212 protein-coding genes and 1 tRNA gene (1 of these 213 running past the window's edge) are annotated in these 230,686 nt (G+C 40.3%); 98 read left to right on the top strand and 115 right to left on the bottom strand.

Annotated elements, in window-relative coordinates; translation table 11 throughout:
* From QHT84_RS07520 to panB, 5 genes are all read right to left on the bottom strand, one after another.
* Positions 1-2,701 carry the 5' portion of a PAS domain S-box protein gene (locus tag QHT84_RS07520; RefSeq protein WP_283238943.1) on the bottom strand. It extends 1,259 nt beyond the left edge of the window, so only the first 2,701 of its 3,960 coding nucleotides appear in the window; its start codon is at positions 2,699-2,701; its stop codon lies beyond the left edge, outside the window.
* A gap of 88 nt (positions 2,702-2,789) precedes the next feature.
* Positions 2,790-4,121, bottom strand: coding sequence for an aldehyde dehydrogenase (locus QHT84_RS07515; protein WP_283238942.1), 1,332 nt, complete (start codon positions 4,119-4,121; stop codon positions 2,790-2,792).
* 59 nt (positions 4,122-4,180) lie between these two features.
* On the bottom strand, positions 4,181-5,515 hold the full coding sequence (locus QHT84_RS07510) for a hypothetical protein (protein ID WP_283238941.1): 1,335 nt from the start codon (positions 5,513-5,515) through the stop codon (positions 4,181-4,183).
* An 82-nt stretch (positions 5,516-5,597) separates the two neighbouring features.
* Positions 5,598-6,287 (bottom strand): RluA family pseudouridine synthase, encoded by a 690-nt coding sequence (locus QHT84_RS07505; RefSeq protein ID WP_283238940.1) that lies wholly within the window; start codon positions 6,285-6,287, stop codon positions 5,598-5,600.
* A gap of 37 nt (positions 6,288-6,324) precedes the next feature.
* Entirely contained in the window at positions 6,325-7,143 is an 819-nt protein-coding gene (panB, locus tag QHT84_RS07500) for a 3-methyl-2-oxobutanoate hydroxymethyltransferase (RefSeq protein ID WP_283238939.1), read from the bottom strand.
* 126 nt (positions 7,144-7,269) lie between these two features.
* On the opposite strand from panB, the gene QHT84_RS07495 reads away from it, so the two are divergent.
* The 4 genes from QHT84_RS07495 to QHT84_RS07480 all read left to right on the top strand — a co-directional run bounded on the left by QHT84_RS07495 (position 7,270) and on the right by QHT84_RS07480 (position 10,212).
* A complete protein-coding gene (locus QHT84_RS07495) occupies positions 7,270-7,776 on the top strand; it encodes a hypothetical protein (protein ID WP_283238938.1) in 507 nt (168 codons plus the stop codon).
* A gap of 276 nt (positions 7,777-8,052) precedes the next feature.
* Complete coding sequence (locus tag QHT84_RS07490; protein WP_283238937.1) at positions 8,053-9,216, top strand: sigma-54-dependent transcriptional regulator; 1,164 nt, start codon at positions 8,053-8,055, stop codon at positions 9,214-9,216.
* Between the two features lie 75 nt (positions 9,217-9,291).
* Positions 9,292-9,909, top strand: a complete 618-nt coding sequence (locus tag QHT84_RS07485; protein WP_283238936.1) for a DEAD/DEAH box helicase — start codon at positions 9,292-9,294, stop codon at positions 9,907-9,909.
* 15 nt (positions 9,910-9,924) lie between these two features.
* The gene (locus QHT84_RS07480; protein ID WP_283238935.1) at positions 9,925-10,212 is read left to right on the top strand and encodes a hypothetical protein; all 288 of its coding nucleotides are present in this window, start codon (positions 9,925-9,927) and stop codon (positions 10,210-10,212) included.
* A gap of 24 nt (positions 10,213-10,236) precedes the next feature.
* On the opposite strand, the gene QHT84_RS07475 is transcribed toward QHT84_RS07480, so the two are convergent.
* Together QHT84_RS07475 and QHT84_RS07470 are read right to left on the bottom strand one after the other, a co-directional pair.
* Positions 10,237-11,460 (bottom strand): MFS transporter, encoded by a 1,224-nt coding sequence (locus QHT84_RS07475; RefSeq protein WP_283238934.1) that lies wholly within the window; start codon positions 11,458-11,460, stop codon positions 10,237-10,239.
* A 52-nt stretch (positions 11,461-11,512) separates the two neighbouring features.
* On the bottom strand, positions 11,513-12,763 hold the full coding sequence (locus tag QHT84_RS07470) for an outer membrane beta-barrel protein (protein ID WP_283238933.1): 1,251 nt from the start codon (positions 12,761-12,763) through the stop codon (positions 11,513-11,515).
* Positions 12,764-12,885: 122 nt separating this feature from the next.
* Here QHT84_RS07470 and QHT84_RS07465 point away from each other — a divergent pair, with 122 nt between their 5' ends.
* Positions 12,886-14,520, top strand: a complete 1,635-nt coding sequence (locus tag QHT84_RS07465) for an ABC-F family ATP-binding cassette domain-containing protein (protein ID WP_283238932.1) — start codon at positions 12,886-12,888, stop codon at positions 14,518-14,520.
* 86 nt (positions 14,521-14,606) lie between these two features.
* On the opposite strand, the gene QHT84_RS07460 is transcribed toward QHT84_RS07465, so the two are convergent.
* The 5 genes from QHT84_RS07460 to QHT84_RS07440 form a co-directional block, all read right to left on the bottom strand.
* Positions 14,607-15,317: an SIMPL domain-containing protein gene (locus tag QHT84_RS07460; protein WP_283238931.1), complete on the bottom strand. Its 711-nt coding sequence runs from the start codon at positions 15,315-15,317 to the stop codon at positions 14,607-14,609.
* Positions 15,318-15,441: 124 nt separating this feature from the next.
* Positions 15,442-17,649 carry a YfbK domain-containing protein gene (locus QHT84_RS07455; protein WP_283238930.1) on the bottom strand — a complete coding sequence of 736 codons (2,208 nt, stop codon included), beginning with the start codon at positions 17,647-17,649 and terminating at the stop codon, positions 15,442-15,444.
* A 28-nt stretch (positions 17,650-17,677) separates the two neighbouring features.
* Positions 17,678-18,580 carry a hypothetical protein gene (locus QHT84_RS07450; protein ID WP_283238929.1) on the bottom strand — a complete coding sequence of 301 codons (903 nt, stop codon included), beginning with the start codon at positions 18,578-18,580 and terminating at the stop codon, positions 17,678-17,680.
* 2 nt (positions 18,581-18,582) lie between these two features.
* Positions 18,583-19,083 carry an RNA polymerase sigma factor gene (locus QHT84_RS07445; protein ID WP_283238928.1) on the bottom strand — a complete coding sequence of 167 codons (501 nt, stop codon included), beginning with the start codon at positions 19,081-19,083 and terminating at the stop codon, positions 18,583-18,585.
* 119 nt (positions 19,084-19,202) lie between these two features.
* On the bottom strand, positions 19,203-20,033 hold the full coding sequence (locus QHT84_RS07440; protein ID WP_283238927.1) for a DUF6929 family protein: 831 nt from the start codon (positions 20,031-20,033) through the stop codon (positions 19,203-19,205).
* A gap of 167 nt (positions 20,034-20,200) precedes the next feature.
* Between QHT84_RS07440 and QHT84_RS07435 the strand changes: the two genes are divergently transcribed.
* The 3 genes from QHT84_RS07435 to QHT84_RS07425 are packed head-to-tail and all read left to right on the top strand — an operon-like array spanning position 20,201 to position 22,735.
* Positions 20,201-21,076, top strand: a complete 876-nt coding sequence (locus QHT84_RS07435; RefSeq protein ID WP_283238926.1) for a PPK2 family polyphosphate kinase — start codon at positions 20,201-20,203, stop codon at positions 21,074-21,076.
* 34 nt (positions 21,077-21,110) lie between these two features.
* Positions 21,111-22,487, top strand: coding sequence for an MATE family efflux transporter (locus QHT84_RS07430; RefSeq protein ID WP_283238925.1), 1,377 nt, complete (start codon positions 21,111-21,113; stop codon positions 22,485-22,487).
* A gap of 20 nt (positions 22,488-22,507) precedes the next feature.
* A complete protein-coding gene (locus QHT84_RS07425; RefSeq protein WP_283238924.1) occupies positions 22,508-22,735 on the top strand; it encodes a hypothetical protein in 228 nt (75 codons plus the stop codon).
* Positions 22,736-22,782: 47 nt separating this feature from the next.
* On the opposite strand, the gene meaB is transcribed toward QHT84_RS07425, so the two are convergent.
* Positions 22,783-23,868 (bottom strand): methylmalonyl Co-A mutase-associated GTPase MeaB, encoded by a 1,086-nt coding sequence (gene meaB / locus QHT84_RS07420; protein ID WP_283238923.1) that lies wholly within the window; start codon positions 23,866-23,868, stop codon positions 22,783-22,785.
* Positions 23,869-24,010: 142 nt separating this feature from the next.
* On the opposite strand from meaB, the gene QHT84_RS07415 reads away from it, so the two are divergent.
* The 3 genes from QHT84_RS07415 (at position 24,011) to QHT84_RS07405 (ending at position 27,708) form a co-directional block, all read left to right on the top strand.
* A complete protein-coding gene (locus tag QHT84_RS07415; protein WP_283238922.1) occupies positions 24,011-24,922 on the top strand; it encodes an AEC family transporter in 912 nt (303 codons plus the stop codon).
* On the top strand, positions 24,923-26,131 hold the full coding sequence (locus tag QHT84_RS07410) for an MFS transporter (RefSeq protein WP_283238921.1): 1,209 nt from the start codon (positions 24,923-24,925) through the stop codon (positions 26,129-26,131).
* A 173-nt stretch (positions 26,132-26,304) separates the two neighbouring features.
* Positions 26,305-27,708, top strand: coding sequence for an FAD-binding oxidoreductase (locus tag QHT84_RS07405; RefSeq protein WP_283238920.1), 1,404 nt, complete (start codon positions 26,305-26,307; stop codon positions 27,706-27,708).
* Here QHT84_RS07405 and QHT84_RS07400 read toward each other — a convergent pair.
* From QHT84_RS07400 to QHT84_RS07370, 7 genes are all read right to left on the bottom strand, one after another.
* The gene (locus QHT84_RS07400; protein ID WP_283238919.1) at positions 27,703-28,284 is read right to left on the bottom strand and encodes a hypothetical protein; all 582 of its coding nucleotides are present in this window, start codon (positions 28,282-28,284) and stop codon (positions 27,703-27,705) included. The genes QHT84_RS07405 and QHT84_RS07400 overlap by 6 nt on opposite strands.
* A 92-nt stretch (positions 28,285-28,376) precedes the next feature.
* Complete coding sequence (secA, locus tag QHT84_RS07395) at positions 28,377-31,721, bottom strand: preprotein translocase subunit SecA (protein ID WP_283238918.1); 3,345 nt, start codon at positions 31,719-31,721, stop codon at positions 28,377-28,379.
* Positions 31,722-31,828: 107 nt separating this feature from the next.
* Complete coding sequence (locus QHT84_RS07390) at positions 31,829-32,050, bottom strand: DUF2795 domain-containing protein (RefSeq protein WP_002986941.1); 222 nt, start codon at positions 32,048-32,050, stop codon at positions 31,829-31,831.
* A gap of 175 nt (positions 32,051-32,225) precedes the next feature.
* The gene (locus tag QHT84_RS07385; RefSeq protein WP_283238917.1) at positions 32,226-32,795 is read right to left on the bottom strand and encodes a cob(I)yrinic acid a,c-diamide adenosyltransferase; all 570 of its coding nucleotides are present in this window, start codon (positions 32,793-32,795) and stop codon (positions 32,226-32,228) included.
* A 210-nt stretch (positions 32,796-33,005) separates the two neighbouring features.
* Positions 33,006-33,704 carry an ABC transporter ATP-binding protein gene (locus QHT84_RS07380; RefSeq protein WP_283238916.1) on the bottom strand — a complete coding sequence of 233 codons (699 nt, stop codon included), beginning with the start codon at positions 33,702-33,704 and terminating at the stop codon, positions 33,006-33,008.
* Between the two features lie 68 nt (positions 33,705-33,772).
* Positions 33,773-34,552: an O-methyltransferase gene (locus QHT84_RS07375; RefSeq protein WP_283238915.1), complete on the bottom strand. Its 780-nt coding sequence runs from the start codon at positions 34,550-34,552 to the stop codon at positions 33,773-33,775.
* A gap of 64 nt (positions 34,553-34,616) precedes the next feature.
* Positions 34,617-36,473 (bottom strand): ABC-F family ATP-binding cassette domain-containing protein, encoded by a 1,857-nt coding sequence (locus QHT84_RS07370; RefSeq protein WP_283238914.1) that lies wholly within the window; start codon positions 36,471-36,473, stop codon positions 34,617-34,619.
* Between the two features lie 131 nt (positions 36,474-36,604).
* Between QHT84_RS07370 and QHT84_RS07365 the strand changes: the two genes are divergently transcribed.
* Together QHT84_RS07365 and QHT84_RS07360 are read left to right on the top strand one after the other, a co-directional pair.
* The gene (locus QHT84_RS07365) at positions 36,605-37,765 is read left to right on the top strand and encodes a glycosyltransferase family 2 protein (protein WP_283238913.1); all 1,161 of its coding nucleotides are present in this window, start codon (positions 36,605-36,607) and stop codon (positions 37,763-37,765) included.
* A 74-nt stretch (positions 37,766-37,839) separates the two neighbouring features.
* Positions 37,840-39,147 carry a dihydrolipoamide acetyltransferase family protein gene (locus tag QHT84_RS07360; RefSeq protein WP_283238912.1) on the top strand — a complete coding sequence of 436 codons (1,308 nt, stop codon included), beginning with the start codon at positions 37,840-37,842 and terminating at the stop codon, positions 39,145-39,147.
* Positions 39,148-39,169: 22 nt separating this feature from the next.
* Here the strand turns inward: QHT84_RS07360 and QHT84_RS07355 are convergent, their stop codons facing one another.
* The gene (locus QHT84_RS07355; protein ID WP_283238911.1) at positions 39,170-39,694 is read right to left on the bottom strand and encodes a hypothetical protein; all 525 of its coding nucleotides are present in this window, start codon (positions 39,692-39,694) and stop codon (positions 39,170-39,172) included.
* A gap of 267 nt (positions 39,695-39,961) precedes the next feature.
* Between QHT84_RS07355 and QHT84_RS07350 the strand changes: the two genes are divergently transcribed.
* From QHT84_RS07350 to QHT84_RS07305, 10 genes are all read left to right on the top strand, one after another.
* A complete protein-coding gene (locus tag QHT84_RS07350; RefSeq protein ID WP_283238910.1) occupies positions 39,962-40,297 on the top strand; it encodes a helix-turn-helix domain-containing protein in 336 nt (111 codons plus the stop codon).
* A gap of 139 nt (positions 40,298-40,436) precedes the next feature.
* The gene (locus QHT84_RS07345; protein ID WP_283238909.1) at positions 40,437-41,207 is read left to right on the top strand and encodes a 3'-5' exonuclease; all 771 of its coding nucleotides are present in this window, start codon (positions 40,437-40,439) and stop codon (positions 41,205-41,207) included.
* A 69-nt stretch (positions 41,208-41,276) separates the two neighbouring features.
* Positions 41,277-41,888 (top strand): fumarylacetoacetate hydrolase family protein, encoded by a 612-nt coding sequence (locus QHT84_RS07340; RefSeq protein WP_283238908.1) that lies wholly within the window; start codon positions 41,277-41,279, stop codon positions 41,886-41,888.
* On the top strand, positions 41,888-42,232 hold the full coding sequence (locus tag QHT84_RS07335) for an Hpt domain-containing protein (protein WP_283238907.1): 345 nt from the start codon (positions 41,888-41,890) through the stop codon (positions 42,230-42,232). The genes QHT84_RS07340 and QHT84_RS07335 overlap by 1 nt, the downstream gene beginning before the upstream one ends.
* Positions 42,233-42,410: 178 nt before the next feature.
* A complete protein-coding gene (locus QHT84_RS07330; RefSeq protein WP_283238906.1) occupies positions 42,411-43,664 on the top strand; it encodes a CinA family nicotinamide mononucleotide deamidase-related protein in 1,254 nt (417 codons plus the stop codon).
* Positions 43,665-43,736: 72 nt separating this feature from the next.
* Complete coding sequence (gene rpmB / locus QHT84_RS07325) at positions 43,737-43,973, top strand: 50S ribosomal protein L28 (RefSeq protein WP_169524749.1); 237 nt, start codon at positions 43,737-43,739, stop codon at positions 43,971-43,973.
* A 27-nt stretch (positions 43,974-44,000) separates the two neighbouring features.
* A complete protein-coding gene (gene rpmG / locus QHT84_RS07320; protein ID WP_112112007.1) occupies positions 44,001-44,183 on the top strand; it encodes a 50S ribosomal protein L33 in 183 nt (60 codons plus the stop codon).
* A 48-nt stretch (positions 44,184-44,231) separates the two neighbouring features.
* Complete coding sequence (locus QHT84_RS07315) at positions 44,232-44,384, top strand: DUF4295 domain-containing protein (protein WP_283238905.1); 153 nt, start codon at positions 44,232-44,234, stop codon at positions 44,382-44,384.
* A gap of 221 nt (positions 44,385-44,605) precedes the next feature.
* Positions 44,606-45,559, top strand: coding sequence for a signal recognition particle-docking protein FtsY (ftsY, locus tag QHT84_RS07310; protein ID WP_283238904.1), 954 nt, complete (start codon positions 44,606-44,608; stop codon positions 45,557-45,559).
* A gap of 5 nt (positions 45,560-45,564) precedes the next feature.
* Complete coding sequence (locus tag QHT84_RS07305) at positions 45,565-45,747, top strand: hypothetical protein (RefSeq protein ID WP_283238903.1); 183 nt, start codon at positions 45,565-45,567, stop codon at positions 45,745-45,747.
* Between the two features lie 4 nt (positions 45,748-45,751).
* Here QHT84_RS07305 and QHT84_RS07300 read toward each other — a convergent pair whose 3' ends face one another.
* Positions 45,752-46,828 (bottom strand): serine hydrolase domain-containing protein, encoded by a 1,077-nt coding sequence (locus QHT84_RS07300; protein WP_283238902.1) that lies wholly within the window; start codon positions 46,826-46,828, stop codon positions 45,752-45,754.
* A gap of 124 nt (positions 46,829-46,952) precedes the next feature.
* Here QHT84_RS07300 and QHT84_RS07295 point away from each other — a divergent pair, with 124 nt between their 5' ends.
* Entirely contained in the window at positions 46,953-47,369 is a 417-nt protein-coding gene (locus tag QHT84_RS07295; RefSeq protein WP_283238901.1) for a hypothetical protein, read from the top strand.
* Positions 47,369-47,665 carry a DUF721 domain-containing protein gene (locus tag QHT84_RS07290; protein WP_283238900.1) on the top strand — a complete coding sequence of 99 codons (297 nt, stop codon included), beginning with the start codon at positions 47,369-47,371 and terminating at the stop codon, positions 47,663-47,665. Before QHT84_RS07295 ends, QHT84_RS07290 begins: the two co-directional genes overlap by 1 nt.
* On the opposite strand, the gene QHT84_RS07285 is transcribed toward QHT84_RS07290, so the two are convergent.
* Positions 47,662-48,105, bottom strand: a complete 444-nt coding sequence (locus QHT84_RS07285) for a DUF4268 domain-containing protein (RefSeq protein ID WP_283238899.1) — start codon at positions 48,103-48,105, stop codon at positions 47,662-47,664. The two genes, QHT84_RS07290 and QHT84_RS07285, sit on opposite strands and share 4 nt — an antisense overlap.
* Positions 48,106-48,171: 66 nt before the next feature.
* On the opposite strand from QHT84_RS07285, the gene QHT84_RS07280 reads away from it, so the two are divergent.
* The 3 genes from QHT84_RS07280 (at position 48,172) to QHT84_RS07270 (ending at position 50,691) form a co-directional block, all read left to right on the top strand.
* Entirely contained in the window at positions 48,172-48,810 is a 639-nt protein-coding gene (locus tag QHT84_RS07280) for an NUDIX hydrolase (RefSeq protein WP_283238898.1), read from the top strand.
* 40 nt (positions 48,811-48,850) lie between these two features.
* Positions 48,851-49,672 (top strand): lysophospholipid acyltransferase family protein, encoded by an 822-nt coding sequence (locus QHT84_RS07275; protein ID WP_283238897.1) that lies wholly within the window; start codon positions 48,851-48,853, stop codon positions 49,670-49,672.
* A gap of 539 nt (positions 49,673-50,211) precedes the next feature.
* A complete protein-coding gene (locus tag QHT84_RS07270) occupies positions 50,212-50,691 on the top strand; it encodes a hypothetical protein (protein WP_283238896.1) in 480 nt (159 codons plus the stop codon).
* A gap of 27 nt (positions 50,692-50,718) precedes the next feature.
* Here the strand turns inward: QHT84_RS07270 and QHT84_RS07265 are convergent, their stop codons facing one another.
* Positions 50,719-51,357, bottom strand: coding sequence for a hypothetical protein (locus tag QHT84_RS07265; RefSeq protein ID WP_283238895.1), 639 nt, complete (start codon positions 51,355-51,357; stop codon positions 50,719-50,721).
* Positions 51,358-51,362: 5 nt separating this feature from the next.
* A complete protein-coding gene (locus QHT84_RS07260; RefSeq protein ID WP_283238894.1) occupies positions 51,363-51,857 on the bottom strand; it encodes an RNA polymerase sigma factor in 495 nt (164 codons plus the stop codon).
* A 115-nt stretch (positions 51,858-51,972) separates the two neighbouring features.
* On the opposite strand from QHT84_RS07260, the gene QHT84_RS07255 reads away from it, so the two are divergent.
* Positions 51,973-52,812, top strand: a complete 840-nt coding sequence (locus tag QHT84_RS07255) for a CvfB family protein (RefSeq protein ID WP_283238893.1) — start codon at positions 51,973-51,975, stop codon at positions 52,810-52,812.
* 4 nt (positions 52,813-52,816) lie between these two features.
* Here the strand turns inward: QHT84_RS07255 and QHT84_RS07250 are convergent, their stop codons facing one another.
* The 12 genes from QHT84_RS07250 to recF all read right to left on the bottom strand — a co-directional run bounded on the left by QHT84_RS07250 (position 52,817) and on the right by recF (position 64,565).
* Positions 52,817-54,040: a serine hydrolase domain-containing protein gene (locus QHT84_RS07250; RefSeq protein ID WP_283238892.1), complete on the bottom strand. Its 1,224-nt coding sequence runs from the start codon at positions 54,038-54,040 to the stop codon at positions 52,817-52,819.
* A gap of 117 nt (positions 54,041-54,157) precedes the next feature.
* On the bottom strand, positions 54,158-54,991 hold the full coding sequence (locus tag QHT84_RS07245) for an energy transducer TonB (protein ID WP_283238891.1): 834 nt from the start codon (positions 54,989-54,991) through the stop codon (positions 54,158-54,160).
* Positions 54,992-55,161: 170 nt separating this feature from the next.
* Positions 55,162-55,713, bottom strand: a complete 552-nt coding sequence (locus QHT84_RS07240) for an RNA polymerase sigma factor (protein WP_283238890.1) — start codon at positions 55,711-55,713, stop codon at positions 55,162-55,164.
* A complete protein-coding gene (locus QHT84_RS07235; protein ID WP_283238889.1) occupies positions 55,704-56,810 on the bottom strand; it encodes a glycosyltransferase in 1,107 nt (368 codons plus the stop codon). Before QHT84_RS07235 ends, QHT84_RS07240 begins: the two co-directional genes overlap by 10 nt.
* A gap of 77 nt (positions 56,811-56,887) precedes the next feature.
* Positions 56,888-57,499, bottom strand: a complete 612-nt coding sequence (locus QHT84_RS07230) for an FMN-binding negative transcriptional regulator (protein ID WP_283238888.1) — start codon at positions 57,497-57,499, stop codon at positions 56,888-56,890.
* Positions 57,500-57,501: 2 nt separating this feature from the next.
* Positions 57,502-58,005: a GNAT family N-acetyltransferase gene (locus QHT84_RS07225; RefSeq protein WP_283238887.1), complete on the bottom strand. Its 504-nt coding sequence runs from the start codon at positions 58,003-58,005 to the stop codon at positions 57,502-57,504.
* A gap of 86 nt (positions 58,006-58,091) precedes the next feature.
* Positions 58,092-59,105 carry a UDP-N-acetylmuramate dehydrogenase gene (murB, locus tag QHT84_RS07220; RefSeq protein WP_283238886.1) on the bottom strand — a complete coding sequence of 338 codons (1,014 nt, stop codon included), beginning with the start codon at positions 59,103-59,105 and terminating at the stop codon, positions 58,092-58,094.
* Between the two features lie 45 nt (positions 59,106-59,150).
* Positions 59,151-60,998: an asparagine synthase (glutamine-hydrolyzing) gene (asnB, locus tag QHT84_RS07215; RefSeq protein ID WP_283238885.1), complete on the bottom strand. Its 1,848-nt coding sequence runs from the start codon at positions 60,996-60,998 to the stop codon at positions 59,151-59,153.
* A gap of 4 nt (positions 60,999-61,002) precedes the next feature.
* On the bottom strand, positions 61,003-62,070 hold the full coding sequence (locus QHT84_RS07210) for a glycosyltransferase (RefSeq protein WP_283238884.1): 1,068 nt from the start codon (positions 62,068-62,070) through the stop codon (positions 61,003-61,005).
* 3 nt (positions 62,071-62,073) lie between these two features.
* Entirely contained in the window at positions 62,074-62,748 is a 675-nt protein-coding gene (locus QHT84_RS07205; RefSeq protein ID WP_283238883.1) for a DUF2461 domain-containing protein, read from the bottom strand.
* A gap of 1 nt (position 62,749) precedes the next feature.
* Positions 62,750-63,445, bottom strand: a complete 696-nt coding sequence (locus tag QHT84_RS07200; RefSeq protein ID WP_283238882.1) for a rhodanese-like domain-containing protein — start codon at positions 63,443-63,445, stop codon at positions 62,750-62,752.
* Positions 63,446-63,485: 40 nt separating this feature from the next.
* A complete protein-coding gene (recF, locus tag QHT84_RS07195) occupies positions 63,486-64,565 on the bottom strand; it encodes a DNA replication/repair protein RecF (protein WP_283238881.1) in 1,080 nt (359 codons plus the stop codon).
* 270 nt (positions 64,566-64,835) lie between these two features.
* Here recF and QHT84_RS07190 point away from each other — a divergent pair, with 270 nt between their 5' ends.
* The 6 genes from QHT84_RS07190 (at position 64,836) to QHT84_RS07165 (ending at position 70,875) form a co-directional block, all read left to right on the top strand.
* Positions 64,836-65,621, top strand: a complete 786-nt coding sequence (locus QHT84_RS07190; RefSeq protein ID WP_283238880.1) for a tetratricopeptide repeat protein — start codon at positions 64,836-64,838, stop codon at positions 65,619-65,621.
* A gap of 74 nt (positions 65,622-65,695) precedes the next feature.
* On the top strand, positions 65,696-66,187 hold the full coding sequence (gene ribH / locus QHT84_RS07185) for a 6,7-dimethyl-8-ribityllumazine synthase (RefSeq protein WP_283238879.1): 492 nt from the start codon (positions 65,696-65,698) through the stop codon (positions 66,185-66,187).
* 161 nt (positions 66,188-66,348) lie between these two features.
* Positions 66,349-68,196 carry a DNA mismatch repair endonuclease MutL gene (gene mutL / locus QHT84_RS07180; protein WP_283238878.1) on the top strand — a complete coding sequence of 616 codons (1,848 nt, stop codon included), beginning with the start codon at positions 66,349-66,351 and terminating at the stop codon, positions 68,194-68,196.
* Positions 68,193-68,954, top strand: a complete 762-nt coding sequence (locus tag QHT84_RS07175) for a rhomboid family intramembrane serine protease (protein WP_283238877.1) — start codon at positions 68,193-68,195, stop codon at positions 68,952-68,954. Before mutL ends, QHT84_RS07175 begins: the two co-directional genes overlap by 4 nt.
* A 1-nt stretch (position 68,955) precedes the next feature.
* Positions 68,956-69,819, top strand: coding sequence for a rhomboid family intramembrane serine protease (locus tag QHT84_RS07170; RefSeq protein ID WP_283238876.1), 864 nt, complete (start codon positions 68,956-68,958; stop codon positions 69,817-69,819).
* Between the two features lie 6 nt (positions 69,820-69,825).
* Complete coding sequence (locus QHT84_RS07165; RefSeq protein WP_283238875.1) at positions 69,826-70,875, top strand: endonuclease/exonuclease/phosphatase family protein; 1,050 nt, start codon at positions 69,826-69,828, stop codon at positions 70,873-70,875.
* On the opposite strand, the gene QHT84_RS07160 is transcribed toward QHT84_RS07165, so the two are convergent.
* From QHT84_RS07160 to udk, 17 genes are all read right to left on the bottom strand, one after another.
* Complete coding sequence (locus QHT84_RS07160) at positions 70,876-71,490, bottom strand: WbqC family protein (protein ID WP_283238874.1); 615 nt, start codon at positions 71,488-71,490, stop codon at positions 70,876-70,878.
* Between the two features lie 86 nt (positions 71,491-71,576).
* On the bottom strand, positions 71,577-73,328 hold the full coding sequence (lepB, locus tag QHT84_RS07155) for a signal peptidase I (protein ID WP_283238873.1): 1,752 nt from the start codon (positions 73,326-73,328) through the stop codon (positions 71,577-71,579).
* A gap of 68 nt (positions 73,329-73,396) precedes the next feature.
* A complete protein-coding gene (gene dapB, locus QHT84_RS07150) occupies positions 73,397-74,119 on the bottom strand; it encodes a 4-hydroxy-tetrahydrodipicolinate reductase (protein ID WP_283238872.1) in 723 nt (240 codons plus the stop codon).
* Positions 74,119-74,607: a DUF5683 domain-containing protein gene (locus QHT84_RS07145; protein WP_283238871.1), complete on the bottom strand. Its 489-nt coding sequence runs from the start codon at positions 74,605-74,607 to the stop codon at positions 74,119-74,121. Before QHT84_RS07145 ends, dapB begins: the two co-directional genes overlap by 1 nt.
* Positions 74,608-74,675: 68 nt before the next feature.
* On the bottom strand, positions 74,676-75,575 hold the full coding sequence (locus tag QHT84_RS07140) for a ParB/RepB/Spo0J family partition protein (protein ID WP_283238870.1): 900 nt from the start codon (positions 75,573-75,575) through the stop codon (positions 74,676-74,678).
* An 8-nt stretch (positions 75,576-75,583) separates the two neighbouring features.
* Complete coding sequence (locus QHT84_RS07135) at positions 75,584-76,348, bottom strand: ParA family protein (protein ID WP_283238869.1); 765 nt, start codon at positions 76,346-76,348, stop codon at positions 75,584-75,586.
* 156 nt (positions 76,349-76,504) lie between these two features.
* Positions 76,505-77,389, bottom strand: a complete 885-nt coding sequence (locus QHT84_RS07130; RefSeq protein WP_283238868.1) for an SDR family oxidoreductase — start codon at positions 77,387-77,389, stop codon at positions 76,505-76,507.
* 108 nt (positions 77,390-77,497) lie between these two features.
* Positions 77,498-78,430, bottom strand: a complete 933-nt coding sequence (locus QHT84_RS07125; RefSeq protein WP_283238867.1) for a T9SS type A sorting domain-containing protein — start codon at positions 78,428-78,430, stop codon at positions 77,498-77,500.
* A 144-nt stretch (positions 78,431-78,574) separates the two neighbouring features.
* Positions 78,575-80,368, bottom strand: coding sequence for a T9SS type A sorting domain-containing protein (locus QHT84_RS07120; protein ID WP_283238866.1), 1,794 nt, complete (start codon positions 80,366-80,368; stop codon positions 78,575-78,577).
* Positions 80,369-80,478: 110 nt separating this feature from the next.
* Positions 80,479-82,086 (bottom strand): hypothetical protein, encoded by a 1,608-nt coding sequence (locus QHT84_RS07115; RefSeq protein WP_283238865.1) that lies wholly within the window; start codon positions 82,084-82,086, stop codon positions 80,479-80,481.
* A 73-nt stretch (positions 82,087-82,159) separates the two neighbouring features.
* Complete coding sequence (locus QHT84_RS07110) at positions 82,160-83,287, bottom strand: methionine aminotransferase (protein ID WP_283238864.1); 1,128 nt, start codon at positions 83,285-83,287, stop codon at positions 82,160-82,162.
* Between the two features lie 77 nt (positions 83,288-83,364).
* Positions 83,365-83,868, bottom strand: a complete 504-nt coding sequence (locus QHT84_RS07105) for a YybH family protein (RefSeq protein WP_283238863.1) — start codon at positions 83,866-83,868, stop codon at positions 83,365-83,367.
* A 258-nt stretch (positions 83,869-84,126) separates the two neighbouring features.
* Positions 84,127-87,447 carry a T9SS type B sorting domain-containing protein gene (locus tag QHT84_RS07100; protein ID WP_283238862.1) on the bottom strand — a complete coding sequence of 1,107 codons (3,321 nt, stop codon included), beginning with the start codon at positions 87,445-87,447 and terminating at the stop codon, positions 84,127-84,129.
* Positions 87,448-87,666: 219 nt separating this feature from the next.
* Entirely contained in the window at positions 87,667-89,868 is a 2,202-nt protein-coding gene (scpA, locus tag QHT84_RS07095; RefSeq protein WP_283238861.1) for a methylmalonyl-CoA mutase, read from the bottom strand.
* A 2-nt stretch (positions 89,869-89,870) separates the two neighbouring features.
* Entirely contained in the window at positions 89,871-91,232 is a 1,362-nt protein-coding gene (locus QHT84_RS07090) for a methylmalonyl-CoA mutase subunit beta (protein ID WP_283238860.1), read from the bottom strand.
* A 9-nt stretch (positions 91,233-91,241) separates the two neighbouring features.
* Entirely contained in the window at positions 91,242-91,595 is a 354-nt protein-coding gene (locus QHT84_RS07085; protein WP_283238859.1) for an FtsB family cell division protein, read from the bottom strand.
* Between the two features lie 2 nt (positions 91,596-91,597).
* A complete protein-coding gene (udk, locus tag QHT84_RS07080) occupies positions 91,598-92,206 on the bottom strand; it encodes a uridine kinase (RefSeq protein WP_283238858.1) in 609 nt (202 codons plus the stop codon).
* Between the two features lie 142 nt (positions 92,207-92,348).
* Between udk and QHT84_RS07075 the strand changes: the two genes are divergently transcribed.
* Positions 92,349-92,423, top strand: a tRNA-Pro gene (locus QHT84_RS07075).
* A 395-nt stretch (positions 92,424-92,818) separates the two neighbouring features.
* Positions 92,819-93,766, top strand: a complete 948-nt coding sequence (gene trxB, locus QHT84_RS07070) for a thioredoxin-disulfide reductase (RefSeq protein ID WP_283238857.1) — start codon at positions 92,819-92,821, stop codon at positions 93,764-93,766.
* 370 nt (positions 93,767-94,136) lie between these two features.
* Here the strand turns inward: trxB and QHT84_RS07065 are convergent, their stop codons facing one another.
* From QHT84_RS07065 to QHT84_RS07040, 6 genes are all read right to left on the bottom strand, one after another.
* Positions 94,137-94,976 (bottom strand): GIN domain-containing protein, encoded by an 840-nt coding sequence (locus QHT84_RS07065; protein ID WP_283238856.1) that lies wholly within the window; start codon positions 94,974-94,976, stop codon positions 94,137-94,139.
* A gap of 106 nt (positions 94,977-95,082) precedes the next feature.
* Positions 95,083-95,823 carry a head GIN domain-containing protein gene (locus QHT84_RS07060; protein ID WP_283238855.1) on the bottom strand — a complete coding sequence of 247 codons (741 nt, stop codon included), beginning with the start codon at positions 95,821-95,823 and terminating at the stop codon, positions 95,083-95,085.
* A gap of 2 nt (positions 95,824-95,825) precedes the next feature.
* Positions 95,826-97,568 (bottom strand): PspC domain-containing protein, encoded by a 1,743-nt coding sequence (locus QHT84_RS07055; protein ID WP_283238854.1) that lies wholly within the window; start codon positions 97,566-97,568, stop codon positions 95,826-95,828.
* Positions 97,569-97,573: 5 nt separating this feature from the next.
* Positions 97,574-97,903: a PadR family transcriptional regulator gene (locus tag QHT84_RS07050; RefSeq protein WP_283238853.1), complete on the bottom strand. Its 330-nt coding sequence runs from the start codon at positions 97,901-97,903 to the stop codon at positions 97,574-97,576.
* A gap of 95 nt (positions 97,904-97,998) precedes the next feature.
* Positions 97,999-98,376, bottom strand: a complete 378-nt coding sequence (locus QHT84_RS07045) for a hypothetical protein (RefSeq protein WP_283238852.1) — start codon at positions 98,374-98,376, stop codon at positions 97,999-98,001.
* Between the two features lie 175 nt (positions 98,377-98,551).
* Positions 98,552-99,007 carry a DUF4870 domain-containing protein gene (locus QHT84_RS07040; RefSeq protein WP_283238851.1) on the bottom strand — a complete coding sequence of 152 codons (456 nt, stop codon included), beginning with the start codon at positions 99,005-99,007 and terminating at the stop codon, positions 98,552-98,554.
* 198 nt (positions 99,008-99,205) lie between these two features.
* Between QHT84_RS07040 and QHT84_RS07035 the strand changes: the two genes are divergently transcribed.
* From QHT84_RS07035 to QHT84_RS06985, 11 genes are all read left to right on the top strand, one after another.
* Positions 99,206-99,658, top strand: coding sequence for a DUF4442 domain-containing protein (locus tag QHT84_RS07035; protein WP_283238850.1), 453 nt, complete (start codon positions 99,206-99,208; stop codon positions 99,656-99,658).
* Positions 99,659-99,736: 78 nt separating this feature from the next.
* Positions 99,737-100,642 carry a TIGR01777 family oxidoreductase gene (locus QHT84_RS07030; RefSeq protein WP_283238849.1) on the top strand — a complete coding sequence of 302 codons (906 nt, stop codon included), beginning with the start codon at positions 99,737-99,739 and terminating at the stop codon, positions 100,640-100,642.
* A 295-nt stretch (positions 100,643-100,937) separates the two neighbouring features.
* Positions 100,938-101,471, top strand: coding sequence for a nucleotide exchange factor GrpE (locus QHT84_RS07025; protein ID WP_283238848.1), 534 nt, complete (start codon positions 100,938-100,940; stop codon positions 101,469-101,471).
* 9 nt (positions 101,472-101,480) lie between these two features.
* Positions 101,481-102,599 (top strand): molecular chaperone DnaJ, encoded by a 1,119-nt coding sequence (dnaJ, locus tag QHT84_RS07020; RefSeq protein WP_283238847.1) that lies wholly within the window; start codon positions 101,481-101,483, stop codon positions 102,597-102,599.
* Positions 102,600-102,794: 195 nt separating this feature from the next.
* The gene (locus QHT84_RS07015) at positions 102,795-103,718 is read left to right on the top strand and encodes an ABC transporter ATP-binding protein (protein WP_283238846.1); all 924 of its coding nucleotides are present in this window, start codon (positions 102,795-102,797) and stop codon (positions 103,716-103,718) included.
* On the top strand, positions 103,718-105,022 hold the full coding sequence (locus tag QHT84_RS07010; protein ID WP_283238845.1) for an ABC transporter permease: 1,305 nt from the start codon (positions 103,718-103,720) through the stop codon (positions 105,020-105,022). The genes QHT84_RS07015 and QHT84_RS07010 overlap by 1 nt, the downstream gene beginning before the upstream one ends.
* Before the next feature lie 2 nt (positions 105,023-105,024).
* Positions 105,025-105,456, top strand: a complete 432-nt coding sequence (locus QHT84_RS07005; RefSeq protein WP_283238844.1) for a nuclear transport factor 2 family protein — start codon at positions 105,025-105,027, stop codon at positions 105,454-105,456.
* Positions 105,457-105,541: 85 nt separating this feature from the next.
* Positions 105,542-106,651 (top strand): sensor histidine kinase, encoded by a 1,110-nt coding sequence (locus tag QHT84_RS07000; protein ID WP_283238843.1) that lies wholly within the window; start codon positions 105,542-105,544, stop codon positions 106,649-106,651.
* Entirely contained in the window at positions 106,644-107,330 is a 687-nt protein-coding gene (locus tag QHT84_RS06995) for a response regulator transcription factor (protein WP_283238842.1), read from the top strand. Before QHT84_RS07000 ends, QHT84_RS06995 begins: the two co-directional genes overlap by 8 nt.
* Positions 107,331-107,433: 103 nt before the next feature.
* Entirely contained in the window at positions 107,434-109,380 is a 1,947-nt protein-coding gene (locus tag QHT84_RS06990) for a KUP/HAK/KT family potassium transporter (protein WP_283238841.1), read from the top strand.
* A 1-nt stretch (position 109,381) separates the two neighbouring features.
* A complete protein-coding gene (locus QHT84_RS06985) occupies positions 109,382-110,446 on the top strand; it encodes a porin (protein ID WP_283238840.1) in 1,065 nt (354 codons plus the stop codon).
* Here QHT84_RS06985 and QHT84_RS06980 read toward each other — a convergent pair.
* Both QHT84_RS06980 and QHT84_RS06975 read right to left on the bottom strand, forming a co-directional pair.
* Positions 110,443-111,870 carry an L-serine ammonia-lyase gene (locus tag QHT84_RS06980; protein WP_283238839.1) on the bottom strand — a complete coding sequence of 476 codons (1,428 nt, stop codon included), beginning with the start codon at positions 111,868-111,870 and terminating at the stop codon, positions 110,443-110,445. The genes QHT84_RS06985 and QHT84_RS06980 overlap by 4 nt on opposite strands.
* Before the next feature lie 60 nt (positions 111,871-111,930).
* A complete protein-coding gene (locus tag QHT84_RS06975; RefSeq protein ID WP_283238838.1) occupies positions 111,931-112,245 on the bottom strand; it encodes a potassium transporter KefB in 315 nt (104 codons plus the stop codon).
* Between the two features lie 112 nt (positions 112,246-112,357).
* On the opposite strand from QHT84_RS06975, the gene QHT84_RS06970 reads away from it, so the two are divergent.
* The 3 genes from QHT84_RS06970 to QHT84_RS06960 all read left to right on the top strand — a co-directional run bounded on the left by QHT84_RS06970 (position 112,358) and on the right by QHT84_RS06960 (position 115,847).
* Positions 112,358-113,116 carry an oxygenase MpaB family protein gene (locus QHT84_RS06970; protein ID WP_283238837.1) on the top strand — a complete coding sequence of 253 codons (759 nt, stop codon included), beginning with the start codon at positions 112,358-112,360 and terminating at the stop codon, positions 113,114-113,116.
* 111 nt (positions 113,117-113,227) lie between these two features.
* Positions 113,228-114,277 carry an NAD(P)-dependent alcohol dehydrogenase gene (locus QHT84_RS06965; RefSeq protein WP_407649237.1) on the top strand — a complete coding sequence of 350 codons (1,050 nt, stop codon included), beginning with the start codon at positions 113,228-113,230 and terminating at the stop codon, positions 114,275-114,277.
* Positions 114,278-114,389: 112 nt separating this feature from the next.
* Positions 114,390-115,847 carry an SLC13 family permease gene (locus QHT84_RS06960; protein ID WP_283238835.1) on the top strand — a complete coding sequence of 486 codons (1,458 nt, stop codon included), beginning with the start codon at positions 114,390-114,392 and terminating at the stop codon, positions 115,845-115,847.
* A gap of 9 nt (positions 115,848-115,856) precedes the next feature.
* Here the strand turns inward: QHT84_RS06960 and QHT84_RS06955 are convergent, their stop codons facing one another.
* The 5 genes from QHT84_RS06955 to QHT84_RS06935 all read right to left on the bottom strand — a co-directional run bounded on the left by QHT84_RS06955 (position 115,857) and on the right by QHT84_RS06935 (position 119,116).
* Positions 115,857-116,024, bottom strand: a complete 168-nt coding sequence (locus QHT84_RS06955; protein WP_283238834.1) for a hypothetical protein — start codon at positions 116,022-116,024, stop codon at positions 115,857-115,859.
* A gap of 91 nt (positions 116,025-116,115) precedes the next feature.
* The gene (locus QHT84_RS06950; RefSeq protein WP_283238833.1) at positions 116,116-116,889 is read right to left on the bottom strand and encodes a sulfite exporter TauE/SafE family protein; all 774 of its coding nucleotides are present in this window, start codon (positions 116,887-116,889) and stop codon (positions 116,116-116,118) included.
* Positions 116,890-116,892: 3 nt separating this feature from the next.
* On the bottom strand, positions 116,893-117,525 hold the full coding sequence (gene trhA, locus QHT84_RS06945) for a PAQR family membrane homeostasis protein TrhA (RefSeq protein ID WP_283238832.1): 633 nt from the start codon (positions 117,523-117,525) through the stop codon (positions 116,893-116,895).
* Between the two features lie 69 nt (positions 117,526-117,594).
* The gene (locus tag QHT84_RS06940) at positions 117,595-118,569 is read right to left on the bottom strand and encodes a YitT family protein (RefSeq protein WP_283238831.1); all 975 of its coding nucleotides are present in this window, start codon (positions 118,567-118,569) and stop codon (positions 117,595-117,597) included.
* Positions 118,570-118,660: 91 nt separating this feature from the next.
* Positions 118,661-119,116 carry a hypothetical protein gene (locus QHT84_RS06935; RefSeq protein WP_283238830.1) on the bottom strand — a complete coding sequence of 152 codons (456 nt, stop codon included), beginning with the start codon at positions 119,114-119,116 and terminating at the stop codon, positions 118,661-118,663.
* Between the two features lie 205 nt (positions 119,117-119,321).
* Between QHT84_RS06935 and yaaA the strand changes: the two genes are divergently transcribed.
* Positions 119,322-120,080 (top strand): peroxide stress protein YaaA, encoded by a 759-nt coding sequence (gene yaaA / locus QHT84_RS06930; protein WP_283238829.1) that lies wholly within the window; start codon positions 119,322-119,324, stop codon positions 120,078-120,080.
* Positions 120,081-120,082: 2 nt separating this feature from the next.
* Here yaaA and QHT84_RS06925 read toward each other — a convergent pair whose 3' ends face one another.
* The 10 genes from QHT84_RS06925 to QHT84_RS06880 all read right to left on the bottom strand — a co-directional run bounded on the left by QHT84_RS06925 (position 120,083) and on the right by QHT84_RS06880 (position 128,364).
* Positions 120,083-120,430, bottom strand: coding sequence for a hypothetical protein (locus QHT84_RS06925; RefSeq protein WP_283238828.1), 348 nt, complete (start codon positions 120,428-120,430; stop codon positions 120,083-120,085).
* A 198-nt stretch (positions 120,431-120,628) separates the two neighbouring features.
* Positions 120,629-121,390, bottom strand: a complete 762-nt coding sequence (gene trpA, locus QHT84_RS06920; protein ID WP_283238827.1) for a tryptophan synthase subunit alpha — start codon at positions 121,388-121,390, stop codon at positions 120,629-120,631.
* Positions 121,391-121,393: 3 nt separating this feature from the next.
* A complete protein-coding gene (trpB, locus tag QHT84_RS06915) occupies positions 121,394-122,581 on the bottom strand; it encodes a tryptophan synthase subunit beta (protein WP_283238826.1) in 1,188 nt (395 codons plus the stop codon).
* Entirely contained in the window at positions 122,578-123,183 is a 606-nt protein-coding gene (locus tag QHT84_RS06910; RefSeq protein ID WP_283238825.1) for a phosphoribosylanthranilate isomerase, read from the bottom strand. Before QHT84_RS06910 ends, trpB begins: the two co-directional genes overlap by 4 nt.
* 17 nt (positions 123,184-123,200) lie before the next feature.
* The gene (gene trpC / locus QHT84_RS06905; protein ID WP_283238824.1) at positions 123,201-123,989 is read right to left on the bottom strand and encodes an indole-3-glycerol phosphate synthase TrpC; all 789 of its coding nucleotides are present in this window, start codon (positions 123,987-123,989) and stop codon (positions 123,201-123,203) included.
* Positions 123,986-124,984, bottom strand: coding sequence for an anthranilate phosphoribosyltransferase (gene trpD / locus QHT84_RS06900; RefSeq protein ID WP_283238823.1), 999 nt, complete (start codon positions 124,982-124,984; stop codon positions 123,986-123,988). Before trpD ends, trpC begins: the two co-directional genes overlap by 4 nt.
* A 75-nt stretch (positions 124,985-125,059) precedes the next feature.
* A complete protein-coding gene (locus tag QHT84_RS06895) occupies positions 125,060-125,626 on the bottom strand; it encodes an anthranilate synthase component II (RefSeq protein WP_283238822.1) in 567 nt (188 codons plus the stop codon).
* A 9-nt stretch (positions 125,627-125,635) separates the two neighbouring features.
* Positions 125,636-127,030: an anthranilate synthase component I family protein gene (locus QHT84_RS06890; protein ID WP_283238821.1), complete on the bottom strand. Its 1,395-nt coding sequence runs from the start codon at positions 127,028-127,030 to the stop codon at positions 125,636-125,638.
* A 259-nt stretch (positions 127,031-127,289) separates the two neighbouring features.
* Positions 127,290-127,856 (bottom strand): YceI family protein, encoded by a 567-nt coding sequence (locus QHT84_RS06885; RefSeq protein ID WP_283238820.1) that lies wholly within the window; start codon positions 127,854-127,856, stop codon positions 127,290-127,292.
* 49 nt (positions 127,857-127,905) lie between these two features.
* Entirely contained in the window at positions 127,906-128,364 is a 459-nt protein-coding gene (locus QHT84_RS06880) for a MarR family winged helix-turn-helix transcriptional regulator (RefSeq protein ID WP_283238819.1), read from the bottom strand.
* 164 nt (positions 128,365-128,528) lie between these two features.
* Here QHT84_RS06880 and QHT84_RS06875 point away from each other — a divergent pair, with 164 nt between their 5' ends.
* From QHT84_RS06875 to QHT84_RS06860, 4 genes are all read left to right on the top strand, one after another.
* Positions 128,529-128,849: a rhodanese-like domain-containing protein gene (locus QHT84_RS06875; protein ID WP_283238818.1), complete on the top strand. Its 321-nt coding sequence runs from the start codon at positions 128,529-128,531 to the stop codon at positions 128,847-128,849.
* 4 nt (positions 128,850-128,853) lie between these two features.
* Complete coding sequence (locus tag QHT84_RS06870) at positions 128,854-130,158, top strand: NAD(P)/FAD-dependent oxidoreductase (protein ID WP_283238817.1); 1,305 nt, start codon at positions 128,854-128,856, stop codon at positions 130,156-130,158.
* 62 nt (positions 130,159-130,220) lie between these two features.
* Positions 130,221-131,402, top strand: a complete 1,182-nt coding sequence (locus tag QHT84_RS06865; protein ID WP_283238816.1) for a hypothetical protein — start codon at positions 130,221-130,223, stop codon at positions 131,400-131,402.
* A gap of 28 nt (positions 131,403-131,430) precedes the next feature.
* Positions 131,431-132,081 carry a M15 family metallopeptidase gene (locus QHT84_RS06860; protein ID WP_283238815.1) on the top strand — a complete coding sequence of 217 codons (651 nt, stop codon included), beginning with the start codon at positions 131,431-131,433 and terminating at the stop codon, positions 132,079-132,081.
* On the opposite strand, the gene QHT84_RS06855 is transcribed toward QHT84_RS06860, so the two are convergent.
* From QHT84_RS06855 to tsaD, 7 genes are all read right to left on the bottom strand, one after another.
* Positions 132,078-132,647, bottom strand: a complete 570-nt coding sequence (locus QHT84_RS06855) for a hypothetical protein (protein ID WP_283238814.1) — start codon at positions 132,645-132,647, stop codon at positions 132,078-132,080. The two genes, QHT84_RS06860 and QHT84_RS06855, sit on opposite strands and share 4 nt — an antisense overlap.
* Before the next feature lie 8 nt (positions 132,648-132,655).
* Positions 132,656-133,831: a THUMP-like domain-containing protein gene (locus QHT84_RS06850; protein WP_283238813.1), complete on the bottom strand. Its 1,176-nt coding sequence runs from the start codon at positions 133,829-133,831 to the stop codon at positions 132,656-132,658.
* Between the two features lies 1 nt (position 133,832).
* Positions 133,833-134,909: an AI-2E family transporter gene (locus QHT84_RS06845; protein WP_283238812.1), complete on the bottom strand. Its 1,077-nt coding sequence runs from the start codon at positions 134,907-134,909 to the stop codon at positions 133,833-133,835.
* A gap of 82 nt (positions 134,910-134,991) precedes the next feature.
* Positions 134,992-135,945, bottom strand: a complete 954-nt coding sequence (locus QHT84_RS06840) for a zinc metalloprotease (protein ID WP_283238811.1) — start codon at positions 135,943-135,945, stop codon at positions 134,992-134,994.
* 158 nt (positions 135,946-136,103) lie between these two features.
* Positions 136,104-136,742, bottom strand: a complete 639-nt coding sequence (locus QHT84_RS06835) for a DUF4159 domain-containing protein (protein ID WP_283238810.1) — start codon at positions 136,740-136,742, stop codon at positions 136,104-136,106.
* Between the two features lie 10 nt (positions 136,743-136,752).
* The gene (locus QHT84_RS06830; protein ID WP_283238809.1) at positions 136,753-137,460 is read right to left on the bottom strand and encodes a 16S rRNA (uracil(1498)-N(3))-methyltransferase; all 708 of its coding nucleotides are present in this window, start codon (positions 137,458-137,460) and stop codon (positions 136,753-136,755) included.
* A 3-nt stretch (positions 137,461-137,463) separates the two neighbouring features.
* Positions 137,464-138,486, bottom strand: a complete 1,023-nt coding sequence (gene tsaD / locus QHT84_RS06825) for a tRNA (adenosine(37)-N6)-threonylcarbamoyltransferase complex transferase subunit TsaD (RefSeq protein ID WP_283238808.1) — start codon at positions 138,484-138,486, stop codon at positions 137,464-137,466.
* Between the two features lie 174 nt (positions 138,487-138,660).
* On the opposite strand from tsaD, the gene QHT84_RS06820 reads away from it, so the two are divergent.
* From QHT84_RS06820 to QHT84_RS06800, 5 genes are all read left to right on the top strand, one after another.
* Entirely contained in the window at positions 138,661-143,124 is a 4,464-nt protein-coding gene (locus QHT84_RS06820) for a translocation/assembly module TamB domain-containing protein (RefSeq protein WP_283238807.1), read from the top strand.
* A gap of 142 nt (positions 143,125-143,266) precedes the next feature.
* Complete coding sequence (gene pfkA / locus QHT84_RS06815) at positions 143,267-144,253, top strand: 6-phosphofructokinase (protein WP_283238806.1); 987 nt, start codon at positions 143,267-143,269, stop codon at positions 144,251-144,253.
* Positions 144,254-144,298: 45 nt separating this feature from the next.
* Positions 144,299-145,306, top strand: coding sequence for a type I glyceraldehyde-3-phosphate dehydrogenase (gene gap / locus QHT84_RS06810; RefSeq protein WP_283238805.1), 1,008 nt, complete (start codon positions 144,299-144,301; stop codon positions 145,304-145,306).
* A gap of 70 nt (positions 145,307-145,376) precedes the next feature.
* Complete coding sequence (locus QHT84_RS06805) at positions 145,377-146,228, top strand: BadF/BadG/BcrA/BcrD ATPase family protein (protein ID WP_283238804.1); 852 nt, start codon at positions 145,377-145,379, stop codon at positions 146,226-146,228.
* A 54-nt stretch (positions 146,229-146,282) separates the two neighbouring features.
* Positions 146,283-146,657: a methylglyoxal synthase gene (locus tag QHT84_RS06800; protein WP_283238803.1), complete on the top strand. Its 375-nt coding sequence runs from the start codon at positions 146,283-146,285 to the stop codon at positions 146,655-146,657.
* Positions 146,658-146,731: 74 nt separating this feature from the next.
* Here the strand turns inward: QHT84_RS06800 and QHT84_RS06795 are convergent, their stop codons facing one another.
* Both QHT84_RS06795 and QHT84_RS06790 read right to left on the bottom strand, forming a co-directional pair.
* Complete coding sequence (locus QHT84_RS06795; RefSeq protein ID WP_283238802.1) at positions 146,732-147,112, bottom strand: RidA family protein; 381 nt, start codon at positions 147,110-147,112, stop codon at positions 146,732-146,734.
* An 84-nt stretch (positions 147,113-147,196) separates the two neighbouring features.
* Complete coding sequence (locus tag QHT84_RS06790; protein ID WP_407649236.1) at positions 147,197-149,866, bottom strand: putative LPS assembly protein LptD; 2,670 nt, start codon at positions 149,864-149,866, stop codon at positions 147,197-147,199.
* A gap of 134 nt (positions 149,867-150,000) precedes the next feature.
* On the opposite strand from QHT84_RS06790, the gene QHT84_RS06785 reads away from it, so the two are divergent.
* From QHT84_RS06785 to QHT84_RS06725, 13 genes are all read left to right on the top strand, one after another.
* Positions 150,001-151,116 (top strand): N-acetylmuramoyl-L-alanine amidase family protein, encoded by a 1,116-nt coding sequence (locus QHT84_RS06785; protein ID WP_283238801.1) that lies wholly within the window; start codon positions 150,001-150,003, stop codon positions 151,114-151,116.
* A 25-nt stretch (positions 151,117-151,141) separates the two neighbouring features.
* Positions 151,142-152,299, top strand: coding sequence for an N-acetylmuramoyl-L-alanine amidase (locus tag QHT84_RS06780; RefSeq protein WP_283238800.1), 1,158 nt, complete (start codon positions 151,142-151,144; stop codon positions 152,297-152,299).
* Positions 152,300-152,382: 83 nt separating this feature from the next.
* Positions 152,383-153,339, top strand: coding sequence for an MlaD family protein (locus QHT84_RS06775; protein WP_283238799.1), 957 nt, complete (start codon positions 152,383-152,385; stop codon positions 153,337-153,339).
* A gap of 10 nt (positions 153,340-153,349) precedes the next feature.
* The gene (locus QHT84_RS06770; RefSeq protein WP_283238798.1) at positions 153,350-154,657 is read left to right on the top strand and encodes a (Fe-S)-binding protein; all 1,308 of its coding nucleotides are present in this window, start codon (positions 153,350-153,352) and stop codon (positions 154,655-154,657) included.
* Between the two features lie 124 nt (positions 154,658-154,781).
* Positions 154,782-155,228, top strand: coding sequence for an LNS2 domain-containing protein (locus QHT84_RS06765; RefSeq protein WP_283238797.1), 447 nt, complete (start codon positions 154,782-154,784; stop codon positions 155,226-155,228).
* A 54-nt stretch (positions 155,229-155,282) separates the two neighbouring features.
* Entirely contained in the window at positions 155,283-156,074 is a 792-nt protein-coding gene (locus QHT84_RS06760) for a (Fe-S)-binding protein (protein WP_283238796.1), read from the top strand.
* Positions 156,075-156,132: 58 nt separating this feature from the next.
* Positions 156,133-156,615, top strand: coding sequence for an ABC transporter ATPase (locus tag QHT84_RS06755; protein WP_283238795.1), 483 nt, complete (start codon positions 156,133-156,135; stop codon positions 156,613-156,615).
* Between the two features lie 12 nt (positions 156,616-156,627).
* Entirely contained in the window at positions 156,628-159,630 is a 3,003-nt protein-coding gene (locus tag QHT84_RS06750) for a glycoside hydrolase family 3 N-terminal domain-containing protein (protein WP_283238794.1), read from the top strand.
* A 333-nt stretch (positions 159,631-159,963) separates the two neighbouring features.
* Positions 159,964-161,406, top strand: coding sequence for a hypothetical protein (locus QHT84_RS06745; RefSeq protein WP_283238793.1), 1,443 nt, complete (start codon positions 159,964-159,966; stop codon positions 161,404-161,406).
* A gap of 13 nt (positions 161,407-161,419) precedes the next feature.
* Entirely contained in the window at positions 161,420-161,827 is a 408-nt protein-coding gene (locus tag QHT84_RS06740; protein ID WP_283238792.1) for a hypothetical protein, read from the top strand.
* A 31-nt stretch (positions 161,828-161,858) separates the two neighbouring features.
* A complete protein-coding gene (locus tag QHT84_RS06735) occupies positions 161,859-162,269 on the top strand; it encodes a hypothetical protein (protein ID WP_283238791.1) in 411 nt (136 codons plus the stop codon).
* Between the two features lie 138 nt (positions 162,270-162,407).
* Entirely contained in the window at positions 162,408-163,541 is a 1,134-nt protein-coding gene (gene bshA, locus QHT84_RS06730) for an N-acetyl-alpha-D-glucosaminyl L-malate synthase BshA (protein WP_283238790.1), read from the top strand.
* Positions 163,538-163,966 (top strand): hypothetical protein, encoded by a 429-nt coding sequence (locus tag QHT84_RS06725; RefSeq protein WP_283238789.1) that lies wholly within the window; start codon positions 163,538-163,540, stop codon positions 163,964-163,966. Before bshA ends, QHT84_RS06725 begins: the two co-directional genes overlap by 4 nt.
* A 47-nt stretch (positions 163,967-164,013) precedes the next feature.
* Here QHT84_RS06725 and QHT84_RS06720 read toward each other — a convergent pair whose 3' ends face one another.
* Positions 164,014-164,502 (bottom strand): hypothetical protein, encoded by a 489-nt coding sequence (locus QHT84_RS06720; protein WP_283238788.1) that lies wholly within the window; start codon positions 164,500-164,502, stop codon positions 164,014-164,016.
* Between the two features lie 211 nt (positions 164,503-164,713).
* Here QHT84_RS06720 and aroC point away from each other — a divergent pair, with 211 nt between their 5' ends.
* The 3 genes from aroC to QHT84_RS06705 all read left to right on the top strand — a co-directional run bounded on the left by aroC (position 164,714) and on the right by QHT84_RS06705 (position 168,146).
* On the top strand, positions 164,714-165,775 hold the full coding sequence (gene aroC, locus QHT84_RS06715; protein WP_283238787.1) for a chorismate synthase: 1,062 nt from the start codon (positions 164,714-164,716) through the stop codon (positions 165,773-165,775).
* A 3-nt stretch (positions 165,776-165,778) separates the two neighbouring features.
* A complete protein-coding gene (locus tag QHT84_RS06710) occupies positions 165,779-167,035 on the top strand; it encodes a dicarboxylate/amino acid:cation symporter (protein WP_283238786.1) in 1,257 nt (418 codons plus the stop codon).
* A 64-nt stretch (positions 167,036-167,099) separates the two neighbouring features.
* Positions 167,100-168,146, top strand: coding sequence for a T9SS type A sorting domain-containing protein (locus QHT84_RS06705; protein WP_283238785.1), 1,047 nt, complete (start codon positions 167,100-167,102; stop codon positions 168,144-168,146).
* A 40-nt stretch (positions 168,147-168,186) separates the two neighbouring features.
* Here the strand turns inward: QHT84_RS06705 and QHT84_RS06700 are convergent, their stop codons facing one another.
* From QHT84_RS06700 to QHT84_RS06690, 3 genes are all read right to left on the bottom strand, one after another.
* Positions 168,187-168,324 carry a hypothetical protein gene (locus tag QHT84_RS06700; RefSeq protein ID WP_283238784.1) on the bottom strand — a complete coding sequence of 46 codons (138 nt, stop codon included), beginning with the start codon at positions 168,322-168,324 and terminating at the stop codon, positions 168,187-168,189.
* A gap of 64 nt (positions 168,325-168,388) precedes the next feature.
* Complete coding sequence (locus QHT84_RS06695; protein WP_283239012.1) at positions 168,389-168,805, bottom strand: thiol-disulfide oxidoreductase DCC family protein; 417 nt, start codon at positions 168,803-168,805, stop codon at positions 168,389-168,391.
* Between the two features lie 7 nt (positions 168,806-168,812).
* On the bottom strand, positions 168,813-170,981 hold the full coding sequence (locus QHT84_RS06690; protein ID WP_283238783.1) for an endonuclease MutS2: 2,169 nt from the start codon (positions 170,979-170,981) through the stop codon (positions 168,813-168,815).
* Between the two features lie 84 nt (positions 170,982-171,065).
* On the opposite strand from QHT84_RS06690, the gene QHT84_RS06685 reads away from it, so the two are divergent.
* On the top strand, positions 171,066-171,731 hold the full coding sequence (locus QHT84_RS06685; protein ID WP_283238782.1) for a uracil-DNA glycosylase: 666 nt from the start codon (positions 171,066-171,068) through the stop codon (positions 171,729-171,731).
* Here QHT84_RS06685 and QHT84_RS06680 read toward each other — a convergent pair whose 3' ends face one another.
* From QHT84_RS06680 to QHT84_RS06645, 8 genes are all read right to left on the bottom strand, one after another.
* Positions 171,732-172,328, bottom strand: coding sequence for a hypothetical protein (locus QHT84_RS06680; protein WP_283238781.1), 597 nt, complete (start codon positions 172,326-172,328; stop codon positions 171,732-171,734). It lies immediately after the preceding gene.
* A 10-nt stretch (positions 172,329-172,338) separates the two neighbouring features.
* On the bottom strand, positions 172,339-172,926 hold the full coding sequence (locus tag QHT84_RS06675; RefSeq protein WP_283238780.1) for a DUF3575 domain-containing protein: 588 nt from the start codon (positions 172,924-172,926) through the stop codon (positions 172,339-172,341).
* A gap of 63 nt (positions 172,927-172,989) precedes the next feature.
* Positions 172,990-173,922: a transglutaminase gene (locus QHT84_RS06670; RefSeq protein WP_283239011.1), complete on the bottom strand. Its 933-nt coding sequence runs from the start codon at positions 173,920-173,922 to the stop codon at positions 172,990-172,992.
* Between the two features lie 16 nt (positions 173,923-173,938).
* Positions 173,939-174,790 (bottom strand): substrate-binding domain-containing protein, encoded by an 852-nt coding sequence (locus QHT84_RS06665; protein ID WP_283238779.1) that lies wholly within the window; start codon positions 174,788-174,790, stop codon positions 173,939-173,941.
* A 51-nt stretch (positions 174,791-174,841) separates the two neighbouring features.
* Positions 174,842-175,378, bottom strand: coding sequence for a GNAT family N-acetyltransferase (locus QHT84_RS06660; protein ID WP_283238778.1), 537 nt, complete (start codon positions 175,376-175,378; stop codon positions 174,842-174,844).
* Between the two features lie 129 nt (positions 175,379-175,507).
* Positions 175,508-176,374 carry a nucleoside phosphorylase gene (locus QHT84_RS06655; protein WP_283238777.1) on the bottom strand — a complete coding sequence of 289 codons (867 nt, stop codon included), beginning with the start codon at positions 176,372-176,374 and terminating at the stop codon, positions 175,508-175,510.
* Positions 176,375-176,497: 123 nt separating this feature from the next.
* On the bottom strand, positions 176,498-176,830 hold the full coding sequence (locus tag QHT84_RS06650; RefSeq protein WP_283238776.1) for a translation initiation factor: 333 nt from the start codon (positions 176,828-176,830) through the stop codon (positions 176,498-176,500).
* A 126-nt stretch (positions 176,831-176,956) separates the two neighbouring features.
* The gene (locus QHT84_RS06645) at positions 176,957-177,907 is read right to left on the bottom strand and encodes an isopenicillin N synthase family dioxygenase (protein ID WP_283238775.1); all 951 of its coding nucleotides are present in this window, start codon (positions 177,905-177,907) and stop codon (positions 176,957-176,959) included.
* A gap of 207 nt (positions 177,908-178,114) precedes the next feature.
* On the opposite strand from QHT84_RS06645, the gene QHT84_RS06640 reads away from it, so the two are divergent.
* From QHT84_RS06640 to katG, 3 genes are all read left to right on the top strand, one after another.
* Positions 178,115-178,849: a T9SS type A sorting domain-containing protein gene (locus tag QHT84_RS06640; RefSeq protein WP_283238774.1), complete on the top strand. Its 735-nt coding sequence runs from the start codon at positions 178,115-178,117 to the stop codon at positions 178,847-178,849.
* Positions 178,850-178,991: 142 nt separating this feature from the next.
* Complete coding sequence (locus QHT84_RS06635; protein ID WP_283238773.1) at positions 178,992-180,968, top strand: alpha-ketoacid dehydrogenase subunit alpha/beta; 1,977 nt, start codon at positions 178,992-178,994, stop codon at positions 180,966-180,968.
* A gap of 191 nt (positions 180,969-181,159) precedes the next feature.
* A complete protein-coding gene (gene katG / locus QHT84_RS06630; protein WP_283238772.1) occupies positions 181,160-183,355 on the top strand; it encodes a catalase/peroxidase HPI in 2,196 nt (731 codons plus the stop codon).
* Between the two features lie 218 nt (positions 183,356-183,573).
* Here katG and QHT84_RS06625 read toward each other — a convergent pair whose 3' ends face one another.
* Positions 183,574-184,254, bottom strand: a complete 681-nt coding sequence (locus QHT84_RS06625; RefSeq protein WP_283238771.1) for a hypothetical protein — start codon at positions 184,252-184,254, stop codon at positions 183,574-183,576.
* A 249-nt stretch (positions 184,255-184,503) separates the two neighbouring features.
* Positions 184,504-186,714: an AAA family ATPase gene (locus QHT84_RS06620; protein WP_283238770.1), complete on the bottom strand. Its 2,211-nt coding sequence runs from the start codon at positions 186,712-186,714 to the stop codon at positions 184,504-184,506.
* A 355-nt stretch (positions 186,715-187,069) separates the two neighbouring features.
* Between QHT84_RS06620 and QHT84_RS06615 the strand changes: the two genes are divergently transcribed.
* On the top strand, positions 187,070-187,612 hold the full coding sequence (locus tag QHT84_RS06615) for a helix-turn-helix transcriptional regulator (RefSeq protein ID WP_283238769.1): 543 nt from the start codon (positions 187,070-187,072) through the stop codon (positions 187,610-187,612).
* A 113-nt stretch (positions 187,613-187,725) separates the two neighbouring features.
* Here the strand turns inward: QHT84_RS06615 and QHT84_RS06610 are convergent, their stop codons facing one another.
* Both QHT84_RS06610 and QHT84_RS06605 read right to left on the bottom strand, forming a co-directional pair.
* Entirely contained in the window at positions 187,726-191,013 is a 3,288-nt protein-coding gene (locus QHT84_RS06610) for an amidohydrolase family protein (RefSeq protein WP_283238768.1), read from the bottom strand.
* Positions 191,014-191,123: 110 nt separating this feature from the next.
* On the bottom strand, positions 191,124-192,803 hold the full coding sequence (locus tag QHT84_RS06605) for an amino acid permease (protein ID WP_283238767.1): 1,680 nt from the start codon (positions 192,801-192,803) through the stop codon (positions 191,124-191,126).
* Between the two features lie 219 nt (positions 192,804-193,022).
* Between QHT84_RS06605 and QHT84_RS06600 the strand changes: the two genes are divergently transcribed.
* From QHT84_RS06600 to QHT84_RS06590, 3 genes are all read left to right on the top strand, one after another.
* On the top strand, positions 193,023-193,658 hold the full coding sequence (locus QHT84_RS06600; protein ID WP_283238766.1) for a peroxiredoxin: 636 nt from the start codon (positions 193,023-193,025) through the stop codon (positions 193,656-193,658).
* Positions 193,659-193,736: 78 nt separating this feature from the next.
* Complete coding sequence (locus tag QHT84_RS06595; protein WP_283238765.1) at positions 193,737-194,045, top strand: thioredoxin family protein; 309 nt, start codon at positions 193,737-193,739, stop codon at positions 194,043-194,045.
* Between the two features lie 149 nt (positions 194,046-194,194).
* Positions 194,195-194,452 (top strand): DUF6952 family protein, encoded by a 258-nt coding sequence (locus QHT84_RS06590; RefSeq protein ID WP_283238764.1) that lies wholly within the window; start codon positions 194,195-194,197, stop codon positions 194,450-194,452.
* A gap of 32 nt (positions 194,453-194,484) precedes the next feature.
* On the opposite strand, the gene QHT84_RS06585 is transcribed toward QHT84_RS06590, so the two are convergent.
* Positions 194,485-194,859: a DoxX family protein gene (locus tag QHT84_RS06585; protein ID WP_283238763.1), complete on the bottom strand. Its 375-nt coding sequence runs from the start codon at positions 194,857-194,859 to the stop codon at positions 194,485-194,487.
* A 98-nt stretch (positions 194,860-194,957) separates the two neighbouring features.
* A complete protein-coding gene (locus QHT84_RS06580; RefSeq protein WP_283238762.1) occupies positions 194,958-195,845 on the bottom strand; it encodes a DUF4349 domain-containing protein in 888 nt (295 codons plus the stop codon).
* A gap of 217 nt (positions 195,846-196,062) precedes the next feature.
* Here QHT84_RS06580 and QHT84_RS06575 point away from each other — a divergent pair, with 217 nt between their 5' ends.
* The 4 genes from QHT84_RS06575 to QHT84_RS06560 all read left to right on the top strand — a co-directional run bounded on the left by QHT84_RS06575 (position 196,063) and on the right by QHT84_RS06560 (position 203,091).
* Complete coding sequence (locus QHT84_RS06575) at positions 196,063-197,373, top strand: anthranilate synthase component I family protein (protein WP_283238761.1); 1,311 nt, start codon at positions 196,063-196,065, stop codon at positions 197,371-197,373.
* A 528-nt stretch (positions 197,374-197,901) separates the two neighbouring features.
* The gene (gene tilS / locus QHT84_RS06570) at positions 197,902-199,212 is read left to right on the top strand and encodes a tRNA lysidine(34) synthetase TilS (protein ID WP_283238760.1); all 1,311 of its coding nucleotides are present in this window, start codon (positions 197,902-197,904) and stop codon (positions 199,210-199,212) included.
* The gene (locus tag QHT84_RS06565) at positions 199,212-201,215 is read left to right on the top strand and encodes a protein-disulfide reductase DsbD family protein (RefSeq protein WP_283238759.1); all 2,004 of its coding nucleotides are present in this window, start codon (positions 199,212-199,214) and stop codon (positions 201,213-201,215) included. The genes tilS and QHT84_RS06565 overlap by 1 nt, the downstream gene beginning before the upstream one ends.
* Before the next feature lie 106 nt (positions 201,216-201,321).
* Entirely contained in the window at positions 201,322-203,091 is a 1,770-nt protein-coding gene (locus QHT84_RS06560; RefSeq protein WP_283238758.1) for a hypothetical protein, read from the top strand.
* Positions 203,092-203,142: 51 nt separating this feature from the next.
* On the opposite strand, the gene QHT84_RS06555 is transcribed toward QHT84_RS06560, so the two are convergent.
* Positions 203,143-203,664 carry a DUF7935 family protein gene (locus QHT84_RS06555; RefSeq protein ID WP_283238757.1) on the bottom strand — a complete coding sequence of 174 codons (522 nt, stop codon included), beginning with the start codon at positions 203,662-203,664 and terminating at the stop codon, positions 203,143-203,145.
* 107 nt (positions 203,665-203,771) lie between these two features.
* Between QHT84_RS06555 and QHT84_RS06550 the strand changes: the two genes are divergently transcribed.
* Together QHT84_RS06550 and QHT84_RS06545 are read left to right on the top strand one after the other, a co-directional pair.
* Positions 203,772-206,102, top strand: coding sequence for an ATP-dependent helicase (locus tag QHT84_RS06550; protein WP_456071408.1), 2,331 nt, complete (start codon positions 203,772-203,774; stop codon positions 206,100-206,102).
* A 77-nt stretch (positions 206,103-206,179) separates the two neighbouring features.
* Positions 206,180-206,800 (top strand): L-threonylcarbamoyladenylate synthase, encoded by a 621-nt coding sequence (locus QHT84_RS06545; protein ID WP_283238755.1) that lies wholly within the window; start codon positions 206,180-206,182, stop codon positions 206,798-206,800.
* Between the two features lie 55 nt (positions 206,801-206,855).
* Here QHT84_RS06545 and QHT84_RS06540 read toward each other — a convergent pair whose 3' ends face one another.
* The 3 genes from QHT84_RS06540 to QHT84_RS06530 all read right to left on the bottom strand — a co-directional run bounded on the left by QHT84_RS06540 (position 206,856) and on the right by QHT84_RS06530 (position 209,216).
* Positions 206,856-207,692, bottom strand: a complete 837-nt coding sequence (locus QHT84_RS06540) for an OmpA/MotB family protein (RefSeq protein WP_283238754.1) — start codon at positions 207,690-207,692, stop codon at positions 206,856-206,858.
* Positions 207,693-207,773: 81 nt separating this feature from the next.
* A complete protein-coding gene (locus QHT84_RS06535; protein ID WP_283238753.1) occupies positions 207,774-208,763 on the bottom strand; it encodes a glycosyltransferase family 2 protein in 990 nt (329 codons plus the stop codon).
* A gap of 3 nt (positions 208,764-208,766) precedes the next feature.
* Positions 208,767-209,216: a type I restriction enzyme HsdR N-terminal domain-containing protein gene (locus tag QHT84_RS06530; RefSeq protein WP_283238752.1), complete on the bottom strand. Its 450-nt coding sequence runs from the start codon at positions 209,214-209,216 to the stop codon at positions 208,767-208,769.
* 52 nt (positions 209,217-209,268) lie between these two features.
* Between QHT84_RS06530 and holA the strand changes: the two genes are divergently transcribed.
* From holA to QHT84_RS06505, 5 genes are all read left to right on the top strand, one after another.
* Positions 209,269-210,273 carry a DNA polymerase III subunit delta gene (gene holA / locus QHT84_RS06525; protein WP_283238751.1) on the top strand — a complete coding sequence of 335 codons (1,005 nt, stop codon included), beginning with the start codon at positions 209,269-209,271 and terminating at the stop codon, positions 210,271-210,273.
* A 60-nt stretch (positions 210,274-210,333) separates the two neighbouring features.
* Positions 210,334-211,344 (top strand): alpha/beta hydrolase, encoded by a 1,011-nt coding sequence (locus QHT84_RS06520; protein WP_283238750.1) that lies wholly within the window; start codon positions 210,334-210,336, stop codon positions 211,342-211,344.
* A 112-nt stretch (positions 211,345-211,456) separates the two neighbouring features.
* The gene (locus QHT84_RS06515) at positions 211,457-211,639 is read left to right on the top strand and encodes a CAL67264 family membrane protein (protein ID WP_283238749.1); all 183 of its coding nucleotides are present in this window, start codon (positions 211,457-211,459) and stop codon (positions 211,637-211,639) included.
* A gap of 27 nt (positions 211,640-211,666) precedes the next feature.
* Positions 211,667-213,361, top strand: a complete 1,695-nt coding sequence (gene ettA, locus QHT84_RS06510; RefSeq protein ID WP_283238748.1) for an energy-dependent translational throttle protein EttA — start codon at positions 211,667-211,669, stop codon at positions 213,359-213,361.
* Positions 213,362-213,441: 80 nt separating this feature from the next.
* A complete protein-coding gene (locus tag QHT84_RS06505; RefSeq protein ID WP_283238747.1) occupies positions 213,442-215,646 on the top strand; it encodes a response regulator in 2,205 nt (734 codons plus the stop codon).
* Here QHT84_RS06505 and QHT84_RS06500 read toward each other — a convergent pair.
* On the bottom strand, positions 215,643-216,896 hold the full coding sequence (locus QHT84_RS06500) for a DEAD/DEAH box helicase (protein ID WP_283238746.1): 1,254 nt from the start codon (positions 216,894-216,896) through the stop codon (positions 215,643-215,645). The genes QHT84_RS06505 and QHT84_RS06500 overlap by 4 nt on opposite strands.
* Positions 216,897-217,018: 122 nt before the next feature.
* Complete coding sequence (locus QHT84_RS06495) at positions 217,019-218,056, bottom strand: formimidoylglutamase (protein ID WP_283238745.1); 1,038 nt, start codon at positions 218,054-218,056, stop codon at positions 217,019-217,021.
* 108 nt (positions 218,057-218,164) lie between these two features.
* Here QHT84_RS06495 and QHT84_RS06490 point away from each other — a divergent pair, with 108 nt between their 5' ends.
* Positions 218,165-219,049, top strand: coding sequence for a GAS domain-containing protein (locus tag QHT84_RS06490; RefSeq protein WP_283238744.1), 885 nt, complete (start codon positions 218,165-218,167; stop codon positions 219,047-219,049).
* Between the two features lie 48 nt (positions 219,050-219,097).
* On the opposite strand, the gene hutI is transcribed toward QHT84_RS06490, so the two are convergent.
* Positions 219,098-220,336: an imidazolonepropionase gene (gene hutI / locus QHT84_RS06485; protein ID WP_283238743.1), complete on the bottom strand. Its 1,239-nt coding sequence runs from the start codon at positions 220,334-220,336 to the stop codon at positions 219,098-219,100.
* Positions 220,337-220,404: 68 nt separating this feature from the next.
* Here hutI and corA point away from each other — a divergent pair, with 68 nt between their 5' ends.
* A complete protein-coding gene (corA, locus tag QHT84_RS06480) occupies positions 220,405-221,475 on the top strand; it encodes a magnesium/cobalt transporter CorA (RefSeq protein ID WP_283238742.1) in 1,071 nt (356 codons plus the stop codon).
* Here corA and nhaA read toward each other — a convergent pair.
* The 4 genes from nhaA to QHT84_RS06460 form a co-directional block, all read right to left on the bottom strand.
* The gene (gene nhaA / locus QHT84_RS06475; protein WP_283238741.1) at positions 221,472-222,611 is read right to left on the bottom strand and encodes a Na+/H+ antiporter NhaA; all 1,140 of its coding nucleotides are present in this window, start codon (positions 222,609-222,611) and stop codon (positions 221,472-221,474) included. The two genes, corA and nhaA, sit on opposite strands and share 4 nt — an antisense overlap.
* Before the next feature lie 62 nt (positions 222,612-222,673).
* Complete coding sequence (locus QHT84_RS06470) at positions 222,674-224,617, bottom strand: OmpA family protein (protein WP_283238740.1); 1,944 nt, start codon at positions 224,615-224,617, stop codon at positions 222,674-222,676.
* Between the two features lie 13 nt (positions 224,618-224,630).
* The gene (locus QHT84_RS06465) at positions 224,631-225,542 is read right to left on the bottom strand and encodes a PorP/SprF family type IX secretion system membrane protein (protein WP_283238739.1); all 912 of its coding nucleotides are present in this window, start codon (positions 225,540-225,542) and stop codon (positions 224,631-224,633) included.
* Between the two features lie 50 nt (positions 225,543-225,592).
* Positions 225,593-230,686: HYR-like domain-containing protein (locus QHT84_RS06460; RefSeq protein WP_283238738.1), on the bottom strand; the 5,094-nt coding region annotated here is incomplete at its 5' end.

The raw sequence follows: 230,686 nt of genomic DNA, 5'->3' as shown, positions 1-230,686 counted from the left end.
TAGGTTCTCCAAACTCTTCCACCCAAATGTACTGTCCGTTTTTATTGATAATTCGGTAGATGAGATGAATTTTTTGTTTCAATTTAAATAGTTCGCCGGCTCTTTTTTTAACGGTTTCAATGTCGTCGGGATGCACCAAATCGATATAGAAAATTTTGCCTTGTAAAAAATCTTCTTTGGGATATCCGGTTAATTTTTCAATTTCATCGTTGAGGTAAATTTTTGACCACTTTTCATCGTATTTAGACAAGTGAACCGTTCCCGGAATATTATTGGCCAAGAGTCGGAATCGTTCTTCACTCTCTTTAATAATGGCTTCGTTGATATTTCGCTCAAAGGCCGAGGCAATGTTATTAGACAACGATTGCAGGATGGTAATCTCATCAATAGTCCACTCTCTTTCTTGAGTAGTATCATCAAAAACTAAGAATCCGTTCATGTTGTTTTTGACTACTATCGGCAAAAATAAGATTGATTTAGAATCTAAATTTTTCAGGAACGCTCTGGTGGGTTCATCCTTAATTTTTCTGACGATAGCAGAGTAAAAATAATTTTTGGTCATGTTTTTCAACACAAAATCCAATAATTCCGGACTCAATCCCTGTAGTGCCGGGTTGGGTTCGGCAAATCCGTTTTCTGAAGATAGCCATCGTTGTTTTTGATAATATAATTGGGTTTTTTCATCCAAAACAAAAAATGAAATCCGATCTACTTTCAACACATTTCCAATCTCATTTAAAATGCCTCTCAGGATGTCATCGGAATTTTTTTGAAGTAAAAATTTGTCAAAATTTTTGCTGATTACGGTCAGGATTTCACTCTTGTAGGAAAGCTTTTTGTCGGATTCCAATAACAATTGCGATTCGATGGCAATGGCTATTAAATCGGCTATGGAACGTGAAAAATTAATATCTTCATTATCCCATTCCACCGCATTTTCTGTTTTTTCGAAACACAGTATCCCAATGATTTTTCCATTGATAAAAATAGGCGTATCGAGTAACGATTTAATATTGTTTTTAGGAAAATACTCGTAACAAAGTTCTTCGGTTATACTGTTGTTGTACACATTAGAAGCCACGATTTGCATACCGGTTTCCAGATGGCCGAAATATACAGGATAGCTCTCACGAGCCATAAAAAAGTTTTTCTCAAAGCGATCGCTTTGCAAGTAATAAATATTCTCACACTTTACACCTTCGGGTAAATAGGACCAATAGCCCACGCGGTCTATTCCGCAATTGGTGGCGGCTACTTTGAGTATGTTTTTTAGAATTCCGTTAAATGTATCTTTGTTGGAATAACTTTGGGAGGTTAATATTTTTAAAGTTTCATTGTGAATCCTGACTTTTTTACTACGGTTGTAATGTTCTATTTCGAGATTTTTAACCAAAGTAATATCTCTGGCAATAGCTGAAAACCCGGTGATTTCACCAGATTCGTTTGTTTTTAAAGTTACCTTTTGGGACACCCAAACCGAATCTCGGTCTTTTTTCAATAGCGGGAAGACTAAATCGGTGTACTCATGCGTTTCTAGTGGTATTTCTTTATAGAAATCGACCACATACTCTAAATAGTCGTTTCTAATAAAATCGGTGAATTTCTTTCCCAAGATATCTTCTTTATCGTATCCTAGCGTTTTAACGGCAAACTGATTCACATACGTAACAATGGCATTATTATCAATTTCATAGATAAAATCGGCGGCCGATTCGATCAAACTTTGGTATCGGTCTTTTATTTTAACTTGTTCTGTTACATCTTGTCCAATTCCGATAATGACATCATCTGAATATTTTTTATCTTTCCATTGAATGAATTTATACTCTCCGTTTTTGCATTTTAGTTTGCGAACATAAGAACGTTCATCGATAAAACTGTTATGGTAGTCTTCTCCTATAAATTCGGGATCTTCGGTTAGTTTCCAATAATTCATTCCCAAAATTTCCTCGGCTCGATAGCCTAAAATGGCTTCAATGGATTGGCTGCAAAAAGAAACTTCACCTTTCTTGTTGGTTGTCATGATAATCGAATTTCCATTGTTTACGATGATATCCGAAAAAAGAAACCTGTTTTTCGTTTCTAACAGCGCTAAATGTCTTGAAATATGAATAGCTACCGTTGAAATTGTGGTACAAAAAAGCAAAATAATCATTTTAGATTCTAACCATTGGGCATGGTAACTGTAAATCAAAAACAAAAAAATCAGGATTAAAAAACCCCAATAATGCACAATGTTTTTTATCACAAAGTAGGAAAGGAAAAAGGCAATGATGAAAGCAACGTATGAGATTAACTCAAAAGGCTCAAAAAATAAATTGTAACTGATAAAACAGAAATACGAAAAATAAAAAATGGTGAAAATGGTGGAAATGTTTTTTTGGAAATAAGGGTATTTACCCGATAAAAAATAAAATAATATCAAAAAAGCGCCCACCGAAAAGTTAATGTCTAAGTGATGGGTTGTTCGGAGTTTAAATACATCAACAATAGTCTCTACCAGCGGAATGGTAATACCGAAAAAGAGAAAGTAAACTCTGAATTGCTCTTCTTTAGGTTCAAATTCCAGCGATTTGTTGTTGAAATTAATTCTTTTTTGTAGTGTTTTGTTCACAGTTACATACAGTAAGCCTAAAATGGTTAACAATAAAGCGATGATAACATAACTATTGATATGCGTAAATGAAAACAACGAATTCAATGAGAGTAGATTTTATCAATTAAACAATTGGATTTAGAGGTTAAAATTTACGTCCTCAAGATACACAAAAAATTGACATTCACACTATTTATGAAAGCCAATTCAGTATTTTTTTTAAGAATTTTTCTTTCCCTTGATAAGGAGCATAACGAATGGGAATATCGAGCCAATTGGCTTTTCGAACCACTGCCTTTTGATGCGAAAAAGTGTCAAATCCCAGCCGGCCATGGTAAGCACCCATACCGCTTTGGCCTACGCCTCCGAAAGGCAACCTTTTGTTGGCAAAATGGATCATGGTGTCGTTCCAGCAACCGCCGCCAAATTCGTAGGAAGCCATTGTCTTTTTTGCAAATTTTTCGTTGTTTGAAAAAACATAAAAGGCGAGTGGCTTGGCATACCGTGAAATTACCTTTCGGATATCTTCCTCGTTTTGATAACTTAGAACGGGTAAAATAGGTCCAAAAATTTCTTCCTGCATCAGAAGGCTGTCGAGCTTGGGCTCGTCAATCAATGTAGGAGCGATAAAAAAATCGGTTTCCGAGTTTTTGCCGCCAAAGAGAATCGTTTGATCTTGTAGTAACGAAACCTGTCTTTTCCAGTTTTTAGCATTAATGATCCGGGCAAAATCCGGAGAAACTTCCTGATTTTCGCCGTAAGCTTTTACGATTTCTTTCTTAATCAAATGAATCAAATCGGATTTGATATTTTGGTGTACCAAAAGATAGTCCGGTGCAATACAGGTTTGCCCGGCATTAAAAAACTTGCCCCAAACAATTCTTTTGGCAGCTAAAGTCAAGTCGGCACTTTGGTCAATAATACACGGATTTTTTCCACCCAGTTCCAGGGTTACCGGAGTCAAATGTGTAGCGGCTGCCTTAGCGACAATTTTACCAACAGCGACACTTCCGGTAAAAAAGAGGTAGTCCCAGGGTTGCGCTAACAGTTCGGTAGCTTTTTCAGCGCCGCCTTCCACACAAGTAACATGTTCCCGGTCAAAAGTTTCGGCTATAATTTGGGCAATCATTTTGGAGGTATGCGGCGTAAGTTCCGAAGGTTTAACCACCACTTGATTCCCTGCCGCTACGGCGGCTATCAACGGACAAAGCGCCAATTGAAAAGGATAGTTCCACGGCGCTATGATTAACACTTTACCGTAAGGTTCTTTGTAAATGGTGTCGGAAGAAGGAAAGTTTAAAAGCGATGGTAAAACCTTTTTGGGTTTTGCCCATCGCTCTATGTTTTTTAGGGTATGTTGTAATTCGGATAGTACAAAACCGGTTTCAGATAAAATACTCTCAAAAGCCGGTTTTTTAAAATCATCATACAAAGCCCGGATGATTTTTTTTTCGTTTGATTCAACAACAGTCAACAGTTTCCGTAACGATTGTTTCCGATAATCAATATCTGTTTTAAAATTCATAAACCTTACGATTGATAAGGCTAATATACTTCTTTTTTAACAGAATTGACTATAATACATTACAGAAACGCCCAACGGAAACCGGTGTAAATGTCACCTTGTTTGCTGTCGCTCAATAAAGCACTAATCATAGAACTGGTGCCTAAGTAAAATCCGCCTAATCGGAAGCCCAAGCCAATATTGGTGCCGGAGATTTCGTGAAAAGTTACCGGTACATAACCTTCAAAGAAACCTAAGTTTACGCGTGGAGTGATACTAAAAATATTGGGTGCTGTAATTTGCTCGTTGTCGGCGTCATCGTTTAGTTTTTGTTGTAGGTAAGCCGTAACAAAAAATTTAGGGATAATTCGAAAATCAGCGTAAGTCGATACAACGGTTGGTAATTTTACTTTAAAATCTTTTTCTTGAGGCATTTCAGTTAAATAACCATTATCCCTCAGAATTGTTTCTACCTCTTTCAAATTATTAACGTCATCAAACAAACTTAAATCTAAAGGGTCATTTTGAGGGATGTTTAAAATATAATTGGTTGAAGCATTGTTATCGTCTTTAAACGTCATGCTTCCTATATTTCGTATGGCCAATCCGGCATTGACTTTGTATTCTTTGCCGCTTTTCCAACGGTAATTGATTCCGATATCGCCCGAGAAACCGTTTAAGCCGCCAAAAATAGATTTACTGTAATCGTCAAAGTTGGTAAAACTATCCGCTAAACTTCCGGAGTAGGCAATATTTAAGGTAGCAGGCTGGTTAGTGCTTAAGAAGGCACCAAACGCATTTTGGGTAATCGTACCGTCTAACCGGCTTAAACCAAAGTTAGAGTAGGAACCCGGGAATAATAATTTTAAAGTAACTCCCGCACTCCATTGGTGTTTATCGTTTTCAAAAAATGTACGAGCTGCCGAAAGTCCCAATTCCCCATACGCTGTACCGCTTAATCGTTGGTTGTTGGGGTTGTCCAACAACGTAGTATTTAAAATTAAATTATCGTTGGTAATGGCGTTCCCGATGGTTGGGTCAATATCTACCATGTCAAACTTAGCATAGGCTTTAGTGGTAATGGCAAAGCCCCATTTTTGCCAACGCAACCCCAAAGACGGTCCCATTATTTCGGCATCAATACGGGCGTTTACCGGTTCGGTTCCCTGGAAAATGAGTTGGTCGAAATCGGTATCCGAATTAAAATCACTAAAGCCGATTTTGTTATTAGAGACATTAAAACTGAGACCGTAAATAGTCACTTCAAACTTTTTACTGAGGTTCACCAATTCGGCCGGATTCAAATTACCGTTGAGTACCCCAACGCGATTGGAAGTACTGATGCCCGAAAAATGTTCTTGCGCAGTGGCCGAAAGTCCGGAGACAGCCATAAAAATTAAGATGATTTTTTTCATGGTAGGATAGATTTAAGGATATAACAGCCGAGTTTATACAAACCCTAACTTTACAATATAACGTAAAAATAATGATTTTAGTTTAGATAGCCTGCCAAATAGCATCATCGGGTACCGGAGCCACCAGGCTCAACGTTTCTTTGGAAACCGGATGTGTGAAAACCAATTTTCGGGCGTGCAAATGAATGCCGCCATCGGGATTACTGCGGTCAAAACCGTATTTCAAATCCCCTTTGATAGGGCAACCGATAGCCGCTAATTGCGCCCTGATTTGGTGGTGTCTACCGGTATGTAAGTTGATTTCTAAGGCAAAATAATGGTTGAGTGCTGCGATGACTTTATAATCCAAACTCGCCTTTTTGCTCTCGGGAACTTCTTTCAAATGCGCTTTAGAAGTATTGTTTTGCGGATTCCGTTTTAGGAAATGTACCAACGTATCGTGGTCTTGAGGCGGTTTGTTTTTCACCACAGCCCAATAGGTTTTTTGCGTCTCTCTGTTGCTGAAGAGTTCATTCAAACGCGTCAAAGCTTTACTGGTACGGGCAAAAACCACTATGCCTGTTGTAGGTCGGTCCAACCGATGCACCACGCCCAAAAACACCTCACCCGGCTTGTTGTATTTCTCCTTAATATATTCTTTAACGACTTCCGACAAGGGTTTGTCTCCGGTTTTATCGCCTTGAACAATATCACCCACGCGTTTATTTACCACAATAATATGGTTGTCTTCGTGTAAAACCTGTAAGTTGTCTTTAGTAGAGACTTCCTTCATTTTCAAATTTTCAAATCGTCAAATTTTCAAATCTGATTTAATATTGCTCACTCGCATTCGGAAAATCCTGCGACTTCACATCGTCCACATACTGTCCGATTGCTTTGGTCATGTCCTCATACAAGTTCATGTAGCGACGTAAGAATCGCGGACTAAACTCATGGGTCATACCAATCATATCGTGCAATACCAATACTTGTCCGTCAACGCCGCCGCCGGCCCCAATACCAATCACCGGAATCGAGATACTTTTGGCTACTTTCTCTGCTAAGGACGCCGGAATTTTTTCCAGCACCAAAGCAAAACAACCTATTCGTTCCAATAATTTAGCATCTTCCATTAGTTTTTCCGCTTCGGCTTCTTCTTTGGCTCTAACAGTGTAGGTTCCGAATTTGTATATCGATTGCGGTGTTAAACCCAAATGGCCCATGACCGGAATACCGGCATTCAGGATGCGTTTGATACTTTCTTTAATTTCGCTTCCGCCTTCCAATTTCACGGCATGACCCCCGCTTTCTTTCATGATTCTGATGGCCGAACGCAAGGCTTCTTTAGGATCACTCTGATAACTTCCAAAAGGCAAATCGACTACCACTAAAGCACGTTCAATCCCACGAACCACTGAGGAAGCATGATAAATCATCTGATCCAAAGTAATAGGTAAGGTTGTTTCATGTCCCGCCATCACATTACTGGCCGAATCGCCTACTAAAATGACATCCACTCCGGCCGAATCTACAATCTTCGCCATCGTGTAATCATAAGCCGTCAGCATCGATATTTTTTCGCCGTTAGCTTTCATATCAAATAGGGACTTAGTCGTAATTCTTTTGTAATCTTTTTTTGCGGTCGACATGCTACTGTTATTTTTAAGTAAAGGTAATAAAAAGGAATGGTAAAATTTTTCGGAATACGTTTCCGGTGCGCTGCAAAGTTGTAACTTATTTTTGAAGTGACGGACTAATTGCACAAAAAAAGTAGTATGGAAACACAACGCAATTGGAAAAGAGTACACCCGAATACCTATTTCTTTTGGGTGGGTGACAAAAAAATAGGGGAATTAGAATTGCACTACGCACAGTCGAAAAACAAGGCTATGGCCAATATCGAAGGCCAATTGTACGTTATTGAACGCAAGGGATTCTGGAAAAACCGATTGGAAATTACCAACAGCAAAGGCGAAACAGTCCTCAAAGGATACCCGCTCAAGTGGTTCTCCGATACTATGGAACTCAACTACCAAAACACCAAACTGAACCTTAAAGTAAGGAATAATCCCTTAGCGGAATACGCCATTACCGATGCAACCGGAGACCGCATCGCGTATGGAGTAAAAGCGCAAAACGGCGCTGTCTATACGCAAATTTCTACCTCAGAAAACCAGGCTGATTACCTTCTCGATTTCCTGCTGTGGTATCTCTTTCATCCCGTAGCTCAGGACAATTCCGGCGACAGCCAAGTATTCTATACCTTGTTGATGGCACAGTAAAACGCACGAAATGCAAAATAGCCGTTGTGTAAGCTAATTTTGTCTTATTTTTGTCGAAACTGATTGGGAGCGAAGGGTTCGGGCCAAAAGTTAACCGTATTCCTGCTTTCCGTTGCAATCTTTTTTTGTTTTGTCATCCTGAGCCTGTCGAAGGACAAAACAAAAAAAGGATTTCCACTCCAATCAGGGCTAGAAGGTAATCCATTTATAAACATTCGAGATAGTTGGTGCAAACTAACCCGAAACTCGAAACCCGAAACTCGAAATAAAAAAAATATGCCCAAAATACTTATCATCGAAGACGAACCGCAAATTCGAAGAGTATTGATCAAAATACTTACCGAAGAAAGCGATACTTATACCGTTGAAGAAGCCGAAGACGGAAAAATCGGTTTTGAAAAAATCAAAAATGAAGACTACGATTTGGTGTTGTGCGACATCAAAATGCCCAAAATGAGCGGCGAAGAATTGCTCGAAGCGGTCAAAAAAATCAAACCCGAAATTCCGATGGTCATGATTTCCGGCCACGGCGATTTGGAGACCGCTGTCAATACCATGCGTTTAGGCGCTTTCGATTACATCTCCAAACCACCCGATTTGAATCGCTTATTGAACACGGTTCGCAATGCGCTCGATAAAAAGCAATTGGTGGTAGAGAATAAAATCCTCAAGAAAAAAGTTTCCAAAAACTATGAAATCATAGGCGAAAGCGAACCTATCAATCAAATCAAACAAATGATTGAAAAAGTGGCGCAAACCGATGCGCGAGTGCTCATCACCGGACCCAACGGAACCGGAAAAGAGTTGGTGGCACACCAACTGCACGAAAAAAGCGAACGCGCTGCAGCACCGATGATTGAAGTGAACTGCGCCGCCATTCCTTCCGAATTAATCGAAAGCGAATTGTTCGGTCACGTAAAAGGTGCTTTTACGTCAGCGGTAAAAGACCGCGCCGGAAAATTTGAAGCGGCCGATGGCGGAACCATTTTCTTGGATGAAATCGGCGATATGAGTTTATCGGCCCAAGCCAAAGTGCTGCGTGCGTTGCAGGAAAGTTTGATTCAAAGAGTCGGCGCCGACAAAGACATCAAAATCAACGTCCGTGTCATTGCGGCCACCAATAAAGACCTGAAAAAAGAAATCGCCGAAGGACGTTTTCGAGAAGATTTATACCACCGTTTGGCGGTTATTTTAATCAAAGTGCCGGCTTTGAACGACCGTCGCGATGATATTCCGTTATTGATAGAACACTTTGCCGTAAAAATAGCCGAAGAGCAAGGTAATGCACCCAAAGCATTTTCTAAAGAGGCCATTCAATTATTACAAGAATACGATTGGACCGGTAACATCCGCGAGTTGCGTAACGTAGTGGAACGACTTATCATTCTCGGCGGTAATGAGATTTCGGAAACTGATGTGAAATTATTTGCGTCTAAATAGCGGTTAGCTGTCAGCGATTAGCGAGTTTCTTTTTCGCTAAAAGCTAAAAGCTACAGGCTAAAAGCTAAAAAAAAAATGAACCTAAAAAAAATTAACCCCCAACTCCAAAAGGCACTTACCGATTTCGGGTTAACCGAAGCCAATGAGATGCAACAGGAAACATTTTCCACCATCAAAAGCGGAGCCGATGCGGTGATTCAATCGCCCGAGGGCACCGGAAAAACCACCACGATTGTCCTGAATGTCATACAGCGATTGGAAAAAGCGGTAGGAGAGAGTACTCGCGCTTTGATTTTGGTCGAGGATAAAGAAAAAGTATTGGAAATGGTTGAAATGTTCATGATTTTCGGTCAGAACACCAACTTACGTGTTATCGGGTCTCATGATAAAGGCGATATCGACTACGATAAGAACCAAATTTCGGTAGGGATGGATGTACTCATCGGGACGCCTACACGTGTCAATGCATTGTTTTCGTCGGCGGGATTCAATATGAATACGGTTAAAATGTTTGTAATCGATGATGCCGATGAACTCTTTCGTCAGCGTCATGACGCCATAGTGCAACGCTTATCGATGAGTGTCGAAAAAACACAGCGCCTTTTCTTTTGCCGTCAAATTACCGAAAGAGTCGAAGTGTTGGCCGATAAAATCATGATTGAACCCTTGTTTTTTGAAATGGAAGACGAGTAATCCGAATCAAACTTTATGAAGAAAATACTCCAAATGTGGCCGCTTTTTCTTTTCATTTTTATCATCGACAGGCTGATGTTTTTACCCGGTCGTATGAATGGTGAATGGGAATACGTGAGCGGCACTTATCTTGGTGATACGATAGCTTTTGAGGATAACATCTCTATCCTCAATAATATCAATATTGAGATTCAAAAAAACAGACAGTTTGATACGTTTTACTTAGTTGGGTGTTATTTCGGACAACTGTACTTGCTGAACAAGAATACGTTGGAATTTACCCGTTATGTTAGGTATCAGTGATGATAATCTGGGTTATAAACCAAATCAGTTAAAGATTTTTAATCGGCTCACCAACAGCGAAATCAAAAGTCCAAACAGCCCAATAAGCGCAAACGAGTACTTCAAATTGGTGAGTTCGGCAATATAACCAATCAATGGCGGTCCGATTAAAAAACCCAGGAAACTGATACTGGTTACTATAGTCAACGCAATACCGGTTGGCACATTTTTCGTATTTCCGGCCACATTAAAAATAATCGGCACCACATTCGAAACGCCAAATCCTACCAACATAAAAGCGATGGTGCACGGAATCATGAAGGGCAATAAAACCGCCATATACAAACCCAAAGAAATAACTATGCCGCTTACAATCAATACTTTCTTGGAACCATATCGTGCGACTAAAAGATCACTCAAAAATCGACCTGAAGCCATACTAATCATAAAGGTAGTGTAGCCAAGCACCACCAGAGCTCCCGGAGCTTGAATGACCTCTTTGAAATACACACCACTCCAATCAAACATAATCCCTTCGCTGGCCATACCGCAAAAACAAACAACACCGAGCCACAACAAGGTTTTATCGGGATTTTTCCAAAACGAATAGGTTGATTTTTCTGCTGTTGGCTTCGATTTTACCTTAATCATAAACTTATAATTGGTCAGCAGAATAACAATGACAAAGCCAAAAGCAACAGAGAAATGTTGAAACGGACTCAATTCAAAGGCCAACATGAGTAAACCGGTTAAAGCCCCGCAAAATCCGGCCAAACTCCACGAACCATGAAAGGAGCCAATAATGGGTTTGTCGAATAACTGTTGAGTGTAAACGCCTTGCGTATTTACCGCGATATTACAGAAATTGCCAAAGAAACCAAACAGGAGTAACCCTACGGCCAGCTGCCAACTTGCTGTCGCCAATCCCAAAAATGTCAAGCAAAGCGCATACAGAAATAACCCTAAGATGGAAATAGTACGGCTGCCGTAGCGCGTTACAATGTTACCTGAAAAAGGCATGGCTAACAACTGCCCAATCGGTAACGCAAAGAGCATGGTTCCCAACGCAGCTTCACTCAATTGTAAAGCCGATTTGATATCGGGAATACGACTCGCCCAAGTGGAAAAACAAAATCCCATTCCGAAGAAAAACAGAGAGGTTGCTAACCGAACCCGATTCAAATAGGATTTCTTGGCCTTTCGGAATCCTTTTTTAATCTTGGCTTTCGGCAACATCTTGCTCAGGAAACTGTAATTAAATAAAGGCATAGCAATAGAAACGGTATACGGTTAATTTAGGGTATCCCCAAAAAAATAAATACTATAAAATCTTGTAGCCAAGATTTAACCCTACACTTCGGTAACTTGAATCCCAATATACATAACTTCCCATCAATGTTCTGCTCGTATTTAAACGCAATTCAAGACTAAATCTGTCTTTAAAATTACATCCGAAACCCACTAAGAAATTGCCGCTTGATTTTATATCATAGTTTTCTTTACCGGTAGGGATACTTTCAAAAGATAATTCCGTACTTCTTGATATGTTGAAGGAATATCCGGCATTGAGAAATAGTTTGGTGTTTTTATTTAAAAAGAAATAATGACGAAATCCTATTGGAAATTCAAGATTTGCATAATCTACAATGGCGTTATGCTCAATGTCTGCATTAGCGCCGCCTATTAAACCATTATTTTTGGTAAATGTCTTTTCGGATTTATACAGTTGATAATTAGGATTGACAAATACACTCCATTTATTTTTTTTAAAAGGCAAAATGTATTCTCCTTCCACACCAAATCCAAGAGCTATTTTTGAGCCAAAATCAGTGCTGACATTATAAACGGGATTGGGATCCTCAAAAGAAAGAGAAACGGTATTGGCTGCTAATGTTAATCTTAAATTCCAAATTCCACGTTTCTCATTAGAATTTTTAACAACAAGTTGATTTCCGTTGCAACTATTGTATTTCAAAAAATGCTTTTTGAGGTCGTCTCGTGTGTAGTCAATCTTTTCAAAATCTGAATCATTCATATCTCCACACTTAACGTTATTAAACAATTGTTGTCTAAAATAATTGTTATAACGAACATTATTAACTTCACTGTCATTGATAATGTATTTTATAAATACCAACTGTTCAACAGCAGTGCTTGGAGTGCTGTAAAAATATTTAATCAAATTTTGTTGAGTGTAAGAGTAAAGATTGGCAGTACCCTCTACAATTTGTTTTAAAAAAATGGTCTCTTCAAACCAAATCGGATTCTTGTTTCTACCCAAATGGTTCGGATTGTTTTGACTTTTCTCAATCTTAACATCACAACGGATATACTTATTACCGTTAAGTATGGCAAACTCCTTAATGTTCTGAATATTAGCCTTTTTGATAAGCTCGTCATTGGAGTTGTTTTTATATTCAATTTCAACAGGATTATCTTTCCAATCGCTGTTTCGTATCATACAATCAACCCTTTCATTTGAGTTCGTAACAAAATAACCTGCTTCGAATTTAATTTGTGAATAGATGGTTGTACCAAAAAATAATAATGTGAGTTGTAAAAAGAATTTCATAAAAAATGTATATGCCTCAAAAATAGTAAAATTCTTAAAAAAAAAGATAAGTAATCGATTTTTTATTTTTTCAATCGACGATGCTTATTTTACCCTATCTTTGCCGCTTCAAAAAATCCAAGATGATTACCATTAATGATATAGCCGTTGAATTTGGCGGCACTACACTTTTTAGCGACGTGACTTTCGCCATCAATGAAACCGATAAAATTGCCTTGATGGGAAAAAACGGCGCCGGAAAATCGACTTTACTCAAAATAGTCGCCGGACAAAACAAACCTACCCGAGGTTCTATTTCGGCGCCTAAAGAAGCGGTTATCGCCTACTTGCCACAGCATTTGTTGATGGATGATAATTGTACGGTGATGGATGAAGCTTCAAAAGCCTTTGCGGAAGTCTTCAAAATGAAAGCGGAAATCGATGAAATCAACGAACAGTTAACCATTCGCACCGATTACGAAAGCGACGAGTACATGAAATTGATTGAGCGTGTTTCGGAGTTAAGCGAGAAATACTATTCGATTGAAGAAGTCAATTATGAAGCCGAAGTGGAAAAAGTACTGAAAGGATTAGGCTTTGAAAGAGACGACTTTCAACGTCCAACTTCCGAGTTTTCCGGGGGTTGGCGCATGCGTATCGAGTTGGCTAAGATTCTGTTAAAACAACCCGATTTGATTTTGTTGGATGAGCCGACGAATCACTTGGATATGGACAGTATTCAGTGGTTGGAGGATTTCCTCATCAATCAGGCGAAAGCGGTGATGGTGATTTCCCACGACCGCGCCTTTGTCGATAACATTACCAATCGTACGATTGAAGTCACCATGGGTCGCATTTACGATTACAAAGCTAAGTATTCGCATTATTTGGAATTGCGCAAAGACCGACGTATTCACCAACAAAAAGCCTACGAAGAGCAGCAAAAATTCATCGCCGAGAACCAAGCGTTTATCGAGCGTTTTCGCGGGACTTTTTCGAAAACCGAACAAGTACAATCGCGCGTACGCATGTTGGAAAAATTAGTGTTGGTTGAGGTCGATGAAGTGGATAATTCGGCTTTAAAGTTAAAATTTCCACCATCGGTACGCTCCGGGCAATACCCCGTAATCGTGCGCGATTTGGAGAAATCCTACGGCGACAAACTCATTTTTAAAGACGCCAATTTAGTCATTGAGCGCGGACAAAAAGTAGCCTTTGTCGGGAAAAACGGCGAAGGGAAATCGACCATGATTAAGGCGATTATGAAAGAAATCGAAATCAACGGCGGTTCGGTAGAGATTGGACACAATTGTCAAATTGGGTATTTCGCCCAAAATCAGGCTGCGTTGTTAGACGAAAATGCGACTATTTTTGAAACCATCGATGCGATTGCTGTGGGTGAAATTCGCACCCAAATCAAAAACATCTTGGGTGCTTTTATGTTTCATGGCGATGATATTCAAAAGAAAGTGAAAGTACTTTCGGGTGGCGAGAAAACGCGTTTGGCGATGATTAAATTGTTGTTGGAACCGGTGAACTTGTTGATTCTGGATGAGCCTTCCAACCACTTAGATATGAAGACCAAAGACATTATTAAAGAAGCGTTGAAAGAATTTGACGGAACCTTAATTTTGGTGTCGCACGACCGAGATTTCTTAGACGGTTTGGCCGAAAAAGTATTCGAATTCGGCAACAAACGCGTGAAAGAGCATTTTGAAGACATTAAAGGGTTCTTGGCACACAAGAAAATGGAGAGTTTGAAAGAGATTGAGAAGTAGTATTAAGATTTCAGTATTAAGACAAAAAAAACCGCTGAGTTCTGAGAACTTGGCGGTTTTTCGCATGAACAAATAACCACAATTTGTTAGTCTAAGGCAAAGCGAACACCAATTTGACTTGAAATAGATATTTTTTCAAATTCGATATTCGTATTGTAATCTTGAGCTTGCATATCATATTTTTTTATTGTGGAAGCTCCACGTATCATAATTCCGGCAGCTGAACCCGAAAGTTGACTTACAATATTATTTACATTTCCAATATATAAAGCCTTTCCAATATTTTGTCCTAAAGGTTTTGTAAAACTCAAAGCATTCGCTTTAGCATTTTCCATCGCTTTGGTATTCATGAGCAATTGGAGTTTGGCTTCTTCCGAATGTTCCAATTTGTCGATGCGTACGTTGGAAATGCCCACTTCTTCCAAGCCGATAAACACTTTGGCAGTCGATTTAGCGTCATACACTAAAATGGAATACGATTTGGCTTTTTGGATGTCGGTTTGCTTCAGAAAAAACTTTTTGTAGCTGCTCATCATGTCTTGCATCGTTACATTTTGCTCGGTGTTGATGCCTAATGATTTGAGTTTGGTCAGCATGTCACTTTCTAATTCCTCTACCGATTTTTTGCCTTTCGTATCTTTTTCCGAAATCAAAACATCGATGTAAATGCGATTGGGTGTTACCAAAGTGTCGGCTTTGCCATTCACTTCCAAATACGGTTTGTCAATAAAGTTTTTTTCCTGACTGTAGGTCAAAAAAACACTTAAGACAGAAATTAGGACAATGATTTTTTTCATGGTTTTCAATTGAGGGTTATAGAGTAAACGTAATTTTATTGAAATTAGTATGTGTTGGAATCAAAACCCTGCCGGTGTGCATCCGACAGGGTTTCTTCACTCCCAAAAAACACCAATCTACTTTTTATTGTACAGCTTCTACTAATCGGATGAATTCGGCTTTGTAACCGTCTCCGTCATAGGCCAAACCTTCTTGGGCCAGTTTTTTGATGGTAGAAGTCGACTTGTCTTCAATCAGTTTGGAATCTCTTAATTTCAAACCGAACCAAGCTACGGCAGCACTGAATTTGAATCCGGAAGAAGCCTCGTTTAAGGCAGAAGCTTTGTTGGCAATGACTTCCACCATTTCGATACTTTTGGCACCATCGGGTTTTTTGTAACGGAATTTGATGGTGGCCAATTCATCGTTGAATTGGGTTTTACTCGGTTCTGTTTTGGCGTATTTTAATTCATCAATTTCAGTGAAAAAGTCACTTTTAGTGTTAGCCGGAATAATCTCGTACAAAGCGGTTACGGTATGACCGCTGCCCAATTCACCGGCATCAATAGCATCGTTTTTAAAATCTTCGGGACGCAATTTTCGGTTTTCGTAGCCAATCAATCGGTAGGCTCTGACATGCGCCGGATTGAATTCGATTTGGATTTTGACATCTTTGGCAATGGCAAACATCGAGCCTTTGAATTCTTTCCCCAAAAAGCGATTGGCTTCCTGGATGTTATCGATATAGGCATAATTTCCGTTGCCTTTATTGGCCAACGTTTCTAATTTACTGTCTTTGTAATTGCCCATTCCATAACCCAAGCAGGTCAAGAATACACCCGACTGCCTTTTTTCTTCAATCAAGGTTTGCATGTCGGCATCTGAAGAAGCACCTACATTAAAATCACCGTCGGTAGCTAAAATAACACGGTTATTGCCGCCTTTAATGAAATTTTCCTCCGCGGTATTATACGCCAATTGAATGCCGGCGCCACCCGCAGTACTGCCGCCCGATTGTAATCGGCTTAACGCATCGATGATGGTTTGTTTTTCACTGCCGGCAGTAGGAGGCAACACTAATCCGGCCGCACCGGCGTATACCACTATCGCTATTTTATCGTCATGGCGCAGTTGCGCCACCAATACTTTGAGTGATTCGATGACCAAAGGCAATTTGTTTTGGCTCCCCATAGAACCGGAAACATCAATCAGGAAAACCAAATTCGATTTTGGTAAATCATCGGTTGGAATATCTTTTCCTTGCAACCCGATGCGAACTAGTTTATTTACTTTATTCCACGGACAGTCGCTGTATTCGGTGTTAATCGAAAACGGATGCGCTCCGGTAGGCTGAGGATATTGGTATTTGAAAAAGTTTACCATTTCTTCTACACGAACGGCATCTTTCGGTACTTTTTGTCCGTTGTTGATAAAGCGACGCACATTGGTATACGAGGCATTGTCAACATCAATCGAAAAGGTAGAAAGTGGCGCAGTTTTCGGACTCTCGAAAGCATTTTCCACAAAACTGTCGTAATCTTCATTATCGGGTTCTATCGCGATCGGTGTCGTGGTTTTGTCAATCTCCTTTATTTTTTTCTTAAGTTCTTTTTCCGTTAATTTTTGGGGTATACCATTTTTGGTTTGTACAATCACAACACCGTCGGAAGCCCTGTTGCCGTAAAGAGCTGCTGCCGAAGTGTCTTTCAGGATGTTTACGCTACTAATCTCATCGGTTTTGATTTTTTTGAAATCTTCTTCTTTTACCGGAACGCCATCCACAACATACAAAGGCTGAGTCGCCTTGGAAAGAGAGGCATTACCACGAATCACCACTTGTGTACTGCCCGGACTTCCGGCACCTTGAGTAATAGATAAGCCGGCTACTTGACCTTGAAGTGTTTGGGTGAAAGTGGTATTTGATCGGTTTTCGACGGTTTTATTTTTAGAGGTCGATTTTCTTTCGGATGTGCGGTAACCATCATAATCCTCAGATGCATATCCCATAACTACAACCGATTCTAATTGGACGGCATCATCCTTCATTTTAACATTAATTACAGCGGAATCTCCAATTTTTATTTCCGTGGTTTTCATTCCGATAAACTGAAATACTAAGATTTCGCCTTTTTTGGCATTTATAGAATATTTTCCGTTGAAATCGGTTTGAGTGGCCCGATTGGTTTTCTTTACCAAAACATTGGCGCCCGGTAAGGGTAACCCCGAATTGTCGGTCACGATACCCGTGATGGTTTTGAGTACAGGTTGTTGGTTGGCAGTTGTATTTTGCCCGAAACTGAGGTAACCAATAAGCATAGCAATGCCTAATGAAAAGTTTTTGAGATTTTTCATGACTGTAATTTTTAAAAGTTAAACTGATTTATTTGCCTTTCTTGGCGGCCGGTTTTCCGTTTTTGGTGGTAATGATAACGACTCCTTTTTTGCCTTTTTCGCCGTATTTTTCGATGGCTTTTTCATCTTGCAATACGGTAACCGATTCGATTTGTTGTTCTTTCAGCGGACTGTAGGGACTGGTAGGATTGGGTCCGAAGACTTCCTGTTCGGTGTATTCAACACCATTGATGATGTATAGCGGCTCTTTTAAAACGACGATGGATTCAACTTCATCAGGGTCAACGCTCTTCAGGCTTTGCTTGTTTTTGACCAAGTCGTCATATACGATTAACGCTTCTTCTTTACGGGTGCTGTTGTCTTGCGTTTCTTGTGTATTGTTAAAAAACATTTCCATGTTTTTCGCCTTGGGACTGCTTTTTTTCGCAACGGTTTCGTTGATTTGTGTTTGGCTGTATCCTTGCATTGCTGCCGCTGCCGGACTTACATCATGCGCTATCGAGTCAGCTTGTTGATAACTGTCGTAGGTATTGTTCTCTTCCAAGGCGACTTGATTTTCTCCCGATGCAATGCGACGCTCCAAAAGTTGGTCGGCTTCGGGTTTTAGGGAAGGCTTGTCATTTACGGCCGAAACTACCGCATCATTTGGTCTATCTTTCACTGGTGACGAAATACTGTCTTTCAGGGTAATGGTTTCTTGGGATGGGATGGAAGCGTTATCCGATTGTGAAAATTGGTATCCAATGGATAATCCCAATAAAACCGAGGCCGCAACGGCCCATTTTTTCCAAAGTACCGTTTTTTGCTTCAGCGCGGTTTGGTCGAGTTTGGTTTCTACGCGTTGCCAAACTTTCTCCATCGAGGCGAACTCGGGCGACTCGGCGTTGTCGGCGACTTTTTTGAATTGGTTAAAAATATCTTGATTTTCCATGACTACTTAGCTTTTTGGTAATAAAGACTGTTGACTAAATCTTTCAACTTGGTTTTGGCAACATTCAATTGCGATTTCGAAGTACCTTCCGAAATGTTGAGCATAACGGCAATTTCTTTGTGACCGTATCCTTCAATGACAAACAAATTAAAAATGGTTTTACAGCCTTCGGGAATTAAATGGAGTAATTTGAGTAAGTCTTCTTCTTCCAATGGCGTTTCTTGTGCGCTTTGCGGTTGGATGCTAAAAGCCGTTTCCTCTAAATACAAATTAAAATTCACATTGCGTTTTAATTGCAGCAAACATTGGTTGACCGTAATTTTTCGTGCCCAGGCTTCGAAAGAGCCGATTTCCTTTAATTGGTCGAGTTTGGTGAAGATGGTGTAAAAAGCATCGGCCAATACTTCTTCAATGTCTTCTTCCTTTTTTAAATACCGTTTGCACGTGCGATACAGTTTGGGCGACATATAATTGTACACTTCCCGCTGTGCTTCGCGTTGCATTTTTTTACAGGCTGCTATGAGTGTTTCGTTTATCACTATGGATGTCTTTATAGGTAAAGAGTATTGTTTTGCAAAAAAGGTTGGGACGAGGCGGAAAAAAAGTTGGCAGTCTTCAGTAATCAGTGATTAGTAGCCAGCTTTAAAAGATAGATATTAGATTCCAAAACCTCCGAATCTGTGTCTTCGCAGAGTAAAAACTCAATTTCATTGGCCGACTGTTTGTAAAGTGTTAATCCTTCGAATTTGTTTGTATCGCTGATTTGAACCGAACCGGTGAGTTTCATGGTTTTTATATCGATGGTGCCGATGATACTGCCTAACACTTCGCCGTCGAGATAGGTTGAGGTCGTATCTTCGGCGGAAGCTAAGAAATAAATAGTGTCGTTGACCAAAACCGCATCGGTGAAAGTGGCGGGGATGTTTTTGATTTTGGGTAAGTCGAACGGTACAAATTCAAACTTTTGATTCTCGGCATCGTCCTTGGCATAGATGATACCGTTTTTGCCGTTGGTTCCGTTGCCGCGTTGGAAGAAATAAATGGTTTCGGCCGTTACAATCAACCCTTCAATATTGAGTTCGTCGGCTGAAATATGGAGTTGGCTTTTGATTTTTTCATACATTTTTTCAAAATCCCGCTCCTGAATCTTTTGGGAAGTCAAATGGTATTTGAACAGGCGATTTCGGTTTTGGGTAGAACCCGAGCCCAATAACAATAAATCATTTCCTTTTAACGCTATGGCTTCAAAATCGGGTTTTTCTTTTTTGGCGATGTTGTCTTGTGCGTTCTCGACCAAAGCGATTTTGTGGAGTTTTTCAGTCGGAATATGGTATTCGTATAAAAAAGTGCTGTTGTCCGAGATAAGGTATAATTTGTCTTCGTGATATACCAATCCGGAAGCCGAACCAATACCAATGATTTTGAATAATAGGGTAAGTTGAAATTTTTCCATATTTGAAATTAAAAGGAGGACAGCCCGTGGCTGTCAGGTTTTTTTAGTAAGCAAAACGAATCACTAGCCCCGATTGCAACGGCATCCTTTTGCGATAGCAAAAGATAGAGTGTAAAGCGGGAACCAGCTCCTAAATAGTTATATTTACAAATATAAACATTGAAGGTATGAAAAACATCACCCCCGAAGATTTTAGAGTAAAAGGCACAATCGATTTGTCGAAAATCCCCACCCGATTAGACATTGATACCGACAAAGACGAAGAAGCGTTGGCGTTGGATAAAGTTCAAATGAAGTTGAGTAAGAAGCAAGATGCCATGTATGCGCACAATCGGCATGCGTTTTTGGTTTGTTTGCAAGGCATGGATACCAGCGGAAAAGACAGTTTGATTCGCGAAGTCTTTAAAGAGTTCAATCCGCGTGGCGTGGTGATTCACAGTTTTAAAACGCCTAATTCGACCGAGTTGGAGCACGATTATTTGTGGCGTCATTATTTGGCGTTGCCCGAAAAAGGAAAGTTTGCGGTATTCAACCGAACGCATTATGAAAACGTGTTGGTAACACGCGTGCATCCGGAATACATTTTATTCGAAAATTTGCCCGGTATTGAAAAAGTGGAAGACATTACGCCTGAGTTTTGGGTCAATAGAATGGAGCAAATTACTAATTTCGAAAAGCACATTGCGCAGAACGGTACGACGATTTTGAAGTTTTATTTTCACATGAGCAAAGAAGAACAACGACTTCGCTTGTTAAAACGCTTGGAAAATCCGGAAGACAATTGGAAATTTTCGACCGGCGATTTAAAAGAACGCGAGCGTTGGGACGATTATATGCGCTATTACGAAGAAGCCATCAACAACACCAATACCGATTATGCGCCTTGGTACGTGGTTCCGGCCGATGATAAAGGTGTGGCACGCTACATCGTGGCACAAACCATTTGGGAAAAATTGGAATCGCTCACCGATATTACGGAACCCGAGTTGGATTCGAAAGTAAAAGCGAATATTGACGTCTATCGCGCGCAATTGAAAGGATAAAACGTGTTATCTTTGCCCACTCAAAAAAAGCAAAGTGAACTTAGCCCAATACACCAAAGAATTTCGTTACAACTTACAATTGGCTTATCCTGTCATTTTAGGGATGATTGGTCATACTTTGGTAGGTATTGTTGATAATATCATGGTGGGCAAGATTGGCCCGACCGAATTAGCGGCGGTTTCTTTGGGCAATAGTTTTGTTTTTATTGCGATGTCGTTGGGCATTGGATTTTCAACCGCCATTACGCCATTGGTTGCTGAAGCTCATGGGAAAGACAACAGGGAAGAGGGTCGTTTGGCATTCCATCACGGGTTGTATTTGTGTACTATATTGGGCTTGTTCTTGTTTGGTGTTATCTTTTTTTCGAAACCACTTTTGTCTTATATGGGCCAACCGGAAGCAGTAGTTAAACTGGCTAAACCGTATTTAGATATTGTAGGTTTTTCGTTGGTACCATTAATTATGTTTCAAGCATACAAGCAGTTTGCCGACGGGATGAGCCAAACAAAGTACTCTATGTGGGCAACGATTATTGGCAATGTGGCTAACGTAATTATCAACTACTTTTTTATTTACGGGATTTGGATTTTTCCGGAGTTAGGCATCATTGGCGCGGCTATCGGAACGATTGCATCTCGTATCATCATGTTGGTTTTTATGCATTACATTATGCAAAGCAAAACCAAGTTTCACTACTATTTTGAAGGCTTTACGATTAAAGAGATCCAAAAAGAAATCAATCTTAAAATCATCCGTTTGGGCTTGCCGTCTTCGATGCAGATGTTTTTTGAAGTCGCTTTGTTTACGGGTGCGATATGGTTGTGCGGGATGATTGGCACTACGAGTCAGGCCGCCAATCAAATTGCGTTGAGTTTGGCTTCGTTGACGTTTATGTTTGCTATGGGATTGAGTGTCACGGGCATGATTAGGGTTGGTAACCAAAAAGGAAAACAAGATTATCCAATGTTGCGAACGGTTGGTTTGTCTATATTTTTATTGACGGTTATTTTAGAAATCGTTTTTGCTTTATTGTTTATAGCCTTTCACAAGGTTTTGCCTTATATTTTTGTCAATATGGAGCAAACCGCCACCTTATTGGAAAACCAAGAAGTGATTGCTATATCGGCACAATTGTTAATAGTAGCGGCCTTTTTCCAAATTTCAGACGGGATTCAAGTCGTGGTTCTCGGTGCGTTGCGCGGTTTGCAAGATGTAAAGATTCCGATGTACATCACTTTTGTAGCCTATTGGCTTATTGGGTTTCCGGTGTCTATTTATTTGGGGCTGCAAACCGATTTAAAAGCGGTTGGCGTTTGGATTGGATTGTTAGCCGGATTAACTGCGGCGGCTTTATTTTTGTATCTTCGCTTTCATTATTTAACTAAGAAGTTGATAAGGCAAAACTTATAACTTATAATTAATAATTCAACATGGAATTACCAAAATTTGTATTGGCCGATAACTCCGATTTTCCGGATGATATTTTTGTTATTCACCTCGATTTTCCTCGTTTCATCATCAATTTAAAAGACGATGAAGTGGAGTTTTTGGAAGATGTGGAAGACGAAGACCAAACCGAATTGGAAAGCGAAATGGAGCATTTAATCACTTTGGCCGGAGAGTTCTACGACAAAGAAATGGAAGCCTACGAGGAGTAGTTTTCAGTGTTCAGTGATCAGTTGGCAGTATTCAGTTGAAACGGCTCTTATTTAAAATACCTGTCCAACAAATTCATAGCCGCGGCAAAAGGTGAGATTTCATCATTTTGCACGGCTTTTTTGTTCTGCTCCAATAGGGTCTTAATTTCCGGATGATGGTAAAAGTGCTGTTTCAGATGGGCTTCAATGGTTTCCATCATCCAGTATTGGTTTTGTGTTTTTCGTTTTTCTTCAAAATAATGGTTGCTTTTCACCAGCGCTACATACTCGGAAATCAGTTGCCAAACCGCATCAATCCCCGTTTTTTCATAAGCACTGCAGGTGGTGACTTTCGGAATCCAACCCGAACTTTTAGCCGGAAACAAATGCAACGCTCTGTTGAATTCGGTTTTCGCCAATTTGGCTTTGGCCACATTATCACCATCGGCTTTGTTAATCACAATGGCATCGGCCATTTCCATAATGCCGCGTTTTATCCCTTGCAATTCATCACCGGCTCCGGCAATTTTTAATAATAAAAAGAAATCAACCATACTGTGAACGGCGGTTTCGCTTTGTCCGACCCCTACGGTTTCGATAATAATGGTGTCAAACCCGGCCGCTTCACAAAGTATAATCGTTTCCCGTGTTTTTCGCGCCACGCCACCCAGTGTTTCGCCCGAAGCACTCGGACGGATGTAGGCATTGGGGTCTTTGACCAATTCTTCCATACGGGTTTTATCGCCCAATATACTACCGTGCGACAGGGTACTACTCGGATCAACAGCCAAAACGGCGACTTTCTTATCCAAACCGGTCAGGTATTTCCCCATCGCCTCGATAAACGTACTTTTTCCCACCCCGGGAACTCCGGTAATCCCAATACGAACCGAGCGATTGGCGTGTGGCAAACAGGCGGAAATGACGGTGTTGGCTTTCTCCAAGTGCACCGGATTTGTGCTTTCCACTAAGGTAATGGCACGACTCAATGCCGTGATGTCACCCTTCAAAATACCGCTGATTAACGTGGAGGCATCGGGTTGTACTTTTCGGCTACGCACTACCTTAGCCAAAGAAGCCTGGCTAATACTTTCGGGCTGCGGAACGCCGTCTTTTTCGTGTAAAGCACTTTTTTGAGGTGACTGTGAGCTCAAAGTAAAAATCGTTTGGGTAAAGGTACTAAATTAATGGCTCGTCCAAAACCAGAACACCTCATTTTTTAAGAAACCTTTCACTTTGAATATGCTTGTTTTCGGTTTTTTTGCCGTTCCTTTGCAAAATAATTTTCGACTTCGAATGGATAACATTCTCCTTGTATTTGTGTGTTTGATTATGGGATTAGGGATGCAAAAAGTGGCCACCTTTCCTAAAAACGGACATTTAGCCTTAAACCAATTTGTCATCTACATCGCCTTACCGGCCTTGGCGTTGTATTATATTCCTAAAGTGACCGTGTCTACCGATTTGTTGTATCCTATCGGAGTGGCTTGGATTGGTTTTTTGTTTTCGTTTCTTTTTTTCTATACGCTCGGCAAAAAAATGGGTTGGCCTAACCGCCTCATCGGTTGTTTGGTCATTACTGCCGGTTTAGGAAATACGTCGTTTGTCGGGTTTCCCATTATTCAGGCGCTCTACGGCGAAGAAGGCTTAAAAACCGCCATCATGGTCGACCAGCCGGGTTCGTTTGTGGTTATGGCAACTTTGGGTATTATCACGGCCGGAATCTTTTCTAAAGGCGAACCGAGTCGCAACGAAATCATCAAAAAAATCATTTTATTCCCACCGTTCATTGCTTTCGTATTGGCTTGCGCCATGAACCTGCTGCGGTTTGATTTTAACAATCACCTCCAAACGGTTTTCCAAAAACTGGGCGCCACCGTAACCCCTGTGGCCTTAGTAGCGGTAGGGTTGCAACTTAAAATCGACAAAGAAAGCCAACACTGGAAGTTTTTGCGTTTGGGCTTGTTCTTCAAACTCATCCTCACACCGGCTTTGTTCTTTTTGTTGTACCGTATTATGTTGGGTGGCCAAGGCGTAGCGGTTGATGTGGCTATCATGGAGTCGGCGATGGCGCCCATGATTACCGGAGCAATCTTAGCCTCGAATTACGGATTAAAACCCAAACTCAGCAGTATGATGGTAGGTATCGGTATTCCGCTATCCTTTCTGTCATTGGCCTTTTGGTATTACATTTTAACGCATTTTTAAATGGACAGTATTGTAAACATTTCCGCTAAAAACAAGGAATTGGCGCAAAAAACGGTCTATTCCATTTTGTTTTCCATCAGTTTTGCGCACTTGCTCAACGATTTGATTCAGGCGATTATCCCATCGGTATATCCTATCTTAAAGCAGAACTATAACTTATCGTTCTCCCAAATCGGCATCATCACGTTTGCGTTTCAATTAACCGCTTCAATCTTTCAGCCTTTTGTAGGCTACTATACCGATAAATATCCCAAACCGTTTTCCCAAATTTACGGCATGCTGTTTTCCTTGGCGGGAATTGTATCCATCGCCTTTGCCGATAATTTCTATTGGATTCTTCTTTCGGTGATGCTCATCGGCACGGGTTCGTCTATTTTTCACCCCGAGTCGGCGCGAATCTCCAATATGGCCTCGGGCGGACGCCGTGGGTTGGCACAATCCATCTTTCAAGTCGGAGGCAATTTCGGAACCGCATTGGGTCCGTTGTTGGTGGCTTTAATCGTAGTGCCACACCGTCAGGTCTATATTCTTTGGTTTGTGATTGCGGCTACCATTGGTTTGGGCATCATCAGTAAAATTGCCTTTTGGTACCGCGACCATTTAATTTACCGCCAGCAGAAAAAAGTGGTCTTTGCCGATTTCCAACGACTCACCAAAAGCAAAGTCAAATGGGCCATCGCCATCTTGTTACTCGTTATTTTCTCTAAGTTTTTCTACTCGGCGAGTTTGTCTACTTACTACACCTTTTACGTGATGGATAAGTTTCATCTTTCCATCAAAGAGGCGCAGTTTCACATGTTTATTTACCTTATTGCTTATGCGGTCGGAACCATACTCGGCGGTCCGTTGGGGGATAAAATAGGGCGTAAATACGTTATTTGGCTCTCGGTTTTCGGGGCGGCTCCGTTCGCCTTGCTGCTGCCGTATGTCAATTTGTTTTGGACCGATGTGCTCATGATTATCATCGGCATCATCATCTCCTCGGCGTTCCCCGCCATTTTGGTGTATGCCCAGGAATTGTTGCCCAAAAAATTGGGTATGGTCTCGGGCTTGTTCTACGGTTTTGCCTTCGGTATGGGGGCTTTGGGATCGGCTTTACTGGGTAAATTGGCCGATGCCACTTCCATTCAATACGTGTATCACGTGTGTTCGTATTTGCCGTTAATTGGAATTATTTGCTACTTTTTGCCGAATTTAAAAAAGCGTTAGGAGCCATTCGCTTGGGCGTTTCAGCCATCCGTATTCCTGCTGCCGTCAGTCGCTTTGCTTTTTAGAAAAAAGCAAGAGCTCCAACAATGCCGGCATCAGGGCTAGTTGGAAACTTGGGGAGTATTTGTCTTTTATTCCGGTATTCGTTACATTTACCTCTCAATACCATTACCATGTCATTATCACCCGAAATACTGCATAAACTTACCGCCATAGTAGGTGAGACTCATATTTTTACCGATGAGGCCACGCGGCGTCATTACGGTCACGACGAAACCGAAGATTATGTTTTTCCGCCTCAGGTGGTAGTAAAACCGGCCAACACTCAGGAAGTGGCTGATATCCTTAAAGTCGCCAACGATTATAAAGTTCCTACCACGCCGATCGGAGCGCGAACCGGATTGAGCGGCGGCGCTTTGAGCATTTATGAAGGCATCGGTTTATCGATGGAACGGTTTAACAAAATCATCGAAATCGACGAACTCAATTTGCAGGTTACCGTGGAGCCGGCCGTGATTACCCAAATATTGCGGGAAGCGGTGGCCGAGAAAGGTTTGTTTTATCCGGTTGACCCGAGTAGTATGGGCAGTTGTTGGATTGGCGGAAACATAGCCGAAAATGCAGGCGGCGCTCGAGCGCTAAAGTACGGCGTCACCAAAGATTATGTCTTAAACTTAGAGGTGGTATTACCTAACGGCGATATCATTTGGACCGGAGCCAACACGCTCAAAAATTCTACCGGTTATAATCTCACCCAATTAATGGTTGGAAGTGAAGGCACCTTGGGCGTTATCACCAAAGCGGTACTTAAATTGTTACCGCAAAACAGTCATAATGTACTCCTGTTAGTGCCGTTTTACAAAGCGCATGAAGCCTGTGAAGCAGTTTCGGCCATCTTCCGTGCCGGCATAGTGCCGAGTGCCTTGGAGTTTATGGAGCGCGACGCTATCGATTGGACGTTGCGTTTGGTGGAAGGCATCAGTGTACCGGTAAAACCCGAGCATCAGGCGCATTTGCTGATTGAAGTCGATGGGAATTATCCCGAAGTTTTGATGCAGGAAGCCGAAAAAATTGTGGGTGTCGTGGAGCAATTTGAAATTGATGAGGTGCTGTTTGCCGACAGCGACGAACAAAAGAATGCGTTGTGGAAAATGCGTCGCTCGGTGGCTGAAGCCGTAAAATCAAATTCGGTGTACAAAGAAGAAGATACCGTAGTGCCGCGTTATATGTTACCCGAATTGCTCTCCGGGATTAAACGCATCGGAGCCCAATACGGTTTTCAATCGGTGTGTTACGGTCATGCCGGAGACGGAAATTTGCACGTAAATATTATCAAAGGTGATATGTCTGATGATTATTGGAAAACTCAAGTCCCGTTGGGTATTCGTGAAATCTTTGAATTAACAGTTTCACTCAAAGGAACGTTATCCGGAGAACACGGTATCGGCTACGTGCAAAAGAACTTTATGGACATTGCTTTTACCCGAACCCATTTGGAGTTGATGGAAAGCATCAAGCGCGTTTTCGATCCGAATAATGTACTCAATCCCGGTAAAATTTTCCCCGACGAATTATAGTTTGAGTTGTGTTGTGATGCTTTGGTCAAACAAGATTTCAAAAGCCGTTCGTTGTCCCGGAAAATCAAAATTGAAAAAACGCCAATTCCCATCCGTGTTTTCGTCATATACCGCGACGAAAGTCGCAATCATTTTAACGTTAAAACTATTTCGGTTCGGTTCAAAAGTGACGTCTTTGGTTTGGTTGATTTGTTGCAGCCACGTTTTTTTTTCAGCCGCTGTCTCGGCAGTTAACGGAGCTTCAAAGAAATAGCGTTTCGGAATCCGAACGGTAACTACGCAAAACGAACGGGTTCCGATTTTTGTTATGGGTCCGAATTGAAACGGTACACTTTGCAATTGATACCGCAAACGGTAGGTTTCGTTTTCATAAAAATGCTCCGTTTTCTCCAAAAAAACAGTTTTACCCATTTGGTCTACCATTTTAGGATAAGACAGTTGTGCAATTGTCTCAAAATCCATTAGATAGTTGGCTTCGTAGAGTTGTTGCATAGCCTTTTTGAGCGACTCTGTACTTTGAGCACAACTGACTAAGCTTGTAAAAAGCAAGCATAGGAATAGGATGTTCCGTTTCATAGAAAAATCTTTACTCAAATATAAAAAAAATCCCCAACAGTTGTAACTGTCGGGGATTATATAATTAAAGATTTGTAATTGTAACTCTTGTGTTAGTCATGCACCAAAACCCATTCGCCGGTGGCTAACATACCTTCGGCTTTTTTGTATTTCATGGTTTCGGTTTTGCCGCTCATCACGTGTTTAATCGTAACATTGTCATTGCGGTTGATTTTGGGTGTTTCTCTCACAATGGTTTCGGTCACTTGCGGACGCTGTTGTGTTTGCCCGGCCTCGCGATTAGCACTTTCACTGCTTTCGATTTCGTCTTTGCTTTCGGTGTAATTTTGTTTTTCACGCACCTGACGCGCTTCTTGAATATTCTGGTTTTGCTGTGGTAAATCGCCTTTAAACAAGAACGAAATCACTTCTTTATTCACACCATCCAACATGGCGCTGAACAATTTGAACGCTTCTAATTTGTAAATCAACAACGGATCTTTTTGTTCGTGTACAGCCAACTGTACCGATTGTTTCAATTCGTCCATTTTGCGCAAATGTTTTTTCCACGCTTCATCGACTATGGCCAAAGTGATATTCTTTTCAAAATCGGCTATCAGTTGAGCACCATTGGTTTCAAAGGCTTTTTTCAAATCGGTGACCACATTTAAGGTTTTGATACCATCAGAAAACGGTACGACTATGCGTTCGAACTTGTTGCCTTCTTTTTGATATACATCGGCAATAATCGGGAAAGCTTCGCGAGCACTTCTCTCGGTCTTTTCGGTATAATACGCCATAGCGGCTTTGTATATTTTACCGGTGATTTCCACTTCTGATATTTTTTCAAACTCGCTTTGTGTTACCGGCGAAGTAATCGAGAAGTAACGAATCAATTCGAATTCAAAGTTTTTGAAATCATTACGCGCTTTGTTATCGCCTACGATGACTTCACAAGTATCGTACATCATGTTGGCAATATCCAATTTTAATCGCTCTCCAAACAAGGCGTGACGACGGCGTTTGTATACCACTTCTCTTTGGGCATTCATCACATCATCGTATTCCAACAAACGTTTACGGGTACCAAAGTTGTTTTCTTCTACCTTTTTCTGAGCACGCTCAATGGATTTGGTCATCATGGAATGCTGAATCACTTCACCTTCTTTCAAGCCCATGCGGTCCATGATTTTGGCCACTCTTTCCGAACCGAACAAACGCATCAGGTTGTCTTCCAAAGACACATAAAACTGGGAACTTCCCGGATCACCCTGACGACCGGCGCGACCGCGCAACTGACGGTCAACGCGACGAGAATCGTGGCGTTCGGTACCAATGATAGCCAAACCACCGGCGGCTTTTACTTCCGGCGTTAATTTGATATCGGTACCACGACCGGCCATGTTCGTAGCAATGGTTACCACGCCCGGTTTACCGGCTTCGGCCACAATCTCGGCTTCTTTTTTATGCAATTTGGCGTTCAATACGTTGTGCGGCACATTGCGTACGCGAAGCATACGGCTTAATAATTCGGAGATTTCCACCGAAGTAGTACCAATCAACACCGGTCTTCCGGATTGCGACAATTGGGTCACGTCTTCGATAACGGCATTGAATTTTTCACGTACCGAACGGTAGATTAAATCTTCTTTATCTTTTCTGGCAATCCCTTTGTTGGTAGGGATTTCCACCACATCCAATTTGTAAATTTCCCAGAACTCTCCGGCCTCGGTTACGGCAGTACCGGTCATACCGGCCAACTTGCTGTACATACGGAAATAGTTCTGTAACGTGATGGTGGCAAAGGTTTGTGTAGCCGCTTCAATTTTTACATTTTCTTTTGCTTCAATCGCCTGATGCAATCCGTCGGAATAGCGACGACCGTCCATGATACGACCGGTTTGCTCATCGACAATCAAAATTTTGTTGTCCATGATTACGTATTCCACATCTTTTTCGAATAAGGTATACGCTTTGAGCAATTGGGTAAGCGTATGAATTCGTTCCGATTTCACGGCAAAGTCTTGAAACAAATGCTCTTTGGCTTCCGCTTCTTTGTCTTTTTCTAAATTTTGCTTTTCGATGTTGGCAATTTCGGTTCCGATATCGGGAAGGATAAAGAAATCATCAGACGTATCTTTAGATAGGAATTTGATACCGTTATCGGTTAATTCTACCTGATTGTTCTTTTCTTCGATTACAAAATACAAGGCTTCATCAACTTCCGGCATTCTGCGGTTGTTGTCTTGCATGTATTCGTTTTCGGTTTTTTGCAGCAATTGTTTTACGCCTTCTTCACTCAAGAATTTGATAAGCGGTTTGTTTTTCGGTAAGGCGCGGTAGGCTCTTAGTAATTGAAAACCGGCTTCTTTGGTATTGCCTTCTTTGAATAGACGCTTGGATTCGGTTAAGAAACCGTTAGCCAATTGACGTTGTAAGTTGTATAAGTTTTCGATTTTCGGTTTGAGTTCGTTGAATTCGTGACGGTCGCCATCGGGTACCGGACCCGAAATAATCAACGGTGTACGCGCATCGTCAATCAGTACCGAATCGACCTCGTCGACGATGGCATAATTGTGTTTGCGCTGTACTAGATCTTCCGGAGAGTGCGCCATATTGTCGCGCAAGTAGTCGAAACCGAATTCGTTGTTGGTTCCGTAAGTGATATCGGCTTCATAGGCTTTTCTTCGTGCATCGGAGTTGGGCGAATGGTTGTCGATACAATCTACGGTTAAGCCGTGGAATTCGAATAATGGTGCTTTCCACGTACTGTCACGTTTGGCCAAATAATCGTTTACGGTTACCAAGTGGACTCCGTTTCCGGTTAAAGCGTTTAAGTATAGCGGTAAGGTAGCTACCAACGTTTTTCCTTCACCGGTTTGCATTTCGGCAATTTTGCCTTCGTGCAATACAATACCACCAATTAGCTGTACGTCATAGTGAATCATGTCCCAGGTAATCTCTTTTCCGGCAGCATTCCATTGGTTGGCCCAAACAGCTTGGTCGCCGTCGAGCGTAATATAGGATTTGGTGGCCGATAGCTCGCGGTCTTTAGGGGTAGCTGTTACGGTAATGGTGGCGTTTTCCTTGAAACGACGAGCGGTTTCCTTAACCACGGCAAACGCTTCGGGAAGGATTTCGGTCAATACTTTTTCCGAAATTTCATAAGCCTCTTTTTCCAACGTATCGATGGCATTGTACAAGTCTTCTCTTTTATCGATGTCGGAGGTGTTTTCCGCTTCCTGTTTTTTAGCCTCAATTTCGGCGTCTTGTTTGGCGCGCGCTTGTTTTATTTTTTCTTTGAATTCGGCAGTTTTGGCTCGTAACTCATCATGAGAGAGGGCAGCCAAGACAGGTTCTAACGCTTTTATTTTGTTGATATAAGGTTGGGCAGCTTTGACATCTTTTTGCGATTTATCGCCTACAAAAGCTTTGATAATGCTGTTAATGAAACTCATAATGGGTTGGTGTTATATGTTTTATGTTCCCCTGCGTAAGGAGTGCAAATTTAAACAAAAAAAAAGCCCGAATCGGACTTTTTTCTGTTGTGATTGTTTATTTTTTCTTAATATTCATCCTCGTTCCAAAGGTAATCTTCGTCTGTTGGATAATCGGGCCAAATCTCTTCCATAGATTCGTAGATTTCACCTTCGTCTTCTATCGATTGCAGATTCTCTACCACTTCCAGTGGAGCTCCGGTTCGGATAGCATAGTCGATAAGTTCGTCTTTGGTAGCTGGCCAAGGTGCATCGCTTAAATAGGATGCCAATTCTAATGTCCAATACATCTTCTGTCGATTTTAGTTTATGCAAAAATAAATTTTATACTGAAAAAGTCAAGTTTTTTTTGATTTATTTTTAAGTATGTTTAAGAACGTTGTTTTTCGGGCTTTTCCAAAAAGAAAACCCCAAATTCCGGGGTTTTGGATTTTGGGATTACCGTATCAAAATGCACCGAACTAGTTATTTTCGGGGAATCCATTTTACTTCATCCGCTTGCAGGTCGAAAGACAACTTCCGTGCCAAGACAAAAAGATAGTCAGAAAGTCGGTTTAAGTACGTAATCACCTGTTCGTCGGTAGGTTCTAATTCGTGTAAATGAACTGCTAAACGCTCGGCGCGACGGCAGACACAACGGGCAATGTGACAATATGACACGGTAGTATGACCGCCGGGCAGTACAAAATGTGTCATGGGCGGTAAAGCGGCGTCCATACGATCGATTTCGCTTTCTAAAAAAGTGATGTCTTCCTCCGAAATGCGGTTGATGTTGAGTCGCGGTTGGCCGTTTTTAAGCATTTCCTTTTCGGGTGGTGTAGCCAAAATGGCGCCCACGGTAAACAAGCGGTCTTGGATTTCCATCAAAACATTTTTGTATAACGGATTGATGTCCTGATCGCGAATGAGTCCGATGTGCGAGTTGAGTTCATCGACAGTGCCGTAGCTTTCGATACGGATATGGTGTTTTGGGACGCGTGTTCCTCCAAAAAGTGCGGTGGTTCCGGTGTCGCCGGTTTTGGTATATACCTTCATGAGTTGCTGAGTTTCTGAGTGGCTAAGTTACTGAGTTTTTTTTAAAGTTGCTGAGTGACTGAGATACTGAGGTTTTATAGTTGACAAGCATGCCAATTGATTACCAACTAGCCCTGATTCCTTTGGCAGTCGCTTCGCTCGTGTGGAGTGGCACGCAGTAAAACGGAAAGCAGGAATACGGACACCCGATAATGCCCGAGCAGTTCGCTCCTATAAATGATCGGGATTCGGACCGTCACTTTCGATGAGACCGTCGCGTAAACGGATGATACGATGCGCGTATCGGGCAATGTCTTCTTCGTGTGTCACCAAAATCACGGTGTTGCCGTTTTTGTGAATTTCATTAAAAAGATTCATGATTTCGACCGAAGTTTTACTGTCGAGGTTTCCGGTAGGTTCATCGGCTAAAATGATGGACGGTTTGTTAACCAACGCGCGGGCAATGGCTACACGCTGGCGTTGACCCCCGGAAAGTTGGTTGGGTTGATGGTCCATACGGTCGGCCAAATTAACTTGGGTGAGCACTTCTTTGGCCCGTTCGTGACGCTCGGCTTTGGCATACCCTGCGTAAATCATGGGTAGTGCCACATTATCGAGCGCAGTGGTTCGCGGCAATAGGTTAAAGGTTTGGAATACGAATCCGATTTCTTTGTTGCGAATATCGGCCAAGTCGTCGTCGTGCATTTGCGACACGTCCTTGCCGTTCAAAATATACGTCCCGGACGTAGGGGTGTCCAGGCAACCCAACAAGTTCATTAAGGTGGATTTTCCGGAACCCGACGGTCCCATAAGTGCCACATATTCGCCTTTATTGATGTTAAGGTCGATGCCTTTGAGTACGTTGATGGTTTCGCTCCCCAGTTGGAAGTCGCGTTTGATTTGGGTTATTTTGATTAGCGGATTGGCCATTGTTGACTGACGATTTGAAATTTAAAATCGAAAGATAAGTATAAAATTAAAACGGTTTGTTACAAAAATCAGACTCTAATCACAAAATGTTCTTTGGGTTGTTCCTTTCTGAAGAAGACCAATCCCCATTGAAACGTGTCGATGGTCACGGTTACTTTCGGGTGGTTTTTGATAACTTCCCAAGCACTTTCCATATCGGCCGACCAATGAATGTCGTCGAAAATCCATACGGTTTCGTTGGTGATAGTAGGCAGTAATAGTTCAAAGTACTCGAGTGTTGCGGCTTTGGAATGGTTGCCGTCGAAGTAGATGAGTTTTAAGTTGTAGGTTATAGGTTGTAGGTTTTTTATAAAGGAACTAAATTCTGTTGCGACAGAACGGATGTTGGTTAAATCAAAGGCTTCAAATTGATGATGCGCTACCGCCAAAGTGTTTTCGCAACCTTCTAGGGTGGTGATTTTAGACTTAGGATTTCCCAGTGATAAAGCAGCCGTGGCCAATCCCAGGGAAGTGCCGATTTCAAGGATGTTTTCAGGTTGGAAATAGCGCGTGATTCGGAACAATAATTTAGCTCTTTCGGACGAAATTCCGGCCGTTTTGGCGATTTGGTTTATGACTCGTGTGTTGCTTTTAAAAACTCGGGAACCCGCGCCGAAATCGGTGACTTCGATGGTGTTTTTGTTTTGTAAAAGCGCCTTGCGATAGTTTTTCAGAAGCTTGTATTCGGGATAGTGTTGTTTGTCGTAAAAGCATTTCGTTACCAAATCAAACACAAAAGGGGAGTGCACGCCGTGTTCGTTTTTGGAATGGTAAAGGAAGTTGAGATATGATTTTACTTGTTGCAGCATTTATTTAGCTTTTAGCTTTTAGCTTTTAGTTTTTTTTGGCTAAAGGCTAAAGGCTGACAGTTGTTTATTCCATTTTACTTGAAAGCTCAAACCAACGTTCTTCTTTGGCCTCTAATTTATTGATAATAGCTTGTAATTCTTCGGCTTTTTTAGTAATGTCGGCATCAGCCACTTTACCTTCAGCGAAGAGGTTTTCGATTTGTTTTTTCTCGTATTCGAGGTCTTTAATGTCGCGTTCAATTTTGTTGAATTCCTTTTGTTCGTTAAAGCTCAAGCCCGAAGTCATAGGGTTATTTTGTTTCCAATTGACTTTCTCTTTAGTCTCGTTTTTTTCGGGTTCCTGACTGTCTTCATAGACTCTGAAATCGGAATAATTCCCAGGGAAATCTTCAATTTCACCCGCGCCCCGAAACACAAACAAATGGTCGACAATCTTATCCATAAAATACCGATCGTGCGACACCACTAATAAACAACCCGGATAATCCAACAAGAAACTTTCCAATACGTTTAAGGTTACGATATCCAAGTCGTTTGTAGGCTCGTCGAGTATTAAAAAGTTCGGATTCTGAATCAATACCGTACACAAATACAAGCGTTTCAATTCGCCTCCGCTCAGTTTTTCCACATAATCGTATTGCTTTTTGGTATCAAATAAAAAGCGTTCCAACAATTGCGTAGCCGAGATGATTTTGCCTTTGGTGAGCGGAATGTATTCGCCGTATTCTTTGATAATGTCAATGACTTTTTGTCCCGGTTTCGGGTTGATACCGCTTTGCGTATAATAACCCACTTTGATGGTATCGCCAATGACCACTTTGCCGCTATCGGGTTGGATGGTTTTGGTTAAGATGTTGAGAAACGTCGATTTTCCGGTCCCGTTTTTCCCGATAATGCCGATGCGTTCCCCGCGCTGAAAATCGTAACTGAAGTTGTCCAGGATGACTTTGTCGCCAAACTTTTTGTAGATTTTGTGCAGCTCGATAATTTTGCTGCCCATGCGTTCCATGTTGATTTCGAGTTCAACCACATTTTCTTTGCGACGGCTTTCGGCTACGGCTTTAATTTTATAAAAATCATCCTGACGCGATTTCGATTTGGTGGTTCGTGCTTTGGGTTGACGGCGCATCCAGGCCAATTCTTTGACAAAAAGATTTTGTGCTTTATCAATGGTGGCGCTTTCCATGGCCAAGCGCTCTTCTTTTTTCTGTAGATAATAGGAATAATTGCCTTTGTAGCTGTATAGTTTTCCGTTATCGAGTTCGATGATTTCGTTGCACACCCGTTCCAAAAAGAAACGGTCGTGTGTCACCATAAACAAGGTAATATTTTCTTTGGCAAAATAACTTTCAAGCCATTCAATCATTTCCAAGTCCAAGTGATTGGTCGGTTCGTCCAGAATCAGCAAATCGGGGCGATTGATCAAAATGATGGCTAAGGACAAACGTTTTTTCTGACCACCCGACAAACTTTTGACTTTCAGTTTTAAATCATCCAATTTTAACTTGGACAAGATTTGCTTGAATTGCGTTTCAAAATCCCAGGCATTGTAGCGATCCATTTCGTCGAAAGCCAGTTGGTATTTTTCCTCGTCTTCGGGATTTTCCAAAGCTTTCTCGTAGCGTTCAATTACATGCAAAATTTCATTATCTGAAGCAAAGATACTCTCCTCAATTGTCAGCTCATCCTGTAGTTTGTCTTTTTGCGATAAAAAGGCCATTTTCAATCCTTTACGAATCACGACTTGTCCGGTATCGGGTTCGTCTTCGCCGTTCAAAATATTCATGATACAGGTTTTGCCCGAACCGTTTTTGGCAATAAAGGCTATTTTTTGGTCTTTATTGATACCAAAAGAAAGGTCTTTGAATAAGGTTCGTTCACCAAAAGATTTCGATATGTTTTCTACGGATAGGTAATTCATGAAAATAATTTGAAAATTTGAAAATGAATCAATTTGAAAATTGATGGTGCAAAAGTAGTGTTTTAAACGCTTTCGACATTTCCAAATCTTCAAATCTTCAAATTTTCAAATTGATACATTATATTTGTCCAATGCAATTATCCGTCATCATCCTGAATTACAATGTGCGCTACTTCTTAGAGCAGTGTGTATTGAGTGTGGAAAAAGCCATTCAACATTTGGATGCCGAAATTATTGTTATTGACAACAATTCTTCGGATGACAGTTGCGCCATGATGAAGCAGCGTTTTCCGAACATCAAACTGATTGAAAACAAGGAAAATGCAGGCTTTCCCAAAGGGAACAATATCGCCGTCAGAGAAGCCCAAGGCGAATACTTGTGTATCTTAAATCCCGATACGGTTGTAAGTGAAGATACGTTTGAAAAAGTGTTGGCTTTCGCCCAAAAGCAAACAGATTTGGGAATTGTGGGTTGTAAGTTGATCGACGGCACCGGAAACTTTTTACCCGAAAGCAAACGCGGCATTCCGACGCCTTGGGTAGCGTTTACCAAGATATTCGGATTGTATAAATGGTTTCCGAAATCAACGCTTTTCAATCAATATTATGCCCAACATTTAGGTAAAAACCAAACCGGAAAAGTCGATATACTCGTGGGTGCTTTTATGGTTTTGAAACGCAAATTGTATACCGAACTGGGCGGTTTTGACGAGAACTGTTTTATGTATGCCGACGATATCGATTTGTCGTACAGGGCTTTGTTACTTCAAAAACACAATTATTATTTCCCCGAAACGACGGTCATACATTACAAAGGAGAAAGCACCGTGAAAGATGCCACCTACATGAAGCACTTTCGCGAGTTTATGAATTTTTTCTACCAGAAGCATTTTAAACGCTCGGTATTTTTCAATGTCATGGCACGTTTTGGGGCTTTTTATTTTTCCCTGGTGAAAGTTTTTCAAGGAAAATCGAAGCCCCAAAAAGCGCCGGAACAGTATGTGTTGGTTTCTGATAATGAGCTGTTAAGAGAAAAAACAGCGACCCGATTGCAAAAAAGTGTCGAAAGAACCACTATGGAAAACGGGAAAATAGTAATTTCGCAAACGATTTCGAAGGCCCAAAAAACCGAGGTGATTTTAGATACCAATTATACCGGATTTAAACGAGCCATTGCCTTTTTGGAAGAAAACAAAAATAAGTCGCTCACGTTTAAAATGCTACCGGTTGAAAGTGATTTCATCATAGGAAGCAACAGTAGTAACGACAGAGGAGAAGTAATTAAATTGTAGCATTCTTAGTAAAACCTAAAAGGTTTTTATAATTTTGCAATCGAAACAACAAAATGCAACTTTAGATTATCAATATGGCAAAGTTTGAATTGAAATTGCCCAAAATGGGAGAAAGTGTGGCCGAAGCAACCATTACCAATTGGTTGAAAAATGTAGGCGATACCATTAATGCCGACGAACCGGTATTGGAAATTGCTACCGATAAAGTAGACAGCGAAGTGCCGAGTGAAGTAACGGGTGTTTTAACCGAGATTTTATTTCAGGTGAATGATGTGGTAAAAGTGGGGCAAACCATCGCCATTATTGAAACCGAAGGCGGTAGTGTGGAAGCCGGACCAGCTTCGGTTACAGAACCCGTTGCAGCACCAGTTGCGGAAGTGGTTAAAGCCGTAGAAGCTGCTCAAGCCGTTACCGCTCCGGCTGACTTTTCAGACTCAGACAAGTTTTTTTCACCCTTGGTAAAAAACATAGCCAAAGAAGAAGGGATTTCGGTAGCCGAACTGAATGCTATTGCCGGTTCCGGAAAAGACGGACGGGTAACCAAAGACGATATATTAAACTATATTAAAAACAGAGGCAGTCAGCCTGCAGCAGCGCCTGCAACTCCGGTCGCTTCAGTTTCAGTGCCGGCAGCTACTCCTGCCACGCAGGCCGTTCCGGTATCCGTTAACGGTCAGGATGAAATGGTGGAAATGGATCGCATGCGTAAACTGATTTCCAAATACATGGTGGAATCAGTGCAAACCTCGGCACACGTACAATCGTTTATCGAAGTGGATGTGACTAACATTGTGAAATGGAGAGACCGCGTAAAGAATGCTTTTGAGAAAAGAGAAGGCGAGAAGCTAACCTTTACCCCGATTTTCATGGAAGCGGTAGCCAAAGCGTTGAAAGACTTCCCGGGTATGAATATCTCGGTAGAAGGCGAATACATCATCAAACGCAAAAATATCAACTTGGGCATGGCGGCTGCTTTGCCGAACGGAAACTTAATTGTGCCGGTCATTAAAAATGCCGACCAATTGAATTTAGTGGGCATGGCGAAAGCGGTTAACGACCTAGGTAATCGCGCTAAAGCCGGTAAATTAAAACCGGACGATACGCAAGGCGGTACTTATACGGTAACGAATGTAGGTACTTTTGGTTCGGTGTTTGGTACACCAATCATCAACCAACCGCAAGTGGGTATCTTAGCGTTAGGCGCTATCAGAAAAGTGCCTGCGGTTATCGAAACGCCTGAAGGGGATTTTATTGGTATCCGCCAAAAAATGTTCCTGTCGCATTCGTACGACCACAGAGTGGTAGACGGCGCTTTGGGCGGTAGTTTTGTCAAACGCGTAGCCGATTACCTTGAAGCTTTTGACGTTAACAGAGAATACTAAGTAAACATAGCAAAAACCCCGACTATCCTGTCGGGGTTTTTGCTTTTGTGGTGGTTTCGGTTTGGTTTTCTTCTGAAGTCGTATTTTCGTTTGGTGCCGATTCATCGACCGCTTCTTTCGGGTCTTCTTTCAGGGTAATGACCGTTTTACTTTTGAACCGATATTCGCCTTTTTTATAAACGGTATCATCAGACAGTAGAATTTCGTAAGTGTACACACCTTTAGGCAAATCGTAAAAGCATTCTTTACTGTCTTGCGGAATCACCAATTCTTTTTTGATATCATCACCGTCTTCCGTTTGTCGCGTTAGAATCAGCGTGACTTTGTCATTCATTTTGTTTTTGATACAAACACTTTCCACGGTAGTGCTCACCGAATTGGTTTTGGAAGAAGAAAAAAGGGTAATCAAACCACCGACTAATATTTCGCTGCCTCTTACGATAGCAGTCAAATCAGATTGTGCATACGACGCTGATGGCATCATCAATAGGGCCGCAATAACCGATGAAAATCGGCCCAAAGCTTTACGTTTTACAAAGAAATGCATGAGATAAGTTGTTAAGGTTACGTACAGCTTTTCATGACGGTTTTAGTTTTAAAATGATTGGATAAAGTTCTGTTGGGTATTCCGTTTATCCAAAAAGAAAAATTATAGATTTCAAAAAGAAACTTTTATAATCAATATGTTACCATGATAGCCTCAGTAGAATTACCGGCTAAATCACACAATAAAGTTGTCATTGTCACGTTATTACATTACAGTTGTATTTTAACACGACTAATCTCTACTAACTAACTTTATAAAACAGCGATTATGAATACCGGAACCAAAATCAGATACTTGAGAGAGCAAAAAAAGCTATCACAAGAAGCATTGGCATATCAGGTAGGAGTGAGTCAGGTAACTATCGGAAATTGGGAACAAGGGAAAAGCATCAAACACGAATACATTACCAAATTGGCTCAAGCACTCGATATCTCCATTGAATCTCTTTTTACGGAAAATCAGCATAAATCCATGCCCGTGAAAGCCAAAGAAGAATATCCCAACGACGGATTCGAAATCATCATCAAAGCGCCAAATCATTTTTTTGACGACTTGCATCGCAAAATGGATTTGCTGATTAATAAGTTCAATACGCCTCAATAATTTTTCAAAATCCAAAAAGGTAAAAATCAATCTGTTCTCTACCGGAACGGATTTTTTTATGTCGGTATCTTAAATCTTTATGAAAATATCGACCAACGGTACTGGCAAAATTTTATATTTGTGAGCTTAAGATGGAATAATGGAATTAAAACTCAACCGACCTATTTGCTTTTTTGATTTGGAAACCACCGGTATTGATGTGGCTAAAGATCGCATCGTTGAAATCTCTATTTTTAAAGTATATCCCAACGGGAACACGGAAAGCAAAACGTGGTTGGTGAATCCTACCATTCCCATTCCGTTTACGGCTTCACAAGTACACGGTATTACCGATGAAAAAGTAGCTAACGAGCCTACCTTCAAAGAACTCTCGGGGCAAATTCACAGCATGATTAAGGATTCGGATTTGGGCGGTTTCAATTCGGACCGATTTGATATTCCGCTATTAGCCGAAGAATTATTGCGTGCCGAAGTCGATTTTGACATGAAAAACCGCGTTTCGGTCGACGTCCAAACCATCTTTCACAAAAAAGAAGAGCGGACACTGAGTGCGGCCTATAAGTTTTACTGTAATCAGAGTTTGGAAAACGCGCACAGCGCGGAAGCCGATACAATGGCTACCTATGAGATTTTGAAAGCCCAATTGGACCGTTATCCCGATTTGGAAAACGATATGAAAGCGCTGGCCGAGTTTACCACCCGAAAAAAATCGGTAGACTTTGCCGGTTTTATAGCCTTAAACGATAAAGGGCAGGAAATATTTACCTTCGGAAAGCACAAAGGGGCATTGGTCGAAGACGTATTCGACAAAGAACCGGGCTATTTCGGTTGGATTCAAAATGCCGATTTCCCGTTATACACCAAAAAAGTATTAACCGGAATCAAACTAAGAAAGTTAAACACCAAATAGTCTCAGTTTTCAGTCACAGTTCTCAGTGCCCATCTGTTAACTGCGACTGCGACTGACAACTCTTATTATATGAAGATTATCTGCATCGGAAGAAATTATGCCAACCACATCGCGGAGCTCCAAAACGAGCGGCCCGATGAACCGGTTATCTTTATGAAACCCGATACGGCCATGCTCAAAAAAGATGAGGAATTTTACCTGCCCGATTTTAGTGAGGATATCCATCACGAAGTCGAAGTACTGGTCAAAATCACCAAAGTCGGCAAACACATAGATCCCAAGTTTGCGCACAAGTACTATGACGAAATCGGCTTGGGAATCGATTTCACCGCTCGCGATATGCAAAACAAGTTGAAAGAGAAGGGTTTACCTTGGGAAAAAGCGAAGTCTTTTGACGGTTCAGCGATTATTGGCGACTTTATGCCGAAAAAATCTTTCAGTTCATTGGAAAATATTAATTTTGAGTTACACAACAATGGGACAGTAGTACAAAAGGGAAATACCCAAAATATGTTGTGGAAAATTGATGAAATCATAGGGTATGTTTCGCAGTTTTTTACCCTTAAAACCGGCGATATCATTTTTACCGGTACGCCCGAAGGCGTAGCTCGAGTCAAAGCCGGAGATGTGCTGGAAGGATTCTTGGAAGATAAAAAAGTATTACGATTACACATTAAATAATGGCAATAAACTACAACCTAGCGAAAGTCTATGCACTTTCAGACAACGACACTGAATTTGTAATGCAAATCATTACATTATTTGTCACGGAAGTACCTGAAGATATGAAACAAATCGAACAGGGTATCAAAGAAAAAGATCACAAATTGGCGTATGCTTATGCGCACAAAATCAAGCCTACACTCGATTTGTTGGGCATGACCGTAGCGCATCAGGAAATTCTCGAAGTGGAAGCTTGGACCAAACGAGAAGGAAAACGCAAAGAAATTGTGGATACTTTTGCCAGCATTCAAAGTCAGGTAGACAAGGCAATCAAAGAAATTAAGAAAGATTTCGAAGTATAAGAAGCGAACCTGCCGAAAGGCAGGACACTCGGGAGTTATCGGCAAAGGTAATTCCCGCTTTTCGTTATATCTCACTTTCAGTGAGGATGCCACTTCAATCGGGGCTAGTCAGGTTTCCATTTTTTTGTTTGGAAACTAAACAAGTAGCCTTGGAAACTTAGAACCGCAGTACCTAAAAATGAAAGCAACCATAGTCACCATCGGCGACGAAATTCTCATCGGGCAAATCGTCGATACCAACTCGGGCTACATCGCCAAAGCACTCGATAAAATTGGCATCCAAACGCATGAAATGCTTTCCATATCCGATGACAAACAGCATATTTTAACCACTTTCGCCGCGCTTCAAAATCAAGTCGATGTGGTTATTATTACCGGCGGTTTGGGACCCACTAAAGACGATATTACCAAAAAAACATTCTGCGAATATTTCAACGATGAATTGGTTGTTAACGACGAAGTCTTAGCGCATGTTACGCAATTAATAGAAGGGTTTTACAAGCGCCCGATAAATCAGCTCAACAAGGACCAGGCTTTGGTGCCGTCGCGGTGTCAAATCTTGTTCAATGCTGTAGGAACCGCACCGGGCATGTGGATGAAAAAGGAACATACGGTTTTTATATCGCTGCCCGGCGTGCCGTATGAAATGAAGCATATAGTAGACCATCAAATTATCCCCAAATTAGTCCGAGAATACCAACGTCCTTATTTTGTTCACAAAACCATACTCACTTACGGTCAGGGTGAAAGCATGGTGGCCGAGCGTATTGAGCAATGGGAAAATAATTTACCCGAGTTTATCAAGTTGGCCTACCTGCCGGCGCCGGGCAGAGTGCGTTTACGACTCACTGCCAGAGGAACCGATCCGGTGGTATTGGAAAAAGCCATAGCCGATAATGTAGAGTCTTTGGCTCAAATCATCGGTGATATTATTGTAGGCTTCGACGAAGGCGAAACCATCGAAGTGATGATTGGCCAACAACTCATGGCTCGAAACAAAACCATTGCCACTGCCGAGAGTTGTACGGGCGGAAAAATTGCACAATTGCTGAGCTCAGTTCCCGGGGCTTCCAATTATTTTAAAGGCAGTGTAGTATCGTATTCAACCGAAGCCAAAATCAAAGTGTTGGGTATTGATTCCGAGTTAATCGCACAGTTTGGCGTGGTTAGTGCCGAAGTAGCCTCGGCCATGGCAACACAAGTTCAAAAAATATTGCAAACCGATTTTGCCATTGCCACCACCGGAAATGCAGGGCCGACCTCCGAACCCGGAAAAGCGGCAGTAGGGACGGTTTTTATTGCTTTGGCTACGCCTAATGATGTGATGGTTGCGGAGTTTGATTTTGGCCAACCGCGTGAAAAAGTGATAGATAGAACGGCAAACAAAGCGTTGGAAATGCTGCAAAAAGAAATTTTAAAATTTCTGCCATAATTTTTTTGTTACAATGATTTATTTTGCGTAAGTTTGCACCCTGATTTTGAATAACGATAAAAGTAAAGCATAATGTCAAGAGTTTGTGACCTTACAGGTAAAAGAGCGATGGTAGGAAATAATGTTTCTCACGCTATGAACAAAACTAAGAGAAAGTTTTCAGTGAACTTAGTTAAAAAACGTTTCTATCTTGCTGAAGAAGACAGATGGATTACGTTAAGAGTAGCAGCATCTACAATTAAAACAATCAATAAAAAAGGGTTAGCGGCAGTATTGAAAGATGCTAAAGCAAACGGATTTATCGGATAATTCCCTAACCTATAAAAATTAAGTAAGATGGCAAAGAAAGGCAATAGAATTCAAGTGATTTTAGAGTGTACTGAGCACAAAGCTACAGGGCTTCCTGGAACTTCTCGTTACATCACCAAGAAAAATAAAAAGAATACTCCGGACAGATTGGAAATCAAAAAATTCAACCCAATCTTAAAGAGAATGACTGTTCACAAAGAGATTAAATAATTAGAAGTTTTAAGCGTATTTAAAATTTCATAATAAACAATATAAGTCATGGCAAAGAAAACCGTAGCAACGTTACAAACCGCTTCTAAAAGATTAACCAAAGCAATCAAAATGGTGAAATCTCCAAAAACAGGCGCTTACACTTTCCAGGAAGCCATCATGTCTCCTGAAGATGTAGACAATTTCCTTAAAAAGAAATAATTTAACAAACTCTATATATCAAAGCTACTTTCATTCGGAAGTGGCTTTTTTATTTTTATATTTGCAGCAACTCCGGCTATCCGCTGCAAGTCCTCACCTTCAAGGCGGGCTTATGTAAAACGCGCGCCGGCTTCCGTTGGTCGCCACGCCCATTTTCAAAAGCCACACCTTCAAGCTTCCGGGCTTTCCGCTGCTATCCGGGCTAAATTTTCAAATCGAATATGAGTTTTTTCAAAAGAATATTTTCCTCCGAAAAAAAGGAAACGTTAGACAAAGGTTTAGAACAAACCAAAACCTCTTTCTTTTCCAAACTAACCAAAGCCGTTGCCGGGAAATCGAAAGTCGATGATGAGGTATTGGACAACTTAGAAGAGGTATTGGTGTCTTCGGATGTTGGGGTGAATACCACGCTTAAAATCATCGAAAGAATCGAAGAGCGCGTTTCGCGCGATAAGTACCTCGGTACCGATGAACTCAACAGCATCTTACGCGAAGAAATTGCCGCGTTGTTATCAGAAACCCAATCGGGTGAAGAAACCGAGTTTACCGTTCCTTCAACTAAAAAACCGTATGTGATTATGGTGGTTGGTGTTAATGGCGTGGGTAAAACTACTACCATTGGTAAATTGGCCAACCAATTTAAAAAAGCAGGGTATTCGGTCGTTTTAGGCGCAGCAGACACGTTCCGAGCGGCCGCCATCGACCAGTTGCAAATTTGGGCCGATAGAGTAGGCGTTCCCATTGTAAAACAGCAAATGGGTAGCGATCCGGCTTCAGTAGCTTTTGATACTTTGCAAAGTGCGGTCACCCAAAACGCCGATGTGGTCATCATCGATACGGCCGGTCGATTGCACAATAAAGTCAATTTAATGAATGAGTTGACCAAAGTAAAACGCGTCATGCAAAAAGTAGTTGACGACGCGCCACACGATGTGTTGTTAGTGCTGGACGGTTCGACCGGACAAAATGCTTTTGAACAAGCCAAACAATTTACCGCGGCCACCGAGGTGTCTTGCTTGGCCGTGACCAAACTCGATGGTACAGCCAAAGGTGGTGTGGTAATCGGTATTTCCGATCAGTTTCAAATTCCTGTAAAATATATTGGCGTTGGCGAAGGCATCAACGACTTACAGGTGTTTAATAAATATGAATTTGTAGACTCTTTTTTTAAATAACAAACATGAGTAAAATTACATCTTTCTTCAAAGATTCTTCTCCGCTTAAACTCATAGGAATTAGTGTTTTAATTGCGGTTTTAAGCTATTTTATCGAAAAACCATTGCCTAATATTTTCATGGGTTTGCGATTAATTGCTTTTTTATTGTTTGTGTATTCAACGATTCGTTTGCTAAACAAAAAATAGTTTCTTACTGGTATAAATCACTGATTTTATCCCATAATTCATTGTCAAACCCCGATAAGGCGAAAGTCGGATTGTCGGGATTGGCGACTTCTCCCATTCGGATAACGACCATTTTCTTGCTCGGTATCACATAAATTTTTTGATCGTTTTTACCCAAGGCGGCAAACATATCGCTTGGGGCATTCGGAATCAAAGTACCGTTGAATTGCAGTTGGGTTTGCGGTAAGTGAAACGATGCTTTACCGTTGAGCCACCACAAGTAACCATAAGCCAAATTAATATTTTGGGAAGTGGTAGTGGCGTCATTAAAAAAGGATTGATTTACGATAGTGGTTCCGTTCCAATTGCCTTTGTTGAGCGCCAATAAACCAAATCGAGCCATGTTTCTGCTCGTACTCCAGTATACACTCAAACCGTCACTCTGAATCCAAGCACCGCCGGTCATCCCGATGCGATCTCTCAGTTTGGTATTAAAATAAGTACTCCAGGTTTGTCCGCTGGTTTGCGCCACCACATCTTGTAGTTTCACATAGACATTGTGGTATGCCCAACGCGTTCCGGCATCGGCTACATACTGTAAGTTGGCCGGAGAAACATCATCGCCCAAGGCATCGTTTAACCCCGAGTTCATGCACAATAAATTTTTACAGCTTATCAGGTTTTCTTTGGCCAACGGAGCGCTGGTCCATCCGGTGCCTAAATAATCGGAAACTTTATTGTTGATGTTGAGCAAGCCTTCATCTTGCGCAATTCCCGTCACAGTAGCCGTAAGTGTTTTTCCGGCACTGGCCCAATACCAAGGCGAATTTGCGGTATGTCCGTTAAAATACTGCTCCATAACGATACGACCGTTGACCAAAATGATAAACGATTTGGTATTTTTAAGTTCTAAATAATCGAGTAGTGGCTGTACGGCACTTTGGTTCCAGCCCAAATCGGCTACCGATTTGGTTTCCCAGGTATTGGTTCCGTCGCTGGGCGGAAAGTACATGGTTTCTTCAGTAGGGGTGTTGTCGGAAGAGTCCGAACTGCAAGCGCCAAGGGTAAAGGCAAGGCCAACAAAGAGTATCCACTTTTTCATATCGTTTTTTTGTCTTAAGACCTTAAAATTATAAAATAGTTTAATGTTGATAACATTAATTTGATTTACCATCATCATTTTAGGGTAAACCAGTATTTTTGTGTTTCATTTCAATCTATTTTCCATGAAAAAAGTAATGGTTTTCGCTTTTGTTTTTTTGCTCGTTTCCTGTCAGAAGGAAATAGACGCGTCGACTTTACCTAAGCTCAACGGCTATTGGGAAATTAAGCAAGTCACCCTTGCTGACGGAGAAACTAAAGACTATAAAGTTAATGAAACCGTTGATTTTATTGAAATTAAAGACAAAGCAGGTTTCCGCCAAAAAGTGATGCCGCAATTTGACGGTACCTTCAAAACCAATGGTATAAAAGAGAGTCTCAAAGTGTTTAAAGTAGACCATTCTTTGTACCTGGAATGCCAAACCAATTATGGTAAGTGGAATGAAGAGATTCTGACCTTGGAAGATTCGGTTTTGGTCCTCAAAAACAAGCAAGGGCTTATCTACAGTTATAAAAAATTCAAACCTTTTTCACTTAAATAATGGCCAAACGTCTCAGTAATGAAAGTGCTATCGGCGATATTCTCAAAGAGTTTATTCAGGTGAATAAACTACAAGATGGTATGGACAAAATTGATGTACAGCACGCCTGGAAAATGCTCATGGGGAACGGGGTAAACAGTTATACCAAAGAAGTGATGCTCAAAGGTTCTACACTTTACGTTTCGCTGACCTCTGCGGTATTGCGTGAGGAACTGAGTTACGGCAAGCAAAAAATTATCAAGATGATTAATGAAGAAATAGGGAAAGAAGTCGTGAAAGACGTAATTCTTCGTTAAGTATTGATTTCTAAGTCTTTTATATATTCTTCGTATTCGTAGAAAAAGTATTCAAAAGCACTCATGGTTTCATGAAAGAAATCAAAAATTTCCGGCCAGTATATTTTGTTATGTAAACTGACACCGGTTTTTTCAACCCAAATCCGACTGATTACTTTGCCGTTATCCAAATAAAAATGACGCTCTAAAATAGCTTCCGGAAGGTATTCTTCGTGTAAAATGGTCTTCAGTGATTCTATCTTTTCATAATAAATTTTACGCTTTTCCTCGTCTTTCGGTTCAATGTCGAGTAGTACTTGCGCTTTTTTATTATCAATGTAAAATTTGAAAGTAACATCCTTTATTTTAGTGTCATACAACAGCCATTTGCGAGGATAAGCCTCGGCAAAAGCGGTCCAAAATTCTTTTTTGATGCGTTGGGCTTCTTCTTTGCTGTACATTTTAGTGCATTAAAATTTTGAAAGGCATGTTTTTTTGAGGTAACTTTAGGTCTTAAAATCGCAACAATGCTTTTTCAGGATTTCTTAAAATACGCGCCAAAAATACAAAATGTTGACCTTCCGGCCACGCATTCCCATGCAAAAATGGCACCGTCTAATCGGATGGAACTTTTGAGTAAAATTAATTTTGAACAGATTAATCCTAAAAAGGCAGCGGTTATGATGCTTTTTTATCCCAGAAACAAGGAAACACATTTGGCATTAATCCTACGTACTTCTTACAATGGTGTTCATTCCTCTCAAATTGCTTTTCCCGGAGGAAAAGTAGAGCATTTTGACCGTGATTTAGCCGATACAGCCTTACGGGAAACCCACGAAGAAATAGGAGTACATCGGGATACCATCAGTGTCATTCGTCCTTTTTCAGAGGTTTACATTCCGCCCAGTAATTTTATGGTGTATCCGTTTATGGGATATAGTGTCAATGAGCTCGATTTTGTATTGCAACCCGACGAGGTGGCCGGTTTGGTAGAGTTACCGTTTTCCGATTTTATGGACGACCGTATTATGGTTCATGAAGTTATGCATACGTCCTACGCCGGTGCTGTTGAGGTGCCCGGATTTCAAGTGAATGAGCATTTTGTTTGGGGTGCCACCGCGATGATGTTAAGTGAACTCAAAGACACACTTAAATTAGTGTTATAAGGTCAAGTTTTTGTAGCTTTGCAATCCAAATTATAAAACTATGGGATTGTTTAAGCGAAATCCTTTTGGTCATATTCTTTTTATCAAAAAATGGTTGATTCGCATTTTCGGTGTCATTACGCACCGACGATACCGCGGATTTAACGAATTGCATATTGAGGGGTCCGAAATCATCAAATCGCTCCCGGATAAGAATGTTTTGTTTATCTCCAACCATCAAACGTATTTTGCCGATGTGGTGGCCATGTTTCATGTGTTTAACGCCAGTTTATCGGGACGACAAGACCATATTAGAAACGTGGGTTACTTGTGGCAACCCAAACTCAATATTTATTATGTAGCGGCCAGCGAAACCATGAAAGCGGGATTATTACCCCGAATTCTGGCCTACGTCGGAGCGATTACCGTGGAACGAACATGGCGTTCAGGCGGAAAAGATGTTACCGAAAAGCGAGATGTGAATCCGAACGATACCGAAAATATCAAGATGGCATTAAATGACGGTTGGGTCATTACCTTTCCGCAAGGCACTACTAAATCTTTTAAACCGGTACGCAAAGGAACCGCGCACATCATCAAACAACATAAACCTATCGTAGTACCTATTGTAATTGATGGTTTCAGACGTTCGTTTGATAAAAAAGGACTGCGGGTAAAAAAGAAAAATATTCTGCAATCCTTCATCATTAAAGAGCCATTACAGATTGATTACAATCATGAAAGTGTTGAGCAAATTGTAGAAAAGATTGAATATGCCATCGAGCAACATCCGTCATTCTTAAAAGTCATTCCGGCAGAAGAAATTGAAGAGCAGGAACGTCTCAATAAATTGCGCCAGTGGCAGGTGGAAAAGGAAGAATAATACACTTGTATCCTTTTTAATTTTACGATATATGGCGTTTGGCTTTGCATTGAAAGCGTAAATTAACTTTATTTTACGAACAAAAGAAATCAAGACGACTATTTTTGCACCATGATGGCAAAACCACTTTTTACGTTTTACAAGCTTTGGGTTGTGTTTCTTTTTTTGAACATTTCCGCAAAGGCCGAACCCGTAACCGTTGTTTGTCAGTCTACCCATCAGAAAGAGCATTTTGATAACAGTCAGCATTTTAAGAAAGATATACTGCACCCCAAAAGTATATCGCTCAGAGCACTGCATGATACTGTTTCAAAAACCTTCAGCCCTGTTTTTGTTGCGTTTGACAATGGATTTTTTCTTAATAGAATATTCTTTATTGCAGGCTCAACCAAGAATGCATTGCAGGACAGCAACCGCTGTCAAAGTGTTTCACAATTGATTTTTCCGCATCATTTTTTCTGGTAAGTAGTTTTTATACCGAAATTTTGAATCAATTGCTTCCTTAACGGGAAGCCTAACTTTTATTGTATTTACGTATCATGGATTTATCTATCATTATCATCAGTGCCATACTGGTGCTTATTATTGCGGTACCGCTTTTTTTTGTAATGCGAACGCATAAACTAGACACTCGAAAAATTGACACCCTTTTTGCCCAACACAGTCAAAACAACCAATATAAATTTACTCTAGTGGAAACACATCATCGGAAAACACTGGGTTTTGATGCCCAAAACCAAGGATTGCTCTTCATTGATTTTAATTTTAATGAACCGTATGTTCTTTTCAGAGATTTACGAAATTGTAACCGTTGTACGGTAGACACTGTTTTTGATTCGCGTCAGACGAATAAGCCTCAAAAAGTGACATTGGCTTTTCAAAGCACTAGCGAAAAACAAGCTATAGAACCGTTGCTTTTTTACGATGAAAGCAAACCACATATTGTACCGGTTTACGGAAATGAAGAATTGCAATTGGCTGAACAGTGGCGGCAAATCATTCAATCGTATCTTAAATAGAAAAAGCGGCTAAATGGCCGCTTTTTTTTATAAATCTATTTTCTTGAGTTCTTTGTAATTGGCGTGTAATTTTCGAAGCAAAATGCCGTAAAGTAAGCGATAAATCAACCAAAACAATCCCACAAAGAGCACTGTTATTGCCAAAATAATACAAACTGTGATGGTAATCGTTTCATAACCGTTTTCGTGCGATATCTTGTATTTTAAAGCATCCATTTTTGGGTTGTAAACAAAAGCCATAATGAAACCCAAAATGGTGCTGACAAATATCATACTCAAGTTATACCACACGTAGTATTGCACAGTTTTACGCGTTTTAAGAATGTCCTGCATCAATTGTTTGGTAGAGGTAATAGTCGAAATTTTAGCATAGTTTCTGTAAAAACTGTAAATAAACCAAATGACTACCGCATAGTTAATATAGGTTAGTATCTTGAGGTATATAGAGAAATTCTCAGCATGCAGTTTCTGTATGGCATCGTCGGTATTAAACAAAAGATTCACGCCGGCCCAAACGGCAAATTCGAGTACACTGATAATCAATATCCATTTTACAATAGACGATGACTTCTTATGCAGCATTTTGTAAATCTCGGTTTCAGTGACTTGCTCAAAAGAATGGGTGTCTTTTTTCCAAGCCTTTTTTAATAAATCCAACTCATCCATAATCCTTAGGGATTTAGTATTTTTTTTAATTTTCCTTTAATTCTGTTCATTTTTACACGGGCGTTAACTTCGCTAATACCTAATGTTTCTGATATTTCGGTGTAATCTTTATCTTCAAGATATAAAAACACCAACGCTTTCTCTATATCATTGAGTTGTTGCACTGCTTGGTACATCAACTTGATTTGTTCTTCTTCTTCGTGGTTGTAATCTTCCTGACTTAAAAAGTGTTTTTGCCCCTCATAGGTGACAGTTGCAATGGTTCGGGTATTTCTCCGATAAAGGGTGATAGCAGTATTCAGCGCCACGCGGTAGGCCCAAGTAGAAAATTTTGATTCTCCTCTGAATTTGGGAAAAGCCCTCCACAATTGTATGGTAATTTCTTGGAACAAATCATTGTGTGCATCCTCACCGTTGGTATAAAGCCTACATATCTTGTGGATGATGTTTTGGTTTTCCTTCAGTTGTTTTACAAATGATTGTTCTAGCTGGTCACTCATAGTCCGTTAGTAGTGAAAGCAACGCTTTTGTTACAAACGTAAAACTACATTTTTTATAATTCAAATTCAAGCCTTTTATTTGACTATCTTTGTACCCTAATTTTTTAATTTTACTATGGAAATCGGACACTACAATACGCTTACTATTGCTCGGGAAACTAAAGTCGGGCTCTATCTCACCGATGGGAAAGACGATGTTTTGTTACCGTTGAAGTATGTTCCCAAATCGTATGCTATTGGAGATGAAATTGTAGTTTTTGTGTATTTGGATCACGAAGAAAGACCGGTGGCTACAACTTTGGAGCCTTATATTTTAATGGATGAATTTGGGTTGCTGCGTGTAAGTCACGTCAACCAATTCGGGGCTTTTTTAGATTGGGGTTTGGAGAAAGATATTTTTGTGCCTTTTAAAGAGCAGGCGCGTCCGATGGAAAAGGGAAAACGCTATTTGGTTTTTGCCTATATCGATGAAAAAACCAACAGAATTGTAGCGTCGAGTAAAACCAATCAGTTTTTAAGCAATGAAAATTTAACGGTGGCTGTTGGGGATGAAGTCGATTTGATTATCTCTCACATTACCGATATGGGTATTAATGTCATTATCAATGACCAACACAAAGGGTTATTATTTAAAGATCAAGTCTTCCGGGAAGTGAAACCCGGTGATCGATTAACCGGATACATTAAGCACATCCGACCGGATAACAAAATTGATGTCTCGTTGCAAAAAATTGGGTATGAGAATATTGAACCCAATGCCGAAAAAATTCTCAACGAATTAAAAGCCAGTCGCGGCTTTTTGCGTCTCAATGATGACAGTCATCCTGAAGACATCAAAACAGTACTGCAAATGAGCAAGAAAACGTTTAAAAAAGCCATCGGGACTTTGTATAAAGCCAAACAGATTGACATTAAAGAAGACGGTATTTATTTGAAAAAAGACACTTCAGCGTAATACATTATTCTCCGAGTTCCAATTCGTTCGGAATGGGAACCAAACTGGTATCGATTTTCTTCTTCATAAAAATACCACTTACCATATTCAACGTGGCATACGGACGGTTCGAATATTTATTTCCCAAACAAATAACCGTAACCGTGTCTTTTTTTACCGGAACAAATGAGGTGTTGTTGCCATGCCACCAGCCGTTGTGATAAATCATTTTTTCGCCGCCGGGCAAAAAGCGCATGCGCATACCCAAACCATAATCTTTAATGGGTTTGGCTACCTGTATGGCGCTGTAACCAAAATAAGCTTCTTGTAATAATTCGGGTTTGATAAAATCAGGAGAATAGGTAGCCAAATCAAACTTCACCAAATCTCTGGGGGTAGAGTAGATGTTCTTGTCGCCGTACAAGTTATCGTACTGATCCCAAGGGAAAATCGTATTGCCGCGATACGATTTGCATACCGTATCTTTATCGGTTTCATAGTTGAACACAAAGGTATTTTTCATTCCCAATGGCTTAAAAATAAGTGTTTGCATGGCATCGCGATAATTCTGTCCAGTGGCTTTTTCGATGATTAGCGCTAAGATAACATAATTGGTATTGCAATAATCAAATCGAGCGTTGTCGGCAAAAATCGGTTTGATTTTATGTTTAATCATTACATCCAATACATCTTGATTGGTCAACACTTTTTTTCGGTTCCAACTTTTTTTCAGCACCCCCGGAAAATTAGAGTAATGCGGTAAACCGCTTCTGTGATTGAGTAAGGTTCGTATGGTGGTTTTTTTGTAGGGAAATCGCGGGAGCCAGTCGGTTACTTTTTGGTCGAGCATCACATTGTCTTCCTGCACCAATTTTAAAATGGCGGTAGCGGTCAAAACTTTGCTCACCGAAGCCAGGTGAATGGCCGTGTTGGCATTGATTTTTTTTCCGGTTCGGGCATCCGAATAGCCTTTGTAATCTTCGTAAATAACTTTGCCGTTTTTGGCTACAATGAAGCTGCCGCTGTAATAGGGCGAGTTGATAAACTTGTTATAAAACGAATCTATTTGGTGTTTTTTTTCGTTGATATAACTTTCTGAAACCTTTCCGAATTTGATTGTAAAAGGAACTGTTATCAGCGTAGTATCGCGCCAATCTCTTTTATCAGACTCATTTTTCTCCATTCGGGTATACGAATCAGAAAAATAGACTAAACCGGTTAGAAAAAAAGAAATCAGGGTAATCTTCATAACTGCAATAATACCAATATTTCATTTAAATCAAAACTTTGAAATTCTAAAATACAGTTAATGTTTTACAACTTTTTTCAACAAAAAACCGCTTCTGAAAGAAGCGGTTTTCAGGAATTACATTTTCACTTTTATAGGAAGCATGTAGAGTGTTCGTACCGGATTACCGTCTTTCATACCCGGTTCCCATTTCACTTTGGAGGCTCTTAATACCCGGATGGCTTCTTTTTCTAAATTCGCATCGGTACTGCGCAAAGCTCTGATTTCGGTCATCGAACCGTCTTTTTCAATCACAAACGACATGATAACGCTCATGGTAATCTCTCCTGAATCTTCATCAATTTCGGGCTTAGAGATGTTTTTGCTGACATAAGCATAGAATCGATTGATGCCACCGGGATATTCAGGAAGTCGGTCTAACTTGTCGGTAGTAACTACGCCGTTGTTTTTAGTACTTCCGGGATCAGGATTACCAATGCCCGGCGTTTCTCCGCCGGTACCAGGAGCAGAAGTTCCGTTAGTGTTTCCACCTTCGGTCGGATTTTCCGCAGTGTTTTTTATTTCCTTGTTCGGGGTAATATCGTCCGGATTTTCGGTATGCTTTACCACTACGGGATTGGTCAATTCTTTGCTTTTTACTTCCTTGAGCGGTTCTTCTTTTTTAGGAGCAGCCGCTTCTTTTTCAGGTTCTTCTTTTTCCGGCGGATTGTTGTAGTTGGATACTGCAATCACTACATCGGGCGGAAGCGGATTGAGGTTTGATTCATCACTAAAGGAAGTCAGAAAGAATCCCAACCCGATAGCAGAGCAGAAGAAAACAGTGCCGCTTATCAAAGCTAATAAAGTGGTTCGGGTATTTTGCCGGCGTAATTGGTAAGCGCCATACTCTTTGTTTTTGCCTTCAAAAACCAGATCAATCCAGTTTTTTTCATAAATACTAACGTTTGACATAATTATATGGTTTTAGAGTTAAGTATTTATACTACATAAGCAAGATGTTTATTGTTATAACGCAACAAAGATTAAAATAGTATAAATAATGCGGTCTATTTTTAGCTATAGAGCGCATTATTTGTTAAAAGGTTGGGATTGGTTTAAAATTTTAGGAAATAAATTGAAGATTATCGTTTGTTTTCGATAATCTCAGCCAGCAATTTTTTGGCGCGCAGTAACTTGATTTTCACATTGCTCAATGGTTCGTTGAGGTGTTCGGCGATTTCCTGATAGCTCATTTCCTGAAAGTAACGCAATTGAATAACTTCCTGATAATGCGGTTTTAATTCTTTGATGAATTGTAATAAGCGGGAAAGATTTTGCTCGGTAATCAATTCGTCTTCCGCCGAAGGAGAGCTGTCGGCAATATTATAGGCTTGTTGATCTTCTTCATCGGTGATTTCCACAAAAAGAGTCGACTTCTTCTTGCGCAATAAATCGATGTGAACATTTTTAGCAATGGCAATCAACCAGGTATTGAACTGAAATTCGGGATTGTAGGTAGCAATTTTGTCAAAAGCTTTCGAAAAAGTCTCGATGGTAATGTCCTCCGCATCGGTTTCGTTTTCGGTACGTTTCAGCATAAAGCCGTATACCTCGTTCCAATAATGATCCAGAAGATAGGTAAAAGCGACCTGGTCGCCTTTTTTGGCTTTTTCTATGTATTTGTTTATTTCCAATGTACCGGTTTTGAGAATGTATTGGTAATAAATACGTTGAGTTGGGTGAAAATTAAAATGATTTCAATGATGGGAAACCAATACATCACATCTTTTTCTTTCAGTTTGCCGGCAGCAAAACCTAAGGTTAACCAGGCAAATAAATAACGGAATCCAATGATACTCACTACAGCAATCCATTGAAATTGAAATAACAGCAATATTATCGGCAATACTAAAAATAACAATTGCGAAAGATAAAAAAGCCCTAATTGGTTGCGGTCAAACATCTTGTAATGTTTGGCTGTCGAAACGTGTCTTCTTTTTTGAGTAAACCATTCTTTGAACGATTTTTTCGGTTCCGAATAGGTAAAGCTGTCCGGCAAATAACATATGGTGGTGTTTTCGCTCGTTGCGGCCTGATTGATGAACAAATCGTCATCGCCCGAGCGCAATTTCATGTGATCCATAAAACCACGTACTTTAAAAAATTCTTCTCGTTTGTAAGCCATGTTTCGCCCGATACCCATATACGGCTTCCCGATTTTGGCCCATGAAAAATACTGCGTGGCCGTGAGCAAAGTTTCAAAACGAATGATTTTATTTAGAAACGAATTGGCAATTTTGTCGTAAGCACCATAACCCAATACGATATTTTTTTGCGGCGTAAACTGCGCGCTCATACTCGTAATCCAATCTTTGGAAGTCGGGTAACAATCGGCATCTGTAAACAGCAAGTATTCGTATTTAGCCGCTTTGATTCCCAAGGTAAGGGCAAACTTTTTGTTACCCCAAAAAGCTTCATTGTTTTCTACTTTCACCAGTTTAATGTTGGGATATTGCTTTTCAAAAGCTTCAAAAATTTCCAGAGTATTGTCGCTGGAAGCGTCGTCAATCAAAACAATTTCAAAAGTATGATAATCTTGTTCGGCCAACAAAGGCACAAATTTCTTTACATTTTCCTCTTCATTTTTGGCACAAACAATCACCGAAATAGGTACTCTCTTTGGCGTTAATGTTTGTGGTTTGGCAAAAGAAAACTTACCGAAAATGATGATGTAATACACAAATTGAATAACCACTACGGCGATAAATAAACAGAAAACGGGTAATAACATACTATATTTTCGACTTTTAAAAGGTGTGCAAATGTAGTTATTCTAACGGCAATAATCAAGGGATTTGAAACAAATTCCTAGCGGTTTTTTCTCATTTCAGCGGCAACAGCAATCGCTTGATTCTCATTGGTTTTTTCGAGTTCCCGGATGATGTTTTGATAGTTTTTGTCATCTCGGTTTTGGGATAATTTTTTCTTCGCTTCCAGGGCCGTAATAACAATTTCGAAAGCGGTAATGCCACGGGCTTCCCGCATGGTTTTTTCAGATAAATTTTCCACGCGTACCGGGCGTTCCGATTTAGCTTCGTATTTATCCACTAATTTTTTCAACGAATCCACCGCTTTCTCGTGATTGTAAACTTGTACTTTCCCGTAAACATGTACGGCTAAGTAATTCCACGTAGGGACATTTTCATGATCGTACCAAGACGATGAAATATAGCTGTGTGGTCCGGTAAAGACTACCAAAACGTCATCATTAGTACTAAAGCTTTGGCCTTGCGGATTGGCTTTAGAAATATGACCGACCAATATTTTTTTACCGTTTTCATTGGTGTCTAAAAGCAGCGGGGTGTGAGTGGCCCACAATTTACCTTCGGTTTGGTTGATGATGATCGCAAAACCGTTTTGATGGATAAAGTTTTCGATTTCTTCTTGGTTTTCGTTTTTATAAATCTCGGGGATATACATAATTATTTTTTTTCGATTTGATATAGAACGCCGTCGTGTAAGTCGAATTCAAATTTGCCTACGAATGACATGCCTACTTTTTCTAATACTCTAATGGAAGCCGTATTGGCTTCCATGGCACGACCTACGATTTTGATGAGTTGCAACTCATTAAAGCCATAGTCAATACATGCTTTAGCGGTTTCAGTAGCATACCCTTGATTCCAATATTTTCGGAAGAAACGAAAGCCTAAGTCAGTTTCATTGTCATCGGGCGAGAATTTCAACCCACACCAACCCAGGAATTCACCGGTTTCTTTGTGGATTACGGCCCAACGACCATAACCGTATTGTTGGTACTGATGGTAATTTTCCAAAAAAGAACGTGCTTCTTGTACGTTTTGAAAAGCCACATCTCCGGTATACTTGATGACTTCTTTATCGGTATTTAAATCATAGAAATGTTGCGCGTCATCGACGGAAAATTCTCTTAAATAACAACGCTTGGTTTCGATGATGGTTTTCATTCTTTTTAACGATAGGTAAAAAGCTTTGCGAATGAGTTGGCAGATTAATCGGAAACTTATCCTTTTGCCTTTTCCTAATACTTTTTTTAGATTACATTAACTTCGGCTTCAATGGCGATGCCGTATTTATCAAACACGGCTTGTTGTACTTCTTTAGCCAATGCCAAGATTTCTTGTCCGGTAGCCTGACCGTAATTAACCAATACGAGCGCTTGATTTTTATGCACACCGGCATCCCCGCGACGAAATCCTTTGTATCCGGCTTGTTCAATCAACCAACCGGCCGGAACCTTGACTTCAGTGGGCGACACTTCGTAAAATTTAATGTCCGAATATTGTTGCTGAACGGTTTCAAACTGCTGTTTGGAAATGACCGGATTTTTAAAAAAGCTACCGCTGTTACCCAAAACCGCCGGATTAGGTAATTTACGTTGACGAATAGCAATAACCGCATTGGAAACGTCTTTTAACGTTGGCGTCACCACGTTTTGACTTTCTAATTCTTGAGTGATATCACCGTAAGCAATATGGATGTGGTGATTTCTTTTAGTGAGCTTAAAAACTACTGAGGTAATAACATATTGGTCTTTAGCTTCTTGCTTAAAGATGCTTTCCCGGTAGCCGAAACGGCATTCTTCTTTGGTAAATGTTTTGGTTTGTTGTGTGGCAATATGAACGGCATCACAAGACACGAAGGTATCTTTAATTTCAACACCGTAGGCTCCAATATTTTGAACCGGCGTTGTACCAACATTTCCGGGAATAAGCGACATATTTTCTAAGCCACCAAAGTTTTGGTCAATAGTCCAAAGGACAAACTCGTGCCAGTTTTCCCCGGCCATACTTTCCACCCAAACGAAATCTTCATCTTCTTGGAGAATTCGTTTTCCTTTTAAATCGACGTGAATTACCAAGGCCTCAATGTCTTGGGTTAAAAGCATATTGCTACCGCCGCCGAGAATAAATTTGGGTTTATCCTGATTTTCGGAGAGTACCTTTTTTAATTCTGCAACGGTTTGAACGGCTACAAATTCGTGTGCTTTGGCTTCAATACCAAAAGTGTTGTATTTTTTTAAAGAAAATTGATGCTGAATGGTCATTAGTACAAAGTATAGATCGCTTACAAAAATAAACAATCCTTTTCGTTAAACGAATTTCTTGTAGTAATGTTTTTGCCATTTGTGAAGCATAAACAACGGCATTACGTAAGGCAAAATTTTGGTGTTTTCCTTTCTGATTTCGGCCACCAATTTTTTGCCGTCAAGGTTCTCAAAGAAAGGCATTTGAAAAATATCACTTACCGCAAAATTTTCCAATTCTTCATTGAACCTCGGGAATCGCAACAAATAACTTCCCCAAGGCGCACTCAGACCAATCTTTCTGAAATCGATGATTTCCCTTGGAAGTTTATCTTCCATAGTGGTTTTGAGAATGAATTTTCCTTTTTTTCCGGTAAACATCCATTTGTTATCCAAGGTGCCTAATCCGGTTACCAAACGTTGGTCTAGAAAAGGTTCGCGACACTCGATGGAAGTTCCCATAGTACAACGGTCATTGCGATCGAGGAGGGAACACAAATAAGTATGCTGGTCGAAATACAACGCCTGACGCTGCAAATCGTACGGGTACAATTCCTGAGCCTCTTTTAATATGAAATAGCGGTATTCATTCACTGGTTTCTTTCGGTTGCCGTAAAACAAATTGATGTCTTCCGGATACACATTGGAACCGTTAAAAATGACCAAATCGGCATTACTGCTGATTTTAGAGTAGCGCAACAATTTGTCAAAGCGCGGTCTTTTGGTAAACGTTTCAAATTTCGAGATTTGAGCAATCACTTTGAGTAACGAGGGGTTTTTGAGTGCTTTGTAGCGCACATAACCACCCATGAGTTCATCGGCGCCCTCCCCCGAAAGCAGTACTTTTACCTTAGGTTTGGCCAATTTAGCAATGGCTAATAAATGCGGCTCGTTGAGATGCATTATCGGTTCGTCTTGATAATAAGAGGACTCAATCAAGTTTTCATACAAATTGTCATTTTCGAGTCGGGTATGATTGAGGATGTAATGGTATTCGTCGGTTATTTTTTTGGCCAAATGATACTCATTATGCTCTTGCTCGGAGAAGCTGATATTAAACGTTTCAATATTTTTAAAATGTTGATGGTACAACGCCGATAAGATAGAACAGGAATCCAATCCGCCACTGAGCAATACGCCTACGGGAACGTCGCTTACCATGCGCAGTTTTACCGAATCAAAGAAGGTTTCCTCAAACCATTTTTTCGGATTGGCAATCGTACTGTGGTTTTGGATCTCATGTTTCAAATTCCACCATCTTTCGGTATGCCGTTGTCCGTTTTGATCGACCACCATATAATGACCGGGCAGTAGTTTTTTTACATTTTGAAACAAGGTGTTTTCACCGGCCACAAAGCGGTTGTAGATATATTCTTCCATCCCGTTCTCTGAAATTCCGAGGGTGACACCGGCGGCAAAAAGGGCTTTTTGTTCCGAAGCAAAATAAAGGGTGTGTTGTTGAAAAGAATAGTACAACGGTTTAACACCCATACGATCTCGGCACAAGAAGAGTTTTTTCTCAAGGGTATCCCAAATGGCAAAAGCAAACATCCCGTTTAATCGATGCAGCATTGCCATACCATACAGTTCAAACAAACAAAGGAGTACTTCGGTATCGGAACCCGACTTCAGCGTAATCCCTTTAGCCTTTAATTCGGGATAAAACGATTGGTAATTATAGATTTCACCGTTGAAAACGATAACATAGCGTCCGTTTTCAGAGATAAAGGGTTGGTGTCCGGCAGCGGAAGTGTCAATAATAGATAAGCGACGATGTCCTAAACCGATGTTGTTTTGTAGATACAGACCTTTGTCGTCCGGTCCGCGATGTTCGAGGATATCTCGCATTTTCACCAGTTGATGCTCATCAACCTTTTGGTGATTAAAGTTCAAAATTCCGTTTATGCCGCACATAAAGTTATACTGTGGTTGACACAGCAGCGATTAGTTCGTGGTATTTAAGGGCAATTTTTTTCATGTTGATTTTGTAGTTGGCGTTTTCTTCAACAAATTTCCGATTGGCCAAAATTACTTTTTGTGTAAATTCGGGATTGCGGAAAGCCCACTGCAATTCTTCGGCTAAATTAAACTCATTTTTGACACCAACAAGTATTCCGTTTATTTTTTGTTGTATCCAATGTTGATTGCCGGGTAAATCACTCACAATGGGGAAACAACCACAAGCCATCGCTTCAAACAAAGACGCGGAAACGCCCTCGGTTACCGGAGTGCTAATGTAGTAATTGGCCGCTTGAAGATAGGTAGGAATTTTTGTATTTTCTATCCATCCGGTAAATTCTGTTTCATTCGCTATTTGGAGTTGACGGGCTGCATTTTTCAGATTTTTCATTTCCGGACCGTCACCAATAATCACTAATTTAAACGGAATGTTTTTTTGTTTTAAAATGCCGAACGCTTTTAAAATTAAAAGGTGTTGGTATTCGGGAAATAAGGAACGCGTGACCACAGCATGAATCATTTGACTATGGGAAGCATCCTGAAATTCGAAGAAGTCGAGGTTAATCCCTTTAGGCAAAATCATGATTTTGTTGGAGTAATCTCCGGATACCTTCATATGATCGGCCATGGCTTCTCCCCAAGCATGAATAAGATTTGCTTTTTGGAAGGCATATTTTTGAATCCTTTTTTTTAACGGATAAGTAATCGTGTTTTCAGGCCATAAATCGGTAATTCCTTGTTGTGCGATGGCAATGGGTTGTATTCCGGAGTAGGCCGCCAAAAAACCGTAGCTGGTGGTTCTTTCGGCAATAATCATATCAGGATGTAACCTTTTGGCGATTTTTTTTATGGTCAGCAATGCTTTGGCTAACTCTAACAAACGAAACAATCGGTTGATACCGTTGTTGGCCGTTTGGAGTTCCCAGGTTACAATTTCAAAATCGCCAAAATCTCTGAGGCCGTTCATCCAGGTTATGGCGTCGGCTCGATAGGTTTCACCTAAAAAAAGGATACGTTTTTTCGTCATTAATTAATCATCAGTGTCCAAAGCTCTTCTTAAAAAGTCATTCATTGGTTTGAGTGCCATTAACTTTTGAGCCACTTTTATACTGAAATCTTCTTGGGTAAAAAGCGAATCATCTATTTTTTGTGAAGCCGTAAAACTTTTCAGTTTTAAAAATTCAATGGCCGGATGATTGGGGGCGTAATCTTTGGGGGCCTTTTTCAAGACATTATCGTCATCACGAGTGATGGCGTTAAATTCGGTTTTGAAATGAGTATCGTTGATAATTTCGTTTAAATCGTCGTAAAAGAAGGCAATTTCCTTGCGAATCTTCTTCAAATCTTCGGGTTCCGGACACCAAACACCACCGGCGATAAAGGAATTTCCTTTTTCGAAATGCACATAGTATCCCGGGCTGTTTTTGCGAAATTTATCTTGGCTGAACCAAGCGCCCATATTGGTTTTGTAAGGCGATTTGTCTTTGGAAAAACGAATGTCGCGATTGATTCGGAAAGTACAGTTTTTGACTTCCAACGACTCCAGAGTCGGATCTCCTTTTTTGAGTTCCGTTAGGAGTGAAGCAATAAACTGATGGTAGTCTTTTTTATATTGTTCATACCTTTTTTTATGGGCATGCATCCAATCGGTGTTATTGTTGGCCACCAAATCGTTTAAAAACTGTAAGGCTTCTTTTGTAATCATTTTACAAGTGTTTTCTCAAATCTTCTTCCGAAATATAGCCTAAATTGCGCCATACTTCTTTTCCGTTTTCGTAAATTATAATGACCGGTAATCCTTGCAATTCCAATTGATTGACAATGGTTTTATTTTCATCGGCATCCAATTGTACAATTTTGATTTTATCCTTCAATTCTTCCTGCATTTTTACAATGTAGGGCTTCATCTTTTGGCAGGGTGCACACCATTTGGCATTAAAATCGACCATTACTTTCGGACTCGACTGTATTAATTCGTTGTATTCTTGGTCGCAAATCCCAATAATTTTATCCGTTTTTTGTGCTTTGCCCGAGGCATTCCATTTCATAATGCCACCTTCCAGATTGTAAATTTCTTTGAAACCCAATTCGGCTAATTTATCGGCTGCCTGCGCACTTCTACCGCCTACTTTACAATACACGAACACGGGTTTGGTTTTCTCAAACCGACTTGCTTTAGCCGCAAAATCAGGGCTGTTCCAATTTACATTGGTAGCATTTTCAATATGTTCGCCACTGTATTCTTCCGGGGTTCTAACGTCTAAAAGTTGTGGCTTTTCATTGCTTTTCAACTTCTCGGCAAAAGTATTGACATCAACGGTTTGAACAAGTTTTGTATTTTGCCCCTGACAGCTCAAAATTAAAAAAACAACGGCTGCAAAGGAAAGAATTCTCAATTTCATAAAGGCATAATTTGCAGCTAAATTACAAAATAGATTCACATTACAAATTAAATATTTTGTAACTCTGATGGGTCGATTTTACGATGTTCTCCGTGCGTTCCGGATGGGTGTCGGAAATAAAAAGTTGTCCGAACTCTTCGTTGTTCACCATCTCCACAATTTTACTCACACGAAACTCGTCTAATTTGTCAAAAATGTCATCAAAAAGCAGTATCGGTTTTTCACCGCTTTGCTTTTTCACAAAGTCAAATTGGGCTAATTTCAGCGCAATTAAGAATGATTTTTGCTGGCCTTGAGAACCAAATTTTTTAATCGGATAATTTTCGATTTCAAAAGACAAATCATCTTTGTGGACACCGGCTGAGGTGTACTGCAAAATTCGGTCTTTATTCAGGGTTTCTTCCAATAAAGTCAGCATATCTTTTTCAAATAAGTCGCTTTGATAAACCAATTGTACGGTTTCGGCAGCATTCGTCACCGCAGCGTGATACTTTTGAAAAATCGGAATAAATTCGGCAATAAAGTTTTTTCGTTTCTCAAAAATAAAATGACCTAACTGATTTAATTGTTCGTTGTAAATGCTTAAGGTGTCTTTTTCGAAAACGTGATTGAGTGAAAAATACTTGAGCAAAGCGTTGCGTTGGCTGAGTGTTTTTTGGTATTGGATGAGCTGTTGCAGGTACTGACTGTCTGACTGTGAAATCACACTGTCCATAAATTTTCTGCGGGTTTCACTGCCTTCCAAAATCAAATCGGTATCGGCGGGAGAGATGATTACCAAGGGAATGAAACCGACGTGCTCGGAAAATTTTTCATAGAGTTTTCCGTTGCGCTTGAGTATTTTTTTCTGTCCTTTCTTTAAACTACAAAGTATTTGCTCGCTGCGATTGTTTTTTTCAAAAGTCCCGTCGATAACAAAAAAGTCTTCGCCATGCTTGATATTCTGAACGGCTAACGGATTGAAATAACTCTTACCGTAGGCCAAATGATATACGGCATCTAAAATATTGGTTTTCCCGATACCGTTTTTACCCACGAAGCAATTGATTTTAGCATCGAATTCGAAAGTGATATCCGAAAAACTTTTATAATTGAGGACTGAAATTCGCTTTAAAAACAACTTGATTTACTTTATGATTATCGCTTCACCTTTTATGTGAACAGGCGAAGTTATACTTCTCGGTTTGAGGTGTCAAATATACAACGTGAATCTTTTAAAAATACAGCAAAAAATAGTTTTGCGTGTTCATAAATGAGATATTTTAAATCAATTACAATTCTGAACCACCGCCAAAAAGAAATAATTTGAACCGGAATGCATATTAAAATGATTTTTTTTGTGACGGTTTGAATAAAAATTTTATTTTTGCGCTCACTAAATTAAAAATAAATGGCAACTTTTAACAAAAGAGGATATAAAGCACCAAAAGAAAAAGCAGAGAAAGCAGACAACACTTTTATTGAGGACGTAAACGTTGACGAAAAAGACAGTGCTACCGCTAAAGCTTTTGAGACCTTGGATCAAACCGCTTCGAAAGCCGAAGATTTTATTGCTAAAAATCAAAAAATTATTTTAGGGTTTTTAACAGTAGTGGTAGTAGTAGTGGTAGGTTATTTTGCGTACCAAAAATTCATTGCTGAGCCAAACCAACAAGAAGCAGCTGACGAATTATTCGTAGCGCAACAAAACTTCCAAAAAGCGGTTAATGGCGATGCCAAAGCCGATTCTCTGTTCAATTTAGTATTAAAAGGTTCCGAAGGGAAATTCGGGGTACTTCGTATTGCTGAAGAGTTTTCCGGAACCGATGCCGCCAATCAGGCGAATTACATGGCAGGTATCGCTTATTTGAATACCGGAAAATATGCGGAAGCTATTGCCAGTTTGGAAAAATTCTCTACCGAAAATAAAATGTTGAACGCCTTAGCCAAAGGCGCTATTGGTGATGCGTATGCCCAACAAAACAAACAAAATGAAGCCTTAGATTTTTACATCAAAGCGGCTGATGCCGGTCAAGATGGTTTTACCCGACCAAGATATTTGTTTAAAGCCGGAAAAACAGCCTTGGCGATGAACAAAAAAGAAGAGGCCTTAAAATATTTCACCGAAATCAAAGACAATTTCGACACCTCAATGGAAGCACAACAAATTGATGCTTTGATTGGAATGGCACAATAATTTTAAAATAAATTAGGGAGAAAGGATTAAGGATGGTATCTTTAATCCTTTTTTCTTTTAATAAAAAACGAATCATGGCAACTGCTAATAAAAATTTATCCGACTACGATAAAAGTCGGCTCCCGAACGCTAAAGATTTTCGTTTCGGCATTGTGGTTTCCGAATGGAATGACCACATCACCAACGGATTGTATCAAGGTGCCGAAGCGGCCTTGTTGGATTGCGGCGCGTTACCCGAAAACATTATCAAATGGGATGTTCCCGGTAGTTTTGAATTGATTTACGGGGCGCAACGCATGATTGTGACTCAAGAAGTAGATGTAGTCATCACTATTGGCTGCGTCATTAAAGGCGAAACCATGCATTTTGAATTTGTGTGCGAAGGGGTAACCCAAGGGATTAAAGATCTGAATGTTCAAACCGATGTACCGGTGATTTTTTGTTTGCTCACCGATAATAACGAGCAGCAATCTATCGAACGTAGTGGCGGCAAACACGGCAATAAAGGAACAGAAGCAGCAATATCCGCTTTAAAGATGGCCGATTTGAGAAAGAGAACCGCGTAATGATTGCTTTCTTTCAGCGATAGGAATAAACCTGTTCTTTGCGGAACAGGTTTTTTATTTTTAGCCAATTATTAACTATAAATCACCGTTGTTTTTCCTTAAATTTGCTAACTTCGGTATTCCTATTCGAGTACTTCTAACAGAACACAGTATACAACCTAATGTCAAGTATTATTCAATTACTTCCCGATCATGTAGCCAATCAAATTGCAGCCGGAGAAGTAGTGCAGCGACCGGCTTCGGTAGTTAAAGAATTATTGGAAAACGCCGTTGATGCCAAAGCAACGGATATCAAGCTAATTATCAAAGATGCCGGAAAATCGTTAATACAAGTTATCGATAATGGTGTAGGGATGAGCGTAACCGATGCTCGTTTGTGTTTTGAGCGTCATGCCACTTCTAAAATCCGTCAAGCGGAAGATTTATTTTCGTTATACACCAAAGGTTTTCGCGGGGAAGCGTTGGCATCTATCGCCGCCATTGCCCATGTGGAAATGAAAACCAAGCAAGGGCAGGAAGAATTAGGCGTCCATATTGTTATTGAAGGCAGCAAATTTGTGTCGCAGGAACCGGCAGTAGTGCCCAATGGTACTTCTTTTGCCATTAAAAATCTGTTTTTTAACATTCCGGCGCGACGCAACTTTTTGAAGTCGGAGACCGTGGAGCAGCGCCATATTGTGGATGAGTTTCAACGCGTGGCTATGGCCCATCCAAACATTCATTTTACGATGTATCACAACGGCAGTGAAATGTTCAATTTGCCGATTTCCAATTACCGACAACGTATCGTTACTATTTTTTCGGGTAAAACCAACGAAAAGTTGGTACCGGTAAAAGAAGAAACCGATATCGTTAATTTGCATGGTTTTATCGGCAAACCCGAATTTGCCAAAAAGAACAGGGGCGAACAATTTTTCTTTGTCAATAACCGTTTCATCAAAAGCGGCTATCTGCATCACGCCATTATGGCGGCGTATGAAGGATTGCTCAAAGACGGCGCACAACCGAGCTATTTTCTCTACCTCGATGTACCGCCGCATACCATTGATATCAATATTCATCCTACCAAAACTGAAATTAAGTTTGATGATGAACATGCGTTGTATGCCATTTTACGTTCGGCCGTCAAACACAGTTTAGGGCAGTTTAACGTGGCTCCGCTACTCGATTTTGACCGCGACCCTAATTTGGATACGCCATATCAATACCAAAACAAAGAAGCCGAATACCCTACCATTCAGGTAGATCGTTCCTATAATCCGTTTGCAGAAGACAAACCCAATCCGTCGTTCCGCTCCGTGAGTTACAAAAAAACCGAAGTACAACCCAATTGGGAGAGTTTGTATGTTGGGTTAAAACAAGCAGGGCAGGAGATTGCCGAGATGACCTTTGAAAACGAAGCGGTAACCTCGTCTTTGTTTGACGATACAGAAACTGAGCAGGAAGTTCGCCGAACCTATCAAATTCACAAGAAATACATTGTCAGTCCGATAAAATCGGGGATGGTGATTATCAATCAGAAGCGGGCGCATGAGCGGGTTTTATACGAGTCGTTTCTGACCAATATGACCGTGCATCAAGCAGTCAGTCAGCAATTGTTATTTCCGCTGCCATTGTATTTCTCTCCGACAGAAATAACTTTGATTAAAGAGCTTCAACCGGCTTTGGAAAGTACCGGTTTTTTGTTTGAAGCGGTACATCATGATCACATTTTGGTGTCGGGTTTACCTGTCAATGTGGCGGAAAGTGAGGTTTCGATTGTTTTGGAAGAGTTATTGAGTGCTATGCAGGATGAGATTCCGAGCCAAAGTTTCAGCCAAAATGATACGATTGCCAAATCGATGGCTAAAAGTTTGGCCATCAAAACCGGAACCTATTTGAGTGGGAAAGAGCAAGAAAATTTGGTGCATAATTTGTTTGCTTGCAAAGAGCCTAATGTGTCTCCTTTTCAAAAACCAACTTTCATTACGATGAGTGTGGAAGATTTAGATAAAAAATTCAGTCTATGATGCGAATGACCGAAACTGTTAAGCAGTTACTGATTATCAATGTTATTTTTTACATCGGCTCTAATTTTGTGGGCGATGTGGCGTATCAGTTGTTTGCTCTTTTTTCTCCGGATAATCCCAATTTCAACTATTGGCAACCTCTGACGAGTATGTTTATGCATGCCCGTTTTCCAAACTTGATGCATATTGTCTTTAATATGTTTGCTTTAATTTCCTTTGGTAGTGCTTTGGAACATTTTTGGGGTGCGAGAAAATTTTTGTTTTTCTATATTTCCTGTGGATTGGGGGCGGCTTTATTGCATATGGGCGTGAATTATTACCAGTACCATCATGCTTTGGAAATATTACAACAAGCGAATGTTCCGACGGAGGTTATTAATGCTGTTGTAAAAGAAGGACGATACAATAATGCCTTATTGGAAATCATTTCTTTATCGGATTTAGAAGCCATGTATAGTTCATATAATATACCGGCCGTTGGAGCTTCCGGCGCAATTTATGGTTTATTAATCGCTTTTGCGTTTATGTTCCCGAATGCCGAGTTGATGATGTTATTTATACCAGTGCCGATTAAAGCCAAATATTTTGTGCCGGGATTGTTGGCGTTGGATTTGTTTTTAGGGTTCAAAGGCAGTTCTATTTTTGGCAGTGGCGGAACCGGAGTAGCGCATTTTGCACATTTGGGCGGTGCCTTAACCGGATTTATCATGATGTGGTATTGGAAGAAAAATTCATTCAATAATAACCGTTGGAATTAGTATGAGCATTCTTGAAGATTTAAAGCTGCAATATAAAATCGGCGGTATTGCCAATAAGATGATTTATTGGAATGTCGGTATTTTTATACTGTCGATTCCCTTCTTTTACCAGTTTAAAACCGGTGTTTTTGCCTATCCCGATTGGTTGGCGGTATCGTCAGAACCGATGGCGATACTCTACAAACCCTGGACGTTGTTGACCTATGCTTTTTTCCATGACGGTTTCATGCACTTGTTTTTTAATATGATGGTGCTGAATTTCGCCAGTCGTTTATTCCTGACCTTCTTTACCCAGAAACAATACCTCGGATTGTATTTGTTAAGTGCTCTTTTTGCCGGTTTAATTTATGTTTTGAGCTTTTATATATTAGGATATTCGTCTTTAATGGTAGGCGCTTCTGCGGCTATTATGGCGCTTTTGGTAGCGACTACCACGTATCAGCCTTTAATGGAAATTCGATTGCTGTTAATAGGAAATGTCAAGCTTTGGCACATTGCCGGAGTTCTTATTTTATTAGATTTATTACAGTTGCAAATGGGAAATATGGGCGGTCATATTGCACATTTAAGTGGTGCCTTTTTTGGTTATATTTACATCACGTTGTTGCAAAGAGGAACCGATTTGAGTCGGATAGTAAGTTCGGTAATCGATTTTGGAGCAAATGTATTTTCACCTAAAAAATCCACACCGTTCAAAAAAGTACATGTTAACCCCAAAAAACCAGCAGTTAAAAGTCAAAGTAAAATTGTAACTAAAGATAAAACCCAACAGCAAATTGATGAGATTCTGGACAAAATCAGTCAATCGGGCTACGACAGTTTGACTACCGAAGAGAAGGAATTTCTCTTCAAGTCGGGAAAATAAGCACAGATGAAAAAGCTATCATGGTTTAACAGGATTGCCTTCGGATTCAATATTGTACTCACAGTATTGACTTTCGTTGCCTATGTTTTACCTTTTCTGGCGCCTAAAATGTTCCCGTTGTTATCGGTATTAACCCTGATTTTACCGCTTTTTTTATTACTCAATGCCTGTTTCTTTTTTTACTGGTTACTCCAACTCAAGCGCCAATTAATACTGTCGGGTTTAGTACTGCTGTTAGGGATTACGTTTATCAATAAGTTTTACAAGTTTTCCTCAAATGAATTGCCTGAAGCGGAAAAAGATTTTACGGTAATGAGTTACAATGTTCGTTTGTTCAATTTGTTTGATTGGATTCAAAACGATCAGGTAGGTCATAATATACTGTCTTTTATCAATGAGAAAAATCCTGATGTACTCTGCATTCAGGAATACTCTGAAAGTGCCAAGATTGACTTGCGTGTTTACAAATACAAAGCGATTTTTATGGAAGGCAATAAAATCAAAACAGGCCAGGCTATTTTTTCGAAGTTTCCCATCTTCAATCAAGGCGATTTTAAAATTAAAGAAGCCGGAAACAACATTATTTACGCGGATATACGCAAGGGAAAAGATACCATACGCGTGTACAATATACACTTGCAATCGATAAAAATTTCGCCGGATGTGAATGAAATTGAAGAGCATGTGGATGCGATCGACCAAAACAAATCGCAACAAGTATTCGGTCGGATGCGGGATGCGTTTAAAAAGCAAGAACAGCAAGCCTCGATTTTAGTCAATCATAAAAAGAAATGCAATTATCCTGTGATTATTTGCGGCGATATGAATAACAGCGCTTTTTCGTATATCTACCGAACGATTAAGGGGGATTTAAACGACTGCTTCGAAGAAGCCGGAAACGGTTTTGGGCAAACCTATAAATTCAAGTATTATCCGGCGCGGATTGATTATATTTTTGCCGATAAAAGAATGACGGTCAAGAGTTTCACCAGTTTTTCTCAATTTGAGAATTCCGATCACTTTCCGATTATGACCCGATTGGCTTTTGCCGACTAACTACAGCTTTTGCTTTTTCAGATAATCTAACGCATAACGTCCTTCATTAAACAACAAATCGAGGATGCTCAGATTGTTTAAAAAGCCATGTTTTTCCTCAAAAACCTGAGTATATGGCGCAAATAGGGAAGCGTCTTTTTTTCCGTTGATTAAACCTCGTAAATCGGTTTTGTCGGAAACTTCATGAAAGTATTCGGTGGTTTCGTTGTAATCAAATTCCAAACCCAAACATTTGGAAACTACAGCCAGGGTTTCAAAATTTAAATCCATCAAAAAGGTGTGCTTCTTTTCATAAATCGGTCGGATGTCATCTTCAAAATATTCAAAAAAAGGCGAAGTTCTGTAGGCGGCTTCCAGCGATTTGAAGTGTTGTTTTTGCCAATCGAAAGCATCTTCAATCTTTACCTCTTTGGTTTTTTGATGTGCTTCTCGGGTGTGTTTGATGGGAATGTTGAGCAGCTGAATGCCATTCGGGCTGTAAATATACATGCGATTCCGATTGGTTTGCTTCTGAAAATTATCATCCATTTCAAAAGTAACCAACTCACTTTGCGCCATGGCCACAAAATGACTGATGGAAGGAAAATAGCCGGGATGAATCAGGATATTGTTCATTATTGATTGTAAGTTGTAAGTTGTGGGTTGTAGGTTGTAGGCTTTACACTTTTTACTTATAACCCACAACTTATAACCTACAACATCTAGGCTTTAGCGTTTTTCTTTTTCTTCCAAAAATAATCCCCTACAAAATACAACGCTAATAAGATCAGGAAGTATTTGAAGTAGGATTCCGGTTGGCCTTCACCGCTTACGGTAGTAAACATTCTGTCCCAACGAATCTTGTTCAAACCACTGCCGTTGCTGTCCCAACTCATCCAAATAAATACCGGTTTCCCTACAATGTGGTTCTCCGGAACAAATCCCCAGTAACGACTGTCTTCCGAGTTGTGACGGTTGTCACCCATCATCCAATAATAATTTTGTTGGAACGTGTATGTAGTGGCTTTTTGGTCGTTAATGTAAATGTCGTTGCCTTTTACTTCCAACTTATTGCCTTCATAATCTGAAATGATTCGGGCGTAAAAAGGCAGTGTTTCCAGGCTTAAAGCAACTTGTTTTCCGGCTTCCGGGATGTAAATCGGACCTAAATTGTCTTTGGTCCAGTTTCTTTGCTTTTCGCTGTGCGGGAAAATTTCATACACTTCGCGGCAGTATTTTACGGCTTTACTTTGTTTAATCAAATTAACCACATCGGCAGGAAGATTGTAGATTCGGATAATGTTGCCGTCCCTTTCTTCCACTCTGAACTTTCCGGACTCTTTGATTTGATTGATGATGTTCAAGAAACCGTCGTTTACATCAGGATTGTATTTAAAATCGTAAGTGAAAGCCGTATTTACAGTGTCGATGGCTTTGGTTACCTCTAAAATTCCGGGAACCGATTTTAATTTTTGAACACTTTCATCCGTTAGTGCCGGGAAGTATAAAATGCTGTCCTTGTACATGCCGCCGCGATCATTTTCATACGGATTCAAATCGGCAAAAAGTTGCGGATAATTAAAATTAGGGTCGTACTTAAACTTGGCGGTATACGAGTATTGCGGTTTCGCTCTGTCGGACAACACCAAAGGCTGGTTATTGACAAACAATTCACTGTTTTTAATTTGAATTTGATCGCCCGGAATGCCTACGCATCGTTTTACGTAATTCGATTTTTTGTCGATGGGTTTGTAGGCGTAACGCCCCGAAGGATCACGGAAATAGTACACCGTATCTACCGGCCAATTGAATACAACAATGTCGTTGCGCTCAATTTTTTCAAAGCCCGGAAATCTGAAATAAGGATATTGTGGTCGACTCAAATACGATTTGGTATTCAATAAGGGTAAAGTATCGTGAACCATAGGTGCCGCTACCGAGGTAATGGGCGTTCTGGCCCCGTAATGAAACTTACTCACAAATAAAAAGTCACCCACCAATAAGGTTTTTTCCAAGGAAGAAGTCGGAATAGTAAACGGTTGCATCACATAGGTATGCACCAAAGTGGCTACAACCACGGCAAAAATAATGGAGCTAACAGTGTCACCGGTTTTGGTACGTGCTACCAAACTGCGATCGGTGATATGGGTCACATTTTGAGTATAATTAACGTAATAGATATAAAATCCCAACGTAAAAAGACCAAGCCAAGTATCGATTGTGCTGTTTTTTCCGAAACTTCTCAACGTTTCTACCCAAACCACCGGAATCATAATGAGGTTGATGATTGGGATAAACAGCAATAAAGTCCACCATGTAGGGCGGTTGATTATTTTCATCAACGTTATGGCATTATAGACCGGAACAAAGGCTTCCCAGCGTTTTCTGCCGGCTTTTTCATAGAGTTTCCAAGTTCCTAATCCGTGTATTAACTGAATTATCAGAAAAAAAACTAACCATTGATATGTTGACATACGCTATATTTTTTTACTATTGGTAATTTGTTTTTGTTTTTCGTTACAGCGGAAAAACAGATTGGTTATTATGCTTTTAAATTGAGAACATCTTTCATCGAGAAAACGCCCTTTTTTCCCTGAATCCATTCGGCTGCCAACACGGCGCCTAAGGCAAAACCTTCACGATTGTGGGCTACGTGTTTGATTTCGATATAATCAACATCGGATTGATAAAAAACACTGTGGGTTCCGGGTACATTTTCAATACGTTTAGCCTCGATAACAATTTCATCAGATGCTGCTTTAGTATCGGCAGGTTTTCCTTCAATCCAGCCTGCGTAAGCCGAATTTTCAATGATGCCGTTTGCCAATGAAATGGCGGTCCCGCTGGGAGAATCGAGTTTTTGAGTATGATGAATTTCTTCCATCGATACCTTGTAAACCGAGGAAAACCGGGCCATTAGTTTGGCCAGATACGTATTCAATTCAAAAAAAAGATTGACACCCAAGCTGAAATTGGAGCCGTATAAAAAAGCGCCGTTTTGACTTTGGCATAAAGCGACCACATCGTTGTATTTTTCCAACCAACCGGTAGTGCCCGAAATCACCGGAACACCTTGGTTGAGACAAGTGGTGATGTTTTCTACCGCCACCGAAGGCACACTGAAATCAATAGCAACATCGGCCGAGGAGAGTCCATCAAAGGAATTGGAACTGCTTTTTCGGAGTACAATTTCGTGTCCTCTTTCCAAAGCGATACGTTCAATCACTTTGCCCATTTTGCCGTAACCTAAGAGAGCTATTTTCATCAGAATCGGTAATTAAAAGTCAAACCAACATTGGGTTGCGCCGTAAAATCGTTTTGATACACATCGGGTGCCACTGATAATTTATCGTTGACATTAAATTGAATTAAATGCGCATCCACATTGGCATCCACTATGTTTAAAACGTAGAAACCAAGCGTAACCAACAACGACAAATCGCGGTTGCGTTGGTAAAAGCGTTGCGCCTGAATCAAACGAGAATCGTCAAGGTATTGGTATTGATCGTCGTTAAATCCGGCTAAGCGTCTTTTATAGGCATCGCGATAGCTGTGGTATTTTTTATTGTTGTCTAAATAAAAATACATACTGGTACCAATGGCACCATATACGATAGGGATTTTCCAGTATTTTTTATTGTAAGCCTGACCTAATCCGGGCAATATGGCCGAATAAAAAGCCGCTTTAGTAGGTCGCAACGGGTCGATTTCTTGGAGTTTCAGCGTGTCTTTAACCACTAAAACTTCTTTCATTTCTTGGGAAAAAAGAAACGGGCTTCCCCAAAGGAAAAAAAGAATGGTTATATAACAAACGCCCTTCACTAACCTTTAATTAATTTAACAATACGGTTGAAGTCTTCTTCCGAATGAAACGGGATGGTGATTTTTCCTTTACCGTTACCGGCGACTTTGATGTCGATTTTAGAACCGAAGAAATTGGTAATTGCCTTTTTTTGGTCTTCTGCAACTGTGAAGTTTTCACCTTTTTTGGCTTTGGCTGGAGCCGGTTTCAAGCTGTCGTGGTAGTTTTTTACCAAGGCTTCGGTTTCGCGTACCGAAAGATTCTGACTGACAATCTTTTGATAAATATCGGTTTGAATATTGTGATTGTCAATATTGATGATGGCTCGACCGTGTCCCATACTGATAAAACCGTCTCGGATACCGGTTTGGATAATCGGGTCTAACTTTAATAAGCGCAAATAGTTGGCAATAGTAGACCTTTTTTTACCCACGCGCTCACTCATTTGCTCCTGCGTCAACTGAATTTCATCAATTAATCGTTGGTATGATAAAGCAATCTCAATAGGATCTAAATCGTGACGCTGGATGTTTTCCACCAAAGCCATCACCAACGATTCGTTATCGTTCGCAATGCGAATATAAGCCGGAACGGTAGTTAATCCGACCATTTTAGAAGCGCGCAAACGACGCTCTCCCGAGATTAATTGGTATTTATTGAATTCTAATTTGCGAACTGTAATCGGTTGAATTAACCCCAATTCTTTGATAGAAGAGGCCAATTCCTGAAGTTGTTCTTCATTGAAATTGGTTCTGGGCTGAAACGGATTAATTTCAATAGCATCAATATCCAATTCGATGATATTTCCAACGACTTTATCGGCATTTTTATCATTAACCGATTTGATATCGTTATCCGGATCTTTCAACAGGGCCGACAATCCTCTTCCCAATGCTTGTTTCTTAATCGCTTTTGCCATGCTGTTTCTTAACTGTTTTTCTTGATAATTTCTTGTGCTAAGCTCAAGTAGTTGGTGGCTCCTCGGCTGGTAGCGTCAAAATTTATAATACTTTCTCCGAAACTCGGGGCTTCACTGAGTTTTACATTGCGTTGGATGATGGTTTTGAAAACCATGTCATTAAAATGCTTTTGTACTTCTTCGACTACTTGGTTCGACAAACGCAGGCGCGAATCGTACATGGTGAGTAAAAGACCTTCGATATCTAAATTGGCATTGTGTATTTTTTGGACGCTTTTGATGGTGTTTAATAATTTGCCTAACCCTTCCAAAGCGAAATATTCACACTGAATCGGAATCACGACACTATCGGCTGCAGTCAAGGCATTCAGTGTGAGTAAACCCAATGAAGGTGCACAATCAATCAAAATATAATCGTATTCGTCTTTGATGCTTTCCAAGGCTTGTTTAAGCATGTATTCGCGGTTTTCTTTATCGACCAATTCGATTTCAATCGCTACCAAATCAATATGAGCCGGAATTACCCAAACATTGGGAGAGCTCGACGCAATCGTGGCTTCTGCAGGCGTGTTGCTGTGTTCTAAAATTTGATAGGTTCCGATTTCGACACTTTCCACGTCTATTCCCAAACCCGAACTCGCATTGGCTTGCGGATCAGCATCAATCAATAACACTTTTTTTTCTAAAACACCCAGTGATGCAGCTAAATTGACTGAAGTTGTCGTTTTACCGACGCCTCCTTTTTGATTGGCAATTGCAATGATTTTACCCATTTATGTCTAAAAAATTTTGAGCCGTAAAAATACGATTAATTATGGCTTTGTCAAGGCTTATTTGTTAACATTTCGGTAAAGTTTTTAAGGGGTTCGTTTTCAGTTACCGTCGCAGTTTTCAGTCCAAAATGACGCAACAGTGACTTCAACGGATGGCTACGATTTATTCCCTTTATTTTTAATCATGGCTTCGAGCATATCCCACATTTCCTGCGGAATTTTTTCAAGAATATTGAATTGTCCGGCCCCTTGCAACCATTCACCGCCATCAATGGTAATCACTTCACCGTTGATGTAGCTCGAAAAATCGGAAACCAAATAAGCCGCCAAATTTGCCAACTCCTGATGGTCGCCCACCCGACGCAACGGCACTTTTTTGGCCATATCAAATTTTTCGGCTAAATCGCCCGGAAGGAGTCGGTCCCAGGCGCCTTTGGTAGGAAACGGACCCGGCGCGATGGCATTCATGCGAATACCGTATTTGGCCCATTCCACAGCCAAACTTCGTGTCATGGCTAATACGCCTGCTTTGGCTGTAGCACTCGGTACAACATAACCGGAACCGGTCCAGGCGTAAGTGGTTACGATATTGAGCACATTGCAATTGGTTTGTTTTTGCTGAATCCAATGCTTACCAAAGGCCAAAGTACAGTTTTTGGACCCTTTTAAAACAATATCGATGATGGTGTCAAAGGCATTGGCCGACAATCTTTCGGTTGGCGATATGAAGTTTCCGGCGGCATTGTTGAGTAAAACGTCTACTTTACCGTAGGCCTTTAGTGTCTCGGCTAACATGGCTTCAACTTGGTCATAATGCCGCACATCACATTGGATTGGTAAACATTTCCCGCCGGTTTGTTGCTCCAATTCGGAAGCCGTAGTTTTTAATTTTTCAATATCTCTCGACGTGATAGCCACTTTGGCACCCAATTCCATGAAATATTTAGTCATGGCCTTGCCCAAACCGCTGCCACCGCCTGTAATAACAATTACCTTATCTGCTAAAGCGTTATCGCGAAGCATTTTTGCTGAAAAATCCATACTGTTTTATTTTTAGTAAAGATATAAACTTCAGGTGTAGAAAAAAATAAACCGGATTGAAGATCTGGCTTCAATCCGGTTCATCGCTAAGTCCTACTTAACTGGGTTCTATTTTTTGATAAACTTTTTTAGGATGCTACCCGAATTCGATTCGGCGTGTAGAAAATAAACACCGGCACTTAAGTCGCTGACGTCCATGGTGTAAATGTAACTCGAAGCTTCGTTAATGGTATTCATTTTTACCACTTTACCTTGCGTATTGATGATTTTGTAGGCAACACTTTGCTCTCCAAGATTGCCGGGAATAATGTTCAATTCGCTTTCGGTCACAGTCGGATACATTTTAAATTCGTTTTCGTTTGGCGTTTCATCTAATCCCAATGCGGCAAAATTGGTCACTACATTATCAACTATTAAACGACTTCCGAAAGTTGGAGTAGTGCCTTCTTTCGCCATGTTAAAAGTGATGGTCATAAAAGCCGGACTTACACTACCGCTATAATTGATTGGCATGTAGATGTATTCATAGAAGTCATTAGTTCCTGCAATATCAATGGTTGCCACTCCGATTTCGACACCTTGATTGTTGAGTACTTTTATGGTGGCTTCGGCAATATCATCTCCGGCCGGCATGAATTTGTAATAAAAACCCAGCATCGAAACATTGGCGCCCGGTGCTACGGGTATCCCGGCATTCCAGCCCGGAGCATCTTGTGTTTCATCACTGAAAATAGTAGCACTTCCGGTAATAACTTCATTTTTGGTGACATTGTAAGCATTCGAAATCTCCATGGCATATTGTCCGCTTTGCGGTTCAAAAGAAGCGTAAACCAATGAGGGAATGCACCAAGTATACAAAATTTCATCGGCAACGCTTTCGCCGGTTTCGGTATCCAGGGAAACCTCTTGTGTAAAATTCATACCCCAATTACTGGGTAGAAAATTAGGTTTGATGTTTTCAAAATTTCCGTTTACTACTTGTGCTTCTAGGGAAGCTGCCGTTAGTAAAAACACACTTAGGGTAAGGTAAATGTTTTTCATAATGATTGATTTTGATTAATGATGTTTTTCTTTTTCATAGCAATTTTAAAAGTCAAAAGTAGCCAATAGAAAATTAAATACGGCATTTTGCAGGTAGACAATAGGTAAACATCAGAAAAAAAAGAATAAGCGTTGCTTTTATAATTAATTTAAAATCAATTTTTTACACATTGTTTTGTTGTCGGAGGTCAGTTGAACCATGTAAATACCTCCGGCTAAGTTTTGTAAGTTCAAAACGGATTCTGCCTGTTTGATGTTTTCCGAGAATACTTTTTTTCCTGAGAGATCAAATACCGTTATGGTAGCTTCCGTGCCCAATTCTTTCACACCAATAGTAACCCAACCTTTCGACGGATTCGGATACAATTCAAAATCGACATCTTCGAAATCAGGGTTATTTAATTGACAAGTGATAGGATTATCGTATTTGGCCATAAAAATTCCGGCATTGTTTGGCAATCCTATATTGTTAGAGTTCAACAAAAATTCGGTTGTCGGCGAAGGATCAAAGTCGAGTTGACCTCTAAACGTACCGGTAATGATGATATCATTGTTATGATCTAAGGCAATCGGGAGATAACCGTTAAAATCCACAAACACCACCGTTCCCAGTTTCCCGATATCCATCGACCAAAGATGTTCACCATTGGTAGTATAGGAAGCAATAAAGGCATCAATTTGATTAGTCATGGTGCTCAACACTCTTTCTTCGGGTGCCGGATTAAAGTCGCAATCTCCCTGAAATTCGCCCGATACATAAATATTGTTGCAATTGTCTACGATGACATTGGAAACAAATGAATTTGGGAAAAATGCCGATTGATTGGTTATTGGTACCCCGAAGTGTTTGGTCCACATTAAAGTACCGTTGGTATTGTATTTGGCCAAAAAAGAGCTGTAAAATCCGTTGGTGTCTAATGAAGTCGTGGTGGGCAAGAATGTAGTATTGCCTTTGAATGCACAAGCTAAAATAATATCTTCTTGGTTGTCTTTTTTGATAAAAGGCATAAACATATCGGTTGTTGCGGTTCCTCTGATATGTCGGTTCCAAATGAGATCGCCGCTGTTGTTGAATTTGGCAATAAAAGCCGAACTGATAGCGCCGCTTGATACCGACTGTGATGTGATAAAAGTGTTAACGCCGGGATTTGGGTCTATATCTACAGTTCCCAAAAAGATACCACTCAAGAAAATATTATTGGCGGAATCGGTTTCCATGCCTGATATAAGCACACCGCCGTTGCATCGAAATTGTTTTACCCATTCGAAATTTCCCGAATCCGTCAACGACAATAAAAAACCATCGCTGTTAAAAGCTGTCAGATTGTTTGTTTCTCCGGCAGCCGGATTAAAATCCATCGTTCCGGCAAAAATGCCCGAGATTATAATGGAGTTATTCAGTTTTTTCAAGGCAAATGTACTCACAAAGTTTTCTTCAACATCATCAAAATAACGGGTCCATATTTCGCTTCCGTCGGTATTCCACTTCGACACAAAAAAACCTCGTGTACTGGTAAAACCGGTCAAATACAACTGGTTTCCGTCGATAATCATAGCCGCACCGCGTTCTTCGTTTAAATTGGCGAAAGTGGGCTCGATTAAATTGTGTACCCAAATGAGCGCTCCCTGCGGATTGTATTTGGCCACATAAACATCGGCTTCCCCGCCGTTACTACCCACCGTTCCGCCTTGAAATACCATAGGAAAAGTACCCGAGGCACCGGCGTCGAAATCGACGGTGCCGTGATACAAACCGGTGACATAAAAGTTCCCGTTGCTGTCGGTTACTGTGGCACGAGACCAAATACCGTGTTCATGATTGGATTCTAAGGATTGTGCCCATTGTAACGTAGGCGTTTGTCCGTAATTCTTGTCGGTGTTAATGAGAGCAGCAAGCCATAACAGAAAAGCGGTACTGCGAAAAAAAAGGTGTTTCATAGCTTTATTTTTTTTGTTGAAGTCAAAATTATAAAGCTGAGGTTTTGAATCGTAATTTTTGAGGTTTACAAAAGGTAGACAGTGTTTTTAATTTTCTGTAAAACAGTGTTTTAAACACTTAAAATAAAATCGGTCAGGTTTTCTTCGGTAGTTAATTGCAATTTTTTTCTCAGACGATGACGCGCCGTTTTAACACTATCGGGTGAAATATTTAAAATAGATGCCATTTCCTTGATGGAAAGATTGAGTTTGATTAAAGCACAAATTTTTAAATCGTTGGCACTGATGTCGGGATATTTTTGTTTCAATCGGGTGTAGAAATTTTTATTAACACTTTCAAAATAATATTCAAAGTCGCGCCAATTGTTCTCCTGAATAGTGTATTTACTCACCAATTTTTTGAGTTCGGCTTCGGCATTCGGTACTTTTTTGCCAATGATATTCTTGATTTCGTCCAGAATTTCATTCTTTTCAATCATCTGAATGGTAATCGCGCTCAGTTGGCTTTCCTTGTGCTCAATGTCGTTTTGAAATTGCTGCTCTTTGAGACGCTTTTGTTCTTCCATTAGCAACACCAATTCTTCTTTGGTTTTGAGCAATTGCTTGTCGCGCTTGTTGATTCTTTTCAGAAAGAAATACAAAATCGAAAATATCAGAATCAACAACCCCAGCAGCGTAATCAACAAATAATTGGTGAGTTTGGAAACTTGCTGTTCTTTGGAAATCAATTCCAATTTTCTGTTTTTTTCCGAGACTTCAAACTGTACTTCCAAGCTTTTTACGATTTGTTCTCGTTCAAACGAATAGAAACTGTCTTTTATTTGAATGACTTCTTCTTGTAATTGACTGACTTTCAAAAAATCATTTTGCTTTTTTTTCAGTTCAATTAACGTTTCTATGGTTTTGATTTCAAATGTTTTATCGCTCAGCGGAATAGCAATAATTCGGGCTTTGTCAATATAGCTTTCGGCGGTTGCGGCGTTGGGATTAAAGTCCATGTGCCATTTACCTATGGCGATTAAAGCGAAAACCTGTGCTTGTTTGTTTTGTGATTTTTCGGCTAATGCCAATGCTTTTTGAAAGTAGTTTAAACTGCTTTCTTTTTGGCCTTTCTTTTGGGCCATTTCACCGAACTTTAAATACGATGACGGTAAATACGCGATGTTGTTGCGCTTTTCAAATTCGGCTAAAGCTAATTGGTAGAAGCGTTCGGAATCGGCATACTCTTTTTCAATTTCATACAAATTTCCCAAACTGTTATAAGCCAAGCCTAAGGTTCCGGTGCTGTCGTTTTGCCCTTTGAGTTCCTCGATGACTTCCAAGCTCAATCGTTTGGCGTCGTCGTACTTTTTTTGTCGGCCGTAGATAGTACTGATGAGTTGCAAGCATTTGTACCGGCCGATTTTGGCGGATTCCGCATGAGTTTTCTCTAGTTTTTTGTAGGTATCAAGCGATTGTGTGGCAAATTGCAATCCTTTTTCCAAACTCGAACCGTAGGAGCAAACACCCAAATAAAACAAAGCATCAGCTTTGTCTTTGAGGTTTTTATCTTTATCGGCTTTTTCGTTAGCGGCCCAAAAATATTTAAAAGCTTCGTCCTCGTTGTCTTTAATTAATTCGGCCCAGCCTTTTTGAAGCAACGTGTTCGACGATGGTTGTGCCAAGCCAAAACCGGATAAGAGTAATACAAGAAAATAAAAGCAGTTCCGAAAATTCATATTTCAAAAGTAGCTTTTTTTGATGTTACTCCGTAAAAATGAGGTTGACATCAAGTAAACATCCTTAATTTGCTTACAGTTTCATCAATCGTTCCGTAGCATTTTGCAGGGTATCATCGTCTTTGGCAAAACAAAAGCGAATGCAGTGATAATCGGTTCCGTTGGCGTAAAATGTAGAAATCGGAATGGTGGCTACACCGAATTCGGTCACTAATCGACGGGTAAAATCGACATCGTTCTCATCCGAAATACCGGCATAGGACGCGACTTGGAAATACGTCCCTTCGCAAGGTAAGAGTTCTAATTTGGTCGCCTGCATCAACTGTCGGAACCTATCTCTTTTTTGTTGGTAAAATCTCCCGATTTCCGTCACGTCAACCTGATCGATGTAGGCATTAAGCGCATGTTGAGCCATGCTGCTGACACTGAAAACCAAAAACTGATGTACTTTTTTGATTTCTTTCATGATGCTCTCAGGTGCAATGACATATCCGATTTTCCATCCGGTAATGTGGAATGATTTCCCGAAAGACGATATGCTGATGCTTCTGTCCCAAAGTTTCCTGCGATGATGTACCGAAATATGTGGTTGTTCAAATCGGATGTACTCGTATACTTCATCTGAAAGCACTAATAGGTTCGGATGGGTTTCGACCAAGTTTTCCAATTGTAAAAAATCATGCTCCGACCACATTTTTCCGGTCGGATTGTGCGGATTGTTAATAATGATGAGTCTTGTTTTTTTATTGGTCGCTGCTCGAATCGCGTCCCAGTTTGGTGTAAAATCGCTGTGAAGCGATACCCGAATCGGTTTGGCATTGCTCAATAAAATAGGCGCCTCATAACAATCGTAACTCGGATCGAGAATAACAACTTCTTCACCCGATTGCACTAAGGCTTGGATTGTGGCAAAAATGCCCTCGGTAGCACCGGCGGTAATCAGGATTTCAGAAGCAGGATTTACCATTCTTCCGTAAGATTGTTGGGTGAGCAAGGCTATTTTTTCCAAAAGCGAAGGCAATCCGCTCATCGGTGTGTATTGGTGTACATTTTCTTTAGAAAGTTTGGCTACAATTTCAATCAAACGTTCATCAATAGGGAAATTCGGAAATCCCTGCGATAAGTTAATCGCTTGGTGTTCGTTGGCCAATTGCGACATAACCGTGAAAATACTCGTGCCGATGTGTGGAAGTTTTGACATGCTTTTGTTTTTGGTAAAGATATAAAATACCTTTCTCAAGAAAAAAGCACTCGTGTGAGAGTGCTTTTTGTAATTTTTTATTTCTTCTTTTCTATGGGTTTATCTGAAGCTCCCATATCGCGGATACAAACGTACTTGCCGTCTCTTTTTTCAAAAAGCGCCATATAATTACCGCTGTACTTTACCGTATCGGTAGAGTCGGTTACACTGTAGCTGCCAATTTCCACTACCTGATTGCCATCGTTGGAAGGGAAAACTTCATTAGCGGTAAAGGTGACTTTGGTACCGGCACTATCTTTAATATCGGCGGCGAGTTTGGCATCGATAGCTGCTTTACCAACCAAAGGTGGTTTGTTTTGTTCAAAACTGGTAGCGTCGTCAGCATAGTACTTGATGCCTTCTGTTTTTCCGGCATTCAGCGCATCCGCAAAAGCAGTTTCCATGGTTTGAATTTCTGCTTTGATTTGTTCTTTGTCTACTGTCGATACAGCAGCAGGAGCTTCTTCTTTTTTAGATTGACAGGCAATGAATAGAATCGCAATAACGCCCAAAGCGATTCCAGCTAACATCTTGTTTTTCATAAATTATGGATTTAAGTTGATAATTTAGGTTACTCCACAAGATTAAGGGAAATCAAATATACATATAAAATATTGATTATAAGAAAATTACATTTATGTTTTGAAGGAGTGTACTTTTTAAAAAGCGTCTCATTGTGTAACCTTTTGATACTATTCCATCGCTAAAAAAAAATATCACCATTGTAGTGATTTTGGCCAAAGGCAGTGGCAATATCGAATGGGATCTTTGAGACTATTCTGTCAATAAAACGAATCGTCTTATCGTTTTAAGGAAAAATGCCCTTTGTGAATTCGTCCGTCTTCCCGCTGAACCACAAACCAATAATCGTCTGAAAATAATTTTCTGCCGTTTAAAGTGCCATCCCAACCTGGTGTTCCCGAAGGGAAACCCGTGATAAGTTTGCCGTAACGGTCATAAATGTATACCTGAAAATGAGGCTCGTTATCGGAGTTCTTAATGTACCACGTATCATTTACACCATCATCATTCGGTGTAAAATAATGCGGATAGTTTAACAACCACACTACTTGTTGCAATGTTATGCAACCGCTCAAATCGCGCACATAAACTGTGTAAAGTCCCGGCGGTAATTGGGTAAAGGTATTTTCCGTTTGGTAGTTAATGCCATTGATAGAATATTCAAAGTTGCCGTTTTGAGTAGTAATTACAGTAATACTATTTTGGTTGGCAGTCCAATCGTTCAATTCAATACGATCTATTTCAGGTATGGTGGCTACATTAACGGTTAGGTTTTGAGTGACCGAACAAGTTTGAGGTGTAGCATTACAGCTGCCGTAGTCGTTGGTAGCCGTTACCGATAACGTGGTTAGTCCGGGTTCACTTATGGTTATTGCCGAATCGGTAGAACCGTTTGACCAACTGTACGTAGTCATCGGTAAATTACCGATACCGGCATCAAGGACGGCCGATTGGCTCTCACAAATTAAATATTCCTGATCCAGATGAAGAGAAGGAATTTGGCCGCTGATGACATTAAAAGATCCGGTTTGATAACAGTTAGGGTATTGATTGAAAAGCAGCCTGATATATACCGTTTGCGGGTTATTAGTTGGATTAAAATGGGTAAGATTGGTAATTGGATTGTTGTTATTTTGGGCATCAGCGAGACTGTAGTGGTAGCTAAGCGTATATTCGGCTGGGGACTGTATTCCCAAAATACCGGCTGATTGGGTAGTTAGATTAAATGTTTCATTACCGGTGACAGTATTGGAACAGCTGAACATATCACAAACCGGATAAATTGTAACCAATGATTCCAAATCCGAGACATCAAAAGTGCGGATAATCGTATTGCCACAGTTGTCTTCTATTTGAAATTTATATATAGCCGGAACCAGATTCTGAAATAAATTAGAGGAACCGTTGTCTAGGAAAAAGGGGCTTCCGTCTTTTTCAATGATAGTAAAGTGCAAGGGAGGTTCACCACTGGTAAAGAGGATGACATCTAAATTCCCACTGCCGGAACACGGTACTCTGTACACATCATTAATCGCTAATACACGATCAAATGTTAAATAGGGCGACAAAATTTCAATGCAATCTTTTACTTCGTTCGGTACTAAATTACTATTGATATCTCTACCGTTTTGGTATGAGGTAAAATGGTGTACAATGCGAAAAGTGCCATTAAAAATTAAATTTGAATTAGTCGTGTTGTTTTGTAGTTCTATACCGGTGGTGTTATCGGGGACAGTACCGCTTGTATAGGGGATTTCCGTGTCGGGATGCCCCCAGGTTCCGGTATCCGGGTCCAGCAGTTTTTGCAACCAAAAACTTTGACCGACACCCAAATTACTAATAAAAGCCAATTGAACATCAAACGCACCGCAGCCTTGTATGAGTGAAAAATTACTACTGACGATGGTGTATCCTTCGATAAAAACTGTGGTGTCCACGATAAAGCCGCAACTGTCTGTTGTTCTGAATGTATAATTGCCCGAAGGAAGATTATTCAGGTACAATTTTCCTGAAGTAACAATATGGTTACTTACATTATGCGGGAGCGGAGAAGGATAAGAGGATGGAGCATTTGTTATGATTGCAGAAGTAAGCGAGCCGTTTCGACTTCTTATTTCAATAGAGCCGAATCCTTCGCTGCAACCTTGTAAAATAGAGGTAACGATACCTTGATCCTGATAAGGCGGCACTGTTACCTGAACCGGATCGAGTGGGTCATTACATTCATCTGTAATGATTACCGTATAATCCCCAAATGGAATTTGATTCACCACCAATATGCCTCCGGCATTGATACTGGCCGTTACATCATGAGGTAATGGAAACGGGTAATTAGCAGGTGCTGCGGTGATTATGGCCGTCAATATTTTTTGACCGGTTACAAAAATTATAATCTGTCCGCTATTCGATTGACAACCGTTGCTATTGCCAACGGCGTTTACAACGGGAGGCAGATAGGTAACCTCAAAATCAATGGTTTGTGTTTTGCCGCATTCGTCGATTACGGTCACAGTGTAACTGCCAAACGGAACGGATATCGTATCGTTAGAAAAGGTTACGGTGGTTTGGCTAAACGGTCCCGGAAAATAAGCGTTAAAAACAGTAGGGTCAAATCCCGCAGGATAACTGTCAAAATGCAAACTATAGGAACCGGAAAAATGTTCAGTGTTTAGGGTAAATAAGTACAAACATTCAATATTTTGTACACTTGATGTAAAAGAAATATCATTTTCAACCACAAAACTTCTGACGGGATAGGTGGTGCCACAAGCATCCGTGACGATAATATCATATGGATAATCTTGATTGATATAGAAAGGAATGGTTTGTGAAATTATGGCTTCGGAGGGATTGCCGGAGTTTAGAGTGTAGTTGATAGTATTGGTGGTTCCGTCCGGTAAATGTAAAAGGTATTGAATTTGTAGCGGATAAGCAAGCACCGTACCTGCAGATGGTGTTAAGGTATTCGAGGCTATCACTGAAGAGCAAGAAAGCGGTACCACATCAGTAAATTCAGGAGGAGATATGTTGATAAAAACCGGTTGATTGTCAACAATGAAAGTCTGAACCACAGCATTACCACATTGGTCTACCACTCTTATTAAATACACGCCGTCAGTTAACCCGTGGAAGGTGTTAGAAGTTTGAGGCGGATAAGTCGTAGGTCCCGATATCAGTTCGTAGGTAGCAGCGTTGCCTGAAGTCACCACAACTGTAGCTGTACTGGCCGTAGAACACGCTTGATTAACGGTTTGCACCGAATAAGCCAAAGCGGTTACCGTACTGTTTACGGTGGCATCCGCTTCTTGAGTAGTGGTTACACCACCAACCGTTTCTCTGACTACAATATGATAATTTCCGGCGGTGAGTCCGTTCACTACATTGGATGTTCCTGAGGAAAAAGGAGTGCTTAAATTGGGAAGTTTATACACTACGAAAACGATGGTGCCACCGGGATTGGGATTGGATACGGAAAAGGTAAACGAACCGTTTCCGGCGCAGGTTTCATGGGTTACGGCTACAGAAAAGGTAAAGCAGAAACCAGCCAACGGGCAAAACATTAGCCATAAAAACACAAGTTTGTAAAACCCTTTTTTCATGTTGTACCGAAACTTATTGGTGTGATACGCAATACCTTTAATTGCGGATTGTAAACCTTAAAAGTATGAAATTTAAGCGAATAAGAAAAAAATTAACACTTTTGAAGAGTGAAACGTTGCTAAAAAAAGCAGTCTTAGTGTATTAGGAATCTTTTTTTAAAAAGTAAATCCTGTCTTGCATTCACGTAAGACAGGATTTATGACAATATTGGAGAGGTATTATTCTTGTAGTAGTACTTCCAGAATCTGAATGGCGGCATCACTAATCTTTGTGCCCGGGCCGAAAACGGCCACCGCGCCCGCATCGAATAAGAATTGGTAGTCTTGTGCCGGTATAACACCGCCTACGATGACCATAATATCTTCGCGGCCGTATTTTTTGAGTTCTTCAATCACTTGCGGCACCAATGTTTTGTGACCGGCAGCCAGCGAAGAAACCCCTAAAATATGCACATCGTTTTCTACAGCTTGCTTGGCAGCTTCCTGCGGGGTTTGGAATAAAGGACCGATATCAACGTCAAAGCCAACATCAGCATAACCGGTGGCTACCACTTTGGCACCGCGATCGTGACCGTCTTGCCCCATTTTGGCAATCATAATACGCGGACGGCGCCCTTCTTTTTTCGCGAAAGCGTCGGCTAGTTGTTTGGCTTTTTCAAAGCTCTTATCGTTTTTGATTTCTTTACTGTACACGCCGCTAAAACTTCTGATTTGTGCTTTATAGCGTCCGAAAACGGTTTCCAAGGCGTCACTGATTTCACCTAAGGTGGCTCGGTTGCGGGCTGCTTCTACGGCTAAAGATAACAAATTATTGTCATCTACACTATTGTCATTCCCGCTTGGGCGGGAATCTCCTGTATTCATCGCAGACGCCTGCTTCGCAACCTCGGTTAATTTCGCCAAACTAGCTTGTACTTTCGCACTATCACGCGTTGTTTTGATGTGGTTCAAACGCTCAATTTGTTGTTGACGCACGAGTTGGTTATCGACATCCAGAATGTGCAACGGATCTTCTTTGTCCAAACGGTATTGGTTCACCCCAACAATAATATCCTGCCCACTGTCGATTCGTGCTTGTTTACGAGCCGCCGCTTCTTCAATTCTAAGTTTCGGAATACCCGCTTCAATGGCTTTGGTCATACCGCCTAAGGCTTCCACTTCTTGAATCAAAGCCCAAGCTTTTTCGGCGATTTCGGCCGTTAAGCTTTCCACATAATAACTGCCGGCCCAAGGATCGACAGTTTTGCAAATTTTAGTTTCTTCTTGTAAAAAGATTTGGGTATTTCGGGCAATACGAGCCGAAAAATCGGTTGGCAATGCAATAGCTTCATCTAAAGCATTGGTATGTAAAGATTGTGTTCCGCCAAAAGCCGCTGCCGCCGCTTCGATAGTGGTGCGTGCTACGTTGTTAAACGGATCTTGCTCGGTTAAACTCCAACCCGAAGTTTGACAATGCGTTCTCAATGCCAGTGATTTTTCGTCTTTAGGGTTGAATTGCTTTAGTAATTTCGCCCACAACATTCTTCCGGCGCGCATTTTGGCAATTTCCATAAAGTGATTCATGCCAATCGCCCAAAAGAACGAAAGGCGAGGGGCGAACTCATCTATTTTCATTCCGGCTGCCAAACCGGTTCGGATGTATTCCAAACCATCCGCCAAAGTGTACGCCAATTCAATATCGGCAGTGGCTCCGGCTTCCTGCATATGATAGCCTGAAATGGAAATGGAATTGAATTTCGGCATTTTTTTGCTCGTATATTCAAAAATATCAGCGATGATTTTCATCGATGGCGTAGGCGGATAGATATAGGTGTTACGCACCATAAACTCTTTCAAAATATCATTCTGAATGGTACCTGATAATTGTTCGGGACGCACACCTTGTTCTTCAGCTGCCACGATATAAAAGGCCATAATCGGTAAAACCGCACCGTTCATAGTCATGGAAACCGACATTTCGTGGAGCGGAATTTGGTCGAAGAGAATTTTCATATCTTCCACCGAATCAATGGCTACACCAGCCTTGCCAACATCGCCTACCACGCGTTCGTGGTCGGAATCATACCCTCTATGTGTGGCTAAGTCGAACGCTACGGAAAGTCCTTTTTGTCCCGCCGCTAAGTTTCTACGATAGAAAGCATTACTTTCTTCGGCAGTAGAAAATCCGGCGTATTGGCGAATCGTCCATGGACGACGAACGTACATGGTAGCGTAAGGTCCGCGTAGGTTAGGCGCAAAGCCGGCACCGAAATCGAGATGTTCTAAATTTTCAATATCGGATTCGGAATAGGTTGGTTTTACTTCGATGCCTTCGGCGGTGAGGAAGTTGTTGGTTGTCGGTTGTTGGTTGTCGGCAATATTGCTTATCCCTTTCCAATTATCCTTTTTTTCTAATGCTATATGTTGGATGTTTTTTCTCATGACTAGGCTTCTTGCGATAAACGTTCCTGCTCCATTTTTTCTGCCAAGCGCTTTTCGATAATCGGAACAATTAAGGTTTTGCGTGGATTTTGTTTGACAAACGGAAATAGCTCCAAGTCGTGTTTCATTTTATCGTTTTTATTCGGATACTTATTGGTGCCCAATAATATTTCTTTTCCGCTATCAAACAGCTCTTGTTCTTTGGCGGCACTTTCACTTATTTTTCGTTGAATGGTACCTTCGATGAGTTGAGTGATTAAGCCACCGTTGGCCTCAATATCTTTAAATAACAACAACGCTTTTTCGGCCAATTGTTCGGTAATAGCTTCGATATAATAAGCACCGTCAGCCGGATTGTTTACCTTGTCAAAATAACTTTCGTTTTTAAGTACAAGTAACTGGTTGCGGGCAATACGATCGCCAAATTCGTTGTCTTTATGGTATAAGGCATCATAAGGCAGGTTCGCAATACTGTTGGCACCGCCCAAAATAGCACTCATACATTCAGTTGTAGTACGCAGCATGTTAACGTTGTAATCGTACAGCGTTTTGTTGCGTTTGGTAGGTGTGGCGATGATATGGCAGTCGAAATTGTGATTGTATTCTTTGGCTAAGGTTTGGAACAAAAGGCGTAAAGCTCGCAATTTGGCTATCTCAAAAAAGTAATGTGTTCCTACCGCAATTTCGATGGTTATGGGTTGTTGGAGTGATTTTATCCGATTGAAATACTCGTTCACATGTGCCAAAGTATACGCCAACTGTTGCACCATATTGGCTCCGGCATTTTGATATGTACTACTGCTGATGTTTAAAAACGGCAACGTTATTTTTGTAGCGATTTGGTTGAGTTTTTGAAAATCATTATCCAGGTTTTCGAACCAATTACCGTCTTTAACCAACTGACCGACAGGGTCAACTTGAATTACCATATTCGCTCCGTTTTTGGTGGCAAAATCGTTAATCTTGGTCACGCAATCGATAGAGAGAAACGGCAAATAAAAAAAATAGGTGGTGTTGGTCAACGGAAGGTTCTGCATCAAATCGGCTACGGAAACCGATTCGTTTTCAAGCGTAAATCGGATACTTTCCGCTCCGCGATGGAGCACTTCTGCCGCTCTTTTGTTGGATTTTGCCACATCGTGTACAAATATGTTTTGTACAATGTTGAATTGGGTTGCCGCTGTAGAAACGGTATATTTTACTGTGGACTCGTCAGTATGATAAAAGGGTTTGACTTTAATGCCTTCCGGACTTTCCCAAACAAGGGTTTCATTATAGTCGGCTCCTTTGAGCTCGAACTGGATTTGCTGTTTCCATTGTTTGGAAGAAACCGGTTCGAACTCCTGAAATAAGTGATCGGACATGATTACAATTTATAAAGATTTTGATTTGGATTGTTCTTCTCGCAAGGAATCGTCTTCAAATTCAATGATGTAGACATCTTCACTGTCGCGTTTCATATAGTATTTTTCGCGGGCGTATTTTTCGATTTGATCAGGATTTTTGAGGAGTTTAATGTTTTCTTCATCTTTTTTAATTTCATCCTGATAGTATTTTTTATTGTCCTCTAATTCGTCGAGTTGTTTGTTGAGTACCCGATGCTCCATGTACGACGTGTTGTCTAAAAAAAGCATCCATACCGAAAAAAAAACCAAAACGATAACATATCGGTTCCCGAGTATTTTCAGGATAGGATAGGTATCGGTAAGATTTTTAAACCAGCTCATAATTAGGTAATTCTCTGATTGATTACGGCTCTTACCACATCAATAGCCACCGTATTGTATTTGTCATTCGGGATGATGATATCAGCAAAAGCTTTGGTAGGCTCAATAAATTGTTGGTGCATCGGTTTCAATGTGGTTTGGTACCGGTTTAAAACCTCTTCCATATCGCGACCGCGTTCGGCGATGTCTCTTTTTAAACGACGAATCAAGCGCTCGTCGGAATCGGCGTGTACAAACACCTTAACATCAAACAGGTCGCGCAATTCGGGACTAGTTAAAATAAGAATTCCTTCTACAATCATTACTTTTCGCGGATGTGTCACGATGGTATCATCGGTTCGGTTGTGTGTAATGAAAGAATATACGGGTTGTTCAATGGTTTTACCGGCTTTTAAATCTTTGAGATGCTGAACTAATAAGTCGAAATCAATGGCTCGAGGGTGATCAAAATTAATTAGTGCTCTTTCCTCAAAACTCAAATTGTTGTTTTCTTTGTAATATGAATCTTGAGAAATTATACCCACTTCAGTGGCGGGCAATTCGTTCATAATCTGATGCACTACGGTAGTTTTTCCACTCCCGGTTCCACCGGCAATTCCAATAATCAGCATATAATGTTGTGTTATTTTTTAGGTTAAGCAAAAATAGAAATTATATCGGAAGTCTTAATTGTTTTTTTAAAATTAAAAAAACGAAAAAACCTTTTGAAAACTAATTTATAGTTTTATATTTGCACTCCCAATTGAGGGAATACGGGGTGTAGCGTAGCCCGGTTATCGCGCCTGGTTTGGGACCAGGAGGTCGCAGGTTCGAATCCTGCCACCCCGACGGGTAAATCCTTTCTGCTTTGGCAGAAAGGATTTTTTATTTACGGAAAAATCGAAACTCGTTACAACTTTTTCTCTACATAAAAAATCTTCGGATGGCACTTCGACAAGCTTAGTGAGACAGCAGTGTCTTGGATTGCCATTTGTTTATAAAGTTTTAAGGAGACACTAAAAGTGAATTCTAGCCCCGATGGGAGCAAGCTACCCTGCCTGACGGCAGGCAGGCAAGTAGCGCGGACAGCGGGACGAGGGTGTAACTGAAAAGCCATTGTGGCGCTCCTTATAATAGGTTTTCAACAATAATCGAATCTTATTCACAAATTGGATATAGCGATGGGTAGGCCGCGCTATTTTAGACTCAAAACCCATACATTTGCAGTCGAAAAACTTCAAATCATGTCAGATACTACAGAAAAAGTAAAATGCTTAATTATAGGCTCAGGTCCGGCAGGTTACACTGCTGCGATTTATGCCGCCAGAGCGAATATGAACCCGGTATTGTACCAAGGAACGCAACCGGGCGGACAATTAACCACAACCAATGAAGTAGAAAACTTCCCGGGTTATCCTGACGGCGTGACCGGACCGGAAATGATGGTGCAATTGCAGGCACAAGCCCAGCGATTTGGTACCGATGTGCGTGACGGATGGGTAACGAAAGTTGATTTTACCGGACCAATTCACAAAGTTTGGGTGAACGACACCAAAGAAATTCATGCCCAAACGGTGATTATTTCGACAGGAGCCTCGGCTAAGTATTTAGGATTGCCCTCAGAACAACATTATTTACAAACGGGCGGCGGGGTTTCGGCTTGTGCGGTTTGTGACGGATTCTTTTATCGCAATCAGGAAGTCGTAATTGTGGGTGCCGGTGATTCGGCTTGTGAAGAGGCCCATTATTTATCGAAATTGTGTAAAAAAGTGACCATGTTGGTGCGCAGCGACAAATTCAGAGCGTCGCGAATTATGGAAGAGCGTGTGCGTAAAACCGAGAATATTGAAATTTTGATGCACCACGATACCGTTGAGGTGATTGGAGACGGGCAAGTGGTAACCGAAGTGAAGGCGTTGAATAAAACCACCGGACAAGAGATTACCATCCCGGCTACCGGTTTCTTTGTGGCCATCGGGCACAAACCGAATACTGATATTTTTGCGGATTATATTACTTTAGATGAAACCGGTTATATTGTGAATGTACCGGGCAGTTCTAAAACCAATGTACCGGGTGTTTTTGTAGCCGGTGATGCGGCCGATCACGTGTACCGTCAAGCGATTACCGCTGCGGGAACCGGTTGTATGGCGGCGTTGGATGCGGAGCGGTATTTGGCTTCGTTGGAGTAGTAAAACGATTCTTATATGTAAATGAAATCCCGCCATTGGCGGGATTTTTTGTATACTAACTTCTTCTTTTGTCTTGAAACAAAAGAAGCAAAAATTCAAGGGGTTGAATCTTCAGCGGTCAATAAGCGTCTCAAAATCTGAAAAGAAAAGAACTCTTTCGTTGTTCCAACGAAATCAGACCGCTTTTCTTTTTTTTTTGATTTTTCAACTCATTGACGCTCGCTTGCCAGATTCTGATGCCGTATCCTAGTCGTTTTGTTAGCGATATTCAGCCACAAAAGGCGTTTTCTCTTACGCATTGATTGGCTAAAGACTTTACAAGGAGTCGGGCTAAAACAAATTAAAGAGTGGGTATGTTTTAGTAAAATTTTTATTTGGTAGTAGGTTTTTTACGGAGCTCGGCGCTGTCGGCAAATCGTTTTAAATCGATTTTTACGGGTTCGCCGTACAATTGCAGTTCACTATTACCGGAAGCATCAATGGTAACCAAATTGCTGATGCTGATACTCCCTTTGGCATAGGCACCAATTTCGATGACAGCGTTTTTAGCGGTCAATTTTTTTCCGATAAAATCGGTGTTGTTGTCTAAGCGAAGTTTGAGGTCGATGATATCGCCTTCGATTTCGGCCGATGCTTTTTGGTACAAATCAAATCGCATTTCCGGACTCGAAATCAGCGCTTTTACGTAGGCACTTTTGCTGAGGTCTATGGCGGTTTTGGTCGATTTTAAGTTGAGCTCCACTTTTGATTTATCGTTGGCCATCAGTGTAAAATTCTTGGTTTGAGCGTTTAAAAAAAGCTTGGCGTAGTCGTAGGATTTAAACGTAATGTTGTCCAGGGTGATATCGGATAAAGCAGTGACGTTGGTTTCATCTTTGGCAATCACCATGTTGAAGGTATCAGTATAGGTCACTCTGACGCTCAATTTTTTGTAGCTGGAAATATCTTTGGACGTTGAAATGCGAAGATTACTGCCGGCTAATTTAAAATCGACAAACTCGATAAGGTTGTCATCGGCCTCAATTTCGAGAGCACATTCATTTCCCTTGACCAAGAACACTTCCAGATTGTCTTCTACTTCCAGGCTTTGAAAATCGCCCACTTGTTTTAGTTCTGATTTGACAATTTTGGAGCCTTTTACTTTTTCTTTTTTTTGTCCGAATGACAACGCACATAGAAAAAGAAAGGAAATAAGTAGTGTTTTTTTCATCATGGCAGTAGTTTGGTTTTTTACTTGGTAAAATTGGCCTCGAGACCTCGAATGTCAAAAATAGAAAAAAAAACATCCCAATTTTCATTGAGATGTTTTTATTAACTTAATCTTTGGAAACACTTCCGCCCGAGCTTTCCTCTTTTCGGATTTCTTGCGGACTGTGTGTATAACTGATTGAGCTTCCGCTCGAAGCTTTGGCATCGAGTAATAATACCGGATGGATTGAGGTAGCACTGCCGCTTGAGGATTGGGCAAACACTTCATTGGCGGTTAATCCGTCGGCATCAATATGGCTGCCGCTGGAAGAGGCGGTGTTTAGTTTTAAAGCTTTACCTCGCACATTTTGTTCACTGCCGCTGGACGATTCCAAAGTGATGGTATCGGCCTCCAATTCGACAACAGTAGAACTGCCGCTGCTCGATTTTACCAAAACAGACTCGCCGGTTAAGACACCTTTGGAGCGTAATGAAGAGCCGCTGGAGGCTTCTAAACTTACAATCTTCGGCATGCGAACGATTACTTTTTTGGAAGATACATTGATATAGTTGCTATATTCAGTGCTGATAATTAGGGTGCCGTTTTCTACTTCGGTTTTGATGTCATTGACCAAATTATCATCGGCTTCAACGATAACTTCCGTTTTATCCGATTGGATGATTTCGCATTCTAAGCCTCGGCTTACCCTCACTTTGTCAAAAGAACCTACAGTACGCGTTACTGAAACCACATTGCCGCTTCCGGTGATGCTTTTTCCCAAATTGATATTATAATTGCAGGAAGTCAGCGAAACAGCCACCGCTACAGCGGTGATTAGTTTTGAAAAAAGGATTACTAATTTGGTCATGACTATTCTGATTTAATGACTACTCCGTCGGGACTGATGGTTAATTTACTTTTTTTACCCGATTTGGTATTGATGACTTCTTTTCCGTTGATTTTTACGGAAACGGTTTTTACACTGTCATTTTCCTCGGTTACATTAATATCTTCGGTTTGAATTCCGTTAGGAACATCGTTGTATTCGTTTTCGTCTTTCGGACAATCCAAACATTTTACCTGGGTTTCTTCCACGCGGTAGGTGTATTTGTCCGAACTGTAATGTAAATTGAAGAATTCGTTATCAGATTCATCGTAATTCTGAACAGTTTCATCGGCTACAAATAACGTTCCTTTTGGTAAGTACAAGTACAATTCCACTTTTTGATCACGGTACTTGTTTTCGATGTTGGTCAATAAATAGTTGTCTAAGATCAACTGATTGCCTACCATTTTGAATCCGTAGTTGATTTTTTCGGCTCTTTGATTGGCTTCGCTGAACGATTTTCCGTCAGCTAATTTTTCGATTTGCAAATATGCCTGAGGCTTATCGGTACTCTTGATTTCGAAACTGATTTGGTTGGAATAAATCACTTCTTTTTTCGTCGAATCTTGCGTAAACATGAATTCACGGTATTCACTGACGTTTTTGGAGAAGAAATCGTTGCTCACGAATTTGATGTGCAACGTATCATTCGGCAACAAATTCAATACTTCTTTTTTCACCGATTTGCCTTCAAAAGCTCTTTGAGTGGCTTCGTTGATTCCCAAGGAAACCAAAACTCCTACAGCAATAATCCAAATGGCCAGTAAGCTGTATTTGGCAATGTTTCCGATAGATTTCAAATTGGTAACCAATATTTTCAATCCCAAAATGATAAGGAAAAACAACGGAATGCCTAAGGCGATTAAAAAGAGGACTCCTTGTATCCATAAAGGTGTTTCTAAACCGATAGGAGTGGTGATGTTATTTAAAATGGTATTGGCCGGCAAAGTGGATGAAAAGATGAGAATTACAGAAGCAATCAAAACACCCAATAAAGCAAAGGAGGAGAAAAGCAATACAAATACCCCTAAAACTTTGGCAAAAGCGCCGAATACTCTCATTATTACATCGCCTAAACCATTGGCAGCTCTTTCAGCACCATATTTAACCTGATTTCCCATTTCATCATAATTGGCATTTTTGATTTTATTGGAAACACTGTCGAATTCCTCGCGTACCTTTTTTTCAATATTAGAAATGGTAACCGGCTCACCGGTCATTTCTAATTTTTCGGAAGTCGTAACAGCCTTAGGTGTTGCGATCCAAAGGATGATGTAAGCCAAGAGTCCGAAACTGGTGAAAGCCAGGATGAGAAACAAAATTTTAATCCAAACCGCATCGATTCCGAAGTAATGACCCAATCCGGTACACACACCACCAATGAGTCCGTTGTCTTTGTCACGGTACAATTTCTTGCGTCGGTTGGTATAGTTGAAATCGGTTTTGGCTTCGGTTGCATCGTCGTCAATTCGATAATCTTCGGGTTGCCCCATGACAACGATTACTTCATCAACGTCTTTAAGATTGATGACATGCTTGTCTGATTTTTGTTTTTCAGTCAACAATTCAGCAACACGCATTTCGATATCCTTCATTATTTCCTCCTTACCGGAAGAATTGGAAAGGGAGCGTTTTATAGCATCAAAATATCTTGATAATTTTTGGAATGCATCTTCGTCTATGTGGAAGAACAAGCCGCCTATATTAATATTTACTGTTTTGTTCATGATTGTTATTTTTGATTGGTTATGATATTCACGGCATCCGATAATTCAGTCCAAGTGCCGCTTAATTCCGTTAAAAAAGTCTTTCCAAGCTCGGTCAAACCATAGTATTTTCTTGGTGGTCCCGATGTCGATTCTTCCCAGCGATAATTGAGAAGACCGTCGTTTTTCAGTCTTGTGAGCAACGGATATACAGTTCCTTCTACCACAAGCAATTTAGCGTTTTTCAAGGTGTCTAATATTTCAGAAGTATAGGCATCTTTTTCTTTTAAGACAGACAAGATACAAAATTCTAAAACACCTTTACGCATTTGGGCTTTTGTGTTTTCAATATTCATAATACATGATTTAATTTTTTCTGATTAACATTCGTTTTTTGATTGAACCGTTTCATTATGAAATGTGACGGATGATAATTGAAACTCGATTACTTTTAATTCGGTTTTACTTTGATGGTTAGCTCCGACTTTTTATCGCCGATCATGGTGACTTTGTATTTTTCATTTTCACTCATGACAAAATCCAAACGATTATTGCTGTCCTTTTGAATGGTCTTGCGCAAGATCACTCTGTTTTTTTGGTCGGTCACTACAATGTTAAGGTTGTCTTTTTGATTGAAACTGAAATTTAAATTAACATCGGTGTCTTCTTTAGCAATGATTTCGAATTGATGACTTTCTTGTGGTGCCAAAGTGGTTGTTTTCAAAGACTCAGACGGTATTTTTTTGATGGTAATTACCGATTGATCTTGGGCCATTAATTTAGTAGTTAACGCTGCTACCAATACTGTGATTAAGAGTAAATGTTTCATTTGATTGATGATTTTGATTAATGATTAATGATTGATGATTGATGATTGATGATGATTGATGATGATTGATGATGATTGATGATGATTGATGATGATTGATGATGATTGATGATGATTGATGATGATTGATGATGATTGATGATGATTGATGATGATGATTGATGATGATGATTGATTATTTTATAAAATTGATGGTTAAAGGATACTTGTATACTTCGCCGTTAGAAGTTTTTACCGAACCGTAGATAATAAGGACAAATTCGATAATTTTCAAAAAGAGGAAGATCACAACCATTACTATAGCCAGAATAACAAAGCCCGGAATGTTTCCGTAATCCAAGCTTTCAAATACGAAATGACTTCCGTCATGAATATTAGTAATGGTGGTGTTTTTAAAAATACTGTAAACAAAAACCGGAACAGCAACAGCCGCCGTAATCATGAAGTATAAAAACATACTCAATTGAAAGTTCAAAACATTTTTACCGTTAGCATCTACAAAAGCAGATTCATTTTTCTTGGCACTCCATATAATTACAGGAAAAATATAATTGCCAAACGGAATAAAATATTGCGTCAAAGCACTCAAGTGTAAAAAGGTAGCGGTGTTTCTTTCGTTATTCGTTGTCATTTATTTTTGTTTTAATTGATGATTTGCTGATTTAAAATTAACAATACTATAGATAGGCTATTAATTTCTTATACAAAGATAAGTCTAAAAAAAGGTATTATGCAATACAAAGTACTTAGATTTAACAAAATATTAACATTTTGAATATTACGAACAGCTGCTACATTTTTTGTACTTTTATAGCAAAATCAAGTGTTTATGGAATTTTCACTGGCAAAACTCAACTCTTTTCTTTTTTTTAAATTACCATCTGCTTTTTGGTCCGGAGTCAGAGTCAAATCGATTACACCACAATCCTGCGAAGCAACGGTGAAGCATCGATGGTTCAATCAAAATCCTTTTAATTCCATGTATTTCGCGGTACAGGCCATGGCGGCCGAATTAACGACCGGTGCTCTGGTGATGTTGTATATCAAAAATTCCGGAAAAAAAATATCAATGTTAGTAGCTAACAACAATGGCAATTTCTCCAAGAAAGCTACCGGGCGGATTACTTTTGCGTGCCATGACGGCAATTTAATCGCCGAATCGATAAACAAAGCCATAGCTACCGGAGAAGGGCAAACCTTTTGGATGAAATCGGTTGGTGTCAATGAAAAAGGAGAGCAAGTATCCGAATTTAATTTTGAGTGGACCATTAAACTTAAATAGCAAACAAAAGTTAAACCCTTTATAATTGTGATTTCTTTTTGATTCTTTGGTTGTAATTTTGTTGAAAAATAGTGCATTATGGTTATTTTAGTTACAGGAGCCACAGGTTTAATTGGTTGTGAATTGGTAAAAAAAATACACGAAAAAAACCATACGGTTCACTATTTAACGACTTCCAAAACTAAAATTGTTAATCAACCTCATTACAAAGGATTTTATTGGAATCCTTCCCAAGGAAAGATTGATGAGAATTGCATCTATGGTGTAGATGTCATTATCCATTTAGCCGGTGCCAATATCGCTAAGCGATGGACTTCGGCATACAAACAGGTAATTATCGAAAGTCGAACGCTTTCGGGAGATTTATTGTTCAACTTAGTCAAAAAAGTTCCCAATCAGGTCAAGCAAATCATTTCGGCTTCGGGGACTGCGATATATCCGGAGAGTTTTACAGTTATGTATGATGAAAACACAACGGAGAAAGAAGATAGTTTTTTATCACATGTGGTCCAAAAATGGGAAGCATCAGTGAATCCGTTTCGGGTATTGGGCATCAAAGTATGTACACTCAGAACCGGAATTGTATTGGCTAATCACGGCGGTGCGTTACCCGAAATGGTGAAACCCATCAAGGCTGGTTTGGGTGCTGTTATGGGTTCCGGAAAACAAATGCAGTCATGGATTCATATCAACGATTTGGTTGCGTTGTACGTGTATGCTTTAGAACATCAATGGGAAGGCGTTTACAATGCTGTTTCACCCAATCCGGTTAACAACCAACAGCTAACCAAGGCAATAGCTTTTGTTTTGCACAAGCCATTGTGGCTGCCTGCCGTTCCGCAATTTGTGATGAAATTATTATTAGGTGAAATGTCTTATTTACTTTTTTCGAGTAAGTATCTTAGTGCTCAAAAGGCGCTGGATGCCGGATTTCAGTTCCAACATCCCGAAATAAAGGAGGCAATAGCCCATTTGTATGCATAAAAAAGAGCGGTCAAATAACCGCTCTTTTTTATTGTAAATATTGTTGAATTAATAATAGATACCTTTTACCAATATTCCCGAATCAGATAATTTATTTATAACCTTTAAACAAATTTAGGGAAAACGAAAACGTAATAGTCTTAAAAATATATTAAAGTTTGGTTAATTAATATAAGCCTGAAACGAATTCGATCGTATAAAAATGATGACAATTTGACATTTTAAAAGAAATGGCAGTAATTTTGCAATCGGGAAAAACAAAAAACTTTCACAGCAGTACCTAAAATTTGAGAAAATGAATAACGATAAAGCAGACAAGGAACCTATAGAAAATACAGAAGAGAACGTGTCAAACGAAATTGAAACCGCAGAGGAACTGTCGGTTGAAGCACAATTACAAGAAGAATTAGCCAAAGAGAAAGATAAATTTTTACGCCTTTTTGCCGAGTTTGAGAATTTCAAAAAAAGAACGGCCAAAGAGCGCATCGATTTGTTTAAAACGGCCAATCAGGAAGTGTTGCAGGCCATGTTGCCTGTTTTGGACGATTTTGACAGAGCGTTAGTTCAAATTGCGAAAAGTGACGACGAGGTTATGTTGAAAGGAGTGGAACTTATCCATGAAAAATTAAAAAACACTTTGGTTTCTAAAGGTTTGGAAATGGTCGATGTTAAAGCAGGAGATGAGTTTAATCCCGATTTTGCCGAGGCTATTACTCAAATTCCGGCACCGAGCGATGATTTAAAAGGGAAAGTGGTTGATGTCGTAGAAAAAGGTTATAAATTGGGCGACAAAATTATTCGATTCCCTAAGGTTGTAATCGGACAATAATATAGTGTTATGAGCAAAAAAGATTTTTACGAAATATTAGGCGTTTCCAAAAATGCTTCTCCCGAAGAAATTAAGAAAGCGTATCGAAAGAAAGCTATCGAGTTTCACCCCGATAAAAATCCAGGAAACAAAGAAGCCGAGGAAAACTTCAAAACGGCGGCCGAAGCCTACGAAGTGCTGAGCGATCCTGATAAAAAAGCGAAATACGACCAATACGGTCATGCGGCTTTCGAAGCCGGTGGATATGGCGGACATCATCACATGAACATGGATGATATTTTCAGTCAGTTTGGGGATATTTTCGGCAGTGCTTTTGGAGGCGGATTTGGCGGATTTGGCGGAAATGGCGGCGGACAGCGTCGTGTTAAAGGAAGCAATCTTCGCATCAAAGTCAAACTGACTTTAGAAGAGATTGCCAACGGTGTGGAGAAAAAAGTAAAAGTAAAACGCAAGGTGCAGGCACCGGGCGTGAAATACAAAACCTGTGCTACCTGTAACGGACAAGGACAAGTATTACGTGTTACCAATACTATTTTAGGCCGAATGCAATCGGCTACCACTTGTCATGTGTGTGGCGGAACCGGTCAAACTATCGACAGTAAGCCAAACCATGCGGATGCACACGGAATGATTTTAGAAGACGAAACTGTTTCTATTAAAATACCGGCCGGTGTGGTTGACGGGATGCAACTGAAAGTTTCCGGTAAAGGAAATGACGCGCCGGGTAACGGAATTCCGGGCGATTTGATTGTGGCTATCGAAGAGTTAGAACACGAAACACTAAAACGAGAGGGTGAGAACCTGCATTACGATTTGTATATCAGTTTTGCAGAGGCCGCTTTAGGTGTTTCAAAAGAAATTGAAGCTGTGAACGGAAAGGTTCGCATCAAGCTTGAAGAAGGCATCCAATCCGGCAAAATACTCCGTTTAAAAGGAAAAGGAATTCCGAGTTTAAACAGCTACGGAAACGGCGATTTGTTAGTGCATATAAATGTCTGGACGCCAAAGACTTTGAATAAGGAGCAACGTCAGTTTTTTGAAAAAGCATTGACCGATGAGAACTTTATTCCGAAGCCCGAAAAGAGCGATAAATCTTTTTTTGAAAAAGTAAAAGATATGTTTTCATAATTAAAAAAATAGTTTTACATTTGGTTATTACTTGGAAACAAGTAATTTCTTTTTCATAGCAATTTTTCCCATCCTTTTGTAACAATCAGGGTGGGTTTTTTTTGTAACAAAAAAAAAGAAATGCTACTTATTGCTTACTTTTACAACTCCAAGACCAAAAAGGTCATCAGGATGATATAAACTCTTTAAATAGGTATGAGCAATATACTTGAGGTAAAGCAGGTCGTAAAACAATACGGCGATTATACCGCGTTAAACGAAGTTTCGTTAACCATTCCACAAGGCAGTATTTACGGATTATTAGGGCCAAATGGCGCCGGAAAAACATCCTTAATTCGGATCATCAACCAAATCACCATGCCCGACAGTGGTGCCGTTTTTTTGGACGGAGAACCACTAAATCCTTCACATGTACAAGCTATTGGCTATATGCCCGAAGAAAGAGGCTTGTATAAAACCATGAGAGTAGGCGAGCAGTGTTTGTATTTGGCGCAGCTTAAAGGATTGTCTAAAGCCGAAGCCAAGCGCGAGTTGGATTATTGGTTTGACCGTCTGGAAATTCAAGGTTGGTGGAATAAGAAGATTCAGGAATTGTCCAAAGGAATGGCGCAAAAAATTCAGTTCGTGGTGACTGTTTTGCACAAGCCGAAATTGCTCATACTCGACGAACCGTTTTCCGGTTTCGATCCGGTTAATGCCAATTTAATAAAAGACGAAATCATCGAGCTGAATAAAAAAGGAACATCCGTTATTTTTTCTACGCACCGTATGGAAAGCGTTGAAGAAATGTGTGACCACATTGCTTTAATACACAAATCCAATAAATTAATTGAAGGCAAACTGACCGATGTTAAGAAGCAATACCGAACCAACGACTACGAAGTGGGCATTCTGACAAATAATGTGGAAGGGTTGATGTATGACCTGTCGCAAAAATTCACCTTGTCACCAACTGATTTTAAATCGCTTCACGACGAACTGAAACTCCAAATCAATTTAGGAACGGCAACACCAAACGAGTTGCTCAACACGTTGATCCAACGAGGACAGGTGACCCATTTTGTAGAAAAAATTCCGAGTGTAAACGACATTTTCATTAAAACTGTAAGTGAAAAGTAATGAGCAAAATCAGCCTAATCATTAAAAGAGAGTTTGTGGCCAAAGTGCGCAACAAATCGTTTATTGTAATGACTTTTTTAAGTCCGCTTCTGTTTGTTGCTATTGGTGTTTTTGTGGGCTATTTGAGTACCATGAAAGCCGATCAAAAAACAATCGCCATTCATGATGAATCGGGTATGTTCGTCCGCGAGTTTAAGAGTGATGATGAATTTAAATATGTCGATTTTACTTCGATAGATACGAAAGTATTAAAAGACAGTATCATTAACGAATCGTATGAAGGGTTACTCCTGATTCCCAAAGAAATAGCCAAAGATTCGTTGTCCAACAAAATTCAGTATATCTCTAATGACAGTCCGAGTGTGATGTTTGTGGAAGATTTGGAAAATGTAATCAACACCAAACTTACACAAGAAAACTACACCAAAGCCGGCTTGAATGTCAATGCCATACAAAATGCCGAATCCAAAGTGAGTATCAGTTTAGCCAAAGCCTCCGGAGAAGCCGCGCTCAAAGGATTAAACGAAATCAAAATTGCCATTGGCGGTGCTTTCGGTTATTTAATCATGATGTTTATTGTTATTTACGGCAATATGGTCATGCGAAGTGTCATAGAGGAGAAAGTGTCCCGCATCATCGAAGTGATTATTTCATCGGTGAAGCCGTTTCAATTGATGATGGGTAAAATCATCGGAACCTCATTAGCCGGAATATTACAGTTTTTAATTTGGGCGTTGCTCGGGTTGACGGCCATGTTTGTACTCTCGTCGGTGTTTGGCATTCAAATGGGAGCCAGTTCGGGAGTGAATGCAGAAGCGGTGCAGGCTGCCCAACAAGAAATGGGTGGTTCTTTGGCATTGTATATTAAAGAATTGTGGAATCTGCCGATTGCTACGATTTTGATTTCGTTTATTCTTTATTTTATCGGCGGCTATTTTCTGTACAGTTCCTTTTATGCTTCTATCGGGGCGGCAGTCGACAATGAAACCGATTCGCAACAATTCTTATTGCCTATTATTATGCCGTTGATTTTGGGCGTGTATATCGGATTTTTTACGGTAATCAACGATCCGCATGGCACGGTAGCAACGACTTTCTCTATGATTCCGCTGACGTCGCCTATCGTAATGATGATGCGTATCCCGTTTGGTGTGCCGCTTTGGCAAATCGCGGTTTCGCTTATCTTACTTTACGGAACCTTCTTTTTAGTGGTTTGGTTTGCTTCTAAAATCTACCGTGTCGGCATTTTAATGTACGGTAAAAAACCAACTTGGAAAGAATTGTACAAATGGTCTAAATATTAAAGATGAAGAAACTCTTTTTGCTTTTGGCATTGTCGGTTCCTTTTTGGGGTCAAGCCCAAAAAGAAGCCGTGCAACAAACCATTGAAACCTTTTTTGAAGGTTTTCATGCCAAAGACACCTTAAAAATCAAGTCAACTTGCAGCGAGGCCTTGGTCTTACAATCCATTTCGGAAAGCAGTAAAGGGACTAGATTTTCTACAGAGAGTCCGAAAGAGTTTTATATATCAATCGCCACTATTCCCGAAAACCTAAAATTTGAAGAGCGAATTTTGAGCTATACTATTCAAATTGATGGCACCATGGCCCATGCTTGGACACCTTATGAGTTCTATATTAATGGCAAATTAAGCCACAAAGGGGTCAATGCTTTTACGCTTTTCCTTGATGGCACTTCCTGGAAAATTGTGCACCTTATTGACACCCGACGGAATTAATCTTTATAAAATCTTTATACCGAAGACCACTTCTCTTATATTCTACTTATAACGAATGCCGTAACTTTGTCAAAAATTATCAGTGATGGACAAGTTTATGTTAAAGAGTCCTAAGAATCAATACCTTATTAGTTTCTTGTCGGTGGCTACCGTTTCTCTTTCTTGCCTCGCTGTCAGACATGTTATTGATTACAGAGTAGTAGGCTACCTTCTTTTGGTGGTGGTTTCCTTGCTAGCCATTTTCTTAGAAATAAAACCGGTGCTTTTGGGTGCTGTTTTAAGTGCTTTGGCACTTAATTTTATGTTCATCAAGCCTTATTTTACCTTGCACATCGACAGTGCCGAAGACATTTTATTATTGGTCATGTATTTCATTATCGCGCTGATTAACGCCGTTTTGACCAATAACTTTCGACGCATGCAACGTGCTATTCAGGTAAAGCAAACCCGCGCCAGTACTCTAAAACTGTACAATACGTTGCTCGATTCTTTATCGCATGAATTAAGAACGCCCATCGCTGCCATTGTAGGTTCAATTGATACGCTGCAACAAAAGAATGTGACCTTATCTCCCGAAACGACTCAAAAACTGCACAATGAAATTGAAAAAGCTTCCATCAAATTAAATTATCAGGTGGAGAATCTTTTGAACATGTCGCGTTTAGAATCGGGGTATATTCATCCGAAACTCGATTGGTGTGATGTAAAAGAGATTATTTACAATGTGTGTAATCGACTTTCGGAAGAATCCGAAAATCACCGAATTCAGATTGAGATAGAAGACAATTTGCCGCTTTTTAAGTTAGATTACGGTTTGATGGAACAAATTATCTACAATCTGGTTTACAACGGAATTCAACATACACCACAAGGTGCCACCATAAAAATTAAAGCCCGATATGAGGTTGATACCGATTACGATTCCCATATCGATTTGATTAAAAAATGCGTTATTACCATCTCCGATGACGGTTACGGTTTTCCGCCCGAGGAAATGGACAAGGCCTTTGACAAGTTTTATCGTTTTAAAGAAACCAAAACAGGCGGCACCGGATTGGGACTCTCCATAGTAAAAGGTTTTGTGGAAGCGCAAAACGGAACCATTACATTAACCAATGCCGAGGAAGGCGGTGCGGTATTCGAACTTACGTTTGTCACCGATTGTTTGGCGTTAAATTCATTGGAAAATGAATAATGCATTCTCTATATTGGTTATTGACGACGAAGCACAAATCCGAAAGTTATTGGAAATTGCGCTTGAAGCCAACGATTACAAAGTGCTTTTTGCGGTTAATGCCAAAGAAGGTTTGGCCGTAGCCGCCAGTCATCAGCCCGATTTGATTTTACTCGATTTGGGTTTGCCCGATGAAGACGGACAAGAGGTATTGAAGAAGCTTCGCGAGTGGTATCAGCACCCAATCATTATTCTATCGGTAAAAAACACCGAAGAAGAAATTGTCAGTGCCTTAGATAGTGGTGCTAACGATTATCTAACCAAACCGTTTCGCACGCAGGAATTATTGGCCAGAATTCGCACTGCAATCAGAAATAAAACAATGATTAACAATGAACTTACGGTTACTTTCGGAAATTGTGTGGTGGATTTGACGTCGAGAGTTTTGAAAGTCAACGGCGAAACGGTAAAACTTACCGCAACCGAATACAACTTACTCAACTTACTCATTAAAAACGACGGTCGTGTACTGACGCATCAATACATTCTCAAAGAAATCTGGGGTCAGAGTTATGCCGACCAAACCCAATATTTGCGTGTCTTCGTAGCGCAACTTCGCAAGAAAATAGAAGAAGATGCCAATCGTCCTAAATTCATTATTACGGAATCCGGAGTAGGGTATCGCTTTAATTCGAGCTAACTAATTTTTCCAAAAAGGTGGTAAAAATAACATGGTGAAAATCGTTTTCGGTCTTCACTCGGGCATTCGCATGCCAAAATAGAATCAAAAATTATAATCTGAAATGAATACAACTGTAAAACAAAAAGTCACTGCTGCTTCTTTGCTGGTCGCCCTCGGTATCATCTATGGGGATATCGGAACCAGTCCGCTCTATGTAATGAAAGCCATTATCGGCGACCGACCAATTACCGAAGCATTAGTCTATGGTGGGATTTCATGTGTCTTTTGGACACTCACGTTTCAAACCACTTTAAAATATGTATTGCTGACACTCTCTGCCGATAATCACGGAGAAGGCGGCGTATTTTCATTGTATGCTTTAGTGAAACGATTCGGCAAAGGAAAATTAGTCATTCCAACCATATTGGGTGCCACCACGTTGCTTGCAGACGGTATCATCACACCCCCTATTTCAGTAGCTTCTGCGGTCGAAGGTTTGGAAGTCATCTTTCCGCACTTAACTACGGTACCTATTGTTATTGCCATACTTTCGGGCTTGTTCATTTTTCAACGATTCGGCACGCAAAAAGTAGGTTCAATTTTTGGTCCGGCCATGGTCGTTTGGTTTGCGATGTTAATGGTGCTGGGCTTGGTGCAAATGGTTCATCATCCCGATATTTTAAAAGCGCTGAATCCGGTATATGCCTATCGTTTGTTGGTCGAATATCCGCATGGATTTTGGCTGTTGGGTGCCGTTTTTTTGTGTACTACCGGAGCAGAGGCTTTGTATTCTGATCTCGGACATTGCGGGAAACAAAATATTCGAATTACATGGATTTTTGTAAAATCGGCTTTGCTGATTAATTATTTAGGACAAGGTGCCTGGTTGATGCATCAAAATGATACGTTCCTCAACGGGAAAAATCCGTTTTACACCATTATGCCCGAGTGGTTTTTACTAATCGGTATTGTGATTGCGACTTTGGCTGCTATCATTGCATCGCAAGCTCTGATTAGTGGTTCGTTTACCTTAATTAATGAAGCCATTTCGCTGAACTTTTGGCCAAGAGTAGCGTTGAAGAATCCCACTAATTTGAAAGGACAGATTTACATACCGTCGGTAAATACCATTCTTTGGATAGGTTGTGTACTGATGATTTTGTATTTCAAAAATTCAGCACATATGGAAGCGGCTTACGGGTTTTCAATCACCATCGCCATGATGATGACAACCTTTTTGCTATCTTATTATTTGTTTTTTATACGCAAAGTAGCCATAGGGTGGATTGCGGTTATGTTAACCGTTTTTGCGCTGATTGAAGTCTCTTTCTTTGTGGCTAATATTGTCAAAATCAAAGAGCGATGGATGTTCTTGTTCTTTGAACTCTTTATTTTTATGGTGATGTATGTTTGGTACTATTCCCGAAAAATAAACAATCGCTTTTTGAAGTTTACTAATTTGGCCGAGCAAGCTCCGATGCTGAATGAATTAAGTCACGATGATGCCATTCCGAAATATGCTACCCATTTGATTTATTTGTCAAAAGCCAACAAAACCTACGAGATAGAGGAGAAAATAATAAAATCCATTTTTGCCAAAAAGCCTAAGCGTGCCGATGTGTACTGGTTTTTACATATCAATCGTACCAACGAACCGTTCACTCTTAACTATGAAGTATTGGAATTATTGGATGATAAAGTGATTAAAGTCGTGCTTAATGTTGGATTTCGAGTGCAGCCCAAAGTAGAATTATACTTTAAAAAAATTGTACAGGAATTGGTGGAACGAAAAGAACTCAACCTTCACATTCGTCCTGATGGTTCTACCAAATACAATGCGGAACCCGATTATAAATTTGTGATTATTGAAAAATTTATTTCGGTAGAAAACGAATTTGCCCTCAAAGAAGGATGGTTGCTTACCTCGTATTTCTGGCTCAAAAAATTATCACTTTCTGATGAAAAAGCTTTCGGTTTAGACAAAAGTGATGTGGCAGTAGAAGAATATCCGATGGTGTATTCGCCGGTGAATAATTTAGAATTGTGTAGAAAACAAAAATTGGTGTAAGGTGAAAAGGGTTATAAAATATGGTCTTGTTTTATGGGTTATTAATAGTGCCTTTGCCCAGGAAAACAAAACCTTAAAGTTATCCTTTTCAGGCTATTTGGAAACATACTATTCCTATGATTTTAACCAACCTGAAGCACAAACAAAACTTCCGTTTATGTATAATTACAATCGGCATAATGAGTTTAATGTCAACCTCGGGTTGTTAAGAACCAAACTCGAATACGACCATGTTTATGCTTCCGTAGCGCTGCATTCGGGTACTTATGTAGATGATAATTATGCTAATGAAAGTACTAAAATTTTAAATGAAGCCTATATAGGTTTGCATCTTGATAAAGCCAAAAAATCAACGATTGAGGTTGGTATTTTACCCAGTTATATCGGATTTGAAGCCGCGCCTACTGCTGCTAATCTAACTTTAACACGTTCATTACTGGCCGAGAATTCCCCTTATTTTATGACCGGAGTTAAGTATACTTACAAGCCTAATGACCAATGGCAATTGTCAGGATTGGTAACCAATGGGTGGCAACGCATCAACAGGCCTGATAAAAATGGTTCACCGGCTTTGGGTACGCAAATGGTTTACAAGCCTTCGGCTCAATCCACGTTTAATTGGAGTACTTTTTTGGGTAAAGAATGGTACAACGATGCATGGGGTATGCGCTATTTCAGTAATTGGTATTGGGATCAACAATGGAATTCCAAATGGCACACCATTATGGGTTTTGATGCTGGTTTGCAGACGAATTTTACTGCCGATAACAACAATAAACTGTTTTGGATGAGTCCGGTTTTCATTGTCCAATATACTTTGGCTCCCCAGTGGCAAACCGCTTTCAGAGCTGAATATTATCAGGATAAATACCGTGTGATAATCGCTGCGAATGATGAATTTAAAACCATTGGGACCTCATTGAATTTAGATTATTTAATCAACGACAAAGTCAAATTCAGAACCGAAGCCCGGTATTTAAACAGTCAGGAAACAGTATTTGTTAAAGCTGCTTCCTTAACCAATGACAATTTTTATATTACGATAAGTTTGGCCTTTGAATTTTAACAATCTGCCATATTGACTGCTACAGCAAGGCCGCCTTCGGAGGTTTCTTTGTATTTAGAGTTCATGTCTTTAGCGGTTTGCCACATGGTATCAATTACTTTGTCTAAAGGCACTTTGGCGTTTTTGGCATCGGTTTCCATAGCGAGTTCGGCGGCGTTGATGGCTTTGATAGCGCCCATCGTATTGCGTTCGATACACGGAATTTGGACGAGTCCGCCAATCGGGTCACAAGTTAATCCCAAATGATGTTCCATGGCAATTTCGGCAGCCATTAAAACCTGTTCGGGTGTGCCGCCCATCACTTCGCACAAAGCACCGGCGGCCATGGCAGAAGAAACGCCTATTTCGGCCTGACATCCGCCCATTGCGGCTGAAATGGTAGAACCTTTTTTGAAGATGCTGCCGATTTCTCCGGCTACCATCAGGAATTGTTTGATTTGCTTTTCGTCGGCTTGGTGGTTTTCAATCACCATGTAATACATCAATACGGCCGGAATAACACCCGCACTTCCGTTGGTTGGTGCCGTCACTACACGACCTAAAGCGGCATTAACTTCGTTTACGGCCAAAGCAAAACAAGAAACCCATTTGAGGATTTGTCTGAATTTGACTTCGGTTTTGCGAATGGTTTCCAACCATTGTTGCGGAGAATTGTAATTGGCTAAACCAATCAAATTTTGGTGCATATCAAAGGCGCGACGGCGAACGTTTAAACCTCCGGGCAAAATCCCTTCGGAGTGGCATCCGATGTACATACATTCCAACATGGTATGCCAAATGCGAAGGAGTTCGCTGTGAACTTCCGCCTCGGAACGCATCGAGATTTCATTGGCATAGACAATTTCGGAAATTGATTTTTTTTCTGTTATGGTGTATTCCAATAATTCTGCTGCATTCTGAATCGGAAAAGGAAAAGCACATTTAATTTGGTGTTTCTTTTTGGCATTAACGCGTTCTTCTTTCACTACAAAGCCACCACCAATAGAGTAGAAGGTAGACCCTATTTTTCGATCATCAACGGTTGCTGCCGTAAACGTCATACCATTAGCATGAAAAGGTAGAAAGTTTTTGTTGAATACGATATCTGTTTCGGGTGAAAAGGCAATCAAGCGTTCGTTCCCCAGTTTGATTTGATGGGTTTGGTTGATTGATTTGATAATCGAATCAATGTTTTCTACGGGAATGTATTCGGGATCTTGGCCGCTCAAACCGAGCATGACAGCTAAATCGGTTGCGTGTCCTTTTCCGGTGAGTGATAAAGAACCGAAAAGATCTACTTTTACCTGCGAAATTGATTGTAAAAGATTTTCCTCTCGCAATTCGTTTAAAAAACGTTCCGCAGCGCGCCAAGGACCCAGTGTGTGTGAACTCGACGGTCCGACACCTATTTTTAGCATATCAAATACCGAAATGCATTCTTCCATTACTATAACGATTTAGTTAATAGCAAAGATAGCGAAGAAATGTCGATTGCGAAAACGGATTTAATTCCAAAGTGTTCCGTCTAAACCTAGAACTATTCCCACCCAAAGGATGATAATATAAATGAGAATACTAAGCATTAAAGCAACTACTTTTTTCCAGCCGTTGTGTGGCCCTGATTGTCTGATGTAATAAAAAAGTGTGCCGCCTGTTGCTCCTGCCAATGGGACTATGATGAGTGGTTTTACCATCCAAAATTTACCCCATTCCGGATTAGGATCTCTTATGGGGAATATAAAAAGAGCAATCATAGCAAATGCGATTGTCGCGCCAATCAGTATTGTTTTGTATAATGCCGTATTTTTTTTCTGTGTCATAACATGTTTTTTGAGGTTCAATGGATTTTTTTTCAAAGATAAAAAACTTTGAAATACAAAGTACTTTTAAAATAAAAATATTTTTTACCTTAGCCTGAAAATCAATGGACCTATGAAATATTTTGTTGAACAATCATCAATAGTAAGAAAAATTTGGGGTAAAAGCGATACAATTTTATTCATATTTGCCGGGGCTGCCGGAGAATTTGCCTTGAATAAAGCGGTGGATTGGTTGTACTATACCGGAAAATTGCCTTCCGATCCTTTGGGCCGATTGTTTTCGACGGTGAAGTACGCCCGAATGATTGTATTTGCTACAGAGGAAGAGGCTAATAAGGCCATTACAGCTATGCGGAAAATTCATACGGCAGTGGAGCAAAGTCGTGGCGAAGCCATACCCGATTGGGCGTATCGCGATGTCTTGTTTATGCTGATTCATTATTCCATTGCGGCGCATGAATTGTTGGAATCTCCTTTGAGTGAAAAAGAAAAAGCGGAAGTATATGATGTGTTTTATCGAGTAGGCATCGGAATGGGTTTACAGGAGCTGCCCGTTGATTACAGTCATTGGCTACCGGTGCGCGAATCACACTTACAGGAAAATCTCAAAAAAAGTCATTTTACAACCGATTTATTCTCTCAATATAAAAAACACTTGGGTGCGTTTCGTTTCCGGTTATTGTTGGAAAGTCAAAAAATAGTTTGTCCGAAAAAGGTTTTGAGTTTGCTTGACTTCCATACTGTTTCGTTGCTCCAGCCCATAATTCCTCTTTATAAATTTGGCAAACAATTTAAAGCAGATGTTTTCGTCAAGCATATCCTACTACCCAAACAGTACAAAGCTCAAATCAAGGAATTGGATGTGGCGTAACTGTTGTGTCATGATTAAACGGAAGTTATTTTTCAGACAACAGTACTGATTTCTTTGCTTGAAACGGCAAATAGTAGTACCTTTAAAGGTAAATTTTAAAACCATACTATGATGACAAATGTAAAAGCTTACGGAACGGGTGCTCCCGATGCACTTTTAGCAGAAATGAATATTAACAGGAGAGCCGTTTTAGCCAATGATATCGAAATCGAGATTCTGTATTGCGGGGTTTGTCATTCCGATTTACATTTTGCCAAAAACGATTGGGGTATGACCACGTATCCGGTAGTACCGGGTCACGAAATTGTGGGAAGAGTGACTAATGTTGGCAGTGCTGCCACCAAATTAAAAGTGGGTGATTTCGCGGCGGTAGGCTGTTTGGTTGATTCCTGCCGCACTTGCAGTAGTTGTAAAAATGATTTGGAGCAATACTGTTTAAACGGCTGGGTCGGAACATACGGAGGGTTTGATAAGCACTTAAATCAACCTACACACGGCGGTTATTCCCAAAAAATTGTGGTAGATGAAAATTTTGTACTTAAAGTACCCGCAAATTTAGATTTAGCTGCCGTGGCACCGCTACTTTGTGCCGGAATTACTACTTGGTCACCGTTACGCCACTGGAATGTGGGTAAGGGAACTAAAGTGGCGGTTGTTGGTTTGGGCGGATTAGGCCACATGGCCATCAAATTAGCCAAAGGGTTGGGAGCCGATGTTACTCTTTTTTCAAGAACCCCGGGTAAAGAAAAAGATGCCTTAGATTTGGGAGCCGACCAAGTAATCCTTTCAACCGATGAGTTACAAATGGCCTCGGTTGCGGGAAAATTTGATGTGATTATTGACACCGTACCTTATGTACACGATATAAACCCGTATGTAGCTACCTTGGCTATCGATGGTACGCTGGTTTTGGTTGGTTATCTTGGCGGATTAGATCCGATTCTCAATACGGTTCCGATGATTATGGGAAGAAAATCGGTTGCGGCATCTTTGATTGGCGGTATCGCTGAAACACAAGAAATGCTCGATTTTTGCGGTCAGCACAATATTGTTTCCGAAATTGAATTAATCCAGATACAGGACATCAATAAGGCTTACGAGCGAATGCTTAAAAGTGATGTTCGCTACCGGTTTGTAATTGATATGGCCTCTCTTAAATAATAAAGAATGATAAACCTAATTAATTAACTGATAAGCAGCATTTGCTGCTTTTTTTTTGGCTTTTTCAACCTTATTTTTATTACATTTAGTCCAAAGCTAACCAATAAATACCATGAGAGTTTATTTTTCAACCCATAAAAGAGAGATTGGCTTGGTTATTGGCGCTCTGTTGAGCCTTTTGTGTTTTACATTGAACCCTTTTACTTTGGCACATCAGGCAAATTTGGTTTTGGCTATAACGGTCCTGATGATAATTTGGTGGATAACGGAAGCTTTACCCATGCCGGTTGTAGCTTTGTTGCCTATTATTTTATTTCCTTCATTGGGAGTTGCCCCACTCAAGCAAGTTTCAAAAGCTTATGGCGATCCGGTAGTTTTTTTGTTTATGGGTGGTTTTTTTCTGGCCTTGGCTATCGAAAAGTGGAACCTTCATAAGCGAATGGCTCTCGGAATAATAACATTCACCGGAACGAATGGTAACCGAATCATACTCGGATTTATCATGGCAACCGGTTTCCTGAGTTTGTGGCTGAGCAACACGGCAACTACCATGATGATGTTTCCCATTGCCTTATCGGTTATACATGTAATCAAAACCCACAATAAAAACGAAAAAAATGTCCGTAATTTTTCATTGGTACTGATGCTTTCTATAGCGTATGCGTCCAATTTTGCTTTGGGAACTATAATTGCCACACCGCCTAATGTAGCTTATGTTGGTTACATTGAGGAGCGGTTTAATCATACTATCGCATTTGTGGATTGGTTAGTTTTATTTATGCCGTTAACAATCATTTTACTCCTGCTCTTATATTGGATTTTGGTAAAATGGTTGTATCCCAATCAAATTAAGCACAGTGCTGAGGCTTCCGGAGCCATCAAGAAAGCGCAACAGCAACTGGGCCGTATGGGTGCGGCAGAAAGGAGAGTGTTGTTGGTTTTTAGTTTTACGGTCTTACTCTGGATAACGAAAGATTTACTCAATAAATGCCAGAGTTTTGTAGTGCTGGATGACACTATTATTGCTATTATCGGAGCTGTTTTTTTGTTTTTAATTCCTTCTAAAACTCAAACCAACGATGGCAAGTCCGAGCGATTGCTGTCATGGGCTGATACTGAAAAAATGGCGTGGGATGTACTCTTACTGTTTGGAGGAGGTATTGCACTTGCGGATGCGCTGGAAGCTTCTCAATTGGTTCACGAATTCGGTTCGGCATTAGCCACATTAGCCACGGACAACCTATTCCTGATTCTATTAATTGTGACCACAATAGCGGTTTTTCTGAGTGAAGTAATTAGTAATTTGGCTTTGGTGATTATACTTTCGCCGGTGGTTAGTTCATTGGCTTTGTCGATGCACATCGATCCTTTATTGTTGGGTATTCCCATGACGCTTGGAGCCAGTTGTGCTTGTATGTTACCTATGGGGACACCTCCCAATGCCATAATCTTTGCTAAAGGTCATATCAAAATTGAACATATGATGCGGACCGGATTGATTTTAAATCTGGTTTGCATAATTGTCATTACAGTCTTTTGTTGGATTGTAATGCCGTTGCGGCCTTTGTAATCGGTTTTTTTATCTATCGTTGTTTAACTCATCTTCCTCTTCTAAATTACTGGGGAAGTCGCTATTAAAATGACGATTGACTTTTTCCTGGTCTTTTTGATTTTGTCTAATTAAATAAGCCACCAATCCTAAACCAAATACCACAACAATTCCGATAATTACCCAATTGATTTCCAACACAATTTATTTTTAATAAAGGTACTAAAAATTTTATTAGTATGTTTGTTTTCAATGAGTTATAAAAACGTTAAGAGTTTCAATTGAAATCCTATATCAATCCCAAACCTAATCCTGTTGAAATGAGAATGAGTAATAAAGCAACCGTAATTTTAACGAACTGAAAAGTAACTTTCTTTAATAATTTATTGCCTATGATGGCACCCGCAATGGCCGATACAGTTGCAGAAATAACTAAAGGCAGATTTTCTGTCAGACCCGCACGATCAAATCGTGTGGCGTAGATACTCAACCGCGTGAAGTCTACACAAGTGGAGACAACCACTGTAGTAGCTATAAACGACTCTTTAGACAATCCGGCTCTGATGAGAAACGCACTGCGAAGCGCGCCCTGAACACCGGACAATCCTCCAAAAAAACCACTTAGGATACCACCTAAAGGAAGTTTTTCTTTACCGAATTCCAGTTTCTCGAAATACGGAATCAAGTCGATTACCGCAAAGAGCATCAATAATAAGGCAATCATAAATTTTACCGGATAAACTTCAATCATTTTATTCCAGAGAACATAAGTGAACAAAGGCTTCCAATCAGGGATGTTGAGCAACAGCCAGGAACCCAACAACGCTGCTGCAACAGCCGGAATTCCAAATCGGAGTAACACTTGCTTGTCCGCTTTTTTTCCCACTAAAAGAAACTTAAAAATATTATTTAAAAAATGAACCACACCGGTTAATCCTATAGCAGTATTGACCGGAAAAAACAGCATGAATACCGGCGTTAGTATGGTTCCCAAACCAAATCCTGAAAAGAAAGTTAGGATGGCAACAGCAAAGGCAATAATTGAAATAACTGCAATTTCCATGTGTTAGATACTTTTATAAATAGCGATAAAATGCATCAAGGTTCCCAATAAAACAAAAATATGCCAAATGGTGTGATAGTATAGTTTGTGACTTTTTATATAAAAATAAACCCCGACGGTGTAGCTCACCCCACCACTTAAAATCCACCAAAAAATGGCAATAGGAATGTTTTGTATTAGCGGTTTTATCACAAAAATCAGCATCCAACCCATAGTTAAATACAACACTACCGAAAACCACTCGAATTTACCGATAAAGAAAATTTTAAACAAGGTTCCCAGGAATACCATACTCCACATGGTCGTAAGAAAAATAAAAGCTGTTGATGGCGGAAGGTATCTAATCATCAAAGGGGTATACGTTCCGGCAATTAAGAAATAAATGCTGATGTGATCGGCAATTTGAAGCCAATTTTTGGTTTTTTCCCTTCGGACATAGTGGTATAGCGTAGAACAACTGTACACCAGAAACATTCCAACGGTGAAAGCTGTGACCGAATAAAAAGTTTTAAGATCATGGGAACGGTATACTTGTGTTAATACCCATGGCATCACGGTTAAGCAAAACAAAACGCCAACAGCATGAGAGAGTGTGTTAGTGGTTTCTTCCCGGACGGTTTGTTTTCGATGTTTCATGATATTAAAAGTGCCGTATCCGGAAATTTATTACTTTGAACCAAACGGAATTTCAATTGTAAAAAGCGGTTAATGCTTTAAAGGTCTTTTCTTAATCATACCGCCTTTGGTATCTTTGATACTGTTCATCACCACAAAGGCCGTGGGTTCTATTTTTTCTATTTCAGTATTGAGCTTATTGAGTTCTAATCGTGTAATTACCGTGTAGATAATTTCGACTTCTTTAGTTTCGCCTCTTTTACCGTAACCTCGCTTCCCACTATATACCGTAACGCCTCGACCCATGACTTCAATAATCATTTGTCGGATTTCGTTACTTTTAGAAGAAACAATGGTTACACCTATGTATTCATCGATACCCTCTACCAAAAAGTCGAGTGTTTTGGAAGCTGCCAAATAGGTAATCATCGAATACATCGCTACTTCAATACCTAAAAAATAGGCGGCGGTTGAAAATATAATTACATTAATGACGACAATGATGTCGCCTATGGTTGTGCCAAGTTTTCGGCTCAAGAAGATGGCTAATACTTCGGTACCGTCAATTACGGCACCGCCTCGAACAGATAACCCTATTCCGGCTCCGAGAAAAAAACCGCCAAAAATAGCCACCAACAAATTATCGTTGGTCACATTCGGAAAGGTAACTGTAGCCAAGCAGAAGGAAAGGCCGGTTATTGCCAGAGCCGTTTTGATGGCAAAAGCTTTCCCCATTACTTTATACCCTAAAATAATAAAAGGAATATTAACCGCAATGATGAGCATGTACAGTGGAATTTTAGTTAAAAATGAAATCAATAACGAAATTCCGGTGGCACCGCCATCTATAAAATGATTGGTGAGTAAAAAACCCTTAAAGCCAAATGAGGCTGAAAAAATGCCAATCGTAATCAGAAAAAAGTCTTTGCTGTTGCGTTTGGCTAAAATAACGAACTCTCGGTACCCTTTAGCAAGTTCATATTTGGAATAAACTTTTTCTTTACCACCCTTTTTGGGCTTCTTAAGAATGGTTTGAATGATGATTTTTTCCCAGAGTGAATTCATAAACCGTTGAATTTAGGCTTGTAAGTAATTAAATAATTGCTTGGTCAAGTTACAACAATTTGATAGAATTCAAACCCTTTTAACGATGTTTTTACATAGGGGTAGGTGCAACCTCTTTGGTTGAAATGGCCGAAACTTTATTCTCGGCATTGACTGTGACATACAATTCCCGTTTGAAGTATTTTTTTTCATAATTGATGTTGTAATGAAAAACATGTTCATCAGTCAGCTTGTTGTAGGTAATTTCGATGAGGTTAATGCCCAAAAATCGGCCGTTGCGTTGATTGATTTTTTTACAAACCGCGGCGATCTTCTCTTTATTAGCGTTTTGTCGGACCTTTTCGGTGGCTTCGGTGCTGCTGAATGCTTTGAATCGTGAAGTATTACAGGTTTCCAATAATCGTTTTCCCAAATCTTGCGCTCTGTTTTTTTTAATCAATTCCACTTCCTCGGGTTTTACAATGGAGATGGTTTTGTCTGCAGCCGCATTTTTGCTTTTACAGGAAATCAACAGTAGTACAACACAAACCCATATTATTCTTTTCATAGTGTAAAATTTAAAGACAGGAATAGTTTTTATCAGTATTTCAAATTTATGACGGACAGGTTTTTAGATTGTTATATGATTTTAGGGAAGCGTTACAGAATTATAAGTATCAAATTTGCCAATTGTCACATCGAAACTATTCATTTTATCGTAAGTAGTTTTCGGTATTGAATTTGTATTTTTGAATCACAATAAATCGCTGACTATGAAAATTGTTATTTCGCCTGCCAAGTCGTTGAATTTTGAAAGAGCTATTCCAACCCATACTTTTACGGAGCCTCTTTTCTTAAAGCAAGCCGAAACCATTCAGAAAACACTCAAGAAAAAGAACCCCAAACAATTATCGGAATTGATGGATATTTCAGAAAAATTAGCCGAACTCAACTGGCAGCGCAATCAGGAGTGGCATACGCCTTTTACCCCCGAAAATGCGCGTCAGGCGGTGTATGTGTTTGACGGCGATGTGTATACAGGTTTGGATGTGTATTCGTTGCCAAATGAAAAGGAAGCTTTGCTTCAGGATCGATTGCGAATTTTATCGGGACTATACGGTTTGTTGAAACCACTCGACTTAATTCAGGCATACCGATTGGAAATGGGAACATCCCTGCCGATAGGAAAGAGTAAAAACCTGTATGAGTTTTGGAAAAAAGCCATCACCAAAGAACTTAACAACGAGCTAAACAAAGACGAACTTTTTATCAATTTAGCCAGCAACGAGTACTTTAGTGCCGTAGATGCCAAAGCCCTTAAAGTTCCGGTGATTACGCCTGAATTTAAAGATTATAAAGATGGCCAACTCAAGATGATTAGCTTTTTTGCCAAAAAAGCAAGAGGAATGATGGTGCGCTACATACTAGACACCCAAGCCGAAACAATTGATGATTTAAAAGGGTTCAACTATGAAGGCTACGCCTTTGATGCCAATTTGAGTAAAGGCAATACGTTGGTTTTTACCCGATAATTTTAGTGGTATAGGTATTGTTGGTATTCTCTAAGCGTTTCGTTTGTGGCTTTCCTTTGATCTCTGGCCAGTTCTCTCATGGCTTCAACCCCTTTTTTAGCACAACGTTTTACTTTGTATAGGCGAGAGGAAAAGGAATGTAATTTTTCAATGTCCTGTGGGGAAAGTTTTTCTTCAAGTTCACTTACAAAATCATTGAATTCTTTCAGTACAATTTTATTCTCTTCATACTCTGTTTTTAAATCATCAAGAAGCTCATTAATCTCTTTGCTGATATCATTGCTGATGTCTTCACTTTTTTTGCAAAGCTCTGCAATTACTTTCTTTTCGTGATTGTTAAAAAGTCCCATGATTAAAGTGTTTTAGTTGGTTGTTGTTGACTGTCTAAATCCAAATTTAGGAAATTGTTTCTAAAAACAGCGCAAATTGTTAATAACTAAGTAATTACATTAAAAAGGGCCATGCCTAGTCCTTGAAATTATTCAGTATAAGTAAAATCTATATTAATATCTTAAAAAATTGTTTTCCAAGCATATGTGTTAAATTACCTAAAGCATATTTTTGATAAAATCAGAAACGTTGTCAGCTTTGTTTTTGGAAATAAATTGGATAAAACTACTACCGATGATGGCTCCTTTTTGATGCTTTGTGGCTTGTTGAAAGGTGGTTTTGTTGCTGATGCCGAAGCCAATTAATTGCGGATTTTTCAAATTCATTCGAGCAATTCTTTCAAAATACTGCTCCTGCTTTTTCTCAAATCGCTCTTTGCTTCCGGTTACGCCGTCACTGCTCACCATGTAAATAAATCCATGGGTGTGTGTGTCAATCATACGGATTCTTTCCTCAGAAGTCTGCGGCGTGATAAGAAATATCATTTCAATGCCGTAGGATTCGAAAAGCGCCTTGTAATCAGAAAGGTAGATTTCCAAAGGCAAATCGGGTATTATCAAGCCGTCGACACCGGTTTTTTGACAGGCTTTTAGGAAGTTTTCCATGCCGAATTGCAGCATTGGGTTAAAATATCCCATTATGACTAACGGAATGTCTACAGTGTCTCTGATACCTTCCAATTGCTCAAAAAGCAAGACGGTTGTCATGCCATTTTTTAAGGCCTGCATAGAGCTTGATTGTATGGTTGGTCCGTCCGCCAAAGGATCGCTGAAAGGCAGTCCGATTTCAATGAGATCCACTCCGCTTTCGGCTAATTCTTTAATTAAACTTTTAGTGTCGTTTAAATTAGGAAAGCCTGCTGTAAAATAAATAGATAGAATTTTATTTTTTACTGATAATTGTTGTTGAATCCGGTTCATTTTTTATAAGTCATAATGGTTTGTATAAGTATTCAAATCTTTGTCGCCGCGCCCCGATAAATTAATAACTACTATGTCTTCGGGTCGGAATTTTTTCTGCTTCAAAACGGCAAAGGCATGAGCCGTTTCTAGGGCTGGAATGATGCCTTCGGTTTGGGCTAATGATTTCCCGGCTTGCATCGCTTCTTCGTCGGATATAGCGATAAATTCAGCTCTTCGGGTTTGGTATAAATGGGCATGTAGCGGACCAATTCCGGGATAATCCAAGCCGGCCGAAATCGAATAGGGTTCAGTAATTTGTCCGTCATTGGTTTGCATCAATAAGGTTTTGCTGCCGTGAATAATGCCGGTTTTTCCTAATGCTGTGGTGGCGGCACTTTCTCCGCTGTAAATCCCTTTTCCGGCGGCTTCTACGGTTATTAATTTCACTTTTTCTTCCTCTAAAAAATGATAAAAAGCGCCGGCGGCATTGCTTCCGCCGCCCACACAGGCTATCACATAGTCCGGGTTTTTACGGTTTTCTTTTTTCAATAATTGCTGTTGAATTTCCTCTGAGATGACACTCTGAAACCGGGCCACCATGTCCGGATAAGGATGCGGGCCCACTACGGATCCAATGATGTAAAAAGTATCTTCCGGATGGCTAATCCAATCACGTATGGCTTCATTAGTGGCGTCTTTCAAGGTTTTTGAGCCGGAGACTGCCGCCCGAACTTCGGCGCCCAGCATTTTCATTCGAGCGACATTCGGGGCTTGGCGTTGGATGTCGACGGCTCCCATATAAACAACGCATTGCAAACCCATTAACGCACAAACGGTTGCGGTAGCTACGCCGTGTTGTCCGGCACCGGTTTCGGCTATGATGCGTGTTTTACCCAGTCGCTTAGCCAAAAGGATTTGTCCGATGGTGTTATTGATTTTGTGTGCTCCGGTATGGCACAGGTCTTCGCGTTTGAGGTAGATTTTAGCGCCAAATTGCTCCGATAAGCGCTTGGCATGGTAAAGTGGTGTCGGCCGACCGACATAATCCCGCAAAAGCGCTTTAAACTCGTCTTGAAACGAAGGCTCGTTGCTGATGCTTACATACTGTTGGCGCAAGGCTTCCACATTCGGGTAGAGCATTTCGGGAATAAAAGCGCCTCCGAATTCGCCGTAAAAGCCTTTTTCGTTAACATTATAAGTGGTTTTCATAGCTGTTCTTTTATGTTTTGGATGAATTTTTTTATGCTTTTTGCGTTTTTTAAGCCGGGTTGTGTTTCAAAGCGACTGTTGAGGTCGAGGGCGATACAGTGTCGAGCGGATTCGGTTTTGAAGAACAATTGCAAATCAACAATGCTTTCGAGGCCTATGCCGCCACTTAAAAAGTACGGTTTGTCCAAATGATATTGCTCTATAAGCTTCCAATCGAACACCGTTCCGTTGCCGCCGTATTGATTGCCTTTGGTGTCAAATAAAAAGTAATGGCAACAGGTTTTGTAATTTTCTAAAATTTTAAAATTAAATGTATTATCTATATTAAATGATTTTATTACTTTAAGTTCTAATTCTTGTATGGAACGGCAAAAATCCGGACTTTCTCCGCCGTGCAATTGAATGATTTCCAATTGATGTTGTCTGGCTTCTTCTTCGATTTCTTTTACCGTTGCATTCACAAAAACGCCGACTTTGACAATGGATTTTTCCAAGATTGGAATTTCGGTTTCTAATAGGCGAGGCGATTTATTGTAAAAAATAAAGCCTAAATAATCGGGTTGTAAAGCTGCTATTTCTTTAATGTTTTCAGGGTATTTCATACCGCATATTTTGACTTTCATATCGTTTTCAATAATTGTAGTAGTGTTTCTAATTCGACTCCGGGATTATCAGCTTTCATGAAGGTTTCACCCATTAAAAAGCCATTGAATCCGGCGCTTTTGAGCAGTTTGACTTGTTCAGCAGCGTTTAAGCCGCTTTCGGAAATCTTTACCACATCATTCGGGATTTTATCAGCTAAGGCTAAACTGGTGTCTAAATTCATTTCAAAAGTTTTGAGATTTCTGTTGTTCACGCCAATCATATCCAATTCGGGTATCAGGCTTTTATTTAATTCCGCTTGGTTGTGCACCTCTAACAATACTTCTAAGGCGATGGAATGTGCGAAAGCAGTGAGAGATTTTATTTGTGATTGGGTCAAAACCGCGGCAATCAATAAAATGGCATCGGCGCCATACGCCTTGGATTCTATGATTTGGTATTCATCGATGATGAATTCTTTGCGCAGTACAGGTGTTTTGACGCAGGCTTTTGCCAATAGTAAATCGTCCGATGAGCCGCCAAAGAACTTCGTGTCTGTCAATACTGAAATCCCACTCGCTCCGGCCTCTTCATAACCTTTCACCACATTTTCCAATGATAGGTTGTGGTTGATTGTGGCCTTGGAGGGCGAACGTCGCTTGTGTTCGGCTATAATGCCGAAAGGTGAATGCAATACCGATTTACTCAAAGAAGTAGTTTGACTATTGAATAACTCACTATTTTCCAATTGATTTGCAGAAACCACACTTTTCTTCAAGGCAATTTCTCTTTTTTTGTGCGCTATGATTTGGTCTAAAATATTCATGCTAGCTGACTTATTTTTTGAAGTTTTTGTAATTTTTCTAATGCTTTTCCCGATTGCAAGCTGGCTTCTGCTTTGGCAAAAGCATCCGGGATACTACAGTTTTCCACTGTAGCGATGGCCAAAGCCGCATTGGCACAAACCGCATTTTGTTGGGCTCTAGTGCCGTTGCCCGAAATGATATTCATAAAAATTCGAGCAGATTCTTCAATAGTGGTTCCGCCTTTGAGGTCTTCGAGCGCGGGAGGAGAAAGATTGAAATCGGCGGCACGGATAATACTCTCGGTGGCTTTGGTGATGATTTTAGCATCGGCGGTTAGGGAAATCTCATCAAAACCATCCAAAGCGTGAAGAATAGTGTAATTTACGGAGGTGTTTTGGTACAGATACGCATACATTCGAGCTAACTCCAAACTGAAGACTCCTACCAATTGGTGTTTCGGAAACGACGGATTGACCATTGGACCAAGCATGTTGAAAAAGGTTTTAACGCCTAATTCTTTTCGAATCGGACCAACGTTTTTCATAGCCGGATGGAACAATGGCGCATGTAAAATGGCGATGTTGGCTTCTTCCAAACATTTAGTTAAAAAAGCTTTGTCATTACTGAATTTCACGCCCAAAGTTTCCATTACATTGCTGGAGCCGGATATGGAAGAAACGCCGTAGTTGCCGTGTTTGGCGACCTGAATTCCCGCGCCGGCTGTAACAAAAGAGGCTAGTGTAGAGATATTGAACGTGTCTTTACCATCACCGCCGGTGCCACACAAGTCGATAGTGTTGTAGGTGGAGAAATCGATGGGAATACAAAGTTCTAAAAGCGCTTCTCGGAAGCCGGAAAGCTCTTCGATGGTGATATTACGCATCATATAAACCGTTAAAAAGGATGCAATTTGACTCGGATTGTATTGTCCGTTTGAAATGTTAACTAAAACGGTTTTAGCTTCCTCTTGGCTGAGGGTTTCGTGATTGATTAATCGTTGGAGTATGAGTTTCATAATACTTAGTTTAGGTGAACTGCCGAAGCATCGACAGCATAAAAAGGTTACTGTCGACGTTGGGCAGACAGTAAGCTAAGCGTTAAGCCAGTTTTTTAAGATGGTTTTGCCGTGTGGCGTGAGTACGCTTTCCGGGTGGAATTGTACGCCTTTCACGTCTAGTGTTTTATGTCGGAGTGACATGATTTGACCGCTTTCGTCGGTTGAGGTGATTTCTAAAACTTCCGGAAAATCATTTGCATTAACTACCCACGAATGGTAGCGGCCGACTTCAAATTCCGCAGGTAAATCTTTAAAAAGCGATTCGTCGGTTACGGTTGGTTTGACTGTTGTAGCCACGCCGTGATAGACTTTGTCTAAATTAATCAGGCTGCCGCCGAAAACCTCACCGATGGCTTGTTGGCCTAAGCAAACGCCTAAGATGCTTTTGGTAGCGGCGTATAGGGCAATAACGGGTTTGAGTAGTCCGGCTTCATCGGGTAGGCCCGGGCCGGGTGACAGAAGGATTTTATCGAAAGAATCCAGTTCTTCCAATTCGAATTCGTCGTTGCGAAAAACAGTCACCGTTGCGTTCAAATCTTCCAGATAGTGAACCAAATTGTAAGTGAAGCTGTCGTAATTGTCGATAACGGCTATTTTCATGGTATAAAGTTAAAGGGTTTCGGCTAATTCTAATGCTTTATTTAAGGCTTTTAGTTTGTTGAATACTTCTTGTGTTTCGTTTTCTTCCGAAGAACTTTCTACGATTCCGGCTCCGGCTTGGTAATGCAATTGGTGGTTTTTACTGAGGAAAGTGCGAATCATAATGGCGTGATTAAAGTTGCCTTCGAAGTCCATAAAACCAATGGCACCGCCATAAAAAGTTCGGTTGGTAGGTTCAAATTTTTCAATTAACTGCATGGCTTTATGTTTTGGAGCACCACTTAAAGTTCCGGCCGGAAATGTATTTGCCACCAATGCTATAGTATTTTCTTTTAAATGGCCACTGACTTTTGAAACGAGGTGAATCACATGCGAAAAAAATTGGACCTCTTTGTATTTTTCCAGAGTGACATTAGAGCAATTGCGGCTCAAATCATTTCGCGCTAAATCGACTAACATCACATGCTCGCTGTTTTCTTTCGGGTCTTCGGCTAGTTTTTTAGCGAGTTCCGCATCTTGTTCGTCATTCCCGGTTCGCAGAAAGGTTCCGGCTATCGGATGGATTTCGGCCCGATTGTTTTTGACGATTAATTGGGCTTCGGGCGAAGAACCGAATATTTTGAAATTGCCGTAATCAAAATAAAATAAATAAGGCGAAGGATTGATGTTGCGCAGCGCTCTATAGACGTTGAATTCATCACCTTTGAAGGCTTGGGCAAATCTTCGGGACAATACTAATTGGAATACATCGCCCCGACGACAGTGTTTTTTGGCCAAAGTAACCATCGCTTTGAATTCGGCATCGGATAAATTTGACTCTGCATTTCCGTTCTTGGAGAATCGGTAACTGGCAAACGTTTTGGTTTGAATAAGTTGTTCTATTTCGGCAGTATTATCCGAATTATCGGTAGTGTGACAAAAAAGATAAGCTTCGTTTTTGAAATGGTTGATGGCGATAATGTTTTGATATACGGCGTAAAACAAATCGGGTAGTGCTAAATCGCCGTCTTTTTTACGGATGTTTATTTTGTCGAAATAACACACCGCATCATAACCGATATAGCCAAACAAACCGTTGTTGATGAATTTAAAGGGATTGGGTTCGGGTTTGAATTGTTTTACAAAAGTTTCTAATTCCCGAATGATATCAGTTTCAGGAGTAACAGTACCGACAGTCATTTTACTGTCGGGAAAAGATTGGGTTAGACTATTGTTTTCTAATTTGATAAACGCGATAGGGTTACAACAAATGTAAGAGAAACTGTTGTCTGAAGCATGATAGTCGCTGCTTTCCAACAATATGCTATTGGGGAATTTGTCGCGAATTTTCAAATAGACACTCACCGGCGTAAGCGTGTCGGCTAAAATTGATTTGTAACGGGTGTACAGCGGATAATTTTTCATAATGTAATTTTTGGGCATAAAAAAAGGCTTGTCGTGAATGACAAGCCTTTTAGGATATTTAGATTTTAAAATATACTCATAGCGGACTAATTCACGACGTTCGACGTAAAGCATTCCACCACCAAGTAATATTTAAAATGTTGTTCATGAATTGTGATTTTGAACAAAAGTAGAGAAGTAGTTTTGAATTTCCAAACAGACAATAAAAAAACCTCGAAAATTATTTCGAGGTTTTGGTTTCATAACAATCACTCCCAAATTAGAACTGAAGTTTTACTGACAATTCAAAGTCATCATAGATGGCCTTGTCTCCGATGCTGTCAAAAAAGCTTTTTGAGTTGTATTTGATGTCGTATTTGGTTCTGTCTACTTTGAATGATGTTGTAGCGGTGTTGCCACTTACCGTTAAGTCAAAAGTCACAGGATTTGTGATGCCTTTAATGGTTAAATCAGCAGTTACAGTATAGACACCATTACCTTTATCAGCAATTTTAGTGAATTTTAATGTAGCCGTTTTGAATTTGTCGGTTCCAAAGAAATCTTCCGATTTTAAGTGTCCGTCCAATTTTGTTTTCCATTCGCCGCTTAAGTCGGTTGCAGTTAGCGATGTCATGTCAACCGTAAAATTACCTCCGGTTACTTTTTTTCCTTTGAATATAAGCATTCCTTCTTTAAAATTAACGGTTCCGCTGTGCTCTCCGGTTACTTTTTTACCAACCCAATTGATGCTGCTTTTTGAAGCATCGATTTTTTTGTTTTGTGCAGTAGCTACTGTAGTTCCCAAAGTAACAAGTAGTGCAATGGCAAGTGTTTTTAAGTTTTTCATTGTGAATTAAATTTAAGTTATAGATTATTTTTAAAATGTATGTGAAAATTTAGGATGATGTTCTGTACTTCTCCAATAAATCGGATAGCTGAATCAGTTCCTGAGGCTCTAAGTTTTCGGCTAATGCTTGTTCGTGTGCATCTACTTTAGGGTCTAATTCAGTTAAGACATCCAATCCCTTTTGGGTAATCAGCACCTCAATTTTCCGCCTGTTTTGGGGGCAAACCTCGCGAGTGACTAAATCTTTTAATAACAGTTTGTCAATCAATCGGGTAGTATTACTGTTTTTAGCCAGCATGCGTTCCTGAATCACACACATATTGGCCGGTTTCCCTTTTTGTCCTCTAAGGATGCGTAATACATTATACTGCTCACCCGATAAATCGTAAGGCTTTAAAATTTCATTAAACCTGTCACTGATTACATGCTGTGTATACATGATATTCAGGATAACTCTTTTAGCATCACTCAAAGAAACATTTGATTTTATGATTTCTTCAATTCTCATAATTACAATTACAAAATTTGTAGATACAAATATATAAAGCTTTTTATTTGTATATACAAATGTTGTGTTATTTTTTTGTTAAAGATTTCGATCTCGGCATCAAATTAACCCTAGCATTTAAAATTAACCCTTCAGAATTTAGTATTTTTGAAAAAAATAAGATTATGGATTTAACACAACAAGACTGGAAAACACAAGCCGAGAGAGACCCAAATGCGGTAATTCTCGATGTCAGAACTTCAGAAGAGTGTAGCGAGGGTTTCATACCTAAGGCTGTCAATATTGATATCTATAAGGGACAAGGGTTTATTTATGCCCTGGAGGAATTGGACAAATCAAAAAATTATTATGTGTATTGTAAGGCCGGTGCCCGCAGTGCTCAAGCCTGTCAAATTATGAACCAATTGGGTTTTGAAAACACTTTCAATTTGTTGGGTGGCTTTATGAATTGGAAAGGCGATGTAGCCTTTGCTGCTGAAGACTAGCATCATGAATATTCCATCGTCAAATAAACCACGTGTTGTCATTATCGGTGGTGGTTTTGCCGGTATTGCGCTAGCTAAAAAACTCAAAAATAAAGGTGTTCAGGTTGTTATTTTAGACAAACATAATTATCACACCTTTCAGCCTTTGTTGTACCAAGTAGCTACCGGAGGTTTGGAAGCCGGCTCCATTGCGTATCCTATTCGCAAAGTCATACAAGATTATAACGATTTTTATTTCCGACTCACCTCGGTAAAAGAAATTGACACTAAAGAGCAAAAAGTAATTTCGGAAATAGGCGATTTGCATTACGACTACCTGGTGATTGCGACGGGTTCCAAAACCAATTATTTCGGAAATAAAGAAATCGAACGCAATTCGATGTCGATGAAAACTATTCCCCAGTCTTTAAACATCAGAAGCTTAATCCTGGAAAATTTTGAGCAGGCCGTACTCATTAAAGATGAGACAGAAAGAAACCTATTGATGAATTTTGTATTGGTCGGCGCCGGACCGACAGGCGTGGAGCTTGCCGGAGCCTTGGCTGAAATGAAAAAGGCGATTTTGCAAAAAGATTATCCCGATTTGGATATATCCAAAATGGAAATCAATTTGATACAAAGCGACAATAGGGTTTTGAATACCATGAGTGAGAAATCATCTTCAGAAGCCGAGAAGTTCCTGATTAATTTGGGGGTTAAAGTTTGGAAGAATGTCCGTGTAACAAATTATGATGGGAGAACCATTTCGACCAATACAGAGTTGACTTTTGAAACTGCCACGGTAATTTGGACGGCGGGAGTTCAGGGAGCAGCAGTCAGAGGATTGTCTGCCGATGCTTTGGTGGATAGAGTGGATCGAATCCGAGTGAACGAATACAATCAGGTTAGAGGATACGACACTATTTTTGCGATTGGTGATATTGCGCAAATGGAATCTAAAGATTACCCGTTTGGACATCCCATGATGGCACAACCGGCGATGCAACAAGGCGATTGCTTAGGCGATAATTTAATCCAACTCATACAAGGTCGAATCATGAAGCCTTTTGTATATAACGATAAAGGTTCAATGGCTACTATCGGCAGAAATAAAGCGGTAGTCGATTTGCCTAAATTGCACTTCAGCGGTGTTTTCGCTTGGTTTGTTTGGATGTTTGTGCATTTGTTCTCGCTCATTGGATTTAAAAATAAAGCCGTTGTATTTACCAATTGGGTGTACAATTATATCCGATTTGATCGGGAAGGACGTTTAATTGTGCGACCGTATAAAAAAAGAAGTTTTACGACGTTTACCAGTGATGAATTTTAGAAGAAAAGTACTATTTTAAATTCTTTTTTTTACTTTTAGTACAAATTTTAAATGAATAACTCATGAAATTAAATTTCTCTTTTCTCATACTATTGATTTCCTTCAATTTTTATTGCCAAACAGGTTATATAAAAGGGTATTTTATTGACAATGCTGGAACAAGAGTTGAATGTTTTATCAACGGGTCATTTTTGGATTTTAATCCTTCTGAAATAGAGTATAAATTGACCTTGGAGTCAAAAACGGAGACCATTGATATTAATCAAATGAGAGAGTACGGCGATAATTCGGAATACAGATTTGTTCGGTATGAGATAATGATTGATGAATTTAGAACCGGAAAAATAGGAACAGATAAGGCTCTCTATTACATTAAAAAAAAAGTTTTCTTAAGGGAATTAGTTACCGGAAAAGCCAATTTATATTCATATAATGACAGTGGATCGATGAAGTTTTTTTTCAGTGTTAATGGAAGTGATACTCCAATACAATTAGAATATAAACTCTATTCTTTCGAAGGGGTAGTGTCACAAAACAACAACTATAAGCAACAATTGTTTAATAATTTGAAAGGAGAAAATATTTCACAGGATACTTTTAACAAATTGGAATACAAAAGTAAGTCTTTAATAAATTTATTTTTGAATTATAACTCTCAAAATGTTACCGGTAAAAATAATAAATCATTATTTAAAAAAATGATTGATTTCAATTTGTGGCTAAAAGGCGGCTATCAGCAAACTTCCTTTATTGCCAATTCGAATGATGACTTTATTGGAAATTTTGATTTTGGGTCAAAATCACAAATCAGGGCAGGTATTGAATTTGAGATGGTTATCCCATCTAGAGGCAATAATAACTTTTCATTTTTTATTGAAGTATCAAGCCTTAGTTATAAAGGAAACGCTACAAGATTTTATGGTGATGTAAATATGCAGTATGCTACTATTGAGATTCCGATAGGTTTAAAATACAATTTCGCAATAACGAATACAACCAAAGTCTTTCTTAGTGCCTCTCTACATAATAGCGTCATTACAAAAGCAGATTTTAACATGGAGAGCTTTTCAGATGTTTATGGTGATTTTAAAGGGACTTTTGGTTTAGGTTTTGGCACTGGAATTGTATTCAAGAAAAAGTTTTTACTGTCGGTTTTTACAATGAATAGGAAAAACGTCATGAATAATGACTTTTCATCCAGTTTAAAAAATACTTACGCTTACATTGGTTATAATGTTTTTTAATCTTTCCTTAAATAAGGAATATTTTAGATTGTCAATTCTTTTCCTAGTATTGTTGACAGCTTCTTGCCAATCCGCCTATCTCAACAGTCAAAAGTCGCCTGTTTTACTCGATATTCATCAGGAAAGCGATGAGAATGCTTTTGTCAATCTCAAAAATTTCAGTAATGATTTCGTATTCGATATGAAGTATGCCACGGCGGATAATTTTCTAAAAGAGAAGGTATATCCTTGCGGGGAGTGTTTTTTGCGGGTAAAAACCATCAAAGCTTTATTAGAAGCCAACAAAGCATTTATGAAAAAAGGGTATCGCATTAAGTTGTATGATTGTTACAGGCCGTTGGCTATCCAAAAAAAGATGTGGAAACTAGTTCCCGATGCCAATTATGTAGCCAATCCCAAAAAAGGTTCCATTCACAATCGGGGCGGTGCTGTCGATATTACGTTAGTTGATTCTTTGGGAATGGAGTTGCCTATGGGAACAGCATTTGATTTTTTCGGAGAAGAAGCCGGTCATCATTACCAAAATCTGAGCCAGGAAGTTTTGGACAACCGAAAGTTTTTAAAAGAAATAATGCTGCAACATAATTTCAAATCGTTCGACTCAGAATGGTGGCATTACAACTTAAATAACAGTGCTGCCGATAAAGTGTCGAATCAGAAATGGCGCTGTGCCGACTAATTTTCAATACACTTTAAGTAGTTGATAAAATAATTTTCGGGTTCGTACTTGGCTTTATCCATTTCCGAAACAAACGAGGTTTTAAAAGGATAATCGATGGTTTCGCCGGCAAATTTTATTCGCATAAACGTTACGGGAGACGACTTCAAGTACTCGAAATTTTCCTTGGCAAAAGCAAAAGTCCCGGTCAGAATGCGGTTGTTTTTATTTTGATCGTCTCGTAGTAAAGTCCCGCAACTTTCCTGATTGGCGTTTAACAGCGTTACAATTTTTCCGTTATTCAACTGCAGGTAAATTTTAGTGTTGGCATCAAAACAAAGCGCTTTGATGAATTCGTCACTGCGTTGTAAAATTTGTGTTTCCACTCCTAAAACCCCATTACTGTTGATTAATGAAAAGTAAATGTTGGTAGAATTACCGGCAAAACTTCGTTCAAAAATCATATACTGTTTGGTCGATTTGTAAGTCCCTAAACTGTCATTGACATTCACATCAATTTCACAAGGGTTTTGCGCCAATACGGTTAAAGGCAGTAAAAAGGCAAACACAGCAATTAGATTCTTCATAAGGCAGTTTATAATTTGGTGCAAAGTAAAACTATTTTGCGGTTATTTTTGTCAGTGGTGAAAAAACAATAACGGTCGCCACCTTCTTTTATTTTCCATTTTTTTCGGATGGTATCCACCGTTTCGGGAAAATTGCGTACCGTAACGTTAGCTTTTGTCTGAGTCAGTAAGTGTTTCATTTCGTTTTTGGTATAATCCACACATTTTTCAATTACAAAACACCGACCGGGAAATTTCAGCAAGGTGTTTGATGTGTACAAATGCGAATGTGGGTGAAGTTTTGCAATATTAAATTGCGTTGACACTTCGTCAAATCCGCCCGATTTCATAATGGCGGCGTTCGGTTCGTATAGGTATTGTTTTGGAAGATCAAAGGTTGCGGATGCTGTTGTGCTGTTGTCAAACGAAAAAGAGTCGGTGGCTTCTTTGGTTATATTAACTGCGATTATTTTTACACTGCCGTGATAGTTTTTCTCCAAAATCCAGAGCAGTTCTTTTACGTCATTATCTAACGCCACTACATGAATGGCTTTAACATACTTTAATTCTGCTAAGCCTGCAGTGATGTCCAATAACGGTGCGGTTTTTATTAAAACAGAACGGGTATAATCAAAATACAAATCTAAGTTTTCGGGTACATTGGGCAAACAATCCCGAAGCATAAAAACTTTGCCTTTAGTATCATTTCTCCGTGAGGGATCGATATACATCCAATCAAATGAAACCTTTTGTCGCTTCAAAATTTCCGTACTATCACCGGCGATACAACGGATGTTTGTTACATTGAGTGCTTTACAGTTATGAGCCACAATTTCCGAAAGTTCCGAGTTGATCTCACAATGAATTACTTCGCTCATTTTTTTGGCAAAATAGTAGTCATCTATCCCAAAACCGCCGCTCATATCAATCAAACGGTTGCCGGAAATCAGCGTGGCTTTGTATGCGGCTGTTTTTTCTGAAGAGGTTTGCTCAACGGATATTTTAGAAGGATAAATTATATTTTTGGTTTGAAACCATGTAGGCAATTTGGTTTCCGCTTTTTGTTTGGCACTGATTTGCTCCAAAATGGCATGCCACTCCACAGGAGCAAACGGATTTTTTTGCAAGGCCAATTTAGGGACATCAGCCTTGGTGTTTTGCCGGATGAAATCCTGAATTTCTGCCGAAACTAGGGCATGATTCATACTAAATATTTTTGGTAAACTGTTTGATGATTTTGTTTTCGGGAAAAAATTCTTTCCCAACTACTTTAATAATGGTAAACAAAGGTACAGCAATCACCATTCCCATTATACCAAATAAAAACCCGCTGATTAGGATTACTAAGAAAATTTCCAGCGGATGTGAATTAACACTTTTCGAGAAAATAAGCGGCTGCGAAATATTGTTGTCGATGAGTTGTACAATAAAGAATCCGATGAGTACAAAAATAGTTGACGGTAAAATTTCAGTTTGAAAATCTTCGCCTAAATGACTCATCATGGTCAGGAATCCGGCTATGATGGTGCTGATAATCGGACCGATGTAAGGCACAATGTTTAAAATGGCACACAGAAAAGCAATGATTAGGGCGTTCTCAATCCCGAAAATTAAAAGCACAATCAGATAAAGCACAAAAATAATGAGCAGCTGTAACAGCAATCCGATAAAATATCGCGACAACAATTCGTTAATCTTGGTCACCGAATTTATGATTTGCTCTTCGTGAGCATCGGGTAATATCTTTTTGGCACCTACCAAAAACATCACTTTATCTTTTAAAAAGAAAAAAGTAATAAAGAAAACCGATGCCAATCCGACACCAATATTACTTATGGTAGTGAGTATGGAGTTGAAAAAAGAGGTGAAAACGTCGAGGTTAATGTTGGTGTTGACTAATTTTTTGGCATCAATATTATGACTCTTTAAGTAAGTTAATGTTTGATTGGTCAGTTCAACAATATTTTTTTCAATGGCTTGTGTGTTCAGCAGTGACAGATTGTTGCTTTGTGAAACAATCAGCGGAACAAACATCAATAGTATGCCGACAATAATCAGCATAAAAAAAACTAAAGTGACCGATACCGCAGCCGTATTCGAGAATTTGAGTTTTTGTCTTAAAAATTCCACAACCGGGTTAGCTATCAGGGTAAAAACGAGTGCGATAATCAAGTACAATATAACGGTTTGAATCTTATACAGAAAATAGAGTAGCAGCGCAAACAGTAATAGGATACCAATCGCTTTCACAATTCCGACAGCTATTGTTCTTGAGGTTATCATAATTTTAATTTTGACTAAAGTAAAAAAAAACTCGTCTCATTAAAAGTAACGAGACGAGTTTTTAAAATTATACGGTTATTTATTATGGCTGTGCAAAAGAAAATCGTGGTCCGCCCGATAAGAATATGGCATCCATACGCGCTTTTTGTCCGGCAGTAAACATATACATACCACGGTCATCCGTGTAGTCCATGTAGTTCATAGTCATCTCAACCGGTGTACCGGAACAGGTGCTGTAATGCGGATACGTTGGTACGCCGTAATTAGCGGTATTGTGTAGCGGAGTATCAGCCACAAAGTCGTTTCCACAAGTAGTATCACCCCAAATATGACGTAAATTCATCCAGTGGCCTACTTCGTGAGTAGCGGTTCTTCCTAAGTTGTATGGGTAACTTGGACTTGAATTACTGTACACCCCAAAATATCGGGAATCGATAACTACCCCGTCAGTAGCTGCCGAACCACCCGGGAACTGCGCATACCCTAAGATTCCGCCGCCAATGGTACACACCCAAAGATTTAATTTAGTTGATGGAGAAGTAGGATCAATTCCGCCTTGCTTGGCTTTTTTCATGGCGTCACGGGTTCCCCAAGAGGTTTTAGTAGTTGATTTTCGAATTACCTGATCCAATTCAAAAGAGATGCCTACATTGGCTTTTACACCGGAGAACAGCGTCGGAACCTGATTGTAATCGGCATTCTGCGCATTAAAATCAGCATTCAACACATCAATTTGCGATTGAATTTGTGCCAATGAAATATTTTCAGCCGCGGTTTTATACAAAACGTTCACCACCACCGGAATGACAATTTTTCCGTTTACCAAACGCCCGTTAGCTATGGCATTCTCCGTAAATGATTCGATTTGATTCATTTTGATGGCTAATTCCGGATTTTCTTGTAGTTGTCGCTCTAAAACTTCATAAGAAACACAGTTTCTCTTGGTAATTCTTGCTTCCGATTGGTTTGCCTTTTCATCTTCTTGGCAAGAAAACAGCATTGACAATACTGCCAATGATAAACAAATTTTTTTCATAATTCAATAATTATTTGGTTAAATAGTTATTGCAATTTTATAGAATAAGAGTTTATTTTAAAAATAAATCAGCGGAAGTTTTCAACAAATCGACAAACAACAACGATTTTAGACTTTTTAAATCGGCATACTGCTTTTTTGAAAGATTAAAGCTGCTTTTAATTGTTGAAAATGTAGTAAAGTAGATTGGCGCCCATTTTGAGTGCTTTTTCTCTGACTTCTTTCGGGTCGTTGTGTACATCCGGATCTTCCCATCCGTCACCTAAGTCGCACTCAACGGTGTATAGAAAAACCAATCGGTTTTCTATAAAAACGCCAAAGGCTTGCGGACGTTTGTTGTCGTGTTCGTGTATTTTGGGTAGTCCGGAAGCAAACACATTGGGTTTTTGGAAAATAGGATGATTGGCCGGAATCTCCACCAAATCGTTGTTCGGGAAAATGCGTTTAATTTCTCTTCGAATGTATTGATCCATACCATAGTTGTCGTCGGCATGAATAAATCCGCCCGAAAGCATGTAATTTCTTAAATTCACGATTTCGGCATCGCTGAACACAATATTCCCGTGGCCGGTTAAGTGTACAAACGGATAACTGAAAATATCGGGACTCCCGGGTTCTACCGTCGCGGGCTTGCTTTTAATATTGGTGTTGATGGTTTGATTGCAATATTTAATCAAATTGGGTAACGAGGTAGGATTGGCATACCAATCGCCTCCGCCATTGTATTTCAGCAAGGCAATTTCCTGGGAATATCCCACGGTCGTGAATAATAGGAACAGTATCAGTATTCTTTTCATACCTTTTTAATTAGACTTCGTTTTTAAACACTACCGAATGGCAAGCGACCACCGCAGCGGTTTCAGTACGCAAACGAGTTTGACCCAAAGATACCGGAATAAAGGCATTTTCAATAGCGGTTTCAATTTCTTTACCTGAAAAATCGCCTTCGGGACCGATGAGTATGGTGACAGCCTCTTTGGTTTTTAATTCGTGCTTCAACGATTTTTTGTCGGTTTCTTCACAATGTGCGATGAATTTTTGTCCGGGATGCTCTTTTTTGAGAAACTCCTTAAACGAAATCGAGTCGTTTAATTTAGGCAAAAAATAATGCAGCGATTGCTTCATGGCCGCTTCTATAATTTTTTGAAAACGATCGGTTTTAACCACTTTTCGTTCCGAATGGTCACAAATAATCGGTGTGATTTCGTGTATGCCTATCTCGGTGGCTTTTTCTAGAAACCACTCGTAGCGCTCGTTCATTTTGGTAGGCGCTACGGCCAAATGCAAATAAAATTCGGTTGGCTTTTGTTCGGTAAACGAACGAATGGCAACGGTGCATTTGGAATCGGAAGCCAAAACAATTTCGGTGACAAATAAAAATCCTAAACCGTTGGTGACATGCAATACATCGCCTTCTTTTTTACGAAGCACTTTGATGATGTGTTTGCTTTCTTCTTTGTCAAAAACAAACGTATCGGTACTTGATGAAACCGTAGGGTTGTAAAATAATTGCATAGTTTAAAATTCAATTCGGGCTTTGGCTACCACGGCAGCATCGGCAAACTTGTCGTGTAAATAGTTGTGATACCCAACAATCCCAATCATGGCAGCGTTATCGGTAGTGTACTCAAATTTCGGAATAAAGGTTTTCCAACCGTATTTTCCTTCGGCCGCTTTTAGTGTGTTTCGGATGCCCGAATTGGCCGAAACCCCACCGCCGATGGCAATTTGCCGGATACCGGTTTCTGCTACGGCCAGCTGCAATTTCTCCATCAAAATTTCGATGATGATGTTTTGCACCGAAGCACAAATGTCGTTTTTGTTTTCTTCAATAAAGTTCGGATTTTCGGCCACATGTTTTTGGACGAAATATAAAATTTGCGTTTTCAACCCCGAGAAACTAAAGTCTAAACCATCCACTTTGGGTTTGGTAAAAGCAAATCGTTTCGGATTTCCTGCTGCGGCAAATTGATCGATTAACGGTCCGCCCGGATAGGGAAGCCCCAGTATTTTTGCCGTTTTATCAAAGGCTTCACCTACTGCATCGTCAGTAGTTTCTCCGATAATTTCCAAATCAAAAAAATCGTTGACTTTCACAATTTGGGTATGTCCGCCCGAAATGGTTAGTGCTAAAAAGGGAAATTCGGGTTTATCAAATCCTTCCTCATCAATAAAATGTGCCAAAATATGAGCATGCATATGATTGACTGCAATAAGCGGAATTTGTAAAGCCATCGCCAACGATTTGGCAAAAGAGGTGCCCACCAAGAGTGAACCCATCAGTCCCGGACCTTGTGTAAAAGCAATGGCAGCGAGTTGTTCTTTGGCAACTCCGGCTTTCTTCAACGCCACATCAATCACGGGTACTATGTTTTGCTGGTGCGCTCTCGAAGCGAGTTCGGGAACGACACCACCGTATTCTTCGTGTATGTGTTGTCGGGCTACGACATTCGAAAGCACTTTATTATTGCGCAAAACGGCAGCAGCCGTGTCATCACACGAACTTTCAATAGCCAGAATAAAAACTTCCTCAGGATGCATAAAGGGCACAAATTTTGATTTATATTTGACAGTCCGTCCGAAAAATCAAAAATAACGATTTTTTGCAAAGGTAATTTTCTTTCCTAAGTCAAACACCATTTGGAAAAAAATAAAAAAAATAGCAAGCTCAAAAAAGTCAGAAAGATTATTCTCCGCACAGTTATTGGGCTTGTTTTGTTTTTGCTACTCATAACGATAGCGCTCTCCCTGCCGGTGGTGCAAACCAAAATTGCCCATTATGCCACTAAGAACATCAATGAAGAATACGGCACTAACATCAATATCGACGAAGTAGCGATTACTTTTTTTGGCGGTGTCAAGCTCAAAAAGGTGCTTATTTTAGACCATCATCAAGACACCCTGATTTATTCGCAACGCATTAAAACCAGCATACTCGATTTAAACAAATTGATAAACGGGAAACTCATTTTCGGGGATTTGCAATTGGATCAGTTTTACCTTCAAATCAAAACCTACAAAAACGAAAAGGATACCAGTTTGGATTTGTTTGTTGATGCCTTTGATGACGGCAAAAAAGGGAGCGGAAAGTTTTTGATGACTTCCGATAACATCCATCTCAAAGAAAGCCGTTTTGTGATGATTGACGAAAACAGAGCGCAACCGAAAGATGTTGATTTTACCCAACTAAACGCCCATCTGAAAAAATTCAAGATTAAAGGTCCCAATGTGTATACAACCATTGCCACGATGTCATTTAAAGACCACCGCGGCGTTTTGGTTGATAATTTGGAAGCCGATTTTACCTATACCAAGAGCAATATAGTGCTCCAAAAGATGGCTATCAAAACACCCGAATCCTTTCTTAAAGGAAACGTTCGGTTGATTTATAATAAAGACAATCACGATTTCAGCGATTTTAACAATCGGGTCAAATTTGATGTGGTTGTGGACAGTTCCCGACTTTCCACCAACGACATCAGATGTTTTTATGCCGAATTAGGAAAAAATAAAAAGTTCTATTTGAAATCGAAAATCAAAGGAACGTTGAATAATTTCTACGCCACCCGTTTGTATCTGGTAGACGACAGTAACTCGGTGATTAGGGGTGATGTCAATTTTAAGAACCTGTTTCCCAGAAGTCCGGGGCAGTTTTACATGAAGGGTGATTTTGATAAAATCACTTCCACTTATACCGATTTGACAAAGTTGTTGCCCAATATTTTAGGCAAAAAACTTCCGTCATCATTACAAAAACTGGGGCAGTTTCAGTACACCGGTACGGCTGAAGTAACACAAACGTACATCAACACCGATTTTGTCATGAATACGGCCTTAGGCATTGTCGAGTCGGATTTGCACATGTCGAATCTCAACAATATCGACAATGCACAATACAGTGGCAATGTAATTCTGGATGGTTTCGATGTGGGAGCACTCATCAACGATAAAACCATCGGTAAAGTAAGTTTGGATTTGGATGTAGACGGTAAAGGATTTACGCAAAAATATTTGAATACTTCCTTTGTAGGCGACGTCTATCAAGCGCAATACAACGGTTATAATTACAGCAAGATTATTGTGGATGGTTACTTCAAGCAACCCATTTTCAGAGGGAAAGTATTCGTTAATGATCCAAACTTGTTTATGGATTTTAACGGAACGGTTGACTTATCCAAACGGGAAAACATTTATGATTTCCACTCTAAAATCGATTATGCCAATTTGGTAAAATTAAATTTCATCAAAGACTCCATATCGGTATTCAAAGGTGATATTGTAGTGAAAGCCACCGGAAATTCATTCGATAATTTAAAAGGAAATTTGCTGTTAACGAATGCTTCCTATCAGAACAAAAAAGACATTTACTTTTTAGACATACTCGAGTTGAACTCTTCTTTTGATGCTACCGGGGAAAGAACAATTGCGGTTAATTCACCCGATGCCATCCAGGGCTCTGTAGTGGGGCGTTTTAAATTCAATCAACTCCAAAAAATGGTTGAAAACTCATTAGGAACTTTTTACTCCAATTACAAACCTAATGCAGTAGGACCTAATCAGTATGTGAAATTCAATTTTGCCGTCAATAGTAAAATTATTGAGATTTTTAACCCCGATATTACGCTGGCTTCCAACACCATTCTCAGAGGAAATGTAGGCTCTGATACCAAGAACTTTAACCTTAATTTTAGCTCTCCGAAAGTCACGGCCTACCAAAATACTTTTGATAATGTTTTGGTGCAGGTTGATAACAAAAATCCGCTGTATAATGCTTATGTTCAAATGGATTCTATTAAGACCAAGCATTACAAAGTACGCGATTTCAGTATGATTAATACTTTTGTCAACGACACGCTGCATTTCAGAACCGAGTTTAAAGGCGGAAAAGAAGGACTCGATTTTTACAACCTTAATTTCTACCATACCATCAACAAAGAAAACAACAATGTGGTTGGTTTTGAAAAATCGGAGTTGATGTTCAAGGATTATTTATGGTATTTAAACGAAAAGGATGAAGCGAATACGAATAAGATTGTATTCGATAAAAAAATGACCAGCTTTTCCTTTAACAGTTTGATGTTGTCTCACGAAGACGAAAGCATCAATTTGATTGGCGTTATCAAAGACAGGCTCAATAAAGATTTACAGCTCGACTTTACCAATGTGAACCTCAATAAAGTCACACCGGATGTCGAAAAATTCAAATTTGCGGGGAATTTAAACGGTAAAGTCAACTTCAAACAAAGCAATGCCGTTTTTCAGCCTACAGCACAAGTCACGATTGATAGTCTCTCGGTTAACAGTATTGCCTTGGGAGATCTCAATCTGGATATCAAAGGAGATGAAACGCTGACAAAGTTCCACTTAAACTCGAATCTGGAAAATGAAAATGTGGATTCGTTTAATGCCGACGGGGATATTCAAGTGGTAGGCAATCAAACGCTACTCGACATTGATTTGAGTTTCGACCGATTTAATTTGGGAATTTTGAGCATGATTGGGGGTGATGTGATTACGAATATTCGCGGTTTTGCTTCCGGAAATGCTCGTATTGACGGCAATTTTAACAGTTTGGATTACAACGGAAGGTTGTTCATTAATGATGCCGGACTCACCATACCGTATCTCAATGCCGATTATCAGTTTGTGAATAATTCCATCGTAGACGTTACCGAAAATAAATTTATCATACGGGAAACGACCATTAAAGACACCGAATTTGAAACACAAGGAACGTTGAGCGGGTATATCAGACACAAACAGTTTGGCGATTGGCAGTTGGATTTGGCCGTCAACTCCAACCGATTGCTAGCCTTGAATACTGTGGATCATGAGGATGCGGCCTATTATGGCAAAGCCTTTATGGATGGTTCTGCCACCATCAAAGGTCCAACGAGTGGTTTGATGATTCGGGTGAATGCCGAGTCGGCCAAAGGAACCGACATCAAAATTCCTATCAACGATGCCGAATCGGTAGAGGAGAACAGTTATATTCATATTTTATCGCCAAGCGAAAGGATTAAAAAAGGAAAAGATAAATTGGCGGTCAATAAAAATTTCAATGGTTTGGAATTGGATTTCAATTTTGAAATTAATAAAAATGCCGATATTGAAGTCATTCTCAACCGAGATTCCGGTCACGGGATGAAAGGAAAAGGATACGGAACCTTGCTGTTCCGAATCAATACCCTGGGTAAATTTGAAATGTTCGGCGACTTCATTGCTTTAGAAGGTTCTTATAATTTTAAATACGGCGGCTTAATCGATAAAAAGTTTGATGTAAAAAAAGGCGGTTCCATTATTTGGTCGGGTGATCCGATGGCAGCCACGTTAAACTTAGAAGCGGTTTACAATACCACAGCCAATCCTGCGGTACTTATTGATAATCCTTCTTTTAATAAAAAGGTTGATGTAGAAGTGGTCATCGGGGTGAAAGGAAGCTTGTCGAGTCCGGAGCCCGATTTTAATATCAACTTTCCAACTGTCGGCAGTACCTTAAAATCGGAGATTCAATACCAGTTAGACGATAAAGACAAACGACAAACGCAAGCCTTGTATTTGCTTTCCACCGGTAGCTTTTTGAGTCAGGAAGGTGTCGACCAAAATCAATTATCCAACAATCTTTTTGAAAAAGCAGGGAGTTTGTTCAAAGATATCTTTTCGGGCGATAATGATAAAGTTTCCATTGCGCCGGAATATGTTATTGCCGACCGACTTCAAACCGGACAACAATCCGACGCTCGTGTAAATGTTAATGTTTCCTCCCGAATTAACGACCGTATCACTGTAAACGGGAAAGTTGGGGTTCCGGTGGGCGGAATTACCGAAACAGCTATTGTGGGTGATGTCGAAGTACAGTATAGGGTAAACGAAGACGGAACACTCAACCTGAGAGTTTTTAATAAAGAAAATGATATTACCTATATCGGTCAAGGTATTGGCTATACACAAGGTATCGGAATGTCGTACGAAGTGGATTTTGATACTTTGAAAGAATTGGTCAACAAAATCCTCAAGAACGCTAAGAAGAATAAAGCCAAGAAAACGGAGAACCACGACGATCACGATTCGGAGATGTTTCCCGAAGGTATTCAGATGAAGAAGAAAACCGATGCTGAAAAGGACAAAAAGAAGTCTGAACCCAAACCCAATCCGGAGGCTGTTCCTTCAGAGGATTAATCGTTTCATGACACTCGGCTGCTGTCATACTTAAAAACTTATCAACGAAAACGATTGAATTTTATTCTCAAAGTCAATATGTTGACGATACGAGTAAAAAACTACTTCATCTTTGCTAATTTTACATTTTAATCTCAAAAATATGTCTAAAAACATAAAAAAGATTGGTGTCTTAACTTCCGGGGGTGATTCACCCGGAATGAATGCCGCCATTCGTTCTGTAGTCAGAACGTGTGCCTACCATAATGTCGAATGTATCGGGATTTACCGAGGCTATCAAGGCATGATTGAGGGCGATTTTAAAGAAATGGGGCCGCGTAGCGTAAACAACATCGTAAACAAAGGCGGAACTATTTTAAAATCGGCGCGTTCTAAAGAATTTATGACACCGGAAGGTCGTCAAAAAGCGTATCAAAACTTAAAAAGTGCCGGCGTCGATGCTTTGGTGGTTATCGGTGGTGACGGTTCTTTTACCGGTGCGGAAGTATTTAACAACGAATTCGGTTTTCCGGTGATGGGCATTCCGGGAACTATAGACAACGATATTTTCGGAACCAGTCATACCTTGGGTTACGACACGGCTTTAAATACGGTGGTGGAAGTAATCGATAAAATTCGCGATACGGCGAGTTCGCACAACCGCCTCTTCTTTGTAGAGGTTATGGGGCGCGATGCCGGTCATATTGCTTTAAATGCCGGAATCGGTGCCGGAGCCGAAGAAATCTTAATACCCGAAGAAGATTTAGGTCTGGAACGTTTGTTGGATTCTTTAAAGAAAAGTAAAGCATCCGGAAAATCATCGAGTATAGTCGTAATTGCTGAAGGCGATAAAATCGGTAAAAACGTATTCGAACTCAAAGATTACGTCGAAGCTAACTTACCTGAATACGATGTAAGAGTTTCGGTTTTAGGTCACATGCAACGCGGTGGCGCGCCTTCTTGTTTTGACAGGGTTTTGGCGTCTCGTTTGGGGGTAAAAGCTGTAGAATCGCTGTTAGAAGGTAAAACCAATTTCATGGTCGGATTGCTAGCCGATAAAGTCGCTTTAACTCCGTTAGAGCAAGCCATCAAAGGTCATTCGGAAATAGACAAAGAATTACTCAGAGTGTCCGATATCATGACCACATAATGAATAGTCATTTCAATTAGTAATTTAATTAGTAACAAACATAAAATGTCAAAAGTAAAATTAGGAATTAACGGTTTCGGAAGGATCGGAAGAATTGTGTTCAGAGAAACCTTTAACAGAGATAACGTAGAAGTAGTAGCCATCAACGATTTGTTAGATGTAGAACATTTAGCTTATTTATTAAAATACGATTCGGTTCACGGTCGTTTCAACGGAAAAGTGGAAGTTAAAGACGGAAAATTGTATGTAAACGACAAGTTTATCCGTGTTACCGCCGAAAGAGATCCGAAATTAATTCAATGGGATGATGCTTCCGTAGATGTAGATGTGGTAGCCGAGTGTACCGGATTTTTTACCACTTTGGAAACCGCCCAAGCCCACATTGCCGGTGGTGCTAAAAAAGTAGTTATATCAGCACCGTCTGCCGATGCCCCGATGTTTGTAATGGGGGTTAACCACCACGAAGTAAAGCCTACCGATACCGTAGTGTCTAATGCTTCTTGTACAACCAATTGTTTGGCTCCTTTGGCCAAAGTAATCAATGATAATTTCGGCATTGTAGAAGGATTAATGACTACCGTTCACGCGACTACTTCCACACAAATGACTGCCGACGGACCTTCTCGTAAGGATTGGAGAGGCGGACGTGCGGCTAGTGTGAACATCATTCCGTCTTCTACCGGAGCGGCGAAAGCCGTAGGAAAAGTAATTCCGGCTCTAAACGGTAAACTAACCGGTATGTCGTTCCGCGTGCCAACCGTTGATGTTTCGGTGGTAGATTTAACCGTAAAGGTAGCCAAAGAAACAACGTATGATGAAATCATGGCGGTGTTGAAAAAGGCCTCAGAAAATGAAATGAAAGGCATTTTAGGCTTTACGGAAGACGATGTGGTTTCTCAAGATTTTGTGGGCGATTCCAGAACTTCTGTGGTGGATGCCAAAGCGGGTATCGGTTTGAATTCCACTTTCTTCAAACTGGTTTCTTGGTATGATAATGAATATGGGTATTCGAGCAAACTAATTGACTTATCGGTACATATTGCCAACTTATAACAGCTTTAAAATCCCGTCTGCATTCTTGTGGACGGGATTTTATTTTTTTACAAACTAAACCAAACCAAAAATGAAATTACTCGTTGACAGCGGTTCTACCAAAGCCGATTGGATTGCCATTGATGATAACGGAAAAGTGCTTTTTACCACGCAATCTTTAGGACTCAACCCGGAAGTACTGGACGAAAAAGAAATCATTCATCGTTTAGATGATAAATTCGATATTGAACACAATAAAGAGAAAGCCACCCATCTTTTCTTTTACGGCGCCGGTTGCGGCACGGATCGCATGAAAAACTTTTTGACTCAAGTATTCCAAAAGTACTTTACCAATGCGGTCGTTTCGGTGCACGAAGACACGTACGCCGCCGTTTACGCTACCACACCCAAAGATGAAGAAGCCATTGTTTGCATTTTAGGGACGGGTTCTAATTGTAGTTATTTCGACGGTAAAGTGTTGCATCAAAAAGTACAATCGTTAGGTTATATCGCTATGGATGATTGTTCCGGAAATCGCTTTGGACGCCATTTGATTCGCGGGTATTATTTTGGAAAAATGCCGGCCGATTTGGCTAAAGAATTTGAAGAAGAATACAACGTTGATCCCGATTACATTAAAGCCAACTTATACAAAGAACCGAATCCGAATGCGTATTTGGCCACTTTTGCCAAGTTTTTAATTAAACACAAAGACACTGAGTTTTGTCAAAAGTACATCAAAGCCGAAATGGTTGACTTTGTTGAAAACTACATTATGCAATTTGAAAATTGTACCAAAGTACCGGTACATTTTGTAGGCTCGATTGCTTTTTATTTGAAAGACGAATTGGAAGAAGTACTCAACAGTTACGGCATCCAATTAGGCAATGTGTTGCGTCGCCCGATTGACGGTTTGATTGCGTATCACATTTTGAATAAATAATCTTTTTAAAGTCCCGATTCGTCGGGATTTTTTATTTTTACTGAAAATCTATCTATGGAAATTGCCATTATAGCGCACGACGGCAAAAAAGCCGATATGGTGCAGTTTATCAACAAGAACAAGCATATACTCGAGAAAGAAAACATCAAGCTCATTGCCACCGGAACTACCGGCGGTAAAGTGGAAGCCGTGGGGATTAAAGTCAAGAAAATGTTATCCGGACCTTTAGGTGGCGATGCTCAAATTGCGGCACGCGTGGCGGAAGGCAAAACCAAGATGGTGTTGTTTTTTAAAGATCCGAATTCGAGCCATCCGCACGAACCGGATATCAACATGCTGATTCGGATTTGCGATGTACACAACGTGCCTTTGGCGACCAATGAGGCCACGGCGCAACTGTTGTTGTTAGGGCTGGATGAGGTAGTATAATCGACTCTTGCGTGAGCGATTGCAGCCGGGTGCCATGCACCGCGGAAAGCGCGACCCAAAGGGGCACGCCCTGATTATTTTACGGCAATCATCGAAATTTCGACGTTTACATTTTTAGGCAAACAAGCCACTTGAACCGTTTCTCTGGCGGGAGCGCTTGCTTCGTCGAAATAGCTGCCATATACCGCATTGATTCGGGCAAAATCGCCCATGTTCATAATAAAAATAGTCGTTTTTACGACGTTTTCAAAAGTCATATCGGCCGCCGCTAAAACCGCCTTCATATTTTCCATCACTTGTTGGGTTTCGGTTTCAATATCGTCTAAAACCAATGCCATCGTTTTGGGATCCAAAGCAATTTGTCCGGAGGTGTACAAGGTGTTGCCTACCAAAACCGCTTGGTTGTAGGGACCGATAGGAGCCGGTGCATTTTCTGTAAAAATTATTTTTTTCATGATTTTAGTATGTTAGTTATGTAGTCGGATTATCGGTTACGGGTTGCCCGAGGTTAGACCTTGAACGCGCCATTCGTCACCTTTTTATCTTAATGTTCTATCCGGAAGCGAACGTTTGTCCCACTTGATGTCGCTCAACACGCCCGATTTGATACCGATAAAAAAGCCCCAATAGGCATTGTCGCCAAACGGAACCCAGTTAAAATCCATGCGCCAACTTAACAAATCCCGTTCAAAACGCAGTTGGGTAAAGGTAACCCCTTTTTGAACAAAGTCGTAACCGGTAGAAACGCCAATTTTCCATTTAGGGGTAATGTCGGTGTTCATTGAAATCATCACCGAATTACCGACGATTTCTTGTTCCCGTCTGTTATTGGAATAGGTTAGCGAGTAGGCTAAGGTTAAGTCGAACGGTAAGTTGTATTTAAAAAATTCCGACACTGCATTTTCTTTTCCTTCATCGTCTTCGGCAAATTGACTTTGTCGGCGGTCACTCAAATCGGTATTGGTCCCGAATAAATCATCCTCGCGTCCACCGTTGCGTTCTCCTTGGGTGTTTTTCTTTTCCTTGCCTTCCGTGTCTTTGCTCGAAAACGTGTAGTTTAAGGTCATGTTGGCACTGGTCATTCGGAACAAACTTCCGCCGTTGTCAATATTCCAGGTATCGATGCGTTGCCCCGAATTGTTAATGGCATACGGATCTAAAGTCGCCGCAAAGTTGATATTCATTTTCTGTTTGAAAATCTGTGTTCCGCCGCTCACGCGCAAAGGCGACCAGCGTAAGGAGTCGGCCGTAATGTCGTAACTGGTAGAAAAGTTTAAGTTGTTTAACAACATTACTTTTTTAGGCTCCAATTTGGTAGAATCTTTGTCGGTTACTTTGGCTTCAAAGGTATTGCTGAGGTTAAAACCAATGTTGTTGGACATGTTTTTTCCGGGTGCCCCAAAAATACCGCCTTCGAATCGGCTGTATTCTTTAAGCATAGTGCCGCTACCGTCGGGGTCATAGGTGTCGTAATATTTTTCAAAACTAGGCGTGTAACTGTAGGTGATGTTAGGACGCATCACGTGTCGTATAGCCTTTATTTTCTTATTCTCTCCGAAATTAAACGTTCCGTACACTGTTGTTCCTAAACCGGCAGAAAAGGAATAGGTTCGGAAGGCATCAAAACCTTGCACATCAGTATCAACCACTTGGTTGGCTGTTGGGTCATACGTTCTTTTAATAGTCTTAAGATACCACACTTCGTTGTAATTAACAGCGGTTGAAGCACTGAAGTATTTGAAAATTTTAAAGTTGGTGCTCAACGGGACACTGTGTTGAAAACCGACTTTGGCATCGCGAAACATTTGGGGTTTAAAGAACAAGGAATCGTAGGTGGCAATTCGATTTTCACCCCTCAAATTGTATTGTAAATTGATGTTTTTAAAGAATCCTTTTTTGATGCCGTCTTTGGGTGCAAACGGGAATATTCGGTCCACACTCAATTGTAGGGTAGGCAAGGTCATGTTAATCTGCTCGGTATTGGTGTTTTGGGTATGTGTGGCAGCCAACGTCAGATTGACTTGCGGTACCGAATTGAATGTTTTGGAATAAGAAATGGTTGAATTAAAAGAGTTGTTCAGCGTTGAACCGATATTGACCTGATTTAAGGACTGACGGAAGAATTTACTGCTTCCTAAGTTTACGGAAGCCGAGAAACGGGAGTTGGGATTGGATTTGCCGTCTTTGGTATGTGTCCACTGAATGTTGTAATTATTGGCACGGGAATAGTCGGGATACCCTCTTTCACTCTGAATAATATTTTCAAAGCGCACATTAAAATTTCCTGAGAATTTATAGCGTTTGGCATACGACGACTCAAAACGCAACGCATAACTACCATTGGTAAAATAATCGCCCAAAACCGCCAAATCGTAATGATCGCTTAGCGCAAAGTAGTATCCTCCGTTTTGCAACGAAAACCCGCGGGTATTACTATCGTTATAGGACGGAATGATAAGCCCCGATCGGGCCTTTTCGGTCATTGGGAAAAAGGCAAAGGGTAGGGCCAAAGGCGTGGGAACATCGGCAATCACCATATTGGTAAAGCCAACCACTACTTTTTTTCCGGGTACAAATTTTACTTTATCGGCCACAAAATAGTATTCGGGGTTATCCACATCGGTAGAAGTGGTAAAGCGTGCTTTTTTCATAAAGTACACGGAGTCGTTTTCCTTTTTGGTAATTTCGGCTTTTACCCGAAATTCCCCTTGTTCGGTTCTCGAATTCCAAACTAACGCTTTTTTGGTTTTTAAGTTAAATCGAATCGAGTCGGGTTCTACCACATTGTTTCCTTGTTTAAAAACAGGCAGTTGGGTATATTTTCCGGTAGAGTCTTTGATGCGTCCGGCGTATACTTCGTTCTTTTCGTAATCAATCACAATAATACCCGACTTCAGTTCCATATCCTGATAGTAGACTTCGGCCTTGTTGTAAAGGGTGATGATTTTTTTCTTTTGATCTAGCTTTTCGAAATCTACCGCTTTGCGTTTAATCTTTCCTTCCAAGAGAGGTTTTTTAGTTGTAGCGGTATCACCTTGAGAAGAATCGACCACTTTAACCAAGTCGTTGGCGTTGATTTCAGTGGTTGATGTTTCTTTTTTCGGAGGAAATGAGGTGCCGTTGTTGGGCAACTCTTGTGAATATATTTTGACACTTCCCGATGTTAGGAAAATTGTTAAAAAAACGATATAAATTAACTTTCTTTGCAAAGGTTTAGTGCTATTTTTGTAGAAATATGGCTTGATTTTTGACGGGACAAACTTAAACAATATTTTGGGTCAAAAATAAGGAAATATTGGTTTTATAACCTTTCGGTTTTAATTAAAATTAACTTTTTGATTTCATGGGATTTACCACGTATATGAAAATGACTTTGCGAATACTTTTGGTTTTGAGTGTCTTGCATTTAAGTGCCCAACCTAAATCCAATCGGTTTGTAGTAGTTTTAGATGCCGGTCACGGTGGAAAAGATCCCGGGAATTCCTATCACGGGTTTGTAGAAAAAGAAATTGCCTTAAAAACCACCCTCAAGGTAGGAGAGTTTTTAGAGCGTGAAAAAGACATGGAAGTGGTGTATACCCGTAAATCGGATGTGTTTATTGAGTTGGTTAACCGACCGAAAGTGGCCAACAAACTGAATGCCGATTTATTTGTTTCCATTCATTGTAATGCAGTGACGAATCAAACCCCGGCCGGAACCGAGACTTTTGTCATGGGGATGTCGAGAAGCGATATGAATCTGGAAGTGGCAAAAAGTGAAAACTCGGTAATTTTATTGGAAGACAATTACAAAAAGACCTACCAAGGTTTTGATCCTAAAAAGCCGGAATCCCTCATTGGCCTTACCATAAAAAAAGAAGTCAATTTGGAAAACAGTATTGGTTTGGCTTCCGTCATTCAGGATAATTTCACACACAATTTGAACCGCAAAACACGAGGAATCAAGCAGCAGCCGCTTTGGGTTCTGGATGCGGCTGTGATGCCCGGTGTGCTTATCGAGTTAGGTTTTTTGTCCAACAAAGAAGAGGGAGAGTTTTTAAATTCTGACGAAGGGCAAACCAAGATGGCGCGCCAAATAGCCGACGCTATTCTTCAATACAAAAGAGAATACTACAGTGATGATAGTGCCGGTTCTGCGGTAACTGAACCAAGAGTGGCGAAAAAAGCTGCGGAGATAACGGGGGCTGCCCAAGAGGAAGTGATAATGAACGATGACAAAGACGGTGTGTATAAAGTACAGCTATTTGCCACCTCCCGAAAAAGGAATTTAAATTCTACGGATTTCAAGGGATTGAGTAACATTTCATTTATCTTTGAAAACAATCTGTATAAATACTTCTATGGCAAATCATCCGATTTGAATGAAGTCAAAAAAATGTATCAAGATGCTAAAGACAAAGGGTTCTCAGATGCATTTATAGTAAGCTTCAGCGGAGGGAAAGCATCGGCTTTAAAATAAATTAAACATTAAAATGGTTAAACAAATGAATGCAGTAAAGAGAGTAAGCTGTGTAGTATTATTGTTTTTTTCTGCTTTGGCTTTTTCTCAATCGGGCCAAAAATTCAAGGTGGCACTCGATGCCGGCCACGGCGACCATGATTTCGGAGCCGTATACAACGGGCATATTGAAAAGAAAATTGCTTTGGCTGTTGTGCTTAAAGTGGGTAAAATATTAGAGCAAAAATCGGGTGTTGAAGTGATTTACACACGCAAAACCGATACGTTTATTGATTTGATTGAGCGGGCTAATATTGCGAACAGAGCCGACGCTAACATCTTTGTATCCATTCATTGTAATGCCAACAAAAATTCGGCTGCCTGCGGTTCGGAAACCTATGTGATGGGTATGTCCAAAAACGCATCTAACTTAGAAGCAGCCAAAAAGGAAAATGAAGTAATTACGATGGAAAAGGATTACCAGCAAAAGTATAAGGGCTATGATCCCAAATCACCGGAGAGTATAGTCGGATTAACCATCATGCAAGAGGAATATTTAGAGAATAGTATTGCTTTGGCCGGGAAAATCCAAAATCATTTCATCGACCAGGTTGGTAGCAAAAGTCGCGGTGTGAAGCAAGCTCCTTTTATGGTTTTGCACAAGGCTTACATGCCCCGAGTTTTAATTGAGATGGGATTTATTTCCAATCCTGAGGAAGGGGCTAAATTAGACTCGGAAGCCGGACAGCAGCAAATTGCCGAAGCGATCGCCAATGCGATTATGAGTTACAAAAAAGAGTTTTTCAGCGGCGATGATGACGATGATGTAAAGCCGTCTCAAAAAATGGAACCGGTAAAAGCGGTTGACTCACAAGCGGTGAACAAACCAACCGTGAAAACGCCCGAGAGTAAAAAACCGGAAACAAAACCGGAGCCCATCAGCACAGGAGTCGCCTCTTTTAAAGTGCAACTTTCGGCCAGCAGCCGAAAATTAGATTTGGTGCCGAGTAATTTTAATGGTTTGAATAATATTTCGGTGTCCGCCGAAGGGTCTTTGTATAAATACATGTACGGAGAAACATCGAGTTATGAAGAGGCCAAAAAAATGCTGGCAGAAGCGAAAGCCAAAGGGTTCAGTTCGGCTTTTGTGATTGCCTTTAAAAACGGAAGGAAAGTCTCAGTACAGGAAGCATTAAAGCAATAATAACACCGATTTTTAGTATTTTATTTTAACTTTGCCACTCGAGACTTCAAGGTCAAGCAGTACAAAATAAAAAAACAGTAGCATTGAAAATTACCAGAGAAATCAAAACCGCCATTTTAGTTATAGCTTCCATTTTATTGTTTATTTGGGGATATAGCTTTTTGAAAGGAAGAGACTTGTTGTCGAGTTACAACAAGTATTATGTAAAATATGACAATGTTGACGGATTGAGTGCTTCTTCACCGGTAACTATCAATGGTTTGGTGGTAGGTAAGGTCAATTCGATTGAATTGCAAAAGGATTGGACGTCCTTGGTAGAGCTTCAGGTAAAAGGGGATTTCGGTATTCCGAAAAACAGTGTAGCCGAATTGTATTCTCCCGGACCCATAGGCGGGAAACAAATTGCCATTTTGCCCAACACCACAACACAAGAGGTGGCCCAATCGGGAGACTTTTTAAAATCGGGTAGTAAATTAGGCTTAACTGAAGAGGTTTCCAAAGAAATCAAACCGATTAAAGACAAGTTGAATTTGGTTTTGGAAAATGCCAATAAAATGCTTGTCAATATTAATCAGGTTTTAGACGAAAAAACCAAACAGAATTTAAGAAGCAGTCTTGAGAATTTGAATGCCACTTTGGCCGAGTTCAAGCAAACGTCAGAATCGGTGAATACCATGATTGCCGATAACAAAGGCAGAATCAATTCGACCCTGGCCAACGTAGAAAAAACATCGGCCAATATGGGCAAGATTTCCGATTCTTTAGCTAAAGCTAACATCGGGCAAACGGTTAAAAATTTAGAAAAAACGTTGGCTAATGTAGATAAAATCTTAGCCGATATGCAATCGGGTAAAGGAACTTTGGGGAAACTGGCTAAGGATGAAACCTTATATACCAACTTTACCAAAACATCCAAGGAATTGGAATTGTTACTTCAAGATTTGCGTTTAAATCCGACACGCTATGTGAATGTATCGCTGTTTGGAAAGAAGAACAAACCCTATAAAGCTCCGGTAAACGATACACTTAATAAAAAGTAAACTCTTCATCATGATGTATATTGACAACATACTTTTTGCCATCATTCTCCTCGCAGGCATTGGTTTTTTTGCCAAAAATGTAAAAAAACTGTCCCGCAACATTAAGTTAGGACACGATGTTGACCGTTCCGATAATCCTTCGGCGCGATGGAATAACATGGCTATGGTGGCTTTAGGACAATCTAAAATGGTAAAAAGACCCATAGCCGGGTTTTTACATATAATTGTGTATGTCGGATTTATCATCATCAATTTGGAGGTTCTCGAAATCATCATCGATGGATTGTTCGGAACGCACCGGGTATTCTCGGGCATGGGTTCGTTCTACGGCTTTTTGATTGGTTCTTTCGAGATATTAGCCGTATTGGTATTAGCCGCCGTACTTGTTTTTTGGGCCAGAAGAAACATCCTCAAATTACAACGTTTTGCGAGTTCAGACTTAAAAGGTGCTCCCAAGAAAGATGCCGATACCATTTTGTATTTCGAAATCGTATTGATGTCTTTGTTTTTGATTATGAATGCCACCGATTTGAGCTTTCAAGCCCTGAATTCCGGGAACATTATTTCGAAACATATCAATCCATGGTTTGCATCACTCGATATAGTTCAGGTCGAAATGATTGAAAGAATCGCTTGGTGGTTACACATCATCGGCATTTTAATCTTCCTGAATTATTTATACTATTCGAAACATTTACACATCTTATTGGCGTTCCCGAATACCTATTTTGCGGATTTAAATGCCAAAGGCAAATTCGACAACGTAGCGAGTGTCACCAAAGAAGTTAAACTAATGATGGACCCGAACGCCGATCCGTTTGCGGCCCAACCGGTTGACGAAAATGCGGTACCAGCCAAATTTGGTGCTTCGGATGTAACCGATTTAAATTGGGTACAATTACTCAATGCTTATACGTGTACCGAGTGTGGTCGTTGTACGTCTTCCTGTCCGGCGAACCAAACCGGCAAGAAATTATCGCCGCGTAAAATTATGATGGATACGCGCGATCGTTTGGAAGAAGTAGGGAAAAATATCGATGCCAACAAAGGTGTTTTTGTGCCCGATGGCAAATCGTTACTCAACGATTACATCACTACCGAAGAATTGTGGGCGTGTACTTCGTGTAATGCGTGTGTGGAAGAATGTCCGGTAAACATCAGTCCGTTATCGATTATCATGGATATGAGAAGGTATTTAGTGATGGAACAGAGTGCGGCGCCACAATCGTTAAATGCTATGATGACGAACATCGAAAATAACGGTGCACCATGGCAATACAATCAGATGGATCGATTGAACTGGAAAGACGAAAATTAACCCGAGCGCATAGCGCGAATTGTATTGAACGAAGAGAAATAAATTAGATAAAAGGATGAATTCTCATATTTGTGAGGCTTGGGAATTTGTCGAATGAATTTGAAACACGATAAAAAGTAACAAAATGAAAGCGGAAGACATTGAAAAGAATTTGCAAAGCATCACACAAAACGGACAGCATTTGAGTCCGATTTTACCGGAAGGCATCAAGAATTATTTAATCGACATCGACGGTACCATTTGCGATGATATTCCCAACGAAGAACCGGAACGAATGCTCACGGCTGAGGTGTATCCTGATGCATTGGTAACCCTGAACAAGTGGTACGATGAAGGTCATATTATTTTCTTCTTTACCTCGAGAACCGAAGCGCATCGAGAATATACCGAGCGTTGGCTCAAACAACACGGGTTCAAATACCACGGTATTTTATTCGGGAAGCCACGCGGCGGAAATTACCATTGGATTGACAATCACTTGGTAAAAGCCACACGTTATCGCGGAAAATTTACCGATTTGGTCGAAAAAGAAGTAACCATTCAGGTGTTCGATGATGAGCATCATGAATAAAATCAGATAGTAAATTTCAGGTTAGAGCCTTTGAAATTTTTAAATTGAAATTGTATGAGTGAAGTATTAAACGTGCCGACAATGGCAGAAATGATGGCGCAAGGCAAACAACCCGAAGTATTGTTTTGGGTAGGCTGTGCCGGTAGTTTCGACGACAGAGCTAAAAAAATAACCAAAGCATTTGTACGCATTTTAAATCGTGCCAACGTTTCCTTTGCGGTTCTGGGTACCGAAGAAAGTTGTACCGGTGATCCGGCCAAACGCGCCGGAAACGAATTTTTGTTTCAAATGCAGGCCCTGATGAATATCGAGGTTTTAAATGCCTATGAAGCCAAAAAAATCGTAACGGCTTGTCCGCATTGTTTTAATACGTTGAAAAATGAATACCCCGAATTGGGTGGAACCTATGAAGTGGTGCATCACACCGAATTTTTAAAGCAATTATTAGATTCGGGACGCTTAACTATCGAAGGCGGTCAATTCAAAGGGAAAAAAATCACTTTCCATGATCCGTGTTATTTGGGCAGAGCCAATAACGTGTACGAAGCACCCCGAGATTTAATTCAGAAGCTGGATGCTGAATTGGTCGAAATGAAACGCTCACGTGCCAATGGTTTATGTTGCGGTGCCGGAGGAGCTCAAATGTTTAAAGAACCCGAAAACGGGAATAAAGACATCAATGTGGCCCGAACGGAAGATGCGTTAGAAACCCAACCCGAGATTATTGCAGCCGGCTGTCCGTTTTGCAACACCATGCTGACCGATGGCGTGAAAGCCAAAGAAAAAGAAGGCGCTGTAAAAGTGATGGATGTAGCCGAACTAATAGCTAATGCCGACGATTTATAATAGAAACCACTCTTGCCCTTTGTACAGTCGAGGGGCCAAATCTCAAATCTAGAATTCCATGTTTGTTCCTTTTGAAAATTTACCCGAAGAATCCCGAATTTGGATCTACCAATCCAATCGAAAGTTCTCTGATGCCGAGATTACCGAAATAGAGAATGAGTTAAAGACATTCCTCGAAAATTGGTCCGCTCACGGTACCGGCTTGGAAGCGTCTTATCTGGTTAAATACAATCGTTTTATCATTATAGCCGTAAATCAAGCGGTGCAACAAGCCACCGGATGCTCTATTGACACTTCGGTATCATTCATCCAAAGTTTAGAACAAAAATATCAGGTTGATTTGTTAGATAAAATGAATGTTACCTTCAAAAATGGCGAGCATATTGCCCATAAGTCGTTATTGGATTTCAAACGAATGGCTAAAGAAAAAGCCGTTACGGCCAATACCATCGTATTTAATAATTTAGTGAATACCATTGAAGAGTTTAACGATTGTTGGGAAGTTCCCGCTGCCGAAAGCTGGCATAGTCGCTTCTTTTAATCCTTGTTGTTGATGAAACAGTTTTTGTTCCGAATAAGTATATTCAGTGTCTTGTTATTGTTGGTTACCAATTGTGCATCCACCAAAAACAAGCAGCAAAAAACTGTGGTCAAAACAGAAGCTAACGTAATCTCAGAAGACAGCACCCCTTACATTAAAAAGGAGCGAAAAAACTTTTTTCCGGTGACCGATGCCGAGAATCGTTGGGTAGACAGCATTTACAATCAAATGACTTTTGATGAAAAGGTCGGCCAATTGTTCATGGTAGCGGCCTATTCCAATAAAGACACCCTTCATACCAATGCCATTAAAAAGTTGGTTCGCGATTACAAAATCGGCGGACTTATCTTCTTTCAAGGAGGTCCTAAGCGCCAAGCCCGATTAACCAACCAATACCAATCATTAGCCAAGATTCCTTTATTTATCGGTATCGATGCCGAATGGGGTATGAGTATGCGCTTGGATTCTACTTTTCGCTATCCGTTCAACATGACTTTGGGTGCTATAAGAGACCTAAAGTTGGTGGAGAAAGTAGGGGAAGCTATGGGAAAAGAGAGCAAAAGAATGGGGGTTCATTTTAATTTTGCCCCGGTTCTCGATATCAATACCAATCCTAAAAATCCCATTATCGGCTACCGTTCTTTTGGTGAAAACAAAGTCAATGTTACCGAGCACGCCATTGCTTTACTGAAAGGTGTACAAGGACAAGGGATATTTTCTACCGGAAAACATTTTCCGGGTCACGGCGATACATCAACCGATTCCCATAGTACGTTGCCGGTGGTTAACGCTTCGTTAGCCCATCTTGAAAATGTTGAGTTGTATCCTTACAAAAGAATGTTTGATGAGGGTTTGGTCTCAGTAATGGTGGCGCATCTTAATGTGCCGAGTTTGGAACCTCGCCCCGGATATCCGACTTCTATTTCACAACCTGTGGTAACCGGTTTGTTGAAGAAAGAGTTGAATTTTGACGGACTCATCTTTACGGATGCTTTAAATATGAAAGGCGCCAGTAATTTTAAGAAACCCGGTGATATCGATTTGGAAGCCTTTTTGGCCGGAAACGACATTTTGCTTTTTGCGGAGAATGTGCCATTGGCGGTTGAAAAACTTTGTGTGGCCTACCAGGACAGTCTTTTTACGGAAGACCGACTGGCCGAATCGGTGAAGAAAATTTTGCGGTATAAGTTTAAAGCCGGATTGCACCGGTACAAACCCGTAGAAGAAATTAATTTGTTTCACGATGTCAATCCCAAGTCCAATTTGGCACTTCAATATGAATTGTATGAAAATGCGGTGACAGTGGTTAAAAACGATGGCGAGATTCTTCCGATTAAAAACGTAAATCAAAAGATTGCCTATGTTAAATTAGGCGATGACAACCATTCCACATTTTTAAATACCTTAAAGAAATATACCGAGGTAACCGAAATAGCCGATACCAATGTAGATTCGCTGTTGGTTAAGTTGACCGATTACGAAACCGTGATAATCGGATACCACAAATCGGATAAATCATGGTGGAAATCACCTGAACTCAGTGTTGCGGAACTCCAACTTATTGATGCTGTGGCCGAACAAAAAAAGGTAATTATTGATTGTTTTGCCAAGCCCTATTCGCTGTCCCGAATTTTAAACTTTACCGATATTGAAGGCGTAGTCGTTTCGTATCAGAATGGCGATGTCGCTCAGGAAGTTTCAGCAGAATTACTATTCGGAGCCATTGGTGCGAAAGGTTTGTTGCCGGTTTCTATTAACAGTTTCTACAAAGCCGGTGACGGTGTTACAACGCGTCAGTTGGATCGTTTGGGCTTCAGCGTACCGGAAAGAGTAGGGATGGATTCCGATAAGCTCAGTCAAATTGACCTAATAGCACAAAAAGCTATCGATGGTAAAATGGCTCCCGGGATGCAAATTGTGGTGGCCAGAAAAGGGAAAGTTATTTATCAAAAAGCATTTGGCTATCATACCTATGATAATGCAACCAAAGTAAAAAATACCGACTTATACGATGTGGCTTCTTTGACCAAAGTAGTCGCTACCTTGCCAAATCTGATGCAATTGTACGACCATCACAAAGTGAGTTTAGATACCAAACTCGATGAGATGTTACCCGAGTTTAAAGGATCCAACAAACAGCACATTACATTTAAAGAGTTGTTGTCGCATTACGGAAGAATGCAGGCTTGGATTCCGTTTTACAAAGCCACTCTGGATTCGGCTAAGATGCCCATGGATAAATTTTACAAAAAAGTGTATACCGAAGGATTCACTAAGAGGGTTTCCGACAGTTTATTCATCCGTGATGACTACCATAATATCATCATGCAACAAATTATCGACAGCCCGCTCTTGGACAAAAAAGAGTACAAGTACAGTGATTTTACCTTTATTATTTTAAAGCATTACTTGGAAAAAGTTACCCGAAAATCGCTGGATAAACTTACCTATGACAATTTCTACAGCACGCTTGGGATGAATTATACCCTTTACAATCCGTTGACGAAAGTGGATAAAAAAAATATAGTGCCCAGTGAAATTGATACCTACTTCCGTCACGACACCATACAAGGGTATGTTCATGATATGGAGGCCGCTATGGAAGGAGGCGTAGCCGGTCATGCGGGTATTTTTTCCAATGCCATGGATATGGCCAAAATGATGCAATTGTTTCTTCAAAAAGGGACTTATGGCGGGTTACAGTATTTTTCTCCCGAAACATTTGATACGTTTAATACCTGTCATTTTTGTGAGGAAGGAAACCGTAGAGGATTAGGATATGATAAACCGCAAATCAACGGGGCAGGACCAACTTGTGGCTGTGTTTCCAAGTCGAGTTTTGGTCATACCGGCTTTACCGGAACTATGGCTTGGGCTGATCCTGAAACCGAGATTGTTTACGTTTTTCTTTCCAACAGAACCTATCCCGATTCCAATTTACCCAACAAACTCTCTAAGGAAAATATTAGAGAAGACATCCAAAAGATTATACAAGAAGCGGTTACAGAAAAATAATTTTCTGTTTTCTTGAAAATTTTGTAAGTTTTTTATGGTTTATTCAAAAACTTTTCCTAGCTTTGAGAGACCAAAATTTCAATTGTTCATTAAAGTAAATACCACACAAGTTCTTTATGAACAATCAGTTACGTCTAGTAATTGATCTTTAGTTTTTATTTGTCGCTTTTTTTAGTTTCTCCACAGTTGTGGAGTAGCAATAGTGTATCATTTTTCAAAATTATGCCTATGAAATAGTCAATTCCCTAAAAAGAGAAAGCCATCCCGGTAGGGATAGCTCTCGTAGTTAAAAAAACAATCTCTCACAAAAGTTTAATTTAACAAAACGAAATTATGAAAAATAATTTAAAAATCGCCTTACAATTATCAATTTTTTGTTTGGTGTTATTCATGACAAGTTGCGAAAAGGATTTATATGAAGATAAAATCCAAGACAATAGTTATAAAGTAAAAATGCTCAACTTTAAAGAATTTAAAGAGAAAACAGGTATGCATCGATTTGACAACAATATTCGGGTTCAACACACCATAGTGCAGTCCGACGGCAGAACAATTGAATTAAGGGATTTCGTTGTCGATACTTCGCTTGTTAAAGAAATGATAGCAGCCAATAAAACCAATTTTTCCCTAAAAATCATACCGCTTGAAGAGGCGGCCAATTCCAAAGAATTATACAATTTGGTCTATGAATACAACAATGGAGGTTGGAAGGAAACGGTTTACTTGTTGAAAGAAATGTTACAACCTACGGATGAAAAGAAGTATGAGACATTGGAAGTGGTTTTCGACAGCGAAGACACTTTAAACGTAGCCGGAGGTCGCTTTTACACTTGTTTCGGGGAAACCTATACTTTCCATTGTACCGGAACCGGTCCTTGTGCTACCGGGGTATGTGATTGGTGTTCGTTATGTGTGACCCGTTCTATAGCCACCGGATTGTGTTATCAAGATGAAGGGCTTACGTCACAGCCTTTATTTTTAGCCAATGACGGGATGGGTAATGGTGGTGGAGCCGCCTCTGAGACCGAATCAAATGCCACAGATGACAATTGTGATGGCTCTATTGAATGTTCCAGTTACAACTTGTATTTGCAATTTAAACTTTCACTCAATGTAGAGCAACGAGCTTATATCAACAATAACAGTTTAGAAAGTAATGCTATTTTGTATTTTCTGTCTGAAAATTTCTTTTCCGCACAAAGCAAAATTCACGCCAAGCAGATGATTACTTCCATGATGAACAACGACGGCTATTCGGGAGATGGCTATTTGGGAGATGGCGATGATACTAATGAAGATTACAATGGACCCAAAGAACATATCCCGCATCAAATTGTATTGAATGATGGCTCCACGGTGCAAGTAATTTTTGGAACGACTTCAACCGACAATGAAAGTGCCGATCAGGAAGTGGCAACCCGTTTAGTTGATGCAATTGTTTTTGCTCTAAATGAAGCGAATACCAATCTTCCTGCTTCTGAAAAGATAACTTCTATTTATGTCAAAGCAACAACAAATGGAATTCATAGTGAATATAGTAATCATGGTAAGGGAACCGCTGTTGATATTAGTAGGATTAACGGAAATAAAATCATCAATTTAGGAAATAACAGTCAGGTGGCTGCCTTACAAAATGCGTTTGATGCCTTTGAAGGAATTCGTGAAAACTTTGGTCCTCATTTCAGGCATAAGACATTTCCAAATGGATCCGTTAATTTAAATTGGCCGGTAGGTGGTCATCGGGATCACATCCATGTTTCTGTTCAAAGTAATTAACTTAAAATAGTATATGAAATCTTCTTTTTTATTTCTTTTTTTCTTTTGTAGCTGTTTGTGTATAGCTCAAAAAGTGAAGTGTGAATCTGTTCAGAATGAAGAACTAAATCGCTTTGCCGGTAGTATTTTTAGTTATAAGGAGCACCGGCTTAAAAACAATTCCGTTAGTACTTTTGTTGTGTCAAGTCAATTTAATCCTCATCAATTTGAACTCGATAGTGCCACACAAGATCTTTATATTTCTAACTGTCAGGATGGCGAGACCATTGATTGTAAATTGTATATTGTTAAAAACCTTGCATCCATTGAAGTAGAAGAAGTTACTGAAGACGATACTACTATCTCAATCAAGTTTAGTTATGGGAATGCAAAAGAAAGAGTGACTGAAAAAGTAGTTATTAAGTTATTCGATAGGAATTAGTTTATATGTAAAGCAATTTAAAAATTAAATTATGAAACACTTGTTATTCTTTGTTTTCGCAATACTTTCGGTAGGAAGTAACGCCCAGTCTTTAAAGGCCAAAGACCTGTCAAAAGACAAATTGGCCCAATTTGTAAATACTATTTCAGCCTATCAATCTTTTCCCCTGAAGCACAATTCAGTAAAGGTTATAACCACTTTTAATGCTCCCGGCAGTGCCGGAGAAGAAGGCACGGGTACGGTTTCCAACAACGTGTATCTTTCTGTTTGTCAGGATGGAGAAGAAGCTGTTTGTAAACTGGTTGTCTACGAAAATCTGATTAATCCTAAATTGGTAAATGTATCAGAAGACGACACTAATATAGTGGTGCAACTGAGCTACGGAAATGCTAAAGAGCGAAAAACAGAAAAATTACTTTTCCCGAAGGAATGGAACCCATAGTGTTCCTCAAACTAAAGACGTTTCCTAAAAGCACCTTCGGGTGCTTTTGTTTTTTGCGCTGCGGAGCCAAAATCTTTAACGAACTTTTACAATTTTGCCTTGGTATTTTAATTAAATTCGTACCAACAAAATTTGAATATGAAAATAGCCATTGTTTGCTATCCAACCTTTGGAGGAAGTGGCGTGGTGGCCACAGAGTTAGGACTCGAATTGGCACATCGCGGACATGAAATTCACTTTATTACGTATCGTCAGCCGGTGCGTTTGGCGTTACTCAATCCCAACGTGCATTATCACGAAGTCAACGTACCCGAATATCCGCTATTCCATTATCAACCCTATGAATTGGCCTTGTCCAGTAAGTTGGTCGACATGGTAAAACTCTATAAAATTGAATTGTTACACGTGCATTATGCCATTCCGCATGCGTATGCCGGTTACATGGCCAAGCAAATGCTGAAGGATGAAGGCATCGTTATTCCGATGGTTACCACGCTTCACGGTACCGATATAACGTTAGTAGGGAATCATCCGTTTTATAAACCGGCTGTGAATTTCAGTATCAATAAGTCGGATGTGGTGACTTCCGTTTCTCAAAGCCTGAAAGACGACACCTATAATTTTTTCAATATCAATAAAGAAATACACGTAATTCCCAACTTTATCGAGTTGGATAAAACGCGAAACGAGAGCTTGATTTCCTGTCAACGTTCGGTGATGGCTCAAAAAGAGGAGCGCATCATTACCCATATCAGTAACTTCAGACGCGTAAAACGAATTCCCGATATCATTAAAATCTTTTATAAAATTCAGGAAAAAATACCGGCCAAATTAATGATGGTGGGCGACGGACCCGAAAAAGCCAAAGCCGAGCAGTTGTGCAGCGATTTGGGCATAGCCGATAAAGTAATTTTCTTTGGCAACAGTAATGAAATTGACCAAATCTTATCCTATTCCGATTTGTTTCTGCTGCCTTCCGAAACAGAGAGTTTCGGCTTAGCAGCTTTGGAAGCTATGGCGTGGAGTGTTCCGGTGATTTCCAGCAACTCGGGTGGTTTACCCGAAGTTAATTTTGACGGAATTTCGGGGTATTTGAGCAATGTAGGCGATGTTGACAGCATGGCAGAGAATGCTTTGAAGATTTTGACGGATGAGGAAACGTTAAAGCAATTCAAAGCCAATGCATTGCATGTAGCCAAGCAGTTTGATATTAAAAACATATTACCTCTATATGAAAATTTATACGTTAAAGCGATAAAAGAAGCCCAATGAGAAACTTTTTTGCCATTTTAGCCGTCCTTTTATTTTTAACATCCTGTTCTTCTACCAAGCCTACAGCGTCAAAACCATTGTATGAAATATTGGCTGTTAATAATGATGGCGGAGCCGGAATCAAGTTTTATGAAGTGCTGACAGAACCCAAAGAAGTCCTGATGTTGTTGGGTGATGAAACATTAAGTCAAAAAATAAAAACCGACGATGCCAAAACCAGTAGTTTTTTGGTGCTTAACTCCGGACCAACCAAAGAGCCGTACAACCGAATCAAAATTGAAAAAATTATTGAAACCGAGACGGAAATTTTGGTCTATATTAAAGATACTCAGAAAAATACCGAGGCCGATCCTTCAAATGAAAACATCGTTCAGCCCTACACGGTGGTGAAAATCAATTCTAAAAAACCGATAGTTTTTAAATAAAAAAAGGCTTGCATTTGCAAGCCTTTTTTATGTATTTCACGAAATGATTACCATCTGTAACGGATACCCAAAGCAATATCAGGACCAAAACTATCATCTCTGTAATCATCCGAATTAAAGTACAATTCCGGACGGAAATCCAATGACAATTGTAGCGGAATGTCAAAATTATATTCAATACCGATATCACCCGCGGCTAGCAAAATAGTACCGTCATCTTTGTAACCGTTTTTATTGTAACTCCAGCTACCAATACCACCACCAACACCGGCATACCAATTAAATCCTTTGTCGATGTTCCAAACCCATTGATACAATCCAACCAATTTAAAAGCATCTACATCGTTACTGTCTCGCCAACCCAAGTCAAGTTCTAAGCGATTGTTTTTAGATAATCCTCTTTGGTAAGATACTTCTCCTCCAAAACCGTCATTGTCTCCTAAACGTAAACCTAAAGCATTTTTTGAAATGTCTTGAGCTTGCGTGCTGAATGCTAAACCTACTAACATGAAAGCACTTAGAAATAATTTTTTCATAATTCTTGAATTTATATTAAATATTTAAGTTCATAAAATTGTATTTGTAGTAACAATTTTACTAAAACAAAGATAGAGTATCTTAATAATACGGGTTTATAAAATATTTGTTAAAAGTTATAAAATTTCAATTTTGGGTAAACCGATAAATATTGTTTTGCTATTGCCGCAATAGTTTCAAAGGACTATATTTGTTTAAAACTATATATCCATGGCCGGAAACAGTTACGGAACACTTTTTAAACTTACTACGTTTGGCGAATCCCACGGTGCTGCTTTGGGTGGAATAATTGATGGTTGTCCGGCGGGGATAGCCATTGATTTTGAAGCTATCAAGGCCGAAATGCAAAGGAGAAAACCGGGACAATCCAAAATTGTTACCCAACGTAAAGAAGAAGATGAAATTCAGTTTCTTTCCGGTATCTTTGAGGGTAAAACAACCGGAACACCAATAGGTTTTATCATTCCCAACACCAATCAAAAATCAGACGATTACAGTGATTTGCAAACAACGTATCGTCCGAGTCATGCCGATTATGTGTACGAGCAAAAGTACGGCCTGCGCGATTATCGCGGTGGCGGAAGAAGTTCGGCACGCGAAACAGCCTGTAGAGTGGCAGCCGGAGCCATAGCAAAACAAGTATTGAAAAATATTTCCATCCATGCTTTTGTATCCTCTGTGGGCGATATCTTTATTGATAAACCGTATCAAAACCTCGATTTCTCCTTAACAGAATCCAATGCGGTGCGTTGTCCTGATCCGGAAACGGCTCAAAAAATGGAAAATTTCATCATGGAAGTACGCAAATCGGGCGACACCGTAGGCGGAACGGTTACTTGTGTTATTCAGAATGTACCGATTGGCTTGGGAGAACCGGTTTTTGATAAACTGCATGCCGAATTAGGTAAAGCCATGCTTTCCATTAATGCCGTAAAAGGATTTGAATACGGGAGCGGATTTTGCGGGGCTCGAATGAAGGGAAGCGCGCACAATGATTTATACAATGAAGACGGCACCACCAAGACCAATTTGTCCGGGGGGATTCAAGGCGGCATCTCCAACGGAATGGATATTTATTTCCGAGTGGCTTTCAAACCGGTGGCTACGTTACTGCAAAAACAAGAAATTTTGACCAATCAAAATACCATCATCACACAACAAGGCAAAGGAAGACACGATCCGTGTGTAGTGCCGCGTGCCGTTCCGATTGTAGAGGCGATGGCCGCCATAGTATTAGCCGATTTTTATTTACGAAACAAAATTTACCAATAATTCATGGATACTGCAACTACTCCCAAAAAATCATTACTATCCAATCTTACCTTTCAAATTCTTATTGCCGTAGTGCTCGGGGCACTCTTAGGGGTTTTTGTATTCAAAAATTTTGATGAAAGCGCGCGTGAGTCTTTCAGCAAAACCATCAAATTGTTGGCTACTATCTTTATTCGATTGGTTCAAATGATTATTGCACCCTTAGTGTTTACGACACTTGTGGTAGGTATTGCTAAGCTGGGTGATATCAAATCGGTCGGTCGAATTGGCGGCAGAGCTTTAGCATGGTTTTTTTCGGCTTCCTTTATTTCATTATTGATTGGGATGTTTTGGGTCAACGTTTTGAAACCCGGAGAGAAGATTCAACTACCTAATTTGGATACCGAAAAAGCTTCTGAAATTGTTCAAAAAACAGAAGGATTTTCAGCCCAAAACTTTGTAGAACATATTATTCCTAAAAGTGTGGTGGAAGCTATGGCTACGAATGAAATTCTGCAAATTGTTATTTTTTCTATCTTTTTCGGATTGGCGGCGGCCTCTATAGGTTCGCATGCCAAACCGGTCATCAATGCCCTGGATAAAACGTCACATATCATTCTGAAAATGGTAAACTATGTCATGAAGTTTGCACCCTTTGGCGTATTTGGGGCTATCGCGAGCGTTTTGGCCATGATAGATTTTTGGGAGTTAATTAAAACGTACCTTTATTTCTTTGGATCCTTTTTAGTCGGAATCGGCACCTTGTGGATAGTACTCTTACTGGTGGGCTATTTGTTTTTAAAGGGACATATGACAACGCTTTTAAAGCGAATCATGAGTCCGTTGGTCATTGCTTTCGGAACCACAAGCAGTGAAGCCGTTTTTCCGAAACTGACCGAAGAGTTGGAGCGATTTGGGGTAAAAGACAAAGTTGTTTCTTTTATGTTGCCTTTAGGCTATTCGTTCAATCTTGACGGGAGTATGATGTACATGACCTTTGCCAGTATTTTTATTGCACAAGCGTATGGTGTTCCTTTAGACACCGGAACCCAAATGACCATGTTGTTGGTGTTAATGCTTACCAGTAAAGGAATAGCAGGCGTACCGCGTGCCAGCTTGGTGGTGGTGGCAGCTACCTGTGGCATGTTTAAAATTCCCGAAGTAGGTATAGCTTTAATCTTACCAATCGATCATTTTTGTGACATGTTTCGCAGCGCAACAAATGTTCTCGGCAATGCCATTGCCACATCTGTAGTAGGAAAGTGGGAAAAAGATAGTTAAAAATTATTGCATTTATAAAATACTTTATACATTTGGGAATTAAAATCAAAAAAAATCAATACTTATGAAAAAACTTTTACTATTGTCATTTGTTTTATCATCTTCATTTGCAGGAGCTCAGATGCTTCAATCTGAAGATTTCAACGGACTTTCTTTAGGTGATGTTGGAACCGATTTCACCGGATTAACGGCAGGACAAGGCGGTTGGTTAACTTTTGCTTCTAACGGTACTGCTCCAACTACCGCTACTAATGCCGGTAACGCTAACTTTCAAATCGTTGTTGATGGTTTTGAATCTACCAATGGTGTTAAAATTGTGGGTTCAGACGGAAACAAAGGAAGCCGCTTTATGTGGAAAGACGGTTTAGCCGCAGCTTGGGATACCAGAGATTCAGGTAATGAAATCTTTGAGGTAGAGTACGATATGTACACCGGTTCGGCTACTACAAGTACCGGTCAATTCGGTATGAGACTTTATGGTCTTGACGGTACAACTGCCAGAGTATTGAATGGTTATGTTTACAATGCAAATACTCGAATTTTACAAGGAGTTGCGTATCTTAACAATGCAGGTACTTTCGGAACTTTCTTGATTACATTACAAACCGGTGGTTTGGTTTTAGATCCGGATACTTGGTACCGTATGGGATTTGCTTATGATACTACGACTGGAGAAACTATCTGGAAAGTTGGTGCGGTTTATACCGGTTTGCCACAAGCTAACTGGGCCGGTCCATTTGCTATCGACGAATTAGACATTGTGCAAGGTACTCCGACTTCTAATGCAGCCGTGGCTGAAATTGTTTTTGATAACATTACGGCTAAAGCTACTCCAGAAGAAGCGTTGTTAGGTGTTAACCAAGCCGGCGATGTAGTTGCGTTTTCGGTATCGCCAAACCCGGCAAGAGAAAGTTTCAATATTGCCAGCGCGAACAATACGCCTATCACTGCAGTAGAAATGCACGATATCAACGGAAGATTGGTAAAATCGGTTAAAGTTGACAGCGTAAGCAATACACAATTAAACATCTCTGATTTAGCACAAGGTATTTATACCGTAACGATTTCTTCTGAATTAGGAAGTACTACTAAAAAGATTGTAAAACAGTAATTCGTTTACTGAAACGATAAATAAAAACGACTAAGGAAACTTAGTCGTTTTTTTTGTTTTTACTGTTCATCATCGCAAAAACGGCGCTCACCAAAATCAATACCACCAGGGCAAACACCCCAATCATGATAAAAGCGCCATTTTCCCATGAATAAAGCGGAAGGGATAAAAAAGTCATGATGTTTCGATTATTATTGTTACTCAAAAATAAGTAGTTCAACGAATAATAATCATGATAATTGTCATACTAAAAATTTGGCACGCAATTCCTGAGTCGGAACCATACACGATTCTCTTTTGCCGTACCATTGATACCGATGACGGGCTACATAATCATAAACAGCATTATTGATGAAGGCAGGAAACACAGCGAATACTCGTAAACCAGCGTACAGTCCGCCCAATTCTTTCACGATTTGTAATGCTGCCTCAGCTTTGTAGTAATAGGCTTTTCCGGGTTCGTATAAGATGATGCTGTCTATATTTTTGGTGTTGATGCCAATATAATTTACAATTTTTTGACCCAATTCCGATTGCAAAGCAACAAACCTGAAGATGTCCTTGCGATCTTTTTTGATTACAAATTGTACGGCCGAGTTGCAAAGATTGCAGACACCGTCAAACAGTATTATTTTCTTGTCTTTGGGTAGGTCGGCTATTTCCATATTATTTTGCTTGTACAAATTCGAGTTCGTCTAAACTCACTTTAGACGTAAAGATACCGTAATTGACCACCGCTTTGTTTTTTTCAATTTTATCGATGGTACCAATTGATTTACCGTCTAACATTCGAACACGATCGCCAATTTTTAAGGTAACTTTCGGTTTTTCGGCTTCCAGCTTTTGGGCTTTTATTTTTTTCTCTTTTTTGGCGGCCCGAATTTCTTCTACTTTTACGTTGACTTCTTCCACCACCTTTTTCTGAATAATGGCTTTTTCTTTTTGCTCTTTGGCAGTCGCTTTTTTGCGCTTCGAATTTTCAATTTCCACCAATTTCAGAAATTCTCCGATTAGTACTTTTTTGTCTTTGTTGTTGAAATATTTCTCCGATAAATCGTCAATTTTTTGGCCCAAATAAATCAGGCGCTGGTTGGCATCATACAATTCCTGGTAACGCTCCAATTTCTCCTGAATTTTAGCATTGATGGTTTCCATTTTTTTGCTTTCTTCCCGTGCCTTGCTTTCTTCTTCTTTGAGCGTCAGCGAGGTTTTTTCGAGTTTGGAGCGCTCTTTTTGCAGCGTAGCAATGGTTTTGTCAAAGCGCACTTTTCCGCCTTCAATTTTCTTTTTGGCACGATTAATCAAACCATACGGAATACCGTTTTTTTGGGCAACTTCAAAAGTAAACGAGCTTCCGGCCTGACCCAATATTAATTTATACATCGGCTCCAACGACTTTTCATCAAAAAGCATGTTGGCATTAGAGGCAAAAGGCAGTTCGTTGGCTAAAATTTTTAAGTTGGAGTAGTGCGTTGTAATAATCCCGAACGCTTCCCGATGGTAAAATTCTTCCAAAAACGTTTCGGCCAACGCACCGCCCAATTCGGGGTCGGAACCGGTCCCGAATTCATCTATCAGGAACAGCGTTTTGGCATTGCATTTTTTCAGAAAATAATTCATGTTTTTTAAGCGATAACTGTAGGTGCTCAGATGATTTTCAATCGATTGGTTATCACCGATATCCGTCAGGATTCGGTCAAACAAGAAGGTTTCACTGCGTTCGTGTACCGGAATCAAAATCCCGCATTGCAACATCAATTGCAGCAATCCGACCGTTTTTAATGAAATGGTTTTTCCGCCGGCATTCGGTCCCGAAATCACGATAATCCGACTATCATTTTTCAATTCGATAGTTTGCGGAAACGTCTTTTCTTTCTTCTCCTGATTGTTTAAAAACAAAATAGGGTGAAAGGCATCCCTGAAGTACAACCGCTTTTCTTCGGTAATATGCGGTAAAACAGCATTGATCTTGCGGGCATATTTGGCTTTCGCCGAAATGACATCGATGTCGCTGAGAAAGTCTTGGTATTGCTTTAATAATTCGGTATACGGTCGAATATCGTTGGATAATTTTTTCAGAATTTTGGTAATTTCTTCCCGTTCTTCATACTCCAAATTGTGCAACTCTCTCGAATACCGCAACGTAGCTTCCGGTTCAATATAAGCAATGCTTCCGGTTTTGGAACTACCCAAGATAGACCCTTTTACTTTTCGGCGGTACATGGCTAAAACGGCTAAAACACGCCTGTTTTCCACGATGCTTTCTTTGATTTCATCCAGATATCCCAAACTGTTGTACTGACTCAAAGCTTGTCCGAAACTTTGGTTCACTTTACCGCGCACCACATTCATATCCCGACGAATATTAATCAAATCGGGTGACGCATTGTCTTTGATTTCGCCATATTTATCGACGACTTCATCAATCTTTTGAATGAGGTATTTGGTGTATTCTATCTGAGTCGCTTTTTCGTTTAATTTCGGATAATAATCGTGGAATTTCTTCAAAAACAAAAGCAACGTATTTACCGTATCCGAAAGAGTAGCTATTTTTCGAAAACTGCTCACTTCCAAAAAACTGTCCTCTATACTCAAAAACTTGATATCGTTGGTGATATTCTCAAAACCGTGGTTCGGTATGGCATTATTATTCGTAAATGACGATAGGTATTCCGAGGTTTGCCCCAGCATCATCAGCAAGTCTTCCTTATTTTTGTAGGGCACAATTTCCAAGGCTTTTTGCTTGCCGATTTCGGTATGGCAGCGGTCGGATATGGTTTGTAAAACGGTATTGAATTCTAAATCCTGTAATGTTTTTTCGGTAATCGATATCATGCTATCAAGGTCTGTGCTTCAAAGTTACAAAGGATACCACCCATATTGCAACAGAAAGCAGTATTTTTGGTAAAAAATTAAGAGATGTTAATTAAAATAAATACGTCTTGGCATAACCAATTGGCGCCCGAATTTGAAAAGCCTTATTTTGAGCAATTGGTCACCTTTGTAAAAAACGAATACGCCACACACCGTTGTTTTCCTAAAGGGAATCAAATCTTTGCGGCTTTCGATCATTGCCCTTTTGATGAGGTAAAAGTCGTTATCATCGGTCAGGATCCGTACCACGGTTTGGGCCAAGCCAACGGCTTGTGTTTTTCGGTAAACGACGGCATTCCTTTTCCGCCTTCGTTGATTAATATTTTTAAAGAAATTGAAACCGATATGCAAATTCCGTTTCCGAGCAGCGGCAATTTAGAGCGCTGGGCCGACCAAGGCGTTTTACTGCTCAACGCGACACTAACAGTGCGTGAGAGTTTAGCCGGAAGCCATCAAAACAAGGGGTGGGAAACCTTTACCGATGCGGTGATTCAAAAAATATCCGATGCTAAAGAAAACGTCGTCTTTTTACTTTGGGGCGGCTTTGCCAAAAAGAAAGGCGCTAAAATCGATCGCCGTAAACATCATGTTTTAGAAACCGGTCATCCCTCGCCCCTCAGTGCCAACAGAGGTTTGTGGTTTGGGAACCGTCATTTCAGTAAAACCAATACCTTTTTAGAACAAATGGGTCAAAAACCCATTCAATGGTAATTAGTTTACGGTAAAATGATAAAATCCGGCGCTGTCTAAATTGTCCACCGCGGCATTCAAATTCACAATCAGATTCTTACTGGAGTTTTGAGAAACCAATTCCACACTGTTGGTTGATGAACTGTTGTATCCCATAGACAAACGGTATTGGCCTGCTGTCAGTAACGGAAAACCTACGTCGTAACGATAATACTGATCAGCCGGATTGTATTGGCAAATGGCGTACACATAAATTCCGGTTTGGGCACTGCCGGCATCCACATCGAGTTGATTGTCGTTTACCGTCACCACTTCCCAATCGGTCGCATTTATTTTGCGCTCGATAACATAGGAGAACACAAATGTTTGGGCATTTCCGGTCGTTCTGTAAATATCGAGGAAGGCCGTTTCAGTTTGACCGGGCTCAGGAATATAGCGGGACAAATCGGCCGTGACATACAAGTAATCGCCGACATTATAGGAGGATTGTGTTTGAATGCGCACAATGTTGTTGCCGCCTTCCACATAAATGGTTTTATAAAAAGTATCATCGTTGGTGTCGCAACCTGCGAAGAAAACCGCAACGAAAACAAGAGATATATATGCTAATTTTTTCATGTTCTTTTAATTAAAATCGGTATCCTACATTTAAACCTACTCTCGAAATCACATCGGGACTTTTCTCCCGGTTGGTTAAGTTTGAACCAAACCCAACCAAAAACTCTATGGCAAAAGCTTCTTTGATGTACATTTTGTATCCCAAGCCGCCACCCAAACCAAAATCGGTATATCGTGATTTTTTGGTGGTATAATACCCATTTACGTTTTCATCAATCAGCCGCACAATTTCTTTGTAATCACCACCGTTATAGGAGGCAAAGATTTCGGCAAAATAGTACCTCGATTTGCTTTTGGATAAGGCGTAACGCACATAGGGATTGAATTCGTATTTAGGAGAATTGTTGCGATAGCCTCTGTCAAAATCTTCCGTTAAATTATTACTGCTCGAAAAATTGGCATTGAAACCCACCGAAAAATCACCCTGAAAAAATCGTTCATAACTAAAACTCGCTTTTTGGGTAATCAAACCGGTCAAGGCTAACACATCTATTCGGAATTCATTCTTTTTAGTGTCCAAAGCAGAACTTACGGCTTCCTGAGCCCGGGTTTGAGCGCTCAACGACAGTAACAATAACAGGCAAAAATAGTGTTTCATTATAGCATGGTTTATTGGAAACGAATATAGTAAATATTATGCTTTACCCATAATCAAGTCACATTATTCTAGTGTTAAAGCCCCTAAAATTTGTTCGTTCATAAACGGTCCGCCCGGGTACTTTGCCGTATAATCGAGATTGAGCCAAATTTTTCCGCGCTCGTCAATGTGGTAGTTAATCGGTTTTCCTTTGCTCTCCACCGGAAATAGTTCTTTTTTGATGAGGTAATTTATCTTTTCCAAATCTTTTTTTTCCCCTATCAGTATTTCAGGATACATGTGGCCTTTGGTGTGTATGAGACGCATGGTACCGCCAATTGATTTAATGCAAGCCGACATAAAAATGGAGTGATCATCGCAATCACCCGACAAGTAGGGCAGTGATTCGGTAGCAGTGGCAATATAATCATGACCCTTGGGATCGCTCACGTAATTCCATCGGGTGTTGATTTCTTTAAAGACGGCAAAGGCCTGAACAATAGTAAAATACTCGTGATACCCTTTTACGTTCTTGAAATGTTTGGCAGTAGCCATGATGGCAAAATTTCGAATTTTCGGATTTTGGTATTCTACCGCATCGATGATTTTTGATTTATTGGGGAAAGGCAGTAGTTTAGAAATAATGATGTCCTGCGGATACGGATCTTCACTCATGGTATACACCATAGAACGGTAATCTTCAAAAACGCTCTGAAAGCCGTATTTCCCCGATAAGGTTCCGTAGAGCAACATGATGAAATAGATAATCACGGAAATCAATGTGACTCTTCGCATGGCTCTTAAAATGAGCTGAATAATCACGAGTATCGCCATAAAAAGCAATATGCGGTCGATGTGAAAAGCCCAATCGAGTATGATGAGGTTTTGATGCGCAATGATAAAAATGGGAATCGTAATCAGAATGTTCAGGACCAAAATAATAATCATGTCCCACGGACTGTTTATCCTGAATTTTTCTTTGAGTTGTTGATACGTTAAATGTCCCGATTTTATCATGTTGCCATGGCAGAAGCTAAATGGCTTTGACCATTTCAGCAAAAGTACCTTTTTTATCGATAATTTTCAGGTCAAACAATTGATTTTGAATTTTGTTTAACACTTTTTCTTCCAAAGGTTTTTGCGACCATTTGGTGAGCGATAACCATGTTTGAATGTCTTCCAATTTTTGATGGTATTTGGATGCCAAAGTACGGTCGATACTCGGAATATCTTTGAATTCAATCGTTGTATGGTTGATGATTTCCAACAATAGCGCAACCGTTTGAGGATGGCTTGCCAAAAACGCGTTCCGCACGGCAATCACAAAGCACGGCCAAGGTGTAGGGCAATCGGCGACCCTGCGAAATACACCTTTGTCTACCAGGGGTTGTGTCATAAAACGTTCCCACATGAAGTAATCGGCAGTACCGTTCGTCAAAGCGGTTACAGCACCGTCTATGGTGTTGACTACCTCAAACTGTAAAGCTTCGGTATGCCACTGTTGGTTTTGCGCGTTAACATAGGCCATTAAATGGGAACCCGAACCGTAACGTGAAATGGCAACTTTGGTGTTTTCTAAATCGGCCAAGGTTTGGTATTGGGATTTCGCGGCAACGTGAATTCCCCAAATTAGCGGACTTTCCACGTATACTTGAACAATCGAACTCGGATTGCCACCAACGATGTCTTTAACGATACCTTCGGTCAATATCACGGCGATGTCGGTTTCGTTATCGCGCAACAGTTGGCACATTTTGCCGGTACCCTCGGGTACATCGGTCCATTGTAAATCGATGCCGACTTCCTCAAACTCGCCGTTTTCGATACACAAATGCCAAGGTAAATTAAAGTGCTCCGGTACGCCGGCAATTCTAACTGTTCTCATAATAGAATAATGTCTGTATATCTGTAATCTGAATATCCGTAATCCGAAAATCTATTTAACATGCGGATTCTCCATTTGCCACCATTTCCATAAGGCACCGTCTTTATCGGTATAATCTTCCATCAAGTGCATTCCGATTTTTTCCAGAATCCGATTGGAAGCACCGTTGTCGAAATGGGTGTAAGCGTTCATCTTGTCGATGTTCATTTCTTTGAAACCATAGTCGAACCACGCATAAGAGGCTTCGGTAGCATAGCCTTTACCCCAAAATGGTTCATTCAAGCGATAGCCGTAATCGTAAAAATTGGTATTGCCGTTTTCGATGTGGTCGTCCACAAATTTGATACCGGTCCACCCGATGAATTCGCCTGTCTCTTTGAGTACAGTAGCAAATCGGCCGATGTGGTTTCTTTCATACTGCTTACGCACGTATTCAATCACTTTAATGACTTCGTCCGGGTGCTTGACCGGCGTTTGCCAAAGGTATTGGTGAACTTTGGGGTTGCTATCCATAGCAAACATGGCTTCCGCATCGGACAATTCGAGCGGACGAAGGAGTAAGCGGTCGGTTTCTATAATTAAGTTCATAAGGCAGTGGTGTAATAGCCCCGATGGAAGCGGCATCCTTTTTTACCGGTTCTCGATACATCCTGAAACAGGACACTCGAACTGACGGTAAAAAAGATACAGCGGACAGCGGGAAATAGCTCCTTAAAATTATTCGGCTAACTTATTTAACGCGTAAGCAATCAAAGCATCTACGGCTTTGTACGGATCTTCGCTGAAAGTTCCGGTGGCGCGGTTGGCAATGATGGCGTTGAGCGACAAGCACTGGTGTCCCAACAATTTGCCCAAACCGTAAATGGCGCCGGTTTCCATTTCGAGGTTGGTCATTTTGATGCCTTCGAATTCGAAACGGTCCATTTTAGCATTGAGCTCCGGATCTTGGACTTCCAAACGTAAGACCCGGCCTTGTGGTCCGTAAAAACCACCGGCCGTTCCGGTGAATCCTTTGAATATTTGGTCGCTCTCCATTCTTTTTTCCAAGGTTTCCGAGCAAGCAATGACATAAGGACGGCCTTTTCGCATGTCCCAATTGGTCTGACTGATAAAGGCTTCTTCTATGGCTTTTTCCGAAATCTCGTCGATTACATAGGAGCGAAGCATGTTGTCTAAGCCCAATCCGTAACGACTCATCACAAAACTGTCACACGGAATATCAGCTTGCAACGAACCCGAAGTTCCGATGCGGATGATGTTGAGCGACGTCAGGTTTTCTTTGGGTTTGCGGGTTGTTAAGTCGATGTTGACCAAGGCATCCAGTTCGTTCATGACAATATCAATATTGTCGGGACCGATTCCGGTAGACATTACCGTCATTTTTTTGCCTTTGTAATAGCCCGTTTGGGTTTTGAATTCGCGCTTTTGCGTCGAAAATTCTATGCTGTCAAAGAATTGGGTAATCTTTTCTACGCGGTTTTGATCGCCAACGAAGATGATGTCGTGGGCAATGTGTTCCGGTTTTAAGTTGAGATGGTACACGCTGCCATCGGGGTTTAATATTAATTCTGAAGATTGTATCATAATTTTTTTGTTTCGAGTTATGGGTTGCGGGTTGCGGGTTTCGGGTTGCGGGTTTCGGGTTTCGGGTTGCGGGTTTCGGGTTTCGGGTTTTTAAACTTTGAACTTTTAAACCTTTAACATCATTTATCCGCCGACGCGTTTGGTTTTAAATCCTTTGTCTTGGAGTATTTTCATGATTTTGTCGCGGTAATCGCCTTGAATGATGATGGCACCGTCTTTGAATGTACCGCCGACACTGAGTTTGGTTTTGATTTCTTTAGCTAAGATTTTAAAATCCTCATCACTGCCTTCATAGCCTTCGATGATGGTGGTGGCTTTTCCCTTCCGCTTTTCGTATTTGCAAATCATAGGCGCTGCCTGAATGAAAAGCTCGTGATTTTCGGTCACCGTTTCCTCCGGTTCATTGGAAGGTTCGTGATCGGGGAATAATTTCTTGAGTTGTTCTTGTAAGTCCATTTTTTTCTTTAAAGGTGCTAAGGCCTAAGGTTTTTTAACCTCAGTACCTTAGTACCTTGTTAAAAACCAAAAAAGACATCAAGTTGAATAACTCAATGTCTTTGATGAAATGTATTGAATTAACCTTTATTTTTTGAGTCCTAATTCTACCAAACGCTCGTCGAGGAATTCACCTGCCGTGATATCGTCATACAATTTCGGGTGATCGGCGTCGATACATTTCTCCAAACAGTTCAAAGGCATATCGCTTACCGGATGCATAAAGAACGGAATAGAGTAACGAGAGGTTCCCCACAATTCTCTTGGCGGGTTTACCACCTGGTGAATGGTCGATTTTAATTTGTTGTTGGTGTGACGCGATAACATATCGCCTACATTAATCATCAACTCGTCCGGTTGTGCCATGGCATCAATCCAGTCGCCGTTGTGATTTTGCACTTGTAAGCCTTTGCCTTGCGCCCCCATCAAAAGGGTAATCAAGTTGATGTCGCCATGAGCGGCAGCACGAACAGCACCATCTTTAGGTTCATCTGTAATAGGCGGATAATGAATCGGTCGTAAAATACTATTACCGTCTTTGATGTAATTGTCGAAATAAAATTCATCCAAGCCAATGTACAAAGCTAGCGCTCTTAATACATAAACCCCGGTTTTTTCTAACATACGGTACGCTTCTTTACCTACTTCGTTAAAGTGTGGCAATTCAGCTACTTCTACATTTTCGGGATATTCGTTGGCATATTTTGAGCCTTCGCTCACATATTGCCCAAAGTGCCAAAACTCTTTTAAATCTCCGGCAGAGCGACCTTTAGCATGTTCTTTTCCGAAAGAAACATACCCTCGTTGTCCGCCAATTCCCGGAATTTCGTATTTGGCTTTGGTTTCCAATGGCAGGTTGAAGAAGTTTCGCACTTCGGCATACAAGTCTTCTACCAATTTGTCATCTAAAAAATGACCTTTTAGTGCTACGAAGCCAATGTCTTCGTAAGCTTTTCCGATTTCATTTACAAATTTTTGTTTACGTGCCGGATCATCCGACAGGAAATCACGTAAGTCAACACTTGGAATTTGTTGCATACTACTAAAAAATTTTTGTTAATAACTCAGACCGGGAAAATCCCAATCATAACTACAAATGTAACTAATTTTTGATTAGAAAAAGGCAAAGTTATTAACAATTGTTTTCAGATTAAGGACTCATTTGCAGAAGATTAAGCGGATGTTGTTTTTTCAAATTAATTGGATTAAATTTGATATACTATTCACCTCCTAAAAAAGAACCCCATGAAAAAACTTTACACTTTTTTATTTTTATTGACAACTGTGGGTTTGTATGCACAAACCGGCAGTTTATGTACGGATCCGATAATAATCAGCAGTTTACCTTACAGTACCACCGATAACACGGCGAACTATGGGGACAATTATGATCCGCCTACATCGACCCCAATTTCCTGCGGTGCCGGAACTTCCGGGAATTATTATCTTGGCGGAAATGATGTAGTGTACGCTTACACTCCGGCAGTCAGCGGAACCATTTCGATTCAATTGCCTTCAATGGTAGGTTGGTCCGGTCTTTTTGTGTTTACCAGTTGTGCCGGGATAGGATTGGCGCCGTATGCTTGTAACTGTAGTTCTGCGGCCGGCAACCGAACCATTAATGACATGGCAGTGACCGCCGGACAAATGTATTATATCGTAATTTCTTCCTGGCCCGCACCTCAAACCGTTGCCTATACGTTAAACGTGACTCAAACCTCCTTGGATAACAGCGAAGTCAATCTTACCAAATCGGTTGCTTTGTATCCTAATCCGGTGCGAAACGAATTGTTCCTGGAAACCGACGTGTTGATTAAAAAGGTGAGCATCATTTCGGTAAACGGCCAACGCTTGGCAACCCAATGGCTTAACAGTAACAGCATCAATGTGGAGGGTTTATCGGCCGGATTTTACATTTTGGAAATGACCACCGAGGAAGGAATACCGGTGCGTAAAAATTTCATCAAAGCGGCAAATTAAAAAAACACAATCCTGTAACCGTAACCCCCGTGTGTTAATTCGCTCGGGGTTTTTCTTTAGTAAAAATCAGCGCAACTTTCCCTTTAAAAACTACAACGATTGAAATCTGTTTTTATACTTTTGCAACACCAAAACAAACCCAATGAAATTCGACAGAAAAGAGTTGTCCAATATCCAATTATTGGACTTGTATAAAAGATTACTTAAGCCCCGTTTGATAGAAGAAAAAATGTTGATTCTCCTGCGTCAGGGGAAAGTGTCCAAATGGTTTTCCGGTATTGGTCAGGAAGCCATTTCCGTAGGAATTACGGCGGCTTTAGATAAAGACGAATATATTTTACCGATGCACCGCAATTTGGGTGTGTTTACCGGAAGAGACATTCCGTTGCACCGTTTGTTTTCGCAATGGCAAGGCAAGAAAAGCGGATTTACCAAAGGGAGAGACCGCAGTTTTCACTTTGGTACCCAAGAGTTTAAAATTATCGGAATGATTTCGCATCTCGGGCCGCAAATGGGTGTGGCCGACGGGATTGCTTTAGCCAACAAATTAAAGCAAAACGGCAAAGTAACCGCCGTTTTTACGGGAGAAGGAGCCACTTCTGAAGGTGATTTTCACGAAGCCTTGAACATAGCTGCCGTTTGGGAGTTACCCGTATTGTTTGTGATTGAGAACAACGGTTATGGTTTATCGACACCGACGAATGAGCAATACCGTTGTGAAAACCTGGCCGACAAAGGGGTAGGGTATGGCATGGAAAGTCATATTATCGATGGGAATAATATTTTGGAAGTGTATTTGAAAGTAGCCGAACTCAAAGCATCGATGCTGGCCAATCCGCGTCCGGTGTTATTGGAGTTCAAAACCTTCAGAATGCGCGGCCATGAAGAAGCCAGCGGCACCAAATACGTCCCGCAAGAATTGATGGACATGTGGGCGATAAAAGACCCGATTGCGAATTATCGTGAGTATTTGATGAACGTTGGCGTGCTTTCGGAAGAAATGGATGCCGAATTCAAAGCCAATATCAAAGCGGAAATCGATGAACATTGGGCGATTACGGTCGCCGAGCCGGAATGCGAAGCCCATCTGGAAGAAGAACTCCAAGATGTCTATGAACCGTATGATTTTGAAGCGTTCCCTCCCGGAGACCAAAAAGAAAATATCCGCGTTATCGATGCTATATCTTCGGCCTTACGCCAATCGATGGAGCGTCACGAAAATTTGGTGATTATGGGACAAGACATTGCCGAATACGGCGGTGCGTTTAAAATTACCGATGGATTTGTAGCGCAGTTCGGCAAAGACCGCGTGCGCAATACGCCAATTTGTGAAAGCGCCGTAGTATCGGCCGCCAATGGTTTATCCATCAACGGGTACAAAGCCGTGGTGGAAATGCAATTTGCCGATTTTGTGTCTACCGGATTCAATCCGATAGTCAATCTTTTGGCGAAACAACACTACCGTTGGGGTGAAAAATCGGATGTGGTGGTGCGTATGCCTTGTGGTGGCGGAACCCAAGCCGGACCGTTTCACTCGCAAACCAATGAAGCCTGGTTTACTAAAACACCGGGATTAAAAGTGGTGTATCCGGCCTTTCCGTATGACGCTAAAGGGTTATTGAATACCGCGATTAACGATCCGAACCCGGTGATGTATTTTGAACACAAACAATTGTACCGTTCCGTGTACCAGGACGTTCCGACAGACTATTACACCATTCCGTTCGGGAAGGCGGCTTTATTGAAAGAAGGGACCCAAGTAACGGTTATTTCTTTCGGGGCCGGTGTGCATTGGGCGTTGGAAACCTTGAACAAGCACCAAGACATCAGTGCCGATTTGATTGACCTGAGAACCTTACAACCGTTGGATACCGAAGCTATTTTTACATCTGTCAAAAAAACGGGTAAAGTGGTTATACTTCAGGAAGACACGCTGTTTGGCGGGGTAGCCAGCGATATTTCGGCGATGATTACCGAAAATTGCTTTGAATATTTGGACGCGCCGGTGCGTAGAGTGGGCAGTTTGGAAACGGCCATTCCGTTTGTAAAGGCGTTAGAAGACCAATATTTACCTAAGGCTCGCTTTGAAACCGTTTTATTAGATTTGATACAGTATTGATTTTTAAGCCATATTAAAAAATAAGGGGTACTTTTTTGAGTATCCCTTTTTTATTTTAATTAACTTAGTGTGGCCAATAGGCATAATATTTTTCAGTATAAGGTATAATTTTTATCTATTAAAAAAGTAAAAAGCATAGAGAAATTAAAAATAGATTTGTGTAGTTACAAACACTTAAACCAATACAATATATGGAAAGCAACAACAGCAACGGCGGCGGAAAATGTCCTTTCTCCGGCGCACAAGTAAAACAAGGAACCGAGGTTCCCAACAACAGCTTTTGGTGGCCGAATGCGCTCAACTTAGACATACTGCATCAGCACGACACCAAAACCAATCCACTGGGGGAAGATTTTAATTATGCCGAAGAATTCAAAAAGTTGGATTTTGAAGCGTTGAAAACCGATTTGAAAAAATTAATGACCGAAAGCCAGGATTGGTGGCCGGCCGATTGGGGTCACTATGGCGGATTAATGATTCGTATGGCGTGGCACAGTGCCGGAAGTTACCGTATAGCCGACGGTCGTGGCGGTAGCGGAACCGGAAACTTGCGTTTCGCTCCTTTAAATAGCTGGCCGGATAACGGCAACTTAGACAAAGCCCGCCGTTTGTTATGGCCAATCAAAAAGAAATACGGCAACAAAATCTCTTGGGCCGATTTGATGATTTTAGCCGGGAATATGGCTTACGAATCTATGGGCTTTAAAACCTTTGGCTTTGCCGGTGGTCGTGAAGACATTTGGCACCCGGAGAAAGATATTTATTGGGGTTCCGAAAATACCTGGTTAGCGGTATCCGGTGGTGAGAAAAGCCGTTACTCGGGAGAGCGCGATTTAGAAAATCCGTTGGCCGCCGTAATGATGGGATTGATTTATGTGAATCCGCAAGGCGTTGACGGGAATCCCGATCCGTTAAAAACAGCCCACGACATGCGGGTGACTTTTGCCCGTATGGCTATGAACGACGAAGAAACCGTTGCCTTAACCGCCGGTGGTCACACCGTAGGGAAAGCACACGGAAACGGCGATGCCGGTGCCTTAGGACCGGAGCCGGAAGCCGCCGGTATCGAAATGCAAGGTTTCGGTTGGTTAAATCCGAAAGGCAACGGAAATGGTCCCGATACCATCACCAGTGGTTTAGAAGGTGCTTGGACCTCGCACCCGGACAAATGGAACCACACCTATTTCGATATTTTATTCAACCACGAATGGGAATCGAAAAAGAGTCCGGCCGGTGCTTGGCAGTGGGAACCGATTAACATGAAAGAAGAAGACAAACCGTTTGATGCCCACATCCCGGGTGTCAGAAGAAACCCGATTATGACCGACGCCGATATGGCGTTGAAAATGGATCCGGAATACCGCAAAATCTCCGAAAAATTCCGCAACGACCCGGCTTACTTCGAAGATGTATTTGCCCGTGCTTGGTTTAAATTAACGCACCGCGATTTAGGACCGAGAAGTCGTTATTTAGGTCCGGACGCGCCAAAAGAAGAATTAATCTGGCAAGACCCGGTTCCTACCGTAGATTACACCTTATCGGAGGCCGAAATCGAAGACTTAAAAGCCAAATTGCTAAACAGCGGTTTAACCGCAACCGAATTAATCAACACCGCATGGGACAGTGCCCGCACGTTCCGTGGTTCGGACTATCGTGGTGGTGCCAATGGGGCCCGTATTCGTTTAGCGCCTCAAAAAGATTGGCAAGGCAACGAACCGGAGCGTTTGCAAAAAGTATTGGATAAGTTAACCGAAATCCAAGCCGGATTGTCTAAAAAAGTAAGCTTGGCCGATTTGATTGTGTTGGGCGGAACCGCAGCGGTAGAAAAAGCAGCGCACGCTGCCGGCGTCAACATCAAAGTGCCTTTTGCACCGGGTAGAGGCGATGCTACGGCCGAGATGACCGATGCCGAATCGTTTGACGTATTAGAGCCGTTACACGATGGTTTCCGTAACTGGGTGAAAGGCGACTATAAAGTGCAGCCCGAAGAAATGTTGTTAGACCGCGCCCAATTGATGCGCTTAACGGCCCACGAAATGACAGCCTTAATTGGCGGTATGCGTGTGTTGGGTACCAATTACGGGGGTTCTAAACACGGCGTGTTTACCGATAACGTCGGCATGTTGAGCAACGATTTCTTTGTGAACCTCACCGATATGAACTATTCTTGGAAACCTACGGGTAAGAATTCATACAATATTGTAAACCGTAAAACCGGCGAAACCCGTTGGACGGCTACGCGTGTCGACTTGGTTTTCGGGTCTAATTCGATTTTACGTGCGTATGCCGAGGTATATGCCCAAGACGATAACAAGGAAAAATTTGTCAAAGACTTCGTAGCGGCCTGGACTAAAGTCATGAATGCCGATCGTTTCGACTTGGCGTAACCAGTTATAGGTTATTAATACAAAAAGGGGGTTCCAACGAACCTCCTTTTTTATTTTAAATCCGCGATAGCACCTCGATAGCGCGGATTTTCAACCGTGCAAGAACTACTAGGTGCTACCGGTATCACTGATTCGATATGAGGGAAAAGGGAATAGATATTAGGTATAAGGTTACAAATCCGCGCTATCGGGAGTCATTTGACCTCTTTTTTTTTATTTTAAATGCTCATAATTTTATCAATTTTACTTTGTGTATTGTCTATACCCTTGAAAAAGGGAACTAAATCAGGGTTAATCCATTCAATTAAATTATAAAGTTTATTCCTAATGTCTATCGCTTCATTGCAGTTTATATGATTACCATTAAAGCAAATTGGTTCACAATGGTTTACACGGTTTCTAAAACTTCTAATATCATCTAATTTGGAATATAAACTTGCTCTGTCTTCTAAACTAGGTTTATTCGGAAATATGTGAATGGGTTGACCTGCAACTAATAAATAATGATGTGGTAGAAAAAAGGCTATCCAAAACCCGAGATTTTGGTCAGAGATTATTTTACCACTTGTGATTGGTATTCCCTTTCTACTTAAACTATGTTCGGTATTGATTACAGATTTCCTTAGAAAAAAGTTCGAAGCGGATAAACTACCGTGTCGCATAAAATGATTTTTCTGATTTATTATCCAATCGGTATCTGCAAAATGAACCGAAAGCTTGTTATTTAAACTATTTCTTAACACTACTTCAAACTGACTCAATATTGGATGGAATGATTGTGCCAATCTTATATTGGCATTATATAGTTTTTTTGCCCGATTATTGTCGTTTCCAACAGCTGTTAGATATCTATTGTATCGGGGTCTTGATAAATACTTATTTCTTAAAATATTCTTCATTCATGTTGCAATATTAAAATTAATGCCTAAATTTGTATCACACAGACTTGGTAAAGCCTCTTTCTTTCGTAGAAACGTAATCAAGTAAAAGAAATTAAAAAGGATTCGGTAAAACGAATCCTTTTTTTATTGTCTGCTTTGTAAATATAAGAACTTTCTTTGTTTTTTAAAGAAAGTTTCCTTTTAAAATAATTCCAAGTTTAGGGAATAGGCAATGTTGTTAAAAGGCTGTTGGTAATAGACCATTTTCTAATTATTATTTTCGTCTATGTTCATCATCATATTATAATGACCGGTGTTTTCGGTGTATATAAATATGTTTTTAAATACATCTAAATATTTTGTAATTGTTCCATCTGGTGCTTCAATAAATAAATCATCTGGTAAAGTGTGTGAGCCTTCATTTGCCCAACTTAATAAAGACCTACAAATTTCTCTTTCCTCTTGAGTTGAAAACTTATTTATTAAAACATCGTCACGTTTGTTTCCTAAAATGCTAAAATAGTTTTCCAGAATTCTTCGTAATGTGTTTTGTATTGTTATTCCTGAATTCTTTTCCCATTCGCGAATTTCTCTCCATAATAGCTCATAAGATGATTGAATTGGATTTGTTTCTGCATAAAATTGAATTGTTGAAATCTTATTGTTTTTCCGTAATATCCAAAATTGAGATTTCTCGCCCTTTCTGTTTAATCCTTCATAGGATACTTCTTTATGAAAGTAAACATTATGAGTTAGTAAGATTATTTGCTTAATATTTCCTGTTTCAGCTTTGACATCTTTGATTAATTCTTTAATTAATGTACTGACCACAAATAATACACTACTGTCTAAACTTGAGATTGGATCATCGATTATTAAGATTCGTTCTTCATTTACTGTTTCTTCTGAAACTCCGCCTTTCGCCAATTGCAGAAAATATAGAAAGGTAATAAATGTTATTTCTCCTTCACTTAATGTTGCTTCTGCAATTGTTCCATCTTCCCTTTGTATTTGATAAAAGCCGTCTTCAGAAGCTGGCACAATTTCAAAATTTAGAAATCCGTAAGATTTTAGAAGTCTGTTTATTTCGTTTATAGTTGGTTCAATGCTTGTTACATTTTTAGTTAAATTTTTAATTTCCGCATCTAATATACCGTATTCAGACAGCTTTGCACTTATTTGAGTTTGCAATGAATTAATTCCTAATTCTAAACCGTTTTTATCGGTATTGAATTTAGTTACATCAGTTTTGAATTCTTCAATTATAAGTTTCCAAATAGCTCTGATAAGATTGTTCTTTTCAGTATTATAGTTTGCAACTATATTGTTATGTTTTGCAATTTCTATATTTGTGTTAGTAATTAATTCAGAAATTAACGTTAATTGGTCTTTTAATGAATTTATTTCAATATTTCTACTTGGTTCCTTTACTTTATTGTTTAGTAATTCGTTGTTGGTTGTATTTTGACTTATTAGGGTTTTGAGATATGCAGAATATTTATCGTTATTAAGTTTAGTCTGCTTAAAATCTTTTTGATAGGTTTCGATTGCGTTTAGTTCGTTGATTAAATTTTGTGTGAGAGAATTATATTCTTGTTTTAAATCTTTTATAGATTTTATATCGTTCAAATATGTTTCGTCAAAAAAACTCTCTAATTGATTTTTAAAATTTTCTGTTATTGTTTTTTCCTGACAAAAAGGACAGGTTTCATCTTCTAGAAGATAATCTCGTCCTTGATTTACCCAATCGTTTATATTTAATTTTTGAATGAGTTTTGCAATATCTACGTCAGCTTTACCAACAATTATTTTCTTCCAAATTTCATCGTTTTCTATTTCTACGATTCTGTCGAATGAAATTGAATCTATTGGTGTTATTGGCTGTGGAACTTCTCCAAAAATAGTTTTCGCTTTCTCCTTTAAGTCTTCAAACGTTTCTAAAGCTGAAGTATTGCTACTGAATTCTTGCAGTAATTTGTTTTTGAAACTTTCTTTTTGTAAAGTTCCTGTAAAAGCTTCTTTGAATGTATGTTCATACTTTTTATAGATTTTTGTCCATGTATTATCTCTAAACTCATTTTCTAAATCTTCTTTCTTTTTAATTTGTGATTCCAAAGTTTCTCGCTTTTTAACTCCATCTGCTTTGAGAACTTTTAATTCTTCAGTTTTATCATTTATAATTTTAATTTGTTCTGCTGTTGCTTCACCAAGTGTAAAAACACCACCCAACTTTCCTTTGCCAAAATTCCTTTCACGAAATTCTTTATTATAAACTAATGTATTTAAAGGAATTGTATTTTGCCAAACTAAAGAGCATCTATTAAACTTTGGTTCAAAAGTATTTTGTAGAAAATTTGAAATTGTTGTTTTTCCGCATCCGTTAGCTCCATAAATGAAATTTACTTTTTTCAATCCATTTACTTGAACTCCTATGCTATCATAACTCGCGACGTTTTTTATGGTAATGCTTTCTATCATTTGTTGTTATTCAATTTAGAGTTGAAATTTTCTGCGGTCGTCGAATGGCTTACCGCCAACTTCAATTTACTCAACACTCTTACGAGTATATTTTAACCCAAATATACCAAACCCTCCCCAATCCTGTATGTTTTCTCTTGCACATCAGTTGTTCATCGTATTTATATGGCTGTTGGTCGGTTTTACCCCATCACTTTCTTTAGTTTGCTTTTACAAGAACAAACCGTTTCACACCCGAACAGGAATTTTATTTTTCAAATCGTGTTCGGGAATTGCGAACAGTATTTTTATTTTGAAAAAGGTGTTCGCATTGGCATAGTTTTTATTTGATAGTAAAATATAATCGTTTCTCCCAATGAAAACACCCAAAAATAAAAACAGTATCAGAGCGATAGTAGGGTTTACCCAAGAAGAGTTGGCCATGTTGCTCGGGGTTACGCGTAGTGCGTTGGCCAAATTTGAATTGGGGTTGGGTAGCCTGCCGGACCCGGCCAAGCACCTGTTGGCTGAACTGCTCAACCATATGAAAGATTCAGAAGCCAAAAACAAACCCATTCTTGACGAGGAAAGGCACCCTTTGATTACAGAAAAGCAACTCAAACGCTTGCTTTTGGAGAATAATTACCAACTCCTTTTGGTTACCCAAAAAATCAATGCCATGCAAAAGAAGTTATCCAACTTAGTCAAAGCGCAAAAGCTGTTGCACTATCTTCATAATCGCCCACAAGAAAAGAGTAAGTCCCATCAAAACGTATTGGAATTCATTACCCGTAAAACCAATAAAATGTTGGCAAGAAACAACTCAAATACGTTATATCAACTCGTGCTCCAACAACAATTGTTAACCTACGAAAAGCAGCTCCTCGAGGAAGCCGAGAAGAAGTTGTCGCTAGGGTAAGGGAAAAGGGACCAGCGATAAAACGTATCCCTAATCCCTTTTTTCTTATCCTTTTCCCTCAACCTCAACCTCAACCTCAACCTCAACCTCAACCTCAACCTCAACCTTTTCCCCTAATTATGCACCGCATCACAACAATGGTGCTCCATAAAACTTTCGGTTTCTTCATGCCACGGGAAGGCCGCGTTGTAGTGGCTGTTTTCCCAGTAGAATTTTTTACGGGCTTTGGGTTCGTTGCCTTCTTCGTTCATGGTGTCGGCGTTATACACGCGGCCGTTGGCGATGGTATAGCGCAACGAGTTCGAGTGTTGGATGTCGTCTAAAGGGTTTTTATCCAATACTAAAATGTCGGCCAATTTGCCTACTTCTAACGAACCAATGTCGTTACCGGCACCAATGTAGTTCGCCGCGTTGATGGTGGCGGTTTTTAAGGTTTCTAAATTGCTCATACCGCCTTGGTTAATGCTCCACAATTCCCAATGCGCGCCTAAGCCTTGCAATTGCCCGTGCGCCCCCATGTTGACTTTAACACCGTTATCGGCCAAGGCTTTGACCGATTTGGCCGTTAGGATATGGTCGTTTTCGTATTCTTCATCGGGTGCCATGGTGCGGAAACGGGCGCGCGAATCGATGATGCCTCTCGGGGTAAATTGCAATAGCTTTTGGTCTTCGTACACTTTGGTTTTTTGGTACCAATAATACTCGGCATTCAACCCCCCGTAATTCACAATCAGGGTAGGCGTGTAGCCCACACCGGTTTTGCCCCACAGGGTTAACACATCGTTGTACACCGGTGTAATCGGAATGTTGTGTTCTACGCCGGTATGGCCGTCAATGACCATTGTCATGTTGTGGAAAAAGTTCGAACCGCCTTCGGGCACTACGTTAATGCCTTCCTCGCGAGCGGCTTGCAATACCTGTTGGCGTTGGTCGCGACGCGGTTGGTTATAACTTTTTACCGATAAAGCGCCAAACGCTTTGGTGCGTTTGATGGAAGAGCGCGCATCGTCTATGCCGTTAACCACGGCTTTAAAATCGCCATCGGCCCCATATAAAATAAAACCGGTTGAATAGATACGCGGCCCAACCAAATGCCCGCTTTTCACCATTTCCGAAAGGGTAAAAATCGATTCGGTGTTCGATGAGGGGTCATGTGCCGTAGTCACCCCATACGCCAAGTTGGCGTACAATTGCCAGTTTTGTTGCGTGGTTAAGCCATAACGGAAAGCACCAATATGCGCATGGGCATCTACCATACCCGGCATTAAAGTCTTACCCGATAAATCATACACTCTGGCATCCGCCGGCAAAGCCACTTCGCCGGCTTTACCCACGGCTTCAATGCGGTTTTGGTTTACGATTAAGGTTCCTTTTTCAATCACGGTGTCGCCCTTCATGGTTATGATTCTGGCGTTGGTCAACGCCAATTTCCCTTTGGGTTTATCCACTTTGGCCACCAAACCGATAGGGGTACCGCTGTCGGTGGGTTTGTCTACTTTTTCCGGCGAACCCGGTAAGAAGGTGAATCGGTCTTTGAGGTTATTTACAAAATACGCATCGCCGAGTGTCCACATCACTTGCTGACTGTTGGCCGACCAATGCAAGTTGATTCCGGCATCTTTCGACAATTCCGAAACCGGAACCGCGGTGGTTTTGTTGTCTAAATCGGCTTCTTGGCCGTTCATATTCAGCGGTGCCACATAGGCTTTGTGCAAGTGCATAAAGGCAATCCATTGGTTGTCGGGGCTCGGCACCAAACGGTTGGCGTATTTGGCTTTGATGTGGGTTCTTTCGTCTTTACCGTTCAAGTCGACACTTTTCAATTCTTTGGTCAAGCTCCCGAAAAACACCCCGCCGGTTTGGAAGAAGATACGGTTACCGTCTTTGGTAAACAACGGATATTCGCCACTCGGTCCGATAAATTTGGCTTTGCCGCCGCTACTGCTCATGGTGTATAGCCCCGGTCTTTTGGCGAAAGCCATGCCTTGATCTAAGTTTCCGTTTTCTTTGCGGTACACCAGGGTTTTCCCGTCAGGAGAAAGCGAAGGCGTACGGTAAATGGCTTTTTCGGTGGTGAGTTTTACGGCGTTTTTGCCATCCAGTCCTATTTTGCGAATGCTGCCCAGTTCGGTATCGTTCCAAGTCACGTACACGATGCTTTTGCTGTCGGCGGTAAACGTCGGTTCCGCTTCAAAGTCGGTACCGTTGGTGAGCCGTTTCGGCGTACCGTTCGGCAGGGCTTTAATCCAAATATAGCCTAAGGCTCTGAACGCTAATGTTTTTCCGTCGGGTGACGTCACCGCGTCGCGTATCATTTTTACGGTGAAATCGTTATCGGCAACCGGCGTGTTAAAATGCACGCGGTCGGCCACGTCCAAGGCCACGTCTACCGTAAACGGAATGTTAGTAACCCCCAAGGTTTTGGTATTGATTTTATTAATTTTCCCGCCAAACCAAATCACGACATCTTCATTGTTCGGCATCCAATTAAAATTGGGATACACGCCAAACAAGGCCCAAGCGGTTTGCTGGTCTTTGTCGAGTTTATCAAACACCGGCCATTCTTCGCCGGTTTCCAAATCGTGTAAATACAAAACGGTACGGGTCCCGATTCTTTTGATAAACGCTAATTTTTTACCGTCGGGCGAAACCTGCGGACGCGCCGCACCGCCCGGTCCACCGGTGATGGTTTCCAGTTTACCGGTTTCGAATTCGTAGCGCTTGATGACGTAAATTTCGTTGTGCGGGTCTTTGTTGTACTGGAAAAAACCACCCGGATACATGTCTTCGCTGAAGTAGAGGTATTTTCCGTCTCGGGAAATATTGGGTTCGTTAACGTCTTGTTGGTCGTTTTTGCGTTTGGTGAGTTGCACGCCGCTGCCACCGCTGATGTGGTATTGCCACATTTCACCGGCACCGGCAGAACGTTGCGAGGTAAAGTTTTTGCGTCCTACCAAATAATTGCCGTCGGGCATCCAAGCCGGATTGCTCATCAGGCGGAAATCCTCTTTCGAGATTTGTTTGGCATTGCTGCCATCGGCATTCATCACCCAAAGGTTATCGCCACCACCGGCATCGCTGGTAAAGGCAATTTTTTTCCCATCGGGACTAAAACGCGGTTGGATTTCAAACGGAATTCCCGAGCGTAACACTTTGGCTTTGCCACCGCTGATAGGCATACTGTAAATATCGCCCAGCATATCAAAAACGATGGTGGTGCCATCCGGACTCACATCGAGATTCATCCAAGTGCCTTCGGACGTGGTAAAGTTTTGAGTTTTGTAATTAAAAGTATCACCGGGTTTGGCCACATCCCATTTTGGGGTTTCGGTTTTTTCTTGAGCGTTGCCCATACTGAAAGCCAATGCCGTCAGGAATAAGGAAATCTTTCGGAACTTCATAAGTTATAGTTTGTACTTCAATGTATAAAAGTAGGGAAAATTGCGGGATAAGGGAAAAGAAAAAAGGGATAAGAAACTAAAACTTTTTCCGTATCCCTTGGCTCAATCTCTTACGAGGTCAATTTATTCAGTCTGCTGTTCCTGTAGCCGTATAAGAAGTACACGACCAAGCCGATAACCAGCCAAATGCCGAACCATTGCCAGTTGGATACTGCCATACCGGTCAATAAATAACAACAAGAGATTAAACCGAGTAACGGTATTAAGGATAAGTTTTTGAAGAAGGCCAATACCGCCATAACGACACATAAAATAATGAACACAACCATAGGCGCATTATTCGCAAAAAAGTGTTCGGAATAGGTAAACGTGTCCGGGAAGAAGGTCGGCAAAAAGTACTGCACGGCTCCAAAAGCACCCAAACAAATTAATGGGAAAATGTACTTCGAATTGATATACGGAATTCGGAATTTACCTTTGGTGGCTCGCTCGGCCAATTCGGCTTCGCTTTGCGGGGACAACATAAGCACTCCGCCACAAACCAGTACAAAAGCGAATAAGGTTCCGATACTGGTAAAATCGAGGACAAAGTTTTCATCGGTAAAGAAAATCGGAATGCCCACAACCAATCCGGTCACTATCGTTGCAAATCCGGGTGTTTTGTGTTTCGGATGGATTTCGGCGAATTTTTTCGGCATCAAGCCATCGCGACTCATGGTCATCCAAATACGCGGTTGTCCCATTTGGAATACCAACATTACGCTGGTCATGGCCACTACAGCGGCAATCGAAACAATGAACAACATCCATTTGACGCCTTTTAAAGCAAAAATTTCGGCCAGCGGATCGCTCACGCCCAGCAAATCGTATTTCACCATGCCGGTTAATACTAAGGCGAGGACAATGTAGATGATGGTACAAATCACCAACGAATAAATCATTCCGCGCGGTAAATCGCGTTGCGGATTTTTACTCTCTTCGGCTAGGGTAGATACAGCATCAAATCCGATGTAAGCAAAGAAAACGGCTGAAACGCCGGCCATGACACCGCCAAAACCATTAGGCATAAAAGGCGTCCAATTGTCGATATCCACATACATCGCACCCACAATAATCACCAAAACAATAATCGCCAGTTTGATGTACACCATGGCATTGCTGAAGTTTTTGGATTCTTTGGTGCCTTTGTAAACCAAATAGGTAATCAGCACATTAATGACCACGGCCGGTAAATCGAAAATAATGCGGAGACCGCCCACTACAGGAGCCGTGTTCCAGGCGGTTAAGCCTTCGCCGGGTTTGTTCGCTACTAAGGCATCGTGAGCCGATTGGTAATTGATGGTTAACCATTCGGGTAAATGAATATGGAAACTCTCGAGCAAATTGGTAAAATAGCCACTCCAGGAAAAGGCGATGTAAATGTTTCCGATAGAGTATTCCATCAGCAACGCCCAACCGATAATCCACGCGAACAATTCGCCAAAAGACACATAAGCATAGGTATACGCACTGCCCGAAACCGGCACACGCGACGCAAATTCGGCATAACACATGGCGGTAAAGCCGCAAGCGACAGCACAAATGATGTATAAAAACACCACCCCCGGGCCGCCCGAAAAACAGGCATTTCCAATCGCACTAAATGTTCCGCCACCAATAATAGCCGCGATACCAAAAAACGTTAAATCCTTTACGGTAAGCACTTTGGTTAAACCCGAATGTTCTCCGTCGCCGCCTTCTTTTAAGATAACTGAGGTAGATTTTTTTCGGAACAGATTGGATAATGACATGGTGTAAGATTTACGTATGTTAAGAAAAAAACAAATATAGCATAAGATAACAAAAATCATGTTTTTAATCTCACTTTTTACATAAGTTTGGTCTCTAATGGGTCGTGGTACAGCAAACTATGACCCTATAAGAAAATACAATGCAACGGTACTTTTTTTTACAGAACTAACGAAGTACTTTTGCACCACGAAAAAAATAACTTTTAAACCATACAAATTATGTCATTAGTAGGTAAAAAATTCCCCAACATTACTGTAGATGCGATCTCTTACATGGGAGATAACTTAAGAATCAATGTGCTTGAAGAAGCCACCAAGAACAACAAGAAAGTGCTTTTGTTTTGGTATCCGAAAGATTTCACTTTTGTTTGCCCAACCGAACTACACGCTTTTCAAACGGCTTTAGCAGAGTTTGAAAAGAGAAATACTATCGTAATCGGCGCTTCTTGTGACACGAACGAAGTGCACTTTGCTTGGTTGAATACTCCTAAAAACAACGGAGGAATCGAAGGCGTAACCTATCCGTTATTAGCGGATACGACCCGCAATTTATCGGCGGCTTTAGATATTTTAGATGCTCAATGGGTGTATGATGCCGAATTAAACGACGAAATTTTAGAAGGTTCCAACGTAACGTTCAGAGCGACGTATTTGATTGACGAAACCGGTAAAATTTTCCACGAAAGTGTAAACGACATGCCGTTAGGAAGAAATGTAAACGAATATTTGCGTTTGATTGATGCGTATACGCACGTACAAACCAAAGGTGAAGTTTGTCCGGCCAACTGGGAAGAAGGTAAAGAAGCCATGACCGCTGACCGTTTAAGTACTGCGGCTTATTTAAGTCAAAACTAATTATCGTATAACCATACCAATGGCAATGTTCAATAGTACTTATTGAGTGTTGCCATTGCTTTTTGAAATACCCAAGCTATGTTAATCGAATTAAACGAAGATACGTTACAAAATATAGTAGAAACGAACGCGAAAGTAGTCGTACAATATTCCGCTTCCTGGTGTGGCAATTGTCGCATTATGAAACCAAAATTCAAAGTCTTGGCTTCGCAACACGAAGGCATGACGTTTGTTTTGGTGGATGCCGAAAATTCACCGGAATCCCGAAAGTTAGCCAATGTGTCGAACTTGCCGACTTTTGCGACGTTTGTAAACGGAAAATTGGTCAACCAAACCCAAACCAACAAGGCCGAAGTTTTGACCGAATTGGTAAACGAAATTGTATAACAGGTTTAGACGGACTAGAAAGGTTAGACTGGCTTAGACAATTTAGACTTGAGTGTTTCTGTCTGTTCGATCAATTCAAGAATCTAAAAAGTCTAACAATCTAAGAAGTTTAACAAGCTGAGAAATCTGAAAATCTAACAATCTAAAAAATGAAACTACCTGTAATCAAGCATTTGACGCAATTTATTGAAGAAAATGATGCGGATTATATCATTGAAACCTTAGAAGTATTGGAAGCCTTAACCGAGGTGCCCTCGCTGAAAGACGAAGAATTAGACGTAATTGGTGAGTTGATTTCCAATATGTACGGCGCGCTCGAAGTCCACAAAATGGTCAAAGAAGGCAAAGACAAAAAAGAAGCCTTAAACGATTTTATGAAGCGAGTCTTAGGTTCCATAGATAAATAACAACAACGTCCCGATTTCGGGACGTTGTTGTTTTAAGGCGTAAAGACCGATTTGTAATTCTGTTTGTATTGATAAATCATAAATAAATTACCCAAAAACAACATGATGGCAATGGGCAATGTTTGCGGCGATAAAAAGTAATTGATCAGTAAAATATTAACCGTAACCGGAAGGATGATAATGTTGGCTAAGGTTACATATTTTCCAATGACATAGAGTAAACCGCACAATAGTTCTACCGTTTTGGCTAATGGAATCAAATACGATGAAGCAATCAAGCCGGTGTTAATGGCTTTAAAATTAGCGATAGCTTCGGTCTCGGGTGCTAATTTTAAAAAGAAACTCATTGAGGCGAACAATAAAAACAATCCGATAAAAACACGGACAACTACAGTAACTGTTTTCATGATTGAAATTGTTTTAAATGATTGACTATCAAAGGTAAACAAAAAAGCGCCATCATTTTGCATGATGGGCGCTTAATTGTCTTTACAGAAGGCGGAAATTACTTTCTAATCCATTTTCGATATCCAAAATACCCCAGCAGCGCCAGCAAACCCAGTGCCCAAAGTTGCACCACAAAGGCAATGATGTGCTCCAGCATAAACCAACCGGTTTTTAAACTGCCCCAAATTTGCCATCCGATATGCGGTCGATAGGCATAACTGTTCTGATCGTTATACACCAACTCTTTTTTGACGGTTTCTCTTTGGTACAAATACAAGGTTACGGTACTGAAATTTACCTGATTTTCCAAACCTAAGTGGGTAAGCAGTTGGTTGTCGCTCTCCGCTTTCTTATGTAATGCTTTTTCTTCGGCTTCGGCAATGTCATTTATTTTTTTGCCTTTATGGTCAATACCTTTTTCCAAGCGTTGCTGACTCTTCGTCAACCGTTTTTGAGCGAGCTTGTGGGCTAACAATTGCAAAGCCACATCATCGGCTTTGATTTGCCGACTGTCTAAAAAATCGATTTCTTTGGCCAGCGACGTCAGCACAGTGTCCAATTGCGTGTTGGGTACCCGAAGCGTTATGGTGTTGTCTATGGAGTATTTGGTAGTTTCCAAGATACTATCGTGACTGATTTGGGTTTCCTCGCGCTCGTTGACCGTGCTTTTTAAATCGCTGAAGGTGATAAAACCACCGTTTTTGCGCACTACATTTTCGATGTTGTAAGTTGATGTAATCACGTTTTTCACCTTACATTTAAGGTTGGCCGTGCGGACAAATTTTCGGTTGAGGTCTTTTTTCGTGGCATTACCATTGACGGAAGTTGTAACCGCGGTAGTATCGGCGGCGGCATTTTCAGCTTCATATTCAACAGAAGCTTGTTTACAGGCTACGGCTATTCCTATGATGAGGAAGGGCCAAACTAATTTTGATAAGTGTTTCATCGTACAGTCTTTTACAGGTTATTATTCGATTCTGTTTTAAATACGTATTTATTTTTGGCACAAAGGCGGCGTAGTTTTGAATCAATAACCAAAAAGGAATTACTTGTGAAACACTTATGAAGAGTCTTACTAAAAAGTGTGCCAAAAATTTGCTTCAGGACAGCGTTTCCCCAAAATAAATTTATCGTAATTTTGAACGACTCTTAAAACCGCTTCTTTGAGAACCATTTGTGCTAAAAATATCGAGAATGCCGAGCGTTTCAAACAACAACTATTGCTTTGGTCGCAGCAGTATAACGAAGTGGTGTTTTTAGATTCGAACCGGTACCAACAACGCTATTCCCACTACGATGCTGTTTTGGCGGTCGAGGCATTTACCTCGATTAAAACCGACTATTACAACGCTTTTGATGACCTAAAGCAATACCAGCAACAAACCAAAGATTGGTTGTTTGGGTATTTGTCGTATGATATGAAGAATGCTGTCGAAGACTTGCATTCTGAGAATTTCGACGGATTGGCTTTTCCCGATTTGTTTTTCTTTCAACCCAAAAAGCTGTTTTTGCTGAAAGGGACTCTTTTGGAAATTCAGTATCTGCGCTTGTGCGACGATGAAATCGAATCCGATTTTACTTCAATAACAAATTACCCACAGCGAATAACCAACAATAATGTCACCCTGAGCGCAGTCGAAGGGCAACAACTCAAAATAGCGCAACGTATTTCAAAAGAAAACTACATTGCCAAAGTAACCGAAATGCTTTCCCACATCCATCGCGGCGATATTTACGAAGCCAATTTCTGTATGGAATTTTATGCGGAGAATGTTCGTATAGAACCGGTGGCGATTTACCAAAAGTTGAATGCCATCTCGCGACCGCCGTTTGCGACTTATTTCAAAAACAACCAACAGTATTTGCTGGGTGCTTCACCCGAACGCTATCTTCGGAAAGAAGGTTGTAAAGTGATTTCGCAACCCATCAAAGGCACGGCCAAACGGTATTCGGATGCCGCAAGCGATGAAAAATCCAAAACCGATTTGGCTCAAAATCCCAAAGAGCGTTCGGAAAATGTGATGATAGTTGATTTGGTGCGCAACGATTTATCGCATACCGCGACCAAAGGTTCTGTTGTTGTAGAAGAGCTGTGCGGAATCTATTCTTTCGAACAGGTACATCAAATGATTTCGACTGTAGTTTCCACTGTAGCTGAAAGTACTTCGCCTATCGATATACTGAAAACCACTTTCCCTATGGGCAGTATGACCGGAGCGCCCAAAATTTCGGCCATGAAAATCATCGAAGATTTGGAAGAAACCAAACGCGGTTTGTATAGCGGCGCCGTAGGCTATTTTACACCCAACAATGATTTCGATTTTAATGTGGTTATCCGCAGTATTTTGTACAATGCCCAAAAGGAGTATTTGTCTTTTTCGGTAGGAAGCGCCATTACCTCGCAAGCAATTCCCGAGCAAGAATATGAAGAGTGTTTGCTGAAGGCGAAGGCGATGTTTGAGGTGTTGCGCTGAGAATGAAGTAAAACGCTTCTTAAATTTAAACTTTTGATAATTAACTGCTTGAAAGGATTTGTATGATGTTTAAAGAAATTGAAAAAAGACCCTACCTATTGGTAGGTCTTATTTTGATACTAATGCTTGTTTATGTTGATTTTCAACATTTCAGTATAAACAAAACAGTTGGTTTAGCGTATGATTTGGAGGGTATTTCAAAATTACTTTGCCTAGTGTCTTTAGTAGTTTCTTTTGTGAGTTATTTTGTTCTTTCAATATGTAAATTTGAGATCGTATCGAGCATTTCATATACCTATGTTTTTACAATATTATTTGCTGTCGCCGTTTGTATTTACACTACGTATTATTTTTTGGTTTTTTCATTCAGTTTCATTTCAATTATTGTATTAATTTTAAATATGATCATTGCAATAAAGGGTAAAAAAAAATAGTTTGCTCATAAAATAGTCTGTGCATCAGTTTAATCAATTGCTTCTAAAAGGCAAGTTGAAATTTTAATTACCTTTATAACGTTTTCGCTAAAGCATGCTGTCAAAATTCCAAAACCATCTTCATACAAACCTTTCTTTTCTTGAAGGGAAGAAGTTGTTATTGGCCGTTAGCGGCGGTATCGACAGTATGGTTTTGGTGGATTTGTGTTTCCAATTAAAATTAGATTTTGCCGTAGCCCATTGTAATTTTCAATTGCGAGGCGAGGAGAGCGATGCCGATGAGAGCTTCGTGTCCTCTCAAACGGAAAAATTACAAGTTCCGTTATTTATTCAAAAATTCGACACCCAAGCTTTTGCCGAACAGCAAAAAATGTCCATTCAGGTCGTGGCCCGAAACCTGCGCTACGAATGGTTTTATACGCTTTTGGCCCAACACCAATTCGATTACCTGCTCACAGCTCATCACCTGGATGATAGTGTAGAAACATTTTTAATCAATTTCACACGCGGTTCCGGTTTGGAAGGGTTGCTTGGTATTCCACAGCAAAACGATAAGATGGTCCGGCCGCTATTGGTTTTCTCTCGAAGTGAAATTCAAAACTATGCTTCCGAAAATAATATTCCGTGGCGCGAAGACAGCAGTAATGCTTCAGATAAATACGTACGCAATAAACTCCGTCACGAGGTGATTCCGGTTTTAAAAGCACTCAATCCGAGTTTTTTGGCTTCTTTTGAAAATACCATCGGATATTTAAAACAATCGCAATCGCTGGCCGAAGATGCGGCGGCTATGGTGTATCAAAAAGTAGCCACAGAAGAAGAACATCATACGGTAATCGATTTGAAAGCGTTGTTGTCTTACCCAAATTATCGCGCGTATTTGTTTGCGTGGTTGCAACCCTTTGGCTTTACCGATTGGGCCGCAGTGTATGATTTACTGGATGCACAATCGGGCAAACAAGTCTTGTCGGATTCGCATATTTTACTCAAAAACAGAGGCGTCTTGCTTTTGTTTCCCAAACAAACTCCTGTCAGCGATGAAGTATATTGGATTCCCAAAGACCAAACCGAAGTTAAAGTTCCCTTAAAAATGAGCTTTTGTGAAGTAGTTAACATTTCGAATCAAACGAGTAATGTTATCTTTGTCGATGAAAATTTGTTGCAGTTTCCGTTAACCTTGCGTCGTTGGCAAGAAGGCGATATTTTCTATCCTTTTGGGATGACCGGGAGAAAGAAATTGAGTAAGTTTTTCAAAGACGAAAAATATTCGCTCCGGGACAAAGCCAATGTTTGGTTGCTTTGTTCTGATGCCGAAATTGTTTGGATAGTAGGGAAAAGACAAGACGAACGGTTTAAAGTAACGGCATCGACCACAAAAATTTTAAAAATAAAGTACACGCGCTAATGAAGAAAATAGTTTTATTTCTTTTAAGTTTTATGGCTTTTGCCAATACCTACGCTCAAATGGTCAATCCGGTGAAATGGTCGTCCAGAGTAGCTAAAATCAGCGACACCGAGTATACTTTGGTGATGGAAGGGAAAATAGATAACGGTTGGCATTTGTATTCGCAATACACGCCGCAAGACGGTGGCGTTGGCGCACCATTACCGGCCGAATTCAACTTTACAGAGGCTAAAGGCAACTATGAATTGATTGGTAAAGTAATCGAGAGCCCCTACAAAAAACAATACAACGACGTTTTTGAAGTCAACGAATATTTTTTCGAAAAGAAAGTCACCTTTACCCAAAAAATAAAGGTAATAAACCCTAATTTGACGACGATTAAAGCGACCATTGATTATCAGGTATGTAAAGAAGCGTGTATCAATGGCGATTTTGCGTTTCGTTTTACGTTGCCGAATACCGCTACGGCTGCGGTACCCGAAACCACGGTAAAAACAGACAGTGTCCCGGCAGACAGCAGTGAGGTGGCCAAAGCAACCGTAGTGCCGCAAGCTGATGGCGCTGTTTCGAAAACAAATAAAGAACCCGAAAAAGGATTGTGGACCATCTTTTTCTTAGCCTTTTTGGGCGGTTTTGCGGCTTTGCTAACGCCTTGTGTTTTCCCTATGATTCCCATGACAGTGAGCTTTTTTACCAAGCAAAGTAAGACACCGGCACAAGGAAAACGCAATGCCATATTCTATGGGATTTCGATTATTGCGATATATGTTTTATTGGGTTCGTTAGTTACCGGAATTTTTGGAGCCGAAGCGTTAAATGAACTTTCAACCGACGTTTGGTTCAACCTCTTTTTCTTTATCTTACTGGTCATTTTTGCCGCATCCTTTTTGGGCGCTTTCGAAATCATGTTGCCCAATTCTTGGGCGAATAAAGTCGACAGACAAGCCGACAAAGGCGGTGTCGTGGGCATCTTGTTTATGGCGTTGGCCTTAGCCATCGTCTCTTTTTCGTGTACCGGTCCGATAGTTGGTACCTTGTTGGTAGAATCGGCTTCCAAAGGCGGTATTGCACCTATAGTGGGCATGTTAGGCTTTTCTTCGGCTTTAGCATTGCCGTTTATGTTGTTTGCCATGTTTCCGGGTTGGATGCATTCGTTGCCTAAATCGGGCGGCTGGTTAAACACGGTAAAAGTCTCTCTAGGCTTTTTGGAATTGGCATTAGCTTTTAAATTTTTATCGAATGCCGATTTGGTGTTGCAATTGCATTTACTGGAAAGAGAAGTGTTCTTAGCCATTTGGATTGCCATTTTCGGGGTTTGGGGATTGTATTTGTTGGGCAAAATTACCACACCGCATGACAGTCCGGTGACGCATATTTCGGTAGGAAGATTGTCATTGGCCTTACTGGTCTTGGCTTTCACGGTGTATATGATTCCGGGTTTATTCGGTGCCCCGCTCAAATTAATTTCGGCTTTTCCGCCACCGCAAACCTACAGTGAAAGTCCGACGGGATTCTTTGGTGCTTCTGCCGGCACTTCAAAAGAAGGTTTGCCCGACGGTGCCAAAATAGGGGAACACGGCATCATCACCTTTACCGATTATGCGAAAGGCTTCGCATACGCCAAACAGGTAAACAAGCCCATCATGCTCGATTTTACAGGCTTTGCCTGTGTCAATTGTCGTAAGATGGAAATCAATGTCTGGTCGGATGAAAAAGTCTTGAGTGTGCTGAAAAATGAAGTGGTTTTGATTTCATTGTACGTGGATGACAAAAGAAAATTGCCGGCCAATGAGCAATATGTCTCTAAAACTACCGGTAAAAAGGTGGTTACCATTGGAAACAAATGGACCGATTTTATCATTACCCGATACAAAACCAATACACAGCCCTATTATGTGTTGACCGATTTGCAAGAGCAAAAGCTCAACGAACCCATTGGCTATACGCCTGATATCGCCGAATATTTAGCCTGGTTAAAAGAGGGTATTTCAAAATTTAAATGACAAAAAAGCTCGTTTCATCGAGCTTTTTTGTTGTTCGTCTATTTCTTCTTTTCTCGGCGCAACCTTGTAAGGAATTTGGTATATTTATAATGTCAAAGCAAACATTATGAAAAAAATCCATTCTTTTATGTGGCTATTATTGGTAGTCGTTGCCTTTTCAGGTTGTGAATCTAATGATGACAATTCCAATTCAGGTCCGAATGATGACACTTTCAATCAAAATTTCGGGAATTCTGTAAACCGCGATTTTATTGGTCAAGTAGTTGATGCCAATAATAATCCTTTACCTGGAGTTACCATCAAAATCGGTGCTTCCACTATGCAAACAGATATTAATGGTGTTTTTATAATTAACGACGCCCAAGTATATGAGCGATTCGCTTACATCACAGCCAAAAAAGCTGGATATATTGACGGTTCACGTTCTATGGTTCCCACAACCGGAAAAAACAATGTTAAGATTATGATGATTTCTAATACACCATTAGAAACAATTCAATCCGGTGTTTCCGGTGAAGTAGCCTTGCCTTCAGGAACTAAAGTGGTTTTTGATGGTGCTTTCGAAGATGCTAATGGGAATGACTATTCGGGCAGTGTTCAGGTCGCCATGTTTCATTTATTGCCCAGCGATGAAAACATCAGCAAATTAATGCCCGGAATGTTATATGCTCAAACCGAAACCAATCAACAGGCGGTTTTAGAAACTTTCGGAATGCTTAATGTTGAATTGCGTGGCAGTGCGGGACAAAAATTAAACATCAAAGAAGGTCACACCGCAGAAATTACTTTGCAAATTGATAATAGTCAAGTAGCAACGGCGCCAAATACCATTCCGTTATGGCATTTTGACGAAGAGAAAGGGTATTGGAAAGAAGAGGGTGTGGCGACTAAAGTAGGCAATAAATACGTGGGCGAAGTGTCGCATTTTTCCTGGTGGAATTGTGATATGCCTCTTCCTATGGTTATCTTAACGGTAACCATAGTTAATGCCGATGGCAATCCAATCTCGAATTTGGGCGTTGGCTTAATTGCCAATGGAAATAATATGCCTTCCATGGGTTATACCAATACCAATGGTATGGTTTCAGGATTGATTCCTGCCAATCAAACATTGACATTGAATGTTTACCCTGATTATTTTTCTTGTGCCAATAACATTTTTTACACCGCGACTATTGGACCGTTTAATACCAATGAGGTTTTGCCCAATATTGTCATTAATAATTCATCAACAGTTACTAGTTCAAATGTGGTTGGTAATTTAGTTAAATGTGATAATGCTAATGTAACAAACGGTTATGTGATTTTAAGCAGAGCAGGAGGTTCTTCAGTTTCTCCAGTTACGAATGGCGCTTTTAGTTTTAATGAAATTTATTGCCCGAGCAACACTCAGTTTACCTTGAAAGGGTATGATTTAGAAAACTTGAAATCGTCAGGTTCTATTAATTATAATTTTATTCAGCCAAGAACGAATATAGGAATTATCCAAACTTGTAATGCATTATCAGAATTAATATCTTTTCAAGTAGATAATAATCCTCCGGTGATATTAACAGTCGGTGTAAATGCGGAATACATTCCGACTGCTTATCTGCCACTTAGTATTAATTGTCCGTCTGAATATGGCATAAGTCCAGGGATTTTAATTTCCGGAGATACTAATGTAGTGGGTACATATACAACGAGTACACCATTTATTTTAAGTTCTCAAGCATTTGATTTTATTGGTTCAACAACAACCAATACAATGCAGTTTCATTTAAACAAATTTGGTGCTGTTGGTGACTATATCGATATGACTTTTGAAGGAACTTACACTAACACAACTGGAGTTCATACCTTAACGGGTGTGGTTCACGTTATTAGAGATAATTAATCAAAACAATAAATCATAAAAAAGCCCCGAATGAATCGGGGCTTTTTTTGATTATAAAATCTGGCTGACTTCGGTTTTCAAGTATTCCAAGGCTACTTTTGTAGCGACTTCGTCTTGCAGTAAATTACTCAGTATTTTTTCGCGCAAACTATCGGCATCTGTGACCGATGGGTCGGCGGTGGTTTTTCGGATATTTTGAATGATGGTATTTTTAGCGGTTAAAATCATCGTCCAACAGTCATCGGTAATGTAAATTTGTTGGGTTAAATTGTGCTCAAACTCCTGCTCGATATGCTGAATGAGTAAATTCTGGTAATGCGATTTATCGCTGCTTACCGGTGCCACACGAATCAACAATTTCGCCGGATTGATGCGCTCTAAAAACAGGGCCATACGCTCGTACGCTTGCAATCGCAAGGGCAAAGAATGCTTTTGATTTTCTCTTTGTAACAGCCAACGTCGGGCGTTTTGTTGGTCTTTGAAGTGATGGTCAAATAAATAATACGCTACACCACCTGTAATGAGTGAGGGTACAGCATACATCAGCATTTCAAAAATAGTATCGGCATTCATAGTTTTTTTGGATATAAATTGTTGACAAATATAATAGAAATACCCGTAGATTTTATTGTAATTCTATAGCAGTAATCCTAAATTTGAACTTTCTCAAAAATACCATGATAGACAAGTATATTGCCCAACTTAACGAAGCGCAGCAAGCGCCTGTTTTCCAAAAAGACGGCCCGATGATTATCATTGCCGGCGCCGGTTCGGGGAAAACGCGCGTGCTTACGGTGCGCATTTCGTATTTGATGAGTTTGGGCGTGGATGCCTTTAACATATTGGCCTTAACCTTTACCAACAAAGCCGCCCGCGAAATGAAAAAGCGTATTGCGGATATAGTCGGAAACAATGAAGCCAAAAATTTGTGGATGGGAACGTTTCACTCGGTTTTTGCGAAGATTTTGCGCATCGAGGCCGATCGTTTGGGCTATCCGTCCAATTTTACCATTTACGATACGCAGGACAGTGTTCGCTTGATTACGGCCATCATCAAGGAAATGCAGTTGGATAAAGATATTTATAAGCCGAAACAGGTGTACAGCCGCATTTCTTCGTATAAAAATTCACTCATCACGGTAAAAGCCTATTTCAACAATCCCGAATTGATGGAAGCCGATGCCATGAGTAAAAAACCGCGTATGGGCGAAATTTACCAAGCCTATGTGGAGCGTTGTTTCAAAAGCGGCGCCATGGATTTTGACGATTTGTTGCTCAAAACCAACGAACTCTTAAATCGGTTTCCCGATGTTTTGGCGAAATACCAGGAGCGGTTTCGGTATATTTTGGTCGATGAGTATCAGGATACCAACCACTCGCAGTATTTGATTGTGCGGGCTTTGTCCGATCGTTTTCAAAATATTTGTGTGGTGGGCGATGACGCGCAGAGTATTTATGCGTTTCGCGGTGCCAACATCAACAACATTCTCAACTTTCAGAAAGATTACGACAATGTCAAAACCTATCGATTGGAGCAAAATTACCGCTCTACCAAAAATATTGTAGAAGCGGCCAATTCGATTATCGATAAAAATAAAACCAAACTCGATAAAGTGGTTTGGACTGCCAATGATTTCGGCCCTAAAATAAAAGTACACCGCAGTATTACCGATGGAGAAGAAGGGCGCTTTGTAGCCGGTGAAATTTTTGAACAAAAAATGCGAAACCAGTTGCACAACGGTCAGTTTGCGGTATTGTATCGCACCAATGCCCAATCGCGTGCGATTGAAGATGCATTGCGCAAGCGCGATATTCCGTATCGTATTTACGGTGGTTTATCCTTTTACCAAAGAAAAGAAATCAAAGATGTACTGAGCTATTTGCGTTTGGTGATTAATCCGAAAGATGAGGAAGCATTGGTGCGTGTGATTAATTATCCGGCGCGCGGTATCGGCGATTCTACGGTAGAAAAATTAACGGTAGCGGCCAACCATTACAAACGTTCGATTTTTGAAGTGATGGAGCATATCGATAAAATCGATTTAAAACTCAACTCGGGGACCAAGCAAAAGCTAAACGATTTTGTGATGATGATTAAAAGTTTTCAGGTTATCAACGAAAATCAGGATGCGTTTTATTTGGCCGAACACATTACCAAAAAAACCGGCTTGGTGCAGGAACTCAAAAAAGACGGTACGCCCGAGGGAATTGCGCGTTTGGAGAATATCGAAGAATTGCTCAACGGGATTAAAGATTTTATCGAAGGCCAAAAAGAAGTCGACGGCGCTCGTGGTGCGTTATCGGAATTTTTAGAAGACGTAGCCCTGGCCACCGATTTGGATAAAGACACCGGCGACGATGACCGTGTGGCGCTCATGACCATTCACTTGGCCAAAGGATTGGAGTTTCCGTATGTGTTTATAGTGGGCTTGGAAGAAGATTTGTTTCCGAGTGCCATGAGTCTCAATACACGAAGTGAACTCGAAGAAGAGCGCCGTTTGTTTTATGTAGCCCTGACACGAGCCGAACATCAAGCCTATCTGACGTATGCGCAATCGCGCTACCGTTGGGGCAAATTAACCGATGCGGAACCTTCGCGTTTTATTGAAGAAATCGATGACCGGTATTTAGACTACATCAATCCGGTAGCCGATTCGGGGTATCGCTACAAACCCAGTATCGATTTGGATATTTTCGGCGATATCGATAAGTCGAAATTGCGCTTGTCGAAACCATTAGCGGGAACGCCGCCCAAAAGTATGGAGCCGGAGCCCGTTTCTTCGCTAAATATTCGTAAATTGAAACCGGTATCGGGTGTGGCTCCCGGCAAGGCGAATTTGTTTGACAGTAATTTGAGCGTTGGGAATATCGTGATGCACGAACGTTTCGGAAAAGGACAAATCATCAATATGGAAGGCGTTGGCGCCGATAAAAAAGCCGAAATTAAATTCGAAGTCGGCGGCATTAAAAAGTTATTATTAAAGTTTGCCAAATTGGAAGTGATTGGATAATTGTTTTAAATTTTGAATTCTAAATTTTGAATGATTGCCATGATTGATTTATAATTCAAAATTCACAATTACATTATATGGCCGAGTTCATCAAAATATACGAAGACAAACCCAGTGAAGCTGCTATCAAGAAAGTGGTTGACGTACTGCGTGACGGAGGCATTATCATCTATCCGACGGATACGGTCTACGGATTGGGTTGTGATATTACCAATTCACGGGCGTTGGAACGCATTGCCAAAATTAAGGGGATTAAATTAGAGAAGGCTAATTTTTCTTTTGTGTGCAGTGATTTGAGTAATTTGTCCGATTATGTGCGTCAGATTGATACGGCTACGTTTAAAATTCTGAAACGCGCTTTGCCCGGACCGTATACTTTTATTTTGCCGGGAAATAACGATTTGCCCAAAGAATTTCGCAAAAAGAAAACCGTCGGGATTCGTGTACCGGCAAATAATATTGCGTTGGAAATTGTAAAAATGCTGGGCAATCCGATAGTGTCTACTTCCATTCACGACGACGATGAGGTATTGGAATATTCTACCGATCCCGAATTGATTTTTGAGAAATGGCAGCATCAGGTTGATATGGTGATTGATGGCGGTTATGGCGACAATACGCCATCCACCATCATTGATTTATCGGGCTATGAACCGGTGGTCGTTCGCGAAGGGAAAGGCGATATCGATATTTTTTAAAAAGCATAAAAAAAAGCCCTGAGAATTCAGGGCTTTTTTATAAGGAAAACGAAACTTATTGTTTCTGATTTTTCATTTCTTTTTCAATCATTTCGTAGAACTCGTCAATTTTCGGTAATACCACAATACGGGTTCTTCGGTTTTTAGCTCGGTTGTCGGCCGTGTTGTTTTCCACTAACGGAATAAACTCACTTCTACCGGCCGCAATCAATTGCGATGGTTTTACACCCAACTCTTTGGTTAAAACTCTGATGATAGCCGTTGAACGTTTTACGCTCAAATCCCAGTTGTCAAGCAATACCGCATTTCCGGTAAACGGAACATTATCGGTATGACCTTCTACCATACATTCAAACGTAGGACGACTGTTGATTACTTTGGCTACTTTGCCCAATACTTCTTTGGCGCGATCGCTCACAACGTAGCTTCCGCTTTTGAACAATAATTTATCGGCAATAGAGATGAAAACCACGCCTTTGTCCACATTCACTTCGATATCCGGATCGGAAATTCCGACAGAGCTTTTTAAACTGGTCACCAAAGCCAGTGTCACACTGTCTTTGCGGGTCAAAGCATCTTGAAGACGGGTAATCTTTAAATCTTTTTCTTTTAAGCTTTCTAATGACTTTTCTAAGTTTTGTGCGCCTTTAGAGGTCAACATCGTCAACTCTTTTTGATTGTTAATCAAATCCGAGTTGTTTTGTTTCAGATAGTCATTCTGTTTTTGAAGTGCTTCTTTTTCGGAAAGACACAAATTCAATTTAACCGTTGTCGAGTTTAAAAGGTCCTGACATTCCTTGTTTTGCGCCTCCAAGGCAGCAATTTTCTTTTTCGTTCCGCATGAAGTCAAGGTTAGTGAAACTAACGAAAGGACAAAAATTACTTTTCTCATAGGTGTTGGATTAAAATTTTAACAAAAATACGATTATTTTGGATGTTGGCGAGTTTGATGAATGATAAACTCTTGTTAAAATCAAGAGGCAAAAACAGTGCCGCCTTTTACGAAATAGCGATAAACAATACTCCCGGTTTGATAGTAATTATGAGTCTGTTTTCCGGAACGCTTTTTTAAATTCTTGTTAATCAGGGTATAGTATTCAAAATGCGCTTTGATGATAGCACCGCAATGGGCAAATTTTCCTTTCAAAAGAAATTGGATTCCGGCCAAACCGTCTAAAAAAAGGCGCATTAGTATAATGGGAAAAAGTTGCTTCTCGGGTAGGTTTTTGGTGAGCATTAGCAATGAATTCCTGAAATTGAGGAAGGTTTTTTTGGGATTGCTCTCGTTTAAAGTAGCACCGCCCACATGATATACCACAGAATCCGGGGAATATCGGGCTTTGTACCCTAAATTAAAAGCACGCCAGCACAAATCGATTTCTTCCTGATGGGCAAAAAAATCTTCGTCAAAACCATTCAATTCACGAAAAATAGATTTGCGAATAAACAAACAAGCGCCGCTCGCCCAAAAAATGTCACGGGCATCGTTATATTGTCCGTTGTCTTTTTCGACGGTATCAAAAATACGACCGCGGCAATACGGGTAACCAAAACGGTCAATAAAACCACCGGCCGCTCCGGCGTATTCAAAGTACTCCTTATTTTTAAAATCCAATAGCTTAGGTTGGATGATGCCCACATCAGGTTCGTTGTCCAATAGCGATAGGATAGGTGATAGCCAATTCGGGGTAACTTCAATATCCGAATTTACCAACGCATAATAAGGTTCCTCCACCTGTTGTAATGCCACGTTATAGCCTTGGGCAAAACCATAGTTTTTATCGTTTTTGATAACCGTAACTTGGGGAAACTTCGATTGGATGATTTGCAAAGAATGGTCTGTAGAGGCATTGTCCGCCACATATATCTTAGCTTCTTCAGAATAAGCGACCACTGAAGGCAAAAACTGCTCTAACAGTTGGGCTCCGTTCCAGTTGAGAATAACTACAGCTATTTTTTTCAAGGGTTACAAGGGTGTATAGTTGGGTAATTCTTTTAAAAAGAGGTATTGCTCCTTTTCAAAATCGATCTGACAAAAGTAATGATTTAGTCCGTTGGTCACCATCAAATACTCGGCTTTTAACGTCAGGTTATAGCGCGCTATTTGGTCGAACACATGTTGAGTTAATGTTACCTCGGGGGCTTTACATTCGATAAGTAAAAAGATAGAACCGTCTGGTTTGTAAATGACAACATCATACCGTTTCTTAATGTCATTAACATGAATTAATTTCTCGACATTGATGTAAGACTTCGGGTATTTTTTTTCGTGTAACAAAAACTGAATGGTGTGTTGACGCACCCATTCTTCAGGAGTGAGCACAATAAATTTTTTCCGGATTTCATCAAAAACAGACACTTTATTTTCACTATTTTTGAAGCGAAAGGAGTAATTGGGAAAATTCAGATTTTGCATAGCACAAATCTACTCAAATCAATAAAACTCCAAATAATCAAATCAACTTATTTTGGACGAAGTAGTAAAGATCATCAACGATATCAAAGCCGGCAATCTTAAACCTATCTATTTTTTGATGGGAGAAGAACCGTATTACATTGATAAAATTACCGAGTATTTGGAAAATAATATTTTATCCGAAGACGAAAAAGGATTCAATCAAATGGTCTTGTACGGAAGGGATACAAGCATCGATGAGATTGTGGCTAATGCCAAGCGCTATCCGATGATGGCTGAGAAACAAGTGGTGATTGTTAAAGAAGCCCAAGATTTGGCCAAATCGATTGATAAGCTTGAGTCCTATGCCGAGAATCCGCAACCGACCACAGTTTTGGTTATGGCGTATAAATACAAAACACTGGATAAGCGCAAAAAAGTAACCAAAACGTTAGGCAAGCACGGATTGGTTTTTGAAAGCAAAAAAATGTACGAAAACCAAGTCGGGCAATGGATAAACCGAGTGTTACAAGGCAAAGGGTATTCCATAGAGCCCAAAGCCAATGCGATGTTGGTAGAGTTTTTAGGAAACGATTTGAGTCGCATTGCCAACGAATTAGACAAGCTACAGATTGTGTTGCCCAAAGGCAGTGTCATTTCGCCGCAACACATTGAAGAAAATATCGGTTTCAGTAAAGATTTTAATGTGTTCGAATTCCGAAAAGCCATAGGCGACAGGAATGAGGTGAAGGCGTATCAAATAGCAGCGTATTTTGCCCAGAACAAAAAACAGAATCCGTTAGTGTTGGCCACCGGACAAGTATTTTCTTTTTTTTCGGCGCTGTTGCAATACCACGGACTAAAAGATAAATCGCCGGCCAATGTGGCCAAAGTGTTAAAAGTAAATCCCTATTTTGTGAATGATTACATCAGTGCGGCTAAAAACTATCCGATGCGAAAAGTGAGCGGTATCGTTTCGGCTTTGCGCACGGTAGATTTAAAAAGTAAAGGGGTCGGTGCCAGCAACCAGGAAGATGCCGATTTGTATAAAGAAATGTTGATTTGTATTTTTCAATAATTTTTAAATCGGTGCTGATTTTATGTACCCCGTTTTCTAACAAGACAAAAAAACAACATCATGAAAAAGATATTAACTCGGGTCTTAATTGTAATTGTTACTTTGGGGTGTTTGACTTTTTTGTTTTTTAAGCTATCTCCGTATCCATCCGTTTGGATAATAAGAAACGAGTTTGACAAAGAAGCGATAAAAGTTAATAAAGAGTTGCAAAAATTCGTTCCCGATAATATCCTGACAATTCCTAATGTTCCGTATGATGTAAATGATACGGATGCTTTTTTGGACGCTTATTTTCACAAGGACTCCGTAAAATTAAAAACTAAATTACCCGTAATTGTTTGGACACATGGTGGTGGTTTGATTTCAGGCGATAAAAATCAATTAAGTAATTATTGTAAAATACTCGCTTCTTATGGCTATGTTGTGGTAGCCATAGATTATTCTATTGCACCCGAAAAAAAATACCCAACGCCGATGAGGCAGCTTAATAAAGCATTGGCCTATATTTCGGCAAATTCAGGAAAATTTCATGCAGACAAATCCTTTTTTGTTCTGGCCGGCGATTCCGGCGGTTCAATGGTATCCGCTGCCACAGCCAACATAATAACCAATCCGAAGTATGCTCAAATGACCGGAGTTCAACCGGGTATTGAACCCAACCAATTGAGAGCATTATTGTTGTATTGTGGCATATACGAAATAGACAACTTAAATGAAGAAGGCGCTTTTGGGTCTTTTTTAAAAACAGTCAAGTGGGCTTATTTTGGGAAGAAAGATATATCCAATGATCATTATGCCAAAACGGCCTCAATAACAAACTACCTTACGAGCTCATTCCCAACAACTTTTATTTCAGCAGGGAATAATGATCCTTTATTACCCCAATCGCTACTGTTGTCCAAAAAACTATCCGCTTTACAGGTACCGATGGACACCCTTTTTTACGCTAAAAATCACTATCCGGCACTAGGTCACGAATATCAGTTTACACTGGACAGCGCAGGTAAGATAGCACTAAAAAGATCTATTGATTTTCTTAAAAAGGTTGAAAATAACAACCACCAGCAATAATTAAATGTGTGAATTTTGGTTTGAAAAGCAATAAAAAGAAGCGTTGTTTTGAGTTTGTATCCGGCTATTTTTTTACGATATTTGCTGTCCTGAAAATAAATACCACGAAATTATGGCAATGAATAAGAATACAGTGTTAGGTTGGGCTACCTTTATCATGATTATTATGGGGTTACTCCTGATAGGCTTGGGAATATACCGCTATGCCGATGTGGCCGGTTGGGGATTTGGTGCTGTCGGCGTAGGCTTTTTGGCTAATGCCTGGGTTTTCAGCTCCCTCAAAGGACGTGTTTAAAAATTAAAAAATACTAAAAAAGAGATTATGTCAGATGATAAGAAAGTGATTTTCTCCATGCAGCGTGTGAGTAAATCGTATCAAGGAAGTGATAAACAAGTTTTAAAAAATATTTATTTGAGTTTCTTCTACGGAGCCAAAATCGGAATCCTAGGTTTGAACGGTTCCGGAAAGTCATCCTTATTGAAAATCATTGCCGGAGTGGATAAAAACTACCAAGGGGATGTGGTGTTTCAGCCGGGATATACCGTTGGGTATTTAGAACAAGAACCACAATTAGACGAAAACAAAACGGTTATCGAAATTGTTCGCGAAGGGGTAGCCGAGACCATGGCCATATTGGATGAGTTCAATAAAATCAACGATATGTTTGGTTTGCCGGAAGTGTATGAGGATGCCGATAAGATGCAGAAATTGATGGATCGTCAAGCCGAATTGCAAGATAAGATTGATGCTGCCGGGGCTTGGGAAATCGATAATAAACTCGAAGTGGCTATGGATGCCTTGCGCACGCCCGAAGCCGATACGCCTATTAAAGTATTATCGGGGGGAGAGCGTCGTCGTGTGGCGTTATGCCGACTGTTATTGCAAAACCCCGATGTATTGCTGCTCGATGAGCCTACCAACCACTTGGATGCCGAAAGCGTGCTTTGGTTGGAGCAACATTTGGCGCAATATGCCGGAACCGTCATTGCCGTAACGCACGACCGTTATTTCTTGGATAATGTTGCCGGTTGGATTTTAGAATTAGACAGAGGCGAAGGTATTCCGTGGAAAGGCAATTATTCGTCATGGCTCGACCAAAAATCGAAGCGCATGGAGCAGGAAGAAAAAGTGGCTTCCAAACGCAGAAAGACGTTAGAGCGTGAGTTGGAATGGGTGCGACAAGGTGCCAAAGGTCGTCAAACCAAACAAAAAGCGCGTTTGCAGAACTATGACAAACTCTTGAATGAAGATCAAAAAGAGCTCGATGAAAAATTGGAAATCTACATCCCGAACGGTCCGCGTTTGGGAACCAATGTCATCGAAGCCAAGAATGTAGCCAAAGCCTTTGGCGACAAGTTGTTATACGATAATTTGAATTTCACGTTACCACAAGCCGGAATTGTTGGCGTTATTGGTCCGAATGGTGCCGGAAAATCAACCATCTTCCGCATGATTATGGGCGAGGAAAAACCGGATGCCGGAGAATTCATTGTGGGTGACACCGTGAAAATAGCTTATGTCGATCAATCACACTCGAATATCGATCCGAATAAATCCATTTGGGAAAACTTTTGCGACGGTCAGGAATTGATTATGATGGGCGGCAGACAAGTGAATTCCAGAGCGTATTTGTCGCGTTTTAATTTCGGCGGCAGCGATCAAAATAAGAAGGTAGCAACACTATCAGGAGGAGAACGCAATCGCCTGCATTTAGCCATGACTTTAAAAGAAGAAGGAAACGTATTGCTTTTGGATGAGCCTACCAACGATTTGGATGTTAATACACTTCGCGCTTTGGAAGAAGGTTTGGAAAATTTTGCCGGATGTGCCGTGGTTATTAGTCACGACCGTTGGTTCCTTGACCGTATTTGTACGCATATTTTAGCGTTTGAAGGCAATTCGGAAGTGTATTTCTTTGAAGGTAGTTTCTCAGAATACGAAGAGAACAAAAAGAAACGTTTGGGAACCGATGTCACACCGAAGCGTATTAAATATAGAAAGTTGATTAGAAATTAACGCATTGCATAGAAAAATCCTGAGTTATCAGGATTTTTTTTTGAATAAAAATTTTATATTTGATATCCTTAACTAACCCAATGAATAAAGAGAAGCTACTTAGTTTGCTTTTAGTTTTGTTATGCTCTTTTTTTTCTTCACATGCACAAGATAAAAAAGCAGCGAAAGCACAAATTAAAAAGTTGATTGACTCGGCTGTTGTTGATTTCAGTAAATCGGAATACGACAAAGCATTAGAGCATTCTAAGAAAGCTTTAGTGCAATCTTTCGCCATCGACGACCATCTTTTAATTGCACAGTCCTACAATACCATCGGAGTTATTTTTAATGAATGTTCCGAATCGGCCAAAGCCATAGAATTTTACAATAAAGCCTTGGTATATACCAAAAAAGTGAACAACGACAAGATGTTCAATTGGATATACAGTAACTTGGGCAGCGTGTATTATTTTAATGATATTGATGTTCCCAAAGGAATTAATTACTACAAAAAAGCGCTTTATTATGCCGTGAAAATCAAAGATACGGCGCAAATAGAGTATACCAAACTCAACTTGGCCAGTGCGTATTTTGCTATCAAAAAATACGATTTGGGCAATAAAGAAATCAACGATGTTAAACAGCAAATTTTTGAAAAGGGCAGTGAAGAAGCCAAGATGTCTTTGCATTTATTGTTAGGAATTTACGACAGTAACAATAATCAAAAGCAATCCGGCGAGCAACATTACTTTGAAGCCAAACGCATTGCCGAGCAAAACCAATTCGATTCGTATCTCATTAATATTTATGAGAATTTAGTCCGTCATTACAAACTCCATAATGATCTTCCGAAATCACAACTTTTTCAGCAGAAGTTAGATTCGCTCAATAAGGTTGTCTATTCTGAAGATAAGATTGCCAATTTAAAAAAGGCGGCTACTCAAATCGAGTTGCAGGAATACAAAATCCAGTTGGCTAAAATTGAAAGCGAAAACGAAAAGCATCAAAAAATCCTTAAAGAGTCGAAACTCATCGTGATTCTCTTCATTGTTATTTTAATCATTTTGCTTTTGTTGCTGTTAACGTTGTACAAGAACATGAAGTTGAGAGAGCAAGCCAACTATGAGTTAAAAGAAGCCAATGAAGCGCTGATTGAAGCGAAAGAAAAGGCGGAAGAAGCTTCGCAACTCAAGTCACAATTTGTTTCTACGATTACTCACGAATTGCGCACACCGCTCTACGGTGTTATCGGCATTACCAATATTATTACCGACGAACACAAAGAGTTGGTTAATAGTCCGCATTTGAAATCGTTAAAATTCTCGGCCAAATATTTGTTGTCTTTGGTCAATGATATTCTTCAGATTAATAAAATTGAAGAAAAGCGTGTGGTATTGGAGAATCATATTTTTAACATAGCCGACGAAATCACCACCATTCAAAATTCGGTGGAATACATCGCCGATAAGAATAACAACAAGCTTACCATTGAAATTGATACCGCGATTCCGGAGTTTCTTATCGGGGATAAACTGAGATTGTCTCAAATCATTATGAATTTGGTGAGTAATGCTTTGAAGTTTACTAAAAACGGGGAAGTAACGCTTACGGCCGATTTGAAAGAAGTCGTTGACAAAACCTATTTTATAGAGTTCAAAGTCAAGGATACCGGAGTGGGTATTGCCAAAGAAGATCAGGATAAGATTTTCGATAAGTTTGTTCAAATTGAACGCAAAGAAGAAGATTATCAGGGAACCGGTTTGGGGCTGTCGATTGTTTCTCGCTTGATTCAGTTATTCGATAGCGAAATTCATTTGGAAAGCGAAGAAAATGTGGGAACCACGTTTTACTTTACCATCGGTTTTGAATACGATGCCCAAAAATCACAAGAGATTATCAACAACATCGAAGTCGATTTGTCTGATGCGCATCTTTGCAACATTTTGGTCGTTGAAGACAACAAAATCAACCAAATGGTCACTAAGAAAATCATTCAAAACAGCAATATGACGTGTACGATTGTCGATGACGGTTATGCGGCTATTGTAGCACTCGAGCGTGAACGTTTTGATTTGATACTGATGGATATTAATATGCCGCTCATTAACGGTTTTGAAACCACGCGAAAAATCAGGGAGAAAGGGATTGATGTTCCGGTGATTGCCTTGACGGCTTTTGATAAGCAAGAAGTAACCGAAGAAGCCTTATCGGCCGGAATGAATGACATTATGGTAAAACCGTTTGAACCGTCTAAGTTATTCCAGGTCATTTCCAATAACATTAAAAATAAAGAAAGCGTTGATTAATACCAACGCTTTTTATTTTTCTTAGAGGCTTCCGATTTTCTCGATTTGCTTTGTTCTCCTTGTTTTTTCTTGTTCCTCAAATCGGGTTTCGCCTCCGGATTAGGAATTGACTCTTTCCACGGAAAAGGATGGTCTTTGATGATTTTGACATTCACCTTTATCAGCTTTAAGATATCTTTCCAATACACTTCTTCATCTTTTCCGCAAAACGAGATTGAGATACCGCCGTTGCCGGCACGACCGGTTCTTCCGATACGATGCACATAGGTTTCCGGAATATTCGGCAAATCAAAATTGATAACATACGGCAAGCTTTCAATATCAATACCTCGGGCCGCAATATCGGTAGCGACCAACACCGAAATTTCTTTGTTTTTAAAATGGTCTAAAACGCGTTGGCGGGCCGATTGCGATTTATCACCGTGAATGGCTTCGGCATTCACACCGTTTTTCTTCAAGGCTTTCACCACATTATCGGCGCCGTGTTTGGTACGCACAAAAACCAACACATTGCTCAGGTTTTGATTGCGTATCAAATGATATAATAAACCGCGCTTGTTTTCTTTCTCTACAAAATACACTTGCTGTTCGATAATTTCCGCCGTAGAGGATACCGGGGTTACCGAAACGTATTCGGGTTGGGTTAAAAAGGTATCGGCTAATTCGCGAATCGCCATCGGCATAGTAGCCGAAAACAAAAGCGTTTGACGATTGCTCGGTACCAGTTTCACAATTTTTCTAACGTCATTAATAAAGCCCATATCGAGCATCAAATCGGATTCATCCAACACTAAAAAGTGCAAATGATCAAAATCTAAAAACCCTTGTTTGTGTAAGTCTAACAATCGGCCCGGCGTAGCAATTAAAATATCAACGCCTTTTTTCAGCTGATCTACTTGCGGAATTTGAGACACCCCGCCAAAGATGGTCAACTGTCGCAAGTTGGTGTATTTGCCGTACGTGTCAAAACTTTCCCCAATTTGCAGGGCGAGTTCCCGGGTAGGCGTGACCACTAAACAGCGAATTTGTTTCGTCTTTTTAGAGGAACCTACCATGCGATGTAAGTTGTGTATAATGGGAATAGCAAATGCTGCGGTTTTTCCCGTGCCGGTTTGGGCACAGCCTACTAAGTCTTTTCCGGCTAAAACAATCGGAATGGCTTTTTCCTGAATAGGAGTAGGGTTGGTATATCCTTCTTCAAAGACAGCTCTTTGAATACTTTTGGATAATGATAAATCTTCGAATAACATATATTTTGCTCACGATTAAGTGTAAGCCGCAGCAAAGATAGGGTTTTATTCGTTAGGAGTTTAACGTTTCGAGTTTCGGGTTTCGGGTTGAACTTTGAACTCGTAACCCGAAACTCGACAACTTACAGAAGTTCTTTTCTCGATTTGATGAAATCGGTAACCAAATACCCGATAAGTTTACCGATAAGATGGTTGTTTTTGTCTTCACCCAATGCCGGTGCTCCCTCGCATATATGCAAATAAGCCGCATTTTTATTTTTTCCGAAGAAGTATACAAATTGCCGCAATTCTTCAATCGAAAAGCCACTCATGGTCATCGCGCTACTGGCAATATTCGGCAATGCATCTAAATCGATTTCAATGCCGTATGCGTCATTTTTAATAAAATCGTAGGCGGTATTCAATTCTTGTTGGAAGTTTTTTTGTTGCCGCACTTTGATTTCGTCATACGTATTGTAATTTACCCGGGCTTCCATTTTCTTCAAAATATCGATGACATTTTTGGAAGTGTAATTCTCGTGCAATCCAAATATGAAGTATTTCTTTAAAAAGCCCTCTTCATAGGCATAGGAAAATCCGTTGCCGCTGTGTCGGCCTTCTAAAATTCGGAAATCAGAATGCGCGTCAAAATTGATAGCATTGATGGGTTTCCCCAATCCTAAAGCCGTCCCCTTAATGTTTCCGTAGGCATTGTTATGACCGCCACCGATAATAATAGGGGTTTTGCCACATCGGATTAAATTGGTAATCACATGAACCACTTCTTTGTCGATGCGTTCTACCAAAGCACCCAATAATTTTCGGTCGGCTGTTTTATGAAAATCCAGATTTTGCGCTTCCTGCATTTCTGCAGCCACATCGAGTGTTCCCAAAATTACAATTTGACTGCCCTTGCAAAAGCGATTGTGTTGGATGTTGGCAATACTGCTGATGGCGCTTTGCCAAGCCGAAGCGGCTCCGGGTCGGCCAAAATTAGCACGCACGCCTACATCTTCCGGAATACCGAATAAGACGTATTTGGCTTCGCAGTTTTTTAAGAATGTAATACAATCTTCACCTTTGGGTATGGTGAGCATTTTTTCGCCAAACTTTACTTCGCCGCTACGGTGATTGGTAACCTTTGCCAAATCACTAACGGTGAACGGAATCAGTTTTTCCATTCTCATAATATTTCCCCAAAAATATAATTTAATTGGTGATTTAACGTTACTATAATAAATATTATTATTTTATATTATTACTTTTGTTAAAATTTAAAACGATAACCTATGGAAAATCAAAATGGTAATTCAAAACTCAAAGCAATAATTGCAATTTTAGCCATTTTATTGGTGGGAAGTTTGATTTATATTTTTAAGTTAACTTCAGATGCCAAAACGTTGGAAACAGTGGTCTCTACTACCAAATCTGAGAAGGATGACGTGATGAAGGATTTAGAAGAATTGAAAGCAACCTACGACGCTGCCATTGCTGAAAATACTTCGATGTCAGACGAATTAATTGCCGAAAGAGATAAAGTAACCAAACTGATGGCCGAGTTAAAAACAGCCAAAGGCGATGCGGCTTCTTTACGAAAATACAAAGATCAATACAAACAGATGGAGCAAAAAATGCGCAACCTGATGCAAGAAGTAGAAGTCTTGAAAAAAGAAAACCAAACCCTGACTACCAATTTAGACAGTACCAAAGTCGTATTAGAAGATTCCAAAAAATACAACCAAGTATTGGTGGGACAAAACGAAGAATTGGCTAAAACCGTTGAAAAAGGCTCTAAATTATCGGTAACCAACTTGAAGACAGCAGCTTACAAGCAAAGAAGTTCAGGTAAGCAAATTGAAACCGATAAAGCCAGCAGAACCGATCTATTACAAATCAGTTTTACTATTGCAGAGAACGCCATTGCCAAATCGGGTGATAAAGTATATTACGTTCAGGTAATCGATGCTAAAAACAATGTATTAGGAGATAAAGCCACGATTTCTTTCGGGGAAACTTCATTAACGTACAGTTTTACGACTACCGTAAAATACGAGAATAAAACGGTAAATGTAAAAGAGCAATTACCGGGTAAAGATTTTGCCAAAGGAACTTATTTTGTTAATGTTTTTGATAAAGGCGAACTGGTTTCCAAAAGCAGTTTTACTTTAAAATAATAAGTTATTTGGTATAAAAGAAAGTCCTCAATACTATTGAGGACTTTTTTATTTTACAATCGTACCGTTAAGTATTACCTGCTCGATATGGTTACTGCCAAAAGCATAAGGCAATTCATAATAAGAGTTCAAGGGTTTGGTGATGATGACATTGGCTTTTTTACCTACAGTAATACTGCCGTGCGTTTTGTTGATTCCCATAGCATAGGCGCCGTTGATGGTAGCGGCATTGATGGCTTCTTCCGGCGTCATTTTCATTTTGATACAAGCGGTAGCTACCACAAAATTCATATTCCCAGAGGGTGTTGTTCCCGGATTAAAATCGGATGCCAACGCCAGCGGTAACCCGGCATTGAGCATTTTTCGGGCCGGCGTATACGGTATGCTGATAAAGTAAGAGCAACTCGGTAACGCTACCGGCATAGTTTCCGAACCTTTCAGCGCTTCAATATCGTCATCGGTTACAATTTCAAGATGATCTACCGAGAGTGCTTGGTGTTTCACGCAAGCGGCAATGCCGTTGATGGCGGTAAATTGGTTGACATGTATTTTGGAGCGCAAGCCATACTTTTTGCCGGCTTCCATAATGCGTTCTGTTTCGGTCACCGAAAAATAACCGGTTTCTAAAAAGGCATCAATATAATCGGCTAAATTTTCTTCGGCAATTTTGGGTAGCATTTCATTGATAATTAAATCCATATAACCACTGCGGTTTTCTTTGTAAGCCAAAGGGAAAGCATGTGCGCCGAGAAAAGTAGCTTTGATAGTAATCGGGTAATCGGCAGCCAGTTTTCGTATCACACGCAGCATTTTGAGTTCGCCTTCCACGGTTAATCCGTAACCCGATTTGATTTCGACAGCTCCGGTTCCTTGCGATATCACTTCTTCCAATCGTTTTTTGGATTGGTTGTAAATGTCTGCTTCCGAAGTCTCGTTGAGTTTTTGAGCCGAATTTAAGATACCGCCACCACGATTGGCAATTTCTTCATAACTCAAGCCGTTGATGCGATCTACAAATTCCTGTTCGCGGTTTCCGGCATATACAATATGCGTATGACTGTCGCACCAAGTCGGTAATACCATTTTGCCCTTGGCGTCAATCGTAACATCGGCATCAATTTTGGGGCAATCGCGCATCAATCCGAACGCGGCTATCGTATCATTTTCCAACAATAAAAAAGCATTTTTCAGCGTAGGAAGTACAGCCATTTCGGCTCCGGAGACTTTGTCAACAGTGGTTTCCCGAACCTGCAATAATTCTTTAATATTGATGAGGAGTGTTTGCATAAGATGATTTTTGGTAAAAGTAGTTTGAAAAAAATAAATATTCTTAATTTTAAACAAATTTAGAATTCGTGCGAAAAATTAAATACAAAAAGGGCAGAAAAGTACAACCTTCTGTTTTAGAATATACCGGCATTCACAAGCAAATTAAAACCGAAATGCAATTGTTTGTGTATGATGCCGAAGAGTTGACCGAATTTAAGGAAGTATCCCGGACGCAATTTGAGAAATGCATAGCACCTGGCAAGGTCAATTGGTTAAACATTCACGGGTTGAATGATATCGAGTTGGTTAAATCGGTTGGGGATTATCTTAAAGTAGATAATTTTATGCTGAGTGATATTCTCAACACCACCAAGAGAACAAAGTTGGATGAGTACCACGATATCCTTTTTTTCAATATCAAATCGCTTTTACCCGTAGAGAACTCGGATACCATCAGCGTAGAGCAAATCAGTTTTTTGCTAAAGAACGGCATACTGGTTTCTTTTCAGGAAAAGCGAAGTGACTTTTTTACACACATTCGGGAGCGTATTCGAACCCATTCGGGTATTGTAAGAGATAAAAAGGCCGATTACTTACTGTATTTATTGCTCGATGCCGTGATGGAAAACTTTTACATCACTATTGAAAATGAAGAAGACCGGGTAGAGGAAATTATCAATTTGTCGAAGGCCAGTACCCAACCCGAAATATTGGAGCAAATTGAAAAGCATCGGGACAACTTTAACTTTTTAAAGCGCTCTATTATTCCGCTGCGCGATTCCTTATATTCTATTAAAAGCATGAAAGACGATAATGTGTTCAATGCCATAGAACACGAGAATTACAGTTTCTTTTCGCGTTTGCACCAAAAGTGCTTGGAACTTTTGGAACAAATAGAATACGATATGGATTCGTTAGACAGCGCTTCCAATTTCTTCTTTTCTACGCAAAATCATAAAATGAATGAAGTCATGAAAACGCTGACTGTGGTTTCGGTGTTTTTTATGCCGCTAACCTTTATCGTTGGAATTTACGGAATGAATTTCGATCACATGCCTGAATTGCATTGGCCCTACGGTTACTTCATGATTTTAGGTCTGATGTTCTTGTTGTTATTGGGTATGATTTACTATTTCAAGAAGAAAAAATGGTATTAAACCTTCTTTTTCAGAATCAATTGGAGGTAACCCAATCCGACAATACTGGCGACTAAAGAAGAAAGCAAAATCATGATTTTGGAGTTATCGATATGTTCGCCATCTGAAAACGCCAATAGGGTAATAAAGATAGACATGGTAAATCCGATACCACCCAAGAAGCTGACGCCCAAAACCGATTTCCAATTCAAATCTTCCGGCAATTGTCCTATCTTTAATTTGACGGCCAAAAAACTAAAGAGCCAAATTCCCACCGGTTTTCCTACAATCAAACCTAAGGCAATTCCCAAAGTATAATGATGCTGTAAAGCCGATTGCCAATCGGAGCTCAACACTATGGCGGTGTTGGCTAAGGCAAATAGCGGTAGTATAAAAAAGGCTACCGGTTTGTGTAAAAAATGCTGTAAGATATAGGAAGTCGATTTAGCATCACCGTTACCAAACGGAATGGCAAAAGCCAACAACACACCGGTAATAGTGGCATGAACACCCGAGTTCAACATAAAATACCACATGGCAACGCCACCAATAAGATAGGGTATCAGGTTTCTGACTTTTAAACGATTAAAGGCTAACAACACCGCAAAGATGGCCAATGCGATGAGTAAGTTGGTCCACACTAATGTTTTGGTATAGAAAAAAGCAATAATTAAAATAGCACCCAAGTCATCGATAACGGCTAGTGCTGTTAAAAATACTTTTAAGGACGTAGGTACTCGGTTGCCTAACAGCGATAGTATTCCCAAAGCAAAGGCGATATCGGTCGCCATAGGGATTCCGGCACCCGATTGGGTTTCGGTGCCGTAATTAAGAGATAAATACAAACCGGCCGGTATGAGCATTCCGCCTAAAGCGGCAAAAACCGGGAGTAGTGCGTTTTTAAGGCTCGATAATTCCCCGGCGTAAATTTCGCGTTCCAATTCCAATCCGATGAGTAAAAAGAAAATGGTCATCAAACCATCGTTAATCCAATATTCAACGGATTGACCGGCTACAGGATGATGCCAAAGGTGTATATAACTTTCACTGAAAATTGAATTGGCTAGTAATAGGGAAAGGATAGTGCAGATGATCAAAATAAATCCGCCTGCTTTTTCGCTTTCAAAAAACTCTCGGAATAGGTAAGTAATTCTCATTTTTCAAAGATAAAAAAAAGCACCCTTTTTTGGGTGCTTTTTCACATAGAGTTAAGTTTTTCTTATAATGCAGTGATGATAAATTCACTTCGTCTGTTAAGTTGATGGTCTTCTTCAGAACATTTAACACCATCGGAACATTTGTTTACCAATTCGGTTTCTCCTAAGCCTTCAGCAGTTAAGCGGTCGGCAGCGATACCGTTTTTAATCAACCAATCTCTGGTAGATTTGGCTCTTCGATCAGAAAGTTTAGCATTGTAGGCATGTGAAGCGCGACTGTCGGTATGCGAACGAATGTTAATTTTCATCGATGGGTTTTGGTTCAATACGTCTAACAATTTAGCTAAATCTACTGCGGCATCCGGACGGATATTCCATTTGTCTAAGTCGAAATAGATAATGTTGATTTTGAAACAATCGGCAATGTCGTCACCCACTTTGGCTCTACATACTTTGGTTTTGAGCTCAATGTTCAACTCGGTTTTACCGCTTTCAGTACCAATAATCACAGAAGATTCTTTGGTTTCATAGTCTTCAAGGGAAGCATTCACGTAATATTTTTTACCACATTCCACTTCTTTGAATTCGTATTTTCCTTCCGCGTCAGAAACGGTTTCTTGTAATTTGTTGAATTTTTCGTCAAACAATACCAATTTGGTATTCGGTAGTACGGCTTTGGTATCTTCATCAGTTACGACACCAAAAAGAATCTGGTCACAAAAGATGGGACGCGTTTCTAAGAATTTATAGATATCATCGCTGCCTTGGCCTCCATCGCGGTTAGAGCTTAAGAAACCTCTTTTGGTTTTGGTGTTGATGATTAAACCGAAATCGTCTTTAGAGCTGTTCGCTTCTTCACCAACGTTTAACACTTCTTTAAATTTCAAGCTTCCATCTTTAGGAATACGGGTAATGAAGATGTCTAGACCACCAAGTCCGGGCTGACCGTCTGAGGCAAAGTACAATTCATCATCAGCCGAAATAAAAGGGTACGTTTCACGACCTTCCGTATTGATAGCATCGCCTAAATTTTCCGGAGTTCCAAAGCTGCCGTCTTCATTAATTTTTACTCGGAATAAGTCAGATTGACCACGAGTTCCCGGCATATCGGAAGCAAAATACAATGTTTTTTCATCCGGAGAAAGGGCAGGGTGAGCCGCTTGGTAACTGTCGCTGTTAAAAGGTAGTGGAGTAATATTAATCCATTTTCCTTCGCTGTCTAAATTAGCGCGATAAATTTTGAGTAAAGTCACTTTATTAGCATCAAAACCTCTTCCGTCTAAATAGTTGTTACGGGTGAAATAAACCGTTTTGCCATCTTTGGTAAAGGCCGGAGTATCTTCGTGGTATTTGGTATTGATTTTTTTACCGAATTTATCCACGGCACTTAGCGAGCCGTCTTCGCTCATATTGGAACTGTACAAATTGGTAAAGTATTGTCCGGTCCAAGTGTGAATTCTTTTCGAGAAGTTTCCGGTATCACGAGCTGATGTAAAAATTACTTTTTCACCCAGATAAGCCGGACCGTAATCGGAATATTTAGAGTTGATGCCGGCATTTTCGATTTTATACCGCCCTGAATTCTTTTTGATTTCGGCTAAATAATCTCTTTTTTTAGAGAAGATTTTGGCTCTCGAATCGTTACCGCTTTTTTCGTTAAACTTAGCCATCATAGCGTCTGCTTTTGGATAATCTTTAACGGCTCTTAGAGTTTGAGCATAGCGATAGAAAAATTCCGGTTCCTGTTCCTGACTGGTAGCATACAACTCATCGTACCATTTGTGCGCCTTTTCTAATTCGGCATTGAAATAGTAGGAATTTCCGATTTTTAGAAGCATTTCAGGGGTTTTGTACCCTCTTTCATAAATGCGCTCATAGGTTTTAATGGCATCTATATAAGCGTATTTTTCATACTCCTTATTTCCTTTCGATTCTTTTTTAACCTGCGAATAACCGCTTACCGCAGCGAAAGTTAACAGTACTAAATATATAATTTTATTTTTCATAATCGTTGCGTTATTAGAAGAATCTTGGTGATACCAATTTACTAACTTTATTGAATAATTCAAATCGGATGAAAACTTCATGCGAGCCTGAATTATAGTTTCTTAATCGGGTAGTTTCCATATCGTAACTATATCCGATGAATAATCCGTCGGTAACTTGAAAGCCTGCCAAAGCACTGGCAGCTGCATCCCATCGGTAAGCACCACCCAACATCAACTTATCAAAGAATAAGAAGTTGGCTGAAGCATCTACTTGTAATGGCGCACCGGTTACAATTTTGGTCAAGAAAGCCGGTTTAAATTTCACGCTGGGAGACAAATCAAATACATAACCTCCAATAGCATAAAAATTCATTCTTTCTTCAAATACTGCTACTGCATTGTCGTTGTATTTTGTATCCTGCAGAAAGTTAGGCACCGAAAGACCAAAATATAATTTATCAGAGTGTAAATAAACACCGGCACCAAAGTTAGGTGAAAACTCACTGTCGTAATTTTGAAGATTCGGATCTCCCGCATCAGCAGGATTCAATCGATTAACGTCTAAATTAAAGATATTTCCCGAGGCTTTAATCCCGAATGACAATTTGTAATCTTCATTCATTGGGATAGTATAGGATAAATCGGCAGAAATGGTATTGTCATTGGTTGGGCCGATTTTATCATTCACGAATGAAAGTCCAAGTCCGAGGTTGCTGTTATTGATAGGTGTATTGATAGAAAAAGCATTTGTGACCGGAGCTCCGTCTAATCCTACCCACTGGGTACGATGCAGACCAAAAATACTCATAACTCCTCGAGATCCTGCATAAGCCGGATTGATATTGATGGTGTTATACATGTATTGGGTATACTGTGCGTCCTGCTGAGCAAAACCAGTATAACACGTTAACATCAAAGCGAAAATTAAAATTTTTGTTCTCATATTTTCTTTATTTATCCTGAGGGTTTTTAGGCCCTCAGGAGTTAGTAGGTTTATCTGGTTAAGTATAAATATCCGTCTTTAGTTACTCTTGTACCATCGGTAGTGGTCCACTCGATGATGTAGAAATAAGTTCCGGTCGGCAATTCCTCAGACTTACTCACAGTAGCTCTTCCTTCAGAGATACCTTCAAATCTTCTGGTATTGTTGTCGTAGTTTTTAGTTTCATACACTAAGATACCCCAACGGTTGTAAATTTCAACTTTATTTGTTGGATAACAATCAAAATCTTCAATGTTTTCAATGTTAAAATATTCATTGAAAGCATCTCCGTTAGGTGTCAATACATTGTGTATAATCACAGCCTCACAAGGATTAACCTGACCAACAATAATCAATACTTCATAGGTTACCGGACATGGACCATCACTGATAGTGTAGCTAAACAGATAATCTCCAGCCGGAATTCCTAATGGATTGAAGGTGTTGTTTTGTGCATTAAAGCCTCCTACGTTATTTACATTCGTCCATACACCACCAGTTGCACCGGCAGGTAATAAAGCATCTAACGATATGTTTTCATCAATATCATTACTTGTTTGTACACTAGGAAGCGTGATTATATCAGCCACTAAAGTTACAAATACAAATTGAGTATATTCTTGCGATAGGTTACCACACCCATCGGATACCACCCAAGTTCTGGTTATGGTGTACACACCACCTTCTGCAGGTGTTTGTGTTTCAGTGTAAACCGGAGTTCCAACAGCCGAACAGTTATCCGTAAATACCAGTACCGGCGGAGCAGGAATATTGTCACACGTAGCTTCAATTTTAGGTTCTAACTGACCTACTAATACCGGTCCTGTAGTATCAGATACGTTGATAATCTGAACTACTGTTGTAGTATTACCACAAGCATCGGTTGCTGTCCAAGTTCTCACAATTTGATAGTTAGACGGACAGTTTCCTTGAATCGTATTTTCTGTCATAGTAACAGTTGCATTACCGCAGTTGTCACTAGCCGTCAGAACAGCAGCAGCAGGGATATCATCACATGATGCATTCGTATCTGCCGGAGCTTGCTCATTAAATGTAGGTGCTACAGTGTCATTTACATTAATGATTTGTGAAATAGAAGTTGAGTTTCCACAAGCATCACTGAATGTCCAAGTTCTGGTTACTGTAAAGGTATTAGCACAACTTCCCGGAGCGACAGCATCAACACCTTGAACTGTGATTTCACCACTACAATTATCAGTAGCTGTTAATGAAATCATAGCAGGAATATCACCGGCACAAGTCACGGTTACATCAGCCGGAGCTACAGGAGCTATCGGAGCTACATCGTCCACTACATTAATAGTTTGAGATACAGATGAAGTGTTACCGCAAGCATCGGTAAATGTCCAAGTTCTGGTTACCGTAAATGTGTTAAGACAGTTTCCTTCCGAGATGGAATCCACTCCATCAACCGTAATAAAGTCACCACAATTATCAGTAGCTGTCAATGATATCATAGCAGGAACATCACCGGCACAAGCTACTGTTACATTAGCCGGAGCTTCAGGAGCAATTGGTGCTACATCGTCCACTACATTGATAGTTTGCGATACAGATGAAGTATTACCACACGCATCGGTAAATGTCCAAGTTCTGATTACATTGAATGAGTTAGGACAATTGCCTTGTGTTGTAGCATCAACACCTTCTGCGGTGATTTGAGCACCACAATTATCGGTAGCAGTCAACGAAATCATAGCCGGAACGTCAGCGGCACAAGCTACAGTTACATCCGCAGGTGCTTCAGGCGCAACAGGCGCAACATCGTCTACTACATTAATAGTTTGAGATACAGAAGAACTGTTACCACAAGCATCAACAAACGTCCAAGTTCTGGTTACGGTAAATGTACCTTCACAGTTCCCCGGAGTCGTAGCGTCAACACCTTCTACTGTGATTTGAGCACCACAGTTGTCAGTAGCAGTCAATGAAATCATAGCCGGAACGTCAGCAGCACAAGCTACAGTCACATTAGCCGGAGCTTCAGGCGCAACAGGCGCAACATCGTCTACTACATTAATAGTTTGCGATACAGATGAAGTGTTACCACAAGCATCGGTAAACGTCCAAGTTCTGGTTACGGTAAATGTACCTTCACAGTTGCCCGGAGTCGTAGCGTCAACACCTTCTACAGTGATTTGAGCCCCACAGTTATCGGTAGCAGTCAATGAAATCATGGCCGGAACGTCAGCAGCACAAGCTACAGTAACGCTAGCCGGTGCTTCAGGCGCTACAGGCGCAACATCGTCTACTACATTAATAGTTTGCGATACAGATGAAGTGTTACCACAAGCATCGGTAAACGTCCAAGTTCTGGTTACGGTAAATGTACCTTCACAGTTGCCCGGAGTCGTAGCGTCAACACCTTCTACAGTAATTTGAGCACCGCAGTTATCGGTAGCAGTCAATGAAATCATAGCCGGAACGTCAGCAGCACAAGCTACAGTAACGCTAGCCGGAGCTTCAGGTGCTACAGGCGCAACATCGTCTACTACATTAATAGTTTGCGATACAGATGAAGTGTTACCACAAGCGTCAGTGAATGTCCAAGTTCTGGTTACAATGAATGAGTTAGGACAATTGCCTTGAGTGGTCGCATCGACACCTTCCACAGTGATTTGAGCCCCACAGTTATCGATTGCAGTTAAAGAAATCATAGCCGGAACGTCAGCAGCACAAGCTACAGTAACGCTAGCCGGAGCTTCAGGTGCTACAGGGGCTACATCGTCTACTACATTAATGGTTTGAGATACAGAAGAACTGTTACCACAAGCATCAGTAAACGTCCAAGTTCTGATTACAGTGAATGTACCTTCACAGTTCCCCGGAGTAGTGGCATCCACACCTTCTACGGTAATTTCACCGGTACAATTGTCTAAAGCTGTTAATGAGATATTAGCCGGAACATCAGCCGCACATGCTACTGTCACACTAGCCGGAGCTTGAGGAGCAGTTGGGTTTTGTGTATCATTAACAGTAAATGTTGCCGTTGTTGAAGAACTGTTTCCACATTCATCTGTTGCCGTAAAGGTTACAGAAACCGCAGTAGAACAGTCACCTGAGATTTCAGCGAAATTATTGGTCCATGTTACTGCCGAACATTCATCGGTTGCAGTGGCGCCACCTTGGTTTGTTAACCAAGTATATAATGCCAACTCATTACCGTTTCCATCACATTCAACCACAATATCTGAAGCTTCTGAAGTGATTGTCGGAGCCGTTACATCTTGTACATTAATGGTTTGCGAAGCAGTTGAGGTATTTCCACACGCATCGGTAGCGGTCCAAGTTCTGGTTACCGAATACGAACCGGCACATTGTCCGTTAGTGGTTACATCAGCAAAAGTCAATTCGAAAGCAGAACCACACTCATCAGAAGCAGTAGCTTCGGCAAATACCGGAGTAGCCGGACAGTTGATAGTGGTTTCTGCAGGTAATTGAGCAATCACCGGCGCTGTTACATCTTGTACATTAATGGTTTGCGAAGCAGTTGAGGTATTTCCACACGCATCGGTAGCGGTCCAAGTTCTGGTTACCGAATACGAACCGGCACATTGTCCGTTAGTGGTTACATCAGCAAAAGTCAATTCGAAAGCAGAACCACACTCATCAGAAGCAGTAGCTTCGGCAAATACCGGAGTAGCCGGACAGTTGATAGTGGTTTCTGCAGGTAATTGAGCAATCACCGGCGCTGTTACATCTTGTACATTAATGGTTTGCGAAGCAGTTGAGGTATTTCCACACGCATCGGTAGCGGTCCAAGTTCTGGTTACCGAATACGAACCGGCACATTGTCCGTTAGTAGTTACATCAGCAAAAGTCAAACTTACATTGGTGTCACAGTTATCAGTGGCAGTAGCTTGAGCAAATACCGGAGTAGCCGGACAGTTGATAGTGGTAGGCGACGGTAATACTGAAATTACAGGTGCCGTTACATCTTGAATTCGGATAGTTTGTGTAGCTGAAGAAGCGTTTCCACAAGCATCAGTCACAGTCCAAGTTCTGGTAATAACTTTGTTGCTCTCACAAGTACTGGCAGGAGTCAAACAAACACTTTTGAAATCGATACTTCCGTTTACATTGTTTTGTTTTCTAGAGAATACAAACCAAGTACCATTCATTGGTCCGGTTAGGTTTTCAAAACTCGAAACATAAGATGTTAATCCGGTTATAGTGTTTGGAGAAGAAAGAGCTCCATGTGGTGTAAAATTAAGTTCGGTATCTTGTGGAATTACATTGTTGTTGTTCCAGTTAGGATATCCTGAACTATTTGGATAGAATATAGGCAAGTATAGTTCCTTATCGCTGGAGTTAGCGTCTTCACAAGCGCCACCGGAACAGTAAGGTCCTACTAAAACAACACCTTGTCCACTAGGAGAAACTAAAATAAACTCGGCTCTACCTTTACCTTGATTGGTTTCAAAGGCCAAAGCCACTTTTTCAATATCCTTTGCTGTTAAATCATCATAACCACTTACATTAAAGTAGAAATAATTTCCATTTCCTGAATTTATATTGGTTTCAGTATCATTTCCAAAACACTCTGAGTCCTCATAACTCACCGTTGGATTAGGATCACAAGCATCTGAAATGTTAGTAACAGTTCCAATGGTAATCGGATTTAAATCAGCAAAACAATTTTGGCCCGCATTGATAGTTACGTCAGCCGGCACAGTAAAGGTCGGTGCTGTTATGTCATGTACATTAATGGTTTGCGAAGCGGTAGATGAATTACCACAGGCATCAGTAGCCGTCCAAGTTCTGGTTACCGAATATGAACCGGCACACGCTCCGTTAGTAGTTACATCATTGAAGGTTAATACAGCCCCTGAACCACAAGCGTCAGTAGCGGTAGCCTGCTCAAAGACAGGAGTAGCCGGACAGTTGATGGTAGTTGGTGCCGGTAAAGCAGCAATCACCGGAGCAGTAGTATCTTGTACATTAATGGTTTGCGAAGCGGTAGATGAATTACCACAGGCATCAGTAGCCGTCCAAGTTCTGGTTACCGAATATGAACCGGCACACGCTCCGTTAGTAGTTACATCATTGAAGGTTAATACAGCCCCTGAACCACAAGCGTCAGT

Source organism: Flavobacterium sedimenticola, from assembly GCF_030053345.1.
In the GTDB taxonomy this organism is placed as follows: domain Bacteria; phylum Bacteroidota; class Bacteroidia; order Flavobacteriales; family Flavobacteriaceae; genus Flavobacterium; species Flavobacterium sedimenticola.
This window is presented reverse-complemented; position numbering and strand designations above follow the sequence as displayed.

Bases quoted from the DNA above. Each gene is read 5' to 3' on its own strand.
- QHT84_RS06670 (WP_283239011.1), bottom strand. From the start codon at position 173,922: ATGATAAAATCGGGACATTTAACGTATCAACAACTCAAAGAAAAATTC.
- QHT84_RS07140 (WP_283238870.1), bottom strand. From the start codon at position 75,575: ATGGCAAAAGCGATTAAGAAACAAGCATTGGGAAGAGGATTGTCGGCC.
- QHT84_RS07315 (WP_283238905.1), top strand. From the start codon at position 44,232: ATGGCAAAGAAAACCGTAGCAACGTTACAAACCGCTTCTAAAAGATTA.
- QHT84_RS07480 (WP_283238935.1), top strand. From the start codon at position 9,925: ATGAAGAAAATACTCCAAATGTGGCCGCTTTTTCTTTTCATTTTTATC.
- QHT84_RS06560 (WP_283238758.1), top strand. From the start codon at position 201,322: ATGAAAAAAATCCATTCTTTTATGTGGCTATTATTGGTAGTCGTTGCC.
- QHT84_RS06700 (WP_283238784.1), bottom strand. From the start codon at position 168,324: ATGACTTTTTTATCCCTTCCGCTTTATTCATGGGAAAATGGCGCTTTT.
- QHT84_RS06610 (WP_283238768.1), bottom strand. From the start codon at position 191,013: ATGAAGTTCCGAAAGATTTCCTTATTCCTGACGGCATTGGCTTTCAGT.
- murB (WP_283238886.1), bottom strand. From the start codon at position 59,105: ATGACCATTCAGCATCAATTTTCTTTAAAAAAATACAACACTTTTGGT.
- QHT84_RS07175 (WP_283238877.1), top strand. From the start codon at position 68,193: ATGATGCGAATGACCGAAACTGTTAAGCAGTTACTGATTATCAATGTT.
- QHT84_RS06995 (WP_283238842.1), top strand. From the start codon at position 106,644: ATGAATAATGCATTCTCTATATTGGTTATTGACGACGAAGCACAAATC.
- QHT84_RS07045 (WP_283238852.1), bottom strand. From the start codon at position 98,376: ATGAAACATTTACTCTTAATCACAGTATTGGTAGCAGCGTTAACTACT.
- trpA (WP_283238827.1), bottom strand. From the start codon at position 121,390: ATGAACCGGATTCAACAACAATTATCAGTAAAAAATAAAATTCTATCT.
- QHT84_RS06870 (WP_283238817.1), top strand. From the start codon at position 128,854: ATGAATATTCCATCGTCAAATAAACCACGTGTTGTCATTATCGGTGGT.
- udk (WP_283238858.1), bottom strand. From the start codon at position 92,206: ATGCTGATTATTGGAATTGCCGGTGGAACCGGGAGTGGAAAAACTACC.
- QHT84_RS06760 (WP_283238796.1), top strand. From the start codon at position 155,283: ATGAGTGAAGTATTAAACGTGCCGACAATGGCAGAAATGATGGCGCAA.
- QHT84_RS06625 (WP_283238771.1), bottom strand. From the start codon at position 184,254: ATGAAGAATATTTTAAGAAATAAGTATTTATCAAGACCCCGATACAAT.
- trhA (WP_283238832.1), bottom strand. From the start codon at position 117,525: ATGAAACATCGAAAACAAACCGTCCGGGAAGAAACCACTAACACACTC.
- QHT84_RS06620 (WP_283238770.1), bottom strand. From the start codon at position 186,714: ATGATAGAAAGCATTACCATAAAAAACGTCGCGAGTTATGATAGCATA.
- QHT84_RS06805 (WP_283238804.1), top strand. From the start codon at position 145,377: ATGAAATTACTCGTTGACAGCGGTTCTACCAAAGCCGATTGGATTGCC.
- QHT84_RS06880 (WP_283238819.1), bottom strand. From the start codon at position 128,364: ATGAGAATTGAAGAAATCATAAAATCAAATGTTTCTTTGAGTGATGCT.
- QHT84_RS06590 (WP_283238764.1), top strand. From the start codon at position 194,195: ATGAAACTACCTGTAATCAAGCATTTGACGCAATTTATTGAAGAAAAT.
- QHT84_RS07435 (WP_283238926.1), top strand. From the start codon at position 20,201: ATGAAAAACATCACCCCCGAAGATTTTAGAGTAAAAGGCACAATCGAT.
- QHT84_RS06645 (WP_283238775.1), bottom strand. From the start codon at position 177,907: ATGCAACAAATTCCAAGTGTTGACTTACGTGATTTCCTGTCGGATGAT.
- secA (WP_283238918.1), bottom strand. From the start codon at position 31,721: ATGAGTTTCATTAACAGCATTATCAAAGCTTTTGTAGGCGATAAATCG.
- QHT84_RS07015 (WP_283238846.1), top strand. From the start codon at position 102,795: ATGAGCAATATACTTGAGGTAAAGCAGGTCGTAAAACAATACGGCGAT.
- QHT84_RS06680 (WP_283238781.1), bottom strand. From the start codon at position 172,328: ATGAAAAAATTAGCATATATATCTCTTGTTTTCGTTGCGGTTTTCTTC.
- QHT84_RS07050 (WP_283238853.1), bottom strand. From the start codon at position 97,903: ATGAATATTGAAAACACAAAAGCCCAAATGCGTAAAGGTGTTTTAGAA.
- QHT84_RS07250 (WP_283238892.1), bottom strand. From the start codon at position 54,040: ATGAAGATTACCCTGATTTCTTTTTTTCTAACCGGTTTAGTCTATTTT.
- QHT84_RS07030 (WP_283238849.1), top strand. From the start codon at position 99,737: ATGGTTATTTTAGTTACAGGAGCCACAGGTTTAATTGGTTGTGAATTG.
- QHT84_RS07060 (WP_283238855.1), bottom strand. From the start codon at position 95,823: ATGACCAAATTAGTAATCCTTTTTTCAAAACTAATCACCGCTGTAGCG.
- katG (WP_283238772.1), top strand. From the start codon at position 181,160: ATGGAAAGCAACAACAGCAACGGCGGCGGAAAATGTCCTTTCTCCGGC.
- QHT84_RS06925 (WP_283238828.1), bottom strand. From the start codon at position 120,430: ATGGGACTTTTTAACAATCACGAAAAGAAAGTAATTGCAGAGCTTTGC.
- QHT84_RS06770 (WP_283238798.1), top strand. From the start codon at position 153,350: ATGATGTATATTGACAACATACTTTTTGCCATCATTCTCCTCGCAGGC.
- QHT84_RS07235 (WP_283238889.1), bottom strand. From the start codon at position 56,810: ATGTTATTACCCGTTTTCTGTTTATTTATCGCCGTAGTGGTTATTCAA.
- QHT84_RS07495 (WP_283238938.1), top strand. From the start codon at position 7,270: ATGGAAACACAACGCAATTGGAAAAGAGTACACCCGAATACCTATTTC.
- QHT84_RS06970 (WP_283238837.1), top strand. From the start codon at position 112,358: ATGAAATATTTTGTTGAACAATCATCAATAGTAAGAAAAATTTGGGGT.
- QHT84_RS06595 (WP_283238765.1), top strand. From the start codon at position 193,737: ATGTTAATCGAATTAAACGAAGATACGTTACAAAATATAGTAGAAACG.
- QHT84_RS06845 (WP_283238812.1), bottom strand. From the start codon at position 134,909: ATGATAACCTCAAGAACAATAGCTGTCGGAATTGTGAAAGCGATTGGT.
- QHT84_RS06795 (WP_283238802.1), bottom strand. From the start codon at position 147,112: ATGAAAAAAATAATTTTTACAGAAAATGCACCGGCTCCTATCGGTCCC.
- tilS (WP_283238760.1), top strand. From the start codon at position 197,902: ATGCTGTCAAAATTCCAAAACCATCTTCATACAAACCTTTCTTTTCTT.
- QHT84_RS06890 (WP_283238821.1), bottom strand. From the start codon at position 127,030: ATGAAAAATTATCCGCTGTACACCCGTTACAAATCAATTTTAGCCGAC.
- ftsY (WP_283238904.1), top strand. From the start codon at position 44,606: ATGAGTTTTTTCAAAAGAATATTTTCCTCCGAAAAAAAGGAAACGTTA.
- QHT84_RS06540 (WP_283238754.1), bottom strand. From the start codon at position 207,692: ATGAGAAAAGTAATTTTTGTCCTTTCGTTAGTTTCACTAACCTTGACT.
- QHT84_RS06565 (WP_283238759.1), top strand. From the start codon at position 199,212: ATGAAGAAAATAGTTTTATTTCTTTTAAGTTTTATGGCTTTTGCCAAT.
- QHT84_RS07330 (WP_283238906.1), top strand. From the start codon at position 42,411: ATGAAAGCAACCATAGTCACCATCGGCGACGAAATTCTCATCGGGCAA.
- QHT84_RS06850 (WP_283238813.1), bottom strand. From the start codon at position 133,831: ATGAATCATGCCCTAGTTTCGGCAGAAATTCAGGATTTCATCCGGCAA.
- QHT84_RS07145 (WP_283238871.1), bottom strand. From the start codon at position 74,607: ATGAAAGAAGTTTTAGTGGTTAAAGACACGCTGAAACTCCAAGAAATC.
- QHT84_RS06520 (WP_283238750.1), top strand. From the start codon at position 210,334: ATGAAAAAGATATTAACTCGGGTCTTAATTGTAATTGTTACTTTGGGG.
- QHT84_RS07100 (WP_283238862.1), bottom strand. From the start codon at position 87,447: ATGAAAAAAGGGTTTTACAAACTTGTGTTTTTATGGCTAATGTTTTGC.
- QHT84_RS06940 (WP_283238831.1), bottom strand. From the start codon at position 118,569: ATGAATTCACTCTGGGAAAAAATCATCATTCAAACCATTCTTAAGAAG.
- QHT84_RS07010 (WP_283238845.1), top strand. From the start codon at position 103,718: ATGAGCAAAATCAGCCTAATCATTAAAAGAGAGTTTGTGGCCAAAGTG.
- QHT84_RS06500 (WP_283238746.1), bottom strand. From the start codon at position 216,896: ATGTTATTCGAAGATTTATCATTATCCAAAAGTATTCAAAGAGCTGTC.
- QHT84_RS07485 (WP_283238936.1), top strand. From the start codon at position 9,292: ATGAACCTAAAAAAAATTAACCCCCAACTCCAAAAGGCACTTACCGAT.
- QHT84_RS07290 (WP_283238900.1), top strand. From the start codon at position 47,369: ATGGCCAAACGTCTCAGTAATGAAAGTGCTATCGGCGATATTCTCAAA.
- QHT84_RS06765 (WP_283238797.1), top strand. From the start codon at position 154,782: ATGAAAGCGGAAGACATTGAAAAGAATTTGCAAAGCATCACACAAAAC.
- ribH (WP_283238879.1), top strand. From the start codon at position 65,696: ATGGCAACTGCTAATAAAAATTTATCCGACTACGATAAAAGTCGGCTC.
- QHT84_RS07305 (WP_283238903.1), top strand. From the start codon at position 45,565: ATGAGTAAAATTACATCTTTCTTCAAAGATTCTTCTCCGCTTAAACTC.
- QHT84_RS06675 (WP_283238780.1), bottom strand. From the start codon at position 172,926: ATGAAACACTATTTTTGCCTGTTATTGTTACTGTCGTTGAGCGCTCAA.
- QHT84_RS06755 (WP_283238795.1), top strand. From the start codon at position 156,133: ATGTTTGTTCCTTTTGAAAATTTACCCGAAGAATCCCGAATTTGGATC.
- QHT84_RS07260 (WP_283238894.1), bottom strand. From the start codon at position 51,857: ATGAGTGACCAGCTAGAACAATCATTTGTAAAACAACTGAAGGAAAAC.
- lepB (WP_283238873.1), bottom strand. From the start codon at position 73,328: ATGTCAACATATCAATGGTTAGTTTTTTTTCTGATAATTCAGTTAATA.
- trxB (WP_283238857.1), top strand. From the start codon at position 92,819: ATGTCAGATACTACAGAAAAAGTAAAATGCTTAATTATAGGCTCAGGT.
- QHT84_RS06490 (WP_283238744.1), top strand. From the start codon at position 218,165: ATGGAAAATCAAAATGGTAATTCAAAACTCAAAGCAATAATTGCAATT.
- QHT84_RS07270 (WP_283238896.1), top strand. From the start codon at position 50,212: ATGGATTTATCTATCATTATCATCAGTGCCATACTGGTGCTTATTATT.
- QHT84_RS07125 (WP_283238867.1), bottom strand. From the start codon at position 78,430: ATGAAAAACATTTACCTTACCCTAAGTGTGTTTTTACTAACGGCAGCT.
- QHT84_RS07505 (WP_283238940.1), bottom strand. From the start codon at position 6,287: ATGAAGGAAGTCTCTACTAAAGACAACTTACAGGTTTTACACGAAGAC.
- QHT84_RS06855 (WP_283238814.1), bottom strand. From the start codon at position 132,647: ATGAAGAATCTAATTGCTGTGTTTGCCTTTTTACTGCCTTTAACCGTA.
- QHT84_RS06965 (WP_407649237.1), top strand. From the start codon at position 113,228: ATGACAAATGTAAAAGCTTACGGAACGGGTGCTCCCGATGCACTTTTA.
- QHT84_RS07475 (WP_283238934.1), bottom strand. From the start codon at position 11,460: ATGCCTTTATTTAATTACAGTTTCCTGAGCAAGATGTTGCCGAAAGCC.
- QHT84_RS07210 (WP_283238884.1), bottom strand. From the start codon at position 62,070: ATGACGAAAAAACGTATCCTTTTTTTAGGTGAAACCTATCGAGCCGAC.
- QHT84_RS07410 (WP_283238921.1), top strand. From the start codon at position 24,923: ATGGACAGTATTGTAAACATTTCCGCTAAAAACAAGGAATTGGCGCAA.
- aroC (WP_283238787.1), top strand. From the start codon at position 164,714: ATGGCCGGAAACAGTTACGGAACACTTTTTAAACTTACTACGTTTGGC.
- gap (WP_283238805.1), top strand. From the start codon at position 144,299: ATGTCAAAAGTAAAATTAGGAATTAACGGTTTCGGAAGGATCGGAAGA.
- QHT84_RS07350 (WP_283238910.1), top strand. From the start codon at position 39,962: ATGAATACCGGAACCAAAATCAGATACTTGAGAGAGCAAAAAAAGCTA.
- asnB (WP_283238885.1), bottom strand. From the start codon at position 60,998: ATGTGCGGCATAAACGGAATTTTGAACTTTAATCACCAAAAGGTTGAT.
- QHT84_RS06635 (WP_283238773.1), top strand. From the start codon at position 178,992: ATGAAATTCGACAGAAAAGAGTTGTCCAATATCCAATTATTGGACTTG.
- QHT84_RS07515 (WP_283238942.1), bottom strand. From the start codon at position 4,121: ATGAATTTTAAAACAGATATTGATTATCGGAAACAATCGTTACGGAAA.
- QHT84_RS07135 (WP_283238869.1), bottom strand. From the start codon at position 76,348: ATGGGTAAAATCATTGCAATTGCCAATCAAAAAGGAGGCGTCGGTAAA.
- QHT84_RS07370 (WP_283238914.1), bottom strand. From the start codon at position 36,473: ATGAATTACCTATCCGTAGAAAACATATCGAAATCTTTTGGTGAACGA.
- QHT84_RS07470 (WP_283238933.1), bottom strand. From the start codon at position 12,763: ATGAAATTCTTTTTACAACTCACATTATTATTTTTTGGTACAACCATC.
- QHT84_RS06950 (WP_283238833.1), bottom strand. From the start codon at position 116,889: ATGGAAATTGCAGTTATTTCAATTATTGCCTTTGCTGTTGCCATCCTA.
- QHT84_RS06980 (WP_283238839.1), bottom strand. From the start codon at position 111,870: ATGGAAGAATGCATTTCGGTATTTGATATGCTAAAAATAGGTGTCGGA.
- QHT84_RS06840 (WP_283238811.1), bottom strand. From the start codon at position 135,945: ATGAAAAAAATTTGTTTATCATTGGCAGTATTGTCAATGCTGTTTTCT.
- QHT84_RS07110 (WP_283238864.1), bottom strand. From the start codon at position 83,287: ATGTCAAAACTTCCACACATCGGCACGAGTATTTTCACGGTTATGTCG.
- ettA (WP_283238748.1), top strand. From the start codon at position 211,667: ATGTCAGATGATAAGAAAGTGATTTTCTCCATGCAGCGTGTGAGTAAA.
- QHT84_RS07105 (WP_283238863.1), bottom strand. From the start codon at position 83,868: ATGAAAAACAAGATGTTAGCTGGAATCGCTTTGGGCGTTATTGCGATT.
- yaaA (WP_283238829.1), top strand. From the start codon at position 119,322: ATGAAAATTGTTATTTCGCCTGCCAAGTCGTTGAATTTTGAAAGAGCT.
- QHT84_RS06800 (WP_283238803.1), top strand. From the start codon at position 146,283: ATGGAAATTGCCATTATAGCGCACGACGGCAAAAAAGCCGATATGGTG.
- QHT84_RS07455 (WP_283238930.1), bottom strand. From the start codon at position 17,649: ATGAAAAATCTCAAAAACTTTTCATTAGGCATTGCTATGCTTATTGGT.
- QHT84_RS06720 (WP_283238788.1), bottom strand. From the start codon at position 164,502: ATGAAAAAATTATTTCTAAGTGCTTTCATGTTAGTAGGTTTAGCATTC.
- pfkA (WP_283238806.1), top strand. From the start codon at position 143,267: ATGTCTAAAAACATAAAAAAGATTGGTGTCTTAACTTCCGGGGGTGAT.
- QHT84_RS06545 (WP_283238755.1), top strand. From the start codon at position 206,180: ATGGCCGAGTTCATCAAAATATACGAAGACAAACCCAGTGAAGCTGCT.
- QHT84_RS06705 (WP_283238785.1), top strand. From the start codon at position 167,100: ATGAAAAAACTTTTACTATTGTCATTTGTTTTATCATCTTCATTTGCA.
- QHT84_RS06465 (WP_283238739.1), bottom strand. From the start codon at position 225,542: ATGAGAACAAAAATTTTAATTTTCGCTTTGATGTTAACGTGTTATACT.
- QHT84_RS06555 (WP_283238757.1), bottom strand. From the start codon at position 203,664: ATGAATGCCGATACTATTTTTGAAATGCTGATGTATGCTGTACCCTCA.
- QHT84_RS07160 (WP_283238874.1), bottom strand. From the start codon at position 71,490: ATGAACAATATCCTGATTCATCCCGGCTATTTTCCTTCCATCAGTCAT.
- QHT84_RS07385 (WP_283238917.1), bottom strand. From the start codon at position 32,795: ATGAAGGTATATACCAAAACCGGCGACACCGGAACCACCGCACTTTTT.
- QHT84_RS06685 (WP_283238782.1), top strand. From the start codon at position 171,066: ATGTTAATTAAAATAAATACGTCTTGGCATAACCAATTGGCGCCCGAA.
- QHT84_RS06615 (WP_283238769.1), top strand. From the start codon at position 187,070: ATGAAAACACCCAAAAATAAAAACAGTATCAGAGCGATAGTAGGGTTT.
- rpmG (WP_112112007.1), top strand. From the start codon at position 44,001: ATGGCAAAGAAAGGCAATAGAATTCAAGTGATTTTAGAGTGTACTGAG.
- QHT84_RS06865 (WP_283238816.1), top strand. From the start codon at position 130,221: ATGAAATTAAATTTCTCTTTTCTCATACTATTGATTTCCTTCAATTTT.
- QHT84_RS06660 (WP_283238778.1), bottom strand. From the start codon at position 175,378: ATGAACTTAATTATAGAAACCGACCGCTTACTCCTTCGTCCGCTCGAA.
- QHT84_RS06600 (WP_283238766.1), top strand. From the start codon at position 193,023: ATGTCATTAGTAGGTAAAAAATTCCCCAACATTACTGTAGATGCGATC.
- QHT84_RS06470 (WP_283238740.1), bottom strand. From the start codon at position 224,617: ATGAAAAATAAAATTATATATTTAGTACTGTTAACTTTCGCTGCGGTA.
- QHT84_RS07005 (WP_283238844.1), top strand. From the start codon at position 105,025: ATGAAGAAACTCTTTTTGCTTTTGGCATTGTCGGTTCCTTTTTGGGGT.
- QHT84_RS07000 (WP_283238843.1), top strand. From the start codon at position 105,542: ATGGACAAGTTTATGTTAAAGAGTCCTAAGAATCAATACCTTATTAGT.
- QHT84_RS07365 (WP_283238913.1), top strand. From the start codon at position 36,605: ATGCAATTATCCGTCATCATCCTGAATTACAATGTGCGCTACTTCTTA.
- QHT84_RS07200 (WP_283238882.1), bottom strand. From the start codon at position 63,445: ATGAAATTGAGAATTCTTTCCTTTGCAGCCGTTGTTTTTTTAATTTTG.
- QHT84_RS07360 (WP_283238912.1), top strand. From the start codon at position 37,840: ATGGCAAAGTTTGAATTGAAATTGCCCAAAATGGGAGAAAGTGTGGCC.
- QHT84_RS07390 (WP_002986941.1), bottom strand. From the start codon at position 32,050: ATGTATTGGACATTAGAATTGGCATCCTATTTAAGCGATGCACCTTGG.
- QHT84_RS06895 (WP_283238822.1), bottom strand. From the start codon at position 125,626: ATGAAAATAGCCGTTATCGACAATTACGACAGCTTCACTTACAATTTG.
- QHT84_RS06725 (WP_283238789.1), top strand. From the start codon at position 163,538: ATGAGAAACTTTTTTGCCATTTTAGCCGTCCTTTTATTTTTAACATCC.
- QHT84_RS07300 (WP_283238902.1), bottom strand. From the start codon at position 46,828: ATGAAAAAGTGGATACTCTTTGTTGGCCTTGCCTTTACCCTTGGCGCT.
- QHT84_RS07205 (WP_283238883.1), bottom strand. From the start codon at position 62,748: ATGATTACAAAAGAAGCCTTACAGTTTTTAAACGATTTGGTGGCCAAC.
- QHT84_RS06665 (WP_283238779.1), bottom strand. From the start codon at position 174,790: ATGAGAACAGTTAGAATTGCCGGCGTACCGGAGCACTTTAATTTACCT.
- QHT84_RS07445 (WP_283238928.1), bottom strand. From the start codon at position 19,083: ATGCAACGCGAAGCACAGCGGGAAGTGTACAATTATATGTCGCCCAAA.
- QHT84_RS07340 (WP_283238908.1), top strand. From the start codon at position 41,277: ATGAAGATTATCTGCATCGGAAGAAATTATGCCAACCACATCGCGGAG.
- QHT84_RS07345 (WP_283238909.1), top strand. From the start codon at position 40,437: ATGGAATTAAAACTCAACCGACCTATTTGCTTTTTTGATTTGGAAACC.
- QHT84_RS07025 (WP_283238848.1), top strand. From the start codon at position 100,938: ATGAATAACGATAAAGCAGACAAGGAACCTATAGAAAATACAGAAGAG.
- QHT84_RS06505 (WP_283238747.1), top strand. From the start codon at position 213,442: ATGAATAAAGAGAAGCTACTTAGTTTGCTTTTAGTTTTGTTATGCTCT.
- QHT84_RS07295 (WP_283238901.1), top strand. From the start codon at position 46,953: ATGAAAAAAGTAATGGTTTTCGCTTTTGTTTTTTTGCTCGTTTCCTGT.
- QHT84_RS07275 (WP_283238897.1), top strand. From the start codon at position 48,851: ATGGGATTGTTTAAGCGAAATCCTTTTGGTCATATTCTTTTTATCAAA.
- QHT84_RS07440 (WP_283238927.1), bottom strand. From the start codon at position 20,033: ATGGAAAAATTTCAACTTACCCTATTATTCAAAATCATTGGTATTGGT.
- QHT84_RS07490 (WP_283238937.1), top strand. From the start codon at position 8,053: ATGCCCAAAATACTTATCATCGAAGACGAACCGCAAATTCGAAGAGTA.
- QHT84_RS06580 (WP_283238762.1), bottom strand. From the start codon at position 195,845: ATGAAACACTTATCAAAATTAGTTTGGCCCTTCCTCATCATAGGAATA.
- QHT84_RS07280 (WP_283238898.1), top strand. From the start codon at position 48,172: ATGCTTTTTCAGGATTTCTTAAAATACGCGCCAAAAATACAAAATGTT.
- QHT84_RS07450 (WP_283238929.1), bottom strand. From the start codon at position 18,580: ATGGAAAATCAAGATATTTTTAACCAATTCAAAAAAGTCGCCGACAAC.
- rpmB (WP_169524749.1), top strand. From the start codon at position 43,737: ATGTCAAGAGTTTGTGACCTTACAGGTAAAAGAGCGATGGTAGGAAAT.
- QHT84_RS07225 (WP_283238887.1), bottom strand. From the start codon at position 58,005: ATGAAAACCATCATCGAAACCAAGCGTTGTTATTTAAGAGAATTTTCC.
- QHT84_RS07285 (WP_283238899.1), bottom strand. From the start codon at position 48,105: ATGTACAGCAAAGAAGAAGCCCAACGCATCAAAAAAGAATTTTGGACC.
- QHT84_RS07375 (WP_283238915.1), bottom strand. From the start codon at position 34,552: ATGCTGCAACAAGTAAAATCATATCTCAACTTCCTTTACCATTCCAAA.
- QHT84_RS06750 (WP_283238794.1), top strand. From the start codon at position 156,628: ATGAAACAGTTTTTGTTCCGAATAAGTATATTCAGTGTCTTGTTATTG.
- QHT84_RS06530 (WP_283238752.1), bottom strand. From the start codon at position 209,216: ATGCAAAATCTGAATTTTCCCAATTACTCCTTTCGCTTCAAAAATAGT.
- QHT84_RS07245 (WP_283238891.1), bottom strand. From the start codon at position 54,991: ATGTCAAACGTTAGTATTTATGAAAAAAACTGGATTGATCTGGTTTTT.
- QHT84_RS07465 (WP_283238932.1), top strand. From the start codon at position 12,886: ATGATTACCATTAATGATATAGCCGTTGAATTTGGCGGCACTACACTT.
- QHT84_RS06710 (WP_283238786.1), top strand. From the start codon at position 165,779: ATGGATACTGCAACTACTCCCAAAAAATCATTACTATCCAATCTTACC.
- QHT84_RS06735 (WP_283238791.1), top strand. From the start codon at position 161,859: ATGAAACACTTGTTATTCTTTGTTTTCGCAATACTTTCGGTAGGAAGT.
- QHT84_RS07230 (WP_283238888.1), bottom strand. From the start codon at position 57,499: ATGTATATCCCCGAGATTTATAAAAACGAAAACCAAGAAGAAATCGAA.
- QHT84_RS07165 (WP_283238875.1), top strand. From the start codon at position 69,826: ATGAAAAAGCTATCATGGTTTAACAGGATTGCCTTCGGATTCAATATT.
- trpD (WP_283238823.1), bottom strand. From the start codon at position 124,984: ATGAAACTCATACTCCAACGATTAATCAATCACGAAACCCTCAGCCAA.
- QHT84_RS07055 (WP_283238854.1), bottom strand. From the start codon at position 97,568: ATGAACAAAACAGTAAATATTAATATAGGCGGCTTGTTCTTCCACATA.
- QHT84_RS06830 (WP_283238809.1), bottom strand. From the start codon at position 137,460: ATGCAATTATTTTACAACCCTACGGTTTCATCAAGTACCGATACGTTT.
- QHT84_RS06780 (WP_283238800.1), top strand. From the start codon at position 151,142: ATGAATGCAGTAAAGAGAGTAAGCTGTGTAGTATTATTGTTTTTTTCT.
- QHT84_RS07380 (WP_283238916.1), bottom strand. From the start codon at position 33,704: ATGGCCAATCCGCTAATCAAAATAACCCAAATCAAACGCGACTTCCAA.
- QHT84_RS06885 (WP_283238820.1), bottom strand. From the start codon at position 127,856: ATGAAAAACTTAAAAACACTTGCCATTGCACTACTTGTTACTTTGGGA.
- QHT84_RS06910 (WP_283238825.1), bottom strand. From the start codon at position 123,183: ATGAAATACCCTGAAAACATTAAAGAAATAGCAGCTTTACAACCCGAT.
- trpB (WP_283238826.1), bottom strand. From the start codon at position 122,581: ATGAAAACCACTTATAATGTTAACGAAAAAGGCTTTTACGGCGAATTC.
- dnaJ (WP_283238847.1), top strand. From the start codon at position 101,481: ATGAGCAAAAAAGATTTTTACGAAATATTAGGCGTTTCCAAAAATGCT.
- QHT84_RS07065 (WP_283238856.1), bottom strand. From the start codon at position 94,976: ATGAAAAAAACACTACTTATTTCCTTTCTTTTTCTATGTGCGTTGTCA.
- QHT84_RS06585 (WP_283238763.1), bottom strand. From the start codon at position 194,859: ATGAAAACAGTTACTGTAGTTGTCCGTGTTTTTATCGGATTGTTTTTA.
- QHT84_RS07460 (WP_283238931.1), bottom strand. From the start codon at position 15,317: ATGAAAAAAATCATTGTCCTAATTTCTGTCTTAAGTGTTTTTTTGACC.
- QHT84_RS07190 (WP_283238880.1), top strand. From the start codon at position 64,836: ATGGCAACTTTTAACAAAAGAGGATATAAAGCACCAAAAGAAAAAGCA.
- QHT84_RS06515 (WP_283238749.1), top strand. From the start codon at position 211,457: ATGGCAATGAATAAGAATACAGTGTTAGGTTGGGCTACCTTTATCATG.
- dapB (WP_283238872.1), bottom strand. From the start codon at position 74,119: ATGAAAATAGCTCTCTTAGGTTACGGCAAAATGGGCAAAGTGATTGAA.
- hutI (WP_283238743.1), bottom strand. From the start codon at position 220,336: ATGCAAACACTCCTCATCAATATTAAAGAATTATTGCAGGTTCGGGAA.
- QHT84_RS07510 (WP_283238941.1), bottom strand. From the start codon at position 5,515: ATGAAAAAAATCATCTTAATTTTTATGGCTGTCTCCGGACTTTCGGCC.
- QHT84_RS07255 (WP_283238893.1), top strand. From the start codon at position 51,973: ATGGAAATCGGACACTACAATACGCTTACTATTGCTCGGGAAACTAAA.
- bshA (WP_283238790.1), top strand. From the start codon at position 162,408: ATGAAAATAGCCATTGTTTGCTATCCAACCTTTGGAGGAAGTGGCGTG.
- QHT84_RS07355 (WP_283238911.1), bottom strand. From the start codon at position 39,694: ATGCATTTCTTTGTAAAACGTAAAGCTTTGGGCCGATTTTCATCGGTT.
- nhaA (WP_283238741.1), bottom strand. From the start codon at position 222,611: ATGAGAATTACTTACCTATTCCGAGAGTTTTTTGAAAGCGAAAAAGCA.
- QHT84_RS06785 (WP_283238801.1), top strand. From the start codon at position 150,001: ATGGGATTTACCACGTATATGAAAATGACTTTGCGAATACTTTTGGTT.
- QHT84_RS06990 (WP_283238841.1), top strand. From the start codon at position 107,434: ATGAATACAACTGTAAAACAAAAAGTCACTGCTGCTTCTTTGCTGGTC.
- QHT84_RS07335 (WP_283238907.1), top strand. From the start codon at position 41,888: ATGGCAATAAACTACAACCTAGCGAAAGTCTATGCACTTTCAGACAAC.
- QHT84_RS07425 (WP_283238924.1), top strand. From the start codon at position 22,508: ATGGAATTACCAAAATTTGTATTGGCCGATAACTCCGATTTTCCGGAT.
- QHT84_RS07090 (WP_283238860.1), bottom strand. From the start codon at position 91,232: ATGTCCGATCACTTATTTCAGGAGTTCGAACCGGTTTCTTCCAAACAA.
- QHT84_RS06605 (WP_283238767.1), bottom strand. From the start codon at position 192,803: ATGTCATTATCCAATCTGTTCCGAAAAAAATCTACCTCAGTTATCTTA.
- QHT84_RS07115 (WP_283238865.1), bottom strand. From the start codon at position 82,086: ATGAATTTTCGGAACTGCTTTTATTTTCTTGTATTACTCTTATCCGGT.
- QHT84_RS06745 (WP_283238793.1), top strand. From the start codon at position 159,964: ATGAAAAATAATTTAAAAATCGCCTTACAATTATCAATTTTTTGTTTG.
- QHT84_RS06740 (WP_283238792.1), top strand. From the start codon at position 161,420: ATGAAATCTTCTTTTTTATTTCTTTTTTTCTTTTGTAGCTGTTTGTGT.
- QHT84_RS06650 (WP_283238776.1), bottom strand. From the start codon at position 176,830: ATGGACTTACAAGAACAACTCAAGAAATTATTCCCCGATCACGAACCT.
- QHT84_RS06935 (WP_283238830.1), bottom strand. From the start codon at position 119,116: ATGAAAAGAATAATATGGGTTTGTGTTGTACTACTGTTGATTTCCTGT.
- QHT84_RS07400 (WP_283238919.1), bottom strand. From the start codon at position 28,284: ATGAAACGGAACATCCTATTCCTATGCTTGCTTTTTACAAGCTTAGTC.
- panB (WP_283238939.1), bottom strand. From the start codon at position 7,143: ATGTCGACCGCAAAAAAAGATTACAAAAGAATTACGACTAAGTCCCTA.
- QHT84_RS07170 (WP_283238876.1), top strand. From the start codon at position 68,956: ATGAGCATTCTTGAAGATTTAAAGCTGCAATATAAAATCGGCGGTATT.
- QHT84_RS07265 (WP_283238895.1), bottom strand. From the start codon at position 51,357: ATGGATGAGTTGGATTTATTAAAAAAGGCTTGGAAAAAAGACACCCAT.
- QHT84_RS06640 (WP_283238774.1), top strand. From the start codon at position 178,115: ATGAAAAAACTTTACACTTTTTTATTTTTATTGACAACTGTGGGTTTG.
- scpA (WP_283238861.1), bottom strand. From the start codon at position 89,868: ATGAGAAAAAACATCCAACATATAGCATTAGAAAAAAAGGATAATTGG.
- QHT84_RS07405 (WP_283238920.1), top strand. From the start codon at position 26,305: ATGTCATTATCACCCGAAATACTGCATAAACTTACCGCCATAGTAGGT.
- QHT84_RS06960 (WP_283238835.1), top strand. From the start codon at position 114,390: ATGAGAGTTTATTTTTCAACCCATAAAAGAGAGATTGGCTTGGTTATT.
- trpC (WP_283238824.1), bottom strand. From the start codon at position 123,989: ATGAATATTTTAGACCAAATCATAGCGCACAAAAAAAGAGAAATTGCC.
- QHT84_RS06975 (WP_283238838.1), bottom strand. From the start codon at position 112,245: ATGACACAGAAAAAAAATACGGCATTATACAAAACAATACTGATTGGC.
- QHT84_RS06875 (WP_283238818.1), top strand. From the start codon at position 128,529: ATGGATTTAACACAACAAGACTGGAAAACACAAGCCGAGAGAGACCCA.
- QHT84_RS07415 (WP_283238922.1), top strand. From the start codon at position 24,011: ATGGATAACATTCTCCTTGTATTTGTGTGTTTGATTATGGGATTAGGG.
- QHT84_RS07120 (WP_283238866.1), bottom strand. From the start codon at position 80,368: ATGAAACACCTTTTTTTTCGCAGTACCGCTTTTCTGTTATGGCTTGCT.
- QHT84_RS07035 (WP_283238850.1), top strand. From the start codon at position 99,206: ATGGAATTTTCACTGGCAAAACTCAACTCTTTTCTTTTTTTTAAATTA.
- QHT84_RS07130 (WP_283238868.1), bottom strand. From the start codon at position 77,389: ATGGATTTTTCAGCAAAAATGCTTCGCGATAACGCTTTAGCAGATAAG.
- tsaD (WP_283238808.1), bottom strand. From the start codon at position 138,486: ATGCATCCTGAGGAAGTTTTTATTCTGGCTATTGAAAGTTCGTGTGAT.
- QHT84_RS06690 (WP_283238783.1), bottom strand. From the start codon at position 170,981: ATGATATCGATTACCGAAAAAACATTACAGGATTTAGAATTCAATACC.
- mutL (WP_283238878.1), top strand. From the start codon at position 66,349: ATGTCAAGTATTATTCAATTACTTCCCGATCATGTAGCCAATCAAATT.
- QHT84_RS07085 (WP_283238859.1), bottom strand. From the start codon at position 91,595: ATGAGCTGGTTTAAAAATCTTACCGATACCTATCCTATCCTGAAAATA.
- QHT84_RS06835 (WP_283238810.1), bottom strand. From the start codon at position 136,742: ATGAAAAGAATACTGATACTGTTCCTATTATTCACGACCGTGGGATAT.
- QHT84_RS06495 (WP_283238745.1), bottom strand. From the start codon at position 218,056: ATGGAAAAACTGATTCCGTTCACCGTTAGTGATTTGGCAAAGGTTACC.
- QHT84_RS07040 (WP_283238851.1), bottom strand. From the start codon at position 99,007: ATGACAACGAATAACGAAAGAAACACCGCTACCTTTTTACACTTGAGT.
- QHT84_RS06655 (WP_283238777.1), bottom strand. From the start codon at position 176,374: ATGATACAATCTTCAGAATTAATATTAAACCCCGATGGCAGCGTGTAC.